The sequence below is a fragment of the Maribacter zhoushanensis genome, from assembly GCF_029350975.1.
Taxonomy (GTDB): Bacteria; Bacteroidota; Bacteroidia; order Flavobacteriales; family Flavobacteriaceae; genus Maribacter; species Maribacter zhoushanensis.
On the sequence record NZ_JARKMR010000001.1, the window covers coordinates 461,372 to 692,057 of the forward strand.

The 230,686-nt window shown below is 34.2% G+C and carries 174 protein-coding genes and 1 tRNA gene (2 of these 175 cut by a window edge); 73 read left to right on the forward strand and 102 right to left on the reverse strand.

Annotation, left to right across the window (positions count from 1 at the left end; genetic code table 11):
• The 7 genes from PXD56_RS01990 to PXD56_RS02020 form a co-directional block, all read left to right on the forward strand.
• Positions 1–1,120 carry the 3' portion of a TonB-dependent receptor gene (locus PXD56_RS01990; RefSeq protein ID WP_276491682.1) on the forward strand. Its footprint begins 1,556 nt before the window's first position, so only the last 1,120 of its 2,676 coding nucleotides appear in the window; its start codon lies off the left edge, out of view; it ends in the stop codon at positions 1,118–1,120.
• Positions 1,121–1,298: 178 nt separating this feature from the next.
• Complete coding sequence (locus PXD56_RS01995) at positions 1,299–2,612, forward strand: amylo-alpha-1,6-glucosidase (RefSeq protein WP_276491683.1); 1,314 nt, start codon at positions 1,299–1,301, stop codon at positions 2,610–2,612.
• A 114-nt stretch (positions 2,613–2,726) separates the two neighbouring features.
• Positions 2,727–4,331 (forward strand): sodium:solute symporter family protein, encoded by a 1,605-nt coding sequence (locus tag PXD56_RS02000; RefSeq protein WP_276491684.1) that lies wholly within the window; start codon positions 2,727–2,729, stop codon positions 4,329–4,331.
• Positions 4,332–4,341: 10 nt separating this feature from the next.
• Entirely contained in the window at positions 4,342–5,466 is a 1,125-nt protein-coding gene (locus tag PXD56_RS02005) for a glycerate kinase (protein WP_276491685.1), read from the forward strand.
• Between the two features lie 289 nt (positions 5,467–5,755).
• A complete protein-coding gene (locus tag PXD56_RS02010) occupies positions 5,756–12,052 on the forward strand; it encodes a T9SS type B sorting domain-containing protein (RefSeq protein ID WP_276491686.1) in 6,297 nt (2,098 codons plus the stop codon).
• 3 nt (positions 12,053–12,055) lie between these two features.
• Positions 12,056–13,006 carry a PorP/SprF family type IX secretion system membrane protein gene (locus PXD56_RS02015; protein WP_276491687.1) on the forward strand — a complete coding sequence of 317 codons (951 nt, stop codon included), beginning with the start codon at positions 12,056–12,058 and terminating at the stop codon, positions 13,004–13,006.
• A 12-nt stretch (positions 13,007–13,018) separates the two neighbouring features.
• A complete protein-coding gene (locus PXD56_RS02020) occupies positions 13,019–14,932 on the forward strand; it encodes an OmpA family protein (RefSeq protein ID WP_276491688.1) in 1,914 nt (637 codons plus the stop codon).
• 3 nt (positions 14,933–14,935) lie between these two features.
• Here PXD56_RS02020 and PXD56_RS02025 read toward each other — a convergent pair whose 3' ends face one another.
• From PXD56_RS02025 to PXD56_RS02045, 5 genes are all read right to left on the reverse strand, one after another.
• Positions 14,936–16,714 carry a hypothetical protein gene (locus PXD56_RS02025; protein ID WP_276491689.1) on the reverse strand — a complete coding sequence of 593 codons (1,779 nt, stop codon included), beginning with the start codon at positions 16,712–16,714 and terminating at the stop codon, positions 14,936–14,938.
• Between the two features lie 9 nt (positions 16,715–16,723).
• Positions 16,724–17,962, reverse strand: a complete 1,239-nt coding sequence (locus PXD56_RS02030; RefSeq protein ID WP_276491690.1) for a DUF4249 domain-containing protein — start codon at positions 17,960–17,962, stop codon at positions 16,724–16,726.
• A gap of 81 nt (positions 17,963–18,043) precedes the next feature.
• Positions 18,044–19,342 (reverse strand): DUF4249 domain-containing protein, encoded by a 1,299-nt coding sequence (locus tag PXD56_RS02035; protein ID WP_276491691.1) that lies wholly within the window; start codon positions 19,340–19,342, stop codon positions 18,044–18,046.
• Positions 19,339–20,631, reverse strand: a complete 1,293-nt coding sequence (locus PXD56_RS02040) for a DUF4249 domain-containing protein (protein WP_276491692.1) — start codon at positions 20,629–20,631, stop codon at positions 19,339–19,341. Before PXD56_RS02040 ends, PXD56_RS02035 begins: the two co-directional genes overlap by 4 nt.
• Positions 20,632–20,642: 11 nt before the next feature.
• Positions 20,643–23,492, reverse strand: coding sequence for a TonB-dependent receptor (locus PXD56_RS02045; protein WP_276491693.1), 2,850 nt, complete (start codon positions 23,490–23,492; stop codon positions 20,643–20,645).
• 276 nt (positions 23,493–23,768) lie between these two features.
• On the opposite strand from PXD56_RS02045, the gene PXD56_RS02050 reads away from it, so the two are divergent.
• The 6 genes from PXD56_RS02050 to scpA all read left to right on the forward strand — a co-directional run bounded on the left by PXD56_RS02050 (position 23,769) and on the right by scpA (position 31,561).
• Complete coding sequence (locus PXD56_RS02050; RefSeq protein ID WP_276491694.1) at positions 23,769–26,063, forward strand: PAS domain-containing sensor histidine kinase; 2,295 nt, start codon at positions 23,769–23,771, stop codon at positions 26,061–26,063.
• Between the two features lie 11 nt (positions 26,064–26,074).
• On the forward strand, positions 26,075–26,491 hold the full coding sequence (locus PXD56_RS02055; protein ID WP_276491695.1) for a response regulator: 417 nt from the start codon (positions 26,075–26,077) through the stop codon (positions 26,489–26,491).
• A 104-nt stretch (positions 26,492–26,595) separates the two neighbouring features.
• A complete protein-coding gene (locus PXD56_RS02060) occupies positions 26,596–26,748 on the forward strand; it encodes a YqaE/Pmp3 family membrane protein (RefSeq protein WP_036151377.1) in 153 nt (50 codons plus the stop codon).
• Between the two features lie 303 nt (positions 26,749–27,051).
• Complete coding sequence (locus tag PXD56_RS02065; RefSeq protein ID WP_276491696.1) at positions 27,052–27,849, forward strand: DUF6503 family protein; 798 nt, start codon at positions 27,052–27,054, stop codon at positions 27,847–27,849.
• A 183-nt stretch (positions 27,850–28,032) separates the two neighbouring features.
• A complete protein-coding gene (locus PXD56_RS02070) occupies positions 28,033–29,406 on the forward strand; it encodes a methylmalonyl-CoA mutase subunit beta (RefSeq protein ID WP_276491697.1) in 1,374 nt (457 codons plus the stop codon).
• Positions 29,399–31,561 carry a methylmalonyl-CoA mutase gene (gene scpA / locus PXD56_RS02075; protein WP_276491698.1) on the forward strand — a complete coding sequence of 721 codons (2,163 nt, stop codon included), beginning with the start codon at positions 29,399–29,401 and terminating at the stop codon, positions 31,559–31,561. The genes PXD56_RS02070 and scpA overlap by 8 nt, the downstream gene beginning before the upstream one ends.
• Before the next feature lie 72 nt (positions 31,562–31,633).
• On the opposite strand, the gene PXD56_RS02080 is transcribed toward scpA, so the two are convergent.
• Entirely contained in the window at positions 31,634–32,878 is a 1,245-nt protein-coding gene (locus tag PXD56_RS02080; RefSeq protein WP_276491699.1) for an MFS transporter, read from the reverse strand.
• A gap of 236 nt (positions 32,879–33,114) precedes the next feature.
• Between PXD56_RS02080 and PXD56_RS02085 the strand changes: the two genes are divergently transcribed.
• Positions 33,115–33,684: a RidA family protein gene (locus tag PXD56_RS02085; RefSeq protein ID WP_276491700.1), complete on the forward strand. Its 570-nt coding sequence runs from the start codon at positions 33,115–33,117 to the stop codon at positions 33,682–33,684.
• Between the two features lie 411 nt (positions 33,685–34,095).
• Here the strand turns inward: PXD56_RS02085 and PXD56_RS02090 are convergent, their stop codons facing one another.
• The gene (locus tag PXD56_RS02090; protein ID WP_276491701.1) at positions 34,096–34,845 is read right to left on the reverse strand and encodes a hypothetical protein; all 750 of its coding nucleotides are present in this window, start codon (positions 34,843–34,845) and stop codon (positions 34,096–34,098) included.
• 483 nt (positions 34,846–35,328) lie between these two features.
• On the opposite strand from PXD56_RS02090, the gene PXD56_RS02095 reads away from it, so the two are divergent.
• The 6 genes from PXD56_RS02095 (at position 35,329) to rimK (ending at position 42,111) form a co-directional block, all read left to right on the forward strand.
• Positions 35,329–36,741, forward strand: a complete 1,413-nt coding sequence (locus PXD56_RS02095) for a type III PLP-dependent enzyme domain-containing protein (RefSeq protein ID WP_276491702.1) — start codon at positions 35,329–35,331, stop codon at positions 36,739–36,741.
• A 92-nt stretch (positions 36,742–36,833) separates the two neighbouring features.
• Positions 36,834–37,772 (forward strand): agmatinase, encoded by a 939-nt coding sequence (gene speB / locus PXD56_RS02100; protein WP_276491703.1) that lies wholly within the window; start codon positions 36,834–36,836, stop codon positions 37,770–37,772.
• A complete protein-coding gene (locus PXD56_RS02105; RefSeq protein WP_276491704.1) occupies positions 37,759–38,736 on the forward strand; it encodes a deoxyhypusine synthase family protein in 978 nt (325 codons plus the stop codon). Before speB ends, PXD56_RS02105 begins: the two co-directional genes overlap by 14 nt.
• A gap of 2 nt (positions 38,737–38,738) precedes the next feature.
• Positions 38,739–39,062: a hypothetical protein gene (locus PXD56_RS02110; RefSeq protein WP_276491705.1), complete on the forward strand. Its 324-nt coding sequence runs from the start codon at positions 38,739–38,741 to the stop codon at positions 39,060–39,062.
• A 113-nt stretch (positions 39,063–39,175) separates the two neighbouring features.
• Positions 39,176–40,702 (forward strand): bifunctional GNAT family N-acetyltransferase/carbon-nitrogen hydrolase family protein, encoded by a 1,527-nt coding sequence (locus PXD56_RS02115; protein ID WP_276491706.1) that lies wholly within the window; start codon positions 39,176–39,178, stop codon positions 40,700–40,702.
• Positions 40,703–40,740: 38 nt separating this feature from the next.
• A complete protein-coding gene (rimK, locus tag PXD56_RS02120) occupies positions 40,741–42,111 on the forward strand; it encodes a 30S ribosomal protein S6--L-glutamate ligase (RefSeq protein WP_276491707.1) in 1,371 nt (456 codons plus the stop codon).
• Between the two features lie 104 nt (positions 42,112–42,215).
• On the opposite strand, the gene PXD56_RS02125 is transcribed toward rimK, so the two are convergent.
• Together PXD56_RS02125 and PXD56_RS02130 are read right to left on the reverse strand one after the other, a co-directional pair.
• Entirely contained in the window at positions 42,216–42,638 is a 423-nt protein-coding gene (locus PXD56_RS02125) for a hypothetical protein (RefSeq protein ID WP_276491708.1), read from the reverse strand.
• Positions 42,639–42,765: 127 nt separating this feature from the next.
• Positions 42,766–43,704, reverse strand: a complete 939-nt coding sequence (locus PXD56_RS02130; RefSeq protein WP_276491709.1) for an NAD-dependent epimerase/dehydratase family protein — start codon at positions 43,702–43,704, stop codon at positions 42,766–42,768.
• Positions 43,705–43,768: 64 nt separating this feature from the next.
• Here PXD56_RS02130 and PXD56_RS02135 point away from each other — a divergent pair, with 64 nt between their 5' ends.
• Positions 43,769–44,269, forward strand: coding sequence for a hypothetical protein (locus PXD56_RS02135; RefSeq protein WP_276491710.1), 501 nt, complete (start codon positions 43,769–43,771; stop codon positions 44,267–44,269).
• A gap of 98 nt (positions 44,270–44,367) precedes the next feature.
• Here the strand turns inward: PXD56_RS02135 and PXD56_RS02140 are convergent, their stop codons facing one another.
• The 4 genes from PXD56_RS02140 to PXD56_RS02155 all read right to left on the reverse strand — a co-directional run bounded on the left by PXD56_RS02140 (position 44,368) and on the right by PXD56_RS02155 (position 48,789).
• A complete protein-coding gene (locus PXD56_RS02140; RefSeq protein ID WP_276491711.1) occupies positions 44,368–45,072 on the reverse strand; it encodes a tetratricopeptide repeat protein in 705 nt (234 codons plus the stop codon).
• 135 nt (positions 45,073–45,207) lie between these two features.
• Positions 45,208–45,582, reverse strand: a complete 375-nt coding sequence (locus PXD56_RS02145) for a hypothetical protein (protein ID WP_276491712.1) — start codon at positions 45,580–45,582, stop codon at positions 45,208–45,210.
• A 125-nt stretch (positions 45,583–45,707) separates the two neighbouring features.
• Positions 45,708–46,514: an SDR family oxidoreductase gene (locus PXD56_RS02150; RefSeq protein WP_276491713.1), complete on the reverse strand. Its 807-nt coding sequence runs from the start codon at positions 46,512–46,514 to the stop codon at positions 45,708–45,710.
• Entirely contained in the window at positions 46,507–48,789 is a 2,283-nt protein-coding gene (locus tag PXD56_RS02155; protein ID WP_276491714.1) for a M28 family peptidase, read from the reverse strand. Before PXD56_RS02155 ends, PXD56_RS02150 begins: the two co-directional genes overlap by 8 nt.
• 120 nt (positions 48,790–48,909) lie before the next feature.
• On the opposite strand from PXD56_RS02155, the gene PXD56_RS02160 reads away from it, so the two are divergent.
• A complete protein-coding gene (locus PXD56_RS02160; protein WP_276491715.1) occupies positions 48,910–49,374 on the forward strand; it encodes a CBS domain-containing protein in 465 nt (154 codons plus the stop codon).
• A gap of 217 nt (positions 49,375–49,591) precedes the next feature.
• On the opposite strand, the gene PXD56_RS02165 is transcribed toward PXD56_RS02160, so the two are convergent.
• The 9 genes from PXD56_RS02165 to PXD56_RS02205 form a co-directional block, all read right to left on the reverse strand.
• Positions 49,592–49,942 (reverse strand): hypothetical protein, encoded by a 351-nt coding sequence (locus PXD56_RS02165; RefSeq protein ID WP_276491716.1) that lies wholly within the window; start codon positions 49,940–49,942, stop codon positions 49,592–49,594.
• Positions 49,943–50,434 (reverse strand): DUF6265 family protein, encoded by a 492-nt coding sequence (locus tag PXD56_RS02170; RefSeq protein WP_276491717.1) that lies wholly within the window; start codon positions 50,432–50,434, stop codon positions 49,943–49,945. It lies immediately after the preceding gene.
• A gap of 51 nt (positions 50,435–50,485) precedes the next feature.
• The gene (locus tag PXD56_RS02175; protein WP_276491718.1) at positions 50,486–50,866 is read right to left on the reverse strand and encodes a VOC family protein; all 381 of its coding nucleotides are present in this window, start codon (positions 50,864–50,866) and stop codon (positions 50,486–50,488) included.
• A 93-nt stretch (positions 50,867–50,959) separates the two neighbouring features.
• Complete coding sequence (locus PXD56_RS02180; protein ID WP_276491719.1) at positions 50,960–51,469, reverse strand: outer membrane beta-barrel protein; 510 nt, start codon at positions 51,467–51,469, stop codon at positions 50,960–50,962.
• A gap of 145 nt (positions 51,470–51,614) precedes the next feature.
• Entirely contained in the window at positions 51,615–52,172 is a 558-nt protein-coding gene (locus PXD56_RS02185; protein ID WP_276491720.1) for a hypothetical protein, read from the reverse strand.
• An 8-nt stretch (positions 52,173–52,180) separates the two neighbouring features.
• On the reverse strand, positions 52,181–52,399 hold the full coding sequence (locus tag PXD56_RS02190) for a DUF6500 family protein (RefSeq protein WP_276491721.1): 219 nt from the start codon (positions 52,397–52,399) through the stop codon (positions 52,181–52,183).
• Positions 52,400–52,402: 3 nt separating this feature from the next.
• A complete protein-coding gene (locus PXD56_RS02195; RefSeq protein WP_276491722.1) occupies positions 52,403–52,594 on the reverse strand; it encodes a DUF4177 domain-containing protein in 192 nt (63 codons plus the stop codon).
• Positions 52,595–52,605: 11 nt separating this feature from the next.
• Positions 52,606–53,178, reverse strand: a complete 573-nt coding sequence (locus PXD56_RS02200) for a pentapeptide repeat-containing protein (protein ID WP_276491723.1) — start codon at positions 53,176–53,178, stop codon at positions 52,606–52,608.
• A gap of 4 nt (positions 53,179–53,182) precedes the next feature.
• The gene (locus tag PXD56_RS02205) at positions 53,183–56,338 is read right to left on the reverse strand and encodes a WD40/YVTN/BNR-like repeat-containing protein (RefSeq protein WP_276491724.1); all 3,156 of its coding nucleotides are present in this window, start codon (positions 56,336–56,338) and stop codon (positions 53,183–53,185) included.
• A 202-nt stretch (positions 56,339–56,540) separates the two neighbouring features.
• Between PXD56_RS02205 and PXD56_RS02210 the strand changes: the two genes are divergently transcribed.
• Positions 56,541–59,129: a cyclic nucleotide-binding domain-containing protein gene (locus PXD56_RS02210; RefSeq protein WP_276491725.1), complete on the forward strand. Its 2,589-nt coding sequence runs from the start codon at positions 56,541–56,543 to the stop codon at positions 59,127–59,129.
• A gap of 187 nt (positions 59,130–59,316) precedes the next feature.
• On the opposite strand, the gene PXD56_RS02215 is transcribed toward PXD56_RS02210, so the two are convergent.
• A complete protein-coding gene (locus PXD56_RS02215) occupies positions 59,317–59,520 on the reverse strand; it encodes a CDGSH iron-sulfur domain-containing protein (RefSeq protein WP_276491726.1) in 204 nt (67 codons plus the stop codon).
• Between the two features lie 154 nt (positions 59,521–59,674).
• Here PXD56_RS02215 and PXD56_RS02220 point away from each other — a divergent pair, with 154 nt between their 5' ends.
• Complete coding sequence (locus tag PXD56_RS02220; protein ID WP_276491727.1) at positions 59,675–60,310, forward strand: chloramphenicol acetyltransferase; 636 nt, start codon at positions 59,675–59,677, stop codon at positions 60,308–60,310.
• A 20-nt stretch (positions 60,311–60,330) separates the two neighbouring features.
• Here PXD56_RS02220 and PXD56_RS02225 read toward each other — a convergent pair whose 3' ends face one another.
• On the reverse strand, positions 60,331–61,812 hold the full coding sequence (locus PXD56_RS02225; protein WP_276491728.1) for a sensor histidine kinase: 1,482 nt from the start codon (positions 61,810–61,812) through the stop codon (positions 60,331–60,333).
• A gap of 207 nt (positions 61,813–62,019) precedes the next feature.
• Here PXD56_RS02225 and PXD56_RS02230 point away from each other — a divergent pair, with 207 nt between their 5' ends.
• The 3 genes from PXD56_RS02230 to recQ all read left to right on the forward strand — a co-directional run bounded on the left by PXD56_RS02230 (position 62,020) and on the right by recQ (position 65,408).
• A complete protein-coding gene (locus PXD56_RS02230; RefSeq protein WP_276491729.1) occupies positions 62,020–62,706 on the forward strand; it encodes a GNAT family N-acetyltransferase in 687 nt (228 codons plus the stop codon).
• 233 nt (positions 62,707–62,939) lie between these two features.
• Complete coding sequence (locus tag PXD56_RS02235; protein ID WP_276491730.1) at positions 62,940–63,272, forward strand: single-stranded DNA-binding protein; 333 nt, start codon at positions 62,940–62,942, stop codon at positions 63,270–63,272.
• Positions 63,273–63,323: 51 nt separating this feature from the next.
• The gene (gene recQ / locus PXD56_RS02240) at positions 63,324–65,408 is read left to right on the forward strand and encodes a DNA helicase RecQ (RefSeq protein ID WP_276491731.1); all 2,085 of its coding nucleotides are present in this window, start codon (positions 63,324–63,326) and stop codon (positions 65,406–65,408) included.
• A 19-nt stretch (positions 65,409–65,427) separates the two neighbouring features.
• On the opposite strand, the gene PXD56_RS02245 is transcribed toward recQ, so the two are convergent.
• From PXD56_RS02245 to metG, 5 genes are all read right to left on the reverse strand, one after another.
• Complete coding sequence (locus tag PXD56_RS02245; RefSeq protein WP_276491733.1) at positions 65,428–66,261, reverse strand: phosphatase PAP2 family protein; 834 nt, start codon at positions 66,259–66,261, stop codon at positions 65,428–65,430.
• Positions 66,262–66,340: 79 nt separating this feature from the next.
• The gene (locus PXD56_RS02250) at positions 66,341–67,243 is read right to left on the reverse strand and encodes a histone deacetylase family protein (protein WP_276491734.1); all 903 of its coding nucleotides are present in this window, start codon (positions 67,241–67,243) and stop codon (positions 66,341–66,343) included.
• Between the two features lie 4 nt (positions 67,244–67,247).
• The gene (locus PXD56_RS02255; RefSeq protein WP_276491735.1) at positions 67,248–69,371 is read right to left on the reverse strand and encodes a Tex family protein; all 2,124 of its coding nucleotides are present in this window, start codon (positions 69,369–69,371) and stop codon (positions 67,248–67,250) included.
• A gap of 243 nt (positions 69,372–69,614) precedes the next feature.
• On the reverse strand, positions 69,615–71,057 hold the full coding sequence (locus tag PXD56_RS02260) for a hypothetical protein (RefSeq protein WP_276491736.1): 1,443 nt from the start codon (positions 71,055–71,057) through the stop codon (positions 69,615–69,617).
• A 51-nt stretch (positions 71,058–71,108) separates the two neighbouring features.
• Positions 71,109–73,196: a methionine--tRNA ligase gene (gene metG, locus PXD56_RS02265; protein WP_276491737.1), complete on the reverse strand. Its 2,088-nt coding sequence runs from the start codon at positions 73,194–73,196 to the stop codon at positions 71,109–71,111.
• Between the two features lie 209 nt (positions 73,197–73,405).
• Between metG and PXD56_RS02270 the strand changes: the two genes are divergently transcribed.
• On the forward strand, positions 73,406–73,585 hold the full coding sequence (locus PXD56_RS02270; RefSeq protein ID WP_276491738.1) for a hypothetical protein: 180 nt from the start codon (positions 73,406–73,408) through the stop codon (positions 73,583–73,585).
• Between the two features lie 55 nt (positions 73,586–73,640).
• Here the strand turns inward: PXD56_RS02270 and PXD56_RS02275 are convergent, their stop codons facing one another.
• On the reverse strand, positions 73,641–75,344 hold the full coding sequence (locus PXD56_RS02275; RefSeq protein ID WP_276491739.1) for a DUF1501 domain-containing protein: 1,704 nt from the start codon (positions 75,342–75,344) through the stop codon (positions 73,641–73,643).
• Between the two features lie 11 nt (positions 75,345–75,355).
• Positions 75,356–76,849 carry a DUF1800 domain-containing protein gene (locus PXD56_RS02280; protein WP_276491740.1) on the reverse strand — a complete coding sequence of 498 codons (1,494 nt, stop codon included), beginning with the start codon at positions 76,847–76,849 and terminating at the stop codon, positions 75,356–75,358.
• A 186-nt stretch (positions 76,850–77,035) separates the two neighbouring features.
• On the opposite strand from PXD56_RS02280, the gene PXD56_RS02285 reads away from it, so the two are divergent.
• Complete coding sequence (locus PXD56_RS02285) at positions 77,036–77,395, forward strand: YraN family protein (RefSeq protein WP_276491741.1); 360 nt, start codon at positions 77,036–77,038, stop codon at positions 77,393–77,395.
• 88 nt (positions 77,396–77,483) lie between these two features.
• Positions 77,484–78,143: an aspartate kinase gene (locus PXD56_RS02290; protein ID WP_276491742.1), complete on the forward strand. Its 660-nt coding sequence runs from the start codon at positions 77,484–77,486 to the stop codon at positions 78,141–78,143.
• Here PXD56_RS02290 and PXD56_RS02295 read toward each other — a convergent pair.
• The 7 genes from PXD56_RS02295 to mfd all read right to left on the reverse strand — a co-directional run bounded on the left by PXD56_RS02295 (position 78,140) and on the right by mfd (position 86,537).
• Positions 78,140–79,459 carry a TlpA family protein disulfide reductase gene (locus tag PXD56_RS02295; RefSeq protein WP_276491743.1) on the reverse strand — a complete coding sequence of 440 codons (1,320 nt, stop codon included), beginning with the start codon at positions 79,457–79,459 and terminating at the stop codon, positions 78,140–78,142. The genes PXD56_RS02290 and PXD56_RS02295 overlap by 4 nt on opposite strands.
• Positions 79,460–79,623: 164 nt before the next feature.
• Positions 79,624–79,956, reverse strand: coding sequence for a tellurite resistance TerB family protein (locus tag PXD56_RS02300; RefSeq protein ID WP_276491744.1), 333 nt, complete (start codon positions 79,954–79,956; stop codon positions 79,624–79,626).
• Positions 79,957–79,964: 8 nt separating this feature from the next.
• A complete protein-coding gene (locus tag PXD56_RS02305; protein WP_276491745.1) occupies positions 79,965–80,294 on the reverse strand; it encodes a hypothetical protein in 330 nt (109 codons plus the stop codon).
• Positions 80,295–80,394: 100 nt separating this feature from the next.
• A complete protein-coding gene (locus PXD56_RS02310; protein WP_276491746.1) occupies positions 80,395–81,669 on the reverse strand; it encodes a serine hydrolase domain-containing protein in 1,275 nt (424 codons plus the stop codon).
• A gap of 58 nt (positions 81,670–81,727) precedes the next feature.
• Positions 81,728–82,741, reverse strand: a complete 1,014-nt coding sequence (gene yiaK, locus PXD56_RS02315; RefSeq protein ID WP_276491747.1) for a 3-dehydro-L-gulonate 2-dehydrogenase — start codon at positions 82,739–82,741, stop codon at positions 81,728–81,730.
• 99 nt (positions 82,742–82,840) lie between these two features.
• Positions 82,841–83,167: a TerB family tellurite resistance protein gene (locus PXD56_RS02320; RefSeq protein WP_276491748.1), complete on the reverse strand. Its 327-nt coding sequence runs from the start codon at positions 83,165–83,167 to the stop codon at positions 82,841–82,843.
• Between the two features lies 1 nt (position 83,168).
• On the reverse strand, positions 83,169–86,537 hold the full coding sequence (gene mfd, locus PXD56_RS02325) for a transcription-repair coupling factor (protein ID WP_276491749.1): 3,369 nt from the start codon (positions 86,535–86,537) through the stop codon (positions 83,169–83,171).
• A gap of 126 nt (positions 86,538–86,663) precedes the next feature.
• Here mfd and PXD56_RS02330 point away from each other — a divergent pair, with 126 nt between their 5' ends.
• A complete protein-coding gene (locus PXD56_RS02330; protein ID WP_276491750.1) occupies positions 86,664–88,013 on the forward strand; it encodes a dihydrolipoyl dehydrogenase family protein in 1,350 nt (449 codons plus the stop codon).
• Here the strand turns inward: PXD56_RS02330 and PXD56_RS02335 are convergent.
• Genes PXD56_RS02335 through PXD56_RS02355 form a run of 5 tightly spaced genes read right to left on the reverse strand, consistent with a single transcriptional unit; the run spans position 88,010 to position 94,760 of the window.
• Positions 88,010–88,813 carry a tryptophan-rich sensory protein gene (locus tag PXD56_RS02335; RefSeq protein WP_276491751.1) on the reverse strand — a complete coding sequence of 268 codons (804 nt, stop codon included), beginning with the start codon at positions 88,811–88,813 and terminating at the stop codon, positions 88,010–88,012. The two genes, PXD56_RS02330 and PXD56_RS02335, sit on opposite strands and share 4 nt — an antisense overlap.
• A gap of 58 nt (positions 88,814–88,871) precedes the next feature.
• Complete coding sequence (pdeM, locus tag PXD56_RS02340) at positions 88,872–89,582, reverse strand: ligase-associated DNA damage response endonuclease PdeM (protein WP_338088433.1); 711 nt, start codon at positions 89,580–89,582, stop codon at positions 88,872–88,874.
• Between the two features lie 53 nt (positions 89,583–89,635).
• Positions 89,636–92,104 (reverse strand): ligase-associated DNA damage response DEXH box helicase, encoded by a 2,469-nt coding sequence (locus PXD56_RS02345; RefSeq protein WP_276491752.1) that lies wholly within the window; start codon positions 92,102–92,104, stop codon positions 89,636–89,638.
• Positions 92,104–93,738, reverse strand: coding sequence for an ATP-dependent DNA ligase (locus PXD56_RS02350; RefSeq protein WP_276491753.1), 1,635 nt, complete (start codon positions 93,736–93,738; stop codon positions 92,104–92,106). Before PXD56_RS02350 ends, PXD56_RS02345 begins: the two co-directional genes overlap by 1 nt.
• A complete protein-coding gene (locus PXD56_RS02355) occupies positions 93,735–94,760 on the reverse strand; it encodes a ligase-associated DNA damage response exonuclease (RefSeq protein WP_276491754.1) in 1,026 nt (341 codons plus the stop codon). The genes PXD56_RS02350 and PXD56_RS02355 overlap by 4 nt, the downstream gene beginning before the upstream one ends.
• A gap of 102 nt (positions 94,761–94,862) precedes the next feature.
• Between PXD56_RS02355 and PXD56_RS02360 the strand changes: the two genes are divergently transcribed.
• Positions 94,863–95,285, forward strand: coding sequence for a tellurite resistance TerB family protein (locus PXD56_RS02360; RefSeq protein WP_276491755.1), 423 nt, complete (start codon positions 94,863–94,865; stop codon positions 95,283–95,285).
• 47 nt (positions 95,286–95,332) lie between these two features.
• On the opposite strand, the gene fbp is transcribed toward PXD56_RS02360, so the two are convergent.
• Positions 95,333–96,343 carry a class 1 fructose-bisphosphatase gene (gene fbp / locus PXD56_RS02365; RefSeq protein ID WP_276491756.1) on the reverse strand — a complete coding sequence of 337 codons (1,011 nt, stop codon included), beginning with the start codon at positions 96,341–96,343 and terminating at the stop codon, positions 95,333–95,335.
• Positions 96,344–96,450: 107 nt separating this feature from the next.
• Here fbp and PXD56_RS02370 point away from each other — a divergent pair, with 107 nt between their 5' ends.
• From PXD56_RS02370 to PXD56_RS02380, 3 genes are all read left to right on the forward strand, one after another.
• A complete protein-coding gene (locus PXD56_RS02370; RefSeq protein WP_276491757.1) occupies positions 96,451–96,933 on the forward strand; it encodes a GNAT family N-acetyltransferase in 483 nt (160 codons plus the stop codon).
• 35 nt (positions 96,934–96,968) lie between these two features.
• Complete coding sequence (locus tag PXD56_RS02375) at positions 96,969–98,216, forward strand: aspartate kinase (RefSeq protein WP_276491758.1); 1,248 nt, start codon at positions 96,969–96,971, stop codon at positions 98,214–98,216.
• Positions 98,217–98,297: 81 nt separating this feature from the next.
• On the forward strand, positions 98,298–100,118 hold the full coding sequence (locus tag PXD56_RS02380; protein ID WP_276491759.1) for a lysophospholipid acyltransferase family protein: 1,821 nt from the start codon (positions 98,298–98,300) through the stop codon (positions 100,116–100,118).
• Position 100,119: 1 nt separating this feature from the next.
• On the opposite strand, the gene PXD56_RS02385 is transcribed toward PXD56_RS02380, so the two are convergent.
• The 17 genes from PXD56_RS02385 to PXD56_RS02470 form a co-directional block, all read right to left on the reverse strand.
• The gene (locus PXD56_RS02385) at positions 100,120–100,620 is read right to left on the reverse strand and encodes a GNAT family N-acetyltransferase (protein WP_276491760.1); all 501 of its coding nucleotides are present in this window, start codon (positions 100,618–100,620) and stop codon (positions 100,120–100,122) included.
• Between the two features lie 9 nt (positions 100,621–100,629).
• Entirely contained in the window at positions 100,630–100,953 is a 324-nt protein-coding gene (locus tag PXD56_RS02390) for an ArsR/SmtB family transcription factor (protein WP_276491761.1), read from the reverse strand.
• Between the two features lie 79 nt (positions 100,954–101,032).
• Positions 101,033–101,416, reverse strand: a complete 384-nt coding sequence (locus PXD56_RS02395; protein WP_276491762.1) for a TM2 domain-containing protein — start codon at positions 101,414–101,416, stop codon at positions 101,033–101,035.
• Positions 101,417–101,471: 55 nt separating this feature from the next.
• Entirely contained in the window at positions 101,472–101,858 is a 387-nt protein-coding gene (locus PXD56_RS02400; protein WP_276491763.1) for a VOC family protein, read from the reverse strand.
• A gap of 6 nt (positions 101,859–101,864) precedes the next feature.
• A complete protein-coding gene (locus tag PXD56_RS02405) occupies positions 101,865–102,320 on the reverse strand; it encodes a DUF1801 domain-containing protein (RefSeq protein WP_276491764.1) in 456 nt (151 codons plus the stop codon).
• Position 102,321: 1 nt separating this feature from the next.
• Positions 102,322–103,266, reverse strand: coding sequence for a 2-hydroxyacid dehydrogenase (locus PXD56_RS02410; RefSeq protein WP_276491765.1), 945 nt, complete (start codon positions 103,264–103,266; stop codon positions 102,322–102,324).
• Positions 103,267–103,276: 10 nt separating this feature from the next.
• A complete protein-coding gene (locus tag PXD56_RS02415) occupies positions 103,277–103,642 on the reverse strand; it encodes a cupin domain-containing protein (RefSeq protein WP_276491766.1) in 366 nt (121 codons plus the stop codon).
• 95 nt (positions 103,643–103,737) lie between these two features.
• Positions 103,738–105,090 (reverse strand): magnesium transporter, encoded by a 1,353-nt coding sequence (gene mgtE / locus PXD56_RS02420; RefSeq protein ID WP_276491767.1) that lies wholly within the window; start codon positions 105,088–105,090, stop codon positions 103,738–103,740.
• Positions 105,077–105,943 carry a 16S rRNA (adenine(1518)-N(6)/adenine(1519)-N(6))-dimethyltransferase RsmA gene (gene rsmA, locus PXD56_RS02425; protein WP_276491768.1) on the reverse strand — a complete coding sequence of 289 codons (867 nt, stop codon included), beginning with the start codon at positions 105,941–105,943 and terminating at the stop codon, positions 105,077–105,079. The genes mgtE and rsmA overlap by 14 nt, the downstream gene beginning before the upstream one ends.
• Before the next feature lie 20 nt (positions 105,944–105,963).
• The gene (locus tag PXD56_RS18590) at positions 105,964–106,596 is read right to left on the reverse strand and encodes a DUF4286 family protein (protein ID WP_338088434.1); all 633 of its coding nucleotides are present in this window, start codon (positions 106,594–106,596) and stop codon (positions 105,964–105,966) included.
• A 75-nt stretch (positions 106,597–106,671) separates the two neighbouring features.
• The gene (locus PXD56_RS02440) at positions 106,672–108,459 is read right to left on the reverse strand and encodes a tetratricopeptide repeat protein (RefSeq protein ID WP_276491769.1); all 1,788 of its coding nucleotides are present in this window, start codon (positions 108,457–108,459) and stop codon (positions 106,672–106,674) included.
• A gap of 63 nt (positions 108,460–108,522) precedes the next feature.
• Positions 108,523–108,849 carry a DMT family transporter gene (locus PXD56_RS02445; RefSeq protein WP_276491770.1) on the reverse strand — a complete coding sequence of 109 codons (327 nt, stop codon included), beginning with the start codon at positions 108,847–108,849 and terminating at the stop codon, positions 108,523–108,525.
• A 44-nt stretch (positions 108,850–108,893) separates the two neighbouring features.
• Positions 108,894–109,778 (reverse strand): endo alpha-1,4 polygalactosaminidase, encoded by an 885-nt coding sequence (locus PXD56_RS02450; protein ID WP_276491771.1) that lies wholly within the window; start codon positions 109,776–109,778, stop codon positions 108,894–108,896.
• 90 nt (positions 109,779–109,868) lie between these two features.
• Positions 109,869–111,371 carry an amidase gene (locus PXD56_RS02455; protein WP_276491772.1) on the reverse strand — a complete coding sequence of 501 codons (1,503 nt, stop codon included), beginning with the start codon at positions 111,369–111,371 and terminating at the stop codon, positions 109,869–109,871.
• Positions 111,372–111,650: 279 nt separating this feature from the next.
• Complete coding sequence (gene serS / locus PXD56_RS02460; protein ID WP_276491773.1) at positions 111,651–112,922, reverse strand: serine--tRNA ligase; 1,272 nt, start codon at positions 112,920–112,922, stop codon at positions 111,651–111,653.
• An 80-nt stretch (positions 112,923–113,002) separates the two neighbouring features.
• A complete protein-coding gene (locus PXD56_RS02465) occupies positions 113,003–114,334 on the reverse strand; it encodes an HTTM domain-containing protein (RefSeq protein WP_276491774.1) in 1,332 nt (443 codons plus the stop codon).
• A 2-nt stretch (positions 114,335–114,336) separates the two neighbouring features.
• A complete protein-coding gene (locus PXD56_RS02470) occupies positions 114,337–115,263 on the reverse strand; it encodes a bifunctional riboflavin kinase/FAD synthetase (protein ID WP_276491775.1) in 927 nt (308 codons plus the stop codon).
• A gap of 53 nt (positions 115,264–115,316) precedes the next feature.
• Between PXD56_RS02470 and PXD56_RS02475 the strand changes: the two genes are divergently transcribed.
• Together PXD56_RS02475 and PXD56_RS02480 are read left to right on the forward strand one after the other, a co-directional pair.
• On the forward strand, positions 115,317–119,081 hold the full coding sequence (locus tag PXD56_RS02475) for a zinc-dependent metalloprotease (protein WP_276491776.1): 3,765 nt from the start codon (positions 115,317–115,319) through the stop codon (positions 119,079–119,081).
• The gene (locus PXD56_RS02480) at positions 119,078–119,764 is read left to right on the forward strand and encodes a hypothetical protein (RefSeq protein ID WP_276491777.1); all 687 of its coding nucleotides are present in this window, start codon (positions 119,078–119,080) and stop codon (positions 119,762–119,764) included. Before PXD56_RS02475 ends, PXD56_RS02480 begins: the two co-directional genes overlap by 4 nt.
• Here PXD56_RS02480 and pth read toward each other — a convergent pair.
• The 3 genes from pth to PXD56_RS02495 all read right to left on the reverse strand — a co-directional run bounded on the left by pth (position 119,761) and on the right by PXD56_RS02495 (position 122,091).
• The gene (gene pth / locus PXD56_RS02485; RefSeq protein WP_276491778.1) at positions 119,761–120,390 is read right to left on the reverse strand and encodes an aminoacyl-tRNA hydrolase; all 630 of its coding nucleotides are present in this window, start codon (positions 120,388–120,390) and stop codon (positions 119,761–119,763) included. The genes PXD56_RS02480 and pth overlap by 4 nt on opposite strands.
• 86 nt (positions 120,391–120,476) lie before the next feature.
• Positions 120,477–121,109: a 50S ribosomal protein L25/general stress protein Ctc gene (locus PXD56_RS02490; RefSeq protein ID WP_276491779.1), complete on the reverse strand. Its 633-nt coding sequence runs from the start codon at positions 121,107–121,109 to the stop codon at positions 120,477–120,479.
• Between the two features lie 40 nt (positions 121,110–121,149).
• On the reverse strand, positions 121,150–122,091 hold the full coding sequence (locus PXD56_RS02495) for a ribose-phosphate pyrophosphokinase (protein WP_276491780.1): 942 nt from the start codon (positions 122,089–122,091) through the stop codon (positions 121,150–121,152).
• A gap of 191 nt (positions 122,092–122,282) precedes the next feature.
• Here PXD56_RS02495 and PXD56_RS02500 point away from each other — a divergent pair.
• Positions 122,283–122,362, forward strand: a tRNA-Leu gene (locus tag PXD56_RS02500).
• A 482-nt stretch (positions 122,363–122,844) separates the two neighbouring features.
• Here PXD56_RS02500 and PXD56_RS02505 read toward each other — a convergent pair.
• The 7 genes from PXD56_RS02505 to PXD56_RS02535 all read right to left on the reverse strand — a co-directional run bounded on the left by PXD56_RS02505 (position 122,845) and on the right by PXD56_RS02535 (position 130,037).
• Entirely contained in the window at positions 122,845–124,533 is a 1,689-nt protein-coding gene (locus PXD56_RS02505) for a hypothetical protein (protein WP_276491782.1), read from the reverse strand.
• Positions 124,534–126,234 (reverse strand): McrB family protein, encoded by a 1,701-nt coding sequence (locus PXD56_RS02510; protein ID WP_276491783.1) that lies wholly within the window; start codon positions 126,232–126,234, stop codon positions 124,534–124,536. It abuts the gene before it with no gap.
• Complete coding sequence (locus tag PXD56_RS02515; RefSeq protein ID WP_276491784.1) at positions 126,231–127,499, reverse strand: DNA adenine methylase; 1,269 nt, start codon at positions 127,497–127,499, stop codon at positions 126,231–126,233. The genes PXD56_RS02510 and PXD56_RS02515 overlap by 4 nt, the downstream gene beginning before the upstream one ends.
• Positions 127,496–128,854 carry a DNA adenine methylase gene (locus tag PXD56_RS02520; RefSeq protein ID WP_276491785.1) on the reverse strand — a complete coding sequence of 453 codons (1,359 nt, stop codon included), beginning with the start codon at positions 128,852–128,854 and terminating at the stop codon, positions 127,496–127,498. Before PXD56_RS02520 ends, PXD56_RS02515 begins: the two co-directional genes overlap by 4 nt.
• A gap of 1 nt (position 128,855) precedes the next feature.
• Positions 128,856–129,050 (reverse strand): helix-turn-helix domain-containing protein, encoded by a 195-nt coding sequence (locus tag PXD56_RS02525; RefSeq protein WP_276491786.1) that lies wholly within the window; start codon positions 129,048–129,050, stop codon positions 128,856–128,858.
• Positions 129,051–129,414: 364 nt separating this feature from the next.
• Entirely contained in the window at positions 129,415–129,891 is a 477-nt protein-coding gene (locus PXD56_RS02530; protein ID WP_276491787.1) for a hypothetical protein, read from the reverse strand.
• A complete protein-coding gene (locus tag PXD56_RS02535; RefSeq protein ID WP_276491788.1) occupies positions 129,891–130,037 on the reverse strand; it encodes a hypothetical protein in 147 nt (48 codons plus the stop codon). Before PXD56_RS02535 ends, PXD56_RS02530 begins: the two co-directional genes overlap by 1 nt.
• 340 nt (positions 130,038–130,377) lie before the next feature.
• On the opposite strand from PXD56_RS02535, the gene PXD56_RS02540 reads away from it, so the two are divergent.
• Both PXD56_RS02540 and PXD56_RS02545 read left to right on the forward strand, forming a co-directional pair.
• Entirely contained in the window at positions 130,378–130,593 is a 216-nt protein-coding gene (locus tag PXD56_RS02540) for a hypothetical protein (RefSeq protein ID WP_276491789.1), read from the forward strand.
• Between the two features lie 403 nt (positions 130,594–130,996).
• The gene (locus tag PXD56_RS02545; protein ID WP_276491790.1) at positions 130,997–131,386 is read left to right on the forward strand and encodes a hypothetical protein; all 390 of its coding nucleotides are present in this window, start codon (positions 130,997–130,999) and stop codon (positions 131,384–131,386) included.
• Positions 131,387–132,093: 707 nt separating this feature from the next.
• Here PXD56_RS02545 and PXD56_RS02550 read toward each other — a convergent pair.
• The 5 genes from PXD56_RS02550 to PXD56_RS02570 form a co-directional block, all read right to left on the reverse strand.
• A complete protein-coding gene (locus PXD56_RS02550; RefSeq protein ID WP_276491791.1) occupies positions 132,094–133,392 on the reverse strand; it encodes a DUF3987 domain-containing protein in 1,299 nt (432 codons plus the stop codon).
• Positions 133,374–133,808 (reverse strand): hypothetical protein, encoded by a 435-nt coding sequence (locus tag PXD56_RS02555; protein ID WP_276491792.1) that lies wholly within the window; start codon positions 133,806–133,808, stop codon positions 133,374–133,376. The genes PXD56_RS02550 and PXD56_RS02555 overlap by 19 nt, the downstream gene beginning before the upstream one ends.
• A 162-nt stretch (positions 133,809–133,970) precedes the next feature.
• The gene (locus tag PXD56_RS02560) at positions 133,971–134,252 is read right to left on the reverse strand and encodes a helix-turn-helix domain-containing protein (protein WP_276491793.1); all 282 of its coding nucleotides are present in this window, start codon (positions 134,250–134,252) and stop codon (positions 133,971–133,973) included.
• A 96-nt stretch (positions 134,253–134,348) separates the two neighbouring features.
• Positions 134,349–135,377, reverse strand: a complete 1,029-nt coding sequence (locus PXD56_RS02565; protein WP_276491794.1) for a hypothetical protein — start codon at positions 135,375–135,377, stop codon at positions 134,349–134,351.
• Between the two features lie 13 nt (positions 135,378–135,390).
• The gene (locus PXD56_RS02570; RefSeq protein ID WP_276491795.1) at positions 135,391–136,659 is read right to left on the reverse strand and encodes a tyrosine-type recombinase/integrase; all 1,269 of its coding nucleotides are present in this window, start codon (positions 136,657–136,659) and stop codon (positions 135,391–135,393) included.
• Between the two features lie 336 nt (positions 136,660–136,995).
• Between PXD56_RS02570 and PXD56_RS02575 the strand changes: the two genes are divergently transcribed.
• On the forward strand, positions 136,996–137,847 hold the full coding sequence (locus PXD56_RS02575) for a type II CAAX prenyl endopeptidase Rce1 family protein (RefSeq protein WP_276491796.1): 852 nt from the start codon (positions 136,996–136,998) through the stop codon (positions 137,845–137,847).
• 2 nt (positions 137,848–137,849) lie between these two features.
• Here the strand turns inward: PXD56_RS02575 and PXD56_RS02580 are convergent, their stop codons facing one another.
• The 3 genes from PXD56_RS02580 to PXD56_RS02590 form a co-directional block, all read right to left on the reverse strand.
• A complete protein-coding gene (locus PXD56_RS02580; protein ID WP_276491797.1) occupies positions 137,850–138,893 on the reverse strand; it encodes a DNA cytosine methyltransferase in 1,044 nt (347 codons plus the stop codon).
• A 111-nt stretch (positions 138,894–139,004) separates the two neighbouring features.
• Entirely contained in the window at positions 139,005–140,339 is a 1,335-nt protein-coding gene (locus PXD56_RS02585) for a phospholipase D-like domain-containing protein (protein WP_276491798.1), read from the reverse strand.
• Positions 140,340–140,384: 45 nt separating this feature from the next.
• A complete protein-coding gene (locus PXD56_RS02590; RefSeq protein ID WP_276491799.1) occupies positions 140,385–141,308 on the reverse strand; it encodes a hypothetical protein in 924 nt (307 codons plus the stop codon).
• 277 nt (positions 141,309–141,585) lie between these two features.
• Here PXD56_RS02590 and dinB point away from each other — a divergent pair, with 277 nt between their 5' ends.
• Complete coding sequence (dinB, locus tag PXD56_RS02595; protein ID WP_276491800.1) at positions 141,586–142,800, forward strand: DNA polymerase IV; 1,215 nt, start codon at positions 141,586–141,588, stop codon at positions 142,798–142,800.
• Between the two features lie 259 nt (positions 142,801–143,059).
• Entirely contained in the window at positions 143,060–146,107 is a 3,048-nt protein-coding gene (locus PXD56_RS02600; protein WP_276491801.1) for a DNA polymerase III subunit alpha, read from the forward strand.
• A 129-nt stretch (positions 146,108–146,236) separates the two neighbouring features.
• Here the strand turns inward: PXD56_RS02600 and PXD56_RS02605 are convergent, their stop codons facing one another.
• A complete protein-coding gene (locus tag PXD56_RS02605) occupies positions 146,237–146,374 on the reverse strand; it encodes a hypothetical protein (protein ID WP_276471390.1) in 138 nt (45 codons plus the stop codon).
• Between the two features lie 114 nt (positions 146,375–146,488).
• The gene (locus tag PXD56_RS02610) at positions 146,489–147,508 is read right to left on the reverse strand and encodes an NAD-dependent epimerase/dehydratase family protein (protein WP_276491802.1); all 1,020 of its coding nucleotides are present in this window, start codon (positions 147,506–147,508) and stop codon (positions 146,489–146,491) included.
• Positions 147,509–147,795: 287 nt separating this feature from the next.
• Between PXD56_RS02610 and PXD56_RS02615 the strand changes: the two genes are divergently transcribed.
• The 13 genes from PXD56_RS02615 to PXD56_RS02675 all read left to right on the forward strand — a co-directional run bounded on the left by PXD56_RS02615 (position 147,796) and on the right by PXD56_RS02675 (position 164,412).
• Positions 147,796–148,326: a UpxY family transcription antiterminator gene (locus PXD56_RS02615; RefSeq protein ID WP_276491803.1), complete on the forward strand. Its 531-nt coding sequence runs from the start codon at positions 147,796–147,798 to the stop codon at positions 148,324–148,326.
• 616 nt (positions 148,327–148,942) lie between these two features.
• Complete coding sequence (locus PXD56_RS02620; RefSeq protein ID WP_276491804.1) at positions 148,943–150,295, forward strand: exopolysaccharide biosynthesis polyprenyl glycosylphosphotransferase; 1,353 nt, start codon at positions 148,943–148,945, stop codon at positions 150,293–150,295.
• Positions 150,296–150,338: 43 nt separating this feature from the next.
• On the forward strand, positions 150,339–151,145 hold the full coding sequence (locus PXD56_RS02625; protein ID WP_276491805.1) for a polysaccharide biosynthesis/export family protein: 807 nt from the start codon (positions 150,339–150,341) through the stop codon (positions 151,143–151,145).
• Positions 151,146–151,491: 346 nt separating this feature from the next.
• A complete protein-coding gene (locus tag PXD56_RS02630) occupies positions 151,492–153,864 on the forward strand; it encodes a GumC family protein (RefSeq protein WP_276491806.1) in 2,373 nt (790 codons plus the stop codon).
• 472 nt (positions 153,865–154,336) lie between these two features.
• Positions 154,337–155,173: an O-antigen ligase family protein gene (locus PXD56_RS02635; RefSeq protein WP_276491807.1), complete on the forward strand. Its 837-nt coding sequence runs from the start codon at positions 154,337–154,339 to the stop codon at positions 155,171–155,173.
• A 14-nt stretch (positions 155,174–155,187) separates the two neighbouring features.
• Positions 155,188–156,282, forward strand: coding sequence for a glycosyltransferase family 4 protein (locus tag PXD56_RS02640; RefSeq protein ID WP_276491808.1), 1,095 nt, complete (start codon positions 155,188–155,190; stop codon positions 156,280–156,282).
• 333 nt (positions 156,283–156,615) lie between these two features.
• Positions 156,616–157,785, forward strand: a complete 1,170-nt coding sequence (locus tag PXD56_RS02645) for an MBOAT family O-acyltransferase (RefSeq protein WP_276491809.1) — start codon at positions 156,616–156,618, stop codon at positions 157,783–157,785.
• Positions 157,786–157,789: 4 nt separating this feature from the next.
• Positions 157,790–158,692: a hypothetical protein gene (locus PXD56_RS02650; protein ID WP_276491810.1), complete on the forward strand. Its 903-nt coding sequence runs from the start codon at positions 157,790–157,792 to the stop codon at positions 158,690–158,692.
• A 108-nt stretch (positions 158,693–158,800) separates the two neighbouring features.
• Positions 158,801–159,229 (forward strand): serine O-acetyltransferase, encoded by a 429-nt coding sequence (locus PXD56_RS02655; protein ID WP_276491811.1) that lies wholly within the window; start codon positions 158,801–158,803, stop codon positions 159,227–159,229.
• Between the two features lie 114 nt (positions 159,230–159,343).
• Positions 159,344–160,438 carry a glycosyltransferase family 4 protein gene (locus PXD56_RS02660; protein WP_276491812.1) on the forward strand — a complete coding sequence of 365 codons (1,095 nt, stop codon included), beginning with the start codon at positions 159,344–159,346 and terminating at the stop codon, positions 160,436–160,438.
• A gap of 8 nt (positions 160,439–160,446) precedes the next feature.
• Positions 160,447–161,907, forward strand: coding sequence for an oligosaccharide flippase family protein (locus PXD56_RS02665; protein WP_276491813.1), 1,461 nt, complete (start codon positions 160,447–160,449; stop codon positions 161,905–161,907).
• On the forward strand, positions 161,904–163,088 hold the full coding sequence (locus PXD56_RS02670; RefSeq protein WP_276491814.1) for a glycosyltransferase family 4 protein: 1,185 nt from the start codon (positions 161,904–161,906) through the stop codon (positions 163,086–163,088). Before PXD56_RS02665 ends, PXD56_RS02670 begins: the two co-directional genes overlap by 4 nt.
• Positions 163,089–163,176: 88 nt before the next feature.
• Positions 163,177–164,412, forward strand: coding sequence for a glycosyltransferase family 4 protein (locus PXD56_RS02675; RefSeq protein WP_276491815.1), 1,236 nt, complete (start codon positions 163,177–163,179; stop codon positions 164,410–164,412).
• Positions 164,413–164,425: 13 nt separating this feature from the next.
• On the opposite strand, the gene PXD56_RS02680 is transcribed toward PXD56_RS02675, so the two are convergent.
• Positions 164,426–165,286 (reverse strand): hypothetical protein, encoded by an 861-nt coding sequence (locus tag PXD56_RS02680; protein WP_276491816.1) that lies wholly within the window; start codon positions 165,284–165,286, stop codon positions 164,426–164,428.
• A gap of 220 nt (positions 165,287–165,506) precedes the next feature.
• Between PXD56_RS02680 and PXD56_RS02685 the strand changes: the two genes are divergently transcribed.
• Both PXD56_RS02685 and PXD56_RS02690 read left to right on the forward strand, forming a co-directional pair.
• Positions 165,507–166,574 carry a hypothetical protein gene (locus PXD56_RS02685; RefSeq protein ID WP_276491817.1) on the forward strand — a complete coding sequence of 356 codons (1,068 nt, stop codon included), beginning with the start codon at positions 165,507–165,509 and terminating at the stop codon, positions 166,572–166,574.
• 168 nt (positions 166,575–166,742) lie between these two features.
• Positions 166,743–167,615 carry a DUF808 domain-containing protein gene (locus PXD56_RS02690; protein ID WP_276491818.1) on the forward strand — a complete coding sequence of 291 codons (873 nt, stop codon included), beginning with the start codon at positions 166,743–166,745 and terminating at the stop codon, positions 167,613–167,615.
• An 18-nt stretch (positions 167,616–167,633) separates the two neighbouring features.
• On the opposite strand, the gene PXD56_RS02695 is transcribed toward PXD56_RS02690, so the two are convergent.
• The 3 genes from PXD56_RS02695 to gmd all read right to left on the reverse strand — a co-directional run bounded on the left by PXD56_RS02695 (position 167,634) and on the right by gmd (position 171,357).
• The gene (locus PXD56_RS02695) at positions 167,634–168,980 is read right to left on the reverse strand and encodes an undecaprenyl-phosphate glucose phosphotransferase (protein WP_276491819.1); all 1,347 of its coding nucleotides are present in this window, start codon (positions 168,978–168,980) and stop codon (positions 167,634–167,636) included.
• A 125-nt stretch (positions 168,981–169,105) separates the two neighbouring features.
• A complete protein-coding gene (locus PXD56_RS02700) occupies positions 169,106–170,197 on the reverse strand; it encodes a GDP-L-fucose synthase family protein (protein ID WP_276491820.1) in 1,092 nt (363 codons plus the stop codon).
• Positions 170,198–170,244: 47 nt separating this feature from the next.
• Positions 170,245–171,357: a GDP-mannose 4,6-dehydratase gene (gmd, locus tag PXD56_RS02705; RefSeq protein ID WP_276491821.1), complete on the reverse strand. Its 1,113-nt coding sequence runs from the start codon at positions 171,355–171,357 to the stop codon at positions 170,245–170,247.
• 666 nt (positions 171,358–172,023) lie between these two features.
• Here gmd and PXD56_RS02710 point away from each other — a divergent pair.
• Both PXD56_RS02710 and PXD56_RS02715 read left to right on the forward strand, forming a co-directional pair.
• A complete protein-coding gene (locus PXD56_RS02710; protein ID WP_276491822.1) occupies positions 172,024–172,275 on the forward strand; it encodes a hypothetical protein in 252 nt (83 codons plus the stop codon).
• A gap of 482 nt (positions 172,276–172,757) precedes the next feature.
• Positions 172,758–176,720 carry a non-ribosomal peptide synthetase gene (locus PXD56_RS02715; RefSeq protein WP_276491823.1) on the forward strand — a complete coding sequence of 1,321 codons (3,963 nt, stop codon included), beginning with the start codon at positions 172,758–172,760 and terminating at the stop codon, positions 176,718–176,720.
• Positions 176,721–176,722: 2 nt separating this feature from the next.
• On the opposite strand, the gene PXD56_RS02720 is transcribed toward PXD56_RS02715, so the two are convergent.
• Positions 176,723–177,598, reverse strand: coding sequence for a class I SAM-dependent methyltransferase (locus tag PXD56_RS02720; protein WP_276491824.1), 876 nt, complete (start codon positions 177,596–177,598; stop codon positions 176,723–176,725).
• Between the two features lie 530 nt (positions 177,599–178,128).
• On the opposite strand from PXD56_RS02720, the gene PXD56_RS02725 reads away from it, so the two are divergent.
• The 8 genes from PXD56_RS02725 to PXD56_RS02760 all read left to right on the forward strand — a co-directional run bounded on the left by PXD56_RS02725 (position 178,129) and on the right by PXD56_RS02760 (position 194,131).
• Positions 178,129–185,508 carry a non-ribosomal peptide synthetase/type I polyketide synthase gene (locus tag PXD56_RS02725; RefSeq protein WP_276491825.1) on the forward strand — a complete coding sequence of 2,460 codons (7,380 nt, stop codon included), beginning with the start codon at positions 178,129–178,131 and terminating at the stop codon, positions 185,506–185,508.
• The gene (locus PXD56_RS02730; protein WP_276491826.1) at positions 185,509–186,201 is read left to right on the forward strand and encodes a 4'-phosphopantetheinyl transferase family protein; all 693 of its coding nucleotides are present in this window, start codon (positions 185,509–185,511) and stop codon (positions 186,199–186,201) included. It begins immediately after the preceding gene.
• A 202-nt stretch (positions 186,202–186,403) separates the two neighbouring features.
• The gene (locus tag PXD56_RS02735; RefSeq protein WP_276491827.1) at positions 186,404–187,195 is read left to right on the forward strand and encodes a polysaccharide biosynthesis/export family protein; all 792 of its coding nucleotides are present in this window, start codon (positions 186,404–186,406) and stop codon (positions 187,193–187,195) included.
• Positions 187,196–187,306: 111 nt separating this feature from the next.
• Complete coding sequence (locus tag PXD56_RS02740; protein ID WP_276491828.1) at positions 187,307–189,622, forward strand: GumC family protein; 2,316 nt, start codon at positions 187,307–187,309, stop codon at positions 189,620–189,622.
• A 40-nt stretch (positions 189,623–189,662) separates the two neighbouring features.
• The gene (locus PXD56_RS02745; RefSeq protein ID WP_276491829.1) at positions 189,663–190,925 is read left to right on the forward strand and encodes a hypothetical protein; all 1,263 of its coding nucleotides are present in this window, start codon (positions 189,663–189,665) and stop codon (positions 190,923–190,925) included.
• Positions 190,925–192,292 carry a lipopolysaccharide biosynthesis protein gene (locus tag PXD56_RS02750; protein ID WP_276491830.1) on the forward strand — a complete coding sequence of 456 codons (1,368 nt, stop codon included), beginning with the start codon at positions 190,925–190,927 and terminating at the stop codon, positions 192,290–192,292. The genes PXD56_RS02745 and PXD56_RS02750 overlap by 1 nt, the downstream gene beginning before the upstream one ends.
• A gap of 19 nt (positions 192,293–192,311) precedes the next feature.
• A complete protein-coding gene (locus PXD56_RS02755) occupies positions 192,312–193,199 on the forward strand; it encodes a glycosyltransferase family 2 protein (protein ID WP_276491831.1) in 888 nt (295 codons plus the stop codon).
• Complete coding sequence (locus PXD56_RS02760; RefSeq protein ID WP_276491832.1) at positions 193,196–194,131, forward strand: nucleotide-diphospho-sugar transferase; 936 nt, start codon at positions 193,196–193,198, stop codon at positions 194,129–194,131. The genes PXD56_RS02755 and PXD56_RS02760 overlap by 4 nt, the downstream gene beginning before the upstream one ends.
• Positions 194,132–194,169: 38 nt before the next feature.
• On the opposite strand, the gene PXD56_RS02765 is transcribed toward PXD56_RS02760, so the two are convergent.
• Positions 194,170–195,624: a right-handed parallel beta-helix repeat-containing protein gene (locus PXD56_RS02765; RefSeq protein ID WP_276491833.1), complete on the reverse strand. Its 1,455-nt coding sequence runs from the start codon at positions 195,622–195,624 to the stop codon at positions 194,170–194,172.
• Positions 195,625–196,007: 383 nt separating this feature from the next.
• On the opposite strand from PXD56_RS02765, the gene PXD56_RS02770 reads away from it, so the two are divergent.
• Together PXD56_RS02770 and PXD56_RS02775 are read left to right on the forward strand one after the other, a co-directional pair.
• Entirely contained in the window at positions 196,008–196,772 is a 765-nt protein-coding gene (locus PXD56_RS02770; RefSeq protein ID WP_276491834.1) for a WecB/TagA/CpsF family glycosyltransferase, read from the forward strand.
• 287 nt (positions 196,773–197,059) lie between these two features.
• Positions 197,060–199,372 (forward strand): hypothetical protein, encoded by a 2,313-nt coding sequence (locus tag PXD56_RS02775; RefSeq protein ID WP_276491835.1) that lies wholly within the window; start codon positions 197,060–197,062, stop codon positions 199,370–199,372.
• Here PXD56_RS02775 and PXD56_RS02780 read toward each other — a convergent pair.
• From PXD56_RS02780 to PXD56_RS02840, 14 genes are all read right to left on the reverse strand, one after another.
• A complete protein-coding gene (locus PXD56_RS02780) occupies positions 199,369–199,935 on the reverse strand; it encodes a WcaF family extracellular polysaccharide biosynthesis acetyltransferase (protein ID WP_276491836.1) in 567 nt (188 codons plus the stop codon). The two genes, PXD56_RS02775 and PXD56_RS02780, sit on opposite strands and share 4 nt — an antisense overlap.
• Positions 199,936–199,944: 9 nt before the next feature.
• A complete protein-coding gene (locus PXD56_RS02785) occupies positions 199,945–201,111 on the reverse strand; it encodes a glycosyltransferase (RefSeq protein ID WP_276491837.1) in 1,167 nt (388 codons plus the stop codon).
• Positions 201,108–202,097, reverse strand: a complete 990-nt coding sequence (locus tag PXD56_RS02790; RefSeq protein WP_276491838.1) for a glycosyltransferase family 4 protein — start codon at positions 202,095–202,097, stop codon at positions 201,108–201,110. Before PXD56_RS02790 ends, PXD56_RS02785 begins: the two co-directional genes overlap by 4 nt.
• 52 nt (positions 202,098–202,149) lie before the next feature.
• The gene (locus PXD56_RS02795) at positions 202,150–203,214 is read right to left on the reverse strand and encodes a sugar-transfer associated ATP-grasp domain-containing protein (protein WP_276491839.1); all 1,065 of its coding nucleotides are present in this window, start codon (positions 203,212–203,214) and stop codon (positions 202,150–202,152) included.
• 4 nt (positions 203,215–203,218) lie between these two features.
• A complete protein-coding gene (locus tag PXD56_RS02800; protein WP_276491840.1) occupies positions 203,219–204,301 on the reverse strand; it encodes a phenylacetate--CoA ligase family protein in 1,083 nt (360 codons plus the stop codon).
• A 424-nt stretch (positions 204,302–204,725) separates the two neighbouring features.
• Positions 204,726–206,015 (reverse strand): WcaI family glycosyltransferase, encoded by a 1,290-nt coding sequence (locus tag PXD56_RS02805; protein ID WP_276491841.1) that lies wholly within the window; start codon positions 206,013–206,015, stop codon positions 204,726–204,728.
• 90 nt (positions 206,016–206,105) lie between these two features.
• Positions 206,106–207,266 carry a glycosyltransferase family 4 protein gene (locus PXD56_RS02810; protein ID WP_276491842.1) on the reverse strand — a complete coding sequence of 387 codons (1,161 nt, stop codon included), beginning with the start codon at positions 207,264–207,266 and terminating at the stop codon, positions 206,106–206,108.
• A 13-nt stretch (positions 207,267–207,279) separates the two neighbouring features.
• The gene (locus tag PXD56_RS18620) at positions 207,280–208,272 is read right to left on the reverse strand and encodes an acyltransferase family protein (protein WP_420828436.1); all 993 of its coding nucleotides are present in this window, start codon (positions 208,270–208,272) and stop codon (positions 207,280–207,282) included.
• A gap of 40 nt (positions 208,273–208,312) precedes the next feature.
• On the reverse strand, positions 208,313–209,440 hold the full coding sequence (locus PXD56_RS02815) for an acyltransferase family protein (protein ID WP_276491843.1): 1,128 nt from the start codon (positions 209,438–209,440) through the stop codon (positions 208,313–208,315).
• Positions 209,441–209,535: 95 nt separating this feature from the next.
• On the reverse strand, positions 209,536–211,116 hold the full coding sequence (locus PXD56_RS02820) for a hypothetical protein (protein WP_276491844.1): 1,581 nt from the start codon (positions 211,114–211,116) through the stop codon (positions 209,536–209,538).
• Between the two features lie 32 nt (positions 211,117–211,148).
• Positions 211,149–212,537, reverse strand: a complete 1,389-nt coding sequence (locus PXD56_RS02825; RefSeq protein WP_276491845.1) for a lipopolysaccharide biosynthesis protein — start codon at positions 212,535–212,537, stop codon at positions 211,149–211,151.
• A gap of 48 nt (positions 212,538–212,585) precedes the next feature.
• Positions 212,586–214,880, reverse strand: coding sequence for a GumC family protein (locus PXD56_RS02830; protein ID WP_276491846.1), 2,295 nt, complete (start codon positions 214,878–214,880; stop codon positions 212,586–212,588).
• A gap of 165 nt (positions 214,881–215,045) precedes the next feature.
• A complete protein-coding gene (locus PXD56_RS02835) occupies positions 215,046–216,392 on the reverse strand; it encodes an undecaprenyl-phosphate glucose phosphotransferase (protein ID WP_276491847.1) in 1,347 nt (448 codons plus the stop codon).
• A gap of 519 nt (positions 216,393–216,911) precedes the next feature.
• Positions 216,912–217,391, reverse strand: a complete 480-nt coding sequence (locus PXD56_RS02840) for a UpxY family transcription antiterminator (protein WP_276491848.1) — start codon at positions 217,389–217,391, stop codon at positions 216,912–216,914.
• Positions 217,392–217,635: 244 nt separating this feature from the next.
• Here PXD56_RS02840 and PXD56_RS02845 point away from each other — a divergent pair, with 244 nt between their 5' ends.
• From PXD56_RS02845 to PXD56_RS02855, 3 genes are all read left to right on the forward strand, one after another.
• Positions 217,636–217,905, forward strand: coding sequence for a hypothetical protein (locus PXD56_RS02845; RefSeq protein WP_276491849.1), 270 nt, complete (start codon positions 217,636–217,638; stop codon positions 217,903–217,905).
• Between the two features lie 390 nt (positions 217,906–218,295).
• Positions 218,296–228,189, forward strand: a complete 9,894-nt coding sequence (locus PXD56_RS02850; protein ID WP_276491850.1) for an Ig-like domain-containing protein — start codon at positions 218,296–218,298, stop codon at positions 228,187–228,189.
• 15 nt (positions 228,190–228,204) lie between these two features.
• Complete coding sequence (locus tag PXD56_RS02855; RefSeq protein ID WP_276491851.1) at positions 228,205–229,128, forward strand: PorP/SprF family type IX secretion system membrane protein; 924 nt, start codon at positions 228,205–228,207, stop codon at positions 229,126–229,128.
• A 169-nt stretch (positions 229,129–229,297) separates the two neighbouring features.
• Here PXD56_RS02855 and PXD56_RS02860 read toward each other — a convergent pair whose 3' ends face one another.
• On the reverse strand, positions 229,298–230,686 hold the 3' portion of the coding sequence (locus PXD56_RS02860) for a DUF3857 domain-containing protein (RefSeq protein ID WP_276491852.1). It continues 576 nt past the right edge of the window; only the last 1,389 of its 1,965 coding nucleotides appear in the window; the start codon falls outside the window, past its right edge; it ends in the stop codon at positions 229,298–229,300.

The window sequence follows — 230,686 nt, forward strand, 5'->3', positions numbered from 1 at the left end:
ACAATTGGTGAATTTAAATTATACCGATGCCAGTGGAGATAATGTAGTGTATTCTCAGGGCGGACTTTACAATCGTATTGGGCAAACTGCGAATAACTTTCTTTCTCAAAACAGACTTGCGCTTTACGTAACTGATGAGATGATATTAGATAAATGGCGTTTTGACGTTGGTTTCAGATGGGAGCATACAGATGGTATCAACAGTCGTGGTGGTATTATGAGCGAAACTGTTTATACTACTCCAGATATTACTACAGAACTTAGTGATGTACAAACGGCAGACGGTTCATTCTTAAGAACCGAAGTAAATGCTAATGCTTGGGCACTTTCCCTAGCTGGTCTTTATGAATTAACGGAAACTACCAGTCTTTATGCAAATTTTTCTAAAGGATATTTCTTTCCGCAATTAAGAGGTTTTGCTCCGGTGCCTGGTATTTCTGAAAGTCCGTACGACGCTGAAAACATTATTCAATTTGAAGCTGGTGCCAAATTCGGAAATCAGAAATTCTCTGGTTCTGTAGCTGGTTATTACGTAGGTCTTAAGGATCGTATTTCTATAAGACAGGCAATTGTTGGCGGTCAATTAATAGATGAAACAAGGGCGGAACAAAATACAAGAACTATTGGTGTTGAAGCAACTTGGGATTATAGTCTTGCCCAGTATTTAAACCTTCGTGGTAATGTAACTTACCAAGATCATGAAATTACAAAAAACACCGATTTTGATTTGGTAAACGGTACTTCTACAGAAGCTAATGTTGGTAATGAATTGGCAAGACAACCTAACCTATTAGGTGGTTTGGGCTTATACTTCGACAATACGGTTATTGACGCCAATTTTGGTTTCAACTACACAGGTGCAAAATTTACGGACGATACCAATAATATAGAATTAGATGCTATTACCATAGGTAGATTAGGTGCTGGTTACACATTCTCTAAAGAGGATAATAACAATTCGGTTCGTTTAGGGGTATCTGTTTTTAACTTATTTGATAGTGACGGAATTACTGAGGGTAACCCTAGAGCAGGTGCGGCTGGACAAACGGAATCTCAATTCTTTGTAGGTAGACCAATTTTGCCTAGAAGATTGTTTGTGACGGCTACTTTCAATTTCTAAAAAGTATGTGTTGTTAGTTTAAGTTCATTTGATAAACACATTGGTAGTTGGAGAATTGCCAATGTGTTTTTTTACTCGATAATCGATACTTAAATGCACTGACGCTTGCGTCGAAATATTAATTAGGTTTTCAAATCAATGCCTCGCGGGCTTGTCTCGGGGTTATTTACAAGATAATATGAATAAAGAATTATATAAGAAGGCTATTGCGGTTTTAGATGCAAATTTTCAAGAAGGCGGTTTTACTATACCTAGTGCAGGGCTGTATCCTTTTCAATGGAAGTGGGATTCTGGGTTTATAGCAATAGGCTTTGCCCATTATGATGTAGAAAAGGCAAAAACCGAAATGAGAACATTGCTTGATGCGCAGTGGGATAATGGATTTATACCTCATATCGTTTTTCATACAGATGACGATTCCTATTTTCCAGGTGCAGATTTTCATCAATCTGAATTACACTCATTATCCTCTAAAAAATATAGATCTACAGGTATGACACAACCACCTGTTTCTGGTTTTGTGTTACAAGAAATGTATCGTATTGCAGCTGATAAAGAAGATATGCTCAACTATATCAAAGAAGATATAGATAAGGTATTTGAGAATCACGTGTATTTCTATGAACATAGAGACCCCCAAGATGAAGGTTTGGTATATATCTATCACAATTGGGAATCCGGTACGGATAATTCTCCCGTTTGGGATGATATCTGGGATACCATGAACCCGCCAGAATATAATTTTGTTAGAAAAGATACAACACATGTAGATGCTTCTCAACGCCCTACTAAAAGAGAATATGATCACTATCTATATCTCATTGATATTGCAAAACAAAACGATTATGATGATGCCAAAATAGTAGAGTTATCCCCCTTTTTGGTGCAAGATCCATTGTTCAACGCAATGCTGATAAAATCTAATCAAGCATTAATAGAGTTGTATGAATTAATTGGAGGTAATGCCGATAAAATAGAAACCTTAAAAAAATGGCAATCTAAAAGTATAAAAAGTTTTAACGAGAAATTATTTGACGTGGAATTGGGTGCTTACGTACACTATGACTTAAGAAATGAAAAAGCAATTCGCCATATTACATCTTCGTCCTTTTCTCCTCTATTTGCAAGTATTCCTTCACCGGAAAGAGCTAAGGTTTTGGTAAAAACTATGATGGATAAATTTGGTGGAGATGACAAATATTTATGTGCCTCTTTTGATCCTACAAATGATAGGTTTAACCCTAAAAAATACTGGAGAGGGCCTGTTTGGATTAATATGAACTGGTTGCTTTTTCTAGGGTTAAAAAATTATGGTTTCCTAGATATGGCAGAGCAAATAAAGAATGATAGTATTGAGCTAATCGAACGATACGGTTTTTACGAATATTTTGATTGTAGAAAAGATACCGGCGATGAAAACCCTACCGGTTATGGTGGTAACAATTTTTCATGGAGCGCTGCTCTGTTTATAGATATGGTGAATACAGATTAGTGTGTCTGTAAAAAAGATTTAAATATGAACTACATTGACTACTTTGTAATCGCATTTTATATAATGGGTATTTTAGGTGTAGGTCTATTGATTAAAAGGAATAAAAAGTAACTTATGAACTACATAGACTATATCATTATTGTCGTATACTTAGTAGGGTTTTTGGGTTTGGGCTTTATGTTCAAGGATAACAACTCTGGCGGCGATTATTTTTTAGGAGGTCGTAAAACATCGTGGTTGCCTTTAAGTTTATCGGCTATGGCAACGCAATTATCTGCGATTAGCTTTATTTCAGCACCTGCATTTGTAGGTCTCAAAGATGGTGGTGGTATGCAATGGCTTACCTATGAATTAGGTGTGCCGCTTGCTATGGCTTTCTTGCTTATTGCAGTGTTACCTACACTTTATAAATCTGGTATTGTAAGTGTTTATGAGTATTTAGAAACACGATTCGATGCTTCTTCTCGCCTTTTAATAAGCTTTGTTTTTCAAATAAGTAGATCCGTTGCTACAGGGGTAATGGTGTATACTATGGCTTTGATTCTACAAGCCACAATTGGACTAGATTTTTGGATTTCTATTTTAATCATAGGTCTAATTACAATGGTATATTCATTTCAAGGCGGAATGAAAGCGGTGATATGGGGAGATGTTATTCAGATGTCCATACTTTTTATTGGTATCATCATATGTCTATTTTACGGATTTAGTGAACTAGGCGGAGTAGATAATTTTCTTACTCATGTAGATACGGATAGAATTACAGCGGTAGATTTTAGTAAATGGGGATTCAATAATGCGGATGGTAATGATGAATTCGGATTTTGGCCCATGGTAATTGGCGGATTCTTTCTTTATGCATCCTATTACGGTACAGATCAAACGCAATCACAGCGTTTGTTGTCATCAAGTAGCATGTCTAACCTTAAAAAACTGATGATGGCAAACGGGTTACTTCGTTTTCCGTTTACATTGACCTATTGTATAATGGGGCTTGTGTTAGGTACATTATTATTGCAAGATGTAAGTTTTCAAGAACAGATGGAGACTGTTTATCAAGCAAATATTGGTTCTTTAGCAGGTAAAAAGGCTGATTTAATGGTGCCGGTTTTTATCATAAAATATCTTCCTAATGGGGTTATAGGTATATTGATCGTCGCTATAATGTCGGCAGCCATGTCTACTTTAAGTTCTACGGTAAACTCATTATCTGCGGTAACTATGGAAGATTTTGTAAAACGCTTCAATCCAAATATGCCAGATAAAAAATATATGACCTACTCTAAGCTACTATCTATCTTTTGGGGTCTAGTTTGTTTGTTCTTTGCGTTCTTTGCTGGTAATATAGAAGGTACGGTAATAGAGGTGATCAATAAGATAAGTTCAGTATTCTATGGTCCTATTTTAGCAGCTTTCATTCTAGCTATTTTAACCAAAAGAACACATGCACTGGGTGCCAATATTGGTATAGTAGTGGGTGTATTGTTCAATATATATCTATGGTTATATGTACCGCAAATCTTTTGGTTTTGGTGGAATGCCTTAGGGTGTTTGGTGACCATAGTAGTGGCGCTTGCTGTAAGCTATACTGTGAAAAGAACGGTTAACGAGGGGTTAAAGGTAGAATACTATTCCGGTAAAAAAGAAGTGGCAATATTGTTAGCCTACTTTGTAGCAATAGTTGCGTTTAGTGTTGCATTACCAAATATTTTGAATTAATCTTATAGCCATGAAATTTGTAATAGCACCAGATAAATTTAAAGGTTCATTAACCGGATTCGAATTTTGCGATGCCGTAGAAGAAGGACTCCTAATGGTTTTCAAAGATGCCGAAATTGTTAAGAGACCATTGGCAGATGGTGGTGATGGCACTATGGAAGTGGCTAAACATTATATAAAAGGAGAAACGGTTACTATTACTGTAAACGACCCATTGTTTAGACCTATAAATGCGTCTTATCTATATTCTGATGAAACAAAGATTGCCTATATAGAAATGGCGGAAGCATCAGGATTAAAATTACTGAATGTTGATGAGTTTGACTGCATGGAAACTACAACATCCGGAACGGGAGAATTGATTTATGATGCATTAGAAAAAGGCGCAACAGAAATAATTTTAGGTATTGGCGGTAGTGCTACCAATGATGGTGGTATGGGCATGGCAAATGCTTTAGGGTATCGATTTTTAGATGAGAACAATCAAGAAATATCCCCTATAGGTAAGAATCTTTCTAAGGTGAGAACAATAGATGATTCTAATAAGCATAAGCAGCTGGATCTCGTTACGGTTAAGGTAGCATGTGATGTCACTAATCCCTTTTATGGATTGCAAGGTGCAGCATATATTTATGGGGCTCAGAAAGGTGCTTCAGAAAATGAGATTATATTTCTTAATCAAGGTTTATGCAATTTTGCCGAGATTATTAAAAAGCATTATAAAATCGATTTACAAAAAGTAAGTGGCGCCGGTGCAGCTGGTGGTGTAGGAGGTGGTGCTCTTGTTTTTCTAAATGGCGAATTAATTTCTGGTAATAATTTGGTAAAAGAACTAGCAGATTTTGATAAGGCTATTAAAGATGCAGATTGGGTTATTACCGGCGAAGGTCAACTAGATGAGCAAACGTTGTCCGGTAAGACTATAGATGGTGTAATAAAATCTGCCAAATTACATAAAATACCTGTTGCCGCACTTTGCGGATCGGTAAGTATAACCGTTGCACAGCAACGACAATTTGGTTTAGCTTATGTGTCATCTATTGTACGGGGAATCTCTACGTTAAAACAAGCTATGGAGCAGAGTAAGGACAACCTTGTAAATGCTGCCTATAATTTTGCAAGTTTACTAAAATAAAATACCTTTTGGTATGTTTTAGAATTCACTGAATATCTTAATATTTAGATTGCCCTTTAAGATCAGGATGGGCATAGGTAAACAACAAAAGCAGTTTGTTAAACAAATAATTAGTACTACAAATTAATGGTCTAGCATATAGTTTCCACAGAATTAGCTCTGTATACCTTTCATTTTGGTGTATTGACAACAATTTGTTTAAGGGTTGCTAGGCTCCTGTTACCTTTATTTAACGTAAGCATGTATATCCATTGAAACTAAAATAGTATTAATGGATTTTTTTTAGCAAATGGCCAAACCAATTTCACTACATACTATTCTAAATTCTATTTGGAAAAGGATTTTTTTCTTTTTCATAATTAGTCTTTTTCATACTTCATTGTATTCTCAGAATACAACCTCTTGGGTACAAAAACCGGCATCATCTACTTGGGAAACTATTAGTTCAGATGGTCTAGTTAGGGTTGAATGTAGAATTACCGGCGGGGTTTCTATTACAGGAAATGAAACTATGGGTTGTATTTCTAACAACACTTACGGTAATCCTACTCCCGTAGTTTTTGGGGAAACATCTTTAGGTATTTCTATTAATCCATTATTTACGGGGACCTTAGCATTTCACTTCTTTGATGCGGTAACTGGAGATGAGGTATTTATTACTAATCCAAATTTAAATGTTGATAAAGTTGGTACTTATGGTCTTCTGCCTTTAAGTATCATCAGTGGAACAAATACCGGAGTTTTCACTTCTACAAATGGTACATGGACAAATATTGGTAAGAATGGCGATATTTTTGTGTCTACAAATACAGAATTTAAGATAGACGCTGATGCTCTTTTAAGTTTTAACGGCGGTGAGTGTGGAGATAATTCATTTGACGGTACTGGTGGCGGTACTATGAAAATGGATGAAGCCGTTAACGCTATTAATATGGATGTTTCTGTTTCGGGATTACTCTCACTTTTTCAAGAAGATGTTGAGTTTGTAATATCCAATCTAATTATAGCTGAACCAGAAATAGAAGTAACAAAGACAGTTGTAAATAATTTTAGCGCTCCTGTTGTAATGGGTGATGCTGTAGATTATACTATTGAAGTAGAGAACACAGGAAACGTGAAAGTTACCAATGTTACTTTAACAGATACGTTCAAAGATGCTAGCGGAAATACAATTGCATTAAGTAGTGCTCCATCTTTCTTATCTGCAACAATGAGTTCTTCAGAAGGTACGCTGTTAGCTGGTGAAGTGGCTACTTATTCTGCAAGCCATATTTTAACTGCAAATGAGATTGCAGAAGGCGGAGTAATAAATCAGGTAAGTGTAGTGGCAGATAGTCCATACGGTCCGGGTGATACAGATGATCTTTCTGATAATGGAGATGACACAGATGGTAATTTACTTAACGATACTACAGATAGTTTTTTTCCTATTCCCTTAGATGATACCGAAGCAGTAGAAAAGAATAATTCAATTGATATTTTAGCAACTAACAATGATGATTTTGGGGGAAATGGTCCTAACTCTAGTAGTATATTTATTGTAAGTACGCCAACGAACGGTAGTGTATCATTGAATAACAATAGTACAGCTACAAACCCGGTTGATGATTACTTTACTTATACACCTGGTACTGATTATACGGGGACTGATTCTTTTATCTACGGAATAACAGATTCTAAAGGTTATACACGACATGCAACTGTTACAATTACGGTGTATGCATGTCCTAATGCAGGTGTCGACGGTACATTGAATATCTGTGCCGGAGATACATTTGATAACGATGATTTGTTCGCTCAATTGACCGGAAATCCAGATACAGGTGGAACATGGGTCGATAATGGTGATGGAACTCACACGTACACAGTTGCTGCAATAGCACCATGTACAATTGACGATGAAAGTATCGTAACGGTAACCGAACAAGCGCAACCAAATGCAGGTATCGACGGAACCTTGAATATCTGTCAAGGAGATACATTCACAAACGGAGACCTCTTTGCGCAACTAACCGGTTCTCCTGATACAGGCGGAACATGGGTAGATAATGGCAATGGCATACATACGTATACCGTAGCAGCAATAGCACCTTGTGCAACAGACGATGAAAGTATCGTAACGGTAACACAACAAGCGCAACCCAATGCAGGAATTGATGGCACATTGAATATTTGCTCTGGAGATACATTTGATAACGATGATTTATTTGCCCAATTAACGGGAAATCCAGATACAGGTGGAACATGGGTCGATAATGGTGATGGAACTCACACGTACACAGTTGCTGCAATAGCACCATGTACAATTGACGATGAAAGTATCGTAACGGTAACCGAACAAGCGCAACCAAATGCCGGTGTTGATGGAACCTTGAATATTTGCTCAGGAGATACATTTGATAATGATGATTTGTTCTCGCAATTGACCGGTTCTCCAGATACGGGCGGAACTTGGGTTGATAATGGAGATGGAACTCACACGTACACAGTTGCTGCAATAGCACCATGTACAGCAGACGATGAAAGTATCGTAACGGTAACACAACAAGCGCAACCCAATGCGGGAATTGATGGAACGTTGAATATCTGTCAAGGAGATACATTCACCAATGCAGACTTATTCGCCCAGTTAACCGGTTCTCCTGATACAGGTGGAACATGGGTTGACAATAACGATGGAACGCACACTTATACCGTAGCAGCAATAGCACCATGTACAACGGATGATGAAAGTATCGTAACGGTAACCGAACAAGCACAACCAAATGCAGGAATTGATGGAATATTAAATATTTGTTCAGGAGATACTTTTGATAACGATGACCTGTTCGCACAGTTGACCGGCAATCCAGATACGGGTGGAACATGGACAGATAATGGCGATGGAACGCATACGTACACAGTTGCTGCAATAGCACCATGTACAATAGATGACGAAAGTATAGTAACTGTAACAGAACAAGCGCAACCCAACGCTGGAATCGACGGGATATTAAATATATGCGAAGGAGCTACATTCACAAATGCAGACCTTTTTGCCCAATTAACAGGTTCTCCAGATACGGGCGGAACTTGGGTAGACAATAACGATGGAACTCACACGTACACAGTTACTGGAACTGCACCATGTACAACAGACGATGAAAGTATTGTAACGGTAACCGAGCAAGCCCAACCAAATGCAGGAATTGATGGTACATTGAATATTTGCGAAGGAGCTACATTCACAAATTCAGACTTATTCGCACAGTTGACAGGAAATCCAGATTCTGGTGGAACATGGCTAGACAATAACGATGGAACTCATACATACACGGTAGCTGCAACTTCACCATGTACAACTGACGATGAAAGTATCGTAACAGTAACCCAACAAGCGCAACCAAATGCAGGAATCGACGGAACTTTGAATATCTGTCAAGGAGCTACTTTCACAAATGCAGACTTATTCGCACAGTTGACAGGAAATCCAGATACGGGCGGAACTTGGTCAGACAATGGTGATGGAACTCATACGTACACAGTAGCCGCAATTGCACCATGTACAATAGATGACGAAAGTATAGTAACGGTAACCCAACAAGCACAGCCAAATGCGGGAGTTGATGGAACGTTGAATATCTGTCAAGGAGCTACATTCACAAATTCAGACTTATTCGCACAGTTGACAGGCAATCCAGATACGGGTGGAACATGGGCTGATAATGGCGATGGAACTCACACTTATACTGTAGCAGCAATAACGCCTTGTACAACGGACGATGAAAGTATAATAACGGTAACCGAACAAGCACAGCCAAATGCAGGATTTGATGGAACATTGAATATTTGTGTTGGTGATAGTTTTGATAATGATGATCTCTTCGCCCAATTAACAGGCAATCCAGATACAGGTGGGATTTGGGTCGATAATGGTGATGGAACACATACATATACGGTGGCAGCAACTTCACCATGTACAACTGACGATGAAAGTGTCGTAACCGTAACCGAGCAAGCTCAACCCAATGCGGGAATAGACGGGACTTTGAATATCTGTGAAGGAGATACATTTGATAATAATGATTTATTTGCCCAATTAACGGGAAATCCAGATACGGGCGGAACATGGGTTGATAATGGCGATGGAACTCACACGTACACAGTTGCTGCAATAGCACCATGTACAATAGATGATGAAAGCATTGTAACGGTAACCGAACAAACACAGCCAAATGCCGGTGTTGATGGAACCTTGAATATTTGCTCAGGAGATACATTTGATAACGATGACCTGTTCGCACAGTTGACAGGAAATCCAGATACGGGCGGAACTTGGGTAGACAATAACGATGGAACTCACACGTACACAGTTGCTGCAATAGCACCATGTACAATTAACGATGAAAGTATTGTAACCGTAACCGAGCAAGCGCAACCGAATGCAGGAGTCGATGGAACGTTGAATATTTGCTCAGGAGATACATTTGATAACGATGACCTGTTCGCACAGTTGACAGGAAATCCAGATACGGGTGGAACATGGGTCGATAATGGTGATGGAACTCACACGTACACAGTTGCTGCAATAGCACCATGTACAATAGATGATGAAAGTATTGTAACGGTAAACGAACAAACACAACCAAATGCAGGAACCGACGGAACATTGAATATCTGTCAAGGGGATACATTTACTAACGTAGACCTATTTGCACAGTTAACAGGAAATCCAGATAATGGTGGAACTTGGGTAGACAATAACGATGGAACTCACACGTACACAGTTACTGCAACTACACCATGTACTACAGATGATGAAAGTATTGTAACAGTAACCGAGCAAGCACAACCAAATGCAGGAATTGATGGAACTTTGAATAACTGTCAAGGAGCTACATTTAATAATAATGATTTGTTTGCACAATTAACAGGAAATCCGGATACGGGTGGAACTTGGGTAGATAATAACGACGGAACTCATACGTACACAGTAGCAGCAATAGCACCATGTACAATAGATGACGAAAGTATCGTAACGGTAACCGAGCAAGCACAGCCAAATGCAGGTATTGACGGAACATTGAATATCTGTGCAGGAGATACATTTGATAATGATGATTTGTTCGCACAACTGACCGGTTCTCCAGATACTGGAGGAACTTGGGTAGACAATAATGATGGCACTCATATTTACACAGTTACTGCAACTGCACCATGTACAACTGACGATGAAAGTATTGTAACCGTAACCGAGCAAGCACAACCAAATGCAGGAATCGACGGAACGTTGAATATATGCGAAGGAGATACTATTACCAATGCAGACCTTTTTGCACAACTATCAGGTTCTCCTGATGCTGGCGGAACTTGGGCTGATAATGGTAATGACACGTTCTCTTATACAGTTTCGGGGATTGCACCATGTGCTACAAATGACACTAGTATTGTTACTGTAGAATTTAATCAAACTGATGCTGATGGCAACGGAATAATAGATTGTAAAGAAACCATTATAGTATTACCTATTATCACCATAGATGATGTTACAGCAGATAATATTGTTAATGAAACCGAAGCTCAGAATCCGGTTCTTATAACAGGAACAGTTTCGGGGGATTTTATAACGGGAGACATTGTTACTCTAATCATAGATGCTAATGATTACACCGGTCCTGTGAATGAAAATGGTCTTTTTGAAATATCGGTACCTGGCACAGACCTAGTAGCAGATGTTGATAGTACTATTATTGCTTCGGTAACTACGCTAACTATTGAAGGAAACACAGGTTCAGCTTCTGATCAACATACTTATATCGTTGATATTGAACCGCCATTGGTAGATAGTTTTGAAACTATGGATACGTTTCCAATTTTGCTTGGTTTGGGGAGTCCAAATGAGATATTGAACATTACTGTTGAGGTTGGCGATACAGGAATTATTTTAGAATATGTAATTAATACGGACATTAATGGTATTTGGGAAATACGAACAGAAACGGATCAGCCAGAGAATGCTTCATTCCCTATTATAGAACCAGAATTAGTTTTATTTATCACCGCTGAAGATATAGCAGGAAACCAAGGTCAAGGAGAAGTTACTATAATCTTAGATAGCGAGCCTGTTGATAATGATACTGATAATGACGGATTACCAGATGAAGAAGAAATAAGAATTGGTACAGATCCTAATAATCCAGATACGGATGGTGACGGAATCATGGACGGACAAGAGATTGCCGATAGTACTGACCCTTTAGATGCATGTGATTCTTTAGGAGGAACTCCGCCATCTGGTAGTAAATGCGATATTTATGTTGAACTAGATTTGGTGAAACCTGGGGATATAATGAACAGTGGTTTTAAGATTATAAATATTGAAAGGTTTCCTGAAAACTCGGTAAAAATTTATAATAGATACGGAGTTTTAGTTTGGGAAATTGAAGGCTATGAAAATGAAACTCGAGCATTTAAAGGAGTGTCAGAGGGTAGAATTACCATCAATCAGAATGAGAAATTACCTGCTGGCACCTATTATTATGATATCTATTATACGGCAAATGGAGTGGAAAAAATATTAACTGGTTATCTATATGTAATTCAATAGAAGATGAAGAAGATATTCAACATATTCTTTTTGGTTTTCACCTTGACAATAGGTGGTCAGTTTTTTGTGCTTGCTCAGCAAGATGCGCAGTATACTCAATACATGTACAATACTTTTTCAGTAAACCCTGCTTATGCTGGCTCACGTGATGCCTTAAGTATTTCTGCATTGCACAGATCACAATGGGTGGGTAGAGATGGAGCTCCAAATACACAAACTTTAAGTGTTCATGGGCCAACATCAAATAAGGTGGGATTAGGTTTGTCAATAGTACATGATGAGATTGGGAATAATACCAATCAGAATACATACATAGATGCTGCATTCTCGTATACTTTAGATACTTCTGAAAATGATAAATTATCGTTCGGTTTAAAAGCTGGCGGACACCTATTGAATCTAGATTTTAATAACCTTCGAAATTATAGTGCAGGTGGTGTAGCCATAACCGATACAGATCTTTATAAGAAATTTACGCCCAATTTTGGAGCTGGAATTTATTATCACAATGATAAATTTTACACTGGTTTATCTATACCCAACTTCTTGCAAACGGAGCATTTTGATAGTTCTGATGGCAACGAGAGCTTGGTCTCAGTAGATAGGGTTACTTGGTACTTGATTTCTGGTTATGTTTTTGACATGTCGCCATCATTAAAATTTAAACCGGCATTCTTATTAAAAGCAACATCTGGCGCACCGTTACAGGCAGACGTTTCAGCAAATTTTTTATTGAACGATAAGTTTTCAATGGGTGCTGCTTACAGATGGGATGCTGCTTTAAGTGCTTTGTTCGGATTTCAAATGACTCCTGAATTTATGCTTGGACTTGCCTATGATAGTGACATCTCTGAATTGGGTGGCACGAAATATAATAATGGATCTTTCGAAGTATTTCTTAGGTATGAGTTTTTGAAGAAAGATAAAATTGATTTAACCCCTAGATTCTTTTAAATATAAATAGCAATGAACTTTAAATCGTCTACGGTTTTTGTAATACTTCTTTTTATTTCTGCACTGTGTTCTGCACAAAAAGGGAACAAAAAAGCTGTAGCCGATAATTTTGAACATTATGCCTACATGGGCTATGGTTCAACGTATGAAGAGTTGAGTAAAAAAGGAATGTCTGATGAAGATATTTGTAAAAACCTTGGTAATGAAGCTTATTTAAGGGCAAAATATGATGAAGCTAGTTATTGGTATGCAAAGCTGTTAGAACTGAATAGTTCAACTACAGAACCAGACTATATGTACAGATATGCACAATCTTTAAAATCGATTAAAAATTATAAAGATTCTGAGATTTGGATGAAAAAATTCAAGAAGGCTAAAAAGAATGATGTGCGTGCTCAGAACTACAATAAAGATGAAGGTTATTTTGATGAATTAATGACTGCATCAAATGAATATACTATTGAAAACTTAGCTTCCGTAAATTCTAAAGAATCAGATTTTGCACCATCATTCTACAAAGAATTTTTAGTTTTCTCCACTGGTAGGGATTTAGAAACTACTGATCGTAGTTCTACTCCGTACTTAAATCTTTATAAAACAACACGTCCAGAGAAAGGACAGTATAGTACGGCAACTGCATTTTCTGAAGAGTTAAAATCTGTCGCAAATGAATCTTCGACTACTTTTTCAAAAGATGGGAATACCATGTATTTTACGCGAAATAATTATAAAAAGGGTTCTTTCAATAGAGATAAGAATGGTATTAGTAGGTTAAAAATTTACAGAAGTAGGTTTACAGATGGAAAATGGGGAGCTATCGAAGATTTACCATTTAATAGCGACTTGTATTCCGTAGCGCATCCTACATTAAATAACGAGGGAACAAAACTCTATTTTTCTTCGGACATGCCAGGTACATTAGGTGCATCAGATATTTTTATGGTAGCTATTCAGCCGGATGGTAGTTTTGGAACACCAGAGAATTTGGGGTCTAAGGTAAATACCGAAAGTAAAGAGACTTTTCCGTTTATATCAGCATCTGGCGTGCTGTATTTTGCATCTAACGGACACCCAGGTTTAGGAGGGTTGGATATGTTTTCAATCGATTTAAAAAATGAAGGAGCGGTAAAGAATTTGGGTAACCCGATCAATAGCCCAAATGATGACTTTTCAATGATATTCGATGAAGAAACCAATTCAGGTTTTTTCGCTTCTAACCGAAGCGGAGGTGTTGGTAATGATGATATTTATGCGCTGAAAACGATAGACTGTATGGTGACTATTACCGGTACCGTGGTAGATAAGGACACGGAGCAGCCTTTGCCATTTGTTACGGTGAACGGCAAGAATACCTCAGGGGGTAATATAGGCGAGGCAATAACAGATGCCGAGGGTAACTATAGTATAGAAATTCCTTGTCAAGAAAGTCAATATTCAATTGTTGCTAATCTTGACGGTTATGAAGAAGGCTCTATTTTCATGTTTACCACTCCCGATGAAAAGAATATTAAAAATGCACGAGTGGTATTGGAGGAGAGTAGTAAGGTTGCTGTAATTGGAGCAGATTTGGTAAAGGTTTTGAAACTGGCGCCTATCTATTTTGATTTGAACAGTTCATACCTACGTGATGATGCCTTTGAGAATTTAGATAAGGTGGTGGCTTACATGATTAAAAGACCAGAGGTAAAAGTAGAAATAGGATCGCATACAGATAGTAGGGAAGAGGATGGTTACAACCTTTGGCTCTCTGATCGAAGAGCAAAAAGGACAGTAGCTTACATTATTTCTGCAGGAATAGATGAAAGTAGAATAACAGGAAAAGGCTACGGAGAAACCGCACTAATCAATAAATGCGCAAACGGAGTCATTTGTTCTGATCGTGATCATCAATTAAACAGACGTTCAGAGTTTATATTGATTGAGTAAGTCTTAGTTAATATTCTTTGCTACTACTTCTATTTCTTTCACTACATGCATCGGTTTACCGTAAGAAGTAAATCCGTTTAAAATTATCTCGTAGGTTCCTTCTATATCTGAAGTGAAAAAATCAAATTGATAATCGCTAGCTTCAATATTTAAAAGTGGGTTCCAGTATAACATTCTTCTGTAATCTGGTATTCTATTAAACGAAGTGTCTTCTGTTTGATAGGTTTGTATAAAGTAGTTCTTTTTGGCTACAGGTTGGGTAAATGGTACTATTAGACTGTTTTTAGCAGTATAGGTGTCTAAAAAATCGGCGTCAAAGGTTTCAATAGAAATAATACCTTGATACTCTTTCTGTCCTAAACGAAATTGATCTCTAGTCAAACTAATTTTTTCAATTTTACGGGCGTCAAATGCTCTTATAGCTTCATGATGTGGTATAAATACTCCATCAATTAAAACTATAGCGGGGAAGTCGTTGTATTCTTCGTCATAAGACTTAAAATCTTGTCCAATTCTAATATATGCGTCACTAGTATTCGCTTTTCTAAATCCCGAAAACTTCACCACTTCTACCAACGTCTCTTCAAGGGTAGGAAATCTTGTATATTCATCTAGAATAATAACTTCTGGAATACCGCCGTTAAAAATATCTATGGTATTACTCTGTAAAATTGAATCTGGTTTAGTACTAAAAAATTGGTTTTCGATCTGATTTAATACACTTCTATTGGTAAGATATTCTGCATGTTCTTTTGATAATGTAAAGTTAGAAAAAGATAAATCAGTTAAATCAATAGCACCAGGTGTTCCTTTTTCTATAGTATACATTTTGCTTTGGTCTTCAACCTGTATTACCGCCATAGGGTTTTTACGGTCTTTGCGTATGTAAGAATAGAAATTTCCATTTTGGTCGGTTTTAGAAAACTTCAATAATGATTCTTTCCCAGGAATAGAAATAACAACGGGAAGGTTCTCGGCGGGTAATCCTGTCTCACTATTTTTTACTGTTCCATAAACAAGTTCTCCACGCTGTTCTGGTAAAAAGATGCTATCACCAATGGTCTTTTTAATTTCTTTATCTGCATTGAAATATGCATTACCGTAGGTTACGGAATTGAGGGAAGAAGGTAAGTCTATTTCTTCCTTTCTTTTTACTTTGATACTGTAAAAACCATGACCTAAAGTTCCTTTGTAATTTTTGATGTTCAGGTTTACTTTCTCTCGAGGTTGATATGTAGATTGGTTAGTTCTAATTGTAATTGTTGATGAATCTGATACCGAAATAGCCTGAGATGAAATAGACGATAACACATCGGCATTATTTTTTAGAAGGGTAGATTGGTCTACCAAATACGGGTTGATGATTACAATATCATCTTTAAAAACTTGAGATAGACCTGCGTTTTTCATCCATTGGGTATAACCTAAAAGCTTGTACCTGCCCGATGGTATATCTGTAGACACAAAGAAATCTCCATAACCATGCCCTTTGCTCAACTTTACTTTATGTTCAAAAACAAAGTCCTTTGCTTCATTTACGAGTGCTACATACCCAATTGTACTTATTTTAGTGGGGTTATTGGTTTGTGCGTTAAAACAGTGAATTGAATAATACAAGTATTCGCCAGAAAGCACCAATGGTCCGTTATGATCCACATATGCCTTCTCTTGGGGCACTTTTTTTAAATTTAAAAGTTCAGAACCATCTTTGATTACATATTGGGCGTGACCAAGATTGATAATTAAAATGATTATTGTGGTAAGTATTTGTGTTGTCTTCATAAGTGCTATTTAGTCTACCCAAAAATCAGGTTTTATATTACTGCCTAACAGAGTACAATCTCCACATATTGTAGGCACAAAAATAAATGGACCAACGCAAATAGGGTTTGCATCGGGTACCAGGTTTTCTACATAATCGGAATAGTACGTTACCGTTCCTAAATCAATTCTTTCCAGTAATCCTTGAGGACAGGGGTCCATGATGCCATTAAACAATTTAGCAGTCTCAAATCCACAATTAAAGGCGTATGGTGGAGTTTCTTCCGGAAAGAAATCTTCGTAATTCAAAAATATACGCTGTTCTGTAACCCCAACGGCTTCTACATAACCATACACATTTTCAACGCTACCATCTTTACGATGTACGTTTGCGTAAATGGCTCCTGGCTGTACTTGAGAAAATACATTGTCCGATTGAGAAAATGCCTGTAGGGTCTCATAAAAAGAATGTGCGTTTGCAGATTGTACTTGCTGCTGTACTAAAATGCTATACCGTTGTGCGATTATGAAATTATCTTTCGTAATAAACCGTACATTATGTTTAGAAACATTGTCTTGGGTAATGCCTGCCGTGCTGAGTAAATCTATAGTGTTGGAAGAAACGGTATTGTAGCAGATGCGGTCTTCAACTGTTTTTTCTACCACTTCTAAATTATAATCTACGGTATCATCAATACCATCGTAATCTGTTAGTTCAAACTCGAAATTTTGCCAGTAGGGCGCAACAATTTTGTAGGTTTCATCATAGGTATATTTAAAATATTCTGCATTACCTGATAAGGATTCACTGTCTGCATATATGGCTATACCTTCTTCTCCGTTATCATTTTCAGCTTTTTCGGCATATAAATTAGTTATCGCAGAAGTACCTAATACAATTATGGGGTCAGATATATAGCCTGTGCCATTATTTGTATTGATATCTAAAGTATAGTTGGTGCCCATTTCTAATGCGAATGGAGTATTGGATAGATAAATACCATCTTGATTTTCAGTGAATGAATATACTTCTCCATTTTCATTAAGTAAGGACACTATAGCGCCGGTTTCCATGTTAATGCTATCTACAGGTCTACTCCCTAATGGTAAATATGGGTTGTAAATAGTATCGGTTTCTAAGTCTAAACGAACTTCACTTCTGCTTAAATAGACTTTTTGAGTAATAACTTCGTTGGTGAATACAGCTTCTACTACTAATGCAGCTTCTGCTTCATTTTCATTTAGCGTTGCTATTTCAATTTCTTCCACGCAGGAGGCGCAAAAAGTTAGAACAACTAAAAGCGTTAATTTGCGATAATGTGTAAAACTATTTTTAAACATTTATAATTATTATTCTGTCCAAAAATCTGGTTCAATATTACTGCCTAGAGCCGTACAATCACCGCAAACCTTTGGTACAAATATATGTGGACCGCCACAGTCAACATCATTAACATTAGGCTTTACATAGCTTATTAAATCTAGATCTATCTGTTGTATGACCGATTGTGGACATGGATTAGGTCCTCTTGGTCCACTAAAACAAAAAGACACATGAGATTCTGGTGCGGTCAATTCCCTACAATTAAAAGGGTATGGAGGTAATTCTTCGTTAGGATAAAAGTCTGTATAATTGAAAAACAACCTGCTTCTTGAAACGGAAACCACATCAAAAAAACCAATTATACCATTCTGATTGCCATCATTTGCTGAAAGATTTCCTTGTAAAAATCCTGGCTGAACTTGAGAAAAGATGCTTCCGGTTTGGCTGAAGTTATTCAATTGGTCGTAGAAACTAAAAGATGCCGTGCTTGAAACCAATTGTTCTACTTCAATACTATATCTATGGCTTATAATAAAGTTATCTTGGTCAATAAAGCGTACCATGAACTTTTTAACGTTATCACTTAAACTACCTTGTTGTGCCTGTATAATAGTATTAGAAAGGTTGTTGCCATAACAAACTTGCTGCTCTTCTTCCCTTTCTATAATTTCTAGGTCATAGGTGACCAATGGTAACGCACATGGCTCGTAATTAGTGAGCTTAAAAGCTTCAGGCGACCAATTTGGGGCAATAATTTTATAGGTTTCATCATAGGTATAGCGTAAATTTTGTACGTTACCAGACTCATCGGCGTTATCTACGAATATGCCTATACCTTGTGCTCCAGATTCACTTGTCGTTTTTTCTGCGTAAAGATTAGAGATAGCTGCTAAACCTTCAATTTGCATGTTGGTCGAGGAGTATCTTTTTCCGTCTGATGTAATAATATTTAATTGATATGTATTACCCATTTCTGCAGCAAATTTAATATCCGATTCATATATGCCCGGGCTAGCTTCGCTGAACGAATAGGTAGTGCCATTATCATTTTCTATGGTAACTGTGGCGTTAGATTCATAGCGCACCAAATCTCTATTAATATCACGTATAGGTGTATATGGGTTGTAGATAGAATCAATACCTAGGTCAACCAATGTATCCATTCTACTTAAGGTTACCCTATGGTTTTTTATTTCATTGGTCAGTGTGGCCTCAACAATTAAAGTTTTTAGCACGTTTTCATCTGACGCTATACCAAGGTCAACCTCCTCAAGGCAACTGATGAATGCGAATAAAGTCAATATTATAAAAAGTTTATTTTTCATTTTTCGATCCAAAATTCAGGTGTTATATTATCGCCAAATGTTCTGCAATCTACACAGCCTGATGGTTTTACTAAAAATGGAGCACGAGATAGTTCTCCATTATCATCAGGTTCAAAAAAGTTTTCATTATCGCCAATATATGCTATTTGACCAGCTATGATTCCCTCTATTAGAGGTGAATTTGATCCGCGGTCCACTATAACTTTTCCGTCAATTACAGTTGAGTGAAAGCCGTCAGGATAAAGTGCAGGTTCACGAATAACATCACAAGAAATTATATAAGGAGGCAATGGCTCATTAGGGTAAAAATCTTCATAGTTGAAAAATATTCTTTTTTCACTATAAGAGCTTAGTTCAAAGTAACCGAATACAATTGCATCTTCTGAATTTTTAGCGCTTACATTTGATGCTAACATACCGGTCTGTACATTGCTAAATATACTTTCTGAGCTTGAAAAATCTTTTAATGAATTAAAGAAAGCTGCTGCATTGATGTCATGATGATACTGTTTTACTAAAATACTGTACCGATGAGATATGGCATAATTATCACTACCTATAAATCTAACTTCAAAATTCTCTAAATCATTTGTAGTTAAATTACTGGTTGATGTAATTATTAGACTGTTAGATTTATTTGTGCCAAAGCAAATGTCGGCTGGTTCATTTCTTGCGGCTACCGTAACTTCCCAACCATCATCATCTTCACAGAAGAAATCATAATCAACTTCATCCCAATTAAACGGATTATAGTCAGGCGGAATTATTTTATAAGTCTCTTCATATTCATATCTAAAATAATTGGCAGAAGAAGAATTATTTGAATTGCTCACCGTAATTGAAATTCCGTCATTTTCAGAATTATTGAATTTACGTTGCGTCTTAAGTTCTTTTAATTCAATATTAGATGGTAAAGTGGTTTTGTTTGAATGATAAATAACATTGTCAGTGGTTGTAATCTGTAAGGTATATGCTCTACCCTGTTCTAAATTGATAGCTGTTATTGTACTGTAATTTCCTGGCTCGTTTTCAATGAAATCTATAGCCCCTCCCAAATCATCTAGTATACTCACTTGTGCTCCAATTTCTGGAGTTGGTTCAATTTCATCAAATGAGAAAGTTCTTGTCAATAGAATGGTTTGCTGTTTATTTTCATCTGTTATTCTGGCATCGACAACTAATGCTCCATCTAAAACTTCTGTGATGTTTTCAGGTACAAATTCTTCAACACATCCACTTATTTGTAGTGATGTAAAAATTATAAAAACCCATTTTAGTTCTTTTTTCATTTTAAGTGATTTTAAAACTTAAAATTATAGGTGATAGAGGGTATTGGAATAGAGAAAATTGAACTCTGTAATGCCTTAACCTCACCATTATCTGTAACAAAGAACACTGAATAAGGATTGTTTCTGCCTAATACGTTGTAAACCGATATAGTAACAAAACTATGTGCCAGTTTGTTCTTCTTGTGGTTTCCTTCAATATTGAGACCTAAATCTAATCTGTAGAAATCTGGAATTCTGAATTCATTTCTGTCACTAAAAGCAACAAAATCTGCATTGTTGAATCTAAATGTACCTACAGGGTAGGTAATTGGTCTACCCGTTTGGTATACAAAGTTTGCGGATATACTATATCGTTTTGTAAATCGGTAATTTGTAATGACACTTACATCATGGGGCTTATCAAAATTGGAAGGAAAAAATTCTCCATTATTAATACGCTCCTCACTAAATTCGCTATCAAAACGGTACAATGATCTAGAGTAGGTGTAACTAAGCCATCCGTTAAAATCACCGCTTTTCTTTTTTAGCAGAAATTCTACTCCGTACGCCTTACCATCACCCTGTAATATCTGTGTTTCTACATTTTCATTTAAGAACAGGTTGGCACCAGTTTTAAAATCGAGTACATTTTCCATTTTCTTGTAATAGCCTTCAATACTTAATTCGTACTCATTTTCTTTAAAGTTTTTATAAAAACCTAAAGAAGCTTGGTAGCCCTTTTGAGCTTCAATATTTAAGTCGGATAGTTTCCACGTATCTATGGGAGAAACCGTGGTGTTGTTAGAAAGCGTATGTAAAAATTGGTAAGAATTATTGAGACTTGCTTTAACAGAAAAATCAGGAGTGAACAAATACCTAGCTGAAACTCTAGCTTCTGGACCGCCATAGGTTTTTATATTTTCACCACTTGAATACGCTATGGTATCTTGAACGGTAGATTCATTTTTTGGCATACCTTCTTCGTAGGTTCTTTGGGTAGCTTCACCTAAAGCGGCAAAAAATGCATATCTCACCCCTAAATTGAAAGATAGTTTATCACTAACGGTTATTTCGTCTCCAATAAAAAGAGCAGCTTCAACCGCTTGCTCCTTATCAATCAAAAGTTCACTTATATCAGATTCGCTACCATCTGGTTCAATACTTCCTGGATTAACAGAGTAATACTTGGCAGAAGCACCATAATCTAGCTTGTTTTTATCGTTTAGAACTGTCCCAAGCTTATATTTTAACTCAGTTTCGTTGATGCTGTAATCTAAATTAAAATCGGTATTTGATTCGCCATCAAAATCAATTCCAAATCCATAATTACTATTATCAACAATCAAGGCGCTACTGGTTTTATCACTCATTCTGTGATCCCAGCGCAAAGAGAAAAGGCGGTTGTCATAATTGTATAAAGAATCTGATGTAATACTAAAGGCATCTCTACTGTAGTAAGCTGTTGCTTTTACTTCATTTTTATCATTTATTTTATTGTGATATTTAACGATACCGTCAAAGAAAGAGGCGTTGCTATTGCTTAATGATTCATCATCTAAAGAACGTAGAATCCAATCTGCATAAGCACCTCTACCACCAACAACAAGTGAAGATTTTTCTTTTTCTAGCGGAATTTCCAATGCCAAATTTCCGGTAACGGGACCAATAGAACCCTCACCTGAGAATTTTTCTACATTTCCATTTTTTGTTCTGATGTCAAAAACTGAGGATATTCTTCCGCCAAATTCAACTGGTATAGCTCCTTTATAAATGTCCACACCTTTTGTCGTAAATGGATTTAATGCTTGAAAGATTCCGAAAAAGTGTTGTGGGTTGTATATAACGGCATCGTCTAACAACACTAGGTTTTGGTCTGTTTTGCCACCACGTACATTTAAACCCATAGCGCCTTCTCCGGCAGATGAAATACCTGGTAATGCTTTGGCAACTGAAAGAATATCTCTTTCACCTAATACTAAAGGAATATTTTTAGATTCTTCAGAATCTATTTGTTCACTTCCCGTAATTGCTTCTTCGACATTTTTAAATGCATCTGCTTCTACAATTACTTCATCTAATTGCTGTAAACCCTCTTCCATTAATAAATCTAAATTACCATTGTTGAACATGATAACTTCACGATCTGTAGTGGCAATACCCATTGCTCGTAAACTAAGTTCATTATAACCTGCAGGTAATTGTAAACTGTAATTACCATTAGCGTCTGTAACCGTAATTTGATTAGACCCTTTTACACGTATTGCTAAATCTTGAATAGCTTCTCCTGTTTTTGAATTGATTGCCCTTCCTTGAAGTCTATAGGTCTCTTGTAAATTACTTGGGTCACTTTTACCAACCTTGGCAACGTTATAATTACGAGCAGTTTTGCTATTGGTTGTATAAAATGTAGGTTGAGGTGCCTTTGTTTTTGTTTGTGAATGACTATTGTTTTCAGTAATGGCATCGTAACCAAAAAAGCCATTAGGTAGTTGGTCATAAACTATGGTGTTCTCTAAAAGAATTATACGTTTTTGAGTTTCTAAAATGTAATAATTTAACGAAGTGTCTGCAAGAATTGAATCTAAAACATTGTTTAGGTTATCATTTTCAAATTTAGTTGAAATGGTAATACCTTCTGTCCAAGGTTCTAGAAAGAAGAATTGGTAATTTGTCTGTTTTTCAATGTCTGATATGACTACCTCTATAGGTGCTGATGAATACTGACCACTTATACTATCTGTTTTTTGAGAAAAACTATAGTTAAAAACAGAAATGAGTATTAAGATAGCAAGGCTCTTTTTAAGAAATTGAATAGGTCTTAAAAACCAATTTGATTTAATAAATGTTGTAAATAAACATTTGTCATTAAGTTGTTTAGTCATTTTGAGTGGTTGGATTCTTACAAGATATAAAAAAGTAGAACAACTAAAAATGTGATATATAAAAAAATCGTAATGTAATTTTGAATTATGTGTAATTAGAAACTATTATTTTATGAATTTAGTTTTTTGGGGCTAATTGGTTTATTATTTGAATGTTAGACCTTAAATAAAACAAAGAGTTTTTTGTTTTTTGAAAAAAGATATCATTAATCCATTTTACTTCATATCAGTATTTTATTACTATTTTTAACAGAAATTCTTGTTAAAAATTCTAAATTGGATCAGTTATATACCAACAACATGCTTCAAGAAAGGCATCATCAAATTTTTATAGAACAAACTCCTACGGCAATTGCCATGTTAGATACTAATATGGTCTACTTAGCTGTTTCCAAAAGATGGTTAAAAGATTTTAAATTAGAGGGTCAAGATATTGTCGGAAAATCTCATTACGATGTCTTTCCTGAAATAGGTGATGATTGGAAAGTTAAAAATCGAGAGTGCTTAAATGGCGCCATTGATGTTTGTGATGAAGCTCCTTTTTATCGTAAAGACGGTTCTGTACAATGGATTTATTGGGATGTTCGTCCATGGTATAATCAACAAGGTGAAATAGGTGGTTTGCTTATGCATACTGGCGATATAACCGAAAAAAAAGAAAAAGAATTACAAAAAGATCGCGTAGACTCTATTTTAGAAGACACCAGCGAAATAGCAAGAATAGGTATTTGGGAAATGAATCTATTTACCAATGAAATTATTTGGAGTAAATTGATTTATGAAATTTATGGCGTGTCTGAAGATTATATACCTAACATAAGTAGTAATCTAGATTTTTGTACAAATAATGAGAGTAAAAAATTGGTGGAAGCAGCAATCGTAAATCTCATGGAAAAAGGAATTCCTGTTGATATAGAATATGAAATAAAAAATGGAAAAGGAGAGGTAAGGTTTGTTAAGGTAATAGGTAAAATTGAATACATTGAAGGTGTTGCTTCAAGATTGTTTGGTATAATTCAGGATCTTACTTCTATTAAGCAATCTGAAAAAAAGCTTTTTAAAGCGCATACGGAACTAGAGGCTATTTTTAATTCTAAATCTATTGCCGTAGTAACTACTGATAAAAATGGAGTAATAAATCGATTTAATAGTGGAGCGGAACAACTTTTGGGGTATACATCTGAAGAATTGATCGGCAAACATAAGCCTGAAATTTATTTGCTCAAAGATGAATTAGAGCAATTTAGAACTGATATGATTTCCCAGTTTAGCAATGATATTTCGGATAAAAGTTTTAACTATAGAAATGAAAATATCAATGATACTAGACAATGGATCTATAGAAGAAAAAATGGGTCAACATTCCCTGTATTATCAACGATAACGGCTGTTAATAATAATCAGGGTGAAAATGAAGGATTCATTGCAGTTGCTACTGATATTTCTAAGATTAAAGAAGTCAAGGATGAATTAAAAAGAAAAAATAATCTTTTAAATCATGCAGAACAAATTACCAAGATGGGAAATTGGCAATGGAAATTGGCAAAGAACACTGTTGTTTGGTCTTCAAACCTATATGGCATTTTTGATATTGAAGAGGGTAGTGTTGAATTAGAATATGACACATATTTAGATTTTGTTCACCCAGAGGATAAAGACCAAGTTCTTAAACATATAGAAAAATTTATAGCGGATAGAGAAAAGAAAGGTCTTGTTCATCGCATTCAATTAAAGGACGGAACAGTTAAAACATTAAAAATAATTGGTGAAGTCATTACCAATGCTAAAGGCGAAATTGTAGAAGTAATTGGAGCATGTCAAGACATAACAGAAGCTAAAATAGCGGAAGAGAAGTTAATAGCTGCAAAAGAAGAATTAGAGATTTTTGCACAAAAGCTTTCGTCTCAAAATCAGCAGTTGGCAGATTTTACACATATTACTTCACATAATTTGAGAGCACCTGTAGCCAATCTTAACTCTTTATTGGAAATTTATAGTTATTCTGATGATGAAGAAGAACGCGCAGATATTTTTGATAAATTCAGCAATGTCATAGATCACTTATCTTCTACCTTGAATACGCTTATTGAGGCTTTAAAGACAAAGGTGGGTGATGCTAATGAGAATCTTGAAAAATGTGATTTTAACAACGCATTTGAAAACACTACAGAGATATTAAGCGGAGAAATCTTAAAAAGTGGGGCAACTGTAACTGGTGACTTTTCTAGGGTTTCAAATATTGATTATAATTCAATCTATCTTGAAAGTATTTTTCTAAATTTGATCGGAAATGCAATTAAGTATAGATCAGAAAATAGAAGCCCCGAAATAAATATTACTTCCGAAATTATAAATGGAAAGATTAATCTAAAATTTCAGGATAATGGTCTTGGTATTGATCTAAAAAAGCATGGACATAAGCTTTTTGGACTCAATAAAATTTTTCACAGACACCCAGATGCAAAGGGTGTCGGTTTGTTTCTGACAAAAACGCAAATTGAAGCCATGGGCGGTACTATTACAGCCGCTAGTGAGGTGAATGTCGGTACAACGTTTATAATTAATTTTTAAGTAAGCTTGCTATGAGTAATATTTTGAAAACGTGTATTGTTGATGATGATTCCATCTATCGCTTCACAATGGTAAAAACGCTACAATCTACCAACTTACCAATGGAGATAATGGCTTTTTCTGATGGAGAAGAGGCAATTGATTTTATGTTGGATAATCTTAATCAAGATTCCGTATTTCCCGATGTCATTTTTCTTGATATTGATATGCCCATTATGGACGGATTTCAATTCATGGAAGAGTACATTAAAATTAAGCCTAGAGTAGGTAAAATAATTACCATTTATATGGTGTCATCTTCCTTAGATCCAGTTGATATGGAAAGAGCAAAGAAAATTAGCGCTATTTCAGATTACATTGTAAAACCAATTGGTTTGGGTAGATTAAAGAGTATTTTAGAAGAGTTGTTGAAAGATAGAAAAGACTAACCTTTGTTAGGATGTAAAAAATTTTTAAGGGCATCATTCAAATGAATAGGATTAAGCTAAAACGCTAAATACCAGTAATTTTGATCGAACCTAAAAATTAAAATATGTCTTTATTAACAATTATTTTAAATATATTACTACCACCATTAGCTGTTTTTATGAAACACGGTATTGGTACTACACTTTTAATAAGTATTCTATTGACATTACTTGCTTGGTTACCGGGTGTAATTCATGCTTTTATTGTAAATCAATAAATTGTAACATAAAATTTGTCTTGCCTACTTATGTTAAGGCAGTGACATTTAGAAACCGAATAGCTATCAAAATGATGATAGTTGTTCGGTTTTTTATTGATATAATATATTTATAGGTCTTTTTTTGTTCTTGCTATATTTCGGTACAGTTGTTAACACTTATTGTGAAGCAATACTATAAAGTAGGGACATATAAATTTTAACTTTAATATGTTAGTAAACATTTTTATAATCGACTATTTGGTTTTAAAAATATTTGCATCAATTATTGATAATTCCAACTCAAATTAATATTCTGAACAAATGATCAAGAATTTCAAAATAGTAATAGGTTTAGCATGTTTAACCGTTTTAGCTTGTAAGAATCCTAATAAAAAAGATGAAATAAATTCAAAGGAAAATCCAGTTGTAGAAAGCCAACAAGAAAGCGCAGAGGCTATTATTCAAAATGCCATTCAGGCTCATGGTGGTACTGCTTATGATACTGCAAATTATGAGTTTGTATTTAGGAATAAAATGTACAAGTTCAATAATGCCAATGGATTTTCTTATCGAGTAAATTTTAAGGATAGTATTGGTAATAGAATTCAAGATGATTTAAACAATGGGTCATTCATAAGAACTGTAAATGAAAAGGTTGTTGATCTATCTGAAAAGGATATTGCAATACATAGTAATGCGTTGAATTCCGTTATATATTTTGCCACACTACCACATAAATTAAATGATACCGCTGTTCATAAAGAGCTTGTTGGCAAAACGGTTATTAAAGATGAAGATTATGATGTTGTACGTGTTACTTTTGGTAAAGAAGGCGGTGGTACAGATCATGATGATATCTTTATGTATTGGATCAATAAACAATCTCACTTTGTTGATTATCTAGCGTATAGTTACAGCGTTAATGATGGTGGTGTGCGTTTTAGAAGTGCCTATAACCCTAGAACTATTGATGGTATTCGTTTTCAAGACTACATAAATTGGGCAGCTCCGGTGGGCACTCCTTTAAAAGATTTACCTGCAATGTTCGAAAAAAACGAACTTAAAGAACTGTCTAGAATTGAAACGGAAAAAGTGCGAAATCTAACCGCAATTGAATAGATAGAATAGTCTACATTCTAGTATAGTTTTTATTCCATAATCGAAATTTAAATAAAACTTTAAATCAATGTTTTTTGGGCTAGTCCCAAGGTTATTTTCTTATTGTATCTTTGAGAGATTACGTTAAATTCGGTTTTAATAATTAAATCAAAAAACTCGTTTTTTAATTAAACTCTGTCTTATATGAAGGGTGATACTTTGTTTGAAGATTTTAAGACCATTTCTGAAAAAGAATGGAAACAGAAAATTCAATATGATCTAAAAGGAAAAGATTATAATGAGGAAGTTGTATGGGATTCTCCTGAAGGAATTAAAGTAAAACCTTTTTACCATGCAGATGATTTGGAGCATGTAAAGGTAAAATCGACGCAAATTTCTTCTTGGAAAATTGGTCAGTCCATTTATGCCGGTAATGCTATAATGGCAAATGAAAAAGCGCTCAAAAGCATACAGAAAGGTGCAGAAGCTCTTCGGTTTCTTATTCCTGAAGAATCAATAGATATTGCCGTTGTTTTGAACAATATTGATTTGAGCACTGTGGAAGTGTATTTAAACATGCAATTTTTGTCTAAAGAGTTCATGTCTAAAACGCTTTCCAAAATTCCTCAATCAAAAAATTTACATTTTCAAGCAGATCCCATTGGTAACTTGGCAAGATCAGGTAATTGGTATTCATCAATGTCTTCAGATATAGGACTGGTGAATGATTTAGTTTCTACTGAAATTGAAAATTTGCTTAGTATAGATGTTTCGCTTTATGAAAATGCGGGAGCGGATATGGTGCAACAATTGGCTTATGCACTGTCTCATGCAAATGAGTATTTGAATATATTGCAAGAGGGCATTACTCTTTCTAAATTAAAAAGTATAGATTTTAAGGTAGCAGTTGGTGGTAATTATTTCTTTGAAATAGCCAAGCTAAAAGCATTACGCAATCTTTGGGATGTTTTGGCAAATGCATATGAAATTTCTATTCCTTGTCACATCACTACTGAGCCATCAAAACGCAACAAAACTATTTATGATTATAATGTAAATATGTTGCGCACCACAACAGAATGTATGTCTGCGGTGTTAGGTGGTTCTAACACGGTTTTTAATCTTAATTATAACGCTGTTTATAAAAAGGACAATGATTTTGCTGATCGTATAGCTTTGAATCAGCTCATATTGCTGAAAGAAGAAAGTTATTTTGATAAGGTAGAAAACCCGGCAGAGGGCAATTATTATATTGAAACTATTACGAGCCAATTAGCAGAGAAAGCTTTGATTTTATTTAAGGCTATCGAGAAAGATGGCGGATTCTTAAAGCAATTAAAGAACCATACTATACAGAATAGAATTGCTGATGGGGCACGTAAACAGCAAGAGAGATTCAATGAAAAGAAGACTGTTCTGGTAGGTACAAATGCATATCAGAATGAAAACGATAAAATGGATCATGAATTAGAGTTGTATCCGTTTGTGAAAAAGAATCCTAGAAAAACGTTGATAACGCCCATTATAGAAAAACGACTGGCAGAAGAGCTAGAGCAAAACCGTTTGTCACATGAGTAGAAAAGATTTGCAACATATTCAATTGGCTACTTCGGCTACAACTGGTAATAGTCAAAAAAACCTCAAAGGTAAATCTGATGAAGCTCCGTTTATCACTGCGGAAACAATTCCGTTGAAAAAGAGCTACACAAAAGAAGATATTGAAGGTATTGAACACTTAAATTTTGCGGCAGGTATACCACCATTTTTACGCGGACCTTATTCTACAATGTACGTACTACGTCCGTGGACAATAAGACAGTATGCCGGATTTTCAACTGCAAAAGAAAGTAATGAGTTCTACAGAAAGAACTTAAAAGCAGGACAAAAAGGATTGTCGGTTGCTTTTGATCTACCTACACATAGAGGTTATGATAGTGATCATGAGCGTGTAGTCGGTGATGTTGGTAAAGCGGGTGTGGCCATAGATACGGTTGAAGATATGAAAGTACTTTTTGATGGTATACCACTGAATGAAATGTCTGTTTCTATGACCATGAATGGTGCAGTACTACCTATTATGGCGTTCTATATTGTTGCTGCAGAAGAACAAGGGGTGTCCTTAGACAAGTTAGCCGGAACCATACAAAATGATATTCTAAAAGAGTTTATGGTGCGTAATACGTACATCTATCCGCCAAAACCTTCAATGCAATTGGTAGCAGATATATTTGAGTATACTAGTAAGCATATGCCCAAGTTCAATAGTATAAGTATATCTGGGTATCATATGCACGAAGCTGGTGCGCCTGCACATTTAGAATTGGCATATACGCTATCTGACGGATTGGAATATATTAAGACAGGAATAAAAGCCGGATTAAAGATCGATGATTTTGCACCACGACTTTCCTTTTTCTGGGGAATAGGGATGAACCACTTTATGGAAATTGCCAAAATGCGTGCTGCTAGAATGTTGTGGGCAAAGGTGGTCAAAGAGTTTAATCCTAAGAACGAAAAATCGTTAATGCTTAGAACGCATTGCCAAACTAGTGGTTGGAGCCTAACGGAACAAGATCCTTTCAATAATGTTGCAAGAACTACTATAGAGGCTGCTGCTGCCGTTTTTGGTGGTACACAGAGCCTACATACCAATGCTTTGGATGAAGCCATTGCCTTGCCTACAGATTTCTCTGCTAGAATTGCTAGGGAAACCCAAATATATTTGCAGCAAGAAACCAATATGACCAAAACTGTTGATCCTTGGGCTGGTAGTTATTATGTGGAAAAATTAACGCATGATTTGGTACATAAGGCTTGGGAGTTGATGGAAGAGGTAGAGAACCTTGGCGGTATGACCAAAGCAATTGAAACCGGAATACCGAAAATTAGAATAGAGGAAGCAGCGGCAAGAAAACAAGCAAGAATAGACAGTCAGCAAGATGTGATTGTCGGTGTCAACAAGTATCAATTAACAGAAGAAGACGAACTTCAAATTTTAGAGGTCGATAACAAAGAAGTACGCAGGCAGCAATTAGAACGCTTAGAAGAAGTAAAGGCAAATAGAAATACAGTTATGGTCGTCGAACTATTGCAGGAGCTAACCATTGCGGCCAAGAATAAATTGAAGGATAGCGATTCGGAAGAAAATTTACTAGCTTTAGCAGTAGCTGCAGCAAGAGAGAGAGCAACTTTAGGTGAGATAAGTAGTGCCTTAGAAGAGGCATTTGGCAGGCATAAGGCAATTATTAATTCATTTACTGGCGTGTATTCAAAGGAAATCAAGGAAGATAGTAGTTTTAAGAAAGCACAAGAACTAGCAGATAGGTTTGCGGAGCAAGACGGGCGCAGACCACGTATTATGGTGGCTAAAATGGGTCAAGACGGTCATGATCGAGGAGCTAAGGTTGTTGCTACAGGTTATGCCGATTTAGGGTTTGATGTGGATATAGGTCCGCTTTTTCAAACACCAAAAGAAACCGCAAAGCAGGCAGTAGAGAACGATGTGCATATATTGGGAATCTCTTCTCTTGCTGGAGGACACAAAACTTTAGTGCCAGAAGTAGTTAAAGAACTTAAAAGCTATGGTCGCGAAGATATTATGGTTATTGTTGGGGGAGTGATACCTAAACAGGATTATAGTTTTCTAAAGGAAGCAGGTGCAACAGCTGTATTTGGTCCGGGAACCAAGATCAGTGATGCAGCTATTCAATTGTTAGAAATACTGATAGAATAACAACAAAATTGTAAAATAAAAATGCCCGAGCAATGAAATTGCTCGGGCATTTTTTATATTAATAAAAGAAAGTTACGCTGTGGCAACTTCTACATTAGCTTCTTTCTTCTTCAACCAAAAATATAAAATAGTAAATAGTACTATTAGTATAGCAGGAAAAAGAACCATGGTGCCTAAAGTTTCTTGACCAGATACTAATTCTAATTCGTCACCAGTGAAACCTTGTGCTTCTGCAGCAGCTCTATCAGAATCTATCCAACCACCAATGATCGGTTGAAAGATTGATGTAGAGAACATACCAATAGCACCAATTATAGACATACCTAAAGCTCCTGTTTTTGGTGTTTTAGTTGCTGCCAAACCAATCATGTTTGGCCAGAAATATGCTACACCTAGTGCAAAAATAATTGCTGCTACATAAGCCATTGTTCCTGTTTGTGTACTAAACAGATAGATACCTAACGTTGCTAGAACCGCAGAGCCTAAAAGTACACCGGTTTGGTTGAATTGGGCTACCATGCTACCGCCAAAGAATCTGGCAACAGCCATTAAACCTGCAGTTAATGCTAATATTAAAGTTGGTTCGGCTCCACTTTTAGAAAGTATTAGTCCTACCCATTGGTTTGGTCCAAATTCAGATATAGCGGTAAGCGCCATACATATTCCGATGAAAAGGAATAAAGGCGTAAACATACCTTTTAAGTTTCCACTTATGGTTGCAGCTTCTTCAATTTTAGCTTTAGGCCATGTTTGACCAAAAAACAAAAATGCGTAGATAACTGCTGGTATTAATAGTAACCATACTTGACTTTGACCAATAATACCCATATCTGTCATAAAACCAGATAACAAACTACCTACTGCTATACCGCCAGGAAACCACATGTGAAACCTGTTAAGCATTGTACTCATTCTATTGCCTTTATAGGCATCTGCGATCATTGGGTTACAAGCAGCTTCGGTACAGCCATTACCAAGACCTATAAGAAGGTTGGCAACCAAAAGACCCATATAACTTCCTGAAAAGATTAAAAGTAAAATACCAATAGCGTGTGCAAAAAATGCAAACTGCATAATCACTTTGCCTCCTACTTTATGATAGATCAAACCACCAATGACCATGGCAATTGGGAAACCAGCAAACCACATAGATGTAATTAAACCAGCTTGACTAGCGCTTAATTCTAATTCAGTTTTTAATTGATCTAATATACCTGCCGCAATGGCAAAAGAAAATGCCGTAGTAATTAAAGCGAAACAGCTGGCATAAAAGAGCCTATTCGCATTTACTTTAGAAGTTGCTGTAGAACTTTCCATATTTAAATTGATTTAGTTGTTGTTTTGTTAATTTGCTAAACTAATAAAAATGAAATAATATCAATGCTTTTTTAGTAAAATGATACCTTAACTACGACAGAAAGCACAAAAAATAGTATTTATATAATTTTTAATGTTTTTTATGTAATGAGTTGTATGTAGATTTTGACGGTATTGTGTTGATAATGAACTATTAGGTAACTTGTAGTCTAAATAACCACATTCAATTAGATATTATGAAATACTGTATTTATGTTCTTTTGTCATTCTTGATCATTAGTTGCGCCGATATTAATAAGGATACCGCAAAAGAAAATTCCTCTAAAGAAATGGCTGATGTCGATTATAATCCGGAAGCTGTCTTAGATAGTTTAAATATTACCCTTAGAGATCAAGGAATTCCTGTAGCAAATTATGTTCATGCTGCAAGAGCCGATAATTTACTGTTCTTAGCGGGTAAAGGACCTAAACAGGCAAATGGTGAAAATATAATTGGTAAGTTGGGAGATAGTTTAACCATAGAACAAGGCTACCAAGCGGCCCGTGAAGTTGGTATTAACCAATTATCGGTATTGAAAGCTGAATTGGGTAATCTAAATAAAGTAAAAAGAATTGTAAGTGTACACGGTATGGTGAACGCTGCTCCAGATTTTAAAGATCATTCTAAAGTAATCAATGGCTATTCAGATTTAATGGTAGAAGTGTTTGGTGATAATGGAAAACATGCACGTGCTGCAGTGGGTATGGGCTCTTTGCCTGGTAATATGGCTGTGGAGATAGAAATGGTGGTAGAGGTATATGAGTAGTTTTTCACTTAACACTTAGCCTGCATGAACTGTTTAACACAGTTATGCTTTAAATAGAAACACTTTATTGATTAGAAATCATAAAAAAGCCGATTGAATAAATCGGCTTTTTTTTTACCATATAGTAATGACCAATGTCTCTATATACAAATGATTTTTGCGGATTTAGTTTTTGTTTTCGCTAAAAAAGAATACCAATAAAAAGGCAACTATTAAGCAAACTGCGAAAAACCCGAAAAAATTAATGTAGTTGGACATAAGTAGGAATTTTCTGCTAAACTATAAAAAGTATGGCAGGCTAACCTTCAACTCATGTTATTTTCGATAAACGGTAACGTTTTTATAATGTTAGATTACTTTGCTAAGTATGAGAAGTTAGATGCTAACATACTTATTAGTGCCAAATTAATTTTACTCAACACTCGTTACTCTTTTGCTCCAAATCTCATACATAGGTGCGCCTTTGCTGTTTTTTCCTGTATGGTGCCAGTCATTTTCTTCAAGCTTATAATTAAATTGTAATTGCGCACCAACTCTAGTATTGTCTTTAGAGAAAAATTCTATATGCTCCTTATAAATACCATTTTCTGCTGAATATGCACCTCCACCAGTTCCTGAAAATCGGAAAGATTCAGTGTCATAGGCTATCCATTGAAAAGTGTTGTTCATTAAGAATTTTAATGTTTTTCTAGTACTTTCTTCTCCTCTTCGTTTTTGTCCCGTATCCGGACCTCTGGTTGCAAATAGCCAAGTACCGTCCAAATCTTGTGTATTAGGGTAAAGGGGAGTTAAAGTTAATTGTTGAAACCAATTCATTTTTAATTTTTCCCCATCCATTTCTGTAGGAATTGATAATTGTCTCACAGCATCATTCTCGTAGTTAGAATTAAACTCTAAAAGAACAACTAATAGTTTGTTAGTAGCTGTGTTCTCAATTTGAAAAAAACCACCAACAGTTTTTATGAATTTTGCGGGTTCAATTTCATATGCATTATAGATAAAATAATCATCCTTAATCTTTATTTGATGTACAGTTTCCGTACCATTATTTTGAAGGGTATCCGTATAAATTCCGTTAGGAATTTGACCATATGAAATCAAAATATTGACAGAAATTAAAATTATAGTCGCAAATCGACGTTTTAAATGGAAATTTTTCATTTTTTTAAATTGAATTGTATGGCATTTAAAATATTGAAAATTAATATGTTATATTCAAAATTAAAGTGCTTTTTATTTTTGTTTGGGTAAAAATTACTAATTATCGTAAAAAAAATAAAAATGCTTGTTTTTTCATTTTTTTTGATTTCATTTGTCCTGTCCTAAGATACAACTTTGTATGCTGGATATTTCAAGCTTTTAGCTGAACATTATGTATCGTTATTCTGTGTTCGGGTTTGAGAGAAATTGGAAGTGTTTCTCGCAAATGGCTTATAAGATAGGTTGCCGATTAGTAAAGCAAACTTCCAACGTATTTTCTAATATCATGCAAAGTCAGCATGACTACTTTTTTATTCCTACTACTCAGAAGCAAATTCTGGTGTGATATCCTACTTAAATAGTTACGTTTTCTTAACTTTAAGTCTATAGGCTAGTTACTACATTTATCATAATCATATTTCATTATTATTTAATATTCAATTCATGAATACCAAATACATTGATCTTATTGATCAAACTTACTATTTTCCTCAAGAAGAATTTAATTTAGATGGTGAGCATTTACAATTTCACGGTATACCTTTAAACCATTTGGTAAAGCAATATGGCAGCCCGTTGAAATTTACTTATTTGCCTAAAATTTCAGAGAATATTCTTAGGGCAAAAAACTGGTTTGCAAATGCTATAGAAAAAAATAATTACAAGGGTAAATATCACTATTGTTACTGTACTAAAAGCTCGCATTTTCAGCATATAATGCATGAGGCTCTAAAGAATGAGATTCATATGGAAACCTCTTCTGCTTTTGATATTAATATTATAGAAAAATTAAAGGCAGACGGTAAATTAACGGATCAGACTTATGTCATTTGTAACGGATTCAAACGTGAAAAGTACATTGATAATATAGCTCGTTTAATCAATAACGGTCACCAAAATTGCGTACCTATTATTGATAATTATGAAGAAATAGATTTACTTTCAGATGCTATCAATGACACCTTTAAAGTAGGTATTCGTATAGCATCGGAAGAAGAACCGAAATTCGAGTTTTATACCTCTCGTTTAGGTATCGGTTATAAGAACATTGTTCCGTTTTATGAGAACCAAATAAAGAATAATGACAAGGTTGAGCTTAAAATGCTTCATTTCTTCATTAATACCGGTATTCGTGATAACGCCTATTATTGGAACGAGCTTGTAAAATGTTTAAAGGTATATGTTCGTTTAAAGAAAATTTGCCCATCATTAGATAGTTTAAATATTGGAGGTGGTTTTCCTATAAAGAACTCTTTGGCATTTGATTACGATTACCAATATATGATCAATGAGATTTTAAACCAAATCAACATTACGTGTTCAGAAGCAGATGTTCCAGTGCCTCATATTTTTACGGAATTTGGAAGTTTTACGGTAGGTGAGAGTGGTGGTGCCATTTATGAGATCTTATATCAAAAACAACAGAATGATCGCGAAAAGTGGAATATGATAGATTCTTCTTTCATAACTACGTTACCGGACACATGGGCAATCAATAAGAGATTTATAATGCTGCCCATTAACCGTTGGAATGATGAGTACGAACGTGTTTTGTTAGGCGGATTGACATGTGATAGTGATGATTATTACAACAGTGAGCAAAATATGAACGCTATTTATCTGCCAAAATATAAGAAGGAGAAACCGCTTTATATCGGTTTTTTTAATACTGGTGCTTATCAAGAATCAATTGGTGGCTATGGCGGATTGCAGCATTGCTTAATTCCGCAACCAAAGCATATATTAATTGATAAAGATGAGAACGGTAATTTCATTTACAAACAATTTAGAGCGCAACAAAAGGCAGAAGATCTACTAGATATTTTAGGATACGATGTAGCTTCTGACAATGAATAAAATTGATAAGATTTAAAAGAGCAATGGTACAAGAATTACATATACAGTTTAAAATTATTACTAAAAAAACCACTTATAATAGCTAATATATCATGAGTACATCTAAGAATTATGCCGGTATTTCCGATGAATTCGCACAACTAGAGAAGTCCAAAATTATCTTGATACCTGTTCCTTATGACGGAACAAGTACCTGGGGTAAGGGAGCGGACAAAGGTCCAGAAGCTTTTTTAGAAGCTTCTGAAAACATGGAACTATACGATATTGAAACCGATTCTGAAGTTTACAAGCAGGGTATTCATTTAACCGAGCCAATTACAGAGAATAGTTCTCCAGAGGCAATGGTAAATGAGGTGCATGACATTACCAAAGATTTTATTAAACGTAACAAGTTTGTAACCCTTTTTGGCGGTGAACATTCAATATCTATTGGTTCTATTAGAGCCTTTAACGAGTGTTTTGATAATTTAACGGTATTGCAGATAGATGCACATGCGGATCTCAGGGAATCTTATGAAGGTACAAAGTACAACCATGCCTGTGCCGTATACGAAGCTAGCCAGACTACCAATTTGGTTCAGGTAGGTATTCGTTCTATGGATGTTATGGAAAAGACCGTAATGGATGAGGAAAAAACATTTTTTGCCCATGATATGGTTGCTGATGAATATTGGTCAGATAAGGTTATAGAAGCAATGACCGATAATGTCTTTATAACATTGGACCTTGATGCTTTTGATCCGTCCATTATGCCTTCTACCGGTACACCGGAACCAGGAGGTTTACTTTGGTACGAGACTTTGGAGTTCTTAAAGCAGGTTTTTGAAGATAAGAACGTGGTAGGTTTTGACATTGTTGAACTTTGCCCTAACAAAAATGATAAATCGTCAGACTTTTTGGCGGCAAAATTATATTACAAAATGCTCAGCTATAAATTTGCGGGGCAAGACATAGATCAAGAGTATGACAATACTTTTGATATTGATTATAAAGCAAATACAAATTCAAGATTCGAAGATGACGAAGACTAAAGGTGCAATCACCAATTTCATAGAAAAATATTATTTACACTTTAATGCGGCTGCTTTGGTAGATGCTGCCAAAGGGTATGAAGAACAGCTGAATAACGGTGCCAAAATGTTGGTTTCTTTGGCTGGCGCTATGTCTACTGCTGAATTAGGTAAGATCTTTGCAGAGGTTATACGCCAAGATAAGGTACAGATCATTTCCTGTACCGGTGCCAATTTAGAAGAGGATATTATGAATTTGGTGGCGCATTCTCATTACAAGCGTGTACCTAATTATAGAGATTTGACTCCGCAAGACGAGTGGGATCTGTTGGAAAAAGGCTTGAATAGGGTTACCGATACCTGTATTCCAGAAGAGGAGGCTTTTAGAAGATTGCAAGAGCATATTTTCAAAATTTGGAAAGATGCAGATGATAAGGGCGAACGTTATTTGCCACATGAGTTCATGTATAAAATGTTACTTTCCGGGGTGTTAGAGGAATATTATGAAATAGACCTTAAAGATTCTTGGATGTACGCAGCTGCAGAAAAGAACCTTCCTATTATCTGCCCGGGTTGGGAAGATAGTACAATGGGGAACATTTTTGCATCGTATGTCATGAAAGGTGAGTTGAAAGCAAGCACCATGAAATCTGGTATAGAATACATGACCTTCTTGGCAGATTGGTATACACAAAATTCAGAAAACGGAATCGGATTCTTCCAAATCGGTGGTGGTATCGCAGGTGATTTTCCTATTTGTGTGGTGCCAATGCTATATCAAGATATGGAACGTACAGATACTCCTTTCTGGAGCTATTTCTGCCAAATTAGCGATAGTACTACCAGTTATGGTTCGTATTCGGGTGCAGTGCCCAATGAAAAAATTACCTGGGGAAAATTAGATATCAATACACCTAAATATATTATTGAAAGTGATGCGACAATTGTTGCGCCCTTAATTTTTGCTTACCTATTAGATATGTAATTATGGACAAGAACGCACATTTAAAGAGAGTCATAGTTGACTTTAAAAAGTTGACGCCAGAAGTTCTAAAACTCTTGGTAGAAAGGTACCCGGATGGGTATGATGACCGTAATATTATTTCTTTCAGAAACGGACAAGGAGAACGTATAGAAGCTGTTGAGGTATTGACAGAAGACACTAAGTACTTAGTGAAAATTAGTGCCAAGCTTGAATATACGATGGAGAATTATGATGAGGATGATTATGAAGATTTTGATGATGATGATCCAACTGCCGTTGTAGAACCAAATCCTGAGGATATGGTTGATGGCGATGATGAAGACTAGTTTGCCTAGTTTTTAATAAACAGTACACTTTAAAATTCCGGTTTGCTTCTTGTAAACCGGAAAATATATCACATAAAACTTAAAATATATATCGTTGTGCTTACAACAGATAAATGAAAATCGACGAAATTGAAAATATTGAATTAAAGTTTTTAGATCTAGATGATTATCAAGAACTGAAAACTGCTATGATTTCTGCTTACACCAATATGCCTGGTTCATATTGGAAAGAGGAACATATAAAATCTTTGATCGATAAATTTCCAGAAGGTCAGGTCGTTATCAAAATTAACGGGCAATTGGCAGGTGTTGCCTTGTCTATTGTGGTAGACTATGATGCTTTTGATGATACCCACACCTACGAGCAGATTACGGGTAAGTACAGTTTTGATACGCATAATGATGAAGGCGATGTGCTTTACGGTATTGAAGTGTTTATAAAACCAAGTTTTAGAGGTTTGCGACTAGGGAGACGTTTATATGATTATAGAAAAGAACTTTGTGAGAAGTTGAACTTAAAGAGTATTGTATTTGGTGGTCGTATGCCTAATTATCATAATTATGCATCAGAATTGTCTCCAAAGGAATATATCGATAAGGTACGTAGAAAAGAAATTCAAGATCCCGTGCTAAATTTTCAGATCAGTAATGATTTTCATCCTGCAAAAGTGATGAAAGGCTATTTAGATGGTGATAAGGCATCGCAAGATTTCGCTATTTTGATGGAGTGGGATAATATCTATTATCAAAAACCTTCTAAGAAAGCGGCTACCAAGAAAACCGTAATTCGTTTAGGGTTGATTCAATGGCAAATGAGACCATACAAAGATTTGGATGCGCTATTGGAGCAAGCAGAATATTTTATAGATGCGGTTTCTGGTTATCGTTCAGACTTTGCATTGTTTCCAGAGTTTTTTAATGCTCCATTAATGGCAGTGAACAACCATATGTCTACGCCAGATGCTATTAGAGAATTAGCGAAACATACACAGGCAATTGCCCAGAAATTTTCTGAGTTTTCCATATCGTACAACATCAATATTATAACGGGTAGTATGCCAGAGGTTATTGATGGTCGTTTATATAATGTAGGGTATTTGTGCAGACGAGACGGTAGTATGGAACGCTATGAAAAATTACATGTAACACCTGATGAAGCTAAGGTTTGGGGTATGCAAGGTGGTCATCAATTAAAAGCTTTTGATACTGATTGTGGTAAAATCGGGGTGTTGGTCTGCTATGATTCTGAGTTTCCGGAGCTTAGTCGTTTATTGGCAGATGAGGGTATGGATATTCTATTTGTACCATTCTTGACCGATACACAAAACGGCTACTCTAGAGTTCGAAATTGTGCGCAGTCGAGAGCTATTGAAAACGAATGCTATGTGGCTATTGCCGGTAGTGTAGGTAACTTACCCAATGTACAGAATATGGATATTCAATTTGCACAATCTATGGTATTTACACCATGCGATTTCTCTTTTCCTACCAACGGAATTAAAGCGGAAGCGACACCGAATACCGAAATGATATTAATTGCCGATGTTGATATTAGTTTGCTACGTGAATTAAATCAATTTGGGGCGGTACGTAACCTTCGCGATAGAAGATTAGATTTATTTGAGTTAAAAAAGAAATAAGAAAGCTCCCGTATTAGGAGCCAAAAACAAAAAAAAGATTGGACAATTTAAAGATTATAGGTAGTGAGGAATGGTGTGTGTTTAATGACTTGGGTATACCGGCAATTAAAGCTAGGGTAGATTCTGGGGCAAAAACATCTTCCATACAAGCTACTAATTTAAAGATAATATCAAAAGGCGGACAAGAATGGGTAAAGTTTGAGGTAAGTCCGTTGCAAGAGAATCGCAGTATTGCCATTGAATGTCAAGCACGTTTGGTTGCTCGTAGAATGGTAAAAAGTTCATCGGGTATTTCTGAAGAACGTTTGGTCATCAAAACTCCGGTGACTATCGGTGAAGATACTTTTGATATTGAACTGACACTTGCCAATAGAGATACGATGGAGTTTCGTATGTTGTTAGGTAGAGAAGCTTTAAACGAACGCTTTATTGTAAACCCAGCTGTAAATTATCAACTACAATCATTTGAGGATAACGAGATAAATAAATTATATGCTCCCTATTACAAGGAGAAAACAGGATTGAAGATTGCGCTGTTAGCAAGTAACCCAAACTTATATAGTAACAAAAGAATCATGGAAGCTGCAGAGGCTAGGGGGCACGAAATACATTTTTTAAATGTTGAACAGGCATACATGAAGCTTGATGCCCATTCTCCCGAAATAAGATATCGTGGAGGTATCATACTTAAAGACTATGATGCGGTTATTCCACGTATTAAACCGTCGGTCACTTTTTACGGTTGTGCATTGATCCGTCAATTCAATAATTTGGGAGTGTACTGTCAAAATTCGGCTGAAGCAATTACACAGTCAAGAGATAAACTGTTCGCATCTCAGTTATTTTCTAACCATGATATTCATATCCCCATAACGGGATTTGCAAAATCGCCAATGGATACCAAAGACCTGATCAAAATGGTAAACGGTGCTCCATTGATTATTAAACTATTGGAAAGTACACAAGGTAAAGGTGTTGTTTTGGCAGAAACCAATAAGGCTGCAGAAAGTGTAATCAATGCCTTTAAAAGCGTTAATACCAATATTTTGGTACAAGAGTTCATTAAAGAAGCAAACGGGCAAGATATTCGTTGCTTTGTAGTAAACGGTAGGGTTGTTGCCAGTATGCAGCGCCAAGCCCAAAAAGGAGAATTTAGGGCTAATATTCATCAAGGAGGTAAAGCCTCTATCATTAAAATAACGGCAGATGAAAAGAAACTTGCTTTAAAAGCGGCCAAGGTATTAAACCTTGCTGTTGCAGGTGTTGATATTATACGTTCTAACAAAGGACCCTTATTATTAGAAGTAAATTCTTCGCCAGGTTTAGAAGGTATAGAAAACGCTACCGGTAAAGATATTGCCAATGCTATGATCATGGCAATTGAAAAGCGATTGAAGTTTGTGAATTAATTCCTGATTATATAACAACAAAAAAGAGGTTTCCATTTTAGGAAACCTCTTTTAGTTTAAGATATATTGTAGAACCTTAAAATTGGTTCTTTTTATATGTGGGTTTATCCCATAAACATAATACTAGATATAATGGCCCAGATGCCAAGACCAATAGCTGCAACACCAAATTTTCCTTGTAGTGGTGCTAGTTTGGCTCTTAATGCTTCTCCTTTTTTCATAGCTTCTTCGTTTTTAGATAACAGCATATCTTGAATCATACCATAACCTAACAAGAAGCCTAATACTGCAGTAATAACACTAACAGCTATCCAGGTTATCCACCATATTGGAAAGCTACCTAGCATACCAAGGTTTAATACTGCGCTAATGATACCCCAGATACCCCATATGCAGAAAATTAAGCCGATCCAACCTTGATAAGGTGTAATTTTATCTAATAGCTCTTTTGCATTTGGCTTTTTGGACAAAAGCAATGAGGGCACTGCTAATATCCCAAGAATAATTAATGTAAGTCCGTAAATCATAATTTTTAAATTTTAGGTTGGTTTCCAGAGGATAACGGTAAAATATACTTTTAAGTATAAAATTGAGATTTATAAAACCTAAAATTGATTTAGTTATACATCGCTTATACGCATTGTTTTTTCAGTATTATTTTAAATTTTCCAACATGGCCTCGGTAGTTTTTTGAAGATCAAATTCTGCTTTCCAATTCCAATCTTGTTGCGCATTGGTATCATCTATACTACTAGGCCATGAGTTGGCAATCTCTTGCCTAAAGTCTGGTTCGTAAGCAATTTCAAATTTTGGTAATACGGCCTTAATGCTTTCTGCCATTTCTTTAGGCGTAAAACTCATTGCCGCCAAATTATAAGCAGAACGTTCTTTAATATTCTCCGTTGGCGCTTCCATAATCTGTAAAGTGGCACGTATGGCATCGTCCATGAACATCATTGGTAAGTTTGTGTCTTCTTCTAGAAAACAGGTGTAAGAGCCTTCAGATAGTGCTTTATGATAAATTTCTACGGCATAATCTGTAGTGCCGCCACCGGGCATGGTTTTCCAGCTAATAAGTCCGGGATAACGAATACTTCTCACATCTACATTGAACTTGTTGAAATAATACTCGCACCAACGTTCACCACTTTGTTTACTTATACCGTATACTGTACTTGGCTCCATGATGGTATTTTGCGGAGTATCATCTTTTGGGGTGTTAGGTCCAAAAACGGCTATACTAGATGGCCAGAATATCTTTTCTATTTTTTTATCTTTTGCAAGATTCAATACATTGAAAAGGGTATTCATGTTTAAGTTCCATGCACGCATGGGAAATTTCTCTGCGGTAGCGCTTAACATTGCGGCCATTAAATACACTTCAGATATATCATAGTAGGCAATGACCTCTTCTAAAGCATCATAATTGGTTGCATCTAAAATTTCAAATGGTCCAGACTCCATTAGCTCATCATTACCTTCTCTAATATCACTGGCTATAATGTGATCACCACCATGTTTTTCTCTAAGGGTTAATGTTAGTTCTGTTCCTATTTGACCGCAGGCCCCTATGATTAATATGTATTTTGACATTAAAAATTTTCGTTAAATGAATTTGAGATAAAGATACCTTTTCTTAAAATTTGTACATTCGCTTATGTCCAAAATTATCTTTTTTTTAATAATAGTTACGCTGGTTTCTTCTTGTAAAGATACAGTACAAGATAAATCAACTATCCGTGAAGTCCGTTGGGAAGAAACAACGGATAGCTTGCCGCAGAAAACGCGTGTTGATGCTAAGGCGCAAACTATAATAAACGATTGGTTAGAGTATAATGCCTTAGACCAGAGTTTTGATAAAATCTATACTTCTGAACATATAGAAGATTTTCAGTTTTTGGTAGATGAGCTAATTGAGAACCAGAATAAAATGGAGCTTGGCGAGTACCCGGAAAAATTTAATATTCCACAAATTAAAGGGCGTCAAAAGTTGTTTAAAACCTACGTGTTAAAAGCTAAAGGTGATTTGGAGTACCAACAGAACCCAAGGGAATCTATTATTCAAATGATTACCGCCTATAATGATTTAAGAAATCAATTTAATGTGGTGGTGAATAATACTTTACCAGATGAATTGTTGAAAAATGAAGAGAATTAAGTGATTACGAATTTCTGAAACGATAATAATCTAAATAGAATGGAACAAAAAAGGCGAATCTTAAAGATTCGCCTTTTTTGTTCTAATAACCGAGGTTATTATTTTTTCTCTTCTGGAGCATCTTTTCTTGATGTCAGTGCTTGTTTGCTTAAGCTAGCCAAATTAAAATTTGGGTCAATTGCCAAGGCTTCGTCCAAAGTAGCGATAGCTTGGTCAATATTGCCCTTATCCATATTATATTGAATAAGTGCCTTTACATGAATAAATGCAGCTTTTAAAGGAACCTCATATGGCTGCTGACGCTCGTAAAAAGCATATTTCATATCATCTTTAGCATTTGCAATACCGTATTCAACATGTTTTAAAGCGCCAACATTATCACCTGTTTGTACTTTAAGATCTGCCAATTCATAGGCAAGGTATGCATTAGGTTCTCTAGCATATAAAGCTTCAAATTGTTCTAAAGCTCTTTTTGGCTGGTTCAAAGCTTTTAAAGAAACCGCTTTTACTTGTATGGCTAAATTAGAGTCAGAATCTAATTTCTCGATTCCAATAATATTTAAAGCCTGTAGGTGTTGATTATCGTTCGCATAGATATATGCTAAAGTATCATTTCTTTGTTGTGAAGGTGATAATACATTTAAGTGAGTTAAGGCATTGATTACGCCATCAACATCTCCCTGTAAACGCATTTGATCGTAAAATGCTTCGTAATGCTTTAGTAATTCAGATTTGGTCTGTGAATATCCGTAACTACCAGATAATAATACGACAGCTACAACTGCTAAAAGTGACTTTTTCATTTTTTCTGTTCTATTTAAAGTGCGCTAATCTATTAAAATATTCTGTATGATCTTGTTAAGGAAAGGTTTAAATATCAGAAATGAAAAAGACGCCTTACAAGACGTCTTTTTTAAACTTTAATATTTACTAAATTCTTAAGCTACTTCTAACTTGTTGTTAGTGGTTCTAAAAGAATTTAAAAGCTGTGTGTAAAAGCCAATACTTTTGTTGTCTTTTTCAACACAAGAAATTAGAAACTTACATAGATTGTTAAAGAGCAAATTTGTGTAAAAAGTTGGTAAATATGTATTTACCGTCTTAGGGTCATATAAGCTATCGTCTTCTATAACTTCCATTTTAATTCTATGACGGTGATAGTCTATAGTAACATTGGTAGCATTATAGTATTTTTTCAACAATGCAATATGCAAATCTTCATACTTTTTGGAACCGTTTGGGTTCTTGCAACTTAGGGAGATGAGCTTCTCTAATTCAACTAAAACCCTCTCCCGTAATTTATCTTTCTTCATAACATTATGGTTTTATATTGTTATACAAAGGTATGTCATACGTCGATAAGTAGCTGGTATACAACAATATATTAACGTTGTTTTTGGCTATTTGTTGCGAAAATGTCACTAGGTGTTGTGTAAGCTCATTTAATGTCTGTATGAAAGATATACTCGTTAATAAGAAAAATACTACAAAATGTAATTAATTTAAGATTTTGACCTGTTGAGGTGTATTGTGGTGGTGTAATACCTCTTTTAATGGCTTGTTCAGTATAATATTCTTTTTTCGTTGGATGCTCAGGATAAACGGCATTTAAGACATCATTATAATAGTCCAGTTCAATGATTTTTTTGATGATACCAATACAATCATCTAAATGAATTAAATTGACCGGAGCGTCTCCGCCGCTAAGGTTTTCTCTGCCGGATAGCATTGTAACCGGGTGTCTATTTGGACCAATTAATCCGCCAAAGCGAATAATAGTCGTGTTTAACTCTTTATCGTTTTTTAAAAGGTCTTCGCATTGTAGTAATTGTTTACCAGATTCGGTCGTTGGTATAGTCTTCGTATTCTCATCGACCTGTCCTTTTGCATCACCATATACTGCCGTACTACTAGCAAAAATGATATTTCTTACTGTAGATTTTTTGACAGCGTTATACAGTAATTTAATTTTTTCAAAATAGCTTTCTTTGGGTCCCTTTCCTCTTAATTTAGGTGGAACATTAATAACAAGAACAGAGAGCGATTCTAGAAAGGTATCTATATCGCCATTGATTTTATTTTCTGATAATGAAATTTGAAACGGACGGATTCCCTTTTCCTTTAAGACCGCTAATTTATCTTCTGAAGTTGATGTTCCGTTGACATTATAACCCTCGGCAAGTAAACTCTCCGCTAATGGCAATCCTAGCCAACCACAACCAATTACGCCTATTTTTTTAGTCAAATTTTACTTTTTGTATGGTTAATATAGCATCGTTCAAGACAAATGGCATTGGTATTTGGTCTTCTCTTCGCTGTGGTATGGAGAACAATCCGTTTTCTAGTAAATCATTAGAAGCTTCGTATATCGTAAGTTCTAATTCTTGATCTTGTGGTAGCTCAAGGGTAATATCGGTATAGTTTCTGTCACTGATGTAATTGGTAATTAGTTTGCCGCCGTTTCTAATTTTAAGAAAATGCTCCGATAATTCAATACCGTTTACATCTGCCTTTAAAATATCAACTTTATTGGTGAATACCTCTAAACGATTTACAGATCTATTGGGAGTGATGCATAAACGTACAGAACGGACCGAATTAATCACTGTATCCAATTGAATTTCAATTGTAGGTTTTGGTACCTTTTTTAAAGGAGCTTCATTTGTAAACGTAAAATTAGAACCGTATTTACTGCTAATGGTCTTTTTACTGAGAATACTATCTGCTGATTTTTTGGTAATATATTGTGAGGTCCAATCAGATAATTCATGCTCGTAGGTAGCCCATTTTGCCGTATTTTCATCGGTATCTAAAACGTATAATAAGCTAGTTGGTTTTGGGCGTTCTTTAGTAAAACTAGAATGCATATGTGCAGATACCATATAACCGGCAAATAACAAGAAACTTAGAAAAGCCAAGGCGCCTTTTTTTCTATATTTTGTTACTAACGGAAGTAGTAAAAAGAAAATTAGCGTGGTCAATAGGGTAGAAGCTACCATCATTTTAAGACCTAGCCCAACCGGAAACATTTGTACGAACGGAGCAAAAATAAATACTGCGGGTATACCTAAGAATACCAGTAAAAAAGCATCGGGATTTTTCTGGTTGATATGTACATAAAAGGCAACTAGGAAGCTATATAATGGTATAATGAAAAAGGCGGCTCCTTTTAAATATACTGCTACCAAACCGCAGATAATTATCCAGATAATAAACGGTGTTACTAGCAAATTTGCAGTTTTTATGACTCTAAACCTGTAATATGCGTAGAAACAGGTACCCAAAGAAAATAACGTAAATGCAAAGATATAGGCATGACCATTATAGGTAAACCCATGCAGAATATCATTATATGCCGGGTAGACCCATTTTAAAAACTGCCAGCTGTAGAAGCCCACAATACCATTCACCACTAACGTAAAGAGTACCGGAATAAATCCTTTTAAAATGTCTTTTCCGTTCAGCACCTTTTTTCTGAATCCGGATATTAATAGTACTATAAAAACAAGAATTGCAATACCTAACATTGGCATGATCCAACTAAAAGGATAAGAGATCATTTTAAAGAAAGGAACATTGAAATAAACGTTATCATCCAAACTCTTTAAATTGGAGATGTCTGAATTACTGAAATGGCTTAATAAAGGCATTAAATAACTTCCTTGGTGTGCCAGTGTATTTCTATCTAATCGCTCGTAATTATCTATTTGAGTGTGGTAATCAAAATGATCATCGATAAAAGCAAAATTGAAGCCCTCTACATCGCCATCTTCCCTGAATACGGTTAGATCAGTATCGTTAGGTAGCATCTTATAAATACTATAGGCAAGTGAATTGGCTACAGGAAATTCAGGATTTGCGGCAATGAATTCTGATATCAACTTACTATTTCCTCTGTTGGTCTCCATCAGCATATAACTTGGACCTCCGCTTCCACGAGCTTCAAAATTTAGGACCAAGCCAACATCTTTTAACCATTCATGTTTGTCAACAAAAAGATCTGCACCGTTTAGCCCTAATTCTTCGGCGTCAGAGATAAGAATAATGATATCGTTTTTGGGTGTGGTATTGGTTTTCAAGAAAGCCCTTACGCCCTCTAAAATGGTAGCTACGCCACTACCTGCATCACTAGCACCTAAAGAAGAATGCGGGTTACTATCATAATGACTTAATAGTAACAATGCTTTACCTGGTTGGCTTCCTTTAATACGTGCTAGTATATTTTCTGCCTTGCTCAAATTTCCCCAATCGCCAGCGGTGTAGCCTTCTTGTAAAGAGGTTTCTAGACCTAATTTTTGAAGCTCTGCAGTAATATAATTTCTAACAGTGGTATGTGCCGGAAACCCAACACCATGTGGTTCTTTTGATATTTCTTTTACATGTTTTAAAGCTCTGTCAGTAGAAAATTCAGTTTCTGCCAAAGCTTCGCCTTCATGATATTGGGGTAATAAAACTCTAAAGCTCCAATAGGTAGCAAGAATGATTAGAAGTAATGTGAGTAAGGTCGGTGTTTTCTTCATAATTATGATATTCTTTTGAAAAGTCCTAAAATACTGAGTATTAAATGGTATACATCGAATATTATTAGCAATTCTCATTTAATTTAGTATCTTTAGTAATCAACCTTTAAATAAACTATCATGGGAATCAAAAGCTTTCAAGGCGTTAGAAAAGTATTTAAAAAAGAATTTGAAGCCCCAATTTTGGTCGCTGATTATATGACTACTAAGTTAATCACTTTTTCGCCAGATGATTCAATTTTAGACGTAATGGAGAAATTTGCTAAACATAAAATTTCTGGTGGGCCTGTTTTGGACACCAACGGGTTTCTGGTAGGCATCATTTCTGAAGCAGATTGCATGAAGCAGATTTCTGAAAGTCGCTATTTTAATCAGCCTATATTAGATAAAAGTGTAGAAAATTTTATGACGAAATCAGTGGAAACTATTCCTCATGATATTTCAATATTTGATGCTGCAGGTATTTTTGCCCAACATAATAGAAGAAGATTACCGGTGATGAAGAATGATATTTTAGTAGGGCAGATTAGTAGAAAAGATATAGTAATCGCAGCTTTAAAGCTGAGTGGTCAGAATTGGAAATAATTTTTTTGAAGTGTAGAGTTAAAAGTATTAAGTAAAAAGTACAAAGTAAGAAGTACAAAGTAAGAAGTACAAAGTAAGAAGTACACCTGTAAAAAAAGTCTCCTTTTAAGGAGACTTTTTTTATAAAGTTTATATTCCAACAGCCAACAGCCAACAGCCAACAGCCAACAGCCAACAGCCAACAGCCAACAGCCAACAGCCAACAGCCAACAGCCAACTACTCTCGCTTGACAATCATATAGAAGTCATTATCTAAGGGTAGATAGCCTAAATCATATAGAAAATAATAGGTGGTTCCTTTTTTTGTAGTGTAGAGATTGGTAATAAAGTCAAAGTCAAAACCTTTATCAATTAATCGCATTCTGGTGGTTTTTGTCTTGCCGTCCTTTAATTTATAACTGTCAAGAATACGGTAGTTTTTGCGAAGCTTATTATTAATATTTCTAATAAGATTTTTGCTGGCAGGGTTTACTTTATTATTGTAAGTATTACGGCATTGATCATTACAGAACTTTTTGTCTATACGACCCATGACCTTATTACCACATTCTAAACATTCTCTTTCCATCTATTGTCTGTGGTAATTAAATGTTATTTCATTTGATGTTCCTTCTTCTTCACTAACCTCCACGTACATATTTATTTCCTTGTCAGAAACACGTTCAATGGTAAAATCATCAAAATAAAATCTGTTTCCTTCAATTTTTACAAGCTTAAAATCTATGTTTTCATCTTTTTCTTCCCAACCGCTTAAATTGCCGTCAAAATGTTTTAATTGAAGAATTAAAGTGGCATCCTTTTCAATCAAATGACCAAATTCATAAAAACTGACTTCGCCTTTATCCAATAATCTAAACGAGAACATCATAGAACCATCTGCGGGTGGACTCCAAATTTCCTCCGAAATTCCGCCAAAGGCTTCTCCCTTCCAATGACCTGCTAACCATTCTATATCGTTTATTGTTGCGGCAGGACTCATCATACCTTCTTCAAATGGTATAGTGTTTTGTGCTTGTAAAAAATAAGTTGTTGAAAGAAAGAAGAGCAGTAATAGTTTCATGAGTTCATATTTGTAACAAGATACAAATTAAACGTTTACAAACGGGTTGGCTTATTTTTCGTAAAACTCTATGGGTAGATCATCTGGGTCTGCAATAAAAGTAAATCGTTTATTGGTAAACTCGTCTACCCTTATAGGTTCCGCTATAACTTGATGTTTTTTACAATGGGCAATAGTTTTTTCCAAATCATCTACTTCAAAAGCTAAATGGCGTAAGCCACATGCTTCTGGTCTAGACGGTCGCTCTGGCGGATTTGGGAAAGAGAACAGTTCAATGACATAATCGCCGTTCAAAGCCAAATCTAACTTGTAAGATTTTCGTTCTTCTCGATAAACTTCACGAATAATTTCTAAGCTCAATACATCTAAGTAGAATTGCTTTGAAACCTCGTAATTAGAGCAAATTATGGCGGTGTGGTGTACTTTGTTCATTGGGTTTTAAACTTAAAAAGTTCAATATAATAAAAAGAAAAAGGGTGGCTTACATATTTGTAAGCCACCCCTGTGTTATTGTAAAAAGTGTTTTTATAACTTATACGTGATTCCTATTCTACCTCCACTTACAACATTACCACCACCAACTTGAAGGTTGATTGCAAAGTTGTCATCGAAGAAATAGCGGCCACCAACTTGCAGACCTATTCCAAAACTATCGGCACCACCATAATCAACGGTAGTTCCATCAATTTTAGTAGACCAGCTATAGTAAGTTAAATTAGCTCCTGCATACAAATCCCACTGACTTGGAATTTCAAATACCTCATTGAAATGATAGTTACCATTTCCTGTAATACCAAATATAGAACTCTTGAAGTCACTACCTAAACCACTACCGTGGTTATAATTTTGATAAGATAATTCGCCTCCAACAGAGATATTCGGTGCTACACCATATTCTAAACCTGCGTAGATTGGTACCCCCCATCCTGAGAATCCAACTCCTGCATTTGCTTGTAATGCTCCTTCTTCTAATGGTGATTGGGCGTAAGTAAACCCAATAGTAAATAATGCTACTAATAAAGTGATTTTTTTCATGGTTAACGTTTTGACTAATAATCAGTTAATAATTGTTGTTTTGATATTTAAGTGTAAATATGTGCGAAAGATAATTAAATATAATAAGTGTTAATGTGTATTGATTATCTAATTAAACAAGAAGTAGCAATTTTCATTTGCATATCTATTCCCATTTACGATACAACTCAATCGCTTTTAAATAATTAATAGCACCTTTCATTGTCATGTCGTTTACAAACCCATCTAGCTTTGGATGCTTTATTTTAACAAAACTAACCAGAGAATCTTTACGTTGGTTCCATGTATCCCAATTCACATCAATATAATCTAACTCTTCAAGTTTTGTGATTTTACCCGCGGTAAATGAAATTTTGACATTCAGTTTTAAAGGGTTGTTTTTTAAAAAGGCATTACGAAGATTTTTCTGTGTTATGGTGGCAATGATATCATCACCATCCTCAGTCAATTCTAGTACCTCATAAGACGGTTTAAAAATTGAATCCCATTTATAAAATTCATAAAAACTGTTTTTATCAAAAGGCATTACATAATCACCTGAAATTTTGGTAAGGCTATCATGAATAACTTCTTTTATTTTGTTGAATTCACCAGTGTCAAAAGCCTTGTAATAATTAGTTATAACGTTTTTTTGACTATGGTTTTGAGTGCTGCAACTAGTTACTATAACTATTAAGAATAAGATAAGAGCTTTGTTTTTCATCTATGTTTTTAGTTCATTGAGTTAACCATCTCTTTAATCTTCACAGCTTTTTCAAAATGATCTAGTTTATGTTCTAAAATCCACCATTGGGCTACTTCCATTAAAAGTTCTGGATTGTCATTCTTGTTTTTAAAGAAAGCGTAGAACGATAGCCCTACATTTTCTCCTTTGGCAGCTATTTTTGCATCACAGACTTCAATGATTTTTGATTTTATTTCTTTGTTCATTTTCTACTCTACTTTTTTTTCGAATATTAATTCAAAATAAGATGCAGAGCCATAAGTAGATGTGCCAGGTGCAAAAATTTGAACAAATCGCCATCCTTCTTTGGCTTTGGCATCAATAATTTTTTTGTAGTCTGATTTTGGGCTAGTGTTAAATATACCTCCTAAGGCTAATTTCACATATTGATATTCGTACATAGTTTCTGAATTTATTCTAAAATTTTCAATTTGTATTTATGTAATAATCCTTCGAGCGTATCTCTAGAAAAGATAGCGCCTTTAATTGTATTGTTTTCTGGATCTATACTAAAGTTAGATGCAGTGCTGAAATCTGCCTTTTGCAAGTTTGTTCTTGAAAAGACGGTGCGTTGTAAATTACAGTCCATAAATTTGGCGGTACTTAAATCACAATCACTAAAATCTGCCTCTTCAAGCTTACAAGCCTTAAAAAGTTGACCTATTAATTTTAAATCTGTGAAAACGGAAAAATTTAAATTACAGTCAACAAAAGAGAAATTCATTAAAAAACTATTGCATGTGTGGAATGCTAGCCCCATAAGTTTGCAATGCGAAAATGTCACTTCTTTAAAGGTGGTATTTACAATATTGGCATTGCTCAGATTACAGTCTATAAACTCACATTCTAGAAAAGTTTGGCTATCTAAATATCCTTTAGAAAAATCGCAGCCTTCAAAAATGCAATTTTCATACTCCGCTCTAGGTAATCTGGTAGCGGTATAGTTTTCTTCCTTAAAAGTTTGATCTAATATAAGTTTTTCCAATTATTTAGTTTTGACTTTTTGGTAATATAATAGCAGGGATATTCAAACTTTGAAATGTAGCATTGTATGCTTTCATTTCTGTATTTATGATGGCATTATGCTCTGTTTTAATACTTTTCCAAGTTGCAAGTAAATCTGTAAAACGTTCTTTGGCACCTGCGGTAATTTTAGGTTCTGCAGCATTTATGTAACCTCTTAAATTCAATAATTGAGCATTTAGTTTATTCTCAAAATTAATGACATCTTGAAAAGTTTTCTGTTTTGGCTGTATTAAGTTTTCTTCCCAAGCAGTAATACGTTTTGTCAAAGAATCGGCCTGAGTTAGTAGCGCTGCTGCTTTCTCATTATCTGCAAGTAATTTACCATACTGTTTTAATTGAGCTTTTGCCGATTGCATATCATTTACTGCGTTGTGTATTTCTACTACGGTAGCTTCTATGTTTTGCATCATATTTTGTTGCTCTGTGTAATCTGCCATGCTAGCTTTTACCTTTGGGTGTGGTAAAATGGTTGCTGTTGTTTCAGCAGTCTGTTCACCTAAACTAAGTCTTAATATATAATCTCCAGGACCAACGGTAGAACCATTTAAACCGCCAAGCACAAAAACTTTGTTCACTGCTGGTAGCGGATCTCTTTTAAAATCCCAGGTAAAACGATTATATCCTTTTTTTGAAGCTAGAATTGCTGGTTTTGATGGTCCGCCTGGCCATGATTTAAACTTCTTGTCTTTTTGGTTGGTAACTGTTCGTAAAACTTTCCCGTCTTTTAAGACTTCTAATTTCAATTCGGTGCTGTCTTGCGCTTCGCTTAAATAATAATCGAACGTAATACCACTTTTTGGGTTGCTGCCCAATCCGGAAACCGGTTTTTCGCTAAATCCACCAATAAATAAATAGGTGTCTTTTGGTTTGAAAATATTCAAAGACTGTTTTGGTGTGGTCGCATTCTGTAAAGCAGCTAAGTCATCTAAAATCCAAAATGCACGACCTGCTGTTGCCGCTACTAGGTCATTGTCTTGAATGGTTAGATCATTGATAGGGGTAAGCGGTAAGTTTAATTGTAAAGGTTGCCAGTGTAATCCATCGTCTAAAGAAACATATAAACCCGTTTCTGTACCTGCGTATAACAATCCTTTTACCTTTTTATCTGCACGAACTACTCTGGTAAAGGTATTGTCACCTGTAATACCGTTGGTGATTTTTGTCCAAGTAGATCCATAGTCAGTGGTTTTATAGATGTAATTGGCGAAATCCATAGACTTATAACGCATCAATACAATATAAGCAGTTGCAGGGTCATGAGGGGAAACTTCAATACTGTTTATAATACCTTCTTTTGCACCTGTGGGTGTAACATTTGCCCAATTTGCTCCGCCGTCTTTAGTTACATGTACTAAACCGTCATCACTACCAGACCAAATAACGCCTTCTTCATGTGGAGATTCGGTTAAGTAGGTTAACGTATTGTAAATTTCACCACCTGCTGCTTCATTGGTGAACGGACCGCCGCCAAGACCGTGTTTATCTTTTTCATCTTTGGTTAAATCAGGACTTATAACTGTCCAACTATGACCTTCATCAGTAGATTTGAAAACTACATTGCCACCGTGGTAAATAGTTTTTCTGTCGTGCGGCGATGTTATGATCGGTGCATTCCAGTTATAACGGTATTTTGCATTTTCTGGAGATATACTTAAACCAAGTTCCGGGTATTCTTTTATTGATTTGGATTCTTTTGTTTCTGCATCCCATTTATCAATATTACCTTGGTAAGTTCCTCCATATATTAATTTTGGGTTGTCTGGGTCAAAAGCTAAAAAGGCACTCTCACCTCCTGCAACCGCATACCAATCTTTCCAATCTATACCAGCATCGTTGGTTCTAGAGGCTATGGCAACTGTAGAGTTATCTTGCTGTCCACCATAAACGTTGTATGGCACTAAATTATCGGTAATTACCCTATAGAACTGTGCGGTATTTTGGTTCTGTTGTGTACTCCAGCTTTTGCCACCGTTGTTAGATACATTAGATCCACCATCGTTAGAATTTATCATACGCTGGTTGTTCAAAGGGTCTATCCATAAATCATGATTATCGCCATGTGGTGTTGGTAATGGAGTAAAAGACTTACCGCCATCAATAGATTTTGTCACAGGGGCGTTAAGTACATAAACGATATCTTCATTCTGGGTATCTGCAAATATTTCCATGTAGTACCAGGAACGCGTAATATTAATACGGTCTTTGCTAATGAGTTTCCATTTTTTACCGGCATCGTCAGAACGGTACACTCCGCCTTTTTCCCCTTCGGCTTCAATTACGGCAAATACCCTTTCTGGATTTGCTCTTGAAACAGATATGCCTGCCTTGCCCATTTCTTTAGGTAAACCATCGGTCAATTGCTTCCAGGTTTCACCACTGTCGGTAGATTTATAAATGCCAGAATTTTCCCCGCCAGATTCTATAGTCCATGGAAAACGTCTATGCTGCCACATAGCTGCATATAAAATTGTTGGGTTTGTCATATCCATGGATAGGGCAGAAGCACCGGTAATGGTATCAACGAACAATACATTTTTCCAAGTCTCGCCACCATCGGTAGACTTATAAATACCTCTTTGGGAAGAAGGACCGTATTGTGCTCCTTGAGCAGAAACGAAAATAATATTGGGATTGGTTGGGTCAATAATAATATCAGAAATATGTCTGGTTTTATCGAGCCCCATGTGTTTCCATGTTTTTCCTGCATCGGTAGACTTGTATACGCCGTCGCCCATTGATGTCATAACACCACGAGCAGCATGTTCCCCCATACCCGCTATTACGATATTTGGGTTGCTTTCAGAAACAGAGATTGCACCTACGGTAGCCGTTTTTAAGAATCCGTCAGATATATTTTTCCATGTAATTCCGTCATCCGTAGTTTTCCAAATTCCACCACCAACAGTACCCATATAGTACACCATTGGTTGTCCAAGTACCCCAGTTGACGCAACACTACGCCCGCCTCTGAACGGACCAATATTTCGCCATTTTAGTCCGGTGAAAAGTGAGTCTTTTAAAATAATTTCAGGAGAGGTTGTTTTATTTTTTCTACGTTGAGATTGTAGCGTTAAAGGTGCAAGCATTATCAATGCTAGCACAAGTCTAATAATTTTCATGAAGTGGTCTGTTAGTTGTTGAGTAAGGAAAGATAACAAAAGCTTAGGTAAAAAGATAGTCTAGAATTTGAATTTGATTATTCTAATTTTAGAGGGGTTAATTTTACGGTTTTGGACAATATGAAATTCATAAAATGACAAATTTGTTTTAATGAACCTGCGGCTTCTTTTTTTGCTTTTATCTAGTTAAGTTAGAAGGCGCATGATACATGAAACTAGACTTTTAAAGCAGGAGATTACTACTGAAAAATTGAAAACATATTTTCCTAACGGGAAAATCAAAACCTATCAAAAAGGGTATGCAATCAGCTACATTCATAAAAAGGTAGTAACCTTTAGATGGCTTTTAGAAGGGAGTGTCAATTATTATATTTCATTAGAAAATCCTGATAGTGATATTTTGGTGTGTCAAAATTCTGAACCATATTCCACTATAGGCTTAAACGGATTTAATACCCCAAAAAGATTTACGTATAAGGCTACGGTAGCATCACCTAAAGCATCTTTTTTTGAAATACCTTTTCAAGAACTTGATACGTATTTGCGTAAAGGGCATAAAAACATCTTATTAAAGAATATTGGGGCAAAACTTTATTGTGTGCTGCAAACAGCTTTATTAAAGCAGACAGAATTACTGAGTCCTGTAAGATTTCAGCCTTTTGTTGAAGACCGTCAGTTTTTTATATCTCCGGTAGCGGAACAAGAAGAAATTGTTTCTCTAATGCGCCGATCGCCATTTCTAGATTATTTTGAGGAGAAAAGTTTAATGTCTTTGGCCGCTTTGGCAGAGCGTAGAGAGTATGAGCCAGATGAAGTGCTTTATGTGCAAGATGGTTCAAGTAATGGTTTGTTTATACTAATACATGGAGAGGTTACCATTAAGCGAATAGAGAATACGATCGAGATCAAACAACGATCTATAAAAAATTCTGGTTTTGTCTTTGGGTGGTCATGTCTATTAAAGAAGAAAGATATTTGCTCTGCTATTACAAATACAAAAACATCAGCTTATTTTATTCCTGAATGTGACCTTATGAAACTGTTTCAAAAAGATGATGCTTTTGAAGGTCAGTTTTATCAGCGTTTACTTTGGTTGATGGGCAATCAGCTAAACGCGGCCTTTGTACGTTACGTTGGGTTATTGGGCAAGCATAATTTACAGGCTGTTTATCAACTGATTAAGAATAATAAATCTCGGTTATTGGTGTCATCACCATTACATCAGGTTCCTCATCTTTTAAAAAGTACCACGACCAAGCATTTTGCTTATGATGCTCTATCAACTTTGGTAAAGAAGGGTACTGCTCTAGAACGCCATTTAGCTTCTCTAAGTTTAGAATTATTGGGTGAAGATCAAAAGGAACATGATTTCGTCAGTGGATTACAACATATCTATGAAAACGTAGCAGAAAAGAATAGTGAAGATCCAAAGCAAAACAGAAAAGTTTGTGCAGAATTGACGTTAAAAGTCTTTAAAAAAGTGCCATATATTATTGAGGGTTGGGAAAATTTACCGGAGGATACAGGTAACATTTTCATCTATAACCATTTGATCAACGACACCCATTATACACTGAACAATAACTTTCAGATTACCTTAGATTCTCATTTTTTAAGTGCTATGGTGCTATATAAAAAATATGGAGAACCAGGTATTAGAACGGTTAGAATTGGGCAGGGTCAAGAATATGGACATCAGAATTACTATGATAATCTTGGGTACATAAATGTATATACGAAAGAGTCTGAACAAGCCACTGCCGATAGTAAAAAAGAGGCAAGAAGTATCTTTTACAGTGAAGCCTCTAAAAATCTACAACAGAAGTATAATTTGATCATTAGTCCAGAAGGTACGTCATATAGAACAGATGAATCTCCGGGACCATTTAAAATGGGAGCATTTAAATTAGCATTGAATACCGTTCCAGAACTGTATATAGTGCCTGTGGTCATGGTCAATTTTGATCACAGAATAGGTAAGTCATTATATTATTGCGCTATTAAAGAACCATTTTTGTTGAGTGATAAGGTGCCTTCTAAAAGCAATGAAGATTTGTATACGTTTATGGAAGAATACCAAAAAGAATACACTTCTTATGTTCAAGAGGCCATAGATAGGGCAGAGCAATTAAATATATCATCATCTGGTGCTGACAGTTTAGAAGAGCCACCTGCAATATGGTGTAATGAGATTAAACGACTAAAAAGGCGTATAGCAAAATTGCCAACGCAAGAAAATTTAATTGCCTTTTATGGTAGTTCATCTGTACGGTTGTGGGTAAATATGAAGCGAGATTTAAAGCCGTTCAATGTGGTAAACCTTGGTTTTGGTGGTTCTACCTTTGCTTGGTGTATTCATTACTTCGACGAGATTTTTAAAGAAGCTAATCCTTCTAAAATCGTTTTGTATGCTGGTGAAAATGATTTAAACGATGGTAAAACCCCACAAGAAGTCCTTTCTGGGTGTATGGAACTGGTGGGTTTGATACAGAATAAATATCCGGGGGTAGAGCTTGCGCTGATCAGTTTAAAACCTAGTGTAGAACGTGAAGCTTTAATTCCGCTAATCATGGAGACTAATCTAATGCTGTCCAAGTACTTTATTACAGAACTGAATGCTCAATATATTAATGTATTTGCACAAATGATTACTACGGATAATAGACCGATACCAGAATTATACCTTTCTGACGGATTACATTTAAACAAACAAGGCTATGCACTGTGGAGCACTGCTATTAAGAAAGCATTACAAGCAGCAGATAGCCTTGAGTTAGAACAACAGGTGTAGTATGAATACTGGTGTGCTTATTTTCAATTGCCACATGCGAATTTTATAATTGAAAGCATGTTGACCCTACACTTCTGTATTGGGTAATATTAAATTATTGTTCTTTACTATAAAATGATTCATATTATGGTGACTTTAATTGGCTGTGACCAATGTTGAAATCAGAGCATATGTTATAGCGTATTTTCTATCCTTTCCATTCTATTTTTCGGTGCGATCCATCACAAAATGGTTTGTTTTCAGAAACACCACAACGACAAAACCCTGTAGTACCTTCTTTAGTGACAATTTCTCCAGATGCCAATTGAACCTGTAAGTTTCCTTTAATTTTTAGGGGACCGTTATTGGCTACAATAATGTCTGTAATGCATTGGTCTTTGTTTTCTTCCATGGTATTTTTATGTATTATAATAATCTATTAAAAGTGAAATAACATCCTTTTATTTGGAAAGCACAAGTTATTACAATTTTAAATTGAAATTTGAGGTCGTATATTTATTGCTGAAAGAAAGGGATTGAAATTTATAAACAAGGTCAAGAAATAAATGAAAAAAGAATTAAACATTGAGGAATGGAATAGAGCTGGACATTTTAAGTTTTTTTCAAAATTCAGCGAGCCTTTTCATGGTGTTACCGTAAAGGTAAATTGCTCTAAAGCTTATGATTATGCCAAAGCCTCTAACAATTCATTTTTCTTGGTTTACTTGTATAGAACTTTAAAAGCTGCGAATAGCATTACCCCATTTAAGTATAGAATTGAAGATGGTAAAGTGTTTGAGTATGATGAGGTTCATGCATCACCTACTATTGGCAGGGATAACGGGAGCTTCGGCTTTTCCTATGTGGAGTACAAAGAATCTTTCAGTGATTTTAAAGAGGCAGCTAATAAAGTAATCGCAGAAGTTAAGGGGTCAACAGGATTAGAATTACCTGAATGTGGCTTAAACGTATTACATTGTTCTAGTATGCCGTGGTTAGATTTTACCTCTGTTTCTCATGCAAGACATTTTGAGTTCGCCGATAGTTGCCCTAAGATTTCGTTTGGTAAAATGACCGGTGAAGGAGAGAATAGAACTATGCCGGTTTCTATACATGTACATCATGCCTTAATGGATGGTTATGAAGTTGGTTTGTTCGTTAAAGAATTTCAAAGGCTTATGTCTTTAGATGGGGAAGCTTAATTTTGGGGAAGTGAGTAATGTTATGGAGTTATAGTGTTAAATGTTAGAATAAACTCTGTACCCTTATTAATCTCACTTTTGCACATGATTTCTCCATCGTTCATTTCTACAAAATCTTTAGTGATCATCAAGCCAAAACCAGTACCTTTTTCACCATTGGTGCCTTCGCGAACTGTAGGTTGATTGTTGTTTTCTGACTGCTTGTGCCAATCTGACTGCATTCCCAGCCCAAAATCTTTGACTTTTATTTCAACACTATCAGCGGTGCATTTAGATGATAATATTACTTTTTGACCTTTCTTGCTAAACTTAATAGCATTGGAAAGTAGATTACGAAGAATAACCTTCAGCATATTTTCATCAATAACGAGTTCTTGGCAAGAAATATCTAATTCTATTGCTATGGCTTTTTCATCTGCCATTCTTTGAAACTCCTTTTTTATAGTAATAAAAAGCGTTTCTAAATTGCATAATTTTTTGTCTAAAGTGACCCCTTCTAGTTGCTTGTAAGACCAATCAAGCAATACATTGACCATAGAAATTCTGTCAATTACTTCGTTTTTTAATTTTTTGGTAATCTCTTTTAATTCACTTTCATCTAACTGGCTTTCTATCATTTCAATAATGGCACTAACGTTATTGAGAGGTCCTCTTACGTCGTGGGTAAGTAGGGAGAATAATTTGTTTTTAAGCTTGTTTACTTTGTCAAGTTCTTCATTTTGATATTCCAGATCTTCTTTGGCAAGTTGTAAATGTTTTGTTTGTTTTTCAACTTCGGTTGCAAGTTTATCGTTGGCCTCTACTTGCATTTTAATGTTATTGTCCTCAATAGATTTGTACTTGTAACTGACTAAAATGGAGAATAGAATTAATTGTAATGTCACTAATACTGAAGTGATCAATACCATACCATCAGTTTCTGTTTGATAATACTTCTTTGAAAACCAAGCTGCTATATAAAGTATTGATCCAAAAAGATATGGGGTGTATGAGTACAAATAGTACTTGTTGAATTTTTCAGTGTTGTATAATCTAAATCCTGAAAATAGACAAAGAAGGGTGGTGGACAATGCTGTAATTGCAGCTATCATTATTATGCTATTTCGTATCCATTCAACCTTTATGATAAAATGATTTAGTATGTATACTACTGGTAGAACTATTAAAATTACGATAAACACTTTATAAATTGAAGATAGTGTTCGGTGCTTAATTGGTGATATGTTTAAATAGCTTTTTGTGAACATTAATAGTCCAAAAGTGGAAATGACCGCCGTGATAGGGGATGCATTGTAAGCCATTAATTTCGCTTGTTCACTTAACGAACCTTCATAAATAAAAATGAGGCAATAATGTAGCGTCAAGCCGATGATGAGAATAAAATAGTATAGTAAGATTTTGTGTCTTAAAACTATATAAGATAGCAAGTGATAAATACCAAAAACGCCGTAAATTGACGTGAATAGTATAGTGGTAAATTGCTTGTAATTCAAGATATCCATACAAAAGCTATCAAGTGTTTATGATTTAGAGATTTGTTTAAATGTCTCTGCAGTCATAAGTTATAGTTTTTTATTGGATAAGTTTCAAGATATTTTAAGCTTCTACCAAAATAGCAGCTTTTAGATTTTATTTTAGGAGTTTTTGTTTAATTTGAAGTATGATTTGTTCAGGAATCAATATTTTGGCAATGATTATAATTTTTTACAATGTTAGACTTAGATACACAACTTAAAAATCCCGTTTGGTATTCGTTAAATGAAACACATAAAAAGTTTCGTGTTGAATATGATGGAGTGCAATTCTATGATCAAGAGGTGTGTACATTTGGAGCTTTTTTTGATGAAGCGAAAACTACGAACGCTTCAAAACAATATTCAAATACTACCGATAGTTTCTTTTTTGTATCAGAAAATAAAACACCTGTAGTAGATGAAACTAAGATAGCCCTAGAGAAGAAAGTTGATGGTTGTCAAATGGTATTAAATGAATTGTCAGATGTTTTGATAACAGAAGATATTGTTTTGCTGAGCGATGAATATATCGATGAGGTATATGATTTGGTCTGGTTGGTAATGCCTGGTTATTATCGTAGAAGGACTTTTGAGTTGGGCAATTATTACGGAATTTTTAAGGATGGTAAATTGGTTTCATTGACTGGGCAACGAATGCAGACCAATCTTTTTGTTGAGGTCAGTGCGGTAATAACCCACCCAGATTATACCAGAAGAGGTTTGGCAAAACAACTTATAGCCCATACAACAAAAGAGATTTTAAAAGAGAATAAGCAGCCTATTCTACATACCAATAAAGGAAATTTGGCAATACCGCTTTATAAGAAGTTAGGCTATGAATTAACTCGAGATATGAACTGGTGGTTGTATAGAAAATTATAGTGATTTCTACATCTTGCATCAATTACTTCGTTTTGGTTACCTCTTTTTTATATTTTAATATTTAATTTAAAATACTGTATATCAGCTATAAAAATAATTTCAAACGACTATAAACGTTTACAAACGATAGTAAACGTTTATAAACCGAATAAGCTTTCTATGCTGTTCTAGGTTTGCAGTGTCAAGTTAACATGGCTTGATAGAATAATTTGTAAACCATTAAAATTAGTAAGATGAACGCATTAAAAAACAAAGTACAGTTAATTGGAAATTTAGGTCAAGATCCAGAAATTGTAAACTTAGAAGGAGGTACTAAACTGGCTAAGTTTTCAATAGCGACCACAGATAGTTATAAAAACGCAAAAGGCGAAAAGGTAGATGATACACAATGGCACAATATCGTTGCATGGGGAAAAACAGCTGAAATTGTAGAGAACTATTTAGCTAAAGGAAAACAAGTAGCCGTAGAAGGTAAACTTACGCATAGATCGTACGAAACTAAAGAAGGTGAAAAAAGATACATCACCGAGATAAGGTGTAATGAGTTGTTGATGTTGGGTAAGTAATCCTTTGAAAACCGCTAGTAAAGACAATTTCAAACACTATTTTTGCAAAACATGATAGCAACAGAAAAAGACCTACTACCATTATTAAAAAAGCACTTTGGTTATGATTCGTTTAAACCGAATCAGTTATCGATAATTGAAGATGCTCTTGGTAAAAAAGATGTATTGGCAATTATGCCTACAGGTGGTGGTAAGTCTCTTTGTTATCAATTAACGGCACTGGCACTTGAAGGAACGGCTATTGTAATTTCTCCGTTGATAGCATTGATGAAGGATCAGGTAGATGTGCTGAAGGCAAACGGAATTGCAGCGGAATATTACAACAGCTCACAGTCCGTAGAAACACAACAAGAAATCCTAGGGAAGTTAGAACGAGGCGAGTTGAAACTGTTTTATGTAGCTCCAGAGAGTTTAGGTTTTTTCAATAATATTCTAGGTAACTTAAAGATTAGTCTTTTTGCCGTAGATGAAGCGCATTGTATATCTTCATGGGGTCATGATTTTAGACCTGCTTACACTCAGTTAGGCGGATTAAAAAGAAGATTCTCAAATATTCCTGTTATGGCGCTTACGGCAACTGCGGATAAGACTACACAAGATGATATTGCAGATCAATTACAAATTGTAAATGCCAAGCGTCATTTGGCATCTTTCAATAGACCTAACCTTTATCTAGATGTAAAACCGGCTCAGGATAGAATAAAACATATTCTAGATTTTTTAGATGATAGACCTAATGAAAGCGGAATCATCTACTGCCTAAGCCGAAAAAGTACAGAGTCTATTGCCGAAAAATTGCGTAATGCCGGTTTTAACGCTAAAGCATATCATGCAGGTATGTCCTCTGATGAACGTTCTTCGGTTCAAGAAGAATTCATTACCGATAAGGTTCCCATTATTGCGGCAACTATTGCTTTTGGTATGGGTATAGATAAGAGTAATGTACGTTGGGTAATTCATTATAATCTACCCAAGAATATTGAAGGGTATTATCAAGAAATTGGTCGTGGTGGTCGCGACGGTCTTCCGGCTCATGCTTTACTATTTTACAGCTTTGCAGACGTAGCGCAATTACGCAGGTTCATTACCCAAAGTGAAAATGCAGATGTAGAGTATGCTAAATTAGAGCGTATGCAACAATTTGCAGAGGCATTGAGTTGTCGTAGAATTGCATTATTAAATTATTTTGGAGAACAGGTTAGCGAAGGCTGTGGTAATTGTGATATATGTAATTCACCACCTGCTTACTTTGATGCTACCTTATTGGCGCAAAAAGTGTGCTCTGGTGTTGCACGGTTAAAAGAACGTGAACCTATGGGTATGGTGATAGATGTTTTAAGAGGTGCCCAGAACGCGCAAGTTTTAGAAAAAGGGTATCAAAACATAAAAACGTATGGTGCGGTTAAAGAGGTCTCTTGGTTAGATTTACAGCAATATGTAATTCAATTGTTGAACCAAGGCGTGTTAGATATTAATTTTAGGGAAGGCGCAAGACTGGGGTTAACTCCACAAGCAAAAGAGGTGTTATTTTCGGGTAGAAAAGTTCAATTAGCCGTTCTTCAAAAGGAAAAAGAAAAGAAAAAGACTGTTGCCAAATCACGGATTAAGAAAACTGATTTGTTTGAAAAGTTGAGACTGCTTAGACAGCAAATTGCAACGGAACAAAATGTACCTGCATATGTAGTTTTTGGTGATGCCAGTTTAAAGGATATGGAAGCCAAGTTACCTAAAAACGAAACGGAATTCATGGAAGTATCTGGGGTTGGGCAGGCTAAACTAGAGAAGTATGCCGATGTGTTTTTAGATGAAATTAAAAAGCATGTAGGCACTAAAAAATCGAAAAAGAAAACTCACGATCAATCTTTTGAACTATTTTCTGAAGGACTAACGGTATCAGAAATAGCAACACAAAGAAACCTTTCTGAAAACACCATTTACGGGCATTTAATGAAAAAGCATACCGAAGGTGAAGAACTAGATTTGAATCAGTTCGTAAATGCCAAGGAAATAGCGCAAATAGAAAAAGCCAAATCAGAATTAACCGATGCTACCGGACTAAAAGATTATTTTGAATATTTTGAGGAAAAGGTGCCTTACTGGAAAATTAAGTTTGCCTTATATATGTTGGATTCTTAAATATTGCCGATAATTTAAATTAAAAATTAACGGTTACGCCCAATTGACCAGGTCCAAAATTCAGATTCCAACTCACCATTTTATTTTGGTCGTTGTACTTTTCATCATACCTCTTATCTAGATATCTATCTATAGATTCTACGGTGGCAATACTGATGGCAAATGCAAAAACCATATCACTTAGATAATGTTGACCATCCCATACACGAGATATGCCTGGTATTGCTCCAATAGTGTATATTCCAGCTTTTACCCAAGGGTTTTTAAATTGTTTGCCAATGGCATATGCGTTTGTAAAAGCCAATAAGGCATGACCTGAAGGAAATGAATGAAAATTTCTACTAGAGTTGAAAGGGTCAAAGGTATCCTTACCCAAATCAGCCAGAGGTCTTGCCCTACCTACTACAGATTTTAAAACTTGTTGTAAAAGACCGGCAGAAGTAGCTGACGATACTAATAATACACCTGTTCTTCTTAGTTTTTCATTTTTGGTAATTAATCCTGCGGCATATACACCAGTTGTTGCTATATAATTATTCGACGGATTACCATAAAACTCACCATAATCACGAACGACTCTTGGAATACCCTCCCTATTATTTCTAATAAAGCGAGATGTTTCATCATCTGCCAAATAAACTAAGCCAGTACCTGCTACTACAGCACCAAATTGGGCCCATTGATCACCTTTCCAATGAAAAGGGCGTGCGTAGGAATAGCCCACTCCACCAAATATACTGCCCATGTCATGTTTGAACATATTCCAACGGGTTTCTGTAGAATCTTTAGTGGAATCTTGTGCGTTCAATGAAATACAAAAGGTTATACCTAAAAGGATTATTAGATTTTTCATGAAGCAAATTTAAAGTTATGGTGCATTAGAATATAATCAAATTAGAACAATGTTTTGCTCTAAACATTTAAAAGAGTCCTTAAAAATATAATTCTTGTGCTATTCTAAAGGTGTTGGCATGTGCCTCAACAATGATTTTAATGTCTGGAGAGTACCCGCCACCCATACTACATTGAACAGGTATATTTAGTTGATGACAGGTAGTTAAAACAAACTCATCTCGTTTTTTGCATCCTTCTAATGTCATACCTAAAGTACCTAACTTGTCACTATCAAGAATATCAACGCCACAGAGATAGAAGATAAAATCTGGTTTTACGTTTTCAATTAGTTGTGGTAAATTCTCTTCTAATATAGAAAGATAGGTTTCATCCGTAGTACCTTTTGCTAAGGGAATATCTAAGTCCGATTTTTCTTTTTTGAAAGGATAGTTTCCTTCCCCGTGTATTGAAAATGTAAATACAGATTCATCTTGTTGAAATATTTCTGCCGTGCCATTGCCTTGGTGAACATCTAAATCTATAATAAGAACCTTATTTGCTAAACCTTTGTTTAGCAAATATTTTGCACCTATAGCTTGGTCATTCAACATACAAAAAGCCTCGCCGTGGTCGCTGTATGCATGGTGGGTTCCGCCTGCAATATTCATTGCAATTCCATATTTCAAGGCATAATCACATCCTTTAATAGTACCGTCTGCAATTATACGCTCTCTTTCTACCAAATCTTCCGATAACGGAAAACCTATTTTTCGTGCCATTTTAGGCGGTATCATTATATTCAATAAGTCATAGAAATACTCCGCATCATGAACGGCTACAATATGTTTGTCATTCGGTATCTCTGGTTCAAAGAAGTTTTCTTCTGTACATGTACCTTCATAAATCAATTGCTGTGGTAAAAGCTCGTATTTTATCATTGGAAAACGATGCTTCTCCGGTAATGGATGTTTATAAATAGGATGGTAGGCTATTTTCAGCATCAGTTTATTTATGAAACTTTAATTGAATACGTTTTCTAGGTACATCAACATCTAAAACTTTTACAATTATTTGCTGATGTAGGTGTACATGTTCATTTACATCTTTTACGAAGCTATCTGAAAGATTAGAAACATGTATTAATCCACTTTCCTTAATACCAATATCTACAAAACAACCAAAATTGGTAATGTTATTTACAATACCGGGTAACAACTGTCCGCTATGTAAATCAGTAATCGATTTAATGGTTTGGTCAAACGTAAATACCTTGGCTTTTTCGCGGCGATCTAGACCTGGTTTTTCTAACTCTGAGCGTATATCCTCTAATGTAGGTAACCCAACATCATTAGTACAATACTTTTCTAATTCAATCTTTTCAAGAAGTGTCTTATTTCCGATTAAAGAAAGAATTTCTGTTTTTTGATCCCTTGCCATTTGCTTGATTATACCATAACTTTCTGGATGTACGGCAGAATCGTCTAGCGGATTTTTGGCATCTTTAATACGTAAAAAAGCGGCTCCTTGTTCAAATGCTTTTCCTCCTAAACGGGGAACATCTTTTATATCTTTTCTGCTTTTAAAAGCGCCTTTTTCTTTTCTCTGCGTAACTATATTTTCTGCTAATTTAGGACCTATTCCAGACACATAACTCAGTAGTGGCACACTGGCAGTATTAATATTTACACCGACCGAATTTACACAGCTTTCTACTACGGTGTCTAAAGATGCTTTTAGTTTACCTTGGTCAACATCATGTTGATATTGCCCAACACCAATAGATTTTGGGTCAATTTTTACGAGTTCGGCAAGAGGGTCCGCCAAACGTCTACCAATAGAAACTGCACCACGAACGGTAACATCATAATTTGGGAATTCATCTCTCGCAATTTTAGATGCAGAATAAATTGATGCTCCGGCTTCACTAACCACAAATACTTCTACAGGATTATTAAAAATTACCTTTTTAACAACCTGTTCGGTCTCTCGTGATGCCGTACCGTTACCAATGGCAATAGCTTCAATTTTGTATGCATTTGCCAACGAACTTAATTTTTTGATTGCTCCGCCAATATCATTTTGAGGTGCATGCGGATAAATGGTTTCATTATGTACCAAGTTACCTTGTGCATCTAGGCAGACTACTTTACAGCCCGTTCTAAAACCGGGGTCAATGGCAAGTATGCGTTTTTCACCTAAGGGCGCGCCTAACAGCAATTGTCTTAAATTATTGGAAAAAACAGCTATGGCATCATCATCAGCTTTTTCCTTGGCTGCTTTTAGTATTTCATTGGACAACGAAGGAAAAAGAAGTCTTTTGTATGCATCATCTATAGCAAGTTCAATTTGCTTTCCACAGGTATTGTTGGTTTTTATGATACGATTTTTAATGCGATCTAATAAACGCTCATCGTCGAGTTCAATCTTTACTCTAATAAATTTCTCTGATTCTGCGCGTAGTATAGCCAATAATCGATGCGACGGACATTTATTCAACGGTTCGCTCCAATCAAAATAATCGCGGAATTTCTGCGCCTTTTCATCATCTTTTTTAGTTCCGATTACCTTGGTAGCTATGATGGCAAACCTTGCCAATTGAGATCGTATTGATGCCCTAATGTCTGTACGTTCATTGATCCACTCAGAAATGATATGCCGTGCTCCTTCTAAGGCATCATCTTCGTTCTCTACAGTAGCGCTAAGATATTTAGAAGCCGTATATTCTATCTCATTATTACGTTGTGTCATAATGATTTTGGCTAAAGGCTCTAATCCGTTTTTGCGAGCAACTTCGGCTTTGGTTTTTTTACTCTTTTTAAAAGGGAGGTATAAGTCTTCTAATTGTGTAAGGTCTGGGGCGCTTTCAAACTTTAGCTGTAACTCCTTGGTTAAAACACCCTGTTCATCTACGGCTTTTACAATTGCCTTTTTTCTTTTCTCCAAGGCTTCAAACTGTTCTTTAAATTGAACAATGGCACCAACTTGTACTTCGTCTAAATTTCCTGTACGCTCTTTTCTGTAACGCGATATAAACGGAATAGTACAATCTGCATTTAAAAGTTCAATAGTATTTTGAATTCCTTTTTCTGGAAGTTGAGTATGTTTTAGTATGTAGGGCAGTAATTGCATGTAAAATCGTTTAGAACTTTTAAAAATACCCATTATTAGGTATTGAAATCAAACTGAGTTAGGTATTTGTTGAAAAACAAAAAGCCTTGGTGGTTAACCAAAGCTTTTAATAATAGGTTTTATTTAAAATTAATTTATCCCCTCACCATTACTAACACCATCCTCATCTGGGTTTACGAATACCAATTTTCCATCGGCGTTTTCTGTTATTAAGATTATACTTTTATTAATTTTTGAAAGTTATTATTCAAATTTAACGACTGTCAATTCTTTGTTCTTTTTAAGATAGTAGCTAAAAATAAAGCCATTGTCATATTTAGTGATATTCCCAAAATTGGTTCTCTTTAGGTCATGTTTTTGAATAAAGTCCCTAATTTTGTCAAAAGAATTCTTTGAAGCATTTCCTTCAATATTTTGAAAAGATTGCGCAGAAAATAAACTTTTCACGTATACTGATTTTGAATTTGTATAAAGGTCATAGGTTCTAGATGTAGGAGATAAACTTGCATAAACAGCTGCACCAATTGCGCCGAAAAGAATTCCTGCAGTAACAATACCGTTCATATCTGGATTTAATTCCTTAGAACCTCCTATACTAATATTCAAAATGTTATTGGTTTGATAAACGGCAATACCTAAATCTGTATTTGATACTTTCCGTAAGAATTTTTTCGTTTTTTCTATTTCTTTGGTTTTATCATTTGAAAGTAAATTGGCTTCCTCATAAATTGGTGAATTTTTAAACGGAATAGGTTCATCTTCAGTAAATGAGTAATTACTTATGTTTTCTAAGGACTCTATATTTGTAATTTGGAAAGACATTGCTTTCGGTAATGCTGAAACTTGAAATAGTTTATTTTGGAATAAGAACGAATTTATTCTGTGAGCTTTCTCATTTATAAATTCCAAATTAGGCATTGGTATGTTCTTGACTTTACTTTCAGAATCAGAAAGGTTGAGTATTAATATTTTAGTTTCTTCTCGTCTATGATTTAGCGTTAATATTAAATTATCTGCGTTTGGATAAATTTTTATAGGAGATGAAGTTTGTTCGATTGGTAATGGAATATTTGGTTCAATAAACTCAATGTTTTGTTTCGTAATTACTTCAGACAAGGGGAGTGCATCATTGGTCCAGTTTAAAAAAACCTCAGTGTTAAATGGATAGACTTTTTTTTCTACATGTTTTCCTTCAAATATGTAAACATTAATAGTAGAAGAGCCTTTGTTTATGCTTAGAAGATAAAATTTGTTATTATAATTAATTGTTTTTATAGGCTTTTCGCCTTTTAGTTTTAAATTGATTTTAGCAATGCTTAAGGCATTTTTAAAAAGCGTCAAAACAGTAAAATTTCGCTTGTTGTTTGTTGAAACATATAATCTTATCTCTCTCTTATCCGTTGCTTCATATCCAATAATATTTTGTTGCGATATGAGCGTATTATTATATTCCGAGTCATTCAATAAAGTTAGGTTTTCATCAAATTCTAAATGACGAATATGGTCATAGAGTTTATACACGTAATGAATATGTCCAGACTTATCAACTAAAGAAAAATTTTCAGTTAGTGAATGTATCGGTAATTTAAGTTCAACTGTATTAGAAAACTCTTGCGAATATAATTTTGAAAAAAATAGAAAAAAACAGAGTATTTTTAAAAAAGATATTTGAACTTTTATTCTCATATAAAATTGAATTTGTGGATAAAAGCCATTTTTTTAAAGAAATATTTCAAATTAATTTATCCCCTCACCATTACCAACTCCATCTTCATCTGGGTTTACGAAAACCAATTTTCCATCGGCATTTTCTGTCATTAAGATCATACCTTCACTATCAACACCGCGCAAAGCTCTTGGTGCCAGGTTGACTAAAACGGTAACTTTTTTGCCAACTATTTCTTCTGGTTTAAAGCTTTCTGCAATACCGGAAACAATAGTTCTAACATCTAAGCCGGTATCTACTTTTAAGACTAAAAGCTTTTTGGCTTTTGCCATTTTTTCAGCTTCAATGATAGTACCAACACGCATGTCTAGTTTAGAGAAATCATCGAATGTAATCGTATCTTTTTGTGGCATTACTTGCTTGTTTTCGTATTCGTTCGCTTTTTTAGTAGCTTCTAATTTGTCTAGTTGCGCCTGAATTTCACTATCCTCAATTTTTCTAAAAAGTAATTCTGCTTTATTAATTTGATGGTCTGCATTAAGCAAATCTTCCTTTGAAGAAACACTATCCCAATTTAGACTTTGACTATGCTCAGTCTCCGACGAAGATAGATTTAAGATGTTCTTTAGTTTATTAGATGTGAATGGTAAAAATGGCTCACTTAAAACAGCTAAACCTGCGGCTATTTGTAAGGCAACGTTCATAATAGTTTTTACTCGTTCTTCATCTACCTTAATCACCTTCCAGGGCTCTGCATCTGCTAAATATTTATTACCTAAACGAGCAAGATTCATAAGTTCTTGACCAGCTTCTCTAAAACGGTAGCGCTCAATAGAACTTGATATAGTAGCGGGGTATTTTGATAATTGCTCAAGCGTTTCGGTATCAACATCGGTTAAATTTCCTGATGTTGGTACTTTACCATCATAGTATTTATTGGTCAACACTACTACTCGGTTGATAAAATTACCAAGAATAGCTACTAATTCATTATTATTACGGGCTTGAAAATCTTTCCAAGTAAAATCGTTATCCTTAGTTTCCGGTGCATTCGCCGTTAATGTATAGCGTAGCGAATCTTGCATCTCAGGAAAATCTTCCAAATACTCGTGTAACCAAACTGCCCAGTTTTTAGAGGTAGAAAGCTTGTTTCCTTCTAAGTTCAAGAACTCGTTCGCCGGTACATTTTCAGGTAGAATATAACTACCTTCTGCCTTTAACATAGATGGGAAAATAATACAGTGAAAAACAATATTATCTTTCCCAATGAAGTGAACTAATTTGGTGTCTTCATCTTTCCAATAAGGCTCCCAATCTTTTCCTTCTCGTGCAGCCCATTCTTTGGTAGATGAGATATAACCTATAGGAGCATCGAACCATACGTAAAGTACTTTGCCTTCTCCTCCTTCAACGGGTACTGGTATTCCCCAGTCTAAATCTCTGGTTACAGCACGTGGCTCTAATCCGCCATCGATCCATGATTTACATTGCCCATATACGTTCGGCTTCCAATCGTCTTTATGACCTTTTAATATCCATTCTCTTAGAAAATCCTCATATCTATCTAAAGGTAGAAACCAGTGTTTGGTTTCCTTGGTGGTTGGTATGGTACCTGTTATAGTTGATTTCGGATTTATTAAATCTGTTGCATTTAAACTAGAACCGCAATTTTCACATTGATCACCATATGCCTCTTCGTTCCCACATTTAGGGCATGTGCCTATAACGAAACGGTCGGCTAAAAACTGCTGTGCTTCTTCATCGAACAGCTGTGCAGTAGTCTCTTCTATAAAGTCTCCTTTTTCATAAAGGTTCACAAAAAATTCTGATGCGGTATCATGGTGAACTTGTGCCGAAGTTCTAGAATAGTTATCGAACGTGATGCCAAAATCTACAAAAGACTGCTTAATTATTGCATGGTACTTGTCAATAATATCTTTAGGAGTAACTCCTTCTTTTTTTGCTTTCATTGAAATGGCAACGCCATGTTCGTCACTACCACAAACAAAGGCAACATCTTTACCATTTAATCTAAGGTAACGGGCGTATATATCTGCTGGTACGTAAACCCCTGCTAAATGACCAATATGAATTGGACCGTTTGTATACGGTAAAGCAGCGGTAATGGTATATCTAGAGGGTGATTTAATATCGGACATCAAAATAAATTAGGCTGCAAAAATACAGAATTTGCCGGGAGAATTACTAATTACTTCGCAATTGTGGTCTCGTAGAAAAGTGAATTTGTTCCGTTCTTTTTCTGAAACCAAGTTTAAAATTGAATTACAGAACAAAAAACATAATAAAACGATTAAATTTTAGTTCTATTGTAAGAAAAAACTTATTTATTAACTAAAATATATGAGATATGGGTGTTGGTAATTCTAATAAAATTAAGTTGGATAATAGTCTGAACGAGATAGAAAAGGCTATAGAAAACTCAAGTACTAGCAAAGAAGATGTTGTTAGACTCTATAAAGACAAGAATCACAGAGTTAAAAAAGAGCTACGGTTCGAGTCTAAAATGAACAACTCTAAATTAACATAATTAAAAAGCCCTACTCAATTTATTTGAATAGGGCTTTTTACATTTGGGAAACAAATTAAGCTACCATCACTGATTTACTCATGTTTTGGTTTTGTACATTGATACGATAAATATACTTACCTGTTGATAGCTGTTCGGGCATGCGCTCTCGTATATTTATTTCGGTAGAACCTTCAAACATCATTTCGTTAAAAACGGTGCCTACTTTCTGACCAAGAATGTTATAAAGTTGAATATCTACATGTGCCGAAAAGGGCATCTCCAAATAGATATGTGGTGTACTATCCGTTGGGTAAAATGGTTTATGAACCACGGCATTCAATAAATCTGGATTAAAGGGTGTTTCAGCTTCTTCATCTGGGTAAACTGGCGGAGTAACTTCACCGTCACTGTATACAATATCTGGGAAAGCTTCACCGCTACAACTAAATCCTAAATCTACGGGTACATAAGGTTTGTAGTTCAGTAAATGAGCTTCAACCAAGGGTACGTCTACGCATAACCATTCTGCAAGAACGGTGGCGTACAGATCTCTAAAATCCATTGTGTATTCTAAATTACCTCTACCATCTGGGTCATCTAATGTTGGGTGGTCACCAACAAAGGCACTACCATTTAAACCTGAACCAAAAAATAACGTTGGTGTTGCTTTACCGTGGTCGGTACCATTAGAACCATTTTCAAAAATACGTCTTCCGAATTCTGAAAAAGTCATGCTCAGAACTTTATCATCTTGCTGTGTAAAGGCTACATCTTCATAAAAGTTGTTCACCGCAACAGATAATTTAGTCATAAGTTCAGCATGAGCCTGTGGTTGATTACCATGAGTGTCAAAACCACCCATAGAAATCATGTATACTTTTGTCCCTAAATTACCTTTGATTAATCTTGCTATAAGTGCCAATTGGCGCGCAAAACTATTGTCCTGGTATTCAACTTGGTTTTGCCCACGTGTGTAAGCATCATGTATAATACCAGAATATTCATATGTAGTATTGGCTACACCTCTTAAGAATTTAAGTTGATCACCATACATACAATCGTTGAACAAATTATCTTCTAAACCATATACTACACCAGATTCTGCAATTTCTTCTAATTGGTCAACATTTGAAGTTACAAATGCATAGTTTGTTTCATCACCTTGAAAGACCAAACTACCAAATTGTCCTATTTGAATTGCTGCTGGTGCCGCAGGTGGGTTCACCAAATAATCAGGATAGATGTTTTCAAAATGTCTACCCATCCACCCGGTATTTAAACCGCTAAAACCCGTTGTTTCTATATCTGTATTGGCAAAGATGTCTGAACCTGTAAAGTGAGATAAACTTTGACCTTCATAGCCTACACCGTGTACTGCTTTAAATTGACCTTCTTCCCACATAGGTGCCAAAGCACTCATGTATGATGGTACCCCAAATTCATCTGTCAATTTTAAGACCTTACTTTCTGGTACATAGATGTTAGGTCTTGCATTGGCGTAGCTGTCATACTGTTCAATAGGTATGACTGTGCTTAAACCATCATTACCACCAGATAGGCGAATAAGTATAAGTATATTGTCTGTTTCTGCTCCTGAAATAGCTGCTGATAAGGGTGATGGTGCAGATGCCGATAGCATATTTGATCCAAGCATCATTGAGCCAGAACCAGCTATGCCCATTGCTTGTAAAAAAGAGCGTCTGCTCCATGTTTTATGTTCTTCGTCATGGCCTTCATGTTGTAGACCTTTAAACGGGGTATGGTGTGTATTGCACATAGTAGTAGGTGTTATTTTAATTGAAACTCAGGTTGTCTTGCTAAATATTGAAAAAGTAGATATACTTGAAACGGACCTTGTGGCCAAGTAGCCAGAGTCCATGATTCTTGATTACCACCTTCGTAGTAAACATCTTCTACATCACTTCTGAATATGGCAAATGCTTTGGCATATTCTTCTTCATTTAGAAGTCCCTTCGTTAAAATGAAATCTATAATTAGTCTTGCAACAACATCCGGATTTGAATTTGTTAAACCCTCGTTACCAGATATTTCAAGACCAAATGAGCGAAACTGCTCATTATCTGCCATATAGAATTCTTCTAGAATACTTTCAATGGTCAACCAACGGCCGATCATAAAGTTAGTGTTGATCCAAGATCTATCTCTTTGCCAACCGGCAACATCAAATGGTTCAAATATCTCTTGACTTAACAATGCACTGTAGTTGACCATTTCGGCAACGTTAGTGTCGGTATAGTTAAAGTTAGATTCGTTAAGCGTATTGAAATAGAAGTCTACCGGGCTTTTTATAATTACCCCTATAGCCTCGTCATCAAAAAAGTGTTGACTCTTAAACAAAAGTCTTAATACAGGTGCCAATTCAAAATCATTGGTCATAAATGTGGCAGCCATGCCATCAATAATCATTTGGGCGTTATTTGCATCATCTCTAGAATCTGGATGAACAAAAAACTCATATAATTTTCTGCAAATAAATTCAGCGATCTCAGGGGCTCTTTGTTCAAAAAGAATGTTGATGACATCATCATATCCCCAATTACCTGTTTGTCCTAATATAGTTTTAGGACCTGCATCATGTTTTGTAGCATCAAACGCAACAGGTGTACAGCCAACTTCACCACGTTCTACATAACCACTAAGTGCTTTTGCGGTCTCAATAATGTCTTCTTCTGTATATGCATTACCCTCACCTAATGTAAATAGTTCATACAGTTCACGAGCATAATTTTCGTTAGGGTTGTTACCATTATTATAAACACCATCTAGGTAATATAACATGGCATTGGTCAAACCTATTTCGCTTGTAAAAGTTTTAAAGTTACCTAAGGAGTGTCTTTGAAGGCAATCTATATATTCATATAAAAATGCATTACAATTATAAACCTCTAGTTCTGTAACAAAATGATTGCTCCAGAAGAAACTTAATCGGTCTCTTAAATTGTTATTTAGTAGACCTTTGGCATAAGTAAGTTGAAACTCATTTTTTTGCTCTCTCTTTAATTGATTGCTTGCGTCGCTGTCCGCAGGGTAATTGTCGTTGTTCCAATTTGCCCAAGCAGGCGCAGCTATTTCTGGCATACTTAAAGCTTCATCTATTAAACTATCTACCAATGCACCGGCTGATTGCCCTATTGCTTGGTTAATAGTTTCCACAGAGGCACTAAATCCTAGGCGGCGATATAAATGGGCTGCTCTTAGCTGATCTAAATTAGCTGTATACGGAGCAAGGGTAGAAGTATTACAATTAATGAAATATTCCATATTCTTAAATAGGCGTTTGTATTACGTTCGTAGAGTTGGGGCTTCTATGCTAAACGTTAGGAAATTAGGTATAGTATTTAAAACTATCTATTTTCGGTAATCAGATTTCAAATAACGAGATTTATTGATAAAAAGGCGTTGAAATTCCTATATTTTCGATGAATTGCATAATCTGTTAACTATATCATGGGAAAACATAACGAATTTGGGAAAGAAGGGGAGCAGATAGCTGTAGATTATCTTCAAAAAAAAGGATATGCCATAAAATATAAGAACTATAGATATTTAAAGGCAGAGGTTGATATTATAGCAAGTAAAGACGATGTGCTGATTATTGTAGAGGTACGTTCAAGGAGTACAGATTTTTTTGAGAATATTGCAGAGACCGTTACGCCAAAGAAAATTAAGCTATTGGTGATGGCAGCAGATCATTATGTTACAGATAATAATCTAGATGTTGAAGTACGTTTTGATATCATCACCATACTTAAAAATAAGAGCAAATTTGAGCTAGAACATTTAGAATCTGCCTTTTATCATTTCTGATTAATCTACTAATTTGGTAGATTTATTAAAAAACATTTTGTTTTATTTATAACAAGTTGTTATATTTGCACAACAACCATACAATAAAATGAAAACAATATCATCAGTCGTTGAAGAGTACATCAAGAAAAAGCCATTTTTACAAAGTGCTCTAGCACAGGGTATCATCAATCTTACATCGCTATCTAGAATAGTAAAACCAGAGATTGAGCATGAGTTAGGTAAAGACATTCGTAATGGCGCAATAGTCATGGCGTTAAAACGTCTATCAGATGATTTAGAATTTAGGGCTACACATAAGATTCTAAAAGTTTTGAAGAATATTGGCGAGATAACGGTAAGATCTTCCTTAACCGATTATACTTTTTTAGCTTCTGATAAAATATTGGTGCACCAAGCCAAGTTGCTAGAAGAGATTAATAATAACCAAGATGTTTTCTATACCTCTAGTCGTGGTGTAAACGAAATCAATATTGTAATTAGTAACGTGATGGATAAAACAGTTGAAAGGCTGTTTAAAGATGAAAAGTGTACTCAAAAAGCAGAAGAGCTATCATCTATTACCGTAAAATTACCTGCTGAGAATGTTTCGGTACCTGGTATCTATTACTTTATTTTTCAAAGATTAGCTTGGGAAGGTATAGTTTTATATGAAGTTATTTCCACTACCAATGAGTTCACCATTTTAGTTAACGATGAGCAAGTAGATATGGCGTTTAAAACTATTAAAGATTTAAAGTCTCTTTAATTCTCTAAAAATTCTACGACTTCTTTATCAGATTCCGGTTTTGCTGAAAATCGCTTTTCACTATCTAGTATAAAATAGGTAGGTGTGCTTTGTATGCCAAAAGTTTTTGCATATTCACTTTCCCATCTACCTAATGCTATAGCGTGGTTAAAGCCTGGCAAAGTAGCAGAAACTTCTTTCCAATTAACATCGTCATCTTCCAAGCCAACAGCTATAATTTTTAGATTTTCGTAATCTTCTACTTCTTTATGAAGTTGAGGTAGTTCTTTTAAACAATGTGAGCATGTGCTGCTCCAAAAAACCAAAAGGTAGTTCTCTGCTGCTTCCATTGTTAAAAGCGAATGTGTTTTGCCATCTACCTGCCAAGTAATATCTGGTGATACGGTACCTATTCTTAATCTTGATGCCATTTCTATCTCATCAACCAATTTTTGATTATTATTGGTTACGGCAAGTTTTTTTAGATGGTTATTAAAAATATAGTCCTGTACCGTTGGCATTCCGTTTGCCTCGGCAATTTGCCATAGTTGATACATAGCTCTTTCTTGAAAACCTATTGGAGTAGGTTTTATCTGCGCTACCGTGGTCTCTATATTTTTGTTTACCTCAATTGCTAATTGTTCTTTTGTTGTGATATTGGTAGGTAATGCTGAAAAAACATAACTGGCAAATTTGTCTATTAAAAAATTAGAGCCTTGTAGCACTGGGTCGTTAATAGCTAAATGATCAAAATGATGTTGTTTCTTATTTTTAAGAAATGTTTCTAAATTTTCAAATTCAGCGGGTATGTAACTTCTGTTCGCCTTTATAAACTTATGAGCAATAGTTGCAGCATGCTTTTCTTCAAAAGTAGTCTGTATGGTATTTAACTCTTTTAATATGCTATTGTATTCTTTGTTAGGTTCACTATTGGTTTCATAAAATTCTATCAGCTTATCTTGAGCTGACGTTATCTTAGAAAAATATTCTCGGTACCACTTATTTTCTTCAGAATTGGTAATGGTCAAGCCATCTTGAAGGTTGAAATTAATTTTCACATCTTCTTTTTTATCATAAATGATATCGATATAAAACTCATCTTGTGGTACGGCATATACCAGTCTATACATTCCCGCTTGGGCAGTCAAAGGCATTTCTAACTCAAATGAACCATCTCTAACGGCACCGTCAACGCTGTAACGTTCACCATTAGGTGTTAGTTCATAGGCTATTATCCATTTAAAATCTTTTGGAGGAGAAAAGTTTCCGGCTATGGAACCTTGAGCTTGAATACTTAACGAAAATAATAAGAGGCAAATACTGATGAATACTTTCATATTTCTTTAAAAACAATTATCGGACCAAGATTTAAAGCAACAAAAACAACGTCAAATTATGATGGTTTTAGAAAACAACATAAAGTGATGATGTAATGAGGTATACCTTAATGGCAATAAAAATAATATTCAGAAGGCAATTAGGGGCTTAAATTTTGAAAAGCTTATGAAAATTCTTTCTGAATCTCCATATGATCAAGGGCTTCTTTAATTTTTAGAAGCTCTTTATCATGAACAAAGCCGTCAGAAATAGCTACTTCATCTAAAAGTTTGGCTACTTCTCTCTTTTTAGGTAAGGACATTAAACTTAGAATCTTAAAAGCTTTTTCCTTATTTAAATTTCTTGCTTGACCAACAAAGAAACTATCAAAAGAAAAACGGTCCATTAGCAGGGTAAGGTAGCGCATTTCAGCAGGGTCAACTCTGCTATCAGCCAGAATAACATAGTCTACCATTTTCACTACAGCCAATTTCTCTTCTTTTGTGAAATCTATCATTCTCTTACTTACTCAGTTTCTTCTCCTAACCCAATATTAATAAATGTATCTATAATAAGATCCATTTCTTTTTTATGAATGGCACCGTCAGATATGGCCACTTCATCAAGAATCTCTGCTAGAGCTTTCTTTTGTTCATGTGGTATGTTATACAGAGTCACTAGAGCATTGTCATAATCTAACAGTTTTGCCCGCTCTAAAAATGCATCGTCAAAACCAATACCAACTTTTAGTTTGTTTAATGTTGCTAGTTCACCAGGATGAATCTCACCATCAGCCTTTATAACTTCGTAAATCATTTTAACAAAGGCCGCTTTTACAAACTCTTCAAACTCCATTCTTTAATTTTAGGAGTTGAAAGATATGAAAAACAACACGAATTTTAATAGTCTTTAACACTAGTTGTTCAAGCTTATTTTAAATATATGATTTATACTGTTAAAATGGATACGGGCCATATACCGCATCTCTAAATTCTTTATGAAGGTTAATTTGATCGTATGGAAAAAGCTGAACAAATAATACAGCAGTCAATTTATTTACTGGGTCTATCCAAAATAGGGTAGAAGCAGCACCATCCCAATAAAATTCTCCCACAACACCATTATTCTCATCTGGATTTTTTGGTGGTGCTACACGAACAGCGAAATCAATACCAAAACCAACCTGCCCTTTGCTTGGTAACCAAGAACGTTCTTTAATACTGTCCGCTAGTTGATTGGTTGCCATAAGTTGAACTGTTTCTGGCTTAAGGATTTGAACGTTATCTAAACTGCCTTCACGAACCAGCATTTGAGCAAAACGCATGTAATTATCTAAAGTGGATGTAAGACCGGATCCACCTCTAGTTAATGGCCAATGTTCTGTATAATTACTATAGGTGACAGAATCTTGTACTAACTTACCTTCGGCTTCCCTAATATATAGCTTGGCAAATCGGTCTCTGTCTTTTTCAGGTATATAATACCTGGTTTCGTTCATTTTTAAAGGTTCAAGAACAAACTTTTGTACATACTTAGCATACGGAATTCCAGAAATTCTTTCTACTAATAAAGCTTGTACATCTACACTTGGTCCATATTCCCATTGTGTGCCCGGTTGAAACCATAATGGAGTTTTTCCCATTTTTTCTGCCATTTGTGTCAAAGTGTTTTCTCTGTTCAGGGCATCTGCATCTTGCATTAAAGTACTAAGACCGGGTATGTCATTGCGGTTGGGAAAACCTGCAGTATGTCTGGTAATATCTCTAATGCTTATTTCTCTTTGCAAAGGTTCGGTACGTACTTTATTATTTTGGTCTACTCCCGTATACACGGTCATATTTTCAAATTCCGGAATATATTTAGAGATAGGATCGTCTAATTTAAATTTGCCTTCTTCAAACAGTGTCATTAATGCTGTTCCTGTTATCGGCTTGGTCATGGAATATATTTGAACAATAGTGTTCCTTTCCATTGGTTTGTTTGCTTTAATATCGGCGTAACCAAAAGCATTGTAATACACTTCTTTTTCGTTTTCAAAAATAAGTGCAGAAACACCTGCAATATTTCCTGACTTTACAAAATTTTGAAGCACAGTGTCTATTCTAGCTTTTGCAGCCTTAGTAATAATAGTAGGTGCTACAGCAGTTTGTGCTGTTATTTCTTCTTTTTGCACTTCTTTACACGAAGTTGTAATAATGAGAAATAAAATGCTATAAACTAGTTTTTTCATGCTGAGTAAGTTGGTTGTGGTATTTAAAAATAAGGAATTAAACAGCTAGATTTTTCAACTACTTTAATAACAGAAGTATTTCTTCCCAGATTTTGGCATTGACCTGCATACCTTCTATTTCAGATTTTTTTCTAGTCATTAAAGTTCTCTCGCCTGGGTAGAATGTTTGGTCTCCTTTTTTCATTGAAGGTCCTTCATGTGTAAACTGAATAATTTCATTTAACAGGTTGTGTTGTATTTCAGTATCTGAAAAAGAACTTGGGTCTATACACATGAATACTTGGGATAGTGCTGTTTCATTATTCTTAAGTCCTATTTTATAAGTTGAATTCCCAGCGGAAAGTAAGGTTGCCAGCATATCTAATATCATAGAAAGTGCAGATCCTTTCCAATACCCTACAGGTAAGGCGCGCCCAGAATCCATTATGTCTTTTGGGTGTTTACTAAGCTTATCGTTTTTGTCCCAACCGCCAACAAAGGGTAGCTCTTCATTTTTTAAATCTAGACTTTGCATTTTTCCGAATGAGAATTGTGAAAGTGCCATATCTAAAACAACGTGGCCTTCTTTTCTTGGAATACCAATTACTATAGGATTGTTGCCTATTCTGTTTTCCTTTCCTCCCCAAGCTGGCATGTTGGGTATGGTATTGGTAAAAAGTATTGAAATACAACCTTGCTCTGCCGCGCGCCAACCATACGTTCCGCCGCGCATCCAATGATTGGTGTTTTTAAGTGCTACCAAGCCCATACCGTGGTTTTTCGCTAAATTAATGGCTTGATCAGTACATGTTAGTGCATTTAAGACTCCTGATCCCAAATTGCCATCCCATCTTTCCATACTGCCCATAGAGGCGGTTTTAGTGGCAATAGCACTGGTCTTAATCAAACCTTTATTGATATAATCTATAAATGCAGGGACTCTATTTATACCGTGGGAGTAAATACCATCTAAGGTGCTCTCGGTGTGTGTTTTAGCCAACACTGTTGCTTGTGCTTTTGTAAAAGAGTGTTTTGTGAACAACGACTCCAATACAGATTTCATTTCTATGGATGAAATTTTTATTTCGCTCAAAACGGTTTATTTTAATTCAACCGTTAAGATACATAACTTGTTTAGCTTGGTAAATTATATGAATGTCTACGTAGCAAGAACGCTACTTTTAAGAAAGGACTAGGCTTTTTTAGATACCCCTATTTCTGAGAATACATGACGTATGACATCATCTTCCTTTTCATGAATATAACCATCAGATATTGCTACTTCTTTCAATATCTCTGCTAGTCTCACTTTTTTAGCTTCTGACATGCCTTTGAGAATGTGTACACTCTGGTCAATATCAATGGTACGGGCTTGAATTAAAAAATTACTATCAAAATCAATAATTGGCATTAATTTACTCAATGCACTAATTTCACCACTGTGAACTTGACCGTCAGCTACAATAACTGAATCTATAAGATGTACAATCGCTAATTTTTCCGGTATGTCAAATTCCATATTATGCAGTTGTTTTTTCTTTTATTTCAAATGGCTTCAAAGCCAAATATGCCCTATCTACAGATCGTATATTTTCAAATACTAATAATAATCGTAGACCGTTACGGGTCTTTTTTTCTTTTATTTTACATTTTTGTGCATGTGACTGCACGTACTGTAATACTCTGGTAAATGTTGCAGTTTGATAAAATGCCGATTGTTGGTCGCTAATAAAGTAGCCAATCATTTTACCCTGTTTCATTATTATTTTTTCAAGCCCTATGCTATTTGCTATCCATTTAATACGAACGGAATTTAATAAATCTTGAGCTTCTTCCGGTAATTCGCCAAAGCGATCAACGAGTTGTGCTTCAAATTTTTGAAGGGCTGCTTCGTCTTTTACCTGATTTAGTTCTGTATATAACGTTAGTCTTTCGGTTATATTATTAATGTAGTCGTCTGGAAAAAGTAATTCAAAGTCAGAATCGATTTGGGTTTCCTTTACATAAACTTTTTCATGTTTGCCCTCAACTTCTTCATACAGGTCTTTGAACTCATTTTCTTTTAATTCATCAATAGCTTCAGCTAGAATTTTCTGATACGTTTCAAACCCAATTTCGTTGATAAATCCGCTTTGCTCACCGCCCAAAAGATCGCCAGCTCCACGAATTTCTAAATCTTTCATGGCAATGTTAAAACCACTGCCTAGTTCTGTAAATTGTGCTAAAGCTTCAATACGTTTTCTGGCATCATTGGTCATGGATTCGTACGGCGGAGTAATGAAATAACAAAATGCTTTTTTGTTTCCACGACCTACACGTCCTCGCATTTGGTGCAAATCACTCAAACCAAAATTGTTGGCGTTGTTTATAAAAATAGTGTTTGCATTGGTAACATCTAGTCCACTTTCTATAATGGTGGTCGATACCAATACATCAAACTCACTATTCATAAAACCTAGCATTAAAGCTTCAAGTTTCTTACCGTCCATTTGACCGTGACCAACAGCTACTTTAGCGTCTGGTACCAAACGCTGAATCATACCGGCAACTTCCTTAATATTTTCTATACGATTATGAATAAAAAATACTTGTCCGCCACGCTCAATTTCATAGCTAACGGCATCTCTTATAATTTCTTCATTGAAACGTACAACTTGACTTTCTATTGGGTACCTATTTGGTGGGGGAGTTGTAATCGTAGAAAGGTCACGAGCCGCCATTAAACTAAATTGTAGCGTTCTTGGTATTGGGGTTGCCGTTAATGTAAGCACATCAACATTTTCTTTGATAGACTTTAATTTGTCTTTTACGGCTACTCCAAATTTTTGCTCCTCATCAACAATTAAAAGTCCTAAATCCTTAAACTGAACATTTTTGTTTACCAATTGATGGGTGCCAATAATAATATCAACTTTTCCTTCTCCTAAACGCTGAATGGTTTCCTTTTTTTCTTTCGCTGTTCTAAATCTGTTCAGGTAATCTACCGTCACTGGCATATCTTTTAAACGCTCGGCAAAAGTACGATGGTGCTGAAATGCCAATATAGTGGTAGGTACTAAAACCGCAACCTGTTTGCCATTATCTACTGCTTTGAATGCGGCACGTATGGCAATTTCTGTTTTTCCAAAACCTACATCTCCACAAATTAAACGATCCATAGGTCGCTCACTTTCCATGTCTCTTTTTACATCTTCTGTAGCGGTACTTTGATCCGGAGTATCTTCATAAATAAACGAAGCCTCTAATTCATTTTGTAAATAACTATCTGGGTTATATTGAAAACCTTTTTCAAGCCTTCTTTTTGCATATATTTTGATAAGGTTAAAGGCAATCTTCTTAACACGAGATTTTGTCTTGTCCTTAATTTTTTTCCATGCACCTGAACCTAGTTTGTAAATTTTTGGTGGTGCGCCGTCCTTACCGTTGAACTTTGATATTTTGTGTAATGAATGTATGCTTACGTATAAAATATCACGCTCGCCATACATTAATTTAATAGCTTCTTGCTTTTTGCCTTCTACATCTATTTTCTGTAAACCGCCAAATTTTCCAATACCGTGATCAATATGCGTAACGTAATCTCCAATTTCTAGTTTGTTCAGCTCCTTTAAAGTAATTGCTTGCTTTTTGGCATAGCCGTTCTTTAGGTGAAACTTATGATAACGCTCAAAAATTTGGTGATCGGTATAACAAATCAGTTTTTGATCATCATCTATAAACCCTTGAAAAAGCGGAGATACGATAATTTGATAATGAACTTGTTGGTTTACTTCCTCAAAAATGTCATGAAAACGTTTGGCTTGCTGCTCACTGGCGCAAAATATGTAATTGGTATGGCCTTGGTCTTTGTATCCATTTAAATTCTCAATTAATAAGTCGAACTTTTTATTAAAAGATGGTTGAGGTTTTGAATGGAACTCAACTAAGTTGGGTACATCACGCTTTGCATCTTGGGTTAATACGGTAAAGCCTGATAATTGTTGATTAAATTCTTTGCCGCCCATGAACAACTCTTCAGGTTCGGCGTGTTTTATGTCTTTTGATAATTTTGTAAAAGCTTCTCTTGCTTTTTCAAAGAAATCATCTAATCTGTCGTATAAATAGTCGGTATTTTTAGCAAAAACCAGTGTATTAGAGGCTACATAGGTTAAAAAGCTCTGTCTTTTATCAATCAAAAACTTATCTGCCATGTTGGGCACAATAGTTATGGACTTCACCTTTTCTTTAGAAAGTTGTGTTTCTACATCAAAGGTTCTAATACTATCTATTTCGTCACCAAAAAACTCAATTCTGTAGGGTTCGTCATGTGAAAATGAATATACGTCTACAATACCGCCACGAACAGAAAACTCACCAGGTTCGGTAATAAAATCAACTCGTTTAAATTTATATTCAAATAAAATTTCGTTTAAAAAATCTAACGAAAGTGTATCCCCTAATTTCATTTTTAGGGTATTCTTATCCAATTCTTTTCTAGTAACCACTTTTTCAAAAAGTGCATCTGGGTAGGTAACAATGACCGCAGGTTTCTTTCTAGAATTTATTCTGTTCAACACCTCTGCACGTAAGAGCACATTAGCATTGTCCGTTTCTTCTATTTGATAGGGTCTTCTATAACTGCCAGGGTAGAACAGCACATGGTCTTCGCCTATAAGACTTTCAAGGTCATTTAAATAATAGGCGGCTTCTTCTTTATCATTGAAAATAGCCAAAAATGGGCGGTCTTCTGATTGAAAGATGCTAGAAAGTACAAAGGATAACGATGATCCTACTAGACCTTTTAATTGAATGTTTTTAGTTCCTGAATTTTCAGATTCGGCAATAGCATGCTGCAGTTTCCCTATTTGGGGAGACTGATTATACCGTTGTTGGATAGAAGAATGACTCAACAGTTTAAAATTTGTACAAATATAAGGATACCTAAGAAATGGATACCACTCATTATTATCATATATGGGTTACTTATTACCCCTAAAAAGTTGCAACTTGGGCTATAGCAGAAAAAGTGTTGTAATATGGAAGAGAATGAGTTTGATGTTTTTGTAATAGGAAGCGGTATAACTGGGCAAACAGTGGCAAAAGCTTGCGTTAAAGCGGGACTAAAAGTTGGTATAGCAGATAATCGTGAATTTGGTGGTACATGTGCTAATAGAGGTTGCGATCCTAAAAAGATTTTGTTAGGTGCCTTGGAGGCTTATGAATTGAGTAACAACTTAAAAGGTAAAGGTATTGGCAAACCAGCTAAAATTAATTGGAAGCAATTACAGAAATACAAGCGAAATTTCATAACCAATATTCCGGTTTCTACAGAAAAGATATTGAAGGGTAAGGGAATTACCTTGTTTCATCAATCTCCTAAGTTTATCGATGACACTTCGTTAATGGTAGAAGGTAAAAAGGTTACTGCAAAGAAAATTGTCATTGCAACGGGACAAGTTCCAAGAACTATGACAATACCAGGAGCCAAGCACTTTGAAAATAGTGATGACTTTTTAAACCTTAAGAAATTGCCTAAGCAAATGATATTTGTAGGCGGAGGATATATTGGGATGGAGTTTGCACATATGGCGGCAAGAGCTGGAGTTGAAGTTATCGTTTTAGATACTGGTAGTAGACCGTTGCATGCTTTTGACCCTGACTTGGTGAAAGAACTAAGAAAATATTCAGAATCTATTGGGATAAAATTCATTTTCAATGGGCAACCAACAAAACTGAAAAAGAAACGAAAAAAGCTCACCTTAACATATGAGGTTAGCGGAAAGGAAAAAACCATTGAAGGTGGCGCTGTGTTCAATACTGCAGGTCGTGTGCCTGCATTAGCAGCTTTGGACTTAGAAAAAGGTGCGGTTGATTTTAGCGATAAAGGAGTTGAGACTAATAATTTTCTACAGAGTAAAAGCAACCCTAATGTGTATGCCTGTGGCGATGTTTCCGATAAAAATTTGCCGCTAACTCCGTTATCGGGCAGGCAGGGTTATGTAGTAGCTGAGAATATTTTAAATGGTAATAAGAAGGAATTGGAGGTGCCGGTGATTCCGTCAGTTGTATTTACATTGCCGAATTTAGCAACCGTTGGTTATTCTGAAGATGAAGCGAGAGCCAGATACAAGAATATAAATGTCAACTTTGAAATAGCTACAGATTGGTTCAATGCCAAACGAATAAATACACCTTTGTATGCCTATAAAGTTATTACAAATGCAAGAACTAATGAGATTGTAGGTGCTCATCTATTAGGACCCGATGCTGGTGAAACTATCAATATTTTTACCATGGCAATTAATAATAACATGACCGATACCGATATAAAATCTACTATTTTTTCCTATCCTTCTTGGGTGAACGATATAAAAAATATGATTTAAGAGTTGTCTTTTATTCGTTCTTGAAGCTTTTTGAACGGACTGGTTTTATGATTTTTCATACCGTGAATAGCCACGGCAATAAAAAGAATAACTGACCCGGTCATTGCTGAATAAGCAATGTATATGTTAGAGCCATTATGTCTAATGAATATAGCAAGCAATGCCCATACACCAACCAAGGCGAACTCACGCATATTTCTTTTCCATATCATGAGCAAGTTAATAATAGTGGCTGCCACAATCATATTTATGGTCCAGGCTTGTTCAGATAGAATGCCCCCGTTCCAGTCTAGTTTGCTTAAATATGCTGATATATTGGCTATAGTAGCAACTGAGATCCAACCGCTGTATAAACAAATAGGCCACCAAACAAAAGCAAGTACTTCTATTGGTGCATCCCAACGTTCCATATTGGTATTTAGAATAATTTTTATCAAAGAAAGCAGTATTCCTAACATGATAATAACTGATAGTCCCGTGTAATTGTACATAAAAGCAAATACCCAGCAGCAGTTTAAAATATTGGCAAAAAAGAACCAATATCCTGTTTGTTCAATAAAATCACTTGGTTTATTACTAAAAAAAGCTCTTCTTACTTGAAAAATACCATAGGCCAATAAGCCTAGGAATATTACGCCCCAAATGGCAAAAGCGTATCCTGCTGGGGTAAATAAGTTTTCATACTGGGCGCTCATTTCACCTATGGTAGTATCATTGAGTGAAAATGCTTGTGAAATATAATTGACGGCAATAACCAAAATGACCGATACCAAATTGAGAACGGATAGTTTCTTTTTCATAAGGGTAAAAGTATTATGGTTATCTTATAAAGTTATGCTCTTTAGCACATTAAACGAACTATTTTCGATAAGAACGCTTCTTTTTCACCTCTTTTATAGGCACAGGTAGTACGGCATCGCCTAAAAGAGCATAAATCTCACAGCCATCGCAAGGTTCTAAAGTATACGTTCCTGTAAATTCACCAAAAGCGGGTACGATCATTTGATGTTCCGTTTTGTAGAAACATGGTAACCGAACCGATTGTCTTCCTAAACCACTTAATTTAATAGCAGGATGTATGTGCCCCGAAAAATTGAATAAGCCGTCTCTTTCTTCAGGGTGATGGGTGAGAAGAAATGATTCTAAAATTAATTCAGGAATTACTTTAATATGTAATTCTTCATATTTGATCGGAGAAATAATATCGTGGTTACCACTTACCAAAATTATTTCTTGAGCGGTTTTTTGTACCCAATCTTTAAATAATAACCATTCTGTATTTAAAGCAGAATGGAATAAATCTCCTAAAAAAACAATGGTTTTAGGTGTAAAATGGTCTACAACTGCCGTTAAGGCATCAAAATTTTGTTTTACCGCTTGTTGTGGAACAGCCGCACCATATTTTCTAAAATGAGAAACTTTACCTAAATGAACATCACTGATCAACAGCATTGATTGTTCTGCCCAATAGAGTGCACCAGAAAAGTGCATTTCAAAAGTTTGCTTATGAAGGGTAATGGAATGGGTCATTGATGCAAAATTACGAGAAAGTCCGGATTTAAAATTCATTTTAACCTCAAGAACATAAATTCCCCCCTTTGGGGGTTAGGGGGCAAGGTTTTTTATTTCTTCATCAACAGAGCAGCCATTTTTTTAATACGGTCTGCCAGTTTCTCGCTAGATAATTTTTCGCGACCCACACGTTCTGTAATTAACGGAAAGGAAAATGGAGTGGGCTGGGCACACTCTTTCCATACAATGTCTTGTGTAGCAATTCTTTCTAAGGATAATCGTAAACGACCTTCTTCTAGCTGGTGTTCAAAGGTTTCGGTAAAGGCTTGTTGAAATAATAGATTGTCCGCTTCGTAATCCCTAAAAACATCGAACAGTAATTGAGAACTACTTTGTAGATGTTTCATCTTAATTCCTTTTTTAGGATAACCGGTAAAAACCATGCCGCTTATAATGGCAACATCTCTAAATCTACGTCGCGCCATTTCGGTTGCATTTAAGCTTTTCTGAAGATCATCCAACATAAAATCAGTGGTAAAAAGATCATTATCCAATACTTGCTGAATATCTATGGGTTGGTCAGATAATAGTTCAAAACCATAATCATTAAATGCCAAAGAGAATGTAATAGGGGATAGCAAACTAATACGATACCCCAATAAACTACCCATAGCTTCATGAACAAATCTACCTTCAAAAGGGTAAAAAAGATGATGATAGCCATCTCGGGTCTTAAAGGTTTCAATCAGAAATTCTGATGGTTTGGGCACAATGCTGTCTCGTCGTTGTCGGTCAAAAAGTGGTGCCAACGCTCGTATTTCTGGTGATTGATTTTTTATTGGTTCGCCTGAACTGTATAATTCATTTCGTAATAATTCTGACATCTGGGCAGATAGGGTAAGTCGGCTTCCCATCCAACTAGAAATTTTGTTTGTTTTCTTGTTAGAATTCTTTACCTGTACCGTCATTTCCTTAATGCGGATGAATTCTAAATTTCTACCTGCAAACGTAAACACATCACCTCTATTAAGTTTAGATACAAAGAATTCTTCTATAGATCCAATGTAACCGCCTTTTTGATATTTTACGGCTAAATTAACATCTCCCACAATGGTGCCAATTTGAAAACGATGTCTCATAGCCACACCTCTATTGTTTACTTTAAACTTACCATCTTCTTCAACTTCTACTTTTTTGTACTCATCATAACTTTGTAGGCTTTGGCTGCCCATGACCAAGAAGTTAAGTAGCCACTGCCACTTTTCTTCAGTTAAAGTCTGATAACAAAATGTCTGTTTAATTTCTGGATAGATTTCTTTAGGATAAAATCCGTCAGAAATAGCCAAGGTGGTTAAATACTGTAAGAGCACATCATAACTGTTGAGGTAGGGCATGCGGTCTTCTACGGTATTTTGCTTCACCGCTTTTTGTAATGCTGATGCCTCTATAAGTTCAATGGCGTGCGTTGGTAGAAAATAAATAACACTTTCTTTACCAGGTCTGTGACCGCTACGCCCAGCTCGTTGTAAAAAACGGGCTACACCTTTTGGACCGCCAATTTGAATTACAGTTTCTACAGGAGCAAAATCTACCCCCAAATCTAAGCTTGAGGTACAAACAACTGCTTTAAGTTGCTCATTGCGGATGGCATTTTCTACCCAAACTCGTGTTTCTTTGTTGATGCTGCCATGATGCATAGCCATTTCACCGGCATATTCAGGGTGCTTTTCTAAAATTTTCTGAAACCAGATTTCACATTGGCTACGGGTATTGGTAAATAATAATGTGGTTTTACTATTGTTTATAATGGGCACCACATCTTCTAATAAATGCAGACCTAAATGCCCGCGCCACGGGAAGGTTTCCATTTTTTTTGGAATGATACTTTTTACCGTAATTTTTTTATTGATTTTGGCTTTTATGAGAACCGAGTTGTCAAGTGATTCTGAAGCCACACCTAGTAGCACATCTCGTGCCTGTTCTAAATTACCTATGGTTGCCGATATTCCCCAGATTCGTAGTTTGGGCGATACATTTTTTAAACGGGATAAAGCAAGTTCCATTTGTACGCCACGCTTGGTGCCCAATATTTCATGCCATTCATCAACTACTATAGCTGAACAGTCTTTGAAAATTTTATCATAGCCTTTTGTAGCCAATAATAGTTGTAGACTTTCTGGAGTGGTAATCAGCAAATCGGGCATTTGCTTTTTTTGCTTTGCACGCTCTTTGGTAGTGGTGTCACCTGAGCGAATACCTACGGTCATTTGTGTACCTAAATCTAGGGTGATGCGTTCTGCAGATTGTTTTATTTCTTGAGATAATGCACGAAGTGGAGTAATCCAAATTGCTTTTAATCCTTTTTTATGTTTCGTTTTATAATCAGGATTGTTTTTAATATAATTCAGTACTATAGGAAACCACAATGCATAGGTTTTTCCGCTTCCCGTGGGTGCGTTTAAAAGTCCGTTTTTACCTTGTAGAAAAGCTTTCCAAGTGTCTTTTTGGAATTTAAACGGTTTCCAATTTTGTTCTTGAAACCAGTTTTCGGCAATGGAATACAATTGTTCTCGATTCATTACGGAATTAAGTTTTTCAAATCATCCAACGTATTTGCTTCATGAATGTTTTTATCTTTTCGCCATCGCAACATTCTAGGAAAACGAGTAGCGATTCCGCTTTTATGTCGTTTCGATAAAGCTATACCTTCAAAGGCAATTTCAAACACATGATGCGGAGTAACACTACGAACGGGACCGAATCTTTCTAGGGTATTTTTCTTTATCCAAGCATCTAATTTTCTAAACTCGGCATCTGTTAACCCTGAGTATGCTTTTGCAAAGGTTACTAACTCTTTTTCTCCTTCTTCATTATCCTTCCAAAGGGCAAAAGTGTAATCTGTAAAAAGGTTGCTTCGCCTCCCATGTCCACGCATGGCATAGGTCAGCACGGCATCAATAGTTAACGGATCTACTTTCCATTTCCACCAATCGCCTTTTTTTCGTCCAACTAAATAGGGAGAATCTTTTCTTTTCAGCATCAATCCCTCGCTGTGCATTTCGCGAGAGCGATCTCTTTCTAGAGCCAATTCATCCCAAGAAGTAAAATGCATAGTTTTAGATAAGTGTAAAGGAATAACATTTTGATTTTGCTCAGTAACCTTGCTCTTACTCTGCTCAGTTACATTTTTAAATAGTTTTTCTAAATATTGTCTACGCTCTATAAATAGCAACTGGCGTATATCTTTTCCTTCCCATTCTAAAATATCATAGGCTTTTAAGATTACCGGAACTTTTTTTAAAAGTGCGGCGGTTACGTTTTTTCTACCAATGCGGGTTTGTAAATCGTTAAAGGTGCCAATAACACCTTTTGGAAAAGGTAGAATTTCACCATCTATGACTGTACCGTTTGGGATAACGCCTATGAATTTTTCAAATTCGGGATACTTATCCGTTACCAATTCTTCACCACGGCTCCAAACAAATAATTCATTGTTTCTTAAGATCACTTGAGAACGAATTCCGTCCCACTTATGTTCTGCAGACCATTCTTGTATATCGCCTAAGTCTGACACTTCACCTTCAATGGCATACGCCAAATAAAAAGGATAAGGTTTTGAAAGGTAATCGCTCTCATTTTCCTCTAAAACCAATTGCTGAAAAGTGATTTTATTCGGGTCCCAGTTGCCCATTAATTTATAGGCTAGAATATCTTCATCAATTTGGGTGGCTTTTGCAAGGGCACGTGTCATTAGTTTTTGACTTACCCCAATTCTGAATCCGCCAGTAATCAGTTTAGTGAACACAAACCGTTCGTAATAGTTTAAAACACTCCAATTTTCGTATAGATATGCTCTTTTTTCTTCGTCTGTTTTCTTTTTAAGAGCAATCATTTCTTGAAGAAAATCGGTTAAACTTTTGTCCGATGATTGGTCGGCTGCAGGAATGACCAAGGCGATAGTTTCTGCGAGATCACCAACAATATGATAGCTTTCTTCAAATAACCACAATGGAATGTTTGCCAATTCTGAAGCCCAAGTTCTTAATAGCGTTGTATTTACCGGTCTTGGTGGTCTGCGATGCGATAAAATTGCGATGGTCCAAACCTTATCGGCATCATCGGCTTTCAAAAAATAGTCGGTCAATGCCTGTACCTTAACCGTAGTTTTATTGGTACTATCCAAGGTTTTTATAAGCTGTGCAAAATTTCTCATACAGATGCGGTCGATTTTGAAGCTAATGCAGCTTCTGTTTCTTCTTCACCGTATTGCGTTGCTTCTGTACGGGCATCATAACCTTGTTCCCGTAAATATTTCGAGAATATATCTGTATAGCCATGTGTACAGATAATTTTTTCGGCGCCTGTGGCTTCAATACTTTCTAAAAGGCCGGGCCAATCGCAATGATCGCTTAAAACAAAACCTTTGTCAATAGCCCTTCTTCGTCTTGCTCCCCTAAAGGTCATCCATCCGCTTGCGGAAGCGGTAACATAGGGCACCATTTTTCTGATCCAAGTACTGCCATGTGCACTTGGTGGTGCCAATACTATATTGCCCAATAGCTGCTCTTTTTTGGTGTCTCTGGTAATTAAAGTGGTCTTGGGAAAATCTACCAACGGTCTAAGTACCTGGGTCATATTTTCAATGGCACCATGGGTATATATTTCTCCAATGTCGGTATCTAGGTACTTTAATAATCGTTGTGCTTTGCCCAAACTATACCCAAAGAGTATGGATGTTTTACATTCAGCTCTATTTTCTGCCCACCAATTATTGATGTTTTCTAGAACTTCTGCCTGGGGTGTCCATTTAAATGCAGGTAGTCCAAAAGTACATTCTGTAATAAAGGTGTTACACTTTATAGGTTCATACGGTGTGGAAATACCATCATTTTCAGTTTTATAATCTCCTGTAAAAACCCAAACTTCACCTTTATTTTCTACCCTAATTTGTGACGATCCAATAATATGGCCGGCAGGGTGTAGACTAAATTTTACGTTGTTAATGATAAAAGTTTCGCCCCATTCTTTTCCAATAACGTTTATTTCACCTAAACGATGTTGTATAATAGGTACATTTCTGTGATGGGTTATATATTTTTTGTGCCCATATCTACTATGGTCCGCATGCCCATGTGAGATTATGGCATGGTCTACAGGTTTCCAAGGGTCAAGATAGACTTTGGCCGTTTCGCAATATATGCCATTGCTTGTAAATTGTAATAAAGGAGATTTCATAGCGATAACAAGTTACAAATTTAGGATGCAAACAAAGTTGATGACAAACGAAACTATGACCTCTAAAAAATTTATATTTGCTCAATAATTAAAAAATAAGATATGTCTTTTGCAGATTTATATAGTAGCGGTGAGCACAGAAGAAACTTAGCTCATTTTGCGGCTTTGGCAACTTTAGCGTCTATTGACGGTGAAATTAGTACAGAAGAAAAGAAATTATTAGATCGTTTCGCTAGAAAATTGGACATCACAGAGTCTGAGTATAAAGAGGTGTTTAAGAAAGAGAACAAATACCCAATAGATTCTACTCCAGATTCTGAGAAAAGATTAGAGCGTTTATATGATTTATTTAGAATAGTATATTCTGATCATGAAATTGATGATGAAGAAAGATTGTTAATTAAGAAGTATGCTATTGGTCTTGGTTTTACCGGAGAAAAAGCAGATAAAGTGATTGAACGTTCCGTAGCAATTTTTGGCGGCAAATTCGATTTTGAGGATTATTTATATCTTTTAAAAAAATAAGCGGAAATAAGTGAATAAAAAAGGGAGCTAAATGCTCCCTTTTTTTATTAATGATATTTATTTAAAAATTCTTGTAGTTTTTCTACCATATTTTTACTTCCGCAGAAAAACGGAACACGTTGATGAAGTTCTGTTGGTTCTATGTCCATAATTCGGTTTTTACCGCCGATGGCAAGACCATTTGCTTGCTCTGCCAAAAAAGCCATAGGATTACATTCATAGAGCAATCTAAGCTTACCGCTTTGACTAACACTACTTTTTGGGTACATATAAATACCACCTTTGATCATGTTCCTATGAAAGTCAGAAACTAAAGAACCAATATACCTAGAAGTATACGGTCTATCATCTTCTTCCATTTGGCAATACTTTATATAATCTTTTACGCCTTGGTGAAAATGTACATAGTTACCTTCGTTTACAGAGTAAATACTGCCGTTTTCAGGAAACTTCATATTAGGGTGAGATAGATAGAACGTACCTAACGCCGGATTTAATGTAAAGCCGTTTACACCATCACCTGTAGTATATACTAACATTGTAGAAGTACCGTAGACAACATAACCTGCGGCAACTTGTTTGTGACCAGGCTGTAGAAAATCTTCCATTGTTACAGGTGTACCTACCGGAGTAATTCGTCTGTAGATAGAAAATATTGTACCTACAGATACGTTTACATCAATGTTAGAAGAACCATCTAATGGGTCAATAAGGACCACATATTTATTTTGATGATTTTCATCATTACTATTAATGCTGATGAAGCTATCTTCTTCTTCAGAAGCAATACCGCAAACAATTTCTCTATTTTTTAAGGTCTGAATGAATTTGTCATTGGCAAAAAGATCTAATTTCTGCTGATCTTCACCTTGAATGTTGGTCTCTCCAACTCCGCCTAAAATATCTATTAGCCCTGCTTTGCTTACCTCGTGGTTAACAACTTTTGCAGCTAATCTGATTGCATTGATAAGTTTTGATAATTCACCTGAAGAGTATTGAAAAGAATCTTGATTTTCAATAATAAACTCCCCTAGGGTCTGATTTCTTTTTGGAGACATTTTTTAGTTTATGGTTTATACAAATATCGTGTATTTTGTTAAACGTTTCATTTTCGTTTTAATTACATTATGTAAATTTATAACTTCGTGTTTTATTTGTAACAATTATGGATTATACAATTAGAGTTGCCCAAAAAGATGACATGAAGCAGGTGCTTCAATTAATTCAAGAATTAGCCACTTTTGAGAAAGAGGATGATGCGGTAGAAGTGAGTGTGCAAAATTTAGAAGAAGATGGGTTTGGTAAACAGAAGTTGTTTCATTGTTTTGTTGCGGAAAAGAATGATAAAATCGTAGGTATGGCATTGGTATATCCAAGATATTCAACTTGGAAAGGTCCTGTTATACATCTAGAAGATTTAATCGTTACCAAAGAAATGAGGGGTACTGGTTTGGGTACCGCACTTTTAGATGAGGTGGTAAAATATGGTGATGAGTTGGGAGTGAAGAGAATTAGCTGGGAGGTTATTGATTGGAACGAACCTGCTATTGGTTTCTATGAAAGTAAAGGTGCCAACGTTATGAGAGATTGGGACGTAGTTCAATTAGATGAAACCGGAATGAAAAACTACTTAAGCGCTTTGGCTTAATTGAAAAAGAACAAAAAAATAGATACATATTGAGTATGAGGGTTTTTAAATTTGGAGGAGCATCTGTTAAAGATGCAGATGCTGTTAAAAATGTAGTGAAAGTTTTACAAGAAGTAGGGTATGAGAATACGCTATTGGTAGTATCGGCAATGGGTAAGACCACCAATGCTATGGAAGATATTATAAATGCATATTTTGATGATAAACAGGAAATACCTTCTAAAGTGGCAGAGTTGGTAGACTACCATCATGCTATAGTTTCAGAATTATTTCCTAATGCTCAGCATGCCATTTATAAAGAAATAAAGATTCTTATTGATGAAATAAATGGTTTTTTAGTTTGGAACAAATCTCCCAACTATAACTTCGTATATGATCAAATAGTGGGTTATGGAGAATTACTATCTACTACGATTATTAGTGCATACTTTAAAGAAGTTGGTATAAAAAACAACTGGTTAGATGTACGAAACTTCATTAAAACAGATAGTAATTATAGAGATACTACGGTAGATTGGGAACGTACTCAAGAAAACGTTACTAAAATAGACCAAAGGGTTTTAAACATTACCCAAGGTTTCTTAGGTAGCGACGACAATAACTTTACAACAACTTTAGGCCGTGAAGGTTCCGATTATTCCGCTGCAATACTTGCGTATTGCCTAAATGCAGATTCAGTAACTATTTGGAAAGATGTACCCGGTGTTTTAAATGCCGATCCAAGGTATTTTGAAGAAACCCAGTTGCTAAACAACATCTCTTATAGAGAGGCTATTGAATTGGCGTTTTACGGTGCATCTGTAATTCATCCAAAAACATTACAACCATTGCAACGTAAAGAAATTCCGTTACACGTAAAATCTTTTGTAAACCCTAAGGGAAAAGGTACAACGGTTGGTAAAGGAGTTGGTATTGAACCAAAGGTTCCTTGCTTTATTGTTAAAAAGAATCAGGTATTGGTAAAATTATCTTCGCTAGATTTTTCTTTTATTGTAGAAGATAGTATCAGCGAACTTTTTAAACTGTTTCATCAGCACAAGATAAAAGTAGATTTAATTCAGAATTCAGCTATTAGCTTTTCCGTTTGTATCGATAATAAATTCGGAGGTTTGGAAAAACTTTTGCAACAATTAAAAAGTAAGTTCAAGGTAGCTCATCATGAGAACGTATCATTATATACCATTAGGCACTTTGATAACAAAGCGTTAGAAACTTTACAGAATGGGCACGAGCTGCTATTGGAGCAACGTGGTACGGAAACCGTTCAGCTTGTGGTGAAGTAAATTCAAGGTCATTTCAGACATGTTTAATAGGTAGCTGCAAAAGCTATTTTCCTATATTTACAGTCTAATCGATGATGATTTATGGGTTTAGTTACCGCGAAGGAAGTTGCCAAGGCTATCAACCTCTCTAAATACGGAGTGTTAGGTACCTTTATTGGTTGGATATTGTTGAAAGTTACCAGAATATCCAGTATTAATCGATTTTATGATACCATTGCCCATTTAGAGGGTGAGGACTATGCCAACGCCATTCTAGAGCATTTTGAAATTGATTTTGAAATTCCTGAGGAAGATTTTAAGCGTTTGCCCAAAGAAGGGTCTTACGTAACCATTAGTAATCACCCATTGGGTGCCATCGATGGTATTTTGCTGTTCAAACTAATGGTCAAGCAACGACCGGATTATAAAATTATGGCCAATTTTCTTCTGGAAAGAATGGTGCCTTTAAAACCCTATATATTACCGGTCAATCCTTTTGGAGACCATAAAGATGCCAGAAGTAACTTGGCCGGATTCAAAAAAACACTGGAACATTTACAAAACGGCCATGTATTAGGTGTATTTCCGGCAGGAGAAGTTTCTACCTATAAAGACGGCAAGCTCATAGTTGACAAACCATGGGAAGAGGCGGCTATAAAATTGATAAGAAAAGCTGAGGTACCCGTTGTGCCTATATATTTTCATGCTAAAAATAGCTCTTTGTTCTATCGCATTTCTAAGTTAGGAGATTCGTTACGGACGGCCATGATTCCTTCTCAAGTGTTTTCCCAAAGAAATAGACCAATTAAAGTGAGAATAGGGCAACCTATCTCCGTTACCGCACAAAAAGAACAGAATAGTTTAGAAGAGTATACAGATCTATTACGACGTAAAACCTATATGCTCTCCAATGCTTATGAAAAAGAGCGTTTGATCGATCAAATACCTACATCGCTTAAATTGCCCAAGCAACCTAAGAAAATTGCGGATGCTGTTCGTAAAGAGGTTATGGAGGGTGAAATAGAGAAGCTTAGGGAGAAAGAGTGTCGTTTGCTTCAAAGTAAAAATTACGAAGTGTTTCTTGCAAAAGAAAAGGATATGCCTTTTATTTTAAAGGAAATAGGTCGGCAGCGAGAAGTTACCTTTAGGGCAATAGGGGAAGGGACTAACAAGGCTATTGACCTGGATAGTTTTGATAGTTATTACCACCATTTGTTCTTATGGGATGATGAGGCTAAATGCATTGTTGGCGCTTACAGAATGGGAATGGGATCAGAGATTTTTCCGGAACATGGTATTGATGGTTTTTATGTACAAGATTTGTTTAGAGTAGAGCCAGAATTGTATGATATGATGGAGCACTCTATAGAAATGGGACGTGCCTATATTACCAAAGAATACCAACAAAAACCTATGCCTTTATTTTTACTTTGGAAAGGTATTGTGCATACTACCTTAAGATTTCCTGAGCATAAGTATTTAATAGGTGGCGTAAGTATCAGTAACCAGTTTTCAAACTTTTCTAAATCGTTGATGATCGAATTTATGAAGTCTAATTACTGGGATCCCTACGTAGCACAATATATAAGGCCAAAGAAGGAGTTTAAGGTAAAGCTGAAAGATGCTGATAAGGAGTTCGTTTTTGATGAAACGCAAGCCGATTTAAATAAATTTGATCGTTTAATAGATGAGGTAGAGCCAGGTAGTCTTCGTTTACCGGTTTTGATTAAGAAGTACATAAAACAGAATGCAAAAGTGGTTGCTTTTAACGTAGATCCCTTATTCAATAATTCAGTTGACGGATTAATGTATATCAAAATCGCCGATTTACCGGAGAGTACCGTAAAACCGGTTATGGAAGAGTTTCAGGCAGAACTGGAGCGAAAATTGTTGGAATCTCAAAACCCCGAGCCGGAAGTATAATCTAGTCTACACCAACAACGCTACTTCGCCTTTCAAAAAGTACATTGTCTACCCATTGCCCGTGTAATTTGCCAACGCGCTCACGTTTGCCGATCATTCTAAATCCTGTGGTTTCATGAAGTTTAATGCTACCATGGTTAGTTGGGAATACACCGGATTGTAGTGTCCAAATACCTTCTTGTTCACTAGCGGATACTACGTGTTCCAATAATACCTTGCCCAAACCTTTACCTCTGCTATTTCTAGAAACATAGACACTTATTTCGGCTACGCCGCCATAGACGCATCTATTGGAAACTGGGGATAGGGCTACCCAACCCAATATTTCATCTTTTTGTTCCGCCACAAAACGGCAGTTGCTCATATGTGCTTTGTCCCAATTTTCAAACGTGGGTACTTTGGTTTCAAAAGTGGCAATGCCGGTATCAATACCTTCTTTATATATTTTGGCAACAGAATCCCAGTCCTCAGCCAACATCTTTCTTATAATTAAATCCTTCATATGTAGTTTTTAGCAACAATTATCTTTAGTGGTTTCAAAAAAAGAATTTAGAAGTGTTTGTACCGCCGTCCATTGTTTAAGATTAATACAATAGCATACTTTCTTGCCTTCAATTTCACCTCTTATTAAATCTATACTCTTAAGTTCTTTTAAATGCTGTGAGATAGTAGGCTGTGCCAATCCTATTTCATCTACAATATCATTACAAATACAAGCATTTTGCTGACTTATATATTGTAAGATGGCAATACGGGCAGGGTTGGACAGTACCTTGAAAATGACTGCCAGTTCATTCTGCTCTATATTAAATATTTGCGTTTTGGTTATTCCCATTTCAAATTTATATATTGCTATATTACGATAATAAAGAATATAAAAAAAGCCAGATGAAGTCTCAACTGGCTTAAGTTATTTAGAACCAAGGCTTTTTACCTACTTGGTACGTGTTGTAAAATTCTTCATCTGATTTTGTCAGGTATATGATACCTTCAATAATACCTACTACCCACATTGCAGATGCACCTATACCACATGTTACGGCTCCTAATACTAGTGTGATGACTAGCATTATAATTCCTTCCTTTTGGTATCCTAGTATAAACTTATGAATACCTAAAGATCCTATTACGATAGCCAATATACCAGCTAACATTTTTTTATTTTCTACTCCAGGGCCTCCACTGAAAGCTTCTTTTGCTCCTGCGGTAAAATCACTGGCTGCTTTTTTAGCTCCTTCGCTAAATTCTTTTGCAGATTCTTCTGCCTTATCTCCGAAATCTTTGTTTTCTTCTGACATTTTAATTGTTGTTTGGTGGTTATTATAAGCGATAAATGTAGCGATTATTTTAACATCATAAAAACGCTTTATCTATTGGTTCCCAAAGTTCTAGCTTATTTCCGTCGGGATCTAAAATCCAACCAAATTTTCCGTATTCAAATTCTTGAATCTCACCAACGACAGTTACTCCTTCTTTTTTCAGTACTTCTAATAGTTCAACAAGATTTTCAACCCTAAAATTCATCATAAAACTAGATTGACTTGGTTTAAAATATGCTGTGTCTTCATTCATAGGGCTCCACTGTGTTGAGCAGTCGTTGCCTTCTTTGTCTTTATACCAAAAAGTATAACCGTATTGGTCAGTGTTTAATCCTAAATGCTTGTTATACCAATTTTTAGAATGGTCAGGGTCTTTTGTTTTAAAAAAGAATCCGCCTAAGCCTGTTACTCTGTTTTTCATAACTGTCTATTTTTTGATGTTATTCTCGTATAAAGCAATCCACTGTTGAGGTGTCATTTTGGTGCATAGTTCTGCAATTAGTTTGAAAGGGATATCATCCATGCTTTTGAATCGTACACAACTTTTGCCCATATCTAGTTTACGTTTGCAATGTTTAGGGTATTCGCTCTTAAACCAGTTCATTAAAGTAATGTCAGCATATATACCAGAGTGATACAAGCCGATAAAATTCTTTTGTGAAGCCAAATTAATAAAGGGTAACGGTAGTTCTGAATTAACATGATAACCTGCCGGATAAATAGAATGTGGGACTACATAGCCTAGCATACCATAGCTTAATTGCTCTTCAAAACCAATAGGTAAATTTTTTGAAATGATACCTCTTAGTTTTTCTATTACCTCTTTGCGTTCTGGTGGTAATTGGGCAATATAGTCATTTGGTGAGCTGGCTTCGTATTTCATATCACTCTAAAAATTTGGCTTTTACTTTATCTACTACTGTTTGGGCTAGTTTTATTTTACTTTCTACCGTCCAACCTGCTACGTGTGGTGATAGAATTACTTGATCTGAGTCAATTAGATATTGAAATGCTTCGGGTAAATTGTCATCGGTAAACATGTTTTCAAAAGAAGCCTTTTCATATTCCAATACATCTAAACCGGCACCAAGTACCTTGTCCGATTTTAAGGCGTTGACCAAATCTGTGGTAACTATACATTTACCTCTAGCAGTATTGATGATCCAAATAGGATTATTGAATTTTTCTAAAAATTCAGCATCTACCATACCTATGGTCAATTCTGTTTGTGGTACATGTAGACTTATAACATCAGCTCTATTTTGAAATTCCATAATACCTACTTGGCGTGCATTTTCATCTTCTACACCACCTTGAATATCATAACAAATAACCTCTTCTACATCAAAACCCTGTAATTTTTTAGCAAAGGCTTTGCCCATGTTTCCATAGCCTATAATACCTACCACCTTGCCCTCTAGTTCAATACCGCGGTTACCTTCACGGTCCCATTTGCCATTTCTAACTTCTTTGTCTGCGCTGTTCAATTTATTAAATAACGACAGTAACATACCTAAAGCATGTTCACCAACGGCATTACGATTACCTTCTGGAGCGGCAGCAAGAAAAATACCAAGAGATTTGGCATGTTTTGTATCTATATTTTCCAGTCCGGCACCTAAGCGCCCTATAAACTTCAAATTCTTTGCCTTGTTTAGAAACTGCTCATCTATACTGAACCTACTGCGAATTATAAGACCGTCATAGTCGCCAATTTTGGCTTCTATCTGTTCTTTGGTAGAGTTATAATCTTCATCGTTCTGAAAACCTAGTTCAGAAAATTGTTCAATGATTAATGGGTGGTTTATATCTACGTGTAATACTTTCATTTATGTTTAATTATATTTTGGGGTACTCTGTTTTTGTTTTTTCGTTTTTAATGTTTCCGGTGTGGGAAGTGCTTAATTTTTCAAAAAGCATTATCTGTACTTCTTCATCGTTCTTGGTCATTGGGCAATGCTCAACACCTTTGGGGACAATGATAATTTCGCCTTGCTGAACCTTTTCTGTTCGATCTCTAAACTGCATGTACAAGGTGCCTTTTACTACTTGAAAAAGTTCATCTTCATTGTCATGGGAATGCCAAACAAATTCACCTTTTATCTTAGCTAGTAATACCTGCATATTATCTACAACACCTATTTGGTGTGGATGCCAATAACCATCTACAGCTTCGTATTTTTCTTTAAGATTGATGCTTTTCATGGGTGTGTTTATACTATCCTGAACTTTGAAGAAAAGAAAATTAATATAGTAATATACGGAAAGCCACAGTATTCTAAAAGAAGAGGGGCAGTTTATTATATACCTAAGATTAACTTGGCAATAGAGAAGTAAATTAAAATTCCAAAAATGTCATTACTGGTAGTAATGAAAGGTCCTGTTGCAATGGCCGGATCAATACCTCTTTTGTCCAAAAATAGCGGAACAAAGGTGCCAATGAAACCGGCAACTACGATAACTGCGATCAATGAAATGGAAATTGCTAAAGAGGTAAGAAAATCTCCTTTCCAAATCCATGTAAAAATCAATAATAGGCATGAAAGAATGAATCCGTTCAATAATGCCAAAAGCATTTCTTTAATTAATCTGCTACTTATACTTCCTCTAATATCATCATTGGCCAACCCCTGTACAATTATGGCGCTAGACTGTACACCAACGTTACCGGCCATTGCGGCTATTAATGGGGTAAATAAAAAGAGTACGGTATATTCACGAAACATCTCTTCAAAACCGCCCATAATCAAAGCGGCGCCCGCACCACCAAAAAGACCTAAAATTAACCATGGTAAGCGCGCTTTTGTAAGATCCCAAATACTATCATCAGCTTCTACATCTTGTGATATACCAGCTGCCATTTGGTAATCTCGTTCTGCTTCTTCTTTGATGACATCTACAATATCATCAATAGTAATACGACCAACCAGTCTGCCAATTTCATCTACGACAGGTATAGCTTCTAAATCATACTTACTCATGATTCTTGCTACTTCTTCTGGATCTTCATTAACATTGACAGAATCAACATTTTTAATGAAAACGTCTTTTATGTGGGTTTTGGTAGAGGTAGTCAACAAATCTTTTAATGATAATCTTCCTTTTAATTTGTCTTGATCATCTACCACGTAAATAGAATGTACACGCGTAACATTTTCTGCCTGAGTACGCATTTCCTTAACGCAAGTAAGCACATTCCAGTTTTCGTTAACTTTTACAAGCTCTTTTGCCATAAGACCACCAGCGGAATCATCAGCATATCTTAATAGGTCAACAATATCTTTTGCGTGTTCTCTGTCTTCAATTTTAGAGATAACGTCTTGTATCTGGTCCTTAGGTAACTCGCCAATGATATCTGCGGCATCATCGGTATCTAGTTCCTCTAATTCGCCAGCAATTTCTTTTGTAGATAGGCTGCTTAATATGGCTTCACGAACATCTTCATCTAACTCGGTAAGAACATCTGAGGTTTTGTCACTGTCCAATAGCTTAATTAGATAGGTAGCTTTATCCTTATCCAATTCATTGATAATCTCAGCAACATCGGCATAGTGTACAGTACTCAACATAGAGTTCAGTTCAGTATCATTGCTTTGTTCAATGAGCTGTTCTATCTCTACTACAAGTTCTTCTGTAAGCTTAAAGGGTGTCATCTGCTATTTTGTTCGTCAATGCTATAAAATCGTCAACCGCCAACTGTTCTGGTCTAAGGTCAAATATAGTGTCTTCTCTGAGATTATCTGATAATGAAAATGTTTTTAAACTGTTACGTAATGTCTTTCTTCTTTGGTTAAAAGCTGTCTTAACTACTCTGTACAACAATTGTTCATCACAAGAAAGCTCAAAGTTGGCTTTACGTGTTAATCTTAAAACGCCCGATTGTACTTTTGGTGGAGGGTCAAAAACATCTGGTTCTACCGTAAAGAGATACTCCGCGTCATAGAATGCTTGTACTAGAACCGAAAGTATGCCGTATGCCTTGCTACCTTCTGATGAGCAAATACGTTGCGCCACTTCTTTTTGAAACATACCCGAGAATTCAGGAATTTGATTTCTAAGCTCCAACATTTTGAAAACAATCTGTGTAGATATATTGTATGGAAAGTTGCCAGTAATGCCAAATTGCTCATCACCAAACAAAGTAGAAATATCAAAGTTTAGAAAATCAGCTTCAATAACTTTAAAAGAGCCTTCTCCCTCAAATGCTTTTGGGTGTTCTAGTGGAAAGGTTTCGTTTAGGTAGGTTATAGACTCTGTATCTAGGTCCATAGCCACCAAATTACTATTATTTAGCAAAAGGTATTTGGTTAAAACTCCCGTACCCGGACCAATTTCTAGGACGTTCTTATATTCTTTTTGAAATAAGGTTTCGGCAATTTGTCTTGCTATGTCTTCATCTTTTAGAAAATGTTGACCTAAATGTTTTTTTGCTTTTACAGGACCTTTTTCATGATGCTTTTTATGCGCATATTTATCACCTTTGTTCTTCTTTCTTTTTGTTCCCATACATCTTTTTTAACGGCACCTTATTTTGCAATATAGGCCCAAGCATTTTTTCCGGATACCAATTTGATCTGAATTCTTTCATAAGCTTCCCCCTCATACTGATCAGCTTTTTGTAACTCTTGATGCGTAAGGGTATATACTTGACCTTTAATAGCATCTTCTTTTGACCCGGTATGTTGTAATGTAGGGTAGAGGTCTGCTACTTTGTCATCAGATATGGTATACAAAGGTAATTCGTCTTCAAAACCATTTAAAGGTCTGGCGAAAACGCCAAGTTGTACATCTCTTTCCTGTAAAGTACCGTAGGTGAATAAAAAGTGGGTAGCCGCAGCTCTTTGTACAAAAAACTCATCTACCACTTCTAATTCTGTTTTAAAAGAAACCAACTGACCTGCAAATTTCTTTTGAATACTTTCTATTAATGCCGGGGCATCTTCTTTGTAATATCTTTCTAATGTGGCTTTGTCCGGTACGGTATATTGAACAGAGTATGTGAAGCCTCCCATATCTTCTTCAACCAAAACTTTGGTGAATTTTGCGCTTAAGAATTTACCTGTTGAAAGTACTTGCGGTATATGGCTTTCTTTCATCCATTGCAACCAAGCATCATGGGCAGATTCTTCTATGTTGGTGGTAACGTTATAAATATACATGCGTTATTTCTAGTTCTATTTGAATTGCAAAGTTAGTTCAACTAGGTCTTATAACGAATTTGATAACGTGCGATTTTAATTTATGGCGTCTCCCCTTAAAATTCTAAAGTTTTTTCTTGCTTCAGGAAAGTAGTAACTGTCTTGATAATTGTAGATAATTTTCTCGTACTGCTCTTTTGCTTTAGTAGGATCGTCGAATTCTTTTCGGTAAAGTTCTCCCAGTGCATAATACGCATCATCGGCAAGAATACCATTACCATAAAACGTGATGATCTTTTGATAGTTTAATTGAGCATCTTCGTATTTCTTTTGCCTTTCATATAGCTGTGCTTGTTTTAAAAGCGCCTCGTCTTCAATTTTTTCTCCCTTATGGTTTTCTAAAATCTCGTTTAACGCAGTAATGGCTTCATCGGTTTTGTTTTGATAGGCTAGAAAGTCTGCCCTTGCAAATTTTTTCAACGCGGTTTGTGTAGAATCTTCTAAGGAATTATCTGATATCAGCAAGCTTAGGTGCATGGCATCGTTTGCAATTAATTGAGAAGTAGAGCTTCGTAATACTTTTAATTGTGTTAAAGCCCAGTCAAAATCTCCTTTGTAAAAACTTGTTTGCGCCACCTTAAAACGGGCATCTTGCCCTAATACATCGTTTTTTAATTTCGATTGTATCTGTGAGAAATAGATGAGTGCTTGATTAAACTTTTTGTCATACACCAAAATATCTCCCAGTGCCAATTTTAAAAATGCGGTACCTCTATCGCTTAAAGGTAGTTCTAGACTGTTTTTTAATAATTTCTCTGCAGGTGCTGGATCATTCTTTTTAAACGTTAGAAAATTTGCGTAGGCTACTTGTAATTGAAGTGATTGCGATTTATACCCATAAACATCTACAAGTGCATCGTACTTTTTTTGAATAGCATCTAACTGTCCTTTTGTAGCATTTATTAAATCAATATCAATAAGGTTTAGCTCAGCATCTAGTATGGTTATTTTGTTACTGGTGTTTTCAATGATATAACTAAAGATATCTTTGGCTGCCTCATATTCTTCGTTATCTAATGCATCTTTTCCTAAATTTTCTAATCTTGTGGTTGAACTGCCGTTCATGCGCTTATAAATGGCTTTTTCCTGTCTAAATGCGCTGCTGTACTGTTTCTGTTGAATAAAAAGCCAACTTAAAAGTTCGTTTAAAAGAATATCAGGATTTTTCTGAGCTCGCTCTAAGAGGACTTTTTTGAAAAGGATGTTATTTTTATTCTCGGCATCTTCAGAAATGAAATCGTCTATACTTCTTAGAATGTTAGATTTAGATGTTTTGCCATCAATAACAAGGTTTAAGTATGAATTGTACATGGCTTCAACATTGCCTTGCTCACCGTAAATTCTTGCCAACTGGAAATTGAAGTTTAGTGCGGGATTCAATTCCATCGAATTTTTAAATGCTTTTATGGCTAGGTCTAAAAGGTTATATTTTTGAAATTGTAGCCCTAAAGCATATCCGTAATTGGGGTTTTTTGAGATGACGTCCAGTGCCTTATCATAATAGGTCTGTGCCATTTTCTCATTCTCCTGAAGCGTATAATTATAGCCCAGATCAATTAATAGCGTAGGATATGGATTGCGATCTTTTAACCGTTCGTTCAAAAATTCTTCTGCAACTTTATAGCGCTGTAATTGCTGGTAACAGGCAACCAAGTCTTGGACATACTCAGTTCTTCTAGGATTTTTTTTAACTAATTTTTCATAGAAAACTACAGCTTTTTCAAAATCACCATCGGCAAAATATTGCTTTGCCAAAAAATCATCTTGGGCAAAGGCGAATGTAGATAACGTAACATATGCAAAAATAAAAATGATGAACCGCATATTCAAAGATACATAGAATGCTGTAAGATGTTGTTAATGCTTTGACAACATAAACAGTAGATACTAGTGCGATACCACTTTTAAACCAATAATAGAACCTATTAATGTGGAGATAAAAAGAATGCGTAAAAACGTTGCCGGTTCTTTAAATACAAATATACCTACAAGTACGGTACCTACCGCTCCAATACCTGTCCAAACGGCATAAGCTGTTCCAATGGGCAAGGTTTGTGTTGCTTTTACCAATAATATCATACTGATGGCTAGTGCAGCTAAAAAACCAACATACCAAAGGTACATTTCGTTGCCAGTAGCTTCTTTTGCTTTACCTAAACAAAAGGCAAATGCTACCTCAAACAGACCGGCTATTATTAATAGTATCCAATTCATTAAGAAGTTTTTTAATCGAACTAAAGGTCGACGATCTCTTTTACCTATTCATTGTAATGAAGGTATTTTTTTAGATTAGTATCCTCACAGATATATGAAAGATTTTCATTGTAAATAGCTTGGTAGTCCGTATATACTTGGTCGCAATTGCTTTCGTTGTAGTGAATAATAACAACTAGTTTTTCATCATCCAAGAAACCTTGTGCACCTGAGGCATCCCACCAATTTTTATCATCGTTATATGATTCGTAGGTAACACCATCAAAATCTTCGGCATTTTCAACGAAGTTCTTCGCCATGCATTTCATACCTTTTTCATGTACATAATTACAGAGTTCTTGAAAATATGCAATGCCTTGTTCTTTTGTTACTTGTATGCCGTATGTTTCTCGTGTTTCATCATATAAAGCCCAGTCCATATTATCAAACTCTACCCAGTCATAACCCAACTCGGCTATTCTATCTATACGAGCTTTCATGACATCGATTATTCCGGTTGTAGTTGTATTCACAAAATACTCACCAGGCCACTCAGCCCACTGCTCTGTAGTTAAGTATGGCTGAAGTTGGTTGAAATCATCTCTCCAATCTTCGCCAGTGCCAATACTTATATAGGCTGCCAATTGATTTCTGTTAGCTTTTATTTCTGCAATTGATTCTATGACATCATCTTCAAACGGATCTACCAGTACATATGCATTATTTGTATTCAATACTATATAATCTACTTGGTCTACCTCATAATTTTCAATATATGCATGATTGTAGATGGGTATGGCGTAGAAATTTTCATCGGTTACTGCGTCTTCTGCTGGGTTTGCTGTTTCATCAATGGTTTCCTCAGGTGTTTCTTCGGTGTTGCTCGTATCATCTTGGTTTGTACAGGCTAAACAAATGGAAAGTAATAACAGTAGAACGCAATTTTTCATTAGGGTAAGTTATAGTGATGTTTAAAGTAATACCTAATTGGTTATTTATATACGCACTAGAATTACAATTGGTCTATATCTATTTACTTCTTATTTTAACACAGGTGCTTTTCGTTGTTTGGTACCTTGCTCGTAAGAATAGGTTAACCCTATGAGTACAGGTTCATCATACATTCTACCTAGAAACTGAAGTCCTGCCGGTAAATTTTTACTTGAAAAACCCATGGGAACGGTAAATGCAGGTTGACCTGTGTGCGGACTAATGATTTGACTATTGTCTCCCTTATATTCTTCTTGAAAATGGTTTATTCTTGCAGGAGGATTGTTCCAAGTAGGATAAACAATAGCATCTAGCTTTAAAGAATCCATCACGTCTTCAATAGCTTCTCTAAAAGCAATTCTTCGTATATCAGTGTAGGCATCTAAACATGGAATATCTGAATCTTCCCATCTTCCGGAATGTGCTGCATTTCTAATGAGTCGTTCTCTTGCAAAATCTGACGTACTACCTGCTTTAATGATATCTTCAATAGTAGTTAATGAATCATTTTTTACATAATCCTTTAAAAAAGTTTCTACATCTTCTCTAAAAGTAGCACACCATTGGTTGCTTCTTAAATTTTTAAAATCTGGTACTATTACGGTGTCTATAACCGTTGCCCCTAAAGAATCTAGTTGTTTAAGTGCGCCATTGAATAATGCATTAATTTCTGGGTCAGCATTATAATCACTTAATTCTCTTAACACTCCTATTCTACAACCTGTTAAAGCATTCTTTTTTAGAAACTGAGTGTAGTTTGAAGGTGTTTTTCCTTCTGAATATTTGGTAAGTGGGTCTTTTGGGTCTATACCTGTAATTACTTCTAGAACTTTTGTTGCATCTTCAACCGAACGACACATGGGGCCTACTACATCGTTTCGTAAATAAAGCGGAACAATGGCACTGCGACTTACCAAACCTAAGGTAGTTCTAAAACCCACCAAAGCATTATGAGATGATGGTCCTCTAATTGAATTTCCGGTATCTGTACCTAGACCTATGGTGCCAAAATTAGCCGCTATTGACGCGCCTGTACCACCACTGGACCCTGCCGGTACGTAATCTGTGTTATACGGATTTCTAGAAGTTCCGGCAGTGGAACTTTCACTATGCATTGGACTAAACGCCCATTCTGCCATGTTAGATTTTGCAATAATTATAGCACCTGCATTGACCAGTTTTTCAATAATAAAGGCATCTTCTTCTGGTATGTAGTTTTGTAAAGCCAAAGAGCCTGCCGTGGTTGGCAGTCCCTTGGTGTTGATATTGTCTTTTACAATTAACGGTATGCCATGTAAAGGACGAAGAATACCGGTTTTCTCATATTCGTCATCTAGTGCTTTTGCTATTTCAATAGCATTTTTATTTATAGTGGTAATGGCATTTAACGTAGTATCTAATTTTTCAATACGATTTAAATATGCCTCAACTAATTGTTCACTATTTAAAGTATTGTTTTGATAAGCTTTATGAATATCAGAAATGGTAAGTTCTGTAACATCAAATTCTTTATTTTCAGTAACTTTTTTTTCTGAGCAATTAATAAAAGTCATGCTTACAATTAACAGAAAGCAATTGAATTTGAAATTCATAATAACGAGTGTTTTAGGATTATTTCAGTTCATGTCTGAAAATGAACGTGCTACTAAAATAATGAATATTGATGGGCTTAATTTGAAGAGTTTCAGATGAAAAGGTAATTTTATCATATTACGATTATTAGGTATGTTTTTTAAAACAAAACGCCGTGCAATATTGGTTGCACGGCGTTTTGTTTAATATTCTTTTTTTGCCAATATCACTCGGCAATAAGAAAACAGCTCATTTAAGGCTTAATCGATCATATCAAAACCACAATAAGGTACTAATACCTCAGGAATTTTAATTCCGTCCGCAGTTTGGTAATTTTCTAGAATCCCAGCTAAAACACGCGGTAATGCCAAAGAACTACCGTTCAATGTATGTGCTAGTTGGTTTTTGCCATTTTCATCTTTAAAGCGCAGCTTTAATCTATTGGCTTGGTATGTTTCAAAGTTTGAGACAGAGCTAATTTCTAACCATCTATCTTGTGCAGTTGAAAACACTTCAAAATCAAAAGTAAGCGCAGCCGTAAAGCCTAAATCACCACCACAGAGTCTTAGAATACGGTATGGTAATTTTAATTCTCTAAGAATATTTTTTACATGCTCGACCATTCCGTCTAATGCATCGTAAGATTTTGAAGGGTGTTCTACACGTACAATCTCAACTTTGTCGAATTGGTGTAAACGATTTAATCCGCGTACATGTGCTCCATAACTACCTGCTTCTCTTCTAAAGCAAGGAGTATAGCCTGTATATGTAATAGGGAAATCATTTTCGTTGACAATAACATCTCTAAATATGTTGGTTACAGGAACCTCTGCCGTTGGTATCAAGTAAAGGTCATCTGCGGTTACGTGGTACATTTGTCCTTCTTTATCTGGCAACTGACCTGTGCCATAACCAGATAGTTCGTTTACTAAGTGAGGTACCTGAATTTCAGTATAACCTGCTTCTGTATTTTTATCTAAGAAATAGGCGATTAAGGCACGTTGTAAACGAGCGCCTTTTCCTTTGTAAACTGGGAAACCTGCACCGGCTATTTTAACACCTAACTCAAAATCTATGATATCATATTTTTTTGCAAGCTCCCAATGTGGTAAGGCACCTTCTACTAATTTAGGTACTTCGCCTTCATTGAATATTTCTTCATTGTCTTCTTCTGTAGAGCCCTTTTTTACAGAAGAATGAGGAGCATTGGGTAATTGGTAAAGTAGCGTTTGTAATTCATCTTCCGCTTTGTTTAAATCTTCACCTAATTGTTTGGATTCTTCCTTTAATTTTACCGTTTTTTCTTTTAACGAATTGGCTTCTTGAGCTTTTCCGGTTTTGTACAATACGCCAATTTCTTTGGAAATTTTATTCGATTCTGCCAATACATTGTCCAAACTTGTTTGGGCAGCACGTCTATTTTCATCTAATTGAAGCACTTTTTCAATTAAGGGCTGTGCGTCAATGTTTCTTTTTCCAAGGGCAAGGATAATATCTTCTTGATTATCTCTTATGGTCTGTATTTGTAACATTGTAAAATTATATTTGACTGCAAATTTACATTAATCCTGCATTTATAAAGGGCACTTTCAAGTACTAAAAACGTATTGTACTAATTTTTAGAGTTTTCAAGGTTTGACGGTAGAATCCAGTCATGATGTTTTGTTCTGTACCAAGTCTCGGCTGCTAAATCTGTTTTAGCATCTATAAAGGGGACATACGGTTTGCGGTTAATGCTGATTTTTGAATTTTCTAAGTACACAGAAACGTTTCTGTTATCCTGTTTAAACTCCTTTTTTAAGTATTGGGCAAACTGCCAAGCAAAATCTGGATAGGCAAATATTTTACGTTCTTGACCTCTAGATACATAGTCTTTAGGCTTTATAATGAATACCTCTTTAGTGTCCTTGTCAACTACTTTAAATCTGCCTTTACCTTGTCTGCTGCGTAGCATCATTCGCCAGCTCATTCTATGGCCTTCTTCCGTCCAAAGAACATTATCGTTAATTGCATGGTGCCTTACGGGTAGTAGTAGTTGTATTATAAAATAGATGGTAGCTACTAGCAGCAATGTGTTTTTATGGTTTGGTAATGTGGTGTATGTTGCTGCAAATGCTGGTTTGTTTTTGAAAAATATTTTACGAATAGTTTCTGGTTCAAAAAAGAAAACACTGAATGCAATTGATAAATAGGGGAAAATGCCAATTTGGAATATGATTGAGTTGAATAGGTGAAAGAACAGTGAAAGAAAAAACGCGGCTCTCCTAGTTGGTTTCCAAAGTAGGGCTGGTACAATGAGAAAATCAAACAAAATACCAACAGAGCCAATGATACTATGAATCCATGGTTCTTGTAGAATATTGCCCACTAGCCAGTAATTTTTCTTTGAATGCATTAAAACGGCTATGGTGCTAAAATCTAACCAATCTCCATAAATTTTTGCGACAGATGCATATACATAAACGATGAATAATTGTAAAACAACTATCCATTTTATATAAGCATACATAGCGTTACTTTCTAGCTTTGGATTTATTTTGACATCATACGACCGACTTCTTTCCGCTGGAAAAAAACACATTAACAATGATATCAATATGAGTAAGTAATAATGATTGTTGTACGCCGTTTTTTGCATCAAGTACGTTGCGGTCCATAGTACGGTGAACGATATAATGCTAATTCGGTATTTGAAGCCGACGGCAATGCAAAGTCCAAGTAATCCCATTAATACAAAATAAAAATACATGCCGTTGCCGGGCAATGGCCGTAAAAACTCAAAATCAATGAAAGGGAACGTGTATTTGGGTGAAATTAAATTTCGGTTTACCCAACCTGTAGCAATAGCTCCAAAGCATTCTAGGGAAATAAGAATACCAAAAAATATACGGAAGATAATTAATGGGCTATTATCTATACGTTGATATAATAACCTGTTGAGCATAATTACCGATTAATGAATTGTAGCGATTTTTCTTTGTCCCTTGCCAACTGGGTTTTAAGGGCGTCAATAGATTCAAATTTATGTTCATCTCGTAAACGAACCAAAATATTAACTTGAATTTTTAAGTCGTACAGATCTGCATCAAAATCGAAAAAATTAATCTCTATAGACTTGTCCGTGCCATTTACGGTTGGGTTGTACCCTATATTCATCATTCCATGAACAACTTTGCCGTTCAGGAAGCTATTTACAATGTAAGCCCCGTTTTTAGGTATTAGCTTATAATCCTCCGCTATGGAAAGATTTGCCGTTGGGTAGCCCAACTGTTTGCCAATGCCTTTGCCTTTAACGATGGTTCCTGTTAGCATATATTCGTAGCCAAGGTAGCTATTTGCTGTTTCAATATCACCGTCTTCTAGCGCTTTTCTAATTTTTGTTGAACTTACGGATACATCGTCAATTTCTTGAGCAGGAATTTCATCGACCGTAAAATCATAAGTGCCGCCAAAAGTGATCAGGTCTGATATATTGGCATTTCTATTGCGGCCAAATCTATGGTCATAGCCAATAATGACTTTTTTGATCTTCAAAGTGTTTACAAGCATATCTCGAACAAATTCGGTTGCCGTAAGTCTAGAGAATTCTTTGGTAAACGGGTGAATAATAAGTATGTCAAGACCAAGTTTCTCTAAGATACCTATCTTTTCTTCTATCGTATTCAATAATTTTATATTGGTGTCTTTTTGCAACACCATTCTTGGATGCGGAAAAAATGTAAGTACCGAAGATTTTAATTCGGTATTCTTGGCATGGTTTATGATTTTATTAAGTATTTTCAAGTGACCTATATGCACCCCGTCAAAGGTGCCTATGGTAATGACCGTAGGGTGTTCTTCTTTGTATTTAGAAATGTTGCGGACTGTAATCACCTATGATAGAAAATAAAAAGACTTATATTTGATTTTGAGTTAAAAGCCTCTTAATGATTGCAAAATTACGCCTAGTTTTTACAATTACCATAGTATTTCTTTCCTTTTCCGGTTTGGCTCAAACTGCATATTGGAAAAATACGGAATTAAACAATACGGCTAAACAATTCACTAAGCAACAGTTACGTGTAAATAAAGGAACGGCTTTTACACTTAATCAGCAACAGTTTTTAGAGGCACTTACAAATAGGGAAACCTCTAATATTATTTATTTCCCTGATGAAACCGGTAAGTTAATTCCGTTTTTAGTGGAAGATGCCCATCTTTTTTCTGAAGGGCTTGCGCTAAAATATCCATCTATAAAATCATATAAGGGCATTGCCTTGCATGATGCTACTAAACAAATTAGGTTTAGTGTTTCTAATAACGGTATTCAAAGTACCATGATGACTTCTGGTGAAAATGGGGCGTTGTTTATGCAAAAATCTGCTGATGATACATACGTTTTGTATCGCAGAACAGATCAAGATGAACAAGATGTTGACTTTGTATGTAAAACTGTGCCCGAAATCAAAGAATATTCGCAAAATCTTACCGCTAAATTGGTAGACGATCAAACATTGCGAAAGTTTAGGGTTGCTATTTCAGCTTCAGGTGAGTATACAGAATTTCATGGTGGTACAAAGGCAGATGCTCTTGCGGCAATAAATGCTACGCTGACGAGAATAAATGCAGTCTTTGAACGAGATTTGGCAATAACCTTAGAGTTGATAGCTAATACTGATCTTGTAATTTATACTGACCCAGAAACAGATCCTTATACAGGTAGTTTAAGTAGTCAAGTGCAAAATACGTTGACCACCGTAATTGGGGAGGCTAATTATGATATAGGGCATCTTTTTAATCAGCAGGATAATACATTAGACGGTAATTCAGGTTTTATTGGTGCCGTGTGTACAGATAGCAGAAAGGGTAGTGGTTACACAACATTGTCTTCTCCCGTTGGCGATGCTTTTGATATTGATTTGGTTGCCCATGAAATGGGGCACCAGTTCGGAGCAAATCATTCATTTTCTCATATTTCAGAAGGTACTACTGTTCAGGTAGAACCTGCTAGTGGTACCACCATTATGGGTTACGCAGGTATTACGGGGAATAACAATGTCGCATCTAATAGTGATGATTATTTTCATTATGTAAGCATAGTGCAGATACGAGATTACCTTGAAACCATTTCGTGTGGAGAGACAGAGGTGCTTACCAATAACCCTCCTGTCATTACTCCTTTAACAGATTATGTTATACCAAAAGGAACTCCGTTTGTTCTTACTGGAGAGGCTACAGATGCCGATGCTACAAACATATTGAGCTATACTTGGGAGCAAATTGATAACGGAATAGTTACTCAGGCTACCTTTGGTCCGGATAATCCTGCCGGAGCTAATTTTAGATCATTGCCACCTAAGCTGACTCCAGAAAGATATTTTCCAAATTTAGATAGAATTTTAAGTGGTGAATTAACACAAACAGTTCCTACTTCTGGATCCGCTTGGGAAACGCTTTCTAATGTAGGTCGTGATTTAAATTTTTCATTGACTGTGAGAGATAATGCCTTAAATGGCGGACAGTCAGATTCTGACGAGATGACGGTATCCGTAAGTAATGAAGCTGGTCCTTTTTTAATTAGTTCACAAACTACAGAAGAATCTTTTGAAGCAGGATCAATACAAACTATTACTTGGGATGTAGCCAATACTGATATTTCGCCGGTAAATGCTGAAACCGTTTCAATATTCTTATCCACAGACGGTGGTCTTACTTTTTCTATTGCGCTAGTTGAGAATACTTTGAACGATGGTAGCCAGACTATAATTATACCAAATATTGCTACAGGTACGGGGCGTATTATGATTAAGGCAGATGACAATATTTTCTTTGCAATCAATGATGTTGATTTTGCTATTACTCCGTCAGAGATCGTGCTTGATTTTGAAGAGGTGGTCTTTGATATTTGTAAACCAGACGATTTAAGTGTAGATTTTACTTATGAAACTGATTTAGGCTTCGATGAAGAAAGTACCTTTAGTGTACTTGATTTGCCAATAGGAATTACGGCAACATTTACACCCGTAGTTGCAGATGCCAATAATACTTTAGTTACTGTTGACTTTGAGGGAATTTCGACTGTAGATGCCGGTATTTATCCAATTAGGGTTTTGGCGACCGCTGCTACGGTGACAAAAGAAATTACATTACAGCTAAGAATATATGACGACAACTTTGAAGAAGTAGTTTTAGTTTCTCCTGTAGATAATTTTGAAAATGCATCTACCGATGTATTATTGGAATGGGAAACATCAATAGGCAATACGCAGTACGATGTTGAAATTGCAGATGATGTTAATTTTATCAATGTTATAGAGTCAAGTACTGTAAGTGGTAGTTCTTTTTCGCCTACGCTAATAGATAATAATAGTACTTATTTTTGGAGGGTTAAACCAAAAAATGATTGTGGCGAAGGTGTATTTAGTGCTCCTTTCATCTTTTCTACAGTGCAGTTTAATTGTACTACAAAGAGTGCTACGGGCATGCCAATTGCCATATCAAGTAGCGGTACGCCGGTGATTACTTCTAAAATCGTATTTTTTGAAGATTTACCTGTTGCAGATATTAATGTGCAATTAGATATTGAACATACCTTTTTGTCTGATTTGGTTATTAGTCTAACATCGCCCGCAGGAACTACGGTAACATTGGTTTCAAACTCTTGTGGAGATTCAAGAGATATCAATGCTATTTTTGATGATGATAGTCCGGCATTTACATGTTCTGTAAGTCCGGGTATTAGCGGTTCAGTTAAACCTTTGGGTAGTTTAAGTTCATTTAATGGGGAATCTATTCTTGGTGAGTGGACATTGGAAGTGAAAGACAATGCCCCTTCTGATGGTGGTAGTTTAAATTCCTTTGTTCTTGAGGCATGTGTAGAGGGAGAGTTTAGGCCAGATGCTGATAATGATGGCGTTTTTGACGATGGTGATGATTTGTGTTTAGGTACACCTGCTGGTCAAGAAGTCGATGCTTCAGGTTGTTCTATTTATCGTTTTCCGGTAGAGAATTTTATTGTAAGCTTAGAAAGCGAGACGTGTAGTGATAATAATGATGGTTCGTTGTCCATAGTGCCAAAGTTGGCGCTAGACTATGAAGTAATAGTAACTGGTAATGGATTAAGTCTAACACAGAATTTCTCCAATGCCTTTAATTTAGCCAATTTAGAATCTGGTAGCTATACTTTGTGCATCACTGGTACAGACGGTATAATTGCCTATCAAGAGTATTGTGTTGATGTACAGATTACAGAACCTTCACCGTTAACTGTAATTTCTGACGTTGCCGTAGATGGCTCTCTGGTATCACTTGAATTAAATGGTTCATCTTTTTACACCATAGAATTGAATGGGGTTGCCATACAAACCGAAGAATCAACAATAGCATTGGATCTGAATAAAGAATTGAATACATTGAAAGTATATACAGATATACCATGTCAGGGTACTTATGAGGAACAGATTGGTTTCTATGTAGAGCCTGTGGTATATCCCAATCCGGTAAAAGATATTGTTGAGGTGTATTTAGGTGCTCCACAAGAAGAAATAATCGTAAGTGTATTTAGTTCAGATGGTAGATATATTTCTAATAAAACGGTTATGGTGAATGCTGGGGTAATGCAATTAGATTTAAGTTCGCTTTCTGCTGGTATCTATTATTTGAAGTATGAGGGAAAAACTATTAAAGGAACTTCTAAAGTAATTAAAGAATGATGCGTTTTTTAGTAGCTGTTTTATGTTTGTTTATGGCTGTGACCAGTTGTAAAAAGAAAAGTGCTGCAAACCCGCCAGAAGCTGTTTTTTTGGTGTTTCCGGAAGAGAATTCTGAATGTACTACGGGTGTTAGCTTAGGTGAAGAAACCAGTCAAGTAGAGTTTAGGTGGAATTTAGCGGATAATACAGAGACATATGAACTGCGTGTTACCAATATAGCAACAGGTACTGTTCAGACCATAGTAACCGCTTCAAGTTCAGCTAAATTACCTTTGGCTAAAGGTGAGCAATTTTCTTGGTTTGTACGTTCTAGAAATAGTGAAATAGATGAAACTGTTTCTAGTCAAGAATGGTATTTTTACAATGCAGGTTCTAGGTCTACTTTTGCCCCGTTCCCGGCCACTATTATTGCTCCTGCGTCTTCAGATAACGTGTTTAAAGATATTAATAACGAGGTTGAATTATCATGGTCCGCATCTGATTTAGATGATGATATTGCTAGTTGCGAAGTTTATTTTTCCGTAGAAACACCACCAATAGATTTAATTAGGGAACTATCGTCAACTGTAACAAGCGTAAAGGTTTCAGTGACATCAGATACTGTTTATTATTGGAAAGTCATTGTAATTGATCAAGAGGGTAATAGATCAGATACTGGGGTGTATAGTTTTAAAGTACTCTAAGAATTATTGAATTGGTTCATGGTTCTTGCTATTCCGGCAAGTGCAAATGAATTAATAATTTCTGTAGATTTTTTTAAACGTTCTGGCATCAATGTTTTTTCCTCATCGTTCCATTGCCCCAATACGTATTCAACTTGTCTGCCTTTGCCAAAATCTGCACCAACACCAAATCTATACCTATTATAAAGAATAGTTTGTAGAAACAGCTCTATGTCCTTTAATCCGTTATGACCTCCATTGCTTCCTTTTGTTTTTATGCGAATAGTTCCAAAAGGTAAATTAATATCGTCGGTTATCACTAAAACATTGCTTTGAGGAATTTTTTCTTTATCCATCCAATACTTTAAGGCTTTACCGCTACGATTCATATAAGTAGATGGTTTAAGGCAAATAATAGTCCTGCCTTTAATTTTATATGATCCTATGTCACCAAGTTTGGCGGTTTCAAAAGTAAAGTCGTTTACTTTGGCTACTTCATCCAATACTTTGAAACCTATATTGTGACGGGTTTCTGCATATTCCTCTCCTATATTGCCAAGACCGACAATTAAAAATTTCTTCATGGGATCTTTCTCTTCTGTAATTATGTTCTGGTTAGTAAAAAGAGATTTTAAAAACTGGAACATTGGTAATTTATTTTAAGATGTAAAAATACAAAAGCATCCTGATACAAGTACCAGGATGCTTTAATGTATAATTTAGACTGTTAAGACTATTCTTGAGCAGCTTCTTCAGATGCACCTTCTGCACCTTCAGCTCCTTCTTCTCCATCTTCATCTTCGTCGTCAGTAACAACAGCGGTACGCGCAGTTTTAACTTGAACAACTACTTGACTTTCTGGGTGTAGAATAGTGAAATCTTCACTCATTAATGATGCTACAGAAATGTTTTGACCGATTTTCAACTTAGAAATATCGACGTTAAAGAAATCTGGTAATTTGCTTGGTAAAGCTTTAATGGCAAGTTTACGTTTTCTGAACAATAAACGTCCACCATTACGTACACCTGGAGAATTTCCTTCTAATGATACAGGAATATTCATAGTAACCATTTTATCATCGAATAATTGATAAAAATCAATATGGATGATAGCATCTGTTACAGGGTGAAATTGAATATCTTGCATAATAGCTTTAACCGAAGTTCCGCCATCCAATTCAATTGCAACTGTGTGTGCATTTGGAGTGTAAACCAAATCTCTGAACGCTAGTTCATCTGCTGAAAAGTGTAATGGTTTTTCCCCTCCGTATACCACGCAAGGAACCTTTCCAGCATTACGTAGGGCTTTCGTTGCCTTTTTGCCCACGCTTTCTCTTTCTGATCCTTTAATTGTAATTGCTTTCATTATATATATAAAAAATTAATATTCTTGTTTTGCTTCTAACTTACATTAAGAACTTAGAAGATATAGAGTTATTGTTGTGCACCTTGTCCATTACGTCTGCAAATAGATTGGCACAACTTAATACTTTTACTTTATTGCTCTTTATTTCTATTGGAATAGAATCTGTTATAATCAGTTCCGTTAATTTAGAGTTTTCTATTTTTTCATAGGCATCTCCAGACAATAGACCGTGCGTTGTTATAGCTCTTACACTGATAGCGCCGCGTTCCATCATTAGGTCGGCAGCTTTTGTTAATGTACCTGCCGTATCTACCATATCATCTACAAGAACTACGTTTTTACCTTGAACATCACCTATTAATTCCATATGAGAAATTACATTGGCTTTTGCTCTTTGCTTATAGCAAACCACTACATCGCTGTCTAAAGCTTTTGAGTAAGCGTAAGCTCTTTTAGAACCACCCATATCCGGTGATGCAATAGTTAGGTTTTCTAAACCTAAATTCTTTAGGTACGGTAAAAATAACGTAGACGCAAATAGGTGATCTACCGGTTTTTCAAAGAAACCTTGAATTTGATCTGCATGCAGATCCATAGTTATAATTCTAGTAGCACCTGCAGTTTCTAGCATTTTTGCTACAAGTTTTGCGGCTATTGGTACTCTAGGTTTATCTTTTCTGTCTTGTCTTGCCCAACCAAAGTATGGCATTACTGCAGTTATATGACGTGCAGATGCTCTTTTTGCCGCATCTATCATCAATAACATTTCCATCAAATTCTCAGGTCCAGGGTGCGTAGAGCCAATTATGAAAATTCGTGTTCCACGTATAGATTCTTCAAAAGAAGGTTGAAATTCACCGTCGCTATATCTTGAAAAAGATATTTTGCCGATTTCGGCACCATAGGCTTGGGCAATTTTCTCTCCTAAATCTTTACTCTGAGTACAAGCAAATATTTTTGGTTGTGGAACTTGGTATGACATGGTTTTCTTGTTGTTTTCCAAACAGTTACTTCAATTATAATTTGAAGCAGTTGTTTTTAAGAAGGTGCAAATTTAAAAATTAAATTTGGTTGCTAATGCATAAATCTTGATATTTTTGGTGTTGGAAAGAAAATAATTATTTAGTTTTGCAGTCCTGTTTTACAGGATGCCGTTTCTTAACGGTAAAATATGCTCGAGTGGCGGAACTGGTAGACGCGCTGGATTCAAAATCCAGTTCTTCGGAGTGCGGGTTCGATTCCCGCCTCGAGTACAGAGTAAAACCCTAACAACTTGAATTTCAAATTGTTAGGGTTTTTTTATTAAGTTTAATGCCGGTATTTTGCCGAATAAATACTGATTTTCACTTCTCCTCTTTTCTGTCTTTTAAAAGAAATTTCTTAGAAAATTTGCATTTTCTAAACAAAATAATTTATTAGTGACTACAATTAGTATTTTGAATAAAAAGCATATTCTTTCCAAATAGTATGCTAAGGATCCAATTTTTACGTTTACGCTAAGTAATTTAATTGGTGTTTTAGGAAAGTCTAATTAAATGTGGCATTAAATCAATTAAGTCCAATCAGGTTTAATTAAACTAGATACTTCTTTAGACTCATTTTTTACCTAAGTTTTTGTTGTGCATACTGCATAATACGTCCTGCTTGATTTTTTGATATTTATAATTTAGTACGAAGGTGAGCGTTGGTGGGACATATTTTTTTTCCAAGTTTGGCGTAGCGTTGGATTTTCACACTATTTTAATTCTGTTATTGGTTCAAATTCTCCCATAATCGATTCCTCTATTGTTTCTGTAATATGTTTGGCTAGAATCAATTCAGATTCCATGTTCACATAGCATTTACCATTCAGAGATTTAAAATTTTTCGTTATTATAGATTCGTATTCTTTTAAAGTTGTTAATTTACATTTATAGAATTCAAATTCACAGCTTTTAGAATCATTAAAAAAATCAATAAAATGCTTTCTAAAATCTCTTTTTACTTCTTTCCTAAATTTCTGAGTTTTTATTATGTTGAAATTGGTATAAGCTTTTAATACAAATAAGAAATTGATTTTATATTGATGAACAAATAAAGTATCTCTATCAAATAATCGTTCTTTGTAATGATATGATTTAACGGGTAATTCTTTCTTTTTTTCTATTAAATGTTCATCAAAATTCTCTTCATTTTCGATGTAACCATATATGAAAAAGTTAGGCGTAATATTATAACCTTCAGTAAGTTCATCTCTATATCTTATTCCTTTTTTATAAGGCTTATCCTTGTCTTTATTTAATAAATCAATATTAAATTGAATTACATTTTTTGCATATGTAAACTGCTTGTATTTCGATAAATTACCGGCTTCTTTATTTGATTTGTAATATTTTGAATCTCCTATATAAAAGATGTTACTTGTGTCAATTAAAGATTGATAGTCGTAAATATGGTCAATGATTTTGCCATCATCATTCTTTTTTAAATCTTGAAGTGAAACATCATCTATTTTTGTATTGTTTATTTCGTCTGAAAATAATTTATCTATCATATCTTCAAATACTAAATTGTAATTGTTGACTGATATAAAATCTTCTCTTTTTCTTTTTGAACTACTTTTATCAGTTTGCGTAAAATATATCTCACATAAAGAATACATTCTTCTTAAAGCGTCATTAAAGTAACGATACTTTATTTTTCGAAGTTTTGAAAGTCCATTTGACTGAAGATTTTTAAATGATTTGCCTTTTATAACTGTAAAGGATTTATCAATTTTTAAATTAAGTTTATGTTCCTGGTTGAAGTTATTTAAAATTGAAAAGAAATATGTTAACAATTCTTCTTCTGTATTTTTAATTTTCTTTTTGTTTCTAATTGAAACGTAAATTGGCGAATTATTAGCAGTTAAAATAGGTAAAGACTTTCTTATAGTCTTTTCCCATTTCGGTTTTTTCGCTTGATTTGAATTATATTCTATATGCTTATATAAAATATGACTCTTGTTTTTTTTGTAATAGTTTACAAAAGACAATAGTAAATCTAAATAAGAATATTCTTGGGTTCCTAGATTGGTGTTTAATTCGAATCTCTCTGATTTGTTTACGATTTGAGAATCTGTAATTCTTTTTCTATATTCTAAAAGGCTATTATAGAAATATAATGATGATTGCCGAATCCAATTAAACTGTATATCGTGTTTAATGTTTTTTAGAGAATTTAATTCTAATAATTCCTCCTTATTTTTACCAAAAATGGAATTTATGTCATCAATCATAAATACTTTTGGCAACATATAAATTAATTCATTTTTTTCAAATGAATGATAGTAACCTACAGATATGATTTTCCCTTCTAAACCGTTTTGAGTATAAAATTTAGGGTCGTCAAAAATTTTTTGAAGAGTTAGAATTGGATAATATGCTCCTTCAATTAGAATTTTCATCTAATCTTCTTTTTTAGGTTCAATTAAACCAATTTTTATGAGTATTTTTTCTACTTTTCCTTTTCCTTTTTCAGTAATAGGGAAGAAGTCTTCATAAAAAGTGTTTTCCTCAAATATATGGTCATCTTCGTCTTTAAAAACGTCATTCCATAAATAGAAAATAGCTTTATTTATGAACTCCTCTAATGAAATATTATCATCTTTTGCTTTGATAAAATAGTTTCCAATACATTTATCCATACCTAAGTTTGGATTTTCCTTTATTATAGAATTTACTTTTTTAATAAAATCAATCCAAGAAAAAGATTCTGTATCTGACAGGTTTACTTTAAAATTTGACGAAGGGTTTTCTGGTGATTTTTTATAATTAATAGGTATATATTCCCAATCCCATCTTCTTTTGAATGCACTATCCATAGGAAATAAAGATTGATCAGAAGTATTCATAGTAGCTAACAAACTTAGGTTTGATGGTAATTGCATTTTGCCATTTGTAAATCCATCATAGCCTTTTTCAGTTAACTCTTTTTCTAAATGGCTTGTTAATTCGTTTGAAGGTGTAATTTCATAACCTTCATCTAATAGTTGAAATGTATCTCCAAAAATTTCAGCACAGTTCCCTCTGTTAATTTCTTCAATTACTAAGAAATAATCTTGGAATTCGTTTTGCCAAGCATTAATATAAATATTTGTAAATATTTGTGGAACAAACTTGTATTTGATTTCGTCTAATCCAGAAACTGCATCTTTTTCAGATATCGGTTTGAAACCACCTATGAAAGATGCATAATCATATTCTGGATGAAATGTTACTCTTTCTGTTCTAGCTTCTTTTCCTTTTAAAATTTCCTTTACTTTATAGGATTTACCAGTTCCAGGTGCACCGTAATATATTCTTTGAAACGCAGTAATACTTTGCTTGATATCAACTAAAATATTATTTAAAACATCTAATTCAGGACTGGTTATACCAATTTCAGTTATTACAGCCTCTCTTTCTGTTTGATTACTATTAAATAATTCCATAGCAATACACATACTTGAACGACCTTCTCTAGATAGATAACCATTTATTGTTGATTCATATTTGTCTACAGCGGTATTGACAGATGCATCATTATAATAGGTTTTAATTGATGTCCAATCGACAGTTGAAGCAAAATCCGTTTCAGTTAAGTTTAAAGATTTGATAAATTGAAATGGATTAAAACCAATAGCATCTTTATCTAAATAAGAAAATAGATATAGATAAACCTTATTGTTAATTAGAAAATTGAAACTAAAGATTTTTCTCAATTCTATCCATCTAGAATAATAATCTTTATATACTGAACTTGATTCCTTGAACGAAGTAGAGATAATTAATAAACACCTGTGGATTTCATAGTCAGCATTTCCTGCTGGGATTGAATATTCTTCCCATTTATCATATACTAATTTACCAAAATCAGTAAAGGTTTCGTCTGACTTTAATAATTCAGCCGAAGATAAATCTGAAATAGCTTGACTTTTTCTTCCTGTTGGTGTGAAAACACCAGTATTAGATAGAACTTCTAGCCAACTATGAGCATTATTAAATTTACGTAATGAAGAGCCAAAAGGGTCTAATCTAAAATCTCCTTGAGGTAGTGTTGATGAAATACCTGTATTTATAAGCCATTCTTTAAAGGCTTGATTATTAATTAATTTTAACCAGTTCATATATTATTCTTTTTTGCGATAAATAGTATTTCATTAACTTTTTGGGCACTATGACCACCATAACTCTGATAATTTGTTCTTTCAATATTTTTTACTTGCAAGGAACCTTCTTCAAATAAATCTGAATTAAAAAAGACATCTAAATCATTTAATATTCCTTCCTTATTTCCATTACTACCTGATTTATGGTTTCTACCATTATAATAGCTCATAATTACCCAATCTGTTTTGGCGTTACTGATTAATTCATTTAATGAAGAAATAAAAAGTGCATTTTTACAAAATGTGGAAGAAAAATCTTTTTCCATATTTTGGCCTCTAACAAATTTTGTTTTATTAAAATAATCTTGTAAATCATTAATTTTACAATAGTCAGATATTAAGTTCAGCATAAAATAATAGGAAGTGTATTGCCTAAAATTATATGGTGGGTCAATATATAAAACTTTATGTCTTGGGATTTCTTTTATATAGTCAAGTGAATCTCTTTCCTTTCCAATTTGATGACCATTTAAATTAGATAATATAAAGTCAAACTTTGGGGGAAGTAGTTTAATTGTGTTTAATGCTCTTGAATCATAGGTTTCTCTTATAAAGTCATGATAAGTTCCTTGAGTATTACTAATTTTTTCAACCGAAATCAAAACAACACTTATTAATAGATAATATAAATTGTCATCAATTACTTTTTCTTGATACCATTCTTTTATCTTATTTAAAATATTGTCTAGTTTAATACCATTTTCTGGTGAAAAATATCTTCTTTTTCCAGTTGAACCTCTAGAGCTTTTGAAATCGCTTTCATTGCCTTTTTCAGTATAATAATTGAAAAAATAACTCTCTCTATAATTTTTAGATATTGACGAACTGTCTATAGATTCTAAATATTGAAGAATATTTATAAAATCTATAAAATTGCTTTTGAATGCTTTTTTCTTTAAAAATTTATATCCTTTTTCGTTTGAATCTAATTTGGCTATTATTTTTTTTGAATCTTTGATAAAATCATCAGGATTAATTTTAAGTGATTCAAAATTTATTGAGGGAATTTCGTTGTTTAATAAGTAGCTTTTTCCGAAGACATAAGAAAAACTATTTATGTCGTTAGAAATAACATTGTAGCCATTTAGTTTTAAGTTAAGCGAAACTGACATTGTTCCAGAGAATATATCACAAACTGTATCTCCTTTATCACACAAATTATCTACTTCCTCAATTATCGAATCTATAATAGATGCCTTATTTCCTAAATATCTTTGAATCATTGATTGATATTATTTTTAGAAAAAACAATTAAAACTTCTATGCTTTCAGTTTTTTGATTAATTGCATATTGGTTATTAAGTTGCTTGTATTTTAAATCTAATTCAACAACTTGCATTTGATAATTTGGAATGATTTTTTCTTTCAGCTTTTCTAATTGCTCTATTGTAATCATTCTTTTGTTTCCATTATCTTCCGATAATGACTTTGAATAACTTAATAATAATGTTGACTTTGTTTTTTTTGTTAATTTAAGTAAATCAGAAAAAGCTTCAGGTGCTTTTATCATTGAACAAAACCTTGATTTGAATTTATCTGATGGATAAAGACCAGTTGTTACTTTATCTCTATGAATTTGTAATTCAGGTATTTTGTAATCAATTAAAATTTCAGGTATATGATAAAATCTTGAATATTGCTGAGCAGTATAAGGTGGGTCAGCATAAATTAAGTCAATATTTGGTAATTCATTTATATCGCTAATTACTGATTCCATAGTTTTACTAAGGACTATATTATTAGTGGGTAAAATATTATTTTTAATGAGAGCAATATTGCTCGTAATATTTTCTAATAATGCTGTATCGATATCAATTAGTCTGTTTTTATACAATCTAGATTCTAATAAATCATTTTTTAGAATATTTTCAAATTTTATTGGTTGTGCAAAATGTTTACCTGCACTATTTACGATTTGTGAAATGACACTAATCAGAGAAGTAAGTATTAAATTGTATTGCCAAGAATTAATTTCATTATTATTTAGTAATTCTTCCAGCCTTCTTCTATGATTGTCAATTTGGATTGATTGTTTTATTCCAAAATATGTCCCAGCATATATTGTTGTAAATAGAGGTGCAAATTTAAATGCAGGTTTATTTAAATGAGTTGCCATTTTTGAAAAAATGTTATTTATCTCATCCGAATTGTTTTTTTTACCATTCCATATTAAAGGAAAGTTTTTGTAAAGATTTAAAAGACTCTTTGTGTCTGCTTTTTGTAAATAATTTTCTTCTTTTTTTATCCAGTTTTTATAAATTCCGTGATATTTATTGTCCGAATTTTTAAACAAAACATCAAGAGGAAAATCTAAAAAGCTAGGTTCAAAATCAATTTTCAAGAAGGTTTTTGATATAATTCCGCTAAATTTTTGCACATCATTAGAGATGACATTTTTACCAATATAACTATAAGCTTGTGATACAATTGAAGAACCACTAAATAAATCTAGAACATAACCTGTTTCAATATATTTTTCGCTTTCACTAAGGATTAAATCAATAACTCGGTTTTTTGCACCAAGATATTGCATAGGTTTTGCTAATGCACTTATTTGATTAATTTCTAATTGTTCCAAATTAATTTACTTTTTCTTTTAGTAAATCCTTTGGATTTACATTTAATATTTCTGCTATTTTATACAAGTCTTCAATACTTGGTTGTCTTCTGTTTTGAGCGTAAGAATTAACCATATTGTAACTTTTCCCTAACTGTTCGGATAGCCAGATTTGTTTTATTCCTTTTTCTTCTAAAACCTCTTTTATTCGGTTCATTTTTGAATTTTTTATTCAGTCCACTAATGTAAAGAACTATTTTTAATATCTCACTAAATGAGTATTAAAATCATCATACTAAAAAGTGATTGGTGGGAAAAGAGCTTGACTATGCGGTTGGCTTTTCAGTACGAAGATTTACTTTTTTTGCTATATTTTCCGCATTATGCACAACCTCTATTATTTGAAAAGCAGCACTGAAAAATAAGCGATAAATTTAGGATAATACAAAAGCCTAATTTTTACTAATTATTATATTTATGGGAATTTGTACGATTTAAAAATTTAGCGACTTTCTAAAAATGCCCAAACCTTTGTGTTGACAAGGACTTACTTTATTGAGTACATTCTTTCCATCTGGCTTTTATCCGATATTGAATGGATTATTTCTTAAAATGTGATTCATTAAATTATCCATATTATCAGCAAACCATTTTAGTGGCTTTGCTCTGTATTTTTTGATTCTTGTAATTTTCGCGAAAGGAATTTCCAAAATAAAGTCGTCTTGACTATTTAATTCCATAATCTTAAAAAAATCTTTTCTTGGATAATAATCTTCATCTCGAACCGAAGAAATAAGTATGTGGTATACACCATTTGAATCAAAGAACTTTTTAAATGCTTTTATAATATCCTCTGTGTCTGTTGCTGAATTTATTATGACAATAATATCTTTTCCGTTATTATCAATCCCTTTCAAGATAACTTTAAAATCACTAAAAGTTGCAGGTATTGTACCTGCGATAACCTTAAATCCTTTCGATTGTAAAGTATTTGCAATTCTGTAAATTGCTTGGCTTTTCCCTGTATTTTGAGCTCCACCGATTAGAAGGCTATTCATTATTTTCTTTTTTTAATTAAATTATTAAAATTTTCTAAAATCGCATAAATTCCACCTTCGTCTGGCACGTTTTCTTTTCGCCAATCTTTATATTTTTTGAATTTAATCCGTTTTGATTTGAACAAATTGTTTTCAGCTTTTTCCAAAATTCCTAAATGTTCAGATTGACTCAATTTATAGCTCGTACACGATGCTTTTTTGGTTTATTGTCAACAATTGAATATAGAACATTAATGTTCTATATAACTTTTATCAGCTAAGTTAAAAATTACAAGTAGATATAGTATTTATTGGTTGCGAAGAGTGTATTATGCGAATACTATTCATTTATAAGAATTTATAATATTAAATCATAGTTATACTAAAGTACGATTAAACCCTTTTAAAATAGTTCTTATACTGCAAGTGAGCCCCGAAACTATGGGAATTAAAGGTCAACACAAGTTTAAATGATGTATTTTACACCTTATATTTCTAAAATAAGAAATGATGAAATTTATCGAAGTTACAGAGATTACGAGAAATCAAGATGCAGGTATAGAACATCACAAAAAATATGTTCTTAATACTGATCAAATTTTATTCTTTACAGTAGTTAAAGTAGGTGAGGTTCAGATAAAACTGACTGACGGGACTTTCATTAATGCTTCAACAAGCTACAACAAGCTTAAAAATAAATTATTAGTGATTAAAAATATGTAGACGATAATATTACCTAATCTATTATTTGTTTTGTAAAATTACTACTATTACAATAGCGTTTCCCGTGAGGTGGCAGAATGCCCGTAGAATTTTTAATATTATATTAGCGGTGTTGGGAAGTACAAACAAAATTATCTAAATAAATTACGTTCCAGATATTTGATAAGCAAATTTCTATTCTTATGCCATAATATTTATTGGTGTTTATAATTGACAATAACCTTTGTAGAACTTGTTTTACAAGAGCTTTACTTAATTTCATTGTATTCAAGAAATTTGTATTTAAACAAAATTTATAATTATGATAATCCTATTTTTGAAACAATTTTGATTTTAGTTTATGATTATAAAATTTAAAAGCTACCGAACAACAAAGGGAAAACTTTTTAAATTGATAAATGGAATGGGAGCTTCTGAATTTTCTGATATTATCAATCCTATTATTAGAGACAATAGAAAAATTAGTTTGAGCGATGCCAAGAACGAACGTTTTGTAAGGTCTAACGAAGCAAAATTTTTCTTGGATAAATTAGGTGTGGATATTCGATATCAGGGAAGGTTGATAGAACTAAGGGATAATTCTTTAAGGAAAGAGGAAATAGAAAAGAAAATACCTTATTTAAGTACTAAGACTTTTCGATTTGTTATTAGCACTATAATTTCAGAAAATCGTGAAATTCCATTAGAAAAGGCTAAACTTAAAAGATATATTTATCCAATTGAGGTTATGGCATTCCTGAAACAAATAGGTGAGGATGAAATTGAGAGTGAGAATTATTCTAATTTTAATTAGATGAAAGCAATTCACTACAATTTTATATGAGATAATGTTATTGTATTTTTAGTTGTTAAAATTGACATCACTCAATTAGAGGTCCGCCCTAAGAACTAATAATGCATAACCAGTAAAAATGTATAGGTGACTCATAACAACCACATCATTTACCTTAATTTATAACCATACCTGTTTAATTTCCGACCATTGGTAATCACACCATATATATAAGGCTTAGGATAGCTACCCAATTACCTACCCAGTGTAACCACAAAGCAACCCGTTCGCTACCGGATTGCTAACCATAAGCAACCATTTAGTCTACCTTTGATAACCGCTATATGCACATAGATTTATAGGCAAGCTGTCTAATACGTAACCACTGGCAACCATAATGTTTATATGAGAGTGTAGGACAGTTAACCAATTATCTACCCTGTATAACCACAAAGCACCCCCTTTCGCTACCCGATTGCTTACCATAAACAACCATTTTGCCCACCCTTGGTAACCGCTACCGCTACCCAGGTTAATAAAATTGCTTACCCGTTAATTTACAGCTTATAGTTATAGAGTTATTTTACCTACACTAATTAAGTACAGTATTGCAAATCTGTATTTATGGTAATCATTATGTTACGAAAATCTAATAAAAGAAACTGGAAACTAGAAACTTTGATAGATTTCGGCGTTAAGCATAGTAAATTATGAGAGTACGGTGGTTTTTAGATTTGGTTTCCAGTTTCCAGTTTCTCTTCCATTTCGTTTAAGTATTTGTTCCACAATTTTGAAACTTGACCTTTAGATTTTTTGGTGAGGGCTATAATGTCTGTTTGTGTTGCTCCATTATGTATTGCTTTTTTAATAAGTACTTCATTAAAAATCTTCTCGTCAATAACGTTAACTTTTGAAGATGTAATCAGTTTGAAATTTGTAAAATAAAATTCATTAATACAAATTGCTAAATCAATTGTTTCAACCGTAACCTGATCTTGAAATGAGCGGTTAGAGGAGTTCAAAATTAGGTGAAGTACGATTGATAATTTATAGATATTAATCTGCATTTTAGAATTGTACTCCTTGTGAATGCTAGGCAGGTTTTGTTGTTTTATAATTAAATTTTGTACATAGTCATGAAGCATTTCTTGAGCATCTGTGCTTAAAATAAGAGGTAGAGATGTTTTGCTTTCTTCTATAGATTTACGGTAATGTAATAGATTTTGTAGGCTCGCATTATAGCAAATAATGGTTTTCTCGGGTATTCCGGATTTAGACAGCTTGTTATTAGTAGTTAGCCTTGGCGTAAATAGAATTCTGTCTACCAAGCCGCTTTCCAAATTTCCATTCGCAAATAGTTTTGGGAGCAATTGTGTTTGTATTGATCCCAATAGTGTGGGGTAAGACGTTTTCATTCTATAACTATCAGTTGTTTTTCTAGAAATGTCTATATGTTGGTTGGTGAAACCTTGTAATAGAAAAGAGTTCCATTGTGAACCTTCACTATTGTTTTTATTGGCTATTTTTTCAATTAAAAAAACGAACTCATCGACAAATACTCCTAAAGAATATGGGTTTTTAGAATGAGCAAACATGGCTGCTTCTATTGTGGAATTTTGTACGAAATGCTGTTTTCTTTCTACGATTTCTTCCTCTGATGATGTTAATGTGTCAGCCGAAATTTCTTTCTTTTTTCTTTCAAATTCTTCGTATGCTTGATGATCACTATTATTAAGTACTTCTGTAGCTAAACTCATAGCAGGTGACTTACTGTCTCCTCTGCTTCCAATTAAAGCAAAATATAAATTCCCATAATTTGTATACCCGCCTTGTTTTAAATTAAAAGCAAGTCCTGCTGCATTACTATATGCAAATAAAATTGAGCTAAGGAGATACTCTTTAGGAATTCTTTTGTCAGTAAAGGCTTGTATAATAAATTCCTTAGTCTCATTGGGTAACTTATTAAGAATCCGATTTAACTGTTTAAGGGCATTCTCTTTCTCTTTATTTATTTTTCTGGATTCCATGCTAGTATTTGTGTGATTGTTGAACTTAGTCCTTTGTTGACTTCTTGAACGCTCCATGGGTTTCCCATGAATGCATCATAATTGCAGCTAAGTCCTAGTTGTTTTTCTAAATTTGATATTATTTTTTCTTTTTCTAATTCGCTTAGCATTTGGGGATGCATGTCATTTTTGTAACCTATAGATTCAAGGAGGTCAAATCTCAATTTGTCATTCATTTGTGAAGTCAAATTCTCCACAATTAAACTATAGGGTTGTTTTAGAATACCATTAAGTTCTCTGTGAGGAATACGGTTATCTATGTTTGTATTATATTTCTTCATATATACACCAAGGGAATGAACATATAGTTTAGCGAATAGAAGATTGGTATAAAATAATTTGTCTTTATCGGGGCTTAATGCGTTGTCTAATTGCATGATGATTAGGCTTTGGTGTTGATGGTTGCTAATAGTGTTCTTTTGAACTCTATATTGTTTATTAGGCAGTATAGTGCTATGTACCGTGAAATAGAGTAGCGATGTCCATTATTAGGCGGGATGTATTTATGCTTAAAGTCTAATGGCTTCATAAGATTTTGTTTAGAATTGATTCATCTTTTTTAGCGCCAATAAAATCTCACTTTTTTTGTACCGAACTTTCGTGCCTATGCGGTATGCAGGAATTAGGTCATCCTTTGTATATTTCCATAAGCTTACTAAAGAAATTGACAGCATTTTTGCAGTCTCTTCCCTTGTAAGTAGAATTTCTGAATCCATTGATAACTCATTATGCTCTTTGAGTATATCTTTTAATCCGTTTAAAATCTTTGGAATAAAATCTGAAGACTGGGTATTTTCAATTTCTAAAATCTTTTTAATCATTACAGTGTTTTTTAAATTCACTGTAAAGTAAAATTGATTTAACTCAGTTTATCGTGTAGGTTTCGACTATAAGTGTGATCTGTTTGGGTAATACGCCTAATGTTTATAGGCTTTAACCAAATACTCGAAAGTGTTTTTGTTTTCTCGATATAAATTATATAGCTTATTATATTTAGATTCTGAAGTGTCAAATCTTAATTGTTTTAAATCTTTTTTAAATGATTTATTAACTAAGTCTACGTATTGATTTTGCGTAATTTTTTTTCTAAATGCTTTATCAATCTCTAGTATTTGGAATAAATAAGTCCAATCTACATCGTTATTTATAGGTAGGAATTGTGCTGTATGGAAGAACAGTTCACAACGAATGGCATCTTTAAATATGTTTGGAAACCGATTTTCTTTTTTTAGTACGTTTTCTAGATTGTAATTGGGTTGAAACTTTATAAATTCATTTTTTGATTTATGTAAAAATTGTAATATTTCTATTAATAATGGGATGAATCTATATGCTTTTTCAAAATCTATCCATTGTTGAATGTCAATTCCCAAAAAAGGATAATCGGAAAAGTGGAGAATTGGGTTTTCTACATTATGTAAGGATGGGGGTAGCGTGGGATTTATCAATTTATTTAATTTATAACGATTTCTTTCGTTGTAAAACCAAATTACTTCAAACCGATGCTCAAACCGATTAGCACCATAGCTCAAATCAAAATATTCTCTGCCGTAATCTTCTTTTTTTAAGTTATGGTAGGATATAATTTTTTGTTCTACTAGTTCAATTACTCTATCAATGTTTCCAGTATCATTTACATCTGTTATTTGTTTAAATAATTTTTTAGCATTACCTACAACTAGAGATTTGACTTTTGTATGAAATAGATAATTTGATGCTTCTTCTATATATTCGGTACTATCAATTTCTGTGTTATATTTTGATTCAAAATCATTGATTTCTTTGATGGTATAGTTGAAATTATAATCAGGGTCCAGTTTAGATATAGCCCATTTTAGATTACTCCTGGAGTATAATTCTTTACCTTCATTAATATCGATTTCTAAATTGTTTAATAATTCAGATATCTTAGAAATCAATTGTTTTTCGGCTGAAAATTTGGACATGGTTGGTATCTGATTATTTAAGATTGATGCTTTCTGTATTCCAATGATCGCTTATCATTTTGATATGCTCTTCTTGACTAGCCTTTACGTAGGCGTTGAATTGTTTTATGCTCTTATGTCCAGTAGCTTTCATAATGATTGATGAATCAAATCCTGCTAAATATAAATTAGTTGCTAGAGATCGTCTACACACATGAGATTTGATAAGTTCATGCTTAGGAAAAAGACCCTCTTCTTTTCTGTTGGCACCTTCCTTAATTTTAGAACCAAATGTGAGTTCATTAATTTCAACTTTTTTACATACCTCTTTTATATATAGATTAAATTTCTGGTCTGAGATTTTTGAAGGTAGTTCACCATTCCTTTTTTCAAGAATAGCTTCAAATTGTGGGTGTATCGGTATGGTTAGGTTTTGATTGGTTTTTATAGTAGTAATATTGATTACGTTTCCAATTATATTTTCCTTGCTAATTCGAAGGAAGTCAGAAATCCTTAATCCAGATCTCAAACCGATAATGAATAAATCACGTGCATTGTCAAGTCTAAGTGAGCTAGTAAAATCGTGATTGAAGATTCTATTGATTTCAGATTCGTTTAGATATATTTCATGTGTATCATTCTTCGGTGCGTTGAAATTAGAACTTTTATATTGGGGATTAACGGTGTAACCTTCAAATTCTATTTCTCTGCAAAATGTTTTAATACGAGAGATTAATGAGCCTATTGAATTATTATTTAGATTTTCCACATCTCTACAATAAGTGATAAACTTTTTGTGAAACTTTAAATCAATATCTTCAAAACGATATTTATAATTTTGGCTTTCCTCGAATGCTTCAAGTTTCTTTAAAGCTGATTTATAATTGGTGATAGACCGTGGTTTGATTTGTTTACCTCTGTATAGTCTAGTACCTGCATTGTCTACAAATCTTTGAGCCCATGGTACTAAATAAGCCTTATATTCCTCATTTTCATTTACTCTACCGAAATAATTGGCTACTTTTTCTTTTAACCAAGTTTTTGAAATGTGTTTCTTACCATTGTAGTCTTTATTGTAGCTATCGAAAATATGAGTTTCTAACTTTGAAAGTTCAGAGTTAATAAAATCAATATTGGTAGTTGTAGCTTTATGCTTTAATCTTTGTTTACTACTTGACCAATCTGATTTCAATGTACTGAATCCAGTTCTTGTTTTTTGGTCAACTCTATTGCTATCCCAGAACCTGACATAAACGCTTAGATATTTCTTTTTGCCCTCTACAATGAAGTATTTTAAATTCAAGTTCTATTATTTTTTGCCGATATTTTGCCGAAAAATACTTAATTATATTTAATTCAACTTAATCTACATGAAGTAAAATATAAAGGTAGATTTGCTCTAGTGCTTAATTTTAAAGGTGCTGACACGATTTTGTTATTATTAGGAGAGTGCATAGATTAATAGCGGTTATTACCGCCTCGAGTACTTCTAAGCCCTCTTAATCGTTTGATTGAGAGGGTTTTTTAATTTCTGCTATTTGCTAATTATTTGTTGTATTTTTCTTAAAATCTACACCAAAAAATATCTTTCTTCTATTTTAGTGCCTGTTATACTCGTACAAAAGTTTAAACTGGAATAATGGATAAACAGCGCTTGCTCATATTTAATAATTCATCTACGGCTACAAAAATGTTCAATTTTTTGAAGAAGTACGAGATATGGGTGTTTTTAGCGCTTGCTCCACTTCTGAATTTTGTGATAACCTACGCTAAGAGCAAAGGTGTAATAGATTTCTTTCCTTATACCAATGGTCGCTTTTATGCGCTGATGTTTTTATTGTTGTTTATAGTAAAGATTACACAGGGCAATGAGGGTATAAAGAATTTGTTTAGACCAATGCTGGTTTGGAAGGTTCATCCCAAATGGTATTTATTTAGTTTACTGTTTGCTTTTACAATTGGTTTAATAACATTATCAATTGTGGCTTTGTATAGTGGAGATATGTCTGTTCTTAATTTTGAATTGTATATACCTACTTTAAAATTTACTTTGTTTCTTTTGTCTTGGGCATTTTTAGGTGAAGTTGTCTGGATCGGTTATGCCGTTCGTAAACTGTCAAAAATAATCAACCCTTTTTATGCCACTCAGATTATTGGCTTCGTATGGTCTTTATGGTGGTTGCCTTCTGTTTATATAAATGTAGGAGTGATTGAAGATTTACCTGTTTTGCCCTTGTTTTTAAATATGATGGGTGCAGCGGGAATGTGTGCAATTGTTTATTCAAAGACTAAAAGTGGAATATGCGTATTGGTCATACAGTCAATGTTAAATATGTCTCTGGTTCTATTGCCGATTTCACCAGATGCTGGAGATCATACCTATACTATTTTTGCAGTTTTATACTTTGTGATCATGTTAGTGTTTATGTACTTTATGCCACCTAAAATACATATAGAGCGTGAGTCAAAAGTGTATGAAGTAAATTCTTAATATTATTCAACTACAGTGTAAGTATTAGCCTTCTTTGTTTTAGATATACTGGTGTCATGTGCTTTTAATTGAGCCATGATACTACTAGCCAAAAACTTTGCCAAATTTACAGGCACCGCATTACCGATCATTTTGTAACCTGCTGCTACTTTTTTGTAATGAAAAATAAAATCGTTGGGGAACGTCTGTATTCTGGCACACTCTCGTACACTAAGCCTTCTGTAAAGTTGTTCTTTGCCTGGTGCAAATACGCGAACATCTTTTTCTATTAACTTCATTTTTGGTGCTTGTGGGTGTATAGGTGCATGTCTACCACCCGCTTGTATGGTAAAAGATTGCTCGTCCCAATTGCGAACACGGTTTCTTGACATGAACATGGTAGAAAAACCACCTATCATATATTCATGATTAGGAATAGTACATTGGCTACCATTGGTATTATTAAACTCTAAAGCAGGAATTGCTTTTTTATCTAAATCACCTATAGCTGATTTCAGTGTTATTTTCGGGAAGGTTTCAGTGGGGAATTCGTATTTAAAGTCTAGATCTTTTCTGACGCCTATAAAGAAAACTCTTTTTCGATCTTGAGGAACATTATAGTCAGCTGCGTTGAGCATTTTAAATGAGAGGTCGTAACCTGTACCTGCATTTTTTAAGAGCTTTTTAATGCCGTCAAGTGCAGTACTGTGTTTGCCAATTAGCATACCGCTTACATTTTCTGCTAGAAAGAACTTGGGTTGCTTTGCTTCAAGAATTCTAATAAAATCATAGAATAGCTGCCCTCTTTTATCTTGAATACCCCTTGCTGCACCGGCAGCACTCCAACTTTGGCATGGTGGTCCACCTATGATTCCGTCACAATCAGGTACATCATCCGCAGGTATGTCAACAATACTTCTTTTGTCGAAAATGGTATCAGGATGATTTTTCTGGTAGGTTTCCCAAATATCCTTATCATACTCATTTGCCCAAATAACATTAAAGCCGGCTTGTTCAAAACCAAGGTCTAAACCGCCTGCTCCAGCAAAAAAGGATACTATATTCATTTTCTTAAGCTATTCTTTAATTCCAGGTTTTCTCAAGTAAGTATTCAGAAACTGCATCTCATCAAGACAAAAATACATTTTAGAATTTCAACTTCCTTTCAATTTAACCATCTATTTAACTTGTATGGTTTCTTTCTTGCTTATTACATTGGCCATATTGTTTTCAAAAGCCTTAATGGTATTTTGGTCGTTAATGGCTAAATATATTCCTACTTCACAATGAATTCCGTTATAACTTAAATCTGGCATGTTTTTGAAATTAGAAATATTTACATTATCCAAATAAATAAATTGTGTGGGTGTAAAATTGAAGGAGCAACATAAAAGCGTATTGTCTATAAGTATAAATTTTGAATGAATATTTTCATTGACAAAATATGCTATATTTTCAGTTTTATTGATCTGACTAAAGAACTGCTGAAAATTTTTGGTATTTACAGGTCTTCTGAATTTTGTCTCTTTAAAATTTTTCTCGTCTTCAGGTAAGGGTGCAAAGGTTTGTGATACGCAAGTAACTTTTACACCTTTGTTCGCCATAGTAATTACCTCGCCTAGTATGCCTTTACGGGTTTCATTTTTATTAATGGTAGAATGATGTTTTGCATTAAATTCATAATTGAATGCCGCTAAATGCTGTGCGCAAATAATAATTCTTTCTTTAGCTGTGCGTATATATTCTGATAAATATTTCTCCAATAGATTTGAAGAGTTGTTATAAAATGGAGCAGTAATACCTACTGAATCTGAGTATTTGAATTCTAGTTTCTTGAAGGTGTTACAAGTTGTGTTTAAAGATGTCTTATAATTTTTAATATGGATGGAATTTCTAATCAAGTCTTCATAAAAAACTTTTATATTTTCCTCATAATTTGGTTCGTCTTCCACATAGATCATTGATTCGTTTTTAACCAAATCTCTAACTGCTAAATTAGAGGAGCTTAATAGTAGTATGTACCCGGTTTTCTTTTTAATGTATGCCAATTTAATATGTAAGGAATAGGGTAGGGCACCTCTTGAGAATTTTTTTATGCGCGCACTTCTAACATATAAATGCGAAAAAATATATAGGTTGAAATTTTCGTTCGTGGTTGATCTATATATCTCTCCATAAATCTTCCTAGCCAAATTATATTTAGTTAGGCTTTTGTTTGATTTCTGGCCCGTTGTAAGGTTTTCTATAATTTTGGGGTTAGAATTATCATAGCCTTCTAATGGAATGGTAATGACATTAACTAGAATGCCATCTGCAGCTACTTCTTTAAGATAGTCATGTAAATGCTGGTTGTTGTATAAATACCATGAGATGTTGACTTCTTTGATATCATTTCTTTGCTCTTCAATAGACTCTATAAATTTTTGAAGGAGTAAGGGAGAGCCACCTTGTTCATAAAAATCGAATCGATTTTTATAGTTTTCAGGTTCATCAAAAAATGATTTAAATGGCATTTATGTTTTAACTGATTCTTAGAACGTAATAATACGGAGTTTTAATTACTTCACACTAATCAATACTGCTTCACAACTCTTTAAATCTGAGTTAAGTACAATGTTTTCAGATTTTTCGCCATCAGATATTTCAACCGAAACAGTATTTGGTGGCGAGTCTCCTAAATTATGGGCATAAAGAAATAGATCGTTAGATTTTTTTGGGTCTAGTTTAATTTTAAACTCCTTTTTCCAATAGGTTAGGTAGTACTTTTTAATTACCTGTACACCGTTCAGGTAAATAGAAACAATGTCACCATCTTGTCTGCCGTGATCCCAAATTTTTATGACCACATCTTCAGAGTTGAACTCAAACTCTTTGGTGTATGAAATTTTTCTTCCATCAAAACTATCTCTAGTTTCGGGTTTGCTTTCAGTCGTCGTGTCAGGTATGCTTTCATACGTAGTGTCAGGCTTGCTTTCAGCTTGCGCTATAGAAGTTTGCTTAGGTGCAATTTTCTCTTTTGCTTTTTTCTTTGCTCTAGACCTTTTCTTTTTTGGCGCTACGGTATTTACATTTGCCAGTTGCTGTTTTTTCTTTCTTTCGTCAGATGCTGCATTAATAATTGAGAAAAAAGGAGTCACCTTTTTTGCAATGTTGAATTTGTCATCTGGGAACAACTCTATGGCAACTACTTGATATCTGTCTCCAGAACCAATGTTTTTTGCTAATTCTATTCCGTCTTCAAAACCATCGTTCTTAAATGAACCTAACTCTTGTACTACCATTTCATTTCGCACAAGAAAAAAACGAATAGACTTGCTAGTATCAATTTTTACGGTATTCCACTGTAAAGCTATTTTGTCGGGTATGTTCCAAACGGAGCTTTCATTTGGGGAATCTATATTTATGGTAGCTATATCTTGCGCATTACTAATAGTGGATATTAGTAATAAAGCAGCTAATACTATAAAATGAATTTGGCGCATAAGTAATTTCTTATCTTAAAGATGGGCTTCAACTGTTATTAGTTTAATACCTCTATAATCTACAAGATCTATGATATTAAACGAAAATTATACACTTTTAATATAATCGATAGTGGCTTTAAATTATGTTAGGTAAAATCCAAACTCTTTTTAATTGCTGTTACCAATAATTTAGTTTTTATACTAAGCTTTTATTTTAATGTTAAAAAATGGAAATAATCCTAATAATTGGAAATAATCCATAATTTAACTGTCCCGAATTTTAAGAGAAAGAGCTATGAGCAATACTATACTTCATATAGATTTAGATACATTTTATGTTTCAGTAGAACGATTGAATAATCGTGAATTACAGTATAAGCCATTATTGGTGGGTGGTACTGGTGACCGTGGTGTGGTTGCAGCTTGTAGTTATGAAACCCGTGGCTTTGGTGTACATTCTGGGATGCCCATGAAAATGGCCCGCGAACTGTGTCCTGATGCTGTTGTAATTCGTGGTAATGCGGGTGACTACAGTAAACATTCTGATGTAGTGACCGAAATCATAAAAGAGTTTGTGCCTGTATTTGAAAAATCTAGTATAGATGAGTTCTATGCAGACCTTACCGGTATGGATCGTTTTTTTGGTTGCTACCAGTATGCTTCAGAAATGCGTAAGAAGATTATAAGAGAAACAGGACTCCCTATTTCCTTTGGACTATCGGCTAATAAAGTGGTGTCTAAAGTAGCTACTAACGAGGCGAAACCAAATAATCAATTAAAGATAGATGAGGGATTGGAAAAGCCTTTTTTGGCACCTCTGTCCATTAAGAAAATACCTATGGTGGGCGATAAAACCTATCAAACTTTACGAAACCTTGGTTTACGGCAAGTGCGTACCGTGCAAGAAATGCCCATGGAGGTTATGCAACGTGTGTTAGGTGCCAATGGCGGAGTCATTTGGAAACGAGCTAATGGCATTGATAATACACCCGTAATTCCGTTCAATGAACGAAAATCAATTTCAATGGAACGTACTTTTAACAAAGATACCATTGATGTAAATAGACTTAAAGGTATTCTTATTGCCATGACAGAAAATTTGGCTTATCAATTACGCAGAGGAGAAAAGTTGACGGCTTGTATTTCCGTGAAGATTAGATATTCAGATTTTAATACCTATTCTAAGCAAATGCGTATTCCGTATAGCAGTGCAGATCATATTTTAATTCCTAAAATATTGGATCTGTTTAAGAATTTATATAAGCGTAGGTTACTGGTACGGTTAATTGGTATACGTTTTAGTCACTTGGTTTCGGGTAATTATCAAATTAATCTTTTTGATGATACCGAAGAAATTCTAAGTCTTTACAATGCTATGGATACTATTAGAAAGCGCTACGGGGATAAAAGTGTGTTACGGGCATCGGGCATGGGAGCAAAAACAATTGGTAGAATGCATAACCCTTTTAACGGACTGCCGCCAGTGGTGTTGGCGCATCGGAAACTGTAAGCCCCCTAGCCCCCAAAGGAGGAGAAAAGTATTGGTTGTTGAGGAGAGAAAAGAAGTTAGAAAAAAGAATATAGAAAATAGAGAAGAGAAGAAACGCTGTTCGCTGGACGCTGAGCGCCTCACGTAAAGCACAAAATAGCATACTGCGCATAGCGTCTAGCGTGAAGCGCTCAGCGCAAAAAAACCAACAACCAACAACGAACAACCAACAACGGACAACTATCAACCAAAAGCGTAGTGCAAAAACCATCAACCAAAAATGTACCTGAACTGCCACACATATTACAGCCTTCGTTACGGGACTTTCTCGGAAATTGAGCTTTTACAGCTAGCAAAAAAGCATGGCATCACGCAATTGGTGTTGACCGATATTAATAACACCTCTGCCTGCTTAAATTTTGTACGTAAATCACCTGAATTTGATGTTACTCCTATTTTGGGTATCGATTTTAGAAACGGAATAGAGCCTTGTTTTGTAGGTGTTGCCAAGAATAATGAAGGATTTCTAGAGCTTAATAATTTCTTGTCGCATCATATTCATCAAGAAAAAGAAATACCAGAAATTGCTCCGCAGTTTAAAGAAGTGTTTGTTATTTATCCCTTTGAAAAAGTTCTTCAACACGAAAAAAAAACCTTTGCAGAAAACGAATTTATAGGAGTTTCTGTAAATGAGTTGAAACGGCTGAGATTTTCTAAACTATTAGAACAGCGAGATAAAATTGTATTGCTGCAACCTGTAACGTTTAGAAATAAGCGCGACTTTAATGCACACAGATTATTACGCGCTATTGATAATAATACCTTACTGAGTATGTTGCCGGTTACTGAGCAGGCAAGTGATGATGAGCATATGTATGCTATACCCAATCTGGCGGCACATTTTTCTGAACACTCTTTTATTTTAGAAAACACTCAGCAATTAATAAATAGCTGTTCCATTTATTTTGATTTCTCTGTAGGTCGAAAAACGCAGAATTTAAATACCTACTTGGGCAGTAGAGAAGAAGATGAGATTTTTTTGGAACAGCTGTGTCAAGAAGGACTGCCGTATAGGTACCCTGAGGTAAATCAAGCTGTCTTAGATAGATTAGAGAAAGAGCTATGTCTTATTAAAGAAATGAATTTTGTTTCTTACTTTCTTATCAATTGGGATATTATCTCTTATGCCCGAAAGCAAAATTTCTTTTATGTAGGTAGGGGTAGTGGTGCCAACAGTATTGTAGCGTATTTACTTTTTATTACCGATGTGGATCCTATGGAGCTCGATTTGTATTTTGAGCGATTTATTAACCTGTATCGTGTAAATCCGCCAGATTTTGATATTGATTTTTCGCATAGGGATAGACCTGTTATGACGGAATATATTTTTAATCGATTCCAAAATGTGGCACTGTTGGGTACCTATGTTACTTTTCAATCTAGAGGAGTAATACGTGAGCTGGGTAAGGTTTTTGGTCTACCAAAAGATGAAATAGATTTACTGTGCGATGGTAATATACAGGCAAGTAGGTTAGATAATATTTCAACTTTGGTTTTGAAGTATACACAACTTCTACACGGTATGCCCAATTACTTGAGTATTCATGCAGGAGGTATCCTAATAACCGAGAAACCTATTCATTGGTTTTCAGCGACGAATATGCCCCCAAAAGGATTTCCTACTACGCAGTTTGATATGGTCATTGCAGAAGATGTCGGTATTTTTAAATTTGATATTCTAGCCCAACGCGGACTCTCTAAAATAAAGGAGACTTTGGATATTCTGGAACGCGACAGGCCTGAGGAATTTGTAAAATTCGATATTCATGATATCAAGGCATTCAAGAAAGACCCTAAAATTAATAATTTAGTAAAAACAGCGCAGTGCATGGGCTGTTTTTATGTGGAATCACCTGCCATGCGTATGTTGTTGAAAAAGCTAGAAGTAGATACCTACTTAGGTCTTGTAGCGGCAAGTTCTATTATTCGTCCAGGAGTATCTAAAAGCGGAATGATGCGCGAATACATTCTTAGGCATCGTAATAAAGGTAGGGCAGAAAAGATGGCGCATCCGGTCATGTTAGAGATTATGCCAGAGACATACGGGGTTATGGTCTACCAAGAAGATGTTATAAAAGTAGCCCATCATTTTGCCGATCTGGATTTAGGTGAAGCCGATGTGTTACGCCGAGGAATGAGCGGTAAGTTCCGTTCTCGTGAGGAATTCCAAAAAGTGCAGGATACCTTTATGGATAACTGCCGCAAAAAAGGATATGCCGAGAAGCTCATTCAGGAAGTGTGGGATCAAGTAGCAAGTTTTGCCGGCTACGCTTTTGCAAAAGGGCATTCTGCATCCTATGCTGTAGAAAGTTACCAGAGTTTGTTTTTACGGGCGTATTATCCGTTAGAATATATGGTAGCCGTACTCAATAATGGTGGCGGATTTTATAAACCCGAATTCTATGTGCACGAAGCACGTATGTTAGGTGCAACAGTACATTCGCCATGCGTAAATAAAAGTAATGCGGATAATCGTATTTATGGTAAGGATCTGTATTTAGGTTTAGGATATTTGCGGGAGTTGGAACAACGGGTAATGGAGCGTATTTTAAAAGAACGCTTTGTAAAAGGATTGTTTGCATCCTTGGAAGATTTTCTGGATAGATTGATTATCTCTATAGAACAGGTAAGCATTTTAATACGGATCGATGCATTCAGGTTTACCGATACCAACAAACACGAACTCCTCTGGAAAGCACATTTGCTGTTGAACAAGACCAAGAAAATAGACCACCCTAAACTATTTGCGCCAAGGCACCAGCATTTTGAGATTCCGTCATTGTATAGTACAAATTTAGAAGTCGCCTTTACACAGTTAGAATTGTTAGGCTTTAGTTTATGTAGTCCGTTTGATTTATTGGAAAAATTACCTTTTAATAGTTCGGGTAGTAAAGATTTAGAACGTTATCTGAACAAGAATATAGATGTCTACGGGTATTTAATCACTGTAAAAAGGACGAGGACACATAAAGGCAAAGCAATGTTCTTTGCAACTTTATTAGATCAATATGGGCAAGTTTTTGATGCCGTATTGTTTCCTCCAGTAGCAGAAAAGTATAAATTTAGAGGAAGGGGGATATATAGGTTCTACGGTAAAGTAGTCAGTGAGTTTGGGTTCTTGAGCATTGAGGTCATTAAGCTTCAAAAACAAGATTTTATACAAGACCCTAGATATGCTGACATGAAAACCAGTGTTAAGGTTTTTGGTCAAAAGAAAGCGGGTGAGAAAGCAGGAGAGAGAGAAGAGAATATAGAAGTTAGAGAATAGAGGAAACGCTATTCGCAGTACGTCACATGCTCAGCGCAGATAAACCGTCTTATAATGTCAAGAGCGAGGCGACCGGCGTATAGCGTCAAGCGAAAGGTGCCCAGCGTAAACCTTCAACGGACAACGAATTTAAAAAGCCTCTAAAACATACCCTAATATCCAGAATAGAATTAAGAACACAAAAAAGGTTCCTATACATCCACATTTTCCTCCGCCTATTTTTTTAGCTCCATACCAAGCACCAAAGAATTGAATTAATTTTTTCATAAGGGCAATTTACGAGTTTGTTTGGTTGGTATTGAGGTGAAAGTTAGCTTGATAGGCAGTATAAATAAGTAGAGGATCTCTTGCGCGGAGTTAAAGTTGTTCGCTACTCTGATTTTATAGTTTATTATAATTTTTAAACCACTCAATAAAAATCGCAACCCCAGTTTTAATATCTATAGCACTTTTGTACCCCAACTCCTGTAAATGTTTGGTATCTGCCCAAGTTCTTGGTACATCGCCTGGTTGCATTGGTAAAAAATCTTTTTTGGCGGTTACTTCTAAGCTAGTTTCAATGGCTTTAATAAAGTCTAATAAATTTTGGGGTTGTCCATTGCCAATATTTAAAATATGGTAAAACAAATTATCTTCATTCACCTCTGGTTTATGATTGATCAAAATTTCAATACCATCAATAATATCATCAATGTAGGTGAAATCGCGACTCATATCTCCATTGTTAAAAACTTTAATTGCTTTCCCTTTTGTAATTGCGTCAGCAAAAAGCATAGGTGCCATATCTGGTCGACCCCATGGTCCATAAACAGTAAAAAAACGTAAGCCTGTTGTGGGTAAATTATATAGATGGCTGTAGGTGTGGGCCATTAATTCATTACTTTTTTTGGTGGCGGCATATAAAGAAACTGGCTTGTCAACATTATCATCTTCTGAAAAAGGAACTTTTGAATTAGTTCCATAAACAGAAGAGCTCGAAGCATACAAAAAGTGCTTAATTTTATAATTTCGGCAACATTCCAACAGATTAACAAAGCCGACTAAATTAGATTGTACATATGCGTGTGGATTTTCTAATGAATATCGAACACCTGCCTGAGCTGCTAAATGAACTACTTGATTAAATTTTTCTTCTTCAAAAAGACGCTGTAATTTAATTAGGTCTGTAATATCCATTTTAGTAAATCGATAATTAGAGTATTTTAGACTTTTTGATAATTGTCCATTTTCAGGAATTAAATCACGCTTAATTCCTGAATCTTCTAATCTGTCATATTTTAAATTTATATCGTAGTAATCATTTATATTATCAAGACCAACTATCTCATGTCCAGATTTAATAAGTCTTTCAACTAAATGGTAACCAATAAATCCTGCAGCTCCGGTCACTAAAATTTTCATATAAACTCTACTTTATAATGTTAAATTTGAATAAATAAAAGTTTTTAAAGATACTATATTCAATAAAGAAAGACTTTTTAGCTATATGGAAATAGATAATCTGCAATTAAATAAAGTTTAAAGGTTAAATAAAATCTACTGAATTAAGTATTATGTCTTAAAGTATAATTTTGTGACTTTGGCATACTTTTAGCAAATACAGGATTAGCAATATTTAACGATGAACTTCGTTATGTTTTTACATTACATGCTTGGTTGATTATATGTGATCAACGGTAAAATATTTATTGTTACTAACCAAACTCCATTTAATGCATCAAAGTAATGCAACTCATATTAATTCCTTGAAGTGGTTTGTTTTAGTCGTTAAGGCTAAACGAGAAAAGCAAGTCGCTGAGATTTTAGAGCACCATAAATTTGAAATTTATTGTCCTGTAAAAAAGGAAATCAGGCAATGGAGCGATCGAAAAAAAATTATTGAAGTTCCAGTTTTTGATAATTATGTATTTGTAAGGTTAAAAGAATCTGAAAGAGATACGGTCTTTGTAACATCACATATTAAAAAATATATGTATTGGTTGGGTAAGCCGGCGGTAGTACGTGATGTAGAAATAGATGTTATAAAAGAATGGTTGGCTAATGATTCTATTTGTACGGTAAAATCTTCACAATTACAAAAAGGTAAGTTAATTACAATTGAAAAAGGTGCCTTTAAAAATAAAGAAGCTATAATACAGCAAGTTCGCAGAAATGAACTTAAACTTGTTTTAAACGGTTTGGGTATTGTCTTATCGGCTAAAATTAGGGATGTGGCTTAATTTTTATCGTGCTACTTACTCTGGTCATCTTTCTAAAAATTATTGCTAGCCTAGAATTTTGTTATAAAATTTAGACACTAAGCTAAGGTGTCTAATTAATACGTAACGGTCATCCCTTTTTTGTGTAATTTGACTTAATTACAATTCATATCTTTTTTATTACTTCCAAATTACTTTTATTTGCTCTACCATAACTATAAATTTACCGTAACTGTAGTATTTGTAAGGTTTTTCTCCTGTATGTTTACTAAAGTTATTGTAAATAGACTGAACACTAATCTAAATGAATTATCGCATTATTTCAAAATTGCGAAATGTTTTATGTGGATTTAACGGCGGAGCCGTTGAATAAACTCTAGAATCGACAAGAAGAATTCCGTTTTTTTATATTTAGATTATCTTTTCTAATTGTTAAGTGCTTCATTTTATTAGTAGTGGGTTAAAAGTTTAAATTTAAGGTTGTGCCACATAATTAATCCATAAGGTTTATGCTATTATCAAGTAAATTAATTCATTCGTCGATAGTAGTTGTACCAACAAGTTTTTTCATCCAATTTTGTCATCTTAACTTATTAAATTTTATAATAATCATTTTTTTTGTTGTCCATTTAAATAGATGAAATACAGTAATTCAGATTTTATAATTCCTATTTCCATATTCTTACATTTATGTATTATAAATGGCGTGTTGTATATTCTAACGCCTGAGACGTATTTAAATGTATTTAATATTGCGTATTATAATATTAGTTGGTTGTTTATTGCATTTATTTTAAACTATTACACTACTGAAAGAAAAGAATTATTTTTCACTAGGTTTCATAAAATCATACAAATTCTCTTTGTTTACTTCCTTTCTTATTTTGCCTTGTTTGCCATAAAGGATGAGAGTGTGCCATCTGTGCAGTATCAATATTTGGTTTATGCAATTTTATCTATTTGTCTAATATGGTATAGAGTATTGTTCTTTTGGATAAGGGGTAAATTTAGGGTTATAGGTCGTAATAGTGTTAAAGTAGTTGTACTTGGTAGGGATAGAAATTTAAAGAAAATCAGAAAAGTATTTGATAACCCTACGTTTGGATATCATTATATGGGATATTTTTCTGATAAAAAATCAAAAAGTCCTACATATCTAGGCCAAATAGAGGAGTCGTTTGGTTATATTTTAAATTATGATGTTGACATCATTTATTGTGTGGCTTCTAATTTCAGCGAAGAAGAACTTAAGAATTTTGTGAGTTTTGCCGATAATAACTTAATTCGATTTAAGGTTATCTTAAATGATATGGATGTTTTTAACAGGGCAATGTCTGTTGAAACTTACAATACTACTCCCGTACTTAATTTACGTAATGTACCTTTAGATACAGAGTATGCTCGTATCATTAAACGTGCTTTTGATATTGTTTTTTCAGGATTGGTTATTTTACTGTTATTGTCTTGGTTAACACCTATTTTGTATATATTGATTAAACTAGATTCTCCTGGGGATTTCTATTTTAAACAAAAAAGACATGGTTATAAAAGACAAACTTTTTGGTGCTACAAATACCGTTCTATGACTGTAAACAAAGAGTCAGATTCGCAAATGGCAAAAAAAGGCGATATGAGGGTAACTCGTATTGGTAAATTTATACGTAAAACAAGCATAGATGAATTACCGCAATTCATAAATGTGTTTAAAGGAGATATGAGTATCGTTGGTCCAAGACCTCACATGGTGGTACATACTACAGATTATGAAAAATCGGTAGATAAATACTTAGTACGCCATTTTGTAAAACCAGGTATTACAGGTCTAGCTCAAATAATGGGTTATAGAGGTGAGATTATCAAACCATCGGATATTAAGAATCGTACGCGTTTAGATATTTTTTATGTAGAAAGATGGTCAATGGGCTTAGATTTACGCATATTGTTTTACACGGTGTATAATATTATTAAAGGAGAAGAAAAGGCTTATTAGTACCTTTGCGATGCTTAAGTAACAAACAATTTACAGAAAAAAGATGAAAAATAAATTTTTAAAAACTAAAGGTATAATGGTGCGTAATGCCGGGATTATACTATTTTTAGCTTTACTAGTTTCATGTGGTAACATGAAAAAGTCTACATATTTTTATGAGGCTCCAGATTCAATTTATAATTCTTCTAAATTTGAGAATTTAGAAGATACGCTTCATGAGAATGATCTTTTAAGTATATCTGTAAGTAGTGTAAACAGAGAAGCGGCTGCTATGTTCAATACATCGAATCAAGTTGGGGCAAGTACTACAATGGTTAGCGGTGTTTTAGGGCAGGCTTCTGGCTATTTAGTAGATAAAACGGGTAATATTCGTTTTCCTATATTAGGTGAAATTGAAGTTGCAGGTAAAACTAAACAAGAAGTACGTGATTATATTACTGCAGCCCTAACAAATCAAAAATTGTTGTTGGAACCTATAGTTGATGTACGTTTGTTAAATTTTAGAGTATCTGTTTTAGGTGAAGTGTTACGACCTAATGTGTTTACGGTTCCGAGCGAGAAAATTTCTGTATTAGAGGCGCTAAGTTTGGCCGGTGATATAACAATTTACGGCAATAAAGAAAATGTATCGTTAATTCGTGAAGTAGGTGGTAATAAAGTTTTACAACATTTAGATTTGACCTCTAGCGATATTTTGAGTTCACAGTATTTCTATTTAAAGTCTAATGATATTATTTATGTAGAGCCACGGCCATCTAAAGTAGCAGAGTCTAGCGTTGTTAGGCCATGGATTCCGGTGGCTTTAAGCGCAATTTCTTTGGCTATAATTGCTATAGTAAATTTCAAATAGTTGTCGATATCTCCTAACATAAAAATGGATAGTATATCAAACATTAATTTTTTAGGTTATAATGTCTTCAGTGGTCAAGTTAAATATATTGAATTTGGTAATAATGTTTTGGTTAATACCATTAATCAATATTAGTATTGTATAGCAGAAAAAGTTGGTTTTTTTGAAGAAGCATTGCAGAATAGTAATGTGTTAGTTCCAGATGGTATCGCAATTGTGCATGCAAGTAGGTTCTTAAATGATCATAAGATAAAAAAAATGCAGGTACCGATATTCATGAATTTTTATTACGGAGCAATTTTTGTTGTTAAGGTGTTTAAAAAAAAATAGTTTAAAAAATATCAAAATGTCTGAGTTTCAAACGACAAATAATAGGCAGCAAAACCTATTTCATATTATTCTTCAAAAATTTTTGCCTTTCTGGCCTTTATTTTTGGCTTTGAGTGTCATGGGGCTAATTGTAGCCCAATTTTATATATGGAATACTGTGCCAAAATTTGAAAGCACTGGCGCTTTAATTGTGAATGATGAAAAGAAAGGTGTTGATCAATCACAATTAATTGAAAGCTTTAATGTATTTGAATCTAAGAAGATAGTAGAGAATGAAATTGAGGTCATTAAATCAAAAGATGTAGTTGAAGATGTAGTTAATACACTTGGTCTATATTCAAAAATATATACATCTGGTTTTTTTAGAGACAAAGTTTATTTTGAAGATGCTCCTATAAAAATAATTTTAATGGATCCATCGGATGTTAAGTTAAACGTCGATATTGATGAAGTTGAGTTTTCAGTAGATTACGAGCAAGGATTAGTTTTTATTGATGGAGGAGGTGTTCCTTTCGATACTTGGGTAAGTAACCCATTTGGAGGAAGTGTTTTAAAATTTTTGCCTAATGGATATCAAAAATATCACATCGACAAGGTTTTTAAATTTCAGATTAGTCCACCAAGGGTTATTGTAAATCAAATGGTAGCTAATCTTTATGTTGGTGCAGCAAGTAAATCAGCAACTGTTGTTAGAATAGAATATTCCGATCCTATACCTGAGAGAGGTAATGCTATTGTGAATCAACTTATTGAATCGTATAAAAAAGCTACCGTCACTTCTCAGAATTCTTTGGCTTCTAATACCTTAAGTTTTATAGATGAACGAATGGAAGTTGTCGGTAAAGATTTACAAGAAGTAGAAAAAGATTTGGAAAAATATCGTTCTAAAGAAGGTGTTATTAACTTAGGAGAGCAAGGTAATTTATATCTACAAAATGTTGGTGATTATGATCGTCAAATAGGTGAAATAGACCTTCAGCTTTCTGTCTTGAATAAGATTGAGCGGTATGTTATCTCTAAAAATAATAATGCAGGGATAGTTCCTTCAACTTTAGGGGTTAATGATCCTATTTTGGGTCAATTGTTGCAAAAGTTATATGACGCAGAAATAGAATATGGTGAATTAAGCAAGACTACCGCAGAAAACAATCCTTTACTGACCGTTGTAAAAAATAGAATTGAAAATATACGTCCAAGCATTCTAGAAAATGTTCGCAGTCAAAAATCTAATTTATTGGCGAGTAAAAGTAGCTTATCTACTAATAGTGGTAAGTATAATGAGGCATTAAATATTTTACCTGAACAAGAACGAATATTTTTAGAAATTAACAGGCGAAAGAAAAGTATTGAAGATTTATATGATTTTCTGGTTCAAAAAAGGGAGGAAACAGCATTGTCTTACGCCCCTACTTTAGGAAATGTTCGTGTTATCGAAAAAGCAGAAGCTTCTTTAAGACCTGTATCTCCTAAAAAAGCCGTTATATATTTAATTGGTTTATTAATGCCTTTAGGTTTAGGTCTCGTTATTATTGCTAGTCGCGAATTATTGAATACAAAAGTACTTTTTCGAACAGATTTGGAAATTAATCCTGCAGTTCCTGTTTTGGGAGAATTGGCCTATGTTGACAAATCTAATGAAGAATTGCTTGTTTCGCAGCATAAAGATTTATTTATAGTAGATCAATTCAGGCGTGTTTTGACCGATATGCAATTGTATGATGAAGGAGAAACTTTACGGGCTGTTATGATAACTTCTAGTATTGCAGGAGAAGGTAAGAGTTACGTTAGTTCTAATTTGGCTATTACTTTGGCATTATCGGGGAAAAAAACAGCTTTGGTTGATTTAGACTTAAGAAAGGCTGGTGTCTCACATTTATTCGGTTTGGAAAATGAAATTGGTATGAGTCAAGTATTAAAAGGTGATTTACCGTTAAAGGTAGGGATAGCCAATGTAGAGAATTTAACGATTTTCCCTGCTGGTGAAAAAACATTGAATTCATCAAATCTTTTAACTGGGGAAAAGCTAAAAGTTTTTGTGCAAGACTTAAAAAAAGAGTATGAAGCTATTATTTTTGATACTCCGCCAACAACTTTAGTTTCGGATGCAGCTATTTTATCAAAGTTGGTGGACAAGACTATTATTGTAATACGACATAATCATACACCCAAGTTTGTGTTGCAACACATAGATGAAAATGTGTTGCGAAAAGGTTTTGAAAATAGCGAATTAATTTTTAATGGTGTTAAAATGAGGGGTTTAGTAAATAATGGATATGGATATGGATATGGTTATGAGGTTCCTGTCGAGAATAATAAAAATCATTTTATAGAATTATTAATTGAAAATTTTAAGACTATAAAGCGAATATTATCTAAGTGGGTTAAATAATATGTTTCAATATGTAATAGCACTTATTGTAATTATTGTTTTTATTTTACTGATAATCAAAAAACCAACAATAGAAACCTATGTTCTATTCGTCTGTTATAGTTTGCCATTTATTAATACTAAGATTCTGCCATTAGATTTTGGTTTCGTTAAGGCTTTTGATGTTGTTACTGTAATGTCTTTTTTTATTTTCATGAAGAAATTTTTGACATTCGACAAAAAAATAAATACGTGGATTTATCTAACTCTTGTAATTCTTTTTTGGGTCATAACTTTGATTAGTAAAATTAATTCTGAATTCCCGACAAGTAATCTTTATCTTCTTTATCCTGTATTTAACATATTTATTTTTGCTCGTTTCTTGTATATATATTTATGGGGTAATAATAATCTATTTTTGAACTTACTACCTGCAATTAGAAAAGCTCTTGTTTTCGTATTGATTTTTATGCTTTTTCAAATAATTTTTGGTTTGAACTTTACTTTTTATACAGCGCTAGGTCAAAATACGTTTGATGAAGCCACAGGGCTAATTCGATACCCTGGTATGTTTAGTGAGTCTCAATATAACGGTCAATTTCTCGCGTTAAGTAGTTTCTTATTTATGATTATGGATAAATCAAAAAATAAGAATCAAAATTATTTAATTTATTTTGGTTTTGTTCTATTTTTAATAGCTATAGTACTCGCAGGTAGTAGGTCAGCACTTGGTGGGTTTGTCTTAGGCTGTATATTTTTAGTTTCTATTTCAAGTATAAGGATTAAATTGTACACCATTTTATCTTTTGTTTTTGGGACTTTTGCTTTTTATTTATATAAACCGGATTCAGGCATATTTGGTAGAGCTGAAAATTTAGGGGATGATCTTTCGTTTAGACAATCAATTTGGACAGAAACTTCCTTTATTATTGATAAATATCCTATGCTAGGAATTGGTTTTGGCAATTTTGAAAGTTATCTAATGAAATATCACCAGGACATGTATTTACAAATTGAATCTGATGGTGAATTAATTTATTTTACCCAGCCAGAAAATGGATATTTAAAAATATTGGTTGAACAGGGTTATTTGGCTTTTATAATTTTTATTCTATTATTAGCTATACCTTTTTTTCAAAATATATACTTGGCGGTATTAGGCAAGCTTCCTAGATATAAAGGTTTCGTAATGGCCGGTCTTATTTCATGGATTGTAGCTTTTAATACGGTCTATTCTTTCTTGGATTATAGATTATTGGTTATGGTAGCATCGTTCACAGTTATTTTAATTATACCTCCGCATAAAAGTTCAGGAGTAAAATCAAAATAGAAATTAGAATTAATATGAAAAAAGTGATTTTAATTGGGATTCCACCAAAAGAACATGTTATTCTTGCGATGGATGAATTTAAGGGATTGAAAGAATTGGGCAATGAATGCCATACAGTAGTTTATACAAGAAACAAGTGGAATGCAACTACCTTAGATCGTATATATGGCGTTTTAATTAATGCTATAAATGTTTTAAAGATGCTTTATAGAGTTAAGCCTGATATACTTTATCTTAATTCTAGGGTTAATTCTTTAGGTATCGTTAGGGACTTTATTTCATTATTACTATTTCGTTTTTTATACTGGGGTAAATTGAAAATAATAATTAAATCTCATGGTTCAGATACTTCTTTTATGGAAGGTAATAGTTTCTATTATAAGTGTATTATAGCTCCGTTTGTTTCCTCTCAAGTTGATGCTTATCTAATGTTATCTCAAGAAGAGAAAAAAAATTTACTGTACTACTTTCCAGGTCTGAAAGGGAAAGTTTATGTAACATATAATATTATTGACCCCAGTCGTTCAACTAAATCAGATAATTTTAAAAAATCAAATGGTTTGGATGAAAATAAATTCAATTTTCTTTTCATTGGTAGAATGGTAAGAGATAAAGGTGTTTATAGTATTTTAAAGGCAATACCCTATTTTGATGGTAGAGATGATGCAATGTTTACAATGGTCGGTAGTGGTGAAGAGCTCGAAAACTTAAAAATTTTAGCTACAGAACTAAATATTGAAAAATATGTTAAATTCACAGGTTACATTGACGAAATTGAATGTGATCATTTCTTTGCAAATTGTGATGCCTTAGTTTTTCCTTCTCTTGATGAAGGCTTCTCTATGGTTTTGTTTAAATCAATTTCCAGTGGTTTACCAGTTATAACTACCCGAATTCGAGCTGCTAAAGATCAATTGAACGAACCTGAAAATTGCCTATGGGTTGATGGTAATTCTGAATTATCAGTAGCAAAGGCTCTTAATGCAATTTATGACAACCATGAGCTTAGAAATAGAATGGAAGTAAATAACAAACATCTTGGTAAAAAATACTCAAAAGAATCCGTATGTAAGAATATGGACCAAGTATTTGGTAAAATACTTGATTAAAACAAAAAAGTGCAGAACTAAATCAATTTGATTTATTCTTATCAGATACACGAATATAAATTGAAGACTAATTAACTTTTTATGCTTTTTAATTCTTTTGAATTTTTATTATTCTTTCCTTTAGTAGCCATAGTTTACTTTATTTTAAGTCCAAAGTATCGCTGGTTATTCCTATTAGTGGCCAGTTATTATTTTTATATGAATTGGCAACCTATATATGCCATTCTGATTTTTACTTCTACAGTAGTAACTTATTTATGTGCTCTAAAAATAGATAGCACACCGGTTAAAAGTAGAAAAAAAGCGTACTTAACAACAAGCCTAATTATTAATTTGGGTATTTTATTTTTGTTCAAATATTACAATTTTTTTAACGACTCTATTTTTGGCTTATTGACTGATTGGGGGATTCGCATGACTTTGCCCAATTTTGATCTTTTGTTACCGGTAGGTATTTCATTCTATACTTTTCAAGCTGTCGGTTATACTATTGATGTTTACCGTGGAGATATAAAAAGTGAAAAGCATTTTGGTATTTACGCTTTGTTTGTTTCATTTTTTCCACAATTGGTAGCGGGACCCATTGAAAGAGCGGTTAATTTATTACCTCAGTTTAAGGAAACTAAAAAAATTGATTATGCGCAAGCCGCTCAAGGAATCAAACTTATGATATGGGGTTATTTTATGAAGATTGTTGTTGCTGATCGATTGGCTATTTATGTAAATTCTGTTTATGGAATACCAGAATATCACAGTTCAATTACCTTGTTTATAGCTACTATTTTTTTTGCATTTCAAATTTATTGCGATTTTGCTGGTTACAGTAATATTGCTATCGGCTGTGCAAAAATAATGGGGTTTGATTTGATGACGAACTTCAGAAGACCCTATTTTGCCCAATCTTGTGCAGAATTTTGGTCTAGGTGGCATATATCTTTATCTACATGGTTTAAAGATTATGTCTATATACCGTTAGGGGGAAATCGGGTTGGTACAACAAAGAATTATAGAAATATACTGATAACATTTGTAATAAGCGGACTATGGCATGGTGCAAATTGGACCTTTGTCATTTGGGGTGGTCTAAATGGACTATATCAAGTATTGTTTAAAATATTAAAAATTTCTCCCAAAAGAAAAACCGAGAATACAGAATTTAATTTTATTTACATAGGAAACTTGATTCTAACGTTTGTACTTATTTCTTTTTCTTGGATTTTTTTCCGTGCAAATACTTTTACTGATGCTTTGGTTATAATTGAACGCATGTTTACAGTGGCTGGAAATCTATTTATAGGTGATAAAAGTTCTTTCGCATACAGTGTTTTTGCGATAATTGTTTTAATGTTAAAAGAGGGTTATGATGAATTTTTCCCTAACGGGAACTTATTTTTTAAAAGTACGAAGAAATCTGTGAGGTTTATTTCATATTCTTTGGTTATTATATTGATTCTGCTTCTTGGTGTTTTTGATGGAGGGCAGTTTATTTATTTCCAGTTCTAATCTTATGAAAAAATTTATTCTAAATTGTGTTATTGGTATTATTATAGTCTTTGTGCTAGATTTTGCAGTTGGTGAAAGTCTTGAATATTTTTATTTTAAGCAAACTTCTGGTTTTCAGTATAGAACTACTTACAGTATGGAGAAAACAAATGAAGATATTCTTGTATTTGGTTCTTCTCGAGCAAACCATCATTACAAACCTAGTGTTTTTAAAAAAAAATTAAATAGTTCATTTTACAATACAGGTAGAGATGGTAATTTTATTTTCTATCAAACCGCTGTATTAAAATCTATTCTTAAACGATATAAACCAAAATTGATTTTATATGATTTTACCGGTGAATTTAATATAAATCAAACTGATTATGATCGCTTATCATCGTTACTACCATACTATAAAAATCATTCAGAGATAAGAAATATAGTAAACTTGAGAAGCCAATATGAACCTGTCAAGAATTTTTCTAGAATTTATCCATATAATTCAACGATAGGTAATATTGCAATTGGAAATATTAATATAAACGGTTTACGGACTAAAGATAAGAATGGATATGTCCCATTATATGGGGAATGGAAAGAACCTTTAAAAATGCGTGACATTATTAAATTTGAAAAAACTGATAAAAATAAAATTAATGTTTTTAAAGATTTTTTGAGTTTATGTAAAGAAAACGGTATAGCTGTTATGGTAATCGTGTCACCAGTATATTACACTTATGATAAAGATTATTCATTAGAGCTATGCGAAGAAATTTGTAATGAATATAAGATACCTTTCTTTAATTTTACCAAGAATCAAGATTTTTTAGAATCACCTTATCTTTTTGATGATGTTTCGCATCTCAATGATAAAGGTGCGACTCTCTTTTCGGAAAAAGTGGCAGATTTAGTCAGAGAGGATTAATTATACTTAAAGCAATATTGTATCAATAATTCTGCAATTCAATATAACATGAAATCTATTTTTCAAGACTGGATTATAAATGAACAAAAAGGAAAAATTATAATGGTAATGTATAGACTTGCAAATCTTTGTACCTTAAATAAGGTACTATTTCTTTTAGGTATTCCTTACTTATTGTTTTACAGGTTTATGGTAGAATGGGTTTTAGGCGTTGAAATCCCTTGGCGTGCACGGATTGGAAAAGAACTTGCAGTACATCATGGTCAAGCTCTTGTTGTGAGTCCTGGTACTGTCATTGGTAATAATTGTTCTGTTAGGCAAAGTACTACCATTGGAGGAAAAGGATTTGATAGAAGTAATCATACTGGTTCTCCTATTATAGGAAACAATGTCCATATTGGTAGTAATGTATGTATTCTTGGTCCAATTCAAATAGGTAATAATGTTCAAATAGCAAGTGGTAGTGTTGTTATTCGTGATATTCCTGATAATTGTACTGTTGTTGGAAATCCTGGGAGAATAATTTATAAGAAATAGATAATATTTTACTAAAAAAAATGCTTCGAAATGAATATTTTATCTAAACTAATTTTTTTTTTTTGGATGAACATAAGACTTAAATTATTAATTGAAACTACGAAAATTTCTTAAATGGCATCTAAAATATTAGTTGGTATTCCTCCAAAAAATCATATTAATCTTGCTATGGATGAAGTTGAAGGTTTAAATGAGCTTGGTTACGAGTGTGAAACAATTACTTATACACGAAACAAGCCTCGTGGAAGAAGAATTGATAAATTATTTGGAGTATTGGAAAATGCTATTTCTATTATTAGGAGGCTACACCAAATGAAGCCTGATATACTCTATCTTAATTCTAGATTTGAACCCGTTGGTACAACTCGAGATTTTATTACTGTAGCTTTGATTAGACTTTTTTATTGGAAAAAGTTAAACATAGCCATTAAAACACATGGTTCTGACCTTTCTATTTTAACTGATAAGTCCTTTTTCTTTAAAAGAATAGTAATTCCATACTTAACAAAATATGTAAGCTTATGGTTTTTCTTATCGTATGAGGAAATTCATAATATTGTCCAATATGCACCGATTTTAGGGAAAAAGGCATGCGTAACCGGTAATATTATAGATGCAGCCCGTTCAACAAAATCAAGTGCATTTCTTGAAAAACATCATTTGAACGATAGCCGATTTAAATTTTTCTTTGCAGGAAGGATGATTGCTGAGAAAGGTATATTTAGTATTATTAGAGCCATTTCATCTTTCAAATATAAAGAGAAGTGTGTTTTTGTATTTGCGGGTAATGGAGAGGAATACGATGCTTTTAAAAATGAAATAAAGGAAAGACAATTAGAAAATTACGTACATCTTACCGGTTTTCTATCTGAAGAAGAGTGTGATCATTTTTATTCAAATGTTAATGCATTGGTTTTTCCAACATATTTTGATGAAGGTTTTCCAATGGCTCTTTTTAAATCTGTAGCCTGTGGTTTACCTATAATTACAACTAAAACAAGGGCTGCAATTGATCATCTTAAAGAACCTGATAATTGTTTATGGGTAGATGGTCGTAACCCCAAAAGTGTAGCTAAGGCACTAAATCATCTGTATGAAGATAAATTACTTCAGGATAATATGGCTTTTAATAATAAATTGCTTGGTCAAAACTTTACACGTCAAAAAATTACAGCACAAATGAATCAAGATTTTCATAAACTTAATTAGAATTTTAGATGAAAATAATTCTAAATCAAATTAAACATAAGTTTAGTTCAAAAATCTTTAAAAACAGTATTTGGGGAGTGTTAGGTAGTCTTACGCAAAACATTCTACTAAGTTTGTTCTATATTCTCATTGCCAGACATTACTCTATAGATGATTTTTCTGAATATTTGATAGCAAATAGTTTATATCAAATGATTGTAGCTTTTTCTGCCATGGGTTTGGGTCATTGGTTTATTAGGGAAATCGTGAATACAGAGAATAAAACTGAACTTGCAGCTAAGTTTTTAAAAATGCAAGCCTATTTTGGATTTCTTTTTTTATTAGTTAATATTATTCTTGCTTTAATGCTTTATGAAAATACTACAGTTCAAAAATTATCTATACTTTTTTCAATAAATATAATTTTCGATAATATTATTTATTCTATTAAAAATATAAATATAGCTCAGTTTGCACAAAAGAAAACTGTCACGGTTCTTTCTATTGAAGCTTTTGCAAAATTTGGAATTGCTAGTTTATTGTTTTTCTATCCCTTCAACATTGTTGTGTTAACTGTGATTTTAATCATAATACGTTTTATAACTCTAAATTTATTTTTAAAAATAGGGTCGGCAGATGGAATCAAATTGACTGGATTTTGGAAAGTTTCTTTATCCTTTGATTATATCAAAACCATTTTATCTAAATATTGGCCTTTTGCAATTATTGGAAGTGCATATGTTATTTATTGGAAATCGTCTACCTTAATTATTTCTAAGATGCTTCCATTATCTGCGGTAGCTCACTATGAAAATTCATTTAAAATATTTTCCTTAGCACAACTTGTGCCTGTAGTTTTAAGCTCTACGCTTTTGCCGAAATTTGTAGAATATTCAAAGAACAATGATACTAATAGTATCAAGTCTCTTTATAATAAAATTTTCTTGTTTTGTACACTTTACGGTTTGGCGGCCTTTACATTTACTTACTCGTTCGCTGATGAAATTTTACCGTTTATTTTTGGGGATAAATATGCATCCTCAGCAGTATTTACAAAGGAAATGTTTTTAACGATGCTTGTTTTTCCAACTTCATTAGTACAAGCTAACATTTTAATTTCATTGAAATTGGAAAAACTTGATATGTGGTTTAATATAAATAGTATTATTATAAATATTACACTATGTATGGTAGGGCTATATTTTTGGTCCTCTCTATCAGTTGTTAATTATTCTATTTTCATTTCTTTTATTGTATTTCATATTTCACAAGATATTGTACTACTAAAAAATAAGCTTATTTCTTGGGTTCATATTTTACTATTTATTGTTTGTACCACTAGCATTGTTCTTACTTATATATCAATATCCAAATTTGTACCTTCATATATAATATTCATTGGCTTATGGCTTACATTAGGGATTATAGGTTTCTTATTTTTTGGTCAAAGAAATAAAATGTTAAGTTCAAAAATTAAAAAACAGAAATGAACCAAAAGGGAAATCTAAAAACAATCGTATTCTGTACTCAAGTTTATTTTTTAGATGCTGCAATTGAATATATTCAATTATTGACATTGAAAGGGTACAAAACACATGTACTTATAGAGCTTTCGCCTAATCAACTTAAAGCTAATATACTTAACATAGATGTTGACTTGACTCAGTATCCTGCGCTGACATCTTTTAATCTGATTGTTAAAGATTGGAAATTAGAAAATTTAGCCCCGTATTTTAAGAAATGTGTTTCTGTAAATTTTGTTGTGTATCCTACGAAGAAAATATGGCAGACAAAAAGAGTATCAAATTTAATGGAAAAACATATTTCAAAAATAAAACCTGATTTTATTCATCTAGATGATTTCTCTAGTCGTACGGTATTTAGTTTACCTTATTATTTTTTTAACAGGGAAAAGCTTATTGCAAACATTCATGACCCATTAACACATAGTGGGGAATTTCAATGGAGTCGAGAAGTCTATCGTAAAATATGGTTTAATTTAGTCGGTAAATTCGTGGTTTTTAGTGAGTATAGTAAGAAGATTTTAGAACCACAATTAAGAAAAAGTAAAAAGATTTATGTTCTAAGTCTTATGCCCTACACAATTTATAAATCATTTCTGCAAAATAATAAAATGGTTATAAGGGACTATATCAGTTTTGTAGGCCGTATATCGCCGTATAAAGGTGTAGAATTGTTTGTAGGTACCTTTAAAGGGCTTAAAAGAAATTTTCCTAATATAAAGTTTTATATTGGGGGTAAGACCATAAATGGTTACGAACCTTATTTTTTAAATTTAGATGATAAGAATGTTGTAGTCGAAAATAAGTTTTTAAGTAATCTAGAAATTGCAGAGATTATAAATAAGTCCAAAATTGTTATATGTCCGTATATAGATGCAACACAAAGTGGTGTTGTAATGACGGCATATGGTTTGGGTTGTCCTGTACTTGTGACAAATACAGGGGGACTTCCAGAATATGTAATTCATAATTCAACTGGGGTTATATCGGTTGAGGCAACAGAAGATTGTATAGAGAGCACCCTCAATGAGTATTTACAACAGAATAAGGAAGAGCGACTTTTGGAAAACGTTAAACAATTACAATATTCCAATAGATTTGAAAAAATGAATAAAATTAAGATGGATGAATTATACAATTGTAATTAATATATTATTAAATAAAATTAAAGTACTGTGTAACTTTTTTCAATAGTTTTTATATAGGTTACTTCCCTCAATCCTTTTTTTAAATAATATGAAAAAAATACTTATTAGCGCTTATGCTTGTTCACCGATTAAAGGGTCTGAAGAAGGTCGTGGATGGAATTGGGCGTTAGGTCTTGCTGAAATAGGATATAATGTTTATTGCGTAACTAATTTTGATGATAAAGATTATATCGAAGAAGAGGTTAAGAGATTAAATCTTCCCAATTTACATATTGAATTCGTTAAATTAGCTTGGGGTCTTGACGAAAAGCTATTTGACCCTAATAAGAAATCCGTTTATTTACATTATTATTTATGGAAGAAAAAGGCTTCTAATCGTGTACTGGATTTGCATAAACAACATAATTTTGACATTGCGCATCATGTTTCTTATGGCAGCATTCAACAAGGTTCATGCTTATATAAACTTGAGAATTGTAAGATTATTTTTGGTCCAGTTGGCGGTGGTCAAATGGCTTTACCTATTTTTAAACAATATTTTGGCAATGCATGGACTACTGAAATTATTAGAGGTTGGGTGTCTAAGTTTCTATTGTTATTCAGTACGAGTCTTCATCGTACTTTAAAAAAAGCCACATATATTATTAGTACCAATGGTGAAACTAAAATGCTCTTGGATGAATCTGAATTTTCAGATTCATCCAAGAGCCGATTAACAGATATTTATGCGATACCTAAAAGTTATAATAATTTAGAGTTTATTGAAAGGAGTGAGCATAAGGTGTTAAACATTATATGGATTGGGCGTGTAATTCCTCGAAAGGGTCTTAATTTATCTTTACATGCTCTTTCTTTTGTGCCTAAAAATATTCCTTACAAACTGACTATTGTAGGTGGCGGGAAAAGTAGTAAGTTAATTGAAAAATGGATAAAAGAATATAACTTAGATTCTTCAAAAATTGAAGTTTTAGGAAAGGTCCCATTTGCAGAAGTGGATAAAGAATACAGAAAGGCTGATATTATGTTGTTTTGCTCTATGAGAGATACTTCTGGTACTCAAATTATGGAGGCTATGGCTTATAGCTTGCCGTTAGTTGTTTTAAACATAAGTGGTGCTCGAAATTTAGTACCTGAAAATTGTGCAATTAAAATTGATCCATCTGAAGGTGATGGTACGGCTAAAGATATTGCAAAAGCGATTATAGAGTTCCAATCAAATCCTGAGCTTCTTAAAGAAAAAGCATTCAACGCATATTCACATGCAATGAATAGTAAATGGGAACGAAGAATAAAGGTGTTTACTGAAAAATATTATGAAAACTAATTTTTTAATATGTTTAATCTAATACTGGAGAAGCTTCGGCATGATTTCCTATTCCTCCACTTGCTACAAAATTTTCAGTATCAATAGATTGTTTTATTTCTATAAATGAATTTGTTTGAATAAACTTATCAAATGTAATCACTTCTTCATTAATATCTGTTAGTTCATTAAAACTAAACCCATTTAAGCTACCAGTAATAGGATTTAGTTGCTTGCTATTTTCAAGTGTATTACTTTCTGATAAAATATTTAATGTAACAGGAAATTCATCATTTTCGTTAGTTTGTAAAATCCCTATGGTTAGTGATGTCGTTCCTTTTTTCCTTTCTTCTAAAGTAATTAATCCATTTATTGCGCCATTTGGAGCGAAAAGATTGTAGATTTTTTTATTCCCTGTTAATTCATTAGGACCTAAATCAGAATAAGCCAGTAAAGAGCCAGTCATAACATTATCTTCAATTGCTATGTAACCATTGAATTCCAATAATTCAGAATAGCTAATTGTTTCCCCGTTGTTTAATTTAGATACAACAGTATTACTATTTCCATTTTCTCCAATAATATTATTTAATATTATAGCAATCCCACCACCTGTATTGGCGGTGTTTCTTCTAAGGTAAACTGGTAGGTCAATGTCCTTTACTGTATTATTTACCTGAATCAAAACTGTAGTAGAACCGTTTGTGTTTTCTGAAAATATAATTGTGCCCGTTAGATCAGATATATTTGTTTCAAGTAACGTGTATTCTTTGGTTTTTCCAGTTGGGATTATTTCGTCTATATCATCAGAATTATTACAGCTAGATATGGAAATTGTAATAAAAAAAATAAACAATTGTGGGTATTTATTAAAATTGAAATCAAATCTGGGCATAATATAAAATTATAATCTTATTTATTTAAAAATATCAACTAGCTTAAATATAGCTAAATTTTTAAAGAGAAGATGTTTTTTTTGCTTTTACTTTTTCGAAAAATCACTTTTAGAGCCTATTAATAGGCTATTTGTCGATAAAATTAAATGTCAAAATTAACATTCGTTATCTTGTCCTGTTTTACCTTTGGAAATGTATAATAGGTAAGTTTAATTTCTTATGAACCGATTTTTTTATTTTTTTATTTTTTTAAGTTTCAATTCTAGCTTTTGTCAGATAAAAATAGGAGATAATCCTGAGCTAATTGATTCAAATAGTTTATTAGAATTGGAAAGTTCTTCAAAAGTATTGGTGATTTCTAAATTGACAAATGTTGAAATGCTTCAATTAGTTCCATTAGAGGGAGCAATAGTTTATAATACCGATGAGGATTGCATCTTTTATTTTAATAATCAAGCTTGGGTCAGTTTATGTAATCAAATAACTAATGGTTCTGAAGTAACTTTAGAAGATAATGGTGATGGTACTTTTACTTTCAATAATACCAATAATGTTCCAATTACTTTTAATGGTGCTGAGGATATAATATCTAGTTTAGTTGATAATTTAGACGGAACTTATACTTATATCAATGAAAATGGTGATGAAACATTGTTAGCTTTAAACGGTGTTTCTTTTGTAGATAATGAAGATGATACTTACACATTTACTAATAGTGATGGATCAGAAGTTATTATTAATAATGATAATAATGTTCAAGAAACTACTTCTACTCTGGAAGATAATTTGGACGGTACTTATACTTATATAAATGAAGAAGGAGAAATTACCGAAGTGAATACGAATACTACTGTTGAAGGTTTTACTGGTGACCCCGGTTCTGTAGTATTTGCAGGTGTGGATGGAAAACCTTCGGAAGATAATCAGAATATTTTTTACGATGAAAATAATATTCGTTTAGGTATCGGTGGAAACGCTCCTAATTCAACTATAAGTGTAAGCGGTTCATTGTCTACAGCTATAGATTTTGTTGGTGGTACAGCATTTGTTTTAGATGAATCTAATCATACTGCTTTAGTTAGTGGGTCTGGTAATGTTACTTTATTTCTTCCTCCAGCCGACAGTGCTACCGGAAGAATGTACATAGTCAAAATAAATCCAAGTATTACATTGTCCGTGCCGCTAGGTTACCTAGATTCAAATAGTGACAGGTTATTTGAAGTTCCAGACGGAATACATGTTGTCTGGTTTCAAAGCAATGGTTTTACTTGGGAACAGGTTAATTAAACCTTTTACATCGTTCAACTATATTATTATTTAAGTTGGCTTAAAAGATGCAAAATTGTAAAATCCATTTTTAATTTTTAAGCACGGAAATAATAACATCATCTTTTTTACCAATAGAATTCCCATAAACCATTTGGTTAAATTATTTTTGACCAAAATTATAAATACATGGCTTCAGGTTTTTTTGCAATTTTAGATGATGTAGCTGCTCTTTTAGACGATGTAGCTGCAATGAGTAAAATAGCTACTAAGAAGACGGCTGGGATATTAGGTGATGATTTAGCTGTAAATGCAGAGAAGGCATCAGGATTCGTCTCTAAAAGGGAATTACCGGTACTATGGGCAATTTCTAAAGGCTCACTATTAAATAAAATTATCATTTTACCTATTGCCTTTTTGTTGAGTGCTTTTTTACCTTGGGCCGTTACCGTGGTTTTAATACTTGGCGGTATTTACCTTGCTTTTGAAGGCGCTGAAAAAATTTACGAATTCTTTGTGCCACATGAAAGTGAGCATATAACAGCGGATACGCAACCAATGACCAAAGAAGAAATTCTGGAATTGGAAAAAACTAAGGTAAAATCCGCAATTGTAACTGATTTTATTTTATCCATAGAAATAGTAATTATTGCGTTGGGTGCAGTAATCAATGAGCCTTTGGTTACTCAAATAGCAGTGGTGTCTGTAGTTGCACTAATAGCAACTGTAGGGGTTTACGGTATTGTAGCTTTAATTGTACGTATGGATGAATTTGGAGCTAGGCTTATTAACCTTAATGAAGAGGAAAATAGTCTATCTGATATTATAGGCCGTTTTTTTGTGAATGCATTGCCAAAGGTAATTAAGGCCTTGTCAGTAATTGGAACCTTGGCACTTCTATTGGTCTCAGGAGGGATATTTGTACACAATATTGATTTTTTACATCACTTACTACCTAATGTGCCTGGTATAATTGTTGAATTTATTATTGGGCTCTTGGTAGGGGTTGTAGCCTTATTACTTTTCAAAGGCTTTAAAATGCTCTTTAAAAAGAAAGAATAAAGAGTACTTGAACTTATGTTAATAAGCTCTTTCTTCTCCTTTGATTGCATTGAAGATGGTTTTGTAAATAATTTTAGCATCTAAAGCGAGCGACCATTTTTCCATATAAAAAATATCGTATCGTACTCGATTAACAATATCTGATCTGTCAAGAATTTCACCTCTGCAGCCTTGAATTTGTGCTAAGCCTGTTATACCAGGTTTTATAAAATGCCTTACCAAATATCTTTCTACTGAGTTTTCATACTCTTGGGTGTGTACCACCATATGTGGTCTTGGACCTACAACACTCATGTCTCCAATCAATACATTGAAAAATTGAGGTAGTTCATCTATACTTGTTTTTCTTAAGATTTTACCTAGCCTTGTTACCCTTGCATCATTTTTAGTTGCCATTTTGGTATCACTGGTTTTACTTTTGGTCATTGATCTAAATTTGTAACACCAAAAGATTTGTCTATTTACCCCATGACGTTTCTGCTTGAAAAACAAAGGTCCTTTTGAGTCGATTTTCATAAGTATAAATACAATAGGTGTTAGCCATGACAAAACAAAAAGAATGGCAATACTTGAAAATACGATATCAAATATTCGTTTAATTAGATTGGAATAATCTAGATCTAAAGGTGAAGCTCTTAAATTTAAGATTGGAACAGCTCCATATAATTCTATTGACATAGTGTTTGAGAACAGTTCTTTATTATCAGGTATAATCTTAATTCTCTTGAAGCTATTATCGGCAATCTTCATTAAATACTGTATTTCTGCCTTTGATAATTTAGAGGCCATACAATACACTTCTTCTACATTGTTTTCGAATATATAATTGAAAGAGCTTTTAATATCTCCTAAACATGAATTGTTTTCAGATGCTGTATTATCAAAATAACCCATATATGAATATCCATATTCTGGATTATCGAAAATGCGCTTAAGTTTTGATAAATTCTTATCTCTACCAATGACTACTACCCTTGTACTATTATATCCTCTTTTTCTGTATACATTTCTAGCGAAGTAGAACAATACTCTAAATAACGTTAACAAAAAACAAATTTGTAAGTATACTAGAATTAAATAAAATGTTGAATACGAATTTAACCCGAAGAAAACGAAGGAGGTAAAATAAATCAATCCATAAATAGTAAAAAGCAGTATAAAGCTTTTTAAATTGGTCATAAAGCCATCACGTCTTGCAGTCGGATAAAAATGCAAGCTGTATGTGGTAATGAACCATGCCACGTTATAGTATAGTATACTGTAAACATTTAAGTATGTTTCAGGAGTATATACATATAAAGTGATGTTGATAATCAGAATATGGACTATCAACGACAATGGTATTATGAATAAAGATTTCTTCATTTAGCTTTTGGAAATGGTTGGTAAAAGAGCTAATAATAGGTTGTTACATTTAGCCAATAGTTGGTTTGTAACTATTGGCTAATTGTAAATTTTGGGGGCGTCAGAAATCGGATTTTATTAAAAAATTAGTTCTTTTTAGTATACCAAGAATATACTTGTTGTACACCTTTTTCTAATGAAACTGTATGTTTCCAACCAAGATCATGTAATTTGCTTGGGTCTGTTAATTTTTTCAATGTACCATCAGGTTTATCAGTATTGAAATACAATTCACCTTTAAAATCTATGGTTTGCTGAATTAACAGCGCTAAATCTTTTATTGATATGTCAATACCTGTTCCAATATTGATATGAGTGTTTCTTATTTCTTTGTTACTTTGTAAGTAACAATCTTTGAAATCTCTTTGTTCCATTAAAAATACACAGGCGTCGGCCATATCCTCACTCCATAAGAATTCTCTCATAGGATTTCCGGTTCCCCAGATTTCTAAATGGATATTACCATCTTTCTTTTTAATGCCATATTTATCTAAAACAGCTATAATTTCTTCTTTAGATGAACTGCCATTAACGCCTTCAATAGGTAAAGCATTTAAGTCTGAAGAAATAGTATCCCAATTGTCATTTTCTAGGGCTTTACCTAAATGCATTTTTCTAATTAAAGCTGGTAGTACGTGAGATTTTTCTAAATCGAAATTATCATTTGGACCATACAGATTAGTAGGCATAACAGAAATAAAATTTGTGCCATACTGTAAATTGTAACTCTCACACATTTTAATACCCGCTATTTTGGCTATGGCATAAGGCTCATTGGTATACTCTAAAGTATCTGTAAGCAAGTAATCCTCTTTCATAGGTTGCGGACAATTTTTAGGGTAAATACATGTGCTTCCTAAAAACAATAACTTCTTTACTCCATGAAGATAACTTTGGTGAATAACATTGTTTTGAATCATAAGATTCTCATAAATGAAATCTGCCCTGTATGTATTATTTGCAACAATACCGCCAACCTTTGCTGCGGCCAGTATAACATATGCTGGTTTTTCAGTTTCAAAGAACTCAGCCACCTTTGTAGCATTGGTCAAATCTAATTCTTTATGAGTTTTAAAAATTAGATTTGAATATCCTTTACTTTCCAGATTCTTAACGATTGCACTGCCTACAAGACCTCTGTGACCTGCAATATATATTTTAGCTTCTTTATTTAACATTTGGTATAATTTACCTACTAATTAGATGTATAGATGTTTTTGAATTTCTATTCAAAATAGTTGAAAGTAACATAACCGCCTTCTTTCAAATACTGATCTTTTTGCATTAATTTTAGATCATTGGTCATCATGTCTTTCACTAATCCCTGTAAATCATATTCAGGAATCCAACCTAATTTAGTATTTGCTTTTGTAGCATCACCGATCAACAGTTCAACTTCAGTTGGTCTAAAGTATTTAGGATCAACAGATAGAACCTCTTTCCCAATTTCTACTTGTATATCTGGATTAGAACATGATTTTACATACCCTTTTTCGTTGATACCTTCTCCTTTGAATTCTATTTCAATTCCCATTTCTGCGAATGCCATTCTTACGAATTCACGAACAGGGGTAGTTTTACCTGTAGCGATAACCCAATCTTCTGGCTCATCTGCTTGAAGAATCATCCACATCATACGAACATAATCTTTTGCATGACCCCAATCTCTTTGTGCATCTAAATTACCAAGGTAAATTTTGTCTTGTAAACCTAAACCAATTCGTGCAGCAGCTCTCGTGATTTTTCTAGTCACAAAAGTTTCTCCTCTAATTGGTGACTCATGATTAAACAGAATTCCGTTACAAGCATACATGTTATAAGCTTCTCTGTAGTTTACAGTAATCCAGTAGGCGTACATTTTTGCAACCGCATACGGGCTACGTGGGTAAAACGGAGTAGTCTCTGATTGTGGCACTTCTTGTACTTTACCGTAAAGTTCTGATGTTGATGCTTGGTATATTCTTGTTTTTTCAGTTAACCCTAATAAACGAACAGCATCTAATATTCTTAATGTACCTAAACCATCGGCATTACCTGTGTATTCCGGTACTTCAAATGAAACTTGAACGTGGCTCATTGCCGCTAAATTATAAATCTCATCTGGTTGAATTTCTTGTATTAATCTAATTAGATTAGTACTATCTGTCATATCACCATAATGAAGTACAAAATTTCTATGTTCAACATGTGGGTCTTGATAAAGGTGATCAATTCTATCGGTATTAAATAAAGAAGCTCGTCTTTTTAGACCGTGAACTTGATACCCTTTTTTTAATAAAAACTCACTCAAATAGGCGCCATCTTGACCTGTGACTCCTGTAATTAATGCTACTTTCATAGTGATGTAAAATGGATTTATAAATGTTTTTTTAAACTTAAATGTTTGGTGTTATAATTATTAATGCAAGAAATAGCATTATAGTATAATCATCACGTAAAAAAATGAAAAATTGGTCTTTAGTTTTTTATTAGATTTTAAAACCAAATATTCATTTTACCATTACTTGGATAACTATTATTAAGGTATCGGAAGTTGTTCAGATTAAGATAGATATCTTCTTTATCTTTTTAACTTTGGTTAATGGTTGTCGGGCAAATTTAGGACATTATTTGTGTATTATATATCAATACAAACAAACCTTAGGCCAATTAATGATTTATTCGTTAAACTGTTTTTTTCTACCTTAAGTAAGGTTTTCTTAATGAATATAGGGAAGGAAGGCTTGTGTGTAAATAACTATTATTAGAGAATTGAGTACTGTCTATTGTTGGTTACATATATGATGTAGTAAAGTTTTTAAAATTTGACTTATTAATACTTTGCAATAAATTTTGTTAAATTTTAGTAAAATTCATACAAAAGAGGTGCGGTAATTAATATTTTAGTTTAAATTTATTTAATCAAATTTTATTGTTCATTTTTAGGTATATAAAAATAGACATTTTTTGATTTATAATTTTTATTGTTTTTCCCCGTTATTTTATCAACTTAAACCACCATACGATGATATCTAACATTTTAAATGGGAAGCTAACATCTCAATTTCAGAAGAAAAGGTTAGTTTCTCTAGAAAATTACTATCTGCACCTTAAGCCTTACTTTAAGCTTAAGAAAAGTGCAAAAATTACTGAAACCAATAATGTACTGGTTCGTAAAAAGTCTAAAAGTGCAAAAGTTCAAGATGCATTTAATTCTATTGAACAAAATCAAATTTTGTACGCTAAAATTATGACAGAGAGAATTTTAAACGTCTAGGCGTTGAGCAATCCTTATTTTATCATAGTTTTATAGTCTTGTAAGCATAAAAATACCCTTAGTCTTAAAAGCTAAGGGTATTGTCATTTTACGATATTTACAAATGTAGAATTACAATTAATATAAAATATCCAATAGTTATTATCTTCACTTCAACTATTGTGTTTGCTTGTCTTTTATTCTTTTGAGACATCAAAAAAGGCATTTATTTTAAACTACAATGAGTTCATTTGTACTTATGAAGTCACTGTGATTTTCGTTGTATTTAAACAGACAACTCTTTTTATTTACACATTAGCGAAACTAAATACGTTTTGTGTGTAATATAAATATATTTATCCCTGTAAATAAAGAATTTCGTATTTTCAATTGCTTTGTAATTATATTATCTGAGCTTTTGTTAATGTTTAAATGGTAATTATAGCTTTTAGACGAACGAACCCCATATTCTTAAATGCACTAACCTATACTATTAAAGAATCTTGGAAGTACTAACACACTTTAATCCTTTTGAAGGACCTGAACTAAAACATATTTTGCACACTACAGATGCGCAAGAAGAAATTTGGTATTCTTGTTATTTTGGTGGAGAGGATGCAAATAAGGCATACAACCTGTCATTAACTATTGAATTTCAAGGAGAACTTGATGTTGCTGCATTGCAATGGTCTGTTGACATGCTAATCAGTAGGCATGAATCTTTACGATCGGTCTTTAGTCCTGATGGGAAATTTATAAATGTATTTACATCTATTATTGCCAATATAGATTTGCAAGATTTTTCACAAGTTCCAGAGCAGGATAAGGAAAATGAGATAGATAAGTATACAAAACAAGATACAGGCAGGGCGTTTGACTTAACAAAAGAACAATTAATACGTTTTGCAATTCTTAAAACTGATGATTATAAATATCAGTTTATAATGACTACGCATCATATCGTTTGTGACGGGTGGTCTTTAGGCATTATCATGCAAGAGTTAGGGGCTTTGTATTCTTCAAAAGTGAAGAACGTACCCCACAACCTTCCAGACGCTGTATCTTATACCAAATATGTTGCTCATCAAAATGAAATAAAATTGAGCCCAGAATTTAATCAAACTGAAAAGTATTGGTTGAATCTCTATCAAAATGATATTCCAAATACTAATCTTCCTTTAGATTTTAAACACATAAACAAGAGAACTTACAACGGAGCAAGAATTAATCAGTTGTTAGATAAAACTTTAGTAAAAGGTATTAAACAAACGGGTATAAAAGGTAATACTAGTTTGGTTCTTACATTAATGGCTGCTTTTGAGCTATTACTTTATAAGACGACGCAAAATGATAGTATTGTTCTTGGTTTACCGGTTGCAGGGCAGTCTTCTATGGGTGCTAAACACTTAGTTGGTCATTGTGTGAAATTACTGCCAATGAAAAGTGATCTTGACGCCAATGATAGTTTTATTGATTATTTAAAGAAAAGAAAATCTGCCAATTTTGATGCATTCGAAAATCAAGAATTATCTTTTGGTAGTTTATTAAAGAAACTTAATATTCCTAGAATACCTGGCAGAGTACCTTTGGTACCGGTTGTTTTTAATGTGGATATGGACTTGGACGATGGTGCTACTTTTGAAGGATTGTCTTACCAGTATCATAGTAATGAACGTGAACATGAAACGTTTGAGCTATTTTTAAATGCAACAGGTTCAAATGATAATATAGTCCTTGAATGGTCTTATAACACAGATTTGTTTAAAGAAAGTACCATACAAGAAATGGGTAACTCTTTCAATACTATATTAAGTAAATTGATTGAAGGACCAGATAAGAAATTATCTGAAATTCTAAATATTACAGATGATAGCAGTATTGTAAATGGTGCTGTGTTAGACTATCCAAAAACAACACTTCATGAGTTGTTATATGACCAGGCTACAAGTACGCCAACTGCAATTGCTTTAGAGTTTAAAAATGAGAAATTAACTTATGCCGAGCTACAACGTAGAATAAATAGTAGTGCTGTTTACTTGTGGGAAAAGGGAATAAGACCTGGTGATACCGTTGCTATATCACTAGAAAGGTCACCAGATTTAATTGCAACGTTATTTGCAGTATTGCAGTGCGGAGCTAGATATGTGCCTATTGATACGGGCTATCCTGACAATCGTTCTTTATTGATGATTTCAGATGCTAAATCTACTTTTTTTATTTGTGATAATTCTAAACAAGAACTTGCACATGGTGCCACAACTATTTTTATCGAAGATTTAAGAGCAAAAGCTAATGAAACCAGTAGTACCGTATTAGATGTTAACGTTTCTTCTGATGCTGGTGCTTACATTATTTATACTTCTGGTTCTACAGGAAAGCCAAAGGGAGTTCAAGTTACACATAATAATGTAGTCAACTTACTATATTCTATGGGTAAGGAACCCGGTATTGGAGCAAATGACAAAATTTTTGCTACCACTACAATTTCTTTCGATGCCATGGTTATGGAGATTTTCTTGCCACTAGTTCATGGTGCAAGCGTAGTATTGGTAGATGAGGAAACCAGAAAAGACGGACATCTTTTATTGCAAAAAGCAATAGAAGATGAAATAACGGTTATTTGGGGAACACCAACCATATGGCAAATTTTATTGGACTCTGGTTGGAAAAAACCTTTGCATATAAAGGCACTTATTGGTGGCGAGCCGGTGTCTAAATCTCTTTCCTTAAAATTACTGGAAAAATGTGATGAAGTTTGGAACATTTATGGACCAACGGAAACAACTGTATGTTGCATTCTTACAAAGATTTCAGAGCAAGATGATCCTATCACAATAGGGAAACCTGTAGCAAATACCGGTATTTATATATTAGATGCTCAAGGTAAACCTGTGAGAAAAGGTATTGTTGGTGAAATTGCAATTGGTGGTGACGGAGTAACTAATGGTTATTTAGGTCAACACAATCTTACAAATGAGGGTTTCGTCAATAATAGCTTTCAGCCAAACGGTAATGCAAAAATGTATTTATCCGGAGATTTGGGTAAACTCTTGCCAAACGGTCAGATTGAATGTTTAGGTCGTAAAGACGGTCAAGTGAAAGTTCGAGGGCATAGAATTGAACTAGGGGAGATAGAACATTCTTTAAGTAAATTAAAAGGGATACAATCTGCAGCCACAGATGTTAGAAACAATGCTTTGAAAGCATATGTGGTTTATGAGGGTGATGAATGGGAAAAGGATGTTACGCTATGGAAAAAGCAATTAGCAGCTGAACTACCCGTTTTTATGCTGCCTCATGAGTACGTAAGATTAGAAGAGCTTCCCGTTACCATAAATGGGAAATTAGATAGAAAAAGTCTGCCAGAAGACACAAATAGTAATACAAATAAAGTAGAGATTGTTCAGCCGTTTACTAAAGCTGAAAAATTAGTTTTAGATGTTTGGAAAGAATGCTTGTTTTTAGATACGATTAATTTACATGATGACTTCTTTGTATTAGGAGGACATTCTTTGATTGCGGCTAAAGTAATGACAAGGCTAGAGGAAAAATCTGGTCAAAGATTACCATTGTCATCTCTATTTGAATATTCTACGGTTAAAAGTCTAGCAAGCTTATTAAAAATAGAAGAAAACACGGTTACCTGGGATTCTATGGTACCCATTCAGCCAAACGGGTCAAAAACACCATTGTTTATTGTTCATGGTGCAGGTTTAAATATACTTTCCTTTAAGACACTTAAAGATTATATGGATCCTGATCAACCAATTTATGGTTTTCAGGCGAAAGGTTTAGATGGTAAAGAGGCCCTATTGACCTCTGTTGAAGAAATCGCAGCGCATTATAACGAAGCTCTTTTGGCAACACAGCCCCAAGGACCATATGTATTGGCGGGGTATTCATCTGGAGGTATCATTGCTTATGAAATGGCAAAACAGTTGATGGCAAAAGGTGAAACAATATCAACTTTAGCTCTTTTAGACACTTATGCATACGCCCATTATGGCAAGAGTACCAGTTTAGGTAAAAAAATGGCTTATGGTAATTATTTAGCAAATAAGACCTTGCATGTTTTAAGGCAATTGTCTAGTGTAGAAGGATTTAAGTATAGAATAGGAGTAACCAAAGCTAACTTGAAGAAATTGTATTTACGATTAAAGAAAGATAAAACCGAATCGTCAAAGACAGATTATGATTGGGAGTATGAAAGCCGTATTGTTGAGCATAATAAGGTTGTAGATAGGTATCATTTAAAGCCATTATCTATAAAGGTAGACCTATTTAGAATTGAAGATGTTATCGATTATACACACGATAGTGTACATCTTGGCTGGAAATCTTTTGCTAAAGATGGTATTGACCTACATTATGTACCAGGAGATCACTTAAGTATGTTTAGCCCGCCTAATGATAAGGTTTTGGCAACAACGCTGCAAAATGTTGTCGATAATAATAAGGAAGCCTAAAGTTATTTTGCTAAGGATTTAGAAAGAACTGTAGCATTTGCTGATGTATTAGTGTAATTGTCTGCAGCCATATATCTTAAATAGTAATCTAAACCACTATCCTTTGTGGTATTATGCCATAAATGAAAACCAGCGGTTTTGAACAGGATTTCATAATTATGCGAAAATGAGCGCTCATATCCGTAGGGTTGGGATGCTTTGTTCGTCTTTAAATTATGATGTATTCCGTTTGGTTCAATAGCAACAAATGTTGTTTTACCAAGAACATTTATATGATGTAGAAATTCTTGAAGTTTAGGTTGTGTAAAATACTCTAAAACACCTCTAGAGGTTACAAATATCATGTTTTCTGTTGCGTAGGTTTTCGTCCATTCAAAACCATCAGAGGCTATAAATTCTAATTTTTTGTTGGATGCAAATGTATTTTTGTTCTTCATTACTTGTTGTTGGCTTAAATCTATTCCAACAAATCTTTTAATGTCAGGAAATTTGGAACTTAAATAGTTCAAGACTTTTCCATTGCCACATCCTATTTCTACTATGGTATGAAAATTATGTTTTTCCATAGACAGTTTCAGCTCTAATAAATCGAACAGAAAAGTGCATTCTGGTAAAAATGATGTCTCAAAAGAATCATCGGTTTCAGAAAAATATTTGACACCTTGTTTTTTCCAGTATGCTTCATGAAATTTTGAAAGCTGATTATAATTTTGTTCTTTTTCAGCTTTCTTCAAAAGCGATTTTCTCATAAAAAGATCAATAAAACCAATCGATTTTTTATCGATAATGGTCATGCCATTGACTGCCATTTTTTTTGATTTCTTAGGCAGTAAGACCAAGAGAAAATTACCAATAAGAATTACAATTTTATTTTTCATTTTAAGGCATAAAAAGTAATCGACGTACAATATTAGATAATAAGTCGGTTACTTTTTAAAAAACTTTCTGATGAACGCTATTATTTCTTCGGCCAATGGCCGAAGAAATATGTTGATGAACTTCAGATATCTGCTCTTATAGTTTGTTCTTATTTCAGTTTCGAAGAACGTTATTTTTTTCTCGATGAAATTTTAGCCAAGCAAAAAAAAATAACTGTCATAATTACATTAATATTGAATTGTATATAATTGAAAATCAATACATTAAATTTTTATATGTTTGTAAAAATAGGTTTGGTTGTCAATGCTAAAAGGTGAATTGTTTTTAATATTCTGTAATTTTACTTTATTGTTTATTTACATTATTTGTTCGGTAATTTTGATTAAGATGTACTCAGGAAACAATGTCGAATTAAAATTTTTATTTGATTATTAAGTTATCCATATAGCGTTTCAAGAATGTCAATTTGTCTTTTTGACAAATGTGTAAATACCAACCCCACAAGTCTGTACCTAATTATTATTTAATAATGAAAGCCAATAAAGGAAATACAATAAAAGATGCTACCGCAACATACTGGAAGAATATTTTATTAGATGATATAAAATTATTAGACCTGCCAAGTAGAAAGCTTACCGTAAAAGAAAATATTGGGCAAGGTTCTTTGTTGCGTACTTATTTTTCTGCTGCTGTAACTAGTAATGTAAAAGCATACACAGCCACTAATAGCTTTGAGTCTTTATTTGTTTCTGCATTAAGTGTTCTGTTACAACGATACACCAACCAATTAGATATTTCGTTTGGCTTAACTATAGATGATAATACGTTATCCCTATTTAGAAATACAGTTGATTCTACCGTAGATTTTAATACGTTAAATAATCAAACAAAAAGCATACTTCAATTAAACAAAGCAAATCCATATCCGACGGATAAATTTGTTGAAGATTTTAACCTTGCAAATGAGAATGGTGAAAACGCACTTTTAGATTTTGTAGTTTCCATAAACTCTTCTAAAAATGAAGCGTCTATTTCAAATGAAGATAACGTTACAGATGCTATTGAATTTATAAGAACGGTTAATTCTTTGTCAAATATAAAGGTGTTATTGGACCTTTCTAATAAGCATATAAAATTAGAAGTAGTTTTTAATGAAAATGTTTTTGAAAAAGATGTAATAGAGCAGTTCATGGTGCACTTTAAGACTTTAGTGCCGCGATTAATTGAACAACCATCTGTAGCTATAGGTAGTGTTAATGTTCTTTTAGATAAGGAACAATCTAGAATTTTAAACGATTTCAACTCACCGTATGTAGATTACCCTAGAGAAAAAACTATTGTTGATCTATTAAATGAACAAGCAGAAAAGACACCGAATAGAATTGCTGTAGTTTATGAAGATAGAAGTCTAACTTATAGCGAACTTCATAAACTATCCAACCAATTTGCAGATTATTTAATTAAGAAAAAAGGAGCTGTTAAAGGTAATTTGGCTTGCTTGATATTAGATCGTAGCGAATGGCTTATTATCAGTATGGTCGGCATTATGAAGGCTGGTGCTATATATGTACCTGTTGATCCTAATTATCCTGATAAGCGAAAAGAATATATAAAAGAAGATAGTAATTGCGATTTTACGGTTGATGCAAACGCTATTGAAGAGTTTAATTCTACAATAGACAATTATTCTACTGAAGAAATCACAAGTGTTGATTTAAGTCCTAACGATTTAATTTATATCATTTACACCTCTGGTACAACGGGTAAACCCAAAGGGGTAATGTTAGAGCATACAAATATTGTTAGTTTGTTCATGCATGACAATCAGTTGTTTGATTTCAATGAAACTGATGTTTGGACGATGTTCCATTCTTACTGTTTTGATTTCTCGGTTTGGGAAATGTATGGAGCGCTGCTGTTCGGTGGAAAATTAATTATTCCTTCTAGTTCGGTCATAAAGGATCCTTATGAATTTATGTCCTTAGTTATTAAAGAGAAAATTACTGTTTTAAGTCAAACACCATCTTCTTTCTTGAACATTATGGGTAGCTTGCCAGAAGGTAATGTCGATTTAAAATTAAGATATGTCATTTTTGGTGGCGAGTCTTTATTTCCTAAATATTTAAAGAAATGGCACGAACGGTTTCCGGCGATACAATTTGTAAATGGATATGGTATTACAGAGACTACCGTTTTTGTAACCTTTAAAATGATAGATGATGAGGATATAAGAACCAATGTTTCTAATATTGGTAATTGTATATCCACATTATCTGCTTTTGTTGTAAACGGTCAAGATCAATTGCAGCCTACAGGTGTAATTGGAGAATTATGTGTTTCTGGCTACGGTCTTGCACGTGGTTATTTAGACAGACCAGAACTTAGCAAACAAAAGTTTGCCGAAAATCCTTTTTTAGCGGACGAGAAAATGTATCGTTCAGGAGATTTAGTTCGGTTGTTACCAGATGGTAATTTTGAATTCGTTGGTAGAATAGACCATCAAGTAAAAATTAGGGGCCACCGCGTAGAACTTGGCGAGATTGAATCTACCTTAAATGAGATTTCAGGTGTAAACAGGGCTGTTGTATTAGCGAATACAAATAAGGATGGTGAAACTAGGTTGGTGGCTTATTTGCAGGCCAATGGAGAGAAACCATCTGTAGGTACTTTAAAATTAGCTCTTGAGGAGAAATTGCCTGTATTTATGGTGCCTGCTTTTTTTATGTGGGTAGATGAGTTTCCTACCAATGCCAATGATAAAATTGATAAAAGTAAATTACCTGAGCCTTCTTATGAAAGATCTAGTTCAGATGTAATTTTCAGAAAACCACGTACCAAAGTAGAAAAAAATATTGCTGCTATTTGGGAAAAGGAATTAAGCATTTCGGGTATTGGTTTGGATGATAACTTTTTTGAAATGGGTGGTACATCACTTATGGCGCAAAAAGTTGCCAATGCCATGATGAAAACCACGGGTATTCGTATACCTGTAACCAAGTTATATCAATATACGACTATAGCATCCCTTTCTTTATTTCTTGATGGAAATAAGAAGAAGGCACCACTGGAATTTAAATACAAGAAAAAAGATACAAATTCATCTAAAGATGTAGCAATTATTGCTATGTCAGGTAGATTTCCAGGAGCTAATAATATCGATGAGTTTTGGGATGTTTTAAAGAATGGAAAAGAAACAATTTCATTTTTTACACCAGAAGAATTAGACCAGAGTATTCCTGAAGCAACACGAAAAGATTCTTTATATGTTGCCGCAAGAGGTATTGTACCGATAGCAAAAACATTTGACGCACGTTTTTTTGGACTTACTCCCAAATTTGCGGAAGCTATGGATCCCCAGCAACGTCTATTTTTGGAATTGGCTTGGGAAGTACTTGAAGAATCCGGGCACTTACCTGAGCATTACAATGGTCGAGTAGGTGTTTATGCCGGTACAGGTACAAATACCTATTATAAAAAGAATGTATTGCCTAATAGTGAAGTTGTTGAAACTATAGGTCAATTGCAGTTGGATACCGCAAATGAAAAAGATTATATAGCATCAAGAACTGCATATCAGTTAGATTTAAAAGGTCCGGCGGTAAGTGTGCATTCAGCTTGTTCTACATCGTTATTGGCAATTGCCGAGGCAGTAGAGGCTATACGTAACGGACAATGTGAAATTGCTGTTGCGGGTGGATCTAGTATTACTGCACCAATGAACAGTGGTCACTTGTATCAAGAAGGGTCTATGCTAAGTACAGATGGTCATTGTAGACCTTTTGATGCTCAAGCAAAAGGTACCGTTTTTAGCGATGGGGCAGGGGCTATTATATTGAAAGATTTAGATGAAGCCAAAAAAGATGGCGATATCATTTATGGCGTTGTAAAAGGTGTTGGTATTAATAATGATGGTGGTCATAAAGGTAGCTTTACGGCACCTAGTGCAGAGGGTCAAGCGAACGCTATTGCAGCGGCTATTGATGATGCCAATATTTCACCAGATACCATTAGTTATATTGAAACACACGGTACGGCAACTCCTTTGGGTGATCCTATTGAGATAGACGGATTAAACCTTGCTTTTGGAGAACAAGAGAAACGAAACTTCTGCGGAATTGGTTCTGTGAAAAGTAATATGGGGCATTTGACCGCGGCTGCAGGTGTAACCGGATTGATAAAAACCATTTTAGCATTTAACCATAAAGTTATACCACCTTCTTTAGGTTTCGATAAACCTAATCCTGAAATAGACTTTGAAAACAGTCCGTTTTATGTCAATAATACATTGGCTGATTGGGATGTAGAGGGAGTTAGAAGAGCAGGTGTAAGTTCGTTCGGTGTAGGTGGAACAAACGTGCATGTGGTAGTTGAGGAGTATGAAATGGAGCAAAAGACTCCGAAATTTCAACGTCCATTGCAGCTCTTGCCAATTTCAGCAAAAACAGATACCAGTTTAGCGGGATTCGAAACTGCACTTAAAAAACATATGGATACTAAGCCAGAATTAAACTTGGCAGATGTTGCATATACTTTAAGTACCACGAAAGCTAGTTTCAATAATCGCAGATTTATTTTAGCCGATGATACAAAAGTAGCTACTGATGTTTTATTGGATAATGATATAAAGGCAACACAATCTTCAGTTGTGAAAATTGTGCCGAGTGAAATCGCATTTCTACTTCCAGGTCAAGGTTCCCAATATTTAAACATGGGTAAAGACCTATATGATGGGGAAAGCGCTTTTCGGGAAGCTGTAGATATATGTGCCGATTTATTGTTAGATACAATAAAGGTAGATATACGAGAAATTATTTTTCAGGATGCAAGTTCTGAGGATGCAGAAAATAAGTTGAAAGATACCCGTTATACACAACCTGCATTATTTACTATAGAATATGCACTATCACAACTATGGATGAGCTGGGGAATACACCCAACAGTGTTATGCGGACATAGTCTTGGTGAATTCGTAGGTGCTCATTTAGCTGGGGTTTTCAGTTTAGAAGATGCCTTGAAATTGGTTTCAATTCGAGGTATTTTGGTAAGCGGACTTCCAAAAGGCAGTATGCTTACGGTAAGAATAGATCAAGAATCGCTTGAGCAGATACTTCCAGAAACACTATCAGTTGCAGCGGTAAATTCTGCAAAGCTTTGTGTAGTATCTGGTGAAGATGATGAGATTACAAAATTTAGTGAACTTCTAAAAACACAAGGTTTACCGTACCGTTTAATAGCAACCAGTCATGCTTTTCATTCTTCTATGATGAACCCAATTTTAGAGGAATTTGGTGAACTGGTAAAGAATATCAATTTAAATATTCCGCAAATACCAATAATATCTACCGTTACAGGTACTTGGCTTACTAATGAAGAAGCCGTAAATCCTGTTTACTGGACAAACCATTTGCGAGATACCGTACTATTTTCAGATGCTATGGATACCATAGTGAAGTTAGAAGATGTGGTATTGTTAGAAGTGGGTCCTGGTAATACGCTTACAACTCTAAGTCGCCAGAATAAAGGCGCAAAACATATAAAATCTTTAGCTTCTTTACCTGTCCCTAAAAAAGATGAAAATGCTTATCAAGGGGTATTAACAGCTTTAGGTCAATTATGGCTAACTGGTCTTACCATAGATTGGAATGCCTTATACAACAACCAAGAAAGACAAAAACTTAGATTACCAACCTATGTTTTTGACCGTAAACCATGCTGGATCGACCCTTTGGTTTCTATCGCAAAAGAAAGAACCCATTTAAATGCCGATCAGCCCATAACTAGAATAATAGAAAAACCAAAAAGTGCCGCACCAATGAGAAACGTGTCTATTTTAAATAAGATTTCTGAACTAATTTCAAATTCATACGGAATTGATCTTGAAATTACCGACAAAGACAGTAGCTTTTTAGAATTAGGATTAGATTCTTTAATTCTAACTCAAATGGCGATTACGTGTAAAAAGGAATTTAAAATTCCTATTACATTTAGACAACTAAATGAAGATATTAATACTCCAGAGCTTCTGGCAAATTACTTAGATAAGAATTTACCCTCAGATGTAATGGCGCCACAGCCAGTTGCAGAAGCAGCTCCACAGCCAGTTGCCGCTGTTAATTATGTGCAACAAGCTGTTCCTGGTACTCCAAATACTTCGGCTACCAACCAAACGGCTATAGGCTTAATAGGTGAGCAGCTTAACTTATTGAGTCGACAACTACAGTTGTTACAAGGTAATACTGCAGCTGCAGCTCCACAGCCAGTTGCTGTTCCAAAGCCTGTGCCAGCAAAAGTGGTGAACGGAGCCTCAAGTTTAGATGCTCGTACAGAACAAGAAAAACTTGAGCATAAAAAACCATTTGGAGCTTCTCCTAGAATTGAAAAAAAATCAACAGAATTAGATCAAGTCCAAACGCAATATTTAAAAGAACTTACTGAAAAGTATAATTCCAAAACTATTGGTAGTAAAAATTATGCTCAAGACAATAGAGCTAAAATGGCTGATCCAAGAGTAGTTTCTGGTTTTAAGCCATTGACCAAAGAATTAGTTTATCCTGTTGTAATTGGTAAATCTTCAGGTAACCGCTTGTGGGATGTGGATGGTAATGAATATATAGACGCGTTGAACGGATTTGGTTCTTGCTTCTTTGGATATCAGCCAGATTTCATAAAAAAGGCAATGCACGAACAAGTTGACCTTGGGTATGAAGTAGGTCCTCAACATCCTTTAGCAGGTGAGGTGTGTGAACTTTTATGTGAATTTACGGGTCATGATAGAGCGGCATTATGTAATACTGGTTCAGAAGCAGTACTTGGTGCTATGCGTATTGCGCGTACTGTAACAGGGCGTTCTCTTATTGTTGCATTTACCGGTGCTTACCATGGTATTAATGATGAAGGTATTGTTAGAGGTTCTCAGAAAAAGAAAACTTTTCCGGCGGCAGCTGGTATTTTGCCAGAAGCAGTTCAGAATATGCTGATTCTTGATTATGGTACCGAAGAAAGTTTACAAATCATAAAAGATAGAGCACATGAAATTGCTGGGGTCCTTATTGAACCTGTTCAAAGTCGTAGACCAGAATTTCAACCCGTAGAATTTATTAAGAATGTAAGAGAGGTAACTACTGCTGAAGAAATTCCTTTTATTTTCGATGAGGTGATTACCGGCTTTAGAATGCACCCAGGTGGAGCTCAGGCATTGTTTGATGTAAAAGCAGATTTAGCTACCTATGGTAAAGTAATGGGTGGCGGAGTATCCATTGGTGCCATAGTAGGTAAAAAAGAGTATATGGATGCGCTTGATGGCGGATTTTGGCAATATGGAGATGACTCGTATCCTGAGGTTGGTGTTACTTATTTTGCAGGTACTTTTGTACGTCATCCATTGGCATTGGCTTCTTCAAAGGCAGCTTTACTTCATATGAAAGAGCAAGGTCCAAGTTTACAGGCAAATGTATCTGCTATGACAGAACGTATGGCTAAAAGCTTGAATGCTACTTTTACAAAAGACGGACTCCCAATTGAAATTACTTATTTTGGTTCGTTATGGAGGTTGAAATTCAAAAAAGACATTCCGTATTCAGAATTACTGTTTGTTAGCATGCGTGAAAAAGGTATTCATATTTGGGACGGTTTCCCATGTTTCTTGACCACTGCATATACTAGCGATGATGTAGATTTCTTAATGAAAACCTTGTTGGCTTCAATAGATGAATTAGTGGCTGTAGGTATACTTTCTAAAGAGGGTTTAAATGGTAATCATGTTGCTAGTTCGCAATCGTCTTTTGAAAAACTGAATACACCACCTGTTCCAGGAGCGCGTTTAGGTAGAGATGAAAAAGGACAGCCAGCTTGGTATGTAGCAGATGCTAGTCAAGAAAGTGGTTATTTGAAGATTGATATATCAATTTAAATGACACATGTATTGTTTACTTATTTAACAGATGAAGGCAACGATGCTTTTTTTGCTGAGGCAAAGCATCGTTTCTCAACGGAGTTTGTAAACAAATTTTCTAAATATAAACGTTGGCAAGATGCAAAATCTACTATACTTGGTAGGTTGCTATTAGCTTACGGATTACAGAATTTGTATCAAGTAGATATAAATAACCTCAAGATGAGTTTATCAAAGGACAAAAAGCCCTTTTTAGAAAATTCGTCTATTCAATTCAACATTTCACACTCCAATGATGTAATTGTTTGCGCAATTACATCGGTGGGTGAAATTGGTGTTGATATTGAGAAAATCAACGATATTACTATTGAAGATTTTAAAGATCAATTCTCTCGGTCAGAATACGAAGCAATCATAGGTTCGTCAAATGTTCTAAAGCAGTTTTATAGATTTTGGACTCAAAAAGAGGCAATTGTTAAGGCAAATGGTTCTGGTTTGCATATACCCTTGAATTCATTTGAAATAAATAACCATCAGGCAGCAATTGGTGATCAATGTTATTTTTTGAAGGAAATATCTCTCAACCCCAAGTATATATGCAATGTAGCTACTCAAAATATAATATCCGATAGCGTAATTACGTTAACAAATCTTAATACGGAATTGATTACAGATTTTGGGTCATGTAATAACTTTAAATCTTTTTGCTAATAGCGGTGTATGCCTTGTGTGGCCGTTAAAGTGTTCTCTTCCCAATTTAATCTACGTACTTGGGCGGTTATAAATACCGCTTTTCTTTATTACGACGATTTTATAAACTAGGATATCGGAATTAATATATAATAGATTTCTGTTTCAATTAATTTTGATGTTCACTATGTACGTTAACTATAAGCTACAAATTATTTATTTTATGAAAGCTAAATTTTCCCAAATTAACCTAAAAAAGACAAGAGCTAATCTGCTTAAACTTTCTTTGCTGCTGGTAGTTGCACTACAAATTACCTCATGTGGTAGTGCTAAAAAATCCTCTTATTTTAATGAGGTAGGCAACAATTCGTTTGCCACTTATTTTGAACCATTAGAGCCAATTTTACAGAAGAACGATTTGTTGAGCATAAACATTACCAGTTTAAATGCAGAAGTGACAGAGATGTTCAACCTAGCCAATAACGCGGGTGGAGCTCAACCTACAGGTTATTTAATTGACCAAGATGGTTTTATACGTTTTCCGGTATTAGGTAAAATTGAGGTTTCTGGTATGACCAAAAAAGAACTAAGAGAATATATTAGAGGAGAGTTAGTTTCAAAAAGATTATTAATGGAGCCAATTGTGGATATCCGTTTTATGAATTTTAAGGTTTCGGTATTAGGAGAAGTAAATCAGCCTGCTGTATTTACCATTCCTAATGAGAAAGTAACTTTACTAGAAGCTTTAGGTATGGCTGGTGATATGACCATTTACGCTCAGAGAAATAATGTTTTGTTGATCAGTGAAGAAGATGGTGTTAAGAGTACCAAGAGAATAGATTTAACTTCAGACGAATTATTTACCTCTCCTAATTATTATCTAAAACCAAATGATATTGTATATGTACAACCAAATGACAGAAAGGTTAGGAATACGTCTAACGCTGCCCAATGGTTTTCAGTAATACTTGGTTCTTTATCATTAGCGGTAATCTCTATTTCCACTTTTAAGTAAACGTTACAATATATCCCTATAAATAATAGTTTACTTAAAACTTATGTTCCTATAGCCAATCTATATTGGTTATGGGTACTGTAGCTTAATTACCATACAAAATTGAATGTAATGACTGAAAAGGAATATTTCGATTCACAGATGTCTTCTAAAGAGAATGGAGAGAATTTTGACTTGAAAGCACTATTTAACAAATACCTTAAATCATGGAAATTGTTCTTGGTTTTCTTGGTTTGTTTCTTAGCGTTGGCAATTCTTGCTTTGCAATTTGTGAATACCTCTTATGATATAACCAGCAAAATATTATTGAATAACGAAACCTCTAATATTGATGCTTCTGGTAATAATCTGGTGAACAATAACCCGTTCAGTAATTCTGAAAAGGTTAGTAATGAAATTGAGGTACTTACTTCTGTGCATTTAATGCGTTCAGTGTTAGATAGTTTGTCATTGCAAAGTAAAATTACAACGCCAGATGATTTTCCTGAAATTGAATTATACGGTTCTGAGTTACCATTTAAGATTGTGGTTGATACCTTATTTCCACTTGCTTATGAAACTACCTTAACTATTAAACTTGAAGGTGAAAATAGTTTTAGTGTTTCTGAGGAGTTTGAAGATACTGTAGATGTGCCAAGCACAGCGAGTTCTTCTCATGGTTATAACAAATACAATTATGGTTATAAAATTGAAAAACCGTACGGAATATTTCATCTTATAGAAAATGAAAAGGCAATTTCAAAAGGTAGTCAGTTTAAAGTAGAATTTAGGGATATTGATGAACTGGCACATGACTATGTGAAAAAGGCATTAAATATTTATGTTGTAAACAAAGATGCTTCGGTTATTAATATTATGTTGAAAGAATCTAATCCTGAGAAAGGTGAAGATATTATCAATGGTCTTGTTGAAATGTACGGGCAAAAAGCATTTTTAGAAAAAAATGCCATAGCGTTAGAAAACGTAAAATTTATTGATAATCGTTTAAATACTCTTTCTGCAGAGCTTAGTGAAGTAGAAATGAACGTTGCACAATTTAAAACAGAGAACGAACTCGCTAATGTTGAATTAGATGCAAATACATTCTCTGAACAAGAAATTGATTACGATCGTAAATTGGTTGATTCTGAAATTGAGTTGAAAGTATTGAATTCAATTGAACGTAATTTAAAGAGAGGCGATAATGAGTCTACAATTAACTCTTTAAATGTTTCAAGTTCTAATCTTACCTATTTAATTGATAGTTATAATAAATTACAGATAGATAGAAAAAGCTTGCAAAGAACAGTGCCTGAGAATAATCCTAGAATGGTCGATATTAGAGACCAACTATCGCAATTAAAGCGTAATATTCTAGGTAGCCTTTCAAGCTCTAAGCGAAGCTTACGTAATACTATAGCTAGTATTAAGGACCGATCAGATGAATTTGCAGAGAAAAAACAAAGAATACCATCAATGCAACGTCAACTACTTGAAATAAGTAGAGAGCAAGGTATTAAGGAAAATCTGTTCTTATATCTACTTCAAAAACGAGAAGAGGCAGCATTAATGGTAGGGGCAAAGCAAGATAATTTTACGGTAATTGACAAAGCTATTACCGATTATGAATCTGGTTCTCCAAGTAAAAAACTATTTGTGTTAATAGCCTTGTTATTAGCACTTGCTATTCCAATAGGTATTATTCACTTAAGAGACTTGTTAAGCACTAAGGTTAAGGGTAAGAAAGATGTTGAAAAAAGAACAAGTGTGCCTGTCATAGGTGAAATTGCCCATAATAAATCGGGTAAAAACTTAATTGAAAAAGGAGAGGAAGTTAGTGCCCTGGCTCAAGGTTTTAGAATGATGAGAATGAACTTAGACTTTATTCTATCTAAAAAGAAGGTACAGACCGTTTTGGTAACCTCTGCCATTAAGGGTGAAGGTAAAACATTCTTCTCATCTAATATGGGGGTAGCTTTGGCATCATCAAGTTCTAAGGTGGTGGTTCTGGAATTAGATAAACACAATCCAGAATTAATTGAAACATTGGGAGAAGCAAAGAAAGAGTTTGGTGTAACCAATTACCTAAATCAGCCTTTTAATACCATTACCGTAAATGATATTTTGGTTCCGGTGAAAGACAATGCAAACTTATTTGCTATTGGTCTAGGGTCAGAACAGATTGACGGACTAGAATCATTTGGGTCAAAGAAAATGGAAGAGTTAATGGCTCAGCTAAGGCAAGAGTTCGATTATATTTTAATTGACTCTGCACCAATAGGTAAATTGGCAGATACCCTTGCACTTTCAAAATATACAGATTGTTGTCTTTATATGGTACGTGCCAAACATTCTAAATTAGAAGACTTAAGTATTATAGAAGATGTAAGAATTAATAAAAAGTTCAAAAACCCAATGGTGGTTTTGAATGATGTTTCTACCAAATAAAGCAAGTTTTTAGACATTTAAATACACGTAAAAAACCAGAATGAATTTATACTACCTTGTAGTTTTACTATTCTTATTATTTTCTTCTAAAGCCAATTTTTTAGTTGATTATAATGTGGCGTGGTTTGGTTTAGAGGTATTTATGATTCTTATTGCTTTTCATTTAAAAAGAGTTAAAAAAAGAGACGTTCAATTTTTTATAGTAACAGCCGGTATATATTTTATATACATATTAATCCGGTTTAAACTGAACAAATTGCCTTCAGATTATTTTACAAGTGATGTTTTCTATTTTTTTAAATTCGTGTTCACATCCTATTTGTTCTGTCTTATATTAAAAGAAAAGGCGCTTTACTATCTAGTGAAGGTTATCTCTCACTTAGCCATAGTTTCTCTTGTTTTCTATTCGCTTCAACTGGTTCAGAATGGTGCAATAGTTAAGGCAATTGGTACTGCTTTTGAAAGTATAACTGTAGATGATCAATCGTTTAGATATACTAATTTCATCTTTTTCACCTTTGATGATATTCACTATTATAGAAACTCTGGCTTTTGTTGGGAACCTGGTGCTTTTGGTTCATTTTTGACATTAGCATTATTATTCAATTTCCTGATAAATGATTTCAAGCTGAATAAAGAAGCATTCATAATTACATTGGCAATTTTAACGACAGTATCAACTACAGCATATTTAGGGGTGTTCCTCCTATTTTTCTTAAGATATAGAGTATTGAATAAAGGAAGCAAAATGGCTATAATCGTTTTCGCTATCGTTTTTGCAATAGCTATACCTAACGTGCCTTTTTTAGGTGAGAAAATTGTTGAAATTTATGATCAAGATATTAGAGACTTAAAAGAGTTGGAACAATTATCTAGCTATTATGAAGATGTACAAAGGCAAATTCCATTAAATAGATTCGCCAGTGTTATTTTCCTTTATGAGCAATTTGATTGGAAACTTTTTTTAGGTGTTAGTAATCAGTACGACGAGTTTTATATCAATGAATATAATGTCAATATATCTAATGGTATAATGGATTTTATTACGAAGTTTGGAGCGGTAGGTCTTTTTGTTTTGCTTTATCGATATGGCAAACTATGCAAGGTTTATTTAAGAAAAATGGAGTACGTGGCCTACGCTATATTGATATTGATAATACTAAGCTTTGGAGAGCCAATTCTTATGTTGCCTATATGTGTCATATTCATATTTTTACCGACATTTAAAAATCAAGATTTTTCAGCTTTAGCCTATAATTACCGATCAAAATATTTAGAATTGCAAAAACCTAATAATTTATAATGATAAAAAGGTTTAATTCCATAAGGGTATTGATTCAATCTTATTTCCAAGGAAATTCTAGGACTAATCTGTTGGTTAAGAATGTTTTTTCCTCGTTGATTTTAAGAGGTTTGGGTACGGCAATTAATTTCTTGTTTGTTCCTTTGGTAATTAATTTTGTAAATGCAGAACGATATGGTATTTGGTTAACACTAAGTTCTGTTTTAACCTGGTTTACCTTATTGGATATTGGATTTGGAAACGGACTGAGAAATAAATTCTCTGAAGCTGTTGCTTTGGATGATATTAAAGAACAACGAAAGTTAGTGCATACTACGGCAGCTGTATTAATACTTATTTCAGCGGTTATTTTTATACTTAACGTTGTTTTTACGGACCAGATTAAATGGGATGAATTTCTTGGGGTTGACGTTTCGTATCGTACAGAACTGCAACAGTTGGTTTTTCTATTAATATCCTTTTTCAGCTTACAATTTATATTTCAGATTTATAACCCTATACAGTACGCGCTGCAAAAACCGGCAATGATTGCGAGAACAATTTTGGTAGGTAATGCGCTAGGGTTAATAGGTATATTGTATTTAAGAGAATTTTCTGAGCCTTCTTTATTTAACTTGGGCTTTGTGGTAATGGGCAGTAATGTGCTTTCTATATTTTTATTTACAGCATACTTCTTTATTGTTCAAAGACGAGATCTTATACAAAAGATAGAAAAACCTACAATGGATACTTTGGGGTCTATCTTTTCTCTTGGCATAAAGTTCTTCTTTTTGAACATAGCTTATATGGTGCAGTTTCAAACCAGTAACTTTCTCATTAGTAAATACTTTACACCAGAAAAGGTTACCGAGTTTAATATTGCTTTTAAGCTATTTAGCGTTGCTTCTTTAGTTTTTGGTATCATACTTAGTCCGGTGTGGAGTTCTGTTACCAACGCTCAAGTAAACAATGATTACACTTGGATCAAAAAATTGATTAAAAAGTTATTACTTATTTGGGGTGTTATTGCTGCAGGTAGTTTAATTGTTTTAATGATAGCACCTACAATTTATAATTTATGGATCGGTGATATTATAACGATACCATTTATTACCTCATTAGGTGTTGTTCTTATTGTATTGTCAAATTGTTTTTCAGAAATATTTATCAGTGTTCTTAACGGAATGGGTAAAGTGAATTTACAGTTCTATATTTCCATTTTTGTAATCATATTTTTTGTGCCCATAGCTTATTTTTTATCGGTAGAAATGGGCTACGGAATTTTTGGAATATGTATGGCAATCGTAGTTACCAATGTCAACGGGTTACTAGTTGCTCCATATCAGGTGTACGTAGAAATGAGGAAAAATAGAAAGTTACCAGCTTAACAGTTGAAATAAATTAGAGATGATGTCAACTAATGAAAAGAAATTAATTACTGTTTTACTTACGTGTCATAATCGGAAGGAGAAAACGTATAGCTGTTTGCAAGCACTGTCTAAATGTACTTTAGATGATGCTTTTGAACTGAAGATTTTCCTGGTAGATGATGGTAGTACAGATGGTACAACTGAGTATTTACAGGGAAAATTTGAGAACCTTCAAATTATACAAGGTTCAGGAGATCTTTTCTGGGCGGGTGGCATGCGTAAAGCTTGGCAATTTGCCAATGACAACGAAAACAATACAGATTATTATTTACTGTTAAATGATGATACTATTGTATTTGAAGATACAATAACAAGATTATTCAGTGATTTAAAATTAACTAATGAACCTAACAGCATAATTGTAGGACCTACTTTGGATCCTGATTCAAAGAAGATATCTTATGGTGGACATCAACTTTTAAATAAACTTACATTTAAAAGTAAAATGCTAGTTCCTAATGATGAGTTTCCTCAAAAATGTGAAATGGGTAATGCCAATATCATGTTGGTTCCCAATAGCGTTTATAAGCAAATTGGTTCTCTAACAGAAAGCTATACCCATGGTATTGCAGATTTTGACTATACGCTAAAAGCGTTGAAGAAAGGTGTAAATACGTACATATCAAGTTCATATTGTGGGTATTGTACAAATGATCACGGTGTAAATTGGCTGCCTCAAAAGAGTAATTTAAAAGAAAGAATAGCGTATTTGTATAGCCCTACAGGGTTATCATATAAAGAATATTTACAATTTATTAAAACGCATTTTCCTTTACACCTACCACAAGCGTTTATATTGCTGTGGGGTAAAACCTTGTTCCCTATTATTTGGCAATTGTTTAAAAATGAAGACTATTTAAAATGAGAACAACTACACCACAAGCACCAGTACTTTTTATCATTTTTAATAGACCTGAGCAAACTAGAAAGGTTTTTGAGATGATACGAAAGGCGCAACCTAAAAAACTTTATGTTGCTGCCGACGGACCGCGAAATAACGGTAAAGATGATGTGCGCTGTAAAGAAACTAGAGCTATTATAGATTTAGTAGATTGGGATTGCGAGGTTAAAACATTGTTTAGAGAAGAAAACATTGGCTGTGGCTTAGGACCAAAAACTGCAATTGATTGGTTCTTTGAGAATGAAGAGGAGGGGATTATCTTAGAAGATGACTGTTTGCCGTCAGAAAGCTTTTTTAAATTTTGTTCAGAGCTGTTAGAAAAGTATAGGGACAATAGCCAGATAATGCATATTGGTGGATCCAATTTTCAAAACGGCTATGTGTCAGATTCAGAATACTCTTACTACTTCTCTTATTTTAGTCATGAGTGGGGCTGGGCAAGTTGGCGTAGAGCTTGGAAACATTATGACTATGGGGTGTCAACATATCCAGAATTAAAGAAGAAAGGATATTTTGACAACTATTTTTCTAACTTCATTGAAAAGAAGTACCGACTTAGTAAAATTGAGAAAACAATGAATGCTAAAGAGGTCTCTTGGTGGGATTATCAGTGGGATTATACAAAACTGATCAATTCAGGCCTTTCGATTATACCGCATCAAAACATGATTCAAAATTTAGGATTTGGGGAAGATGCAACACACACCATTAGTGCAAATGATGACAGGCAACATAATATAGCCCATGAAATAAATTTTCCTTTAGTACACCCTAATTTTGTAATTAGAGATACTAAGGCAGATAGAAGATATTTTAATTGCTTTTTTAGAAAGACAATCTTACGTAGAAAAATTCTAGGGTTTTTAAGAATACCAGGGTATTCTACTCGCGGATGATTTTAGCTGGCAAGTTGCATTTTAATAAATATTAGGTATTAATTATCTGAACTACAGCCAAAATCAAGTACAATAGGTTCTCTCGGTTCAAAATCGATATCATCCCTGTAGTCTACAACTTCAAAACTATATTCTGGCCAAATAATATTTGTAGGGTTGCATGAGTCATAAACTAGGCAGTCAGTTATCTTATTGCCGCCAGAAGTCTCAAAAGCTGCAAATATTAATGAATTAGATTCTGGCAGACCTCTGTCTTGACCTAATTCGCCACATATAATTTCCTTCGCACGTAATCTATTAAAAGTTACATTTCCAGAACCTTCAACTGAAGACGCAACACCGTTGCCCATCTCTAAAAAGTCAACATCTTCCACAAGAGCGCCAATACCGCCACGTGCACCTTCGGTATTTTGATCTTCAATCATTACACCAACACCCCTAGGGCTATTGTTACCAACGATCAAGCCTTTTTTTATCTGTTGTCCGGCGCTTTTATAAATACTAATATTGTCTTCTGTCCATGCAATTTCTCGGTCATTGATTACGGAAAAATTCTCTAGTAAACCTCCAATACACTTATCGTATTGTACTAATTGCCCTCTTGGAAAAGGGCCTCTCATATTATGGCCTTCAATATAGGTCAGTACAGATTCGTCGCATTGATCTAATCGAATACCCGTAGAACCATCTTCTACTTTAACCTGCGTAATTATTAAATTTTCGGAATCAAATCCTTCAATGCAATTTCTGGTAGCATCGGGTAAAGGACCACTAGCAGGGGCATCTGTATATTTTATAGCGCAATTTTCTATGGTTAAATTATCTGCCTTGGCAAATTTAATACCCACATAGGCGCCTGTGTATTCAATGATACAATTTGATATGACAACACCGGTAAAACCGTTAACTTCAATACCATGTTGATTAGATGTTTTTATATGCAAATTTTCTATTCGCTGGTTGTTTTCCGTGACTACTATTGAGCCTGATTCTTGACGATTATTCGTACATGGGGTTTCTACAATCTCAGGCTCTCCTATTTCAGGTTCGGTAACTGTTGGTACCACGGTATAGTTTTCTTCGGCTCCATTTTCAGCTGTTACCGTATAGGTCACTTCTTCACTAAAATCTTGTGGAGTATCTGTATCGGGTACAACCGTTGTAGCTGAGTCAACGGTAATGTTAGGTTTTAGTGAAAGCGTAGATAGGTTATTTGTATCAATTTCAACATATATCAGATTTGTTTCTTCATCGATAACACCTATAATATCTGAGGTCAAACCTATATTATCAATAGATTGTATGCTAAAATTAGTTATTTGAAGAACAGGAATAAAAATAGATTCTTCTGTAGAGGCATCTTTTATAATAGATTCACTAAGAATATCGTGGTCAGATGAACAAGACCCCAACTGTAGTAATGGGAGTACTAATACCATCAAAAAAAGTATAGAAGTATTGAAGTACATAGGTTGAAATCTAGATTTAGCCATAATTCTAATTTATTTCGATGAATCATGAATTTGGGTGTTCATGATGGGTTAGAAAAGCCTACTCTTTTTAGATAACTAGATTTATTATTTAATGTTGTCCTGCATATTAGAAGTTCGATTAACAGCCTATTTTTTTAAATAAATTGAATATGATGTTTTTTTATAATTTCGTAAGAAAATACATCAAGTATTGACAATATCATATTTTAGCATCATGTTTTTTAGCCTTTTGGCTATAATTTTCCACATAATAACGTAAGTAATCTTTAAATTTAGGTTAAATAATTATTTTTGTCTAAACATTAACCCCCGCGGTAATTCTCTTTCTATTAGAAAAATTGCTCTAAATAAGGAAAAGAAGAACTATTGATTTTTTGAAATTTATGATTACTACAGCAGTTGATTCAGAGGTGTTGTGCCTTGGTTATCCTATTTACAATTCTTCCTTAGAAAATTTGCCTAACAAGCCTAAGTTGTTGGTAAGTACAATTAATCAATATTCTTATTGTATATCTAAAGAAGATGCTGCTTTTAAAAATGCTTTATTAGAAAGTGATGTTATTTTACCTGATGGGGTAGGTATTGTAGCTGCGGCAAAATGGCTTAATAATGTTTCTGTTAAAAAAATTGCTGGAGCAGATTTTCATGAATTTCAGTTAAAAAGGTTAAATGAGATCCATGGCACTTGTTTTTATTTAGGTGCTTCTAATGAAACGTTGATCAAGATTGGTAAGCGTTTAGAAAAAGATTACCCTAATGTAAAATTTGGCAGCTATTCTCCTCCTTACAAGCCAGAGTTCTCAGAAGAAGACAATTCAAAAATGATAGAAGCGGTAAATGCTTTTCAGCCAGATGTCTTGTTTGTAGGCATGACCGCTCCAAAACAAGAGAAATGGAGCCATGCCAATAAGGATCTTCTCGATGCTAAAATTATATGTTCTATAGGTGCTGTTTTTGATTTTTATGCAGGTACTGTAGAAAGACCTAATAAAATTTGGCAAGATTTAGGGCTAGAGTGGCTAGGGCGTCTTCTAAAAGAACCTAAACGCATGACCAATAGATATATCTACTATGGTGCCGTATTTACCAAGTATTTGGTGAAGGCTAAGTTTTCTTCTAATAAAAATTTGGAAGCTACTGTCAGCTAGTATGCTTCATTGCTATCATTATTAAGTTAAGTAAGATGGCTTTTATGCAGAATATTCTTACATTATATTTAATACGACCAATTAATCTTGAATATTTTTTAGTTTTTTAACTAAAAAACAATGTTATCAAGAAAAGTGTATGTTGGTAATCTAAAAGACTTTACATAACGTATTATTTAAGTTAGTTTAAACGTTTAATTATAAAATTCTCCCTTTTATAAAATCGGTTTAAACTATGAGCTATACTTTGACCATCAAATGTAGCGCTACTCATATATGTTATCTTAATGAAATTTAGTCAGAATACATTTTTACTTACGTTAATTGTCATCTGTGGCATGTTTTTACAAATGTCTTGTGCTAAAGACGCAGACTTGTTATCTAGTTATGTAATAAACGATGTTGTTGAAAGTTCAGATAATTCTAAGCCAACGAATACTATAATATTACCAAGTGATTTTGATTGGCAAAATATACCTCCAGAATATGCAAATTCAGTTTTAGAAATTAATGAGGTTTTTGATTTACAAAATGAACTGGTTGAATTACCTATGAATGTTACCTTGTATTTTAATGAAGGTCATATAGAAAATGGTACTGTAGAAGGGGATAGTACGGTAATAACAACAGAAGCTAGAGATCCAATTGCAGAAGATGTAACGTTTACAGGTACTTACGGTAATGAATATGTAATGCCTTATTGGTTTGGAGCGGTAATGGATGGGGTTACAGATGATAGAGAAGCTTTTGTAGAAACCTTGGCCTATGCAGATTCACTAAGCCTAAAAGTGTTGGTAGATCGTGATATGTTTCTAGATGTGGAGGAAACTGGAAAAAAATCAATTTTTTTAGAGGATAATACCTGGATAGAGGGTGCTAATGATGCTCGTATTATTGTAAATAATTTGCTTTCACCTGCGTTTTATTTAGCATTGACGAAAGATGTTACAATCAAAAACATTACTTTTTTATATGATCAAATTTATATAGCTAATTATGGTGAAAATTTTCTTGGGTTTAATAATGATTTTCTTCTGAATTTACAGCAACTAAGAGATTATTTACGTGATTATAAGGATATTAGTTTTAATGGAGTTTTTCCAAAAGATAAAGGTTTTGTGGCATTTTATGCAATGTTTTTATTAGAGGCAGCTGAAGATGTTATTTTCGAAAATGTAAAGTTTGTTGCTAAAGGTAATTCAGCAGACACGTTTATACCTTTTATAATGAAAATGAAAGAACAGTACGGTGCAAATCAAACGGTAAGTTCAAATTCGGCACCGACATCTATTAGCAGAAATATTATATTAAATAATATAACTGTTGATGGTGCAATTATGGGTTTTCAGGGTGTTGTAGATGGTTTTCATGTAGATAATGTAATTTCCTATAGATATTCTGATTTTCAAGATGTAAATGGTAATTATTTAGGAGGTTTTGACGGGGAAAATTATGATTTTCCACCACCTCATTTATTTTATTTAAATAGAGATTCTTATGATTACTCTTCAAATTTTACAACTAATAATGTTGACATAAGAAATGTATATGATTATGGTAATTATATAGGTACATCAGCTGTTCGTGGTAGTACAGGAATTAACATAGGTTACGCAAATTCTTTAAAATTGACACAACAACCAGAGAATATTTATGTTGAAAATTACAAGTCATATAGAAGAGATGGTTTAGGAAGTTTTGACGGTGTAATTAATGGCCACTTTAAGAATATTTACGCAGAAAGCAATATTGGCATTTTTAATCCGCTGGCAAAGGTTAGTACTTTAAGATTATTATTTGATCATCCGCTAGAAAATGTAATTTTAGAAGATGTAACACTAATTGATATTGGAGAATCTACTGAAGTAATGCCGATTAGACCTGCTTATGGTAGTAATGTGTATTTAGATAATGTAAAAATTTATGTTAAAGAATTTAAAGGTGCATCAACAGCTACTTTTGGTTTTTTCGGAAACAATAATACTATAATAAATTCTAGTGTGCATATAGATAATCATATTTCTACCCAAACCAATAGAGGAATTATTTTTCATGATTCGCCAACAATGGAAGATGGAGCTAATAATTATTATGATATTCAAGTTCACGGTTGGCGCAATATTGATAGCGACCCTTTTGGATTGGGCTGCAGGATGTTATTTGCGAAACCCGTAAATACGAACTCCAATTATGCTAGATTAGAAGACATATCAAATAATATTAACTATGAGCAAACAGATAATCTAAATATAGTATCATGGATTAAAAGTGATACTATAAATTTAGGAGCTGGAAAGTCTTATACTTCGGTAATGCAATTGCCACAAGGTTTTGCTATAAAACGGATAATGATAGAATTATTAAGCCCATTAGATGGAAATGTAAATTCTATTTCAATGGGTATGGGTAATGGACTTGTAGATAATTTAATGACATCTAGAGCCATATCGGTTAATACGCCAATTACAATAACGAACAATGTGAATGACATTTTTCCTTTGACTTCTAATACCATCTATACTATATATTCAGGTAATAATTTTAATAATAAAGGCACACTTAAAATAGATTTTGAACTAATAGCAGAAACAACTAATTAAGCACGCCATCTTTGAACATTTTTGTTTTCAGGTCTTTGAGTAATAACTGTATTCGGTTGCGTATTTGCAACTATAATTGACCCAACGGTTATCACAGAATCATAACCAATTACTACATTTGGTCCAATAAAACAATTAGCCCCTACCCAGCACCCATCTTGTAGTTCAATAGGTCCGTTTCGGTAAGGCATGGATGGTATACGGTAATCATGATTTCCTCCACACAAAAAGCTTCTCTGAGAAATACATACGTTATTACCTATTTTTATTTGTTCAAAATTTAAGATAAAGGCTTCTTCACCTATCCATACATGATTTCCAATTTCTAATTTCCAGGGAAAGTGTATATTAACTCTTGGTTTAATAACGATACCTGTACCTACTTTTGCACCAAAAATTTTTAACAGCCATACTTTAAACACACTAGGAAAAGGTAAAGCACTTAAGAAAAAAAGTATTTTGATTAAATACCAGAAAATTTCCTTTAATTTGCTTGCTCCTCTTTCTAACCCTATGTTAGAATTAAAATCATTCAACAGTACTTTAGATTTTGTAGTGTTCATGAATAGCGTTTAATCGATTTTGTTTAATAATTGTTTGCCAGCGTTGGCAATAGTAAAGTGTTTTGAATAGACGTTAAAAGCATTCTTTGCCATCTGTTCTTGTTCTGTAGCGGTCTTTGTTAGCCATTCTTTTAAAAGTAGATATGTATCTTTTTCGTTGTCTTTTTTGACAATACCTGCATGTTCTTGTGCAATTTCCCTCCAAATATTTACTTTTTCACTTATGAGTACTGGTTTGGAACAGGCTAATGCCTCTACAACGGCAATACCAAAATTTTCTTGGTGACTAGGTAGCACAAAAACACTGCTTTCATAAAAAGCACCCCATTTTTCATTGCCTGTTAACATTCCTGGAAATAAAATATTCTTAGATTTTTTAGCTAGGCTTTGCATTTCCTTTCCATAGAGGTCATCAAGCCCCGGTCCTGCAATTAGTAGTTGAGGTATATTGTCCATTTCCCCTTCAATTTTAAGGTAGGCTTTTATGAGTAGATCTACCCCCTTTTTAGGGTGTATTCTGCTTAGAAATACCAAATGGGGTTTACCGTTCCATTGCCGTACTTTATTAAAGAATGCTTCACGCATTTCTTTTGTATATGCTGGTGGTGGCTGTATACCATAACCAACGTTAATTTCTTTTTTTGGTTTATAGTTAGGGAATGTTGTTCGGGCCAATACCAATTCTTCTTCACAAGTAAATAAAATACCGTCAGCTTGGTTTATCACTTTATTTTCTACCCATTTCCAATAAATGTCATTACGTAGAGCTTTTAACTTGCGTGAATCTGCCTTTTGAAAGTAGGGGTCTAACATGCCATGCGGCATTACATATATCTTAGGAGAATCCCTATCTTCTTTTTTTAGTCTTAAAAAAGCTTTTATAGCTGCATGACTATGATAAGACCAAAGTCCATGTACTATTATAGTATCATAATTTTTAAAATTCTGTATTAACCATGGCAATAAGTTTTTATTGTATTTCCATGGTGTTTTAGGGTTTCCTAAAGTATGAATAGTAAATGGGTCATGGCCCAAATAGGCGGAAGATGATTCATCTAAACACACGACCTCATTAATTACTCCCAACTTTTGTAGTTCAGGGATGGAATTTCGAATGCCCTGGCACGGACCTCCTTGTGTTGGATCCATGCTAGGTATTATACGTAGTATTTTCATTCTTTATCTAAATCTTGATATAAGTTAATGTACTGTAATGCAATGGCTTCTACAGAAAACCTTTTTGCATTTGTGCGTCCTTTTTCTATAATACTGTTTCTATAAATAGAATCGCTTTTTATTTTTAAATATATATTTCTCAATGAATTAGCATCATTAGGAATTACGAAAGCAACAGCGTCATTGGCAATTTCAATAATGGGCTCTATTTTTGAGGTGACGACAACCCTACCTGTCTGTTGCCCTTCTATTACAGGCATACCAAAGCCTTCATATTTTGAAGGAAAATTTACAATATCGCAGTTAACATATTCCTGTTTAATTTGTTCATCGGTCAAATTACATTCATTTGAAAAATCGATGTTATGGTTTATAAGAAGTTGCGATTGTCTAGCACTTATGTTTCCAATGATTCTTAGATGACAGTCAATATTATCTAATGCTTGAATAGTAAGCTCTAGATTTTTGTTCCAACCTGTTCCAATATGTAGTATAGTCGGTTTATCTTCATTAAAATCCTGAGGTGTATATTTAAATATTGGATCCACCGCATTGTGAATAACCGATAGTTTATCTGTGTTTAGTTTTTTTGAAATATTGTTTTTGGTCTGGTTAGATATGCAAACTACCTTGTCTGCGATTTTAATAGGTAGGTATAACCAAAACAACCATTTGTAAAAGCGTTTAATAGGATTTTTAACATTGTCCAAGAATACAAGGTCATGAATGGTCAAAACTGTTTTTACTCCGATCAGTGATAAAAGTACATCGTGTATATGACCGGTAACATGATGAATAGCCTTTTTATCTCTTTTTTTATATGTATATATATTATTCTCTAGGACATCGATTGGCATTGAACCAACATTAGGTACATCATACGTTTCTATATCAAGTGTTTTGTTTAACTCTTGAATTATAGTTCTAAATACACGATGTATAGAATGACCTACTTTTGGATGTCTAAAAAAATAATTGATTTTCATTAGAAAAATTGTTCAAATTTTAAGTTGCTGTACTCATGGTAAAATTAAAATATCATTTTTTATAAAATTCGCTCCAACCTAAATCAGAAAAACCTGGGCCTTGTGTGGCTTCTGAAAATGCTATTCCCGTTCCATAACCGTTCCATTCCATTAATACGATTCTATTTGTATTATCCACAATAATGTCCCACCCAATTAATTTTATCATGGGCATTTTGTTTTGCAAGTCTAAGACCATATTTACACAATCGTGAAAAAATGGTATGGTTTTATTTTCAAAAGTAACTTTTGTATCCGGATGTATGTGGGTAGATTTATATGTTTGATCATATCCAATCTCAGCTAATCTACCAGTTGTTGCATCAATTGGAACAATAATTTGATTGCTAGATTGAACGTGAGTTTGATTGTTTCTACCTAGCCTAATAAAACTAGCTCTTAATGATGCTTTATCGTCATTGTCTATTACCGTTGTAAATCTTAAAGTTGCAACAGCATCTTTAGTAAATTGATTAAAAAAATCATGTTGGTCTATAAATGGTTGAATAACGCCATTACCATTTTTACTGACTTTATTTGCATTAAAACTATCTTTATTATATACCCGAATACCTTTACCTTGATAACTATGATCTAGTTTGTTAATAACCTTTATATTGTTGTAAGTGTGATCGTTGGCTATTAATGCGTTGATTTGTTCGGATGTTTTAATTTTAAAATCTTTTGAGAACCATTCCCCATTAATATAGTAAGCCAAATCTTGACAGATATTTTCATTGAATACTTTATTTGTAAATGGTTTTAAGAAAGAGATTTTACCATAATCGCCTTGAATTTTTGGTAATACTATTCTACCATAATAATTATCAGGTAACCAACCTTCCATAAATTTCCCATACATAAGTGTGTATACATAAAGCCATGGCGCAAAACCTTTCCAGCCTAAGACATCACGTGCATAGTCATTGGCTACCTTTTTTGATTTGGAATTTAACTTTCCTTTCTCTAATTCAATTTGTTGAAGTACCCTTTTAGCTACTTTATTAGAATCATAATGATATTTTATATTCAAAGCACGCTCAAAAGATTGCTTGGTAAGTTTTGTAAATTGCATCATTACCTTAAATTTTTTGAAGCTCGCTTATAATAATTGGAGATTTTTTACCAACACGCTTTACTTGTTTTACTTCTTCGTGTGTAATTGTAATTTCAACTCTGGTTCTTTGTTTTAGCATTTGCGCCATGACCTTTATTTCTTGTTTTCCTTTTTCCACTTCTCTAGGAACATAATAAATACAAACGGTATAATCAGGTGATTGGCGTAATTGTATTTCTTTGAAGAATTTCATGTGTCCATCAAACATGGCCATAATATGTTCTCCTTTAATTTGCAATCCAGAAGGTGTTGCAATATGCTTTGACTGCCTACCTCTAATATTATCCATTAATGGAAGGGGGCAGCCGCATTGGCATGAGTGATCTTTAAATTTGCCTTCGTCACCAATTTCATAGCGTATTATTGGAAATGCGTAGTTGGTTAAATCTGTCAATAGCACCTTGCCGGATGTATTAGGTGGAACAGGTTGGTTGTTTTCATCTACAAATTCTATATGAACAGTATCTTCCATAATATGTAAACCGTTTTGTTCCGGACACTCTGCAGCTATTAGCATAATTTCCGTATTTCCATATTGATCACATACAGGAGCTTTAAATGCTTTTTGCATTAGCTCTCGTTGTTCTTCAAAAAGTGGGGCAGAGGTGACCCATACCATTTTAGGTGGATGTATGTCAATATTATTATCTAAAAGATATAAAGCAAATTCAAAAACCACATCGACATAGCCTTGTAATAATGATGGTTTAATATTATTGAAATCACGAACAAATTTAGAAAGTTGTTGTTCAGTAGGGTTAGCTGCAGCCAGAAACACCCTTTTAGTTGGCCACCACATTAACGTATTCACTATTCGCTCAAGTAGCGGTTTTTTAAAACGGTAGATAAATGCTTGATTTTCCCATGGCTCTACGCCCCACCATTTTAAAATTCGCCATCGTATTGGTGTTTCTGGATGTCTCTTATCATGTAATACAGATACTGATGGTCCTGTGCTGCCGGATGTACTTACTTTTTTACAAGCCCTAGATTTTACATTATTAGCTTTTATTTCATCAAAATTCAACCTTAATTCTTCTCGGGTCATGGGAGGTAATCGTAGAAAATCCTCGTGTGAATTTATTCCGGTACTAAAAGCTTTTAGGTGCTTATATTTACTGCGATAAAAGTTGGAATGTTTTATAGCATGTTGAAAAAGTTTTTGCCTTTTCTCGAAGTTGAGAGTTGCAATATTTTCAACATGAAGATTATCAACCGTGTTTTGATGTAAGTCTTCAAGTTTTGGACTTAATATCTTAGTCTTTAAAGAAAAAAGTATTTTTGATAAGCTATTTTGCATAGATAATTGAAATAGTGGGCCATTTCATACTATTTGATTATAGATGTTTAATATGGGGGTATTGAATGCTTTCAATAATATAGTGCAACTAAAATTAAAATGTTATGAGGTCTAATTTTAAATATAGTAAGTATGTAGTTCCAAAATTATTTTATTGGACAATTTTACAATCTTAATCGACGAATTGTAATACCTGTCGTTTTTGTTCAGCGGTTATTTTTTTGTTGAAATTTTGCATTACCGTATCAATAGCCAAATATTTTTCTGCGTAGTTCCGTGCTGCCTGTTTAATGTCTTGATTATCCACCTCACCTAGACCTATTAAAATTCCGGTATCTAAAGCTTCTTGATTTTCTGGGGCTACTAAAATACCCATGTTATGTTTACTGACCACGCGATGTAAACTAGAATTTGGGTTTGCCGTTATCAAAGCTAACCCCCCTACGGAAAGAATAGTAGTTAATTTTGAAGGCATCACCAAATCACTGGCTTTTTCTTTCTGTATCACCAAATGTATATCTGCAATATTTAAAAATTTATTAAACTTGCCTTTAGGTTGTAGGGGCATAAAATGAACATTGTTCAAATTCATGTTTTTGGCTTTTTCTTTCAAAACTTCCTTGTAGGGTCCTGTTCCACAAATGATAAATTGCAAATGTTGATGGTCTACTAGATTTTTTGCGGAAGTTAAAATGGCATCTAAGCCTTGTTTTTCACCTATAGCTCCAGAATATAGTACTATAAAATCCGATGATTTAAAGCCCCAATTTTTTTTATAATCTTTACTGTTTTCAATGGGATAAAAGGTATTGGTATCTGTCCAATTGGGAAAAAATGATATAGGTTTCAATGCCTTACGTTCTATTTTTTCAATCATGCCATCAGAGATACTACTAATAATATCGGTATGCTTATAAATGTATTTTTCTATACCGTATAAAGTCTTTAAAAGTTTTGGGGATTTAATCATTCCCAAATCTTGTGCAGCCTCAATTTGCATATCTTGAATGTGGTGTATATGAATAGCACCTTTAAGTTTCTTGTAAAAGACGCCGAGTAAACCAATTTGAAAAGAAGGGGCGACGGTAATAACTCTGCTATATTTTTTACAACATAGAAGGGGAATACTTACTAAAAAGGCGGATAATGAAAAGGTACAGTCTAGTAACATTCTTTTTAGACCGCTAGGTTTATTGGGCACGTACATTGGGCATCTAATAACACGTAGTTTTCCTCCAGATTCAAAATTGGTCACTTCTTTTTTATACCAAAATCGGTTCTTTCTATAGGGTTTCTGTATTTTCCAATAAGGATAATAAGGGTAGGAGGTTAGAACGGTACACTCATGTCCCTTTTCTGCCAACCAATGCATCATTTCTCCTGAATATTTTCCAATACCAGTAAGCTCAGGAGAAAAATTATAGCCGACGAACAAAATGCGTTTTGTATTATTTGTTTTCATGGTGTGTGCATTAAAAGATTTGTATTGTGGGAATATGATAACTGCAAATGCAAAAAATATTTGAATAAATGATATGTCTATTATTTTATACTAAGAAGTAGTAATAGACTTGTAGAATGATTCTATTTCTAGCAAGACATTTTTGCCGTTGAAGTTTTTAACCTGCTCCAGGCCAGTTTTTTTTAAACTTATAAGTTTATCGTTACTTAAATTTAAAGTAGTATCAATAACTTTTGCCGCTTTAGTTGCCCAAGGCTTAATTTCGTTAGGCGATATACAAGGGTCTATATAGATAGCCGCTTTACCACCAACTTCATTCATTGGTGCTGCATTGGTAGTTATAACGGGGCAAGCACATGCCATTGCTTCTGCAATAGGCCAACCAAAACCTTCTGCCAAGGAGGGAAAGAGAAATAGAGAGGCTCCTTGATATGCATTTAATAAAATGTGATTTTCAACCCGGATCAAAAAATGAATATCGTTCTTAAAAGGCGAAGCTTCAAACAATGTTTTAATTTCTTTATTAGGTGCACTGCCAATTAGTAATAGAGGTAATGTTTTATTTGTGATGGTACGCCATTGGTCATAGATAGCTATAACCCCTTTTTTATTTTTGTAAAAATCGCCTCCTCCAACATGCAGTAGGTAACCATGGCTTACATCTATTTTTAGATGTTTACTCATCACGTATCTTGAAGCTGCAGTTTTACCTACTTTAAACATAGGGTCTATAGCATTGTAAATGTGTGTAATGTGGTCTGGTTTTTTTTTAAGAAATGTTAGCAGTTCTTTTTCTGTATTCTTTGAAATACATAAAAAATTGTTCGCTTTAGAAAATCCCTTAAAAATAAGATGTTGGTACTGTTTCCCAGTCCAGCTTGTTTTGTTTTCTGGGATACGACCTAAAGCAGATTTTAGCGCTATAAAATCATGGCAATGTACTACGTGTAATTTATTTTCTATAAAAGGCATCCACATGCCTAAAGCTTGATCAATTAAAACGTATAGCGTATTTTTTGATTGCTTTTTAGAATTACGTTTTATTTTAAATGGAAAATAAACGAAGGTATCTATATAGCGCAACCATTTTTTAATTGGTTTATGAGTACTGTATTTTGCTAAAAAATTATTTGGAGCCCATACTTCTGTCTTATAGCCTAATTCTTGAAAACCATTATTCAAAAATTCGGTGTAGCGAGTCATGCTAAACCCTCTAAACTCTTCATGATGGGTTAGAAAAATAATTTTCATCCTCTCCGTTCTATTAACCTAATATCTTAATTAATCTTGTTTTCTTTAAGACTTTAATAATTAATAATGTTGCAATAAAGACTATTGTTACAATAACTAGAGATAACAGAATATTTATCCAGGTGTGTGTTTGTACTTCTGTGTTTATTAATCCAGTATGTTCAATAATATTATTTAATAGAATTATTACAAGAGGGTTACTGACAAAAATGATTAGCGTGTTTTGACCAATAAAACTTATTAGTTTATTGATCTTTTCTGTATAATTCAACGGTTTTTTTTGAGTAAAAAAAGCACAAAATAAAGATGAAAAAATAAGAGTTCCCAAAGTTATATAATCAAAATGCTCAAAATTATATTTGCCTAGGTAGAATAATTCTAATCCTAGTATAATAGGGGAAAATAGAAATATTGTAGAAATTTTTTTGGAAGGATTTCTAGCTAATGAAATGCCAATGAACACATAGATTATCCAGAAATAAAAGGGTCGATAGCCTAATTTAACTATCATTTCAGGAAGCATATAGAAATAAAACTCAAAATAGGTATATAGAATAAATGTTAATATTATAAATAAGAATCTAAGAATTTTTATATGGTATATTTTTCTTAACAGTGGATAGATGATAATTAATTGAAAGAGGATAATAAAGAAATATTGTCCTGACCAACCGTAACCACTGAAATATTGTGAAAATAAATTTTTGAACGTTAAAGTAGACCAATTAACAGAAAGTAGAAAGTATAGTAAGCTCCATATCAGAAAAACCCGCAAGAGGTGGATGAAACGAGTTGTTAGATATTTTTTTTTGTCGTTTTCTTTTCTTAAGAAGTGTTTTTCTAAAAAATAGGCCCAAAGAATTATAAAACAGGGAACTGCAAATCTATAAGCATCTCGTATAAATATTAATATTGAAGTTTTATCTATTAATGAATAAGCATGGATATATACTACTCCAAAAATTGAAATACTTTTCAATAAATCTCCATTAATATTTCGAGGCATTAGATTAATTCTATTTTATTAGTAATCAGCATCAAATTCTTTATGAGAATTTGATGTTTTTATTAATATATAAAAGTGGTTTCAAATAATTAATATTCAAAAATTTCAACTTCCATTTAATTGATTCTTTTTCTAAGAAATAACACACTACGAAGAAAAACGGAAAAAATATTAATTGATAAGTTAGAGCTATTTGTTGATTTTTAAAATAAAGTAATATTGGATAATGTAAAGCATAAATAGCATAACTTCCTTCTCCAATTTTATAAAACAGAAAATTTAAAATACTTTCAAGTTTTTTTAGTTTTATTTTATCTAGTATTACTATTGCAAAGTAAAAAATACCATTCATACACATGCCTTTGCCAATATTGATAAAATTGTTAGAAGGAATAAAATCTTTTAGTAAAAGAATAATTAAGCCAAATATGAAATTTATCAAGAAAAAAAAGTGTCTTTTTTTCTGATTTATAAAATATTGAGCTGAAAAATATGCCAAAATCCATGTAACAAATCCCCCTAAAAATAAAAATTGTGGGATAAAAAGAATCTTTTTATTTATCAATATACCTAAAAGTGCTAATAGTATTAGTAAAGAATATTTTATGTAAAGACTCGTATTTTTTAAATATTTGCTGTTAATTAAATAAACTAAAGGAAAAAATAAATAAAAAAACATTTCAAAAGATAAAGACCACAATGGTCCATTCAAACCATAAGGAATTACCCACGAATTTTCAATTATTTTACCTGTTTGTAAGAAGAGTAAATTGCCAATTAAATTTTTAATATTAAAGTCTGGTAAGTTTTGTAAGTTCATTACGAGACCAATTAACAATGATAGTGTAATGGCTATCCAATAAATAGGCAAAATTCTTTTAAATCTACGATATAAGTATCCATTGATATCGTCTTTATTTTTTAAAGGTCTTTTGATTGTGCTTAACCCTATTGAAAAGCCTGAAATTATGAAGAATAATAAAACGGCTTCAAAATTTAAATCAGATATAAATTTAAATATAAGATAAATCTTTTCAGATAAGATACTGTGAAAAATGTTCTTGTTTAATTTAAAAATATGATGATATAAAACTACTAGGGCTGCCATTCCTCTAATACTATCTAAAATTTTTAAGCGACGGAATTTTCGTTTTCTATTTAATTCCATATAATTACAATAATTTTTTGTTGAAGATTTTTAAACGGGACTTATAATTTGTAGAAAAGTATCTGTCTTTTTTCAACTTCTTGATAGTTAACAGTTCACCTATTTCTTAAAACAGACCATTTAGGCTGTAATATTTTATATGCTGTTATTACAAATAATAATATTATTAAGTAAGTAACAATGTCTTGTAAATATCCTCTTAGAATATAACTTAGGTCACTACTAATACCATTGGCATTAGTAAAAAGCCCTAGGAAATTAAAAATGCTCATTATGGCCAATGGTGCATATTTAATTCCACTTTTAGAGAAGAGTATAAAAGTATTTAGAAGTTTGAAAACGATAAAGAATACAAAAGCTTGAAATGGGAAGTACCAGTATCCAAATGTAGCTAATCCATCTCCAACATGACTTGTAACGCGATATCCGCCTAAACTTCTACCAGATAATAAATCTCCTCTAGAAAATTCGTAGAGAGATTTATTAAATTCAATACCCAAAAAACTAAGTATTGGTGATGGGATTAACCCAATCATACCAATTGAAAAATAGTTTATCATCTGGTTGCTTGCAAACCCTTTTTTTTCAGCTAAATATAGGGTTTCATCAGTAATTCTCATATTTGCGTATCTCTCAAGCATGAAATTATCTACATATTCTTCTGACCAAGCTTGATGATAGTTGGTTAAAGGATTGTATTGCTTTTTTTGTCGTTTTAGTTTTAACCTATTCATTAAGCTTTTATCCTGTAAAATCTCAATTGTTTTCTCAAAAGCTTTAAGTTTATCAGCATTATTCCTTTGTTCAGCATCGTATAGCATAACCTCTCTAGTATGCAACATTGCTGTCGATAGGTTTGTAAGAAAATTCAAAGTAAAATATATTAGTATACAACCAAGAATGAATTTTAAGGGCGAAACAAGTTTTGTCAGATTTATATTTTTAATAATAACATGCAAAAAGAACAACAGACCCATGGTTCCAAATGGTGTTATAATTAAATGTCTTTTATTAGAAGCTACGTTTAATGTGATTACTAAAATGGTGTACACCCAAACCAATTTTGTTTGTTTATATTTTACCTTAATTAAATCTGGAAATAATAGGCATATAGGTGCAAACATGAGGTATTCTAGCCCAATTAGAAATTTTCCGGAAACATCACCGTATTCAACTCCGCCTCGACTTAAATTATAAACCTTTATAACAAAACCTATTAACCCCATTGCCCAAATAATAGGGGGGTTAATTTCATAGAAATTAACTTTTTTTAAAGTCTTTTGAATAATATTATTTTTAAAAACTGCTTTATTAGGATTACATGCAAAATAAAAGGCCATTGAGGAAATAAGAAACAGTATGGTTTCACCAATGAAAGTTTGATATGGTCGTTCAAACCCATAAGTTATAGGTTTACCTTCTACCAAAGTTGCTATAAGAGGTAGAAATCGATACATGAACATAGAAAGGTACATGAGAAATGCAAATGGGAATAGTTTAATATAAACGGCTTTAAAAAAATAAGAAAACACCATGTAACTAATGACTGCCATAACACAACCGAAAAAGTTAGGAATGGAAGGGAAAAATATTAATTCACCAACTACTCCAATTACTAAAATTACCTTTAGTACTAGGTTTATTTGGCGAATGCTATGGTTTTCTGAGTAAATCATATTTTAAGAGTAATTATCAAAACCCTATTAGGTTATTGAGAAGAACTTTTATTTTTTATGCCTTTTAGTTTAGTTTTAATTTGTTGATTTAGCGTCATGAAATCTGATATGCCGTGCTTATATAAATCACCCAAGGTCATATGCATTAATTTACAGCCAAGAGGTAGTATTAGTATGACTAATAAAATATCTAATGTTAGAGCACCTAACGCTGCACCCACTAAACCTAAGTAGCTAGAGAATATGTAAGTAAATGCTACCGAGATTAATGCGCCAATAATTCCGTAAATGCCCATTTTTTTAGGTTGGTTGACTGCTCTGAATACCATCTCTGCACTATACCATAAGGCGTTGAATATTAAACCTGAGATACTTATATACCACATAGCTAATGGTAATTCAAGAGCATTTTTTGTCCATATGTTATAAAACCAAGGACCAAATATTGCCAATAGTATACATCCTAAAATTGATAAAATAAACACACCTAAAATAGATATTCGAAATATTTTTTTTGCAGTTTGCCATTGATTTTTACCAATGTAATACTGTAATTCTGGAAAAACGGTTGGTTCAACCAAATACAGAAATTGGTTAAATGATCTACTTAATGTTCTAACGGTGTTGAAGATTGCAACCGCTTCAGGACCAAGTACAATTCTTACTACGAATGTGGTACCTTGGAAATAAATAATTTGCCATACAGGCAGCATTAAATAACTAAGTCCTTTAGCGGTAATGTCCTTTAAAATGTTTTTATCCTTGATACCAACATGCGTTTTAAAAAGACCAATTACTTTCTTACCTTTTATACCATAAAAAATTATAAATAATAAAGTTACTATGAATTGCGTAATAGCAAACTCTATAACACCATATCCTAAGACAAGAACTAGTAACCCCGTGCCAATTAAAAATGCTGATTTCGTGGTAATCAAATTGATACTTAAAGCTGCTTTTTGTGCAGCTCTATAGTAAGATTCCATCAATTGTAAATAGAACATTAGTAATTGTGCAACAATCATAAATGAAACTGCGACAATTGCATCGGTCTTGTCAATTAAAGATTTTTCGAACACATTAAAATAATCTAACAACACTATAGTCAATGCACTGACCACAATTGCTATGAATATCATAATGGTAATTATGTAAAAACCGGTTTTACTTATGTTTGCAGCTTTTTGTTTATTACCTGCGGCATAAGTTAGAACAAAGCTGTTGCCGGCCGCAGACCCAAATCCTAAATTAGAAAAAGCCATGACACTTGGTATTATGGTCAGTGTTAGCCATTCTCCATAATAAGCTGCACCCCAAGCCGTAATAAAAAATGGAACTAAGAATAATTGTTCAACAACCCTGACTACTTTTTGTAGAATTGAGGCTAGACCATTACTTAGTATTCTTTTGTTTAAAGACATGTAAATCTTTTATTTATGCGAATATTAAAAAGGTTCTCTTTCAAAAAATTACATGTAGGTATCTTTTGGTGCTGTATCATTCAGTAAAACCATACAGTTTTTAAGCTTTTCGTTTTGATAGATATTTTCAACAATACTTAAGTGCTCTTTTTTTGTAAAATTTTCACGTACTACATAAATTGTACTATCAATAAATGGGTTAAGGGCATAAGCATCTGATACCAGCCCAATAGGTGCCGTATCAATAATGATTCTGTCAAATTCTTGTTTCAGCTCATTAATTAAAATACCAACGCGTTCATGTAAAACAATTGTGCTTATTTGTCCAATTACTTTACCAGAACCCATAATCTGTAAATTTTCAATATTGCTATAACTTTGTAGTAAAGGCGCTTTGTCTATTCCCTTTTTTATAATGAAATCCGTAATACCATTTTTTTCATCCAAATTAAAATAACTCATTAAAGAAGGCTGTCTTAAATCAAATGAAAGTAAGGCTACTTTTTCTCCAACCGAGGCAAGTGATAAAGCGAAGTTTGCTGCAATGAAAGTTTTTCCTTCACCCTTTACCGAAGACGTGATCATTATCGTTTTATTTGGTGCATCTTTTATTAAGTAATCTATATTAAAACGTAATAATCTGAATAATTCTAAGGTAGGGGATTGTTCTTCTCCCTCTTCTTCTTTGGTTAGAATTAACTTAGAGTCTTTGTTTTTTGAAATTTCACCAACTAAAGGAGCAGCAGTTAACTGTTTAACCTCATCTGAAGAAGTGATATTCGTATTAAATGTGTTTTTAAAATATATTATAGATATAGGTAGAAAAAGGCCAAGTAATAAGCCTGCTAAATACGTTAATTTCTTATTTGGACTGATGGGGTAAAGACCCGCCTTTGGTTGATTAATAACACGTGTAGAAGAGGCTGGGGCCGCAAGAGACAGAACTTCTTCTTCTCTTTTTTGTAGTAAGTATAGATACAAGCCTTCTTTGGTGCTCTTGTCTCTGCTAATGTCTAATAATTTTTTTTCCATACCTGGCACTCTTGCCAATTGTGCATCGTACCTATTCGCATTTTCTTGTAAATTACGTTTTGCCAATGAGAGCCCGTTTTTTGTACTTTGAACATTTTGTAAAATGGACTGTCTCAAGTTAGATAAGTTGCCGTCCAGTTTTATAATCATTGGGTTTGACGTAACAGCCGATTGAGAAAGATTTTGTCTCTCTAAAAGAGTAGCGTTGTATTTGCTGATTTGTTCAGTGAGTGTTCGGTCATTAATAGAAAATCCACCTCCAATAGAATTTTCAATTGTTCCGTTTAATAATGTTTGTTCTACTTGACTTAAAATATTTATTTGACTTTGATAATCAGAAGCTTTTTCTTTATAATCGTTTGCTTGTTGAATATATGTGTCAGCATTACTAGATACATCGGTTACTACATTTTTAGTTTTAAAATCAACAACAGATTTTTCTACATTTTCAATTTCACCTGATAGTAATTTTAAACGATTATCAATTATTTTGATAGTATTTTCAGCTATCTCATTTTCATATTTAATAGTTCTTTCTATGTAGGTGTTAATAAGTTTAGTTAAAATGTCTTCCCCTTTTGTTTTATGTGTAGAAACGAAGGTCATTCTAAGAAGACTTCCTGTGTCGTTGTCAGGATATACACTTAGGTTTTTTAAATAGGAAGTAGCTAATTGTTCTTTATCGGAAACTAAAAAGCGAAGAGGTTTGTACTGGGTAATATCTCTAACTTCAGGTTTTTTTAGTATTGTAAATACACCAAATTTCGTGTTTACGGTTTCACCAAAAGCATGTGTATTATTATATTCTTGTTTTTCATATTCTGTTCTTATTTGATATGAGGTTTCATCTATAAAAGTTAAATCTATAAATTGATCATAAGGTACGATATCCGCATTTTCATCAATCAAAATTTGAACGGGCACTTCTTCACCATAAATCTCCACATCTTTTATACTTCCCTTCACATAAAAGCTGATATTTAAAAAATTATCGGTAATTACTTCCTCCATAATTCCAGAAGAAGTTATGATGCCAATTTCATCTTCTAAACTTTGTGTAGTTTTTATTAATCCAAAATCTCTAAAGCCTTCTATATCGCCAGTATTTTTACCTGAACTAATGCTCTTTAAGTAAATTGTACTATTGATTTCAAATTCATTTTGAGACCAATATCTTAAATATAGAAAAACAAGTGTTAAGCAGGCTATTACTGTAGCAATTATAACCGGCCAGTACTTTAGATAAGATTTAAAAATTTGTCCTATACTTTTGCTTTCAGAAGTTTTTAAATCAAAATTGATTTCATTCATTATTGAAAATGTCTTATTATTCTTAGTTGAAATATTTAATAGCTTTAAAGTAATATCCGCTAAATTAAGGAGCTATTCTTGTACGTTTTAAATATTTTATTTTTTATGAGTAGTCTTTGTGATTATATTCTGTTACATCATTAACAAGGAACATAAATATAAGTATTAATACGCCTTTTCCTCGTTTTTGAAAATATTGGTAACGGTAAGTATGATGATTTGAATGTCTAAAAGTATAGACCATTTTTCCATATAAAAAATATCATAACGTACTCTATTGACAATATCCGATTTATGGATAATTTCTCCTCTATACCCTTTAACCTGTGCAAGCCCAGTAATACCTGGTTTTAGAAAATGACGCACTAGATATTTGTCAACAGAGGTTTCGTATTGTTTGGTATGTACTTCCATATGTGGTCTAGGACCTACAATGCTCATATCGCCTTTAAGAACATTGAAAAATTGCGGTAATTCATCAATGCTGGTTTTTCTTAATATTCTACCAAGTTTGGTAATACGCATGTCGTTCTTTGTAGCCATAACCGTATCACTATCTTTATTTTTAGTCATAGATCTAAATTTGTAACACCAAAAAGTGTTTTTGTTTACACCATGTCTTTTTTGTTTAAAAAATAAAGGTCCTTTAGAGTCTAATTTCATCAAGATGAATACTAGCGGGATTAACCAAGAAAGCACACATATAATCACCATTAATGCAAATAGAATATCGAAAATTCGTTTAATTAAATTGGCGTAATCCAAATCTAAAGGAGATGCTCTTAGGTTTAATACGGGGACAGCATCATACAGTTCTATAGACATTGCTCTGGAGAATAATTCTTTATTATCCGGTATTATTTTAATTTTTTTAAAGCTATTATCAGCTATGTTCATTAAATGTTTGATTTCATCCTTAGATAGACGAGAGGCCAAACAATACACTTCTTCCACATTGTTTTCAAAAATATAATTGAAACTACGTTCTATACTACCTAGATATGTTGGGCTGTTAGATTTAGAATTATCAAAGTACCCCATGTATTTGTAACCATATTCTGGTATATCAAAAATTCTTCTAAGTTTTTTTAGGTTTTTGTCCCGGCCAATTACAACAGCTCTGGTATAGGTAATCTTATTACTTCTAATAAAGTTTCTTGACCAATAAAAGAATATTCTAAAAAGAGTCAATAAGGCACAAATAACCATAAAGACCATGAATAGATATTGCCAAGAGTAGGGGTAAGGTTTTAAAAAAGCAAACGACGTAAAGTAAACTAAACCAAATAAAATGAATAAAGTAAAAAAGCTTTTTAGATTGACATTAAAACTTTCTCGTCTTGCCGTAGGATAAAAATCTATAGCATAGGTAATCATAAACCAAGTGACATTAAAATATATAATACTGAAAACCGTATTGAAGGTTATTGGAGTAAGTATGTATAAGGTAATGTTAATGATTAATAGGTGCGCTATAAAAGAAAGCGGAATGACATAAAATGATTTTTTCATTTTATTTATAGGTTGAAATTTGGTTTAGGGTAATTAAAAATAGTAGCGTAAAAATGGGTGTGCCGAGTTGCTCAGCCTGTATATACTTGTAATGTCTATTTAAATTTGATATAGCGCTCCGCGCGGTCGGTCACATTTTACGTAGGCCAACAATTGGTAAAAAAGATAAAAACGAAGTTTACCAAAGACTTCAAAAAAATATATGGGGGAGGTGATATTACGAAGCAAACATAAGTAGCTTAATGTAAGATTCCAAAATTAAATAGGGGTGATTTTATGAATTATGATATGCTTATTTTTAAAGGAAATTAGCATAGGTATTGACATAAAATTACCTAAATAATTATCATTTGTAAATATTGACTTACATGATTTGTGGCCTAGTGTAAGATCATTTATAAAAGATTATTTGTTCTTAACGGCAAGACGGCTAAGTATTGAAGAATATTAGGAAAAGCTTTGTGTTATTTTGGATAGGCTATTAAAGTGAGAAATACAAAAGGGCAATAAGATTTTGAATTAGACAAGGTCTTTAATTTTCATGTGTAGAACAACGCCCATGCCTTCTAGCACTAGCCTAACTCTTTTAGTGCCAATCTCTATAATCTCGGCTTTTTTATTTTTTAGAGCACCATATTTAATAGATACTTTGTCTCCAGGTTCTAATGTAGTAAGGGTGTAGTTTTCTACTTGGTCGTTAGACAACCATTTTTTTAATTCCTCCATTTCATTGTCTCGGATCACTGCAGGTTTTCCTAACCAATATAAATAACGTACTACGCCAGGAACATCAAATACCTTTTGTCTTTCACATTCTGAAATATTGACGAATACGTATGAAGAAAAAAGAGGTACTTCAATAGTTTTTTTTCTATCGCTCCATTGCTTCACTTCTTTGATCATTGGGCAATAGACATCTACCTGATGAGCCGATAACCTTTCGGCTACCTTCTTTTCATTTTTAGGTTTTACATAAAGTACGTACCAATTTTTGGTCATAAGGTCTAAAAGTAGATTCTGTAATAAGGTAACATTCTTTTTGCTTTTATAGTATTTAGAAGTGCCCTAAAATATGAATATCATAAAGGTTTGTGGTGTTTAAAAGCTTAAAATATTGCGAGGTAGTTATTTATATCATCATAATAATTTCTGTCATTAATTTTAATGTAAGAAAAAGATTACTTAATTTATACTATTATCATATTTAGGTCGTTTTATTTATAACCCAAAATCTTATCGCCTTATGTTTTTAAATCTATTTAAGTCAAGTTCTAAACAAGTGAACACCCAACCTCTTTCTGAAAATTCAGTTTCTATTGAATTAAATTCTTTGTTGAATGATTTAACCATTGATAGTACCGATAAGCAGAAAAATAAAAGCGAGGAAAGTTCTATAAAAGATAAAGCAACAGCTGTGGTTTCTTCATTAGAGAAACAAATAGAAGAGAATCAAATTCTATATGCTAAAATTATGCAAGAGCGAATGATGCGAACTCGCAGAAAATTAGTTTAAAATAACACATATGTTTTTGTAATCGGTTTTTCTTAGGATTAAATCGATTGCAAAAACACTAACTATTTTTTTAGTTATGCCCATAATTTTAAATGTGAAATAGTCGTGAACATTAACTATAATAGTGATTACGTAAAATCATAAAATTTCATTGGATTTTTAAATGTGATTTTTCTAAATCTTTTAATAATTTGTGTTAAATAAGCAAATTTAATCGATGAAAAACTACAGAAAAACGCAAATTACCACAAAATACCCTGCATCTCACAACAAATATATTGATATACAGTATTAAAAGTTAAATTTTGCTAGATAGTGATTGTCTTGATTTGAGGGCACTTTTATAAGTGTTTAAGAATACATGAAGTCATTAGAGCAAAGTATAACTTGATGATGTCCAAACTTACTAAACTACTTTTTTCATTATTTCTATTGATTGGCTTAACCAGCTTTTCAACTGATATTGAAATAAAATCTAATAGCCATTTAACGCATACAAGTGTTGTTGAAACTTATGGCGATGCTTTAGATGTACCTCCAACTTTTTCCAATTGTCCTCCTTCAGATGTGGTCGTTACCTATACTGTAGATGAATGTGGTGCCGTAGTTACTTGGACTCCACCTACAGCGTCTGCAGATGCAGTAAGCGTAACCAGTAATTATAGTCCGGGTGATTCTTTTCTGCCTGGTACAACAGCCGTTATTTATAGAGCAGAAGATTCCGCTGGTAATGTTACAGTATGTACTTTTAATGTTACTGTTGAAGATGATCAAGATCCTATTTTTGATACCTTTCCTACAGATGTAACTTTAACGGCGGATCCAGATACGTGTACAGTTGCCCATACTTGGGCAGAGCCAACGGCTTCTGATAACTGTCCGGCTGGTGAAGGGGAAGCTCCTGTACTTCAAGATTTTGAAAATGCCATTAACCAGTGTTATACTTTTGTACGTTCTTCTATTGAAGGTGGCGGAGTAATAAATGGAACAAGAAATTTAGTTTCTACGGGTATTTCTAGTGGAACTTTTTTTGCAAGTTCAATGACTACTCCTGTTTTTTACTTTAATGGGTTTGGAGAAATTACTTTTTCTCATAGTATATCTGCAGTAAGTAATTCTCCTTCTATTCATTTAGATGTACTAGATGAGAATGGGGTTACTATAACGTCTAGCTACTTTTCAAAAACATATACCACAACAGGTGTACAACAGGAAATCATCCCATTTAATTTGGTGGGTAATTATCAAATTAAAATTAGATATTCTTCTACTTCGCTATTCAATTCAGGAATGGAAGCTTATTTAGATGATTTGCTTATCCCTGGTACTATTGTAACCAATATTAACGATACAAGTTGTGAAATAGCGGATTACGTAATTTTTAGAACTGATGGTACCGGATTGAATAGTGGTGATCAATTTGATATTGGTACAACTACCATACGTTATACGGTTAGGGATGCTTCTGGAAACTTCGTGGAAAGATCGTTTAATATTACGGTAGAGAATGATGTAAGCCCACCTTCAGGTACTACTGAATATATGTATTGTGAAGGTGATACCCCTCCTGAAATGTCGGTAACTGTAGATGTTGCCGGTGGCGAAACCGCTAACTGGTATGATGAATACGGTATGTTGGTAGCCACAGGTGTTACTTCATATACGGCACCTGCTACGGGCGAATTTTACAGAAATTATTTGGTGTATTCACAAAATGCCAATGGGTGTACAAGTGAAAATTTCTTGTCGATAGATTTGTACCAGATTCCAAAACCACCAACTCCGGTAGCGGACAATCCTATTGAATATTGTGTTGGTGATACTCCGGTAGCATTAACGGCTACGGCATTGTCTAATCATACATTACAATGGTACACGGCTGCAACGGGTGGTACTGCTGCTTCAACGGCACCTACACCAACAACTACTAGTGCTGGTACAACATCATACTATGTGAGTCAAACAGATGATTCTACCTCTTGCGAAAGTGATCGTACTCAGATAGATGTTATTGTTTACGCGATACCAACGGCTCCTGTAGTGAATTCTCCAGTAGACTACTGTATTGGTGATACGGCGGCACAGCTAGATTCTCATGCTACGGGTACTAATTTAAGATGGTACGATGCTGCAACGGGTGGAAATGAAATTCCGGGTACTACTACTCCAGATACTTCAACTGTAGGTCAACAATCTTTTTGGGTAACGCAATCAACGGTTAACGGAAGTGCTAATTGTGAAGGACCAAGAAGAAGATTACGTATAAACGTTTATGATGCCCCAGTAATAACTACACAACCAACAAATGAAGCGGTCTGTGAAGGCGGTACGGTTACTTTTGATGTAGCTGCTTCTGGATCAGGAACGATACAATGGCAACTTTTTGATGGGTCTAGTTGGAATGATTTAACGAATACGGCTCCACACGGCGGAGTAACTACAAATACACTTACGGTCACGAATGTAACCCTTGCAATGAGCGGTAACAGGTATCGTGCAATAGCTAGCAGTCCCGCGGCAAGTTGTTCTGATGCTACTTCAGACGAGGCTATTTTGACAGTGAATACATCACCACCTGTACCAACAAGTGGCGGCGACATCACGGAATGTGAGCAAGATCCTATACAGACATTAACGGCTACGGCAACACCACCATCTGGAGCAAGTATTATTTGGTATGATGCTCTTACGGGAGGTAATGTAGTGGCTAGTCCAACATTAAATGCTGTTGGTACTATAACCTATTATGCGGAAAGTAATGATACCGTAAATGGCTGTCCAAGTGTTGGGAGAACAGCGGTCACCTTAACCATTCAACCTGCACCGGTAGCGCCAACAAGTGGCGGCGATATCACGGAATGTGAACAAGACCCTATACAGACGTTAACTGCTACGGCAACGGCACCAACCGGTTCTACTTTGGTATGGTACGATGCTGCTTCTGGCGGAAATGTAGTTGCTAGTCCAGAATGGAATAGTGTAGGAACAGAAATTTATTATGCGGAAAGTCAAGATGATGTTACAGGTTGCCCTAGTGTAACTAGAACAGCGGTTTCTTTAACTATTCAACCTGCTCCAGCTGCACCAACAAGTGGCGGTGATGTTACGGAATGTGAACAAAACCCAATACAAACATTAACTGCGACAGCAACAGTACCTTCAGGTTTTACAATGACATGGTATGATGCCGCTACGGGAGGAAATCTTGTGGCTAGTCCGGAATGGAGTGCTGTTGGTTCGGTAACCTATTATGCAGAAAGTCAAAACAATACTTCAGCGTGTATTTCGCTTTCTAGAACCCCGGTAACTTTAACCATTGATGCTATACCTGATGCTCCTATTAGTGGAGGTGATCAAATAGAGTGTGAGGCTAACCCAACACAAACTATGACCGCAACGGCAACGGCGCCTACTGGATCAACGGTAGTGTGGTATGCTGCGGCAACCGGTGGTAGTGCAATTGGTAGTCCTACCTTAAATGCAGTAGGTACGGTTACTTATTATGCGGAAAGTAGAACTACGAGTAGTGGGTGTATAAGTGAGACAAGAACGGCGGTAACGCTGACCATGAATTCAAACCCTACTATTGCTATTACGCCAAGCTCACAAACATGTTCTGCAGATTTGGCAACCTACTCGGTATCTGTTGATGTGGATAGAGGTACGGTAACTTCAACGGAAGGTACGGTAACTGATAATGGAGGAAATAATTGGACAATAGCTGGAATAACTTCTGGAAACAATATAACCGTTACAGTAACCGATGGAAATTCATGTGCGGAAAGTATTAGTATAAATGCACCAAATTGTGCTTGTCCTACGGTAAACGCACCAACAAGTGGAGGTGATCAAACAGTATGTGAGCAAGATCCTATACAGACATTGACCGCTACGGCAACGGCACCAGCGGGTGCAAGTGTTGTATGGTATGATGCCGCTTCGGGTGGAACTATGGTGGCTAGTCCTACATGGAACACTGTTGGTTCAACTACCTATTACGCAGAAAGTGTTGATGATGTTAACGGATGTACGAGTACTACAAGAACTGCGGTTAATCTTACGATACAAGCAGCTCCTGCCGCGCCAATAAGTGGTGGTGATCAAGCAGAATGTGAAACTGCGCCAATACAAACCTTAACGGCAACGGCTACTTGTGCGGCTGGCAATTCTATTGTTTGGTACGATGCGGCAACGGGCGGTAATGTGGTTGCAACACCTGAATGGAGTTCTGTAGGTACTATGACATTTTATGCGGAAAGCCAAGATGATGCTACTAGTTGTGTTAGTCATTCGCGTACTGCGGTAAGTTTAACAATAGAGCCAAATCCAACCGCTCCGATCAGTGGAGGAAATCAAACAGAATGCGAGACTTCACCAATACAGACATTGACCGCTACGGCAACTGCGCCTTCTGGTTCAACAGTAATTTGGTATGATGCCGCAAGTAACGGTAGTGTTATTACCAACCCTATTTTAGATGCTGTAGGTACAATAACCTATTACGCTGAAAGTGAACATACGACAACATCATGTGTAAGTACCAGCAGAACTGCTGTTATGCTTACCATACAAGATTCTCCGGATATTACGATTGCCACAGCTGCAACTTGTGCTCCTGATTTATTGACCTATTCAGTTTCGGTAGATGTTAGTGAAGGAACGGTTACAACGACCGAAGGAACAGTAGTGGATAACGGTGGTAATAATTGGACGATATCAAATATTACTTCTGGTAACGATATTACATTGACGGTTACGGCACCGAACTCATGTACACAAACTTTAGATGTTACAGCTCCGGATTGTGCTTGTCCGGTGGTTGATGCTCCGATTAGTGGAGGTGATCAAACCGAATGTGAAGAGAATCCTATTCAGACATTAACAGCAACAGCGACCCCACCAGCGGGTGCCACGGTAGTATGGTATGATGCCGCAACTGGCGGGAATGTAGTAGCCGACCCATCTTTAAGCGCTACAGGTACAGTAACTTATTACGCTGAAAGTCGTGACAATGTTACGAATTGTGTAAGCGGAACTAGAACGGAAGTAGTATTAACCATAAATGCTACACCAACCGCTCCGGTAAGTGGAGGGGATATTACGGAATGTGAAACATCACCAACACAAACCTTGACGGCAACGGCAACTGCCCCAGCAGGTTCAAGTATTGTTTGGTATGATGCCGCTACTGGCGGAAATGTAGTCGCTAGTCCTATTTTAGATACAGTAGGTTCGGTAACCTATTATGCGGAAAGTGAAGATAATACCAGTGCTTGTCCAAGTTTTACAAGAACAGCGGTAAACTTGACTATTCAAGATACGCCCGATATTACGATTGCAACGGCAGCAACTTGTGCTCCTGATCTATTGACATATTCAGTTTCAGTAGATGTTAGCGAGGGTACGGTAACTTCAACCGAAGGAACAGTAGTGGATAACGGTGGTAATAATTGGACGATATCAAATATTACTTCCGGTAACGATATTACCTTGACGGTAACTGCTCCAAACAGTTGTGCTCAAACTTTAGATATAACAGCTCCAGATTGTGCTTGCCCTGTAGTTGATGCACCGATAAGTGGAGGTAATCAAACGGAATGTGAACAAAACCCGATTCAGACATTAACGGCAACAGCAACGCCACCTGCGGGAGCAACCGTAATTTGGTATGATGCCGCTACTGGTGGGAATGTAGTAGCCGATCCATCTTTAAGTGCAACAGGTTCAACTACCTATTATGCTGAAAGTCGTGACAATGTTACGAATTGTGTAAGCGGAACTAGAACGGAAGTAGTATTGACTATAAATGAAACACCAACCGCTCCAATTAGTGGAGGGGATATTACGGAATGTGAAACATCACCGATACAAACCTTGACCGCAACGGCAACAGCCCCAGCAGGTTCAAGTGTAGTTTGGTATGATGCCGCTACAGGAGGAAATGTAGTCGCTAGTCCTATTTTAGATGCCGTAGGTTCGGTAACCTATTATGCAGAAAGTGAAAGTGATACGAGTGCTTGTCCAAGTTTTACAAGAACAGCGGTAAACCTGACTATTCAAGATACTCCGGATATTACAATTGCAACAGCGGCAACTTGTGCTCCTGATCTATTGACATATTCAGTTTCAGTAGATGTTAGCGAGGGTACGGTAACTTCAACCGAAGGAACAGTAGTGGATAACGGTGGTAATAACTGGACGATATCAAATATATCTTCCGGTAACGATATTACCTTGACGGTAACAGCACCAAATAGTTGTGCTCAAACTTTAGATATAACAGCTCCGGATTGTGCTTGCCCTGTAGTTGATGCACCGATCAGTGGAGGTGATCAAACGGAATGTGAAGAGAATCCTATTCAGACATTGACCGCTACGGCAACGCCACCAGCAGGAGCGACCGTAATTTGGTACGATGCCGTTACTGGTGGAACTATAGTAGCCGATCCATCTTTAAGTGCAACAGGTTCAACTACCTATTATGCAGAAAGTCGTGATAATGTAACCAATTGCGTGAGCAGTACTAGAACAGCAGTTATTTTGACTATTGAAGCTGCTCCAACAGCTCCAACTAGTGGAGGTGACCAGGTTGTATGTGAGCAGAATCCAATCCAGACACTAACTGCAACAGCGACTGCTCCTGTAGGTTCAAATGTTGTTTGGTATGACGCAGCTACTGGAGGAAATGTGGTTGCAAGCCCAATTTTAAATGCTGTTGGTAATATAACGTACTATGCGGAAAGTGATAACGCTACATCATCATGTATCAGTTTAACTAGAACTGCAGTTTCCTTGACCATTGAAGCAGCACCTACCGCTCCAATAAGTGGTGGTGATATTACGGAATGTGAGGCTTCGCCAATTCAAACCTTGACAGCTACTGCTACTGCTCCTGCAGGTTCAAGTATTATTTGGTACGATGCTGCATCCGGAGGAAATGTAATTACAAATCCAATTTTAGATGCTGTAGGGTCAGTGACCTATTATGCGGAAAGTGAAAATACGACCAGTTCTTGTGTAAGTCTTTCAAGAACTGCGGTAAACCTAACTATACAAGATACTCCTGATATTACAATCGCAACTGCAGCAACATGTGCCCCTGATCTATTGACATATTCAGTTTCTGTAGATGTTAGCGAGGGTACTGTGACTTCAACTGAAGGAACTGTAGTGGATAATGGAGGTAATAACTGGACCATATCTGGTATCACATCAGGAAATAATATAACATTGACCGTTACTGCACCAAATACTTGTATACAAACTATGGCAGTTACAGCTCCTGATTGTGCCTGTCCTGTAGTTGATGCTCCAATAAGCGGTGGTAATCAGACGGAATGTGAGCAAAATCCAATTCAAACTTTGACAGCTACGGCAACACCACCTGCAGATGCAACTGTGGTTTGGTATGATGCGGCAATAGGAGGTAGTATAGTTACTGATCCATCTTTAAATACCGTAGGTACCATATCGTATTTCGCTGAGAGTGTTCAAAATGTAACTAACTGTATCAGCAATACTAGAACTGAAGTTGTTTTAACGATAGAAGAAACTCCGCCTGCACCTACTAGTGGTGGTGATCAAGCAGAGTGTGAGCAAAACCCTATTCAGACATTAACGGCTACGGTATCTATTCCAACTGGCTATAGTGTGGTGTGGTATGATGCCGCTACGGGCGGTAATGTTGTAACTGACCCAACACTGAATGCTGTGGGCTCAACAACATATTATGCAGAGAAAGTAGATGATGCAAGTTCTTGTACTAGTTTTAGTAGAACTCCGGTGGACTTAACAATTTATGCGTTGCCAACTGTTGTGGCCAATGCTTCGGTAACAACAATTAACGCTGGTGAGCCGGTTACTTTAAACGGTTCTGGTGCTACGTCTTACATTTGGGATAATGGCGTTACAGATGGAGATACCGTATATCCTTTGGTTACTACAACTTATACGGTTGTTGGTACAGATGGCAATACTTGTGAAAATACTGATAGTGTAACCATAACCGTGAATGCTACTTCAGATATTGAAATAGCACACTCCGTAGATAATGCGAATCCAAATGTTGGCGATCTGGTTACGTTTACCTTGACTGCGACCAACAACGGTCCTAGTGATGATACAGGCGGTACTATAATTAATAGCTTGCTTCCTGCAGGATATACTTATGTTAGCGATACAGGTAGTACTGCCAATGGTATTTATGATTCTGCAACAGGAAATTGGACGTTGCCTAGTTTGTCTAACGGTGCAAGTTTAACGGTAGAAATAACGGCTACGGTTAACCCTCCTACAGGTGCGGTAAATGAATATTTAAATATTGCCCAGGTAACTTCGGCAACCAATTATGATGCTGATTCCGTACCTAATAATGATGACGGGGATCAAAGTGAAGATGATGAAGCAGCGGCATCTATAGTTCCGCAAGTAGCAGATTTAGAAGTAACAAATACAATTTCACAGCCAAGTGCAAACCCTGGTGATGCATTGACTATAACTGTTGATGTACTTAATAACGGTCCAGATGATGTTACTAATGTAAGTATAGAAAATGTTGTTCCGGTTGGCTTTACGGTAACGGGAATAAATAATGGCGGTATGCAAAGTGGTAATACTATTACTTGGTCTGGTTTGACCATATCTAATGGTACAACGGAAACATTGACTTTTAACGTTGATGTAAACGACCCGGTAAATACGCCAGACGAATATTTAAACACAGTGCAGGTTGTTACGGTGGATCAGTACGATCCAGACTCAACACCAAATAACGATGATGGTGATCAAAGTGAGGATGATGAAGATAATGTTGAATTACGATTACAATCTACCGATTTAGAAATTATAAATACAGTTGCCCCGGCTACCGGTAATCCTGGCGATGTATTGACCTTTACCGTTGAGGTGGTCAATAATGGAACCGATGATGCTACCAATGTTGTTGTATCCAATATTGTACCTACTGGTTTTACCGTCCTCACTATTAATGATGGTGGATCGCAAACAGATGATGAAATTTTATGGACGGTATTGAGTGTTCCTAACGGTACAACTACCACATTAACATTTGAAGCTTCAATTAATGTACCAACTAATAGTACAGATGAATATGTAAATACGGTACAGATTGTTAACGTAGATCAGTTAGATCCAGATTCTACGCCTAATAATGATGATGGAGATCAAAGTGAAGATGATGAGGACAATGCTGAAATCGTTTTAATTCCGGCAGATTTAAGTTTGGGTATTGCATTAAGTTCAGCATCTAATCCAGCTCCAAATTCGGGTGATACGGTGACTTTTGAACTGACCTTAACAAACGACGGACCTGGTATTGCTACAAATGTTAGTATTGAAAACACCTTGCCAGTTGGGTATACATTAGGTACTGTAAATGATGGTGGTAGTGTTTCTGGAAATGTAATTTCTTGGAATTTTTCCAGTGTGCCGGTAGGTACACAAGTAGTGACTTATGAGGTGACTTTAAATGCGCCAAATAATGTTGCGGATGAATATACCACTATTGCACAGGTAATAGCATCTGATCAATTTGATCCAGATTCAAACCCTAATAACGATGATGGTAACCAGAGTGAAGATGATGAGGACAGTCATATGATCAATGCACCAACGGTAGACTTAGAGATTGCCAAGATGGTAGACAAAGAAGAAACTTTCTTTGAAGATACCATTGTGTTTACAGTAACTGTTACCAATAATAGCACTTATGAAGCTACAAATATAGGAGTGGAAGATGTGCTGCCCTCAGGTTATGAATTTGTATCTGCGACAGCTACTGATGGTGCCTATAGCGAAACAACTTCAACATGGGATATTCCTAGTATAGCAATTGGTGCAACGGCATCATTAGAAATGACAGTTTATGTTACTGATATTGATGATTATACCAATGTAGCTGAACTAATCTATGTGGATCAAGTAGATCTTAATATAGATAATGATAGGGCAGAGGTAACACCAGTGGTTACCCAGGCACAATGCTTTACTGTATTCAACAAGTTTACACCTAATAATGATGGTTTAAACGATGTGTTCTTTATTGAGTGCATAGAGAATTACCCAAATAACAATGTTAAGGTATTTAATAGATGGGGTAACCAAGTATTTGAAATGGATAATTATGATAATACCTGGGATGGTACTTCTATGGGGAGAGCCACAATTAGCGCACCAGAGAAATTGCCCGTAGGTACGTATTTCTATCTAATAGATTTCGGTGATGGTTCAGAACCAAAAACAGGTTGGTTGTACATAACAAGATAAAATTATAAAATAGGTATGAAGCTTAGCTTATACATAACGATAATAATAGTTGCTTTAATAAGTACTACAAACGGATTCTCTCAGCAGGACCCTCAGTATACCCATTACAACTATAATACAATGACCGTTAATTCGGCATATACAGGTTCTAGAGGTAACCTTGCAATTATCTCCTTATATCGAAATCAATGGGTGGGTGTTGAAGGTGCTCCAAAAACGCTGACGTTTGGTATTGATTCCCCAATTGGGAAATATGATGGTGTGGGACTTTCTATTGTACAAGATGAAATAGGACCTTCTTCAGAAACCTATATAGATGGTAATTATGCACACCAATTGGTCGTAAACCGTAAAGGCGATAAACTTGCCTTAGGATTAAAAGCCGGAGTACGATTTTTAAGTATTGATTGGAGTAAGGGGTTATACCGTGATGATGGGGATATTTTTTTAAATGAAAATGTAAATGGAAAGCTCTTACCATCTATTGGGGCAGGTGTGTTTTATTATACTAGAAATGCCTACATAGGGCTATCTACGCCAAACATCTTGACCAACACCCATTATGATGAAATACAAGAGGCGGAATCTGTAGAGCGTGTACATTTATTCTTAATTGGGGGTTATGTATTCGATTTGAATCCGTTTTTAAAGTTTAAGCCTTCGTTCTTTGTGAAACATGTTGCAGGTGCCCCGCTTTCTGCAGATGTATCGGCAAACTTCTTAATGAACGAAAAACTGACCCTTGGTGTAAATTATAGATGGGATGATAGTGTAAGTGCCCTTTTCGGATTACAGATTACACCACAGTTGAACATGGGGTATGCCTATGATTTTTCTACTACGCAATTGACAGCATATAATTCTGGAACGCACGAAATCTTTTTAAGGTTCATGCTGAAATCTAGAGATAGAATAATTAAGTCGCCTAGATTCTTTTAAAAGGAAATATATAAAACTAAAAAAGCTCCCAATTTCTTGAGAGCTTTTGCGGTCTGGACGGGACTCGAACTTTTATTCAAAACGCCCTGTATATAAGGTCTGTCAAGGGGGGTGGGCTCAACGAGTGGCTCACCTTTTAATAAAGTTTAACAATCAATTGTAAATATTACTACTTACTTGGCTCAAGTATCAATGTGATTTTATTGAAGTCTGCCGCTGAATTGATTATTTCTCGATATTCCTCAAATATTGAAGGATGTATAATATTGGTTCTATAATATTCATCCGCTGTAATATTGATAACATTTTCATCTCCTTCATAATATGACAGAAAAGAAAAGAGTTCCTCTCCATCCTTTTCATATTTCTTATCAATGTTCAAATCATTTAGATTTGCAATTGTATATCCTTGTGGCACACTGATATTAATAGTACGCAAATAACTTCTTGTGTGTTCATTTTCCAGAGGAAGAACGCGCTCTTTTTCTTGATACATCTGTACTTGAGAACCGATTAGTTCGCCTATTTTAAACAGGTATTTATTTCCTGCTTTTTCAATAAATGCCTCGGATTTCAAATCGACTTCAAATTGTATTGGTTTTATTCCAAAAAGTTCTGGATTCTCATTGACTACCTGCGTTTTTTCAACCATTATGTTTTCATTCATTGTTTTTGCAAGACCTTCAAGAATGTTTTCCCTATCCTCACCTATAATTAAATTCATATAAGGATGAATAGGCAAAGCATAATATCCAGTAAATGAACGCTTTAATTTTATATGACTTGAAGTAATATCTTCTTTTTCAAACTGAACATCGATTACCATTTTATCTATACTTTCATCAGCATCTAAGGGTTTGATATATTTTATCTTACCTATTCCTGATTTAAAATCCCCTACACTTACCTCTTTTATGAAAAGACCATAATTATCAGTTAAAAAGGCTGGAGGATAACCATACCTTGATTCCATATCCGTTGGGGATAGGTAGGCTTCAAATTTGGGAAAATAAATTAAAAAATCCGTTAAAAAATTATGGGCTTCAAAAGCTTTGTCAAATTTCAATTTCGACCTATTGGACGTGATAACAATTTCATGTTCTATATCTAGGTTTCTGAGTAGTGCCACATAGAGTTTTATTAACCCAGTAGAGCTTGCTACTTTCTTTTCAAGAATATCTTCCAAATTCGTAAGGTTCTCATTACCTGATTCTGAGGTGATAAAACTAGATTTAATGATATTATCAATACTTCTGATTTTAGACTCTAAATCATCACCGTCATTTTTTGCAGAGGCTACAAATTCTTGAATTTGGTTGGTAGCTTTTTTACTTGGTTCATCATAATAATAGTTATAAATATTTTGAGCTACGCTGCCGTAGGAAGAAAGGTCAGTTTTATTAGTCTTTAGGTTTTCATCCAGTTTATAAACCAAAAAACCTCGAGAAGCAGCATATGGAGCTTGCTCTTCTTTCTCTAAACGGTCTAATTTTTTTAGACTTAAATTCCAATGCAATCTATCCTTTGAAAGTGTATCTTTTGCTACCTCGGGTAAACC

Excerpts from the sequence above, each read along its gene's own strand:
- PXD56_RS02380 (WP_276491759.1), top strand. The coding sequence starts at position 98,298 with ATGGGTTTAGTTACCGCGAAGGAAGTTGCCAAGGCTATCAACCTCTCT.
- PXD56_RS02525 (WP_276491786.1), bottom strand. The coding sequence starts at position 129,050 with ATGAACCGAATAAAAGAGGTTTTAGAAGAAAAAGGAATAAAACAAATC.
- PXD56_RS02060 (WP_036151377.1), top strand. The coding sequence starts at position 26,596 with ATGTCTTTATTAACAATTATTTTAAATATATTACTACCACCATTAGCT.
- PXD56_RS02000 (WP_276491684.1), top strand. The coding sequence starts at position 2,727 with ATGAACTACATAGACTATATCATTATTGTCGTATACTTAGTAGGGTTT.
- PXD56_RS02410 (WP_276491765.1), bottom strand. The coding sequence starts at position 103,266 with ATGAAAGTATTACACGTAGATATAAACCACCCATTAATCATTGAACAA.
- PXD56_RS02175 (WP_276491718.1), bottom strand. The coding sequence starts at position 50,866 with ATGAACAAAGTACACCACACCGCCATAATTTGCTCTAATTACGAGGTT.
- PXD56_RS02565 (WP_276491794.1), bottom strand. The coding sequence starts at position 135,377 with ATGTCCAAATTTTCAGCCGAAAAACAATTGATTTCTAAGATATCTGAA.
- PXD56_RS02795 (WP_276491839.1), bottom strand. The coding sequence starts at position 203,214 with ATGATGCAATTTACAAAACTTACCAAGCAATCTTTTGAGCGTGCTTTG.
- PXD56_RS02370 (WP_276491757.1), top strand. The coding sequence starts at position 96,451 with ATGGATTATACAATTAGAGTTGCCCAAAAAGATGACATGAAGCAGGTG.
- PXD56_RS02125 (WP_276491708.1), bottom strand. The coding sequence starts at position 42,638 with ATGATTTACGGACTTACATTAATTATTCTTGGGATATTAGCAGTGCCC.
- metG (WP_276491737.1), bottom strand. The coding sequence starts at position 73,196 with ATGTCCGATATTAAATCACCCTCTAGATATACCATTACCGCTGCTTTA.
- PXD56_RS02400 (WP_276491763.1), bottom strand. The coding sequence starts at position 101,858 with ATGAAAAACAGAGTAACAGGCTTAGGCGGATTCTTTTTTAAAACAAAA.
- PXD56_RS02805 (WP_276491841.1), bottom strand. The coding sequence starts at position 206,015 with ATGAAAACAAATAATACAAAACGCATTTTGTTCGTCGGCTATAATTTT.
- PXD56_RS02750 (WP_276491830.1), top strand. The coding sequence starts at position 190,925 with ATGATAAAAAGGTTTAATTCCATAAGGGTATTGATTCAATCTTATTTC.
- PXD56_RS02115 (WP_276491706.1), top strand. The coding sequence starts at position 39,176 with ATGAAAATCGACGAAATTGAAAATATTGAATTAAAGTTTTTAGATCTA.
- PXD56_RS02215 (WP_276491726.1), bottom strand. The coding sequence starts at position 59,520 with ATGGAAGAAAACAAAGACCAATGCATTACAGACATTATTGTAGCCAAT.
- PXD56_RS02140 (WP_276491711.1), bottom strand. The coding sequence starts at position 45,072 with ATGAAAAAGTCACTTTTAGCAGTTGTAGCTGTCGTATTATTATCTGGT.
- PXD56_RS02510 (WP_276491783.1), bottom strand. The coding sequence starts at position 126,234 with ATGAACTGGTTAAAATTAATTAATAATCAAGCCTTTAAAGAATGGCTT.
- PXD56_RS02625 (WP_276491805.1), top strand. The coding sequence starts at position 150,339 with ATGAAAAATAAATTTTTAAAAACTAAAGGTATAATGGTGCGTAATGCC.
- PXD56_RS02320 (WP_276491748.1), bottom strand. The coding sequence starts at position 83,167 with ATGGAATTTGACATACCGGAAAAATTAGCGATTGTACATCTTATAGAT.
- PXD56_RS02280 (WP_276491740.1), bottom strand. The coding sequence starts at position 76,849 with ATGGAATATTTCATTAATTGTAATACTTCTACCCTTGCTCCGTATACA.
- PXD56_RS02285 (WP_276491741.1), top strand. The coding sequence starts at position 77,036 with ATGGGAAAACATAACGAATTTGGGAAAGAAGGGGAGCAGATAGCTGTA.
- PXD56_RS02735 (WP_276491827.1), top strand. The coding sequence starts at position 186,404 with ATGAAAGCTAAATTTTCCCAAATTAACCTAAAAAAGACAAGAGCTAAT.
- PXD56_RS01995 (WP_276491683.1), top strand. The coding sequence starts at position 1,299 with ATGAATAAAGAATTATATAAGAAGGCTATTGCGGTTTTAGATGCAAAT.
- PXD56_RS02070 (WP_276491697.1), top strand. The coding sequence starts at position 28,033 with ATGAAGGGTGATACTTTGTTTGAAGATTTTAAGACCATTTCTGAAAAA.
- PXD56_RS02700 (WP_276491820.1), bottom strand. The coding sequence starts at position 170,197 with ATGTTAAATAAAGAAGCTAAAATATATATTGCAGGTCACAGAGGTCTT.
- PXD56_RS02405 (WP_276491764.1), bottom strand. The coding sequence starts at position 102,320 with ATGAAATACGAAGCCAGCTCACCAAATGACTATATTGCCCAATTACCA.
- PXD56_RS02745 (WP_276491829.1), top strand. The coding sequence starts at position 189,663 with ATGAATTTATACTACCTTGTAGTTTTACTATTCTTATTATTTTCTTCT.
- PXD56_RS02855 (WP_276491851.1), top strand. The coding sequence starts at position 228,205 with ATGAAGCTTAGCTTATACATAACGATAATAATAGTTGCTTTAATAAGT.
- PXD56_RS02650 (WP_276491810.1), top strand. The coding sequence starts at position 157,790 with ATGAAAAAATTTATTCTAAATTGTGTTATTGGTATTATTATAGTCTTT.
- PXD56_RS02660 (WP_276491812.1), top strand. The coding sequence starts at position 159,344 with ATGGCATCTAAAATATTAGTTGGTATTCCTCCAAAAAATCATATTAAT.
- PXD56_RS02765 (WP_276491833.1), bottom strand. The coding sequence starts at position 195,624 with ATGGCTAAATCTAGATTTCAACCTATGTACTTCAATACTTCTATACTT.
- PXD56_RS02145 (WP_276491712.1), bottom strand. The coding sequence starts at position 45,582 with ATGAAGAAAGATAAATTACGGGAGAGGGTTTTAGTTGAATTAGAGAAG.
- PXD56_RS02790 (WP_276491838.1), bottom strand. The coding sequence starts at position 202,097 with ATGAAAATCAATTATTTTTTTAGACATCCAAAAGTAGGTCATTCTATA.
- PXD56_RS02330 (WP_276491750.1), top strand. The coding sequence starts at position 86,664 with ATGGAAGAGAATGAGTTTGATGTTTTTGTAATAGGAAGCGGTATAACT.
- PXD56_RS02375 (WP_276491758.1), top strand. The coding sequence starts at position 96,969 with ATGAGGGTTTTTAAATTTGGAGGAGCATCTGTTAAAGATGCAGATGCT.
- PXD56_RS02675 (WP_276491815.1), top strand. The coding sequence starts at position 163,177 with ATGAAAAAAATACTTATTAGCGCTTATGCTTGTTCACCGATTAAAGGG.
- PXD56_RS02305 (WP_276491745.1), bottom strand. The coding sequence starts at position 80,294 with ATGGAGTTTGAAGAGTTTGTAAAAGCGGCCTTTGTTAAAATGATTTAC.
- PXD56_RS02090 (WP_276491701.1), bottom strand. The coding sequence starts at position 34,845 with ATGAAAAATTTCCATTTAAAACGTCGATTTGCGACTATAATTTTAATT.
- PXD56_RS02780 (WP_276491836.1), bottom strand. The coding sequence starts at position 199,935 with ATGAACACTACAAAATCTAAAGTACTGTTGAATGATTTTAATTCTAAC.
- PXD56_RS02530 (WP_276491787.1), bottom strand. The coding sequence starts at position 129,891 with ATGAATAGCCTTCTAATCGGTGGAGCTCAAAATACAGGGAAAAGCCAA.
- PXD56_RS02025 (WP_276491689.1), bottom strand. The coding sequence starts at position 16,714 with ATGAAGACAACACAAATACTTACCACAATAATCATTTTAATTATCAAT.
- PXD56_RS02445 (WP_276491770.1), bottom strand. The coding sequence starts at position 108,849 with ATGAATTGGATACTATTAATAATAGCCGGTCTGTTTGAGGTAGCATTT.
- PXD56_RS02690 (WP_276491818.1), top strand. The coding sequence starts at position 166,743 with ATGGCTTCAGGTTTTTTTGCAATTTTAGATGATGTAGCTGCTCTTTTA.
- PXD56_RS02475 (WP_276491776.1), top strand. The coding sequence starts at position 115,317 with ATGATTGCAAAATTACGCCTAGTTTTTACAATTACCATAGTATTTCTT.
- scpA (WP_276491698.1), top strand. The coding sequence starts at position 29,399 with ATGAGTAGAAAAGATTTGCAACATATTCAATTGGCTACTTCGGCTACA.
- PXD56_RS02165 (WP_276491716.1), bottom strand. The coding sequence starts at position 49,942 with ATGGAAAGAGAATGTTTAGAATGTGGTAATAAGGTCATGGGTCGTATA.
- PXD56_RS02560 (WP_276491793.1), bottom strand. The coding sequence starts at position 134,252 with ATGATTAAAAAGATTTTAGAAATTGAAAATACCCAGTCTTCAGATTTT.
- PXD56_RS02290 (WP_276491742.1), top strand. The coding sequence starts at position 77,484 with ATGAAAACAATATCATCAGTCGTTGAAGAGTACATCAAGAAAAAGCCA.
- PXD56_RS02020 (WP_276491688.1), top strand. The coding sequence starts at position 13,019 with ATGAACTTTAAATCGTCTACGGTTTTTGTAATACTTCTTTTTATTTCT.
- PXD56_RS02015 (WP_276491687.1), top strand. The coding sequence starts at position 12,056 with ATGAAGAAGATATTCAACATATTCTTTTTGGTTTTCACCTTGACAATA.
- PXD56_RS02670 (WP_276491814.1), top strand. The coding sequence starts at position 161,904 with ATGAACCAAAAGGGAAATCTAAAAACAATCGTATTCTGTACTCAAGTT.
- PXD56_RS02685 (WP_276491817.1), top strand. The coding sequence starts at position 165,507 with ATGAACCGATTTTTTTATTTTTTTATTTTTTTAAGTTTCAATTCTAGC.
- PXD56_RS02755 (WP_276491831.1), top strand. The coding sequence starts at position 192,312 with ATGATGTCAACTAATGAAAAGAAATTAATTACTGTTTTACTTACGTGT.
- PXD56_RS02845 (WP_276491849.1), top strand. The coding sequence starts at position 217,636 with ATGTTTTTAAATCTATTTAAGTCAAGTTCTAAACAAGTGAACACCCAA.
- PXD56_RS02345 (WP_276491752.1), bottom strand. The coding sequence starts at position 92,104 with ATGAATCGAGAACAATTGTATTCCATTGCCGAAAACTGGTTTCAAGAA.
- PXD56_RS02355 (WP_276491754.1), bottom strand. The coding sequence starts at position 94,760 with ATGAAATCTCCTTTATTACAATTTACAAGCAATGGCATATATTGCGAA.
- dinB (WP_276491800.1), top strand. The coding sequence starts at position 141,586 with ATGAGCAATACTATACTTCATATAGATTTAGATACATTTTATGTTTCA.
- PXD56_RS18590 (WP_338088434.1), bottom strand. The coding sequence starts at position 106,596 with ATGTATATTTATAACGTTACCACCAACATAGAAGAATCTGCCCATGAT.
- serS (WP_276491773.1), bottom strand. The coding sequence starts at position 112,922 with ATGTTACAAATACAGACCATAAGAGATAATCAAGAAGATATTATCCTT.
- PXD56_RS02760 (WP_276491832.1), top strand. The coding sequence starts at position 193,196 with ATGAGAACAACTACACCACAAGCACCAGTACTTTTTATCATTTTTAAT.
- PXD56_RS02505 (WP_276491782.1), bottom strand. The coding sequence starts at position 124,533 with ATGAAAATTCTAATTGAAGGAGCATATTATCCAATTCTAACTCTTCAA.
- PXD56_RS02160 (WP_276491715.1), top strand. The coding sequence starts at position 48,910 with ATGGGAATCAAAAGCTTTCAAGGCGTTAGAAAAGTATTTAAAAAAGAA.
- PXD56_RS02300 (WP_276491744.1), bottom strand. The coding sequence starts at position 79,956 with ATGATAGATTTCACAAAAGAAGAGAAATTGGCTGTAGTGAAAATGGTA.
- PXD56_RS02255 (WP_276491735.1), bottom strand. The coding sequence starts at position 69,371 with ATGCAATTACTGCCCTACATACTAAAACATACTCAACTTCCAGAAAAA.
- PXD56_RS02775 (WP_276491835.1), top strand. The coding sequence starts at position 197,060 with ATGAAATTTAGTCAGAATACATTTTTACTTACGTTAATTGTCATCTGT.
- PXD56_RS02710 (WP_276491822.1), top strand. The coding sequence starts at position 172,024 with ATGATATCTAACATTTTAAATGGGAAGCTAACATCTCAATTTCAGAAG.
- PXD56_RS02835 (WP_276491847.1), bottom strand. The coding sequence starts at position 216,392 with ATGAAAAAATCATTTTATGTCATTCCGCTTTCTTTTATAGCGCACCTA.
- PXD56_RS02170 (WP_276491717.1), bottom strand. The coding sequence starts at position 50,434 with ATGAAACTATTACTGCTCTTCTTTCTTTCAACAACTTATTTTTTACAA.
- PXD56_RS02225 (WP_276491728.1), bottom strand. The coding sequence starts at position 61,812 with ATGGATATCTTGAATTACAAGCAATTTACCACTATACTATTCACGTCA.
- PXD56_RS02275 (WP_276491739.1), bottom strand. The coding sequence starts at position 75,344 with ATGTGCAATACACACCATACCCCGTTTAAAGGTCTACAACATGAAGGC.
- PXD56_RS02130 (WP_276491709.1), bottom strand. The coding sequence starts at position 43,704 with ATGTCAAAATACATATTAATCATAGGGGCCTGCGGTCAAATAGGAACA.
- PXD56_RS02390 (WP_276491761.1), bottom strand. The coding sequence starts at position 100,953 with ATGGGAATAACCAAAACGCAAATATTTAATATAGAGCAGAATGAACTG.
- PXD56_RS02545 (WP_276491790.1), top strand. The coding sequence starts at position 130,997 with ATGGGAGCTTCTGAATTTTCTGATATTATCAATCCTATTATTAGAGAC.
- PXD56_RS02605 (WP_276471390.1), bottom strand. The coding sequence starts at position 146,374 with ATGAAAAAATTAATTCAATTCTTTGGTGCTTGGTATGGAGCTAAAAAA.
- PXD56_RS02310 (WP_276491746.1), bottom strand. The coding sequence starts at position 81,669 with ATGAAAAAACTAGTTTATAGCATTTTATTTCTCATTATTACAACTTCG.
- PXD56_RS02810 (WP_276491842.1), bottom strand. The coding sequence starts at position 207,266 with ATGAAAATTATTTTTCTAACCCATCATGAAGAGTTTAGAGGGTTTAGC.
- PXD56_RS02720 (WP_276491824.1), bottom strand. The coding sequence starts at position 177,598 with ATGAAAAATAAAATTGTAATTCTTATTGGTAATTTTCTCTTGGTCTTA.
- rsmA (WP_276491768.1), bottom strand. The coding sequence starts at position 105,943 with ATGGGAACAAAAAGAAAGAAGAACAAAGGTGATAAATATGCGCATAAA.
- PXD56_RS02045 (WP_276491693.1), bottom strand. The coding sequence starts at position 23,492 with ATGACTAAACAACTTAATGACAAATGTTTATTTACAACATTTATTAAA.
- PXD56_RS02250 (WP_276491734.1), bottom strand. The coding sequence starts at position 67,243 with ATGCTGAAAATAGCCTACCATCCTATTTATAAACATCCATTACCGGAG.
- PXD56_RS02385 (WP_276491760.1), bottom strand. The coding sequence starts at position 100,620 with ATGAAGGATTTAATTATAAGAAAGATGTTGGCTGAGGACTGGGATTCT.
- PXD56_RS02850 (WP_276491850.1), top strand. The coding sequence starts at position 218,296 with ATGATGTCCAAACTTACTAAACTACTTTTTTCATTATTTCTATTGATT.
- PXD56_RS02360 (WP_276491755.1), top strand. The coding sequence starts at position 94,863 with ATGTCTTTTGCAGATTTATATAGTAGCGGTGAGCACAGAAGAAACTTA.
- PXD56_RS02590 (WP_276491799.1), bottom strand. The coding sequence starts at position 141,308 with ATGCGCCAAATTCATTTTATAGTATTAGCTGCTTTATTACTAATATCC.
- PXD56_RS02600 (WP_276491801.1), top strand. The coding sequence starts at position 143,060 with ATGTACCTGAACTGCCACACATATTACAGCCTTCGTTACGGGACTTTC.
- recQ (WP_276491731.1), top strand. The coding sequence starts at position 63,324 with ATGATAGCAACAGAAAAAGACCTACTACCATTATTAAAAAAGCACTTT.
- PXD56_RS02515 (WP_276491784.1), bottom strand. The coding sequence starts at position 127,499 with ATGATTCAAAGATATTTAGGAAATAAGGCATCTATTATAGATTCGATA.
- PXD56_RS02035 (WP_276491691.1), bottom strand. The coding sequence starts at position 19,342 with ATGAAAAATAAACTTTTTATAATATTGACTTTATTCGCATTCATCAGT.
- PXD56_RS02095 (WP_276491702.1), top strand. The coding sequence starts at position 35,329 with ATGAATACCAAATACATTGATCTTATTGATCAAACTTACTATTTTCCT.
- PXD56_RS02585 (WP_276491798.1), bottom strand. The coding sequence starts at position 140,339 with ATGCCATTTAAATCATTTTTTGATGAACCTGAAAACTATAAAAATCGA.
- speB (WP_276491703.1), top strand. The coding sequence starts at position 36,834 with ATGAGTACATCTAAGAATTATGCCGGTATTTCCGATGAATTCGCACAA.
- fbp (WP_276491756.1), bottom strand. The coding sequence starts at position 96,343 with ATGTCTCCAAAAAGAAATCAGACCCTAGGGGAGTTTATTATTGAAAAT.
- PXD56_RS02260 (WP_276491736.1), bottom strand. The coding sequence starts at position 71,057 with ATGAGAATAAAAGTTCAAATATCTTTTTTAAAAATACTCTGTTTTTTT.
- PXD56_RS02105 (WP_276491704.1), top strand. The coding sequence starts at position 37,759 with ATGACGAAGACTAAAGGTGCAATCACCAATTTCATAGAAAAATATTAT.
- PXD56_RS02825 (WP_276491845.1), bottom strand. The coding sequence starts at position 212,537 with ATGTCTTTAAACAAAAGAATACTAAGTAATGGTCTAGCCTCAATTCTA.
- PXD56_RS02455 (WP_276491772.1), bottom strand. The coding sequence starts at position 111,371 with ATGACTTTTATTAATTGCTCAGAAAAAAAAGTTACTGAAAATAAAGAA.
- PXD56_RS02580 (WP_276491797.1), bottom strand. The coding sequence starts at position 138,893 with ATGAATATAGTATCCTTTTTTGCTGGAGCAGGCGGTTTAGACCTTGGT.
- PXD56_RS02185 (WP_276491720.1), bottom strand. The coding sequence starts at position 52,172 with ATGAAAAACAAAGCTCTTATCTTATTCTTAATAGTTATAGTAACTAGT.
- mgtE (WP_276491767.1), bottom strand. The coding sequence starts at position 105,090 with ATGACACCCTTTAAGCTTACAGAAGAACTTGTAGTAGAGATAGAACAG.
- PXD56_RS02230 (WP_276491729.1), top strand. The coding sequence starts at position 62,020 with ATGTTAGACTTAGATACACAACTTAAAAATCCCGTTTGGTATTCGTTA.
- pdeM (WP_338088433.1), bottom strand. The coding sequence starts at position 89,582 with ATGAATTTTAAATCCGGACTTTCTCGTAATTTTGCATCAATGACCCAT.
- PXD56_RS02730 (WP_276491826.1), top strand. The coding sequence starts at position 185,509 with ATGACACATGTATTGTTTACTTATTTAACAGATGAAGGCAACGATGCT.
- PXD56_RS02180 (WP_276491719.1), bottom strand. The coding sequence starts at position 51,469 with ATGAAAAAAATCACTTTATTAGTAGCATTATTTACTATTGGGTTTACT.
- PXD56_RS02490 (WP_276491779.1), bottom strand. The coding sequence starts at position 121,109 with ATGAAAGCAATTACAATTAAAGGATCAGAAAGAGAAAGCGTGGGCAAA.
- PXD56_RS18620 (WP_420828436.1), bottom strand. The coding sequence starts at position 208,272 with ATGCCTCGAAATATTAATGGAGATTTATTGAAAAGTATTTCAATTTTT.
- PXD56_RS02110 (WP_276491705.1), top strand. The coding sequence starts at position 38,739 with ATGGACAAGAACGCACATTTAAAGAGAGTCATAGTTGACTTTAAAAAG.
- PXD56_RS02350 (WP_276491753.1), bottom strand. The coding sequence starts at position 93,738 with ATGAGAAATTTTGCACAGCTTATAAAAACCTTGGATAGTACCAATAAA.
- PXD56_RS02655 (WP_276491811.1), top strand. The coding sequence starts at position 158,801 with ATGTATAGACTTGCAAATCTTTGTACCTTAAATAAGGTACTATTTCTT.
- PXD56_RS02040 (WP_276491692.1), bottom strand. The coding sequence starts at position 20,631 with ATGAAAAAAGAACTAAAATGGGTTTTTATAATTTTTACATCACTACAA.
- PXD56_RS02680 (WP_276491816.1), bottom strand. The coding sequence starts at position 165,286 with ATGCCCAGATTTGATTTCAATTTTAATAAATACCCACAATTGTTTATT.
- PXD56_RS02830 (WP_276491846.1), bottom strand. The coding sequence starts at position 214,880 with ATGAATGAAATCAATTTTGATTTAAAAACTTCTGAAAGCAAAAGTATA.
- PXD56_RS02785 (WP_276491837.1), bottom strand. The coding sequence starts at position 201,111 with ATGAAAATACTACGTATAATACCTAGCATGGATCCAACACAAGGAGGT.
- PXD56_RS02010 (WP_276491686.1), top strand. The coding sequence starts at position 5,756 with ATGGCCAAACCAATTTCACTACATACTATTCTAAATTCTATTTGGAAA.
- PXD56_RS02665 (WP_276491813.1), top strand. The coding sequence starts at position 160,447 with ATGAAAATAATTCTAAATCAAATTAAACATAAGTTTAGTTCAAAAATC.
- PXD56_RS02815 (WP_276491843.1), bottom strand. The coding sequence starts at position 209,440 with ATGGAATTAAATAGAAAACGAAAATTCCGTCGCTTAAAAATTTTAGAT.
- PXD56_RS02555 (WP_276491792.1), bottom strand. The coding sequence starts at position 133,808 with ATGCAATTAGACAACGCATTAAGCCCCGATAAAGACAAATTATTTTAT.
- PXD56_RS02205 (WP_276491724.1), bottom strand. The coding sequence starts at position 56,338 with ATGAAAATTATTAGACTTGTGCTAGCATTGATAATGCTTGCACCTTTA.
- PXD56_RS02725 (WP_276491825.1), top strand. The coding sequence starts at position 178,129 with ATGAAAGCCAATAAAGGAAATACAATAAAAGATGCTACCGCAACATAC.
- PXD56_RS02495 (WP_276491780.1), bottom strand. The coding sequence starts at position 122,091 with ATGTCATACCAAGTTCCACAACCAAAAATATTTGCTTGTACTCAGAGT.
- PXD56_RS02335 (WP_276491751.1), bottom strand. The coding sequence starts at position 88,813 with ATGAAAAAGAAACTATCCGTTCTCAATTTGGTATCGGTCATTTTGGTT.
- PXD56_RS02550 (WP_276491791.1), bottom strand. The coding sequence starts at position 133,392 with ATGGAATCCAGAAAAATAAATAAAGAGAAAGAGAATGCCCTTAAACAG.
- PXD56_RS02055 (WP_276491695.1), top strand. The coding sequence starts at position 26,075 with ATGAGTAATATTTTGAAAACGTGTATTGTTGATGATGATTCCATCTAT.
- gmd (WP_276491821.1), bottom strand. The coding sequence starts at position 171,357 with ATGAAAGTAGCATTAATTACAGGAGTCACAGGTCAAGATGGCGCCTAT.
- PXD56_RS02065 (WP_276491696.1), top strand. The coding sequence starts at position 27,052 with ATGATCAAGAATTTCAAAATAGTAATAGGTTTAGCATGTTTAACCGTT.
- PXD56_RS02220 (WP_276491727.1), top strand. The coding sequence starts at position 59,675 with ATGAAAAAAGAATTAAACATTGAGGAATGGAATAGAGCTGGACATTTT.
- PXD56_RS02295 (WP_276491743.1), bottom strand. The coding sequence starts at position 79,459 with ATGAAAGTATTCATCAGTATTTGCCTCTTATTATTTTCGTTAAGTATT.
- PXD56_RS02800 (WP_276491840.1), bottom strand. The coding sequence starts at position 204,301 with ATGACCCGAGAAGAATTAAGGTTGAATTTTGATGAAATAAAAGCTAAT.
- PXD56_RS02190 (WP_276491721.1), bottom strand. The coding sequence starts at position 52,399 with ATGAACAAAGAAATAAAATCAAAAATCATTGAAGTCTGTGATGCAAAA.
- PXD56_RS02440 (WP_276491769.1), bottom strand. The coding sequence starts at position 108,459 with ATGCGGTTCATCATTTTTATTTTTGCATATGTTACGTTATCTACATTC.
- PXD56_RS02245 (WP_276491733.1), bottom strand. The coding sequence starts at position 66,261 with ATGAAAAATCTAATAATCCTTTTAGGTATAACCTTTTGTATTTCATTG.
- PXD56_RS02770 (WP_276491834.1), top strand. The coding sequence starts at position 196,008 with ATGATTACTACAGCAGTTGATTCAGAGGTGTTGTGCCTTGGTTATCCT.
- PXD56_RS02820 (WP_276491844.1), bottom strand. The coding sequence starts at position 211,116 with ATGATTTACTCAGAAAACCATAGCATTCGCCAAATAAACCTAGTACTA.
- PXD56_RS02450 (WP_276491771.1), bottom strand. The coding sequence starts at position 109,778 with ATGAAAAATTGCGTTCTACTGTTATTACTTTCCATTTGTTTAGCCTGT.
- PXD56_RS02540 (WP_276491789.1), top strand. The coding sequence starts at position 130,378 with ATGATGAAATTTATCGAAGTTACAGAGATTACGAGAAATCAAGATGCA.
- PXD56_RS02630 (WP_276491806.1), top strand. The coding sequence starts at position 151,492 with ATGTCTGAGTTTCAAACGACAAATAATAGGCAGCAAAACCTATTTCAT.
- PXD56_RS02235 (WP_276491730.1), top strand. The coding sequence starts at position 62,940 with ATGAACGCATTAAAAAACAAAGTACAGTTAATTGGAAATTTAGGTCAA.
- PXD56_RS02005 (WP_276491685.1), top strand. The coding sequence starts at position 4,342 with ATGAAATTTGTAATAGCACCAGATAAATTTAAAGGTTCATTAACCGGA.
- PXD56_RS02135 (WP_276491710.1), top strand. The coding sequence starts at position 43,769 with ATGTCCAAAATTATCTTTTTTTTAATAATAGTTACGCTGGTTTCTTCT.
- PXD56_RS02195 (WP_276491722.1), bottom strand. The coding sequence starts at position 52,594 with ATGTACGAATATCAATATGTGAAATTAGCCTTAGGAGGTATATTTAAC.
- PXD56_RS02210 (WP_276491725.1), top strand. The coding sequence starts at position 56,541 with ATGATACATGAAACTAGACTTTTAAAGCAGGAGATTACTACTGAAAAA.
- PXD56_RS02620 (WP_276491804.1), top strand. The coding sequence starts at position 148,943 with ATGAAATACAGTAATTCAGATTTTATAATTCCTATTTCCATATTCTTA.
- PXD56_RS02085 (WP_276491700.1), top strand. The coding sequence starts at position 33,115 with ATGAAATACTGTATTTATGTTCTTTTGTCATTCTTGATCATTAGTTGC.
- PXD56_RS02415 (WP_276491766.1), bottom strand. The coding sequence starts at position 103,642 with ATGAAAAGCATCAATCTTAAAGAAAAATACGAAGCTGTAGATGGTTAT.
- PXD56_RS02695 (WP_276491819.1), bottom strand. The coding sequence starts at position 168,980 with ATGAAGAAATCTTTATTCATAATACCATTGTCGTTGATAGTCCATATT.
- PXD56_RS02640 (WP_276491808.1), top strand. The coding sequence starts at position 155,188 with ATGAAAAAAGTGATTTTAATTGGGATTCCACCAAAAGAACATGTTATT.
- PXD56_RS02080 (WP_276491699.1), bottom strand. The coding sequence starts at position 32,878 with ATGGAAAGTTCTACAGCAACTTCTAAAGTAAATGCGAATAGGCTCTTT.
- PXD56_RS02610 (WP_276491802.1), bottom strand. The coding sequence starts at position 147,508 with ATGAAAATTTTAGTGACCGGAGCTGCAGGATTTATTGGTTACCATTTA.
- PXD56_RS02155 (WP_276491714.1), bottom strand. The coding sequence starts at position 48,789 with ATGAAGAAAACACCGACCTTACTCACATTACTTCTAATCATTCTTGCT.
- PXD56_RS02270 (WP_276491738.1), top strand. The coding sequence starts at position 73,406 with ATGGGTGTTGGTAATTCTAATAAAATTAAGTTGGATAATAGTCTGAAC.
- PXD56_RS02575 (WP_276491796.1), top strand. The coding sequence starts at position 136,996 with ATGGATAAACAGCGCTTGCTCATATTTAATAATTCATCTACGGCTACA.
- PXD56_RS02465 (WP_276491774.1), bottom strand. The coding sequence starts at position 114,334 with ATGCTCAACAGGTTATTATATCAACGTATAGATAATAGCCCATTAATT.
- PXD56_RS02395 (WP_276491762.1), bottom strand. The coding sequence starts at position 101,416 with ATGTCAGAAGAAAACAAAGATTTCGGAGATAAGGCAGAAGAATCTGCA.
- PXD56_RS02480 (WP_276491777.1), top strand. The coding sequence starts at position 119,078 with ATGATGCGTTTTTTAGTAGCTGTTTTATGTTTGTTTATGGCTGTGACC.
- PXD56_RS02840 (WP_276491848.1), bottom strand. The coding sequence starts at position 217,391 with ATGACCAAAAATTGGTACGTACTTTATGTAAAACCTAAAAATGAAAAG.
- pth (WP_276491778.1), bottom strand. The coding sequence starts at position 120,390 with ATGTTCCAGTTTTTAAAATCTCTTTTTACTAACCAGAACATAATTACA.
- PXD56_RS02740 (WP_276491828.1), top strand. The coding sequence starts at position 187,307 with ATGACTGAAAAGGAATATTTCGATTCACAGATGTCTTCTAAAGAGAAT.